The 229261-nt window shown below is 71.1% G+C and carries 199 protein-coding genes, 4 pseudogenes and 1 riboswitch (2 of these 204 running past the window's edge); of the genes and pseudogenes, 90 read left to right on the forward strand and 113 right to left on the reverse strand.

Annotated features, from left to right (window positions below):
• On the reverse strand, positions 1–1595 hold the 5' portion of the coding sequence (gene abc-f / locus AQI70_RS00290) for a ribosomal protection-like ABC-F family protein (protein ID WP_062142379.1). Its footprint begins 4 nt before the window's first position; the window shows 1595 of its 1599 coding nt (coding positions 1–1595); the start codon lies at positions 1593–1595; its stop codon lies beyond the left edge, outside the window.
• Between the two features lie 421 nt (positions 1596–2016).
• Here abc-f and AQI70_RS00295 point away from each other — a divergent pair, with 421 nt between their 5' ends.
• Entirely contained in the window at positions 2017–2430 is a 414-nt protein-coding gene (locus AQI70_RS00295) for a VOC family protein (RefSeq protein ID WP_062144855.1), read from the forward strand.
• A 13-nt stretch (positions 2431–2443) separates the two neighbouring features.
• Here AQI70_RS00295 and AQI70_RS00300 read toward each other — a convergent pair whose 3' ends face one another.
• The 3 genes from AQI70_RS00300 to AQI70_RS00310 all read right to left on the reverse strand — a co-directional run bounded on the left by AQI70_RS00300 (position 2444) and on the right by AQI70_RS00310 (position 6451).
• Positions 2444–3700, reverse strand: coding sequence for a hypothetical protein (locus tag AQI70_RS00300; protein ID WP_062142381.1), 1257 nt, complete (start codon positions 3698–3700; stop codon positions 2444–2446).
• 308 nt (positions 3701–4008) lie between these two features.
• Positions 4009–5136, reverse strand: a complete 1128-nt coding sequence (locus tag AQI70_RS00305; protein WP_062142383.1) for an alpha/beta hydrolase — start codon at positions 5134–5136, stop codon at positions 4009–4011.
• A gap of 574 nt (positions 5137–5710) precedes the next feature.
• A complete protein-coding gene (locus tag AQI70_RS00310) occupies positions 5711–6451 on the reverse strand; it encodes a class II aldolase/adducin family protein (RefSeq protein ID WP_062142385.1) in 741 nt (246 codons plus the stop codon).
• A gap of 207 nt (positions 6452–6658) precedes the next feature.
• Here AQI70_RS00310 and AQI70_RS00315 point away from each other — a divergent pair, with 207 nt between their 5' ends.
• The 3 genes from AQI70_RS00315 (at position 6659) to AQI70_RS00325 (ending at position 9063) form a co-directional block, all read left to right on the forward strand.
• On the forward strand, positions 6659–7408 hold the full coding sequence (locus tag AQI70_RS00315; protein ID WP_062142387.1) for a lysozyme: 750 nt from the start codon (positions 6659–6661) through the stop codon (positions 7406–7408).
• A gap of 163 nt (positions 7409–7571) precedes the next feature.
• Positions 7572–8807 carry an inorganic phosphate transporter gene (locus AQI70_RS00320; protein WP_062142389.1) on the forward strand — a complete coding sequence of 412 codons (1236 nt, stop codon included), beginning with the start codon at positions 7572–7574 and terminating at the stop codon, positions 8805–8807.
• Positions 8808–8841: 34 nt separating this feature from the next.
• On the forward strand, positions 8842–9063 hold the full coding sequence (locus AQI70_RS00325) for a hypothetical protein (RefSeq protein WP_062142391.1): 222 nt from the start codon (positions 8842–8844) through the stop codon (positions 9061–9063).
• 81 nt (positions 9064–9144) lie between these two features.
• Here the strand turns inward: AQI70_RS00325 and AQI70_RS00330 are convergent, their stop codons facing one another.
• Positions 9145–13602: an nSTAND1 domain-containing NTPase gene (locus AQI70_RS00330; RefSeq protein ID WP_062142393.1), complete on the reverse strand. Its 4458-nt coding sequence runs from the start codon at positions 13600–13602 to the stop codon at positions 9145–9147.
• Positions 13603–13821: 219 nt separating this feature from the next.
• Positions 13822–13961, forward strand: a riboswitch (cobalamin riboswitch).
• 102 nt (positions 13962–14063) lie between these two features.
• Between AQI70_RS00330 and AQI70_RS00335 the strand changes: the two genes are divergently transcribed.
• The 13 genes from AQI70_RS00335 (at position 14064) to cobC (ending at position 31387) form a co-directional block, all read left to right on the forward strand.
• Positions 14064–15035, forward strand: a complete 972-nt coding sequence (locus AQI70_RS00335) for a cobalamin biosynthesis protein (protein ID WP_062142395.1) — start codon at positions 14064–14066, stop codon at positions 15033–15035.
• Complete coding sequence (locus AQI70_RS00340) at positions 15032–16552, forward strand: cobyric acid synthase (protein ID WP_062142397.1); 1521 nt, start codon at positions 15032–15034, stop codon at positions 16550–16552. The genes AQI70_RS00335 and AQI70_RS00340 overlap by 4 nt, the downstream gene beginning before the upstream one ends.
• Positions 16549–20220, forward strand: coding sequence for a cobaltochelatase subunit CobN (gene cobN, locus AQI70_RS00345; RefSeq protein WP_062142399.1), 3672 nt, complete (start codon positions 16549–16551; stop codon positions 20218–20220). The genes AQI70_RS00340 and cobN overlap by 4 nt, the downstream gene beginning before the upstream one ends.
• Positions 20217–22211, forward strand: coding sequence for a putative cobaltochelatase (locus AQI70_RS00350; protein WP_062142401.1), 1995 nt, complete (start codon positions 20217–20219; stop codon positions 22209–22211). Before cobN ends, AQI70_RS00350 begins: the two co-directional genes overlap by 4 nt.
• Positions 22211–22810: a cob(I)yrinic acid a,c-diamide adenosyltransferase gene (cobO, locus tag AQI70_RS00355; protein WP_062142403.1), complete on the forward strand. Its 600-nt coding sequence runs from the start codon at positions 22211–22213 to the stop codon at positions 22808–22810. Before AQI70_RS00350 ends, cobO begins: the two co-directional genes overlap by 1 nt.
• A complete protein-coding gene (locus tag AQI70_RS00360; RefSeq protein WP_062144858.1) occupies positions 22807–24264 on the forward strand; it encodes a cobyrinic acid a,c-diamide synthase CobB in 1458 nt (485 codons plus the stop codon). The genes cobO and AQI70_RS00360 overlap by 4 nt, the downstream gene beginning before the upstream one ends.
• Positions 24249–24995, forward strand: coding sequence for a precorrin-2 C(20)-methyltransferase (cobI, locus tag AQI70_RS00365; RefSeq protein ID WP_062142405.1), 747 nt, complete (start codon positions 24249–24251; stop codon positions 24993–24995). Before AQI70_RS00360 ends, cobI begins: the two co-directional genes overlap by 16 nt.
• A 65-nt stretch (positions 24996–25060) precedes the next feature.
• A complete protein-coding gene (cobM, locus tag AQI70_RS00370) occupies positions 25061–25879 on the forward strand; it encodes a precorrin-4 C(11)-methyltransferase (RefSeq protein WP_062142407.1) in 819 nt (272 codons plus the stop codon).
• Entirely contained in the window at positions 25876–27114 is a 1239-nt protein-coding gene (locus AQI70_RS00375; protein ID WP_062142409.1) for a bifunctional cobalt-precorrin-7 (C(5))-methyltransferase/cobalt-precorrin-6B (C(15))-methyltransferase, read from the forward strand. The genes cobM and AQI70_RS00375 overlap by 4 nt, the downstream gene beginning before the upstream one ends.
• Positions 27111–28811, forward strand: a complete 1701-nt coding sequence (gene cobJ / locus AQI70_RS00380; protein WP_062142411.1) for a precorrin-3B C(17)-methyltransferase — start codon at positions 27111–27113, stop codon at positions 28809–28811. The genes AQI70_RS00375 and cobJ overlap by 4 nt, the downstream gene beginning before the upstream one ends.
• Before the next feature lie 5 nt (positions 28812–28816).
• The gene (locus AQI70_RS00385) at positions 28817–29407 is read left to right on the forward strand and encodes a precorrin-8X methylmutase (RefSeq protein ID WP_062144861.1); all 591 of its coding nucleotides are present in this window, start codon (positions 28817–28819) and stop codon (positions 29405–29407) included.
• The gene (locus tag AQI70_RS00390) at positions 29404–30336 is read left to right on the forward strand and encodes a sirohydrochlorin chelatase (protein WP_004002258.1); all 933 of its coding nucleotides are present in this window, start codon (positions 29404–29406) and stop codon (positions 30334–30336) included. Before AQI70_RS00385 ends, AQI70_RS00390 begins: the two co-directional genes overlap by 4 nt.
• Positions 30299–31387 (forward strand): Rv2231c family histidinol phosphate aminotransferase CobC, encoded by a 1089-nt coding sequence (cobC, locus tag AQI70_RS00395; RefSeq protein ID WP_079051090.1) that lies wholly within the window; start codon positions 30299–30301, stop codon positions 31385–31387. Before AQI70_RS00390 ends, cobC begins: the two co-directional genes overlap by 38 nt.
• 64 nt (positions 31388–31451) lie before the next feature.
• Here the strand turns inward: cobC and AQI70_RS00400 are convergent, their stop codons facing one another.
• The 5 genes from AQI70_RS00400 to AQI70_RS00420 form a co-directional block, all read right to left on the reverse strand.
• Positions 31452–32360 carry an SCO1860 family LAETG-anchored protein gene (locus AQI70_RS00400; protein ID WP_062142413.1) on the reverse strand — a complete coding sequence of 303 codons (909 nt, stop codon included), beginning with the start codon at positions 32358–32360 and terminating at the stop codon, positions 31452–31454.
• 166 nt (positions 32361–32526) lie between these two features.
• The gene (locus AQI70_RS00405) at positions 32527–33618 is read right to left on the reverse strand and encodes an amidohydrolase family protein (RefSeq protein WP_062142416.1); all 1092 of its coding nucleotides are present in this window, start codon (positions 33616–33618) and stop codon (positions 32527–32529) included.
• 21 nt (positions 33619–33639) lie between these two features.
• Positions 33640–34443 carry an amino acid ABC transporter ATP-binding protein gene (locus AQI70_RS00410; RefSeq protein ID WP_062142418.1) on the reverse strand — a complete coding sequence of 268 codons (804 nt, stop codon included), beginning with the start codon at positions 34441–34443 and terminating at the stop codon, positions 33640–33642.
• A complete protein-coding gene (locus tag AQI70_RS00415) occupies positions 34440–35273 on the reverse strand; it encodes an amino acid ABC transporter permease (protein ID WP_062142420.1) in 834 nt (277 codons plus the stop codon). Before AQI70_RS00415 ends, AQI70_RS00410 begins: the two co-directional genes overlap by 4 nt.
• The gene (locus AQI70_RS00420) at positions 35270–36115 is read right to left on the reverse strand and encodes a transporter substrate-binding domain-containing protein (protein ID WP_062142423.1); all 846 of its coding nucleotides are present in this window, start codon (positions 36113–36115) and stop codon (positions 35270–35272) included. The genes AQI70_RS00415 and AQI70_RS00420 overlap by 4 nt, the downstream gene beginning before the upstream one ends.
• A 181-nt stretch (positions 36116–36296) precedes the next feature.
• Between AQI70_RS00420 and AQI70_RS00425 the strand changes: the two genes are divergently transcribed.
• The 8 genes from AQI70_RS00425 to thpD all read left to right on the forward strand — a co-directional run bounded on the left by AQI70_RS00425 (position 36297) and on the right by thpD (position 45347).
• Positions 36297–37397 (forward strand): pyridoxal-phosphate-dependent aminotransferase family protein, encoded by a 1101-nt coding sequence (locus AQI70_RS00425; RefSeq protein WP_062142425.1) that lies wholly within the window; start codon positions 36297–36299, stop codon positions 37395–37397.
• A gap of 624 nt (positions 37398–38021) precedes the next feature.
• On the forward strand, positions 38022–40340 hold the full coding sequence (pucD, locus tag AQI70_RS00430; RefSeq protein WP_062142427.1) for a xanthine dehydrogenase subunit D: 2319 nt from the start codon (positions 38022–38024) through the stop codon (positions 40338–40340).
• Between the two features lie 95 nt (positions 40341–40435).
• Complete coding sequence (locus AQI70_RS00435) at positions 40436–40939, forward strand: nucleoside deaminase (RefSeq protein WP_062142429.1); 504 nt, start codon at positions 40436–40438, stop codon at positions 40937–40939.
• A 402-nt stretch (positions 40940–41341) separates the two neighbouring features.
• Entirely contained in the window at positions 41342–41869 is a 528-nt protein-coding gene (locus tag AQI70_RS00440; protein ID WP_062142431.1) for a DinB family protein, read from the forward strand.
• Between the two features lie 306 nt (positions 41870–42175).
• Positions 42176–42682 (forward strand): diaminobutyrate acetyltransferase, encoded by a 507-nt coding sequence (ectA, locus tag AQI70_RS00445; RefSeq protein WP_062142433.1) that lies wholly within the window; start codon positions 42176–42178, stop codon positions 42680–42682.
• Positions 42683–42713: 31 nt separating this feature from the next.
• Positions 42714–43985, forward strand: a complete 1272-nt coding sequence (ectB, locus tag AQI70_RS00450; protein ID WP_062142435.1) for a diaminobutyrate--2-oxoglutarate transaminase — start codon at positions 42714–42716, stop codon at positions 43983–43985.
• A 47-nt stretch (positions 43986–44032) separates the two neighbouring features.
• Complete coding sequence (locus tag AQI70_RS00455) at positions 44033–44437, forward strand: ectoine synthase (RefSeq protein ID WP_004002244.1); 405 nt, start codon at positions 44033–44035, stop codon at positions 44435–44437.
• Positions 44438–44444: 7 nt separating this feature from the next.
• Positions 44445–45347 carry an ectoine hydroxylase gene (thpD, locus tag AQI70_RS00460; protein WP_004002243.1) on the forward strand — a complete coding sequence of 301 codons (903 nt, stop codon included), beginning with the start codon at positions 44445–44447 and terminating at the stop codon, positions 45345–45347.
• A 127-nt stretch (positions 45348–45474) separates the two neighbouring features.
• Here the strand turns inward: thpD and AQI70_RS00465 are convergent.
• The 4 genes and pseudogenes from AQI70_RS00465 to AQI70_RS00480 all read right to left on the reverse strand — a co-directional run.
• Positions 45475–46525, reverse strand: a pseudogene (locus AQI70_RS00465) (aminotransferase class V-fold PLP-dependent enzyme).
• Positions 46526–46624: 99 nt separating this feature from the next.
• Positions 46625–47341 carry a DsbA family oxidoreductase gene (locus tag AQI70_RS00470; RefSeq protein WP_062142437.1) on the reverse strand — a complete coding sequence of 239 codons (717 nt, stop codon included), beginning with the start codon at positions 47339–47341 and terminating at the stop codon, positions 46625–46627.
• An 87-nt stretch (positions 47342–47428) separates the two neighbouring features.
• Entirely contained in the window at positions 47429–47899 is a 471-nt protein-coding gene (locus tag AQI70_RS00475) for a GNAT family N-acetyltransferase (RefSeq protein ID WP_062142439.1), read from the reverse strand.
• A 58-nt stretch (positions 47900–47957) separates the two neighbouring features.
• Positions 47958–48446: pseudogene (locus tag AQI70_RS00480) on the reverse strand (GlxA family transcriptional regulator); the annotation flags it as partial.
• Between AQI70_RS00480 and AQI70_RS00485 the strand changes: the two are divergent.
• Positions 48426–48827: pseudogene (locus AQI70_RS00485) on the forward strand (MFS transporter); the annotation flags it as partial. The pseudogenes AQI70_RS00480 and AQI70_RS00485 overlap by 21 nt on opposite strands.
• Here the strand turns inward: AQI70_RS00485 and AQI70_RS00490 are convergent.
• A complete protein-coding gene (locus AQI70_RS00490) occupies positions 48787–49395 on the reverse strand; it encodes a DUF1349 domain-containing protein (protein ID WP_062142442.1) in 609 nt (202 codons plus the stop codon). The pseudogene AQI70_RS00485 and the gene AQI70_RS00490 sit on opposite strands and share 41 nt — an antisense overlap.
• A gap of 151 nt (positions 49396–49546) precedes the next feature.
• The gene (locus tag AQI70_RS00495; protein ID WP_079051150.1) at positions 49547–51076 is read right to left on the reverse strand and encodes an aldehyde dehydrogenase (NADP(+)); all 1530 of its coding nucleotides are present in this window, start codon (positions 51074–51076) and stop codon (positions 49547–49549) included.
• A 130-nt stretch (positions 51077–51206) separates the two neighbouring features.
• On the opposite strand from AQI70_RS00495, the gene AQI70_RS00500 reads away from it, so the two are divergent.
• The 6 genes from AQI70_RS00500 to AQI70_RS00525 all read left to right on the forward strand — a co-directional run bounded on the left by AQI70_RS00500 (position 51207) and on the right by AQI70_RS00525 (position 56960).
• On the forward strand, positions 51207–51980 hold the full coding sequence (locus tag AQI70_RS00500; RefSeq protein ID WP_004002235.1) for an IclR family transcriptional regulator: 774 nt from the start codon (positions 51207–51209) through the stop codon (positions 51978–51980).
• A gap of 22 nt (positions 51981–52002) precedes the next feature.
• A complete protein-coding gene (locus tag AQI70_RS00505; RefSeq protein ID WP_062142446.1) occupies positions 52003–52473 on the forward strand; it encodes a GNAT family N-acetyltransferase in 471 nt (156 codons plus the stop codon).
• Between the two features lie 81 nt (positions 52474–52554).
• Complete coding sequence (locus tag AQI70_RS00510; protein ID WP_062142448.1) at positions 52555–53559, forward strand: hypothetical protein; 1005 nt, start codon at positions 52555–52557, stop codon at positions 53557–53559.
• Positions 53556–54809, forward strand: a complete 1254-nt coding sequence (locus AQI70_RS00515; RefSeq protein ID WP_062142450.1) for a sensor histidine kinase — start codon at positions 53556–53558, stop codon at positions 54807–54809. Before AQI70_RS00510 ends, AQI70_RS00515 begins: the two co-directional genes overlap by 4 nt.
• Positions 54806–55456, forward strand: a complete 651-nt coding sequence (locus AQI70_RS00520) for a response regulator transcription factor (protein WP_062142452.1) — start codon at positions 54806–54808, stop codon at positions 55454–55456. Before AQI70_RS00515 ends, AQI70_RS00520 begins: the two co-directional genes overlap by 4 nt.
• Positions 55457–55511: 55 nt before the next feature.
• On the forward strand, positions 55512–56960 hold the full coding sequence (locus AQI70_RS00525) for a peptidoglycan D,D-transpeptidase FtsI family protein (RefSeq protein ID WP_062142455.1): 1449 nt from the start codon (positions 55512–55514) through the stop codon (positions 56958–56960).
• A 95-nt stretch (positions 56961–57055) separates the two neighbouring features.
• Here the strand turns inward: AQI70_RS00525 and AQI70_RS00530 are convergent, their stop codons facing one another.
• The gene (locus AQI70_RS00530) at positions 57056–58507 is read right to left on the reverse strand and encodes an NCS2 family permease (protein ID WP_062142457.1); all 1452 of its coding nucleotides are present in this window, start codon (positions 58505–58507) and stop codon (positions 57056–57058) included.
• A gap of 249 nt (positions 58508–58756) precedes the next feature.
• Here AQI70_RS00530 and AQI70_RS00535 point away from each other — a divergent pair, with 249 nt between their 5' ends.
• The 4 genes from AQI70_RS00535 to AQI70_RS00550 all read left to right on the forward strand — a co-directional run bounded on the left by AQI70_RS00535 (position 58757) and on the right by AQI70_RS00550 (position 62838).
• Positions 58757–59326 carry a SigE family RNA polymerase sigma factor gene (locus tag AQI70_RS00535; RefSeq protein ID WP_062142459.1) on the forward strand — a complete coding sequence of 190 codons (570 nt, stop codon included), beginning with the start codon at positions 58757–58759 and terminating at the stop codon, positions 59324–59326.
• Positions 59323–60177 (forward strand): hypothetical protein, encoded by an 855-nt coding sequence (locus tag AQI70_RS00540; RefSeq protein WP_062142461.1) that lies wholly within the window; start codon positions 59323–59325, stop codon positions 60175–60177. The genes AQI70_RS00535 and AQI70_RS00540 overlap by 4 nt, the downstream gene beginning before the upstream one ends.
• A gap of 85 nt (positions 60178–60262) precedes the next feature.
• Positions 60263–61096 carry a pectate lyase gene (locus AQI70_RS00545; RefSeq protein WP_062142463.1) on the forward strand — a complete coding sequence of 278 codons (834 nt, stop codon included), beginning with the start codon at positions 60263–60265 and terminating at the stop codon, positions 61094–61096.
• 59 nt (positions 61097–61155) lie between these two features.
• Positions 61156–62838, forward strand: a complete 1683-nt coding sequence (locus AQI70_RS00550) for a rhamnogalacturonan lyase B N-terminal domain-containing protein (RefSeq protein ID WP_062142465.1) — start codon at positions 61156–61158, stop codon at positions 62836–62838.
• A 70-nt stretch (positions 62839–62908) separates the two neighbouring features.
• On the opposite strand, the gene AQI70_RS00555 is transcribed toward AQI70_RS00550, so the two are convergent.
• Positions 62909–64063, reverse strand: coding sequence for a right-handed parallel beta-helix repeat-containing protein (locus AQI70_RS00555; protein ID WP_062142467.1), 1155 nt, complete (start codon positions 64061–64063; stop codon positions 62909–62911).
• 264 nt (positions 64064–64327) lie between these two features.
• Here AQI70_RS00555 and AQI70_RS00560 point away from each other — a divergent pair, with 264 nt between their 5' ends.
• Entirely contained in the window at positions 64328–66553 is a 2226-nt protein-coding gene (locus AQI70_RS00560) for a glycoside hydrolase family 43 protein (protein ID WP_062142469.1), read from the forward strand.
• Positions 66554–66556: 3 nt separating this feature from the next.
• On the opposite strand, the gene AQI70_RS00565 is transcribed toward AQI70_RS00560, so the two are convergent.
• The 19 genes from AQI70_RS00565 to AQI70_RS00655 all read right to left on the reverse strand — a co-directional run bounded on the left by AQI70_RS00565 (position 66557) and on the right by AQI70_RS00655 (position 88974).
• Positions 66557–67354: an HAD family acid phosphatase gene (locus AQI70_RS00565; RefSeq protein WP_062142471.1), complete on the reverse strand. Its 798-nt coding sequence runs from the start codon at positions 67352–67354 to the stop codon at positions 66557–66559.
• A gap of 100 nt (positions 67355–67454) precedes the next feature.
• The gene (locus AQI70_RS00570; RefSeq protein ID WP_062142473.1) at positions 67455–68567 is read right to left on the reverse strand and encodes a right-handed parallel beta-helix repeat-containing protein; all 1113 of its coding nucleotides are present in this window, start codon (positions 68565–68567) and stop codon (positions 67455–67457) included.
• A gap of 50 nt (positions 68568–68617) precedes the next feature.
• Positions 68618–70138: a pectinesterase family protein gene (locus tag AQI70_RS00575; RefSeq protein ID WP_208607263.1), complete on the reverse strand. Its 1521-nt coding sequence runs from the start codon at positions 70136–70138 to the stop codon at positions 68618–68620.
• A 1-nt stretch (position 70139) separates the two neighbouring features.
• Positions 70140–71276 (reverse strand): pectinesterase family protein, encoded by a 1137-nt coding sequence (locus AQI70_RS00580; RefSeq protein ID WP_062142475.1) that lies wholly within the window; start codon positions 71274–71276, stop codon positions 70140–70142.
• 94 nt (positions 71277–71370) lie between these two features.
• Positions 71371–72684 carry a pectate lyase family protein gene (locus AQI70_RS00585; protein ID WP_062142478.1) on the reverse strand — a complete coding sequence of 438 codons (1314 nt, stop codon included), beginning with the start codon at positions 72682–72684 and terminating at the stop codon, positions 71371–71373.
• A gap of 33 nt (positions 72685–72717) precedes the next feature.
• Positions 72718–73518 carry a rhamnogalacturonan acetylesterase gene (locus AQI70_RS00590; RefSeq protein WP_062142481.1) on the reverse strand — a complete coding sequence of 267 codons (801 nt, stop codon included), beginning with the start codon at positions 73516–73518 and terminating at the stop codon, positions 72718–72720.
• A gap of 180 nt (positions 73519–73698) precedes the next feature.
• Complete coding sequence (locus AQI70_RS00595) at positions 73699–75054, reverse strand: ABC transporter substrate-binding protein (protein WP_062142484.1); 1356 nt, start codon at positions 75052–75054, stop codon at positions 73699–73701.
• A 78-nt stretch (positions 75055–75132) separates the two neighbouring features.
• A complete protein-coding gene (locus tag AQI70_RS00600; RefSeq protein WP_062142487.1) occupies positions 75133–77160 on the reverse strand; it encodes a pectinesterase family protein in 2028 nt (675 codons plus the stop codon).
• 42 nt (positions 77161–77202) lie between these two features.
• Entirely contained in the window at positions 77203–78711 is a 1509-nt protein-coding gene (locus AQI70_RS00605) for a glycoside hydrolase family 43 protein (RefSeq protein ID WP_062142490.1), read from the reverse strand.
• Complete coding sequence (locus tag AQI70_RS00610; RefSeq protein ID WP_062142493.1) at positions 78708–79553, reverse strand: DUF6807 domain-containing protein; 846 nt, start codon at positions 79551–79553, stop codon at positions 78708–78710. The genes AQI70_RS00605 and AQI70_RS00610 overlap by 4 nt, the downstream gene beginning before the upstream one ends.
• Entirely contained in the window at positions 79553–80710 is a 1158-nt protein-coding gene (locus AQI70_RS00615; protein ID WP_062142496.1) for a Gfo/Idh/MocA family protein, read from the reverse strand. The genes AQI70_RS00610 and AQI70_RS00615 overlap by 1 nt, the downstream gene beginning before the upstream one ends.
• Entirely contained in the window at positions 80707–82020 is a 1314-nt protein-coding gene (locus AQI70_RS00620) for a pectate lyase family protein (RefSeq protein WP_062142499.1), read from the reverse strand. Before AQI70_RS00620 ends, AQI70_RS00615 begins: the two co-directional genes overlap by 4 nt.
• Positions 82017–82913, reverse strand: a complete 897-nt coding sequence (locus AQI70_RS00625) for a carbohydrate ABC transporter permease (protein WP_062142502.1) — start codon at positions 82911–82913, stop codon at positions 82017–82019. Before AQI70_RS00625 ends, AQI70_RS00620 begins: the two co-directional genes overlap by 4 nt.
• Positions 82910–83845, reverse strand: a complete 936-nt coding sequence (locus AQI70_RS00630) for a carbohydrate ABC transporter permease (RefSeq protein WP_062142505.1) — start codon at positions 83843–83845, stop codon at positions 82910–82912. Before AQI70_RS00630 ends, AQI70_RS00625 begins: the two co-directional genes overlap by 4 nt.
• 181 nt (positions 83846–84026) lie before the next feature.
• A complete protein-coding gene (gene araD, locus AQI70_RS00635; RefSeq protein ID WP_062142508.1) occupies positions 84027–85757 on the reverse strand; it encodes an L-arabinonate dehydratase in 1731 nt (576 codons plus the stop codon).
• The gene (locus AQI70_RS00640; RefSeq protein WP_062142510.1) at positions 85754–86662 is read right to left on the reverse strand and encodes a dihydrodipicolinate synthase family protein; all 909 of its coding nucleotides are present in this window, start codon (positions 86660–86662) and stop codon (positions 85754–85756) included. Before AQI70_RS00640 ends, araD begins: the two co-directional genes overlap by 4 nt.
• On the reverse strand, positions 86659–87327 hold the full coding sequence (locus AQI70_RS00645) for a GntR family transcriptional regulator (RefSeq protein WP_062142513.1): 669 nt from the start codon (positions 87325–87327) through the stop codon (positions 86659–86661). Before AQI70_RS00645 ends, AQI70_RS00640 begins: the two co-directional genes overlap by 4 nt.
• 521 nt (positions 87328–87848) lie before the next feature.
• Positions 87849–88436 carry a TIGR03086 family metal-binding protein gene (locus tag AQI70_RS00650; protein ID WP_062144870.1) on the reverse strand — a complete coding sequence of 196 codons (588 nt, stop codon included), beginning with the start codon at positions 88434–88436 and terminating at the stop codon, positions 87849–87851.
• Between the two features lie 118 nt (positions 88437–88554).
• Positions 88555–88974 carry a VOC family protein gene (locus AQI70_RS00655; RefSeq protein ID WP_062142515.1) on the reverse strand — a complete coding sequence of 140 codons (420 nt, stop codon included), beginning with the start codon at positions 88972–88974 and terminating at the stop codon, positions 88555–88557.
• 284 nt (positions 88975–89258) lie between these two features.
• Here AQI70_RS00655 and AQI70_RS00660 point away from each other — a divergent pair, with 284 nt between their 5' ends.
• On the forward strand, positions 89259–90497 hold the full coding sequence (locus tag AQI70_RS00660) for an MFS transporter (RefSeq protein ID WP_062142517.1): 1239 nt from the start codon (positions 89259–89261) through the stop codon (positions 90495–90497).
• Here AQI70_RS00660 and AQI70_RS00665 read toward each other — a convergent pair.
• Positions 90434–91597, reverse strand: a complete 1164-nt coding sequence (locus AQI70_RS00665; protein ID WP_062142520.1) for a hypothetical protein — start codon at positions 91595–91597, stop codon at positions 90434–90436. The two genes, AQI70_RS00660 and AQI70_RS00665, sit on opposite strands and share 64 nt — an antisense overlap.
• Positions 91594–92547, reverse strand: a complete 954-nt coding sequence (locus tag AQI70_RS00670; RefSeq protein WP_062142523.1) for a 5-dehydro-4-deoxyglucarate dehydratase — start codon at positions 92545–92547, stop codon at positions 91594–91596. Before AQI70_RS00670 ends, AQI70_RS00665 begins: the two co-directional genes overlap by 4 nt.
• Before the next feature lie 236 nt (positions 92548–92783).
• Here AQI70_RS00670 and AQI70_RS00675 point away from each other — a divergent pair, with 236 nt between their 5' ends.
• The 7 genes from AQI70_RS00675 to AQI70_RS00705 all read left to right on the forward strand — a co-directional run bounded on the left by AQI70_RS00675 (position 92784) and on the right by AQI70_RS00705 (position 100425).
• The gene (locus tag AQI70_RS00675) at positions 92784–93608 is read left to right on the forward strand and encodes an NAD-dependent epimerase/dehydratase family protein (protein WP_062142526.1); all 825 of its coding nucleotides are present in this window, start codon (positions 92784–92786) and stop codon (positions 93606–93608) included.
• Positions 93609–93921: 313 nt separating this feature from the next.
• The gene (locus AQI70_RS00680; RefSeq protein ID WP_037889887.1) at positions 93922–94704 is read left to right on the forward strand and encodes a DeoR/GlpR family DNA-binding transcription regulator; all 783 of its coding nucleotides are present in this window, start codon (positions 93922–93924) and stop codon (positions 94702–94704) included.
• A gap of 122 nt (positions 94705–94826) precedes the next feature.
• Positions 94827–96188, forward strand: coding sequence for an ABC transporter substrate-binding protein (locus AQI70_RS00685; protein WP_062142529.1), 1362 nt, complete (start codon positions 94827–94829; stop codon positions 96186–96188).
• Positions 96188–97135 (forward strand): carbohydrate ABC transporter permease, encoded by a 948-nt coding sequence (locus tag AQI70_RS00690; protein WP_062142532.1) that lies wholly within the window; start codon positions 96188–96190, stop codon positions 97133–97135. Before AQI70_RS00685 ends, AQI70_RS00690 begins: the two co-directional genes overlap by 1 nt.
• Positions 97135–98004 (forward strand): carbohydrate ABC transporter permease, encoded by an 870-nt coding sequence (locus tag AQI70_RS00695; protein WP_062142535.1) that lies wholly within the window; start codon positions 97135–97137, stop codon positions 98002–98004. The genes AQI70_RS00690 and AQI70_RS00695 overlap by 1 nt, the downstream gene beginning before the upstream one ends.
• Positions 98001–98990 (forward strand): zinc-dependent alcohol dehydrogenase family protein, encoded by a 990-nt coding sequence (locus AQI70_RS00700; protein ID WP_062142538.1) that lies wholly within the window; start codon positions 98001–98003, stop codon positions 98988–98990. The genes AQI70_RS00695 and AQI70_RS00700 overlap by 4 nt, the downstream gene beginning before the upstream one ends.
• A gap of 199 nt (positions 98991–99189) precedes the next feature.
• Complete coding sequence (locus AQI70_RS00705; RefSeq protein ID WP_208607287.1) at positions 99190–100425, forward strand: TerD family protein; 1236 nt, start codon at positions 99190–99192, stop codon at positions 100423–100425.
• A gap of 87 nt (positions 100426–100512) precedes the next feature.
• Here the strand turns inward: AQI70_RS00705 and AQI70_RS36905 are convergent.
• The 5 genes and pseudogenes from AQI70_RS36905 to AQI70_RS00720 form a co-directional block, all read right to left on the reverse strand.
• A pseudogene (locus AQI70_RS36905) lies at positions 100513–100713 on the reverse strand (ABC transporter permease subunit); the annotation flags it as partial.
• A gap of 4 nt (positions 100714–100717) precedes the next feature.
• On the reverse strand, positions 100718–101755 hold the full coding sequence (locus tag AQI70_RS00710) for a LacI family DNA-binding transcriptional regulator (RefSeq protein ID WP_079051092.1): 1038 nt from the start codon (positions 101753–101755) through the stop codon (positions 100718–100720).
• Positions 101756–101946: 191 nt separating this feature from the next.
• Entirely contained in the window at positions 101947–103197 is a 1251-nt protein-coding gene (locus AQI70_RS40740) for an LAGLIDADG family homing endonuclease (protein ID WP_079051093.1), read from the reverse strand.
• A gap of 108 nt (positions 103198–103305) precedes the next feature.
• Entirely contained in the window at positions 103306–104760 is a 1455-nt protein-coding gene (locus tag AQI70_RS00715; RefSeq protein ID WP_062142544.1) for an alkaline phosphatase PhoX, read from the reverse strand.
• A gap of 180 nt (positions 104761–104940) precedes the next feature.
• A complete protein-coding gene (locus AQI70_RS00720) occupies positions 104941–106377 on the reverse strand; it encodes a hypothetical protein (RefSeq protein WP_062142547.1) in 1437 nt (478 codons plus the stop codon).
• 309 nt (positions 106378–106686) lie between these two features.
• Here AQI70_RS00720 and AQI70_RS00725 point away from each other — a divergent pair, with 309 nt between their 5' ends.
• Positions 106687–108513 carry an endonuclease/exonuclease/phosphatase family protein gene (locus tag AQI70_RS00725; RefSeq protein WP_062142550.1) on the forward strand — a complete coding sequence of 609 codons (1827 nt, stop codon included), beginning with the start codon at positions 106687–106689 and terminating at the stop codon, positions 108511–108513.
• 13 nt (positions 108514–108526) lie between these two features.
• On the opposite strand, the gene AQI70_RS00730 is transcribed toward AQI70_RS00725, so the two are convergent.
• From AQI70_RS00730 to AQI70_RS40570, 8 genes are all read right to left on the reverse strand, one after another.
• Positions 108527–109267: an SRPBCC family protein gene (locus tag AQI70_RS00730; RefSeq protein WP_062142552.1), complete on the reverse strand. Its 741-nt coding sequence runs from the start codon at positions 109265–109267 to the stop codon at positions 108527–108529.
• Between the two features lie 16 nt (positions 109268–109283).
• Complete coding sequence (locus AQI70_RS00735) at positions 109284–109904, reverse strand: ArsR/SmtB family transcription factor (protein ID WP_062142555.1); 621 nt, start codon at positions 109902–109904, stop codon at positions 109284–109286.
• A 59-nt stretch (positions 109905–109963) separates the two neighbouring features.
• The gene (locus AQI70_RS00740; RefSeq protein WP_062144876.1) at positions 109964–110668 is read right to left on the reverse strand and encodes an antibiotic biosynthesis monooxygenase; all 705 of its coding nucleotides are present in this window, start codon (positions 110666–110668) and stop codon (positions 109964–109966) included.
• A 38-nt stretch (positions 110669–110706) separates the two neighbouring features.
• Positions 110707–110925, reverse strand: coding sequence for a hypothetical protein (locus AQI70_RS39940; RefSeq protein WP_062142558.1), 219 nt, complete (start codon positions 110923–110925; stop codon positions 110707–110709).
• A gap of 117 nt (positions 110926–111042) precedes the next feature.
• Positions 111043–111630 (reverse strand): DUF3618 domain-containing protein, encoded by a 588-nt coding sequence (locus AQI70_RS00750; protein ID WP_244181425.1) that lies wholly within the window; start codon positions 111628–111630, stop codon positions 111043–111045.
• On the reverse strand, positions 111627–112046 hold the full coding sequence (locus tag AQI70_RS00755; RefSeq protein WP_062142561.1) for a phage holin family protein: 420 nt from the start codon (positions 112044–112046) through the stop codon (positions 111627–111629). Before AQI70_RS00755 ends, AQI70_RS00750 begins: the two co-directional genes overlap by 4 nt.
• Positions 112047–112100: 54 nt before the next feature.
• Positions 112101–112793, reverse strand: coding sequence for a hypothetical protein (locus AQI70_RS00760; protein ID WP_062142564.1), 693 nt, complete (start codon positions 112791–112793; stop codon positions 112101–112103).
• A complete protein-coding gene (locus AQI70_RS40570; RefSeq protein WP_279616737.1) occupies positions 112790–112924 on the reverse strand; it encodes a hypothetical protein in 135 nt (44 codons plus the stop codon). Before AQI70_RS40570 ends, AQI70_RS00760 begins: the two co-directional genes overlap by 4 nt.
• A 220-nt stretch (positions 112925–113144) precedes the next feature.
• On the opposite strand from AQI70_RS40570, the gene dapA reads away from it, so the two are divergent.
• Positions 113145–114047, forward strand: a complete 903-nt coding sequence (dapA, locus tag AQI70_RS00765; RefSeq protein ID WP_062142567.1) for a 4-hydroxy-tetrahydrodipicolinate synthase — start codon at positions 113145–113147, stop codon at positions 114045–114047.
• A 1-nt stretch (position 114048) separates the two neighbouring features.
• Here the strand turns inward: dapA and AQI70_RS00770 are convergent, their stop codons facing one another.
• The 8 genes from AQI70_RS00770 to AQI70_RS00805 all read right to left on the reverse strand — a co-directional run bounded on the left by AQI70_RS00770 (position 114049) and on the right by AQI70_RS00805 (position 120205).
• On the reverse strand, positions 114049–115290 hold the full coding sequence (locus AQI70_RS00770; protein WP_062142570.1) for a hypothetical protein: 1242 nt from the start codon (positions 115288–115290) through the stop codon (positions 114049–114051).
• A complete protein-coding gene (locus AQI70_RS00775) occupies positions 115287–115850 on the reverse strand; it encodes a SigE family RNA polymerase sigma factor (RefSeq protein ID WP_062144882.1) in 564 nt (187 codons plus the stop codon). The genes AQI70_RS00770 and AQI70_RS00775 overlap by 4 nt, the downstream gene beginning before the upstream one ends.
• A 170-nt stretch (positions 115851–116020) precedes the next feature.
• The gene (locus tag AQI70_RS00780) at positions 116021–116260 is read right to left on the reverse strand and encodes a hypothetical protein (RefSeq protein WP_062142573.1); all 240 of its coding nucleotides are present in this window, start codon (positions 116258–116260) and stop codon (positions 116021–116023) included.
• A 224-nt stretch (positions 116261–116484) separates the two neighbouring features.
• Positions 116485–117489: a 2,3,4,5-tetrahydropyridine-2,6-dicarboxylate N-succinyltransferase gene (gene dapD / locus AQI70_RS00785; RefSeq protein ID WP_004002174.1), complete on the reverse strand. Its 1005-nt coding sequence runs from the start codon at positions 117487–117489 to the stop codon at positions 116485–116487.
• 192 nt (positions 117490–117681) lie between these two features.
• The gene (locus AQI70_RS00790) at positions 117682–118638 is read right to left on the reverse strand and encodes a CU044_5270 family protein (protein WP_244181458.1); all 957 of its coding nucleotides are present in this window, start codon (positions 118636–118638) and stop codon (positions 117682–117684) included.
• 11 nt (positions 118639–118649) lie between these two features.
• Positions 118650–119243 carry an RNA polymerase sigma factor gene (locus AQI70_RS00795; protein WP_062142576.1) on the reverse strand — a complete coding sequence of 198 codons (594 nt, stop codon included), beginning with the start codon at positions 119241–119243 and terminating at the stop codon, positions 118650–118652.
• Between the two features lie 105 nt (positions 119244–119348).
• Entirely contained in the window at positions 119349–119885 is a 537-nt protein-coding gene (locus AQI70_RS00800) for a TetR/AcrR family transcriptional regulator (RefSeq protein WP_062142579.1), read from the reverse strand.
• Complete coding sequence (locus AQI70_RS00805) at positions 119885–120205, reverse strand: DMT family transporter (RefSeq protein WP_062142582.1); 321 nt, start codon at positions 120203–120205, stop codon at positions 119885–119887. The genes AQI70_RS00800 and AQI70_RS00805 overlap by 1 nt, the downstream gene beginning before the upstream one ends.
• Positions 120206–120485: 280 nt before the next feature.
• On the opposite strand from AQI70_RS00805, the gene AQI70_RS00810 reads away from it, so the two are divergent.
• Positions 120486–121307 carry an AbfB domain-containing protein gene (locus AQI70_RS00810; RefSeq protein ID WP_062142586.1) on the forward strand — a complete coding sequence of 274 codons (822 nt, stop codon included), beginning with the start codon at positions 120486–120488 and terminating at the stop codon, positions 121305–121307.
• Positions 121308–121382: 75 nt separating this feature from the next.
• On the opposite strand, the gene AQI70_RS00815 is transcribed toward AQI70_RS00810, so the two are convergent.
• The 8 genes from AQI70_RS00815 to AQI70_RS00850 form a co-directional block, all read right to left on the reverse strand.
• Entirely contained in the window at positions 121383–121715 is a 333-nt protein-coding gene (locus tag AQI70_RS00815) for a metal-sulfur cluster assembly factor (RefSeq protein ID WP_062142589.1), read from the reverse strand.
• Positions 121712–122179: a Fe-S cluster assembly sulfur transfer protein SufU gene (sufU, locus tag AQI70_RS00820; protein ID WP_062142593.1), complete on the reverse strand. Its 468-nt coding sequence runs from the start codon at positions 122177–122179 to the stop codon at positions 121712–121714. The genes AQI70_RS00815 and sufU overlap by 4 nt, the downstream gene beginning before the upstream one ends.
• Before the next feature lie 16 nt (positions 122180–122195).
• The gene (locus tag AQI70_RS00825; protein WP_062142597.1) at positions 122196–123452 is read right to left on the reverse strand and encodes a cysteine desulfurase; all 1257 of its coding nucleotides are present in this window, start codon (positions 123450–123452) and stop codon (positions 122196–122198) included.
• On the reverse strand, positions 123449–124213 hold the full coding sequence (gene sufC, locus AQI70_RS00830) for a Fe-S cluster assembly ATPase SufC (protein WP_004002165.1): 765 nt from the start codon (positions 124211–124213) through the stop codon (positions 123449–123451). Before sufC ends, AQI70_RS00825 begins: the two co-directional genes overlap by 4 nt.
• Positions 124214–124220: 7 nt before the next feature.
• Positions 124221–124541, reverse strand: a complete 321-nt coding sequence (locus AQI70_RS00835) for a non-heme iron oxygenase ferredoxin subunit (RefSeq protein ID WP_062142600.1) — start codon at positions 124539–124541, stop codon at positions 124221–124223.
• On the reverse strand, positions 124538–125722 hold the full coding sequence (sufD, locus tag AQI70_RS00840) for a Fe-S cluster assembly protein SufD (RefSeq protein WP_062142603.1): 1185 nt from the start codon (positions 125720–125722) through the stop codon (positions 124538–124540). Before sufD ends, AQI70_RS00835 begins: the two co-directional genes overlap by 4 nt.
• A 61-nt stretch (positions 125723–125783) precedes the next feature.
• A complete protein-coding gene (gene sufB, locus AQI70_RS00845; RefSeq protein ID WP_062142606.1) occupies positions 125784–127205 on the reverse strand; it encodes a Fe-S cluster assembly protein SufB in 1422 nt (473 codons plus the stop codon).
• Complete coding sequence (locus tag AQI70_RS00850; protein WP_062142609.1) at positions 127202–127963, reverse strand: helix-turn-helix transcriptional regulator; 762 nt, start codon at positions 127961–127963, stop codon at positions 127202–127204. The genes sufB and AQI70_RS00850 overlap by 4 nt, the downstream gene beginning before the upstream one ends.
• 161 nt (positions 127964–128124) lie before the next feature.
• Here AQI70_RS00850 and AQI70_RS00855 point away from each other — a divergent pair, with 161 nt between their 5' ends.
• The 4 genes from AQI70_RS00855 to AQI70_RS00870 all read left to right on the forward strand — a co-directional run bounded on the left by AQI70_RS00855 (position 128125) and on the right by AQI70_RS00870 (position 131793).
• Positions 128125–128922 carry an AAC(3) family N-acetyltransferase gene (locus AQI70_RS00855; protein WP_062142612.1) on the forward strand — a complete coding sequence of 266 codons (798 nt, stop codon included), beginning with the start codon at positions 128125–128127 and terminating at the stop codon, positions 128920–128922.
• A gap of 45 nt (positions 128923–128967) precedes the next feature.
• A complete protein-coding gene (locus tag AQI70_RS00860; RefSeq protein ID WP_062142615.1) occupies positions 128968–129891 on the forward strand; it encodes an ABC transporter ATP-binding protein in 924 nt (307 codons plus the stop codon).
• Positions 129892–129941: 50 nt separating this feature from the next.
• Entirely contained in the window at positions 129942–130658 is a 717-nt protein-coding gene (locus tag AQI70_RS00865; protein ID WP_062144888.1) for an ABC transporter permease, read from the forward strand.
• 112 nt (positions 130659–130770) lie between these two features.
• Positions 130771–131793, forward strand: coding sequence for a COX15/CtaA family protein (locus AQI70_RS00870; protein ID WP_062142618.1), 1023 nt, complete (start codon positions 130771–130773; stop codon positions 131791–131793).
• A gap of 60 nt (positions 131794–131853) precedes the next feature.
• On the opposite strand, the gene AQI70_RS00875 is transcribed toward AQI70_RS00870, so the two are convergent.
• The 3 genes from AQI70_RS00875 to AQI70_RS00885 all read right to left on the reverse strand — a co-directional run bounded on the left by AQI70_RS00875 (position 131854) and on the right by AQI70_RS00885 (position 134442).
• On the reverse strand, positions 131854–132960 hold the full coding sequence (locus tag AQI70_RS00875) for an amidohydrolase family protein (RefSeq protein WP_004002156.1): 1107 nt from the start codon (positions 132958–132960) through the stop codon (positions 131854–131856).
• Positions 132961–133113: 153 nt separating this feature from the next.
• Entirely contained in the window at positions 133114–133404 is a 291-nt protein-coding gene (locus AQI70_RS00880) for a hypothetical protein (RefSeq protein ID WP_062142620.1), read from the reverse strand.
• A 69-nt stretch (positions 133405–133473) separates the two neighbouring features.
• Entirely contained in the window at positions 133474–134442 is a 969-nt protein-coding gene (locus AQI70_RS00885) for a heme o synthase (RefSeq protein ID WP_251062116.1), read from the reverse strand.
• Between the two features lie 387 nt (positions 134443–134829).
• Here AQI70_RS00885 and tkt point away from each other — a divergent pair, with 387 nt between their 5' ends.
• Genes tkt through pgl form a run of 5 tightly spaced genes read left to right on the forward strand, consistent with a single transcriptional unit; the run spans position 134830 to position 141537 of the window.
• A complete protein-coding gene (gene tkt, locus AQI70_RS00890; protein ID WP_062142627.1) occupies positions 134830–136917 on the forward strand; it encodes a transketolase in 2088 nt (695 codons plus the stop codon).
• A 34-nt stretch (positions 136918–136951) separates the two neighbouring features.
• Entirely contained in the window at positions 136952–138070 is a 1119-nt protein-coding gene (gene tal, locus AQI70_RS00895) for a transaldolase (protein ID WP_062142630.1), read from the forward strand.
• Between the two features lie 4 nt (positions 138071–138074).
• A complete protein-coding gene (zwf, locus tag AQI70_RS00900; protein ID WP_037889857.1) occupies positions 138075–139613 on the forward strand; it encodes a glucose-6-phosphate dehydrogenase in 1539 nt (512 codons plus the stop codon).
• The gene (gene opcA / locus AQI70_RS00905; RefSeq protein WP_062142634.1) at positions 139610–140755 is read left to right on the forward strand and encodes a glucose-6-phosphate dehydrogenase assembly protein OpcA; all 1146 of its coding nucleotides are present in this window, start codon (positions 139610–139612) and stop codon (positions 140753–140755) included. Before zwf ends, opcA begins: the two co-directional genes overlap by 4 nt.
• Entirely contained in the window at positions 140752–141537 is a 786-nt protein-coding gene (pgl, locus tag AQI70_RS00910; RefSeq protein WP_004002149.1) for a 6-phosphogluconolactonase, read from the forward strand. The genes opcA and pgl overlap by 4 nt, the downstream gene beginning before the upstream one ends.
• A gap of 182 nt (positions 141538–141719) precedes the next feature.
• On the opposite strand, the gene AQI70_RS00915 is transcribed toward pgl, so the two are convergent.
• From AQI70_RS00915 to AQI70_RS00935, 5 genes are all read right to left on the reverse strand, one after another.
• Entirely contained in the window at positions 141720–142559 is an 840-nt protein-coding gene (locus AQI70_RS00915; RefSeq protein WP_037889849.1) for a carbohydrate ABC transporter permease, read from the reverse strand.
• 8 nt (positions 142560–142567) lie between these two features.
• Positions 142568–143932: an ABC transporter permease gene (locus tag AQI70_RS00920; protein ID WP_062142636.1), complete on the reverse strand. Its 1365-nt coding sequence runs from the start codon at positions 143930–143932 to the stop codon at positions 142568–142570.
• Positions 143933–143938: 6 nt separating this feature from the next.
• On the reverse strand, positions 143939–145270 hold the full coding sequence (locus tag AQI70_RS00925; protein ID WP_062142639.1) for an ABC transporter substrate-binding protein: 1332 nt from the start codon (positions 145268–145270) through the stop codon (positions 143939–143941).
• Between the two features lie 84 nt (positions 145271–145354).
• Complete coding sequence (locus AQI70_RS00930) at positions 145355–147025, reverse strand: glycoside hydrolase family 13 protein (RefSeq protein ID WP_208607264.1); 1671 nt, start codon at positions 147023–147025, stop codon at positions 145355–145357.
• Between the two features lie 166 nt (positions 147026–147191).
• Positions 147192–148460: an ABC transporter substrate-binding protein gene (locus AQI70_RS00935; protein ID WP_062142645.1), complete on the reverse strand. Its 1269-nt coding sequence runs from the start codon at positions 148458–148460 to the stop codon at positions 147192–147194.
• A 124-nt stretch (positions 148461–148584) separates the two neighbouring features.
• Between AQI70_RS00935 and AQI70_RS00940 the strand changes: the two genes are divergently transcribed.
• From AQI70_RS00940 to AQI70_RS00950, 3 genes are read left to right on the forward strand one after another with little or no spacing between them, the layout of a single operon-like run.
• Complete coding sequence (locus tag AQI70_RS00940) at positions 148585–149100, forward strand: PadR family transcriptional regulator (RefSeq protein WP_062142648.1); 516 nt, start codon at positions 148585–148587, stop codon at positions 149098–149100.
• A 17-nt stretch (positions 149101–149117) separates the two neighbouring features.
• Positions 149118–149900 carry an ABC transporter ATP-binding protein gene (locus tag AQI70_RS00945; protein ID WP_062142651.1) on the forward strand — a complete coding sequence of 261 codons (783 nt, stop codon included), beginning with the start codon at positions 149118–149120 and terminating at the stop codon, positions 149898–149900.
• Between the two features lie 51 nt (positions 149901–149951).
• Entirely contained in the window at positions 149952–152234 is a 2283-nt protein-coding gene (locus tag AQI70_RS00950) for an ABC transporter permease (protein WP_062142654.1), read from the forward strand.
• A 26-nt stretch (positions 152235–152260) separates the two neighbouring features.
• Here AQI70_RS00950 and AQI70_RS00955 read toward each other — a convergent pair whose 3' ends face one another.
• The 13 genes from AQI70_RS00955 to uvrC form a co-directional block, all read right to left on the reverse strand.
• The gene (locus AQI70_RS00955; protein WP_062142656.1) at positions 152261–153238 is read right to left on the reverse strand and encodes a hypothetical protein; all 978 of its coding nucleotides are present in this window, start codon (positions 153236–153238) and stop codon (positions 152261–152263) included.
• Between the two features lie 91 nt (positions 153239–153329).
• Entirely contained in the window at positions 153330–154985 is a 1656-nt protein-coding gene (gene pgi / locus AQI70_RS00960; RefSeq protein ID WP_062142659.1) for a glucose-6-phosphate isomerase, read from the reverse strand.
• A 52-nt stretch (positions 154986–155037) separates the two neighbouring features.
• Complete coding sequence (locus tag AQI70_RS00965; protein ID WP_425264592.1) at positions 155038–156306, reverse strand: MFS transporter; 1269 nt, start codon at positions 156304–156306, stop codon at positions 155038–155040.
• A gap of 133 nt (positions 156307–156439) precedes the next feature.
• On the reverse strand, positions 156440–156775 hold the full coding sequence (locus AQI70_RS00970; RefSeq protein WP_078066843.1) for an RNA polymerase-binding protein RbpA: 336 nt from the start codon (positions 156773–156775) through the stop codon (positions 156440–156442).
• A 201-nt stretch (positions 156776–156976) separates the two neighbouring features.
• Positions 156977–157207 carry a preprotein translocase subunit SecG gene (gene secG / locus AQI70_RS00975; RefSeq protein ID WP_004002137.1) on the reverse strand — a complete coding sequence of 77 codons (231 nt, stop codon included), beginning with the start codon at positions 157205–157207 and terminating at the stop codon, positions 156977–156979.
• A gap of 104 nt (positions 157208–157311) precedes the next feature.
• Positions 157312–158067, reverse strand: a complete 756-nt coding sequence (gene tpiA / locus AQI70_RS00980) for a triose-phosphate isomerase (protein ID WP_079051098.1) — start codon at positions 158065–158067, stop codon at positions 157312–157314.
• A 42-nt stretch (positions 158068–158109) separates the two neighbouring features.
• Positions 158110–159321, reverse strand: coding sequence for a phosphoglycerate kinase (locus AQI70_RS00985; RefSeq protein WP_062142666.1), 1212 nt, complete (start codon positions 159319–159321; stop codon positions 158110–158112).
• A gap of 144 nt (positions 159322–159465) precedes the next feature.
• Entirely contained in the window at positions 159466–160473 is a 1008-nt protein-coding gene (gap, locus tag AQI70_RS00990; RefSeq protein WP_004002134.1) for a type I glyceraldehyde-3-phosphate dehydrogenase, read from the reverse strand.
• Positions 160474–160702: 229 nt separating this feature from the next.
• Positions 160703–163657: a M14 family metallopeptidase gene (locus tag AQI70_RS00995; protein WP_062142669.1), complete on the reverse strand. Its 2955-nt coding sequence runs from the start codon at positions 163655–163657 to the stop codon at positions 160703–160705.
• Positions 163658–163869: 212 nt separating this feature from the next.
• Positions 163870–164859 (reverse strand): DNA-binding protein WhiA, encoded by a 990-nt coding sequence (whiA, locus tag AQI70_RS01000; RefSeq protein ID WP_004002132.1) that lies wholly within the window; start codon positions 164857–164859, stop codon positions 163870–163872.
• On the reverse strand, positions 164850–165917 hold the full coding sequence (locus AQI70_RS01005; RefSeq protein ID WP_062142672.1) for a gluconeogenesis factor YvcK family protein: 1068 nt from the start codon (positions 165915–165917) through the stop codon (positions 164850–164852). The genes whiA and AQI70_RS01005 overlap by 10 nt, the downstream gene beginning before the upstream one ends.
• Positions 165914–166930: an RNase adapter RapZ gene (rapZ, locus tag AQI70_RS01010; protein ID WP_062142675.1), complete on the reverse strand. Its 1017-nt coding sequence runs from the start codon at positions 166928–166930 to the stop codon at positions 165914–165916. The genes AQI70_RS01005 and rapZ overlap by 4 nt, the downstream gene beginning before the upstream one ends.
• Entirely contained in the window at positions 166927–169095 is a 2169-nt protein-coding gene (uvrC, locus tag AQI70_RS01015) for an excinuclease ABC subunit UvrC (protein ID WP_062142678.1), read from the reverse strand. The genes rapZ and uvrC overlap by 4 nt, the downstream gene beginning before the upstream one ends.
• 498 nt (positions 169096–169593) lie before the next feature.
• Here uvrC and AQI70_RS01020 point away from each other — a divergent pair, with 498 nt between their 5' ends.
• The 3 genes from AQI70_RS01020 to AQI70_RS01030 all read left to right on the forward strand — a co-directional run bounded on the left by AQI70_RS01020 (position 169594) and on the right by AQI70_RS01030 (position 172893).
• A complete protein-coding gene (locus AQI70_RS01020) occupies positions 169594–170550 on the forward strand; it encodes a hypothetical protein (protein ID WP_062142681.1) in 957 nt (318 codons plus the stop codon).
• Positions 170551–170809: 259 nt separating this feature from the next.
• Positions 170810–171985, forward strand: coding sequence for a LacI family DNA-binding transcriptional regulator (locus AQI70_RS01025; RefSeq protein WP_062142684.1), 1176 nt, complete (start codon positions 170810–170812; stop codon positions 171983–171985).
• Positions 171982–172893 (forward strand): carbohydrate kinase family protein, encoded by a 912-nt coding sequence (locus AQI70_RS01030; protein WP_062142687.1) that lies wholly within the window; start codon positions 171982–171984, stop codon positions 172891–172893. The genes AQI70_RS01025 and AQI70_RS01030 overlap by 4 nt, the downstream gene beginning before the upstream one ends.
• Before the next feature lie 154 nt (positions 172894–173047).
• Here AQI70_RS01030 and uvrA read toward each other — a convergent pair whose 3' ends face one another.
• A complete protein-coding gene (gene uvrA / locus AQI70_RS01035; RefSeq protein WP_062142690.1) occupies positions 173048–176086 on the reverse strand; it encodes an excinuclease ABC subunit UvrA in 3039 nt (1012 codons plus the stop codon).
• 224 nt (positions 176087–176310) lie between these two features.
• Here uvrA and AQI70_RS01040 point away from each other — a divergent pair, with 224 nt between their 5' ends.
• The 5 genes from AQI70_RS01040 to AQI70_RS01060 all read left to right on the forward strand — a co-directional run bounded on the left by AQI70_RS01040 (position 176311) and on the right by AQI70_RS01060 (position 180640).
• Positions 176311–176997 (forward strand): maleylpyruvate isomerase family mycothiol-dependent enzyme, encoded by a 687-nt coding sequence (locus AQI70_RS01040; protein WP_062142693.1) that lies wholly within the window; start codon positions 176311–176313, stop codon positions 176995–176997.
• Positions 176998–177110: 113 nt separating this feature from the next.
• The gene (locus tag AQI70_RS01045; RefSeq protein WP_004002123.1) at positions 177111–177767 is read left to right on the forward strand and encodes an MBL fold metallo-hydrolase; all 657 of its coding nucleotides are present in this window, start codon (positions 177111–177113) and stop codon (positions 177765–177767) included.
• A 322-nt stretch (positions 177768–178089) separates the two neighbouring features.
• Positions 178090–178974 carry an ABC transporter substrate-binding protein gene (locus tag AQI70_RS01050; protein ID WP_062142695.1) on the forward strand — a complete coding sequence of 295 codons (885 nt, stop codon included), beginning with the start codon at positions 178090–178092 and terminating at the stop codon, positions 178972–178974.
• Positions 178971–179891: an amino acid ABC transporter permease gene (locus AQI70_RS01055; protein ID WP_004002121.1), complete on the forward strand. Its 921-nt coding sequence runs from the start codon at positions 178971–178973 to the stop codon at positions 179889–179891. The genes AQI70_RS01050 and AQI70_RS01055 overlap by 4 nt, the downstream gene beginning before the upstream one ends.
• A gap of 20 nt (positions 179892–179911) precedes the next feature.
• Positions 179912–180640 carry an amino acid ABC transporter ATP-binding protein gene (locus AQI70_RS01060; RefSeq protein WP_062144894.1) on the forward strand — a complete coding sequence of 243 codons (729 nt, stop codon included), beginning with the start codon at positions 179912–179914 and terminating at the stop codon, positions 180638–180640.
• 43 nt (positions 180641–180683) lie between these two features.
• Here AQI70_RS01060 and aroQ read toward each other — a convergent pair whose 3' ends face one another.
• Complete coding sequence (gene aroQ / locus AQI70_RS01065; protein WP_062142698.1) at positions 180684–181157, reverse strand: type II 3-dehydroquinate dehydratase; 474 nt, start codon at positions 181155–181157, stop codon at positions 180684–180686.
• A gap of 104 nt (positions 181158–181261) precedes the next feature.
• Here aroQ and AQI70_RS01070 point away from each other — a divergent pair, with 104 nt between their 5' ends.
• Together AQI70_RS01070 and AQI70_RS01075 are read left to right on the forward strand one after the other, a co-directional pair.
• On the forward strand, positions 181262–182308 hold the full coding sequence (locus AQI70_RS01070) for a S66 family peptidase (protein WP_062142702.1): 1047 nt from the start codon (positions 181262–181264) through the stop codon (positions 182306–182308).
• 95 nt (positions 182309–182403) lie between these two features.
• Entirely contained in the window at positions 182404–183675 is a 1272-nt protein-coding gene (locus tag AQI70_RS01075) for an MFS transporter (protein ID WP_062142705.1), read from the forward strand.
• 69 nt (positions 183676–183744) lie between these two features.
• Here AQI70_RS01075 and AQI70_RS01080 read toward each other — a convergent pair whose 3' ends face one another.
• From AQI70_RS01080 to AQI70_RS01105, 6 genes are all read right to left on the reverse strand, one after another.
• Positions 183745–184845 (reverse strand): calcium:cation antiporter, encoded by a 1101-nt coding sequence (locus tag AQI70_RS01080; protein WP_062142707.1) that lies wholly within the window; start codon positions 184843–184845, stop codon positions 183745–183747.
• Positions 184846–185159: 314 nt separating this feature from the next.
• A complete protein-coding gene (locus AQI70_RS01085) occupies positions 185160–186161 on the reverse strand; it encodes a TerC/Alx family metal homeostasis membrane protein (protein ID WP_062142710.1) in 1002 nt (333 codons plus the stop codon).
• 223 nt (positions 186162–186384) lie between these two features.
• Positions 186385–188496 (reverse strand): TerD family protein, encoded by a 2112-nt coding sequence (locus tag AQI70_RS01090; protein WP_062142713.1) that lies wholly within the window; start codon positions 188494–188496, stop codon positions 186385–186387.
• 62 nt (positions 188497–188558) lie between these two features.
• The gene (locus tag AQI70_RS01095; protein ID WP_062142716.1) at positions 188559–189134 is read right to left on the reverse strand and encodes a TerD family protein; all 576 of its coding nucleotides are present in this window, start codon (positions 189132–189134) and stop codon (positions 188559–188561) included.
• A gap of 201 nt (positions 189135–189335) precedes the next feature.
• Entirely contained in the window at positions 189336–191483 is a 2148-nt protein-coding gene (uvrB, locus tag AQI70_RS01100; protein ID WP_062142719.1) for an excinuclease ABC subunit UvrB, read from the reverse strand.
• Positions 191484–191523: 40 nt separating this feature from the next.
• Positions 191524–192390 carry an MHYT domain-containing protein gene (locus tag AQI70_RS01105; protein ID WP_062142722.1) on the reverse strand — a complete coding sequence of 289 codons (867 nt, stop codon included), beginning with the start codon at positions 192388–192390 and terminating at the stop codon, positions 191524–191526.
• A 278-nt stretch (positions 192391–192668) separates the two neighbouring features.
• Between AQI70_RS01105 and AQI70_RS01110 the strand changes: the two genes are divergently transcribed.
• From AQI70_RS01110 to AQI70_RS01120, 3 genes are all read left to right on the forward strand, one after another.
• The gene (locus tag AQI70_RS01110; RefSeq protein ID WP_062142725.1) at positions 192669–193538 is read left to right on the forward strand and encodes a glycerophosphodiester phosphodiesterase; all 870 of its coding nucleotides are present in this window, start codon (positions 192669–192671) and stop codon (positions 193536–193538) included.
• A 61-nt stretch (positions 193539–193599) separates the two neighbouring features.
• The gene (locus AQI70_RS01115; RefSeq protein WP_062142727.1) at positions 193600–194154 is read left to right on the forward strand and encodes a methylated-DNA--[protein]-cysteine S-methyltransferase; all 555 of its coding nucleotides are present in this window, start codon (positions 193600–193602) and stop codon (positions 194152–194154) included.
• Between the two features lie 168 nt (positions 194155–194322).
• Positions 194323–195609, forward strand: a complete 1287-nt coding sequence (locus AQI70_RS01120) for an MFS transporter (protein WP_062142729.1) — start codon at positions 194323–194325, stop codon at positions 195607–195609.
• 94 nt (positions 195610–195703) lie between these two features.
• Here the strand turns inward: AQI70_RS01120 and AQI70_RS01125 are convergent, their stop codons facing one another.
• Positions 195704–196132: a VOC family protein gene (locus AQI70_RS01125; protein WP_062142733.1), complete on the reverse strand. Its 429-nt coding sequence runs from the start codon at positions 196130–196132 to the stop codon at positions 195704–195706.
• Positions 196133–196231: 99 nt separating this feature from the next.
• Here AQI70_RS01125 and AQI70_RS01130 point away from each other — a divergent pair, with 99 nt between their 5' ends.
• Positions 196232–197140 carry a pseudouridine-5'-phosphate glycosidase gene (locus AQI70_RS01130; protein WP_062142736.1) on the forward strand — a complete coding sequence of 303 codons (909 nt, stop codon included), beginning with the start codon at positions 196232–196234 and terminating at the stop codon, positions 197138–197140.
• Complete coding sequence (locus tag AQI70_RS01135) at positions 197137–198111, forward strand: carbohydrate kinase family protein (RefSeq protein WP_079051099.1); 975 nt, start codon at positions 197137–197139, stop codon at positions 198109–198111. The genes AQI70_RS01130 and AQI70_RS01135 overlap by 4 nt, the downstream gene beginning before the upstream one ends.
• 250 nt (positions 198112–198361) lie before the next feature.
• On the opposite strand, the gene AQI70_RS01140 is transcribed toward AQI70_RS01135, so the two are convergent.
• The gene (locus AQI70_RS01140; protein WP_062142739.1) at positions 198362–199156 is read right to left on the reverse strand and encodes a methyltransferase; all 795 of its coding nucleotides are present in this window, start codon (positions 199154–199156) and stop codon (positions 198362–198364) included.
• Positions 199157–199443: 287 nt separating this feature from the next.
• Between AQI70_RS01140 and corA the strand changes: the two genes are divergently transcribed.
• Positions 199444–200571, forward strand: coding sequence for a magnesium/cobalt transporter CorA (gene corA / locus AQI70_RS01145; protein ID WP_062142742.1), 1128 nt, complete (start codon positions 199444–199446; stop codon positions 200569–200571).
• Between the two features lie 85 nt (positions 200572–200656).
• Here the strand turns inward: corA and AQI70_RS01150 are convergent, their stop codons facing one another.
• The 3 genes from AQI70_RS01150 to AQI70_RS01160 all read right to left on the reverse strand — a co-directional run bounded on the left by AQI70_RS01150 (position 200657) and on the right by AQI70_RS01160 (position 202332).
• Positions 200657–201094, reverse strand: coding sequence for a CBS domain-containing protein (locus tag AQI70_RS01150; RefSeq protein WP_004002100.1), 438 nt, complete (start codon positions 201092–201094; stop codon positions 200657–200659).
• A gap of 134 nt (positions 201095–201228) precedes the next feature.
• Positions 201229–201462, reverse strand: a complete 234-nt coding sequence (locus tag AQI70_RS40745) for a pyridoxamine 5'-phosphate oxidase family protein (protein ID WP_341845932.1) — start codon at positions 201460–201462, stop codon at positions 201229–201231.
• A 228-nt stretch (positions 201463–201690) separates the two neighbouring features.
• A complete protein-coding gene (locus AQI70_RS01160) occupies positions 201691–202332 on the reverse strand; it encodes a nucleoside/nucleotide kinase family protein (RefSeq protein WP_208607265.1) in 642 nt (213 codons plus the stop codon).
• A 224-nt stretch (positions 202333–202556) separates the two neighbouring features.
• Here AQI70_RS01160 and AQI70_RS01165 point away from each other — a divergent pair, with 224 nt between their 5' ends.
• The 3 genes from AQI70_RS01165 to AQI70_RS01175 all read left to right on the forward strand — a co-directional run bounded on the left by AQI70_RS01165 (position 202557) and on the right by AQI70_RS01175 (position 205914).
• Complete coding sequence (locus tag AQI70_RS01165) at positions 202557–203252, forward strand: DUF2293 domain-containing protein (RefSeq protein ID WP_062142745.1); 696 nt, start codon at positions 202557–202559, stop codon at positions 203250–203252.
• A gap of 494 nt (positions 203253–203746) precedes the next feature.
• Positions 203747–204226 carry an anthrone oxygenase family protein gene (locus AQI70_RS01170; protein ID WP_062142747.1) on the forward strand — a complete coding sequence of 160 codons (480 nt, stop codon included), beginning with the start codon at positions 203747–203749 and terminating at the stop codon, positions 204224–204226.
• A 200-nt stretch (positions 204227–204426) separates the two neighbouring features.
• Positions 204427–205914, forward strand: a complete 1488-nt coding sequence (locus AQI70_RS01175; protein WP_062142750.1) for a glutamate synthase subunit beta — start codon at positions 204427–204429, stop codon at positions 205912–205914.
• Positions 205915–206004: 90 nt separating this feature from the next.
• Here AQI70_RS01175 and AQI70_RS01180 read toward each other — a convergent pair whose 3' ends face one another.
• On the reverse strand, positions 206005–206577 hold the full coding sequence (locus AQI70_RS01180) for a carboxymuconolactone decarboxylase family protein (protein WP_244181426.1): 573 nt from the start codon (positions 206575–206577) through the stop codon (positions 206005–206007).
• Between the two features lie 38 nt (positions 206578–206615).
• Here AQI70_RS01180 and pdxR point away from each other — a divergent pair, with 38 nt between their 5' ends.
• The 4 genes from pdxR (at position 206616) to AQI70_RS01200 (ending at position 212891) form a co-directional block, all read left to right on the forward strand.
• Entirely contained in the window at positions 206616–208088 is a 1473-nt protein-coding gene (gene pdxR, locus AQI70_RS01185; RefSeq protein WP_062142753.1) for a MocR-like pyridoxine biosynthesis transcription factor PdxR, read from the forward strand.
• A gap of 458 nt (positions 208089–208546) precedes the next feature.
• A complete protein-coding gene (locus AQI70_RS39945) occupies positions 208547–211126 on the forward strand; it encodes a PEP/pyruvate-binding domain-containing protein (RefSeq protein ID WP_062142755.1) in 2580 nt (859 codons plus the stop codon).
• On the forward strand, positions 211123–212043 hold the full coding sequence (locus AQI70_RS01195; protein ID WP_062142758.1) for a hypothetical protein: 921 nt from the start codon (positions 211123–211125) through the stop codon (positions 212041–212043). Before AQI70_RS39945 ends, AQI70_RS01195 begins: the two co-directional genes overlap by 4 nt.
• Positions 212044–212186: 143 nt before the next feature.
• Positions 212187–212891: a fused DSP-PTPase phosphatase/NAD kinase-like protein gene (locus AQI70_RS01200; protein ID WP_062142761.1), complete on the forward strand. Its 705-nt coding sequence runs from the start codon at positions 212187–212189 to the stop codon at positions 212889–212891.
• A 129-nt stretch (positions 212892–213020) separates the two neighbouring features.
• On the opposite strand, the gene AQI70_RS01205 is transcribed toward AQI70_RS01200, so the two are convergent.
• The 3 genes from AQI70_RS01205 to AQI70_RS01215 form a co-directional block, all read right to left on the reverse strand.
• Positions 213021–213836, reverse strand: coding sequence for an SAM-dependent methyltransferase (locus tag AQI70_RS01205; RefSeq protein WP_062142764.1), 816 nt, complete (start codon positions 213834–213836; stop codon positions 213021–213023).
• 110 nt (positions 213837–213946) lie between these two features.
• Positions 213947–214201: a DUF397 domain-containing protein gene (locus AQI70_RS01210; RefSeq protein ID WP_004002087.1), complete on the reverse strand. Its 255-nt coding sequence runs from the start codon at positions 214199–214201 to the stop codon at positions 213947–213949.
• Entirely contained in the window at positions 214202–215062 is an 861-nt protein-coding gene (locus AQI70_RS01215) for a helix-turn-helix domain-containing protein (protein WP_062142767.1), read from the reverse strand. It abuts the gene before it with no gap.
• Positions 215063–215386: 324 nt separating this feature from the next.
• Between AQI70_RS01215 and AQI70_RS01220 the strand changes: the two genes are divergently transcribed.
• From AQI70_RS01220 to AQI70_RS01230, 3 genes are all read left to right on the forward strand, one after another.
• Positions 215387–216073 (forward strand): ATP-binding protein, encoded by a 687-nt coding sequence (locus AQI70_RS01220; protein ID WP_062142770.1) that lies wholly within the window; start codon positions 215387–215389, stop codon positions 216071–216073.
• Positions 216064–216498, forward strand: coding sequence for a hypothetical protein (locus tag AQI70_RS01225; RefSeq protein WP_208607266.1), 435 nt, complete (start codon positions 216064–216066; stop codon positions 216496–216498). Before AQI70_RS01220 ends, AQI70_RS01225 begins: the two co-directional genes overlap by 10 nt.
• A 352-nt stretch (positions 216499–216850) precedes the next feature.
• Entirely contained in the window at positions 216851–218794 is a 1944-nt protein-coding gene (locus AQI70_RS01230) for an ABC transporter ATP-binding protein (protein ID WP_062142773.1), read from the forward strand.
• A 51-nt stretch (positions 218795–218845) separates the two neighbouring features.
• On the opposite strand, the gene AQI70_RS01235 is transcribed toward AQI70_RS01230, so the two are convergent.
• The 5 genes from AQI70_RS01235 to AQI70_RS01255 all read right to left on the reverse strand — a co-directional run bounded on the left by AQI70_RS01235 (position 218846) and on the right by AQI70_RS01255 (position 225685).
• Positions 218846–219031, reverse strand: coding sequence for a hypothetical protein (locus AQI70_RS01235; protein WP_062142776.1), 186 nt, complete (start codon positions 219029–219031; stop codon positions 218846–218848).
• Positions 219032–219185: 154 nt separating this feature from the next.
• Positions 219186–220610 (reverse strand): amidohydrolase, encoded by a 1425-nt coding sequence (locus tag AQI70_RS01240; RefSeq protein WP_062142780.1) that lies wholly within the window; start codon positions 220608–220610, stop codon positions 219186–219188.
• A gap of 144 nt (positions 220611–220754) precedes the next feature.
• Positions 220755–222683: an FUSC family protein gene (locus AQI70_RS01245; protein WP_062142783.1), complete on the reverse strand. Its 1929-nt coding sequence runs from the start codon at positions 222681–222683 to the stop codon at positions 220755–220757.
• 247 nt (positions 222684–222930) lie between these two features.
• Complete coding sequence (locus AQI70_RS01250) at positions 222931–223689, reverse strand: nucleotidyltransferase family protein (protein ID WP_062142786.1); 759 nt, start codon at positions 223687–223689, stop codon at positions 222931–222933.
• 64 nt (positions 223690–223753) lie between these two features.
• Positions 223754–225685, reverse strand: a complete 1932-nt coding sequence (locus AQI70_RS01255) for a toll/interleukin-1 receptor domain-containing protein (RefSeq protein WP_062142789.1) — start codon at positions 225683–225685, stop codon at positions 223754–223756.
• Positions 225686–225723: 38 nt separating this feature from the next.
• On the opposite strand from AQI70_RS01255, the gene AQI70_RS01260 reads away from it, so the two are divergent.
• From AQI70_RS01260 to AQI70_RS01275, 4 genes are all read left to right on the forward strand, one after another.
• Positions 225724–226344 (forward strand): hypothetical protein, encoded by a 621-nt coding sequence (locus tag AQI70_RS01260; protein ID WP_062142792.1) that lies wholly within the window; start codon positions 225724–225726, stop codon positions 226342–226344.
• A 159-nt stretch (positions 226345–226503) separates the two neighbouring features.
• Complete coding sequence (locus AQI70_RS01265) at positions 226504–227217, forward strand: hypothetical protein (RefSeq protein WP_244181427.1); 714 nt, start codon at positions 226504–226506, stop codon at positions 227215–227217.
• A 55-nt stretch (positions 227218–227272) separates the two neighbouring features.
• Positions 227273–227698, forward strand: a complete 426-nt coding sequence (locus tag AQI70_RS01270) for a RidA family protein (RefSeq protein ID WP_062142795.1) — start codon at positions 227273–227275, stop codon at positions 227696–227698.
• The gene (locus AQI70_RS01275; protein ID WP_062142797.1) at positions 227695–228156 is read left to right on the forward strand and encodes a GNAT family N-acetyltransferase; all 462 of its coding nucleotides are present in this window, start codon (positions 227695–227697) and stop codon (positions 228154–228156) included. The genes AQI70_RS01270 and AQI70_RS01275 overlap by 4 nt, the downstream gene beginning before the upstream one ends.
• A gap of 28 nt (positions 228157–228184) precedes the next feature.
• Here AQI70_RS01275 and AQI70_RS01280 read toward each other — a convergent pair whose 3' ends face one another.
• Entirely contained in the window at positions 228185–228910 is a 726-nt protein-coding gene (locus tag AQI70_RS01280; protein WP_062142800.1) for an aspartate/glutamate racemase family protein, read from the reverse strand.
• Positions 228911–228915: 5 nt separating this feature from the next.
• Positions 228916–229261 carry the final stretch of an NCS1 family nucleobase:cation symporter-1 gene (locus AQI70_RS01285; RefSeq protein WP_062142803.1) on the reverse strand. Its footprint extends 1115 nt past the window's final position, so only the last 346 of its 1461 coding nucleotides appear in the window; its start codon lies beyond the right edge, outside the window; it ends in the stop codon at positions 228916–228918.

Here is a 229261-nt window from a genome sequence, read left to right on the forward strand (position 1 = left end):
GCCAGGGCGACGAGATCCGCGTAGTCGGAGCCCCACAGGTCCTCGACACCGTCCGGCAGCAGGATGATCCGCTCCGGCTGCAGCGCCTCGACGGCGCCCTCGTCGTGGGTGACGAGCACGACCGCGCCCTTGTAGGTGCGCAGCGCGCCGAGGATCTCCTCGCGGCTGGCCGGGTCGAGGTTGTTGGTGGGCTCGTCGAGGAGCAGGACGTTCGCCGAGGAGACGACCAGCGTGGCGAGGGCGAGACGGGTCTTCTCGCCGCCGGAGAGAACCCCGGCCGGCTTGTCCACGTCGTCGCCGGAGAACAGGAACGAGCCGAGCACCTTGCGGACCTCGACGAGATCCATGTCGGGGGCCGCGGAGCGCATGTTCTCCAGGACCGTGCGGTCGGCGTCCAGGGTCTCGTGCTCCTGGGCGTAGTAGCCGACCTTGAGGCCGTGGCCGGGGATGACCGCGCCCGTGTCCGGCTGCTCGACGCCCGCGAGGAGCCGGAGCAGGGTCGTCTTGCCGGCGCCGTTGAGACCGAGGATGACCACCCTCGACCCCTTGTCGACGGCCAGGTCCACGTCGGTGAAGATCTCCAGGGAGCCGTACGACTTCGACAGGCCCTCGGCCGTGAGCGGGGTCTTGCCGCAGGGCGCGGGCTCCGGGAAGCGGAGCTTGGCGACCTTGTCGGACTGCCGGACCTCTTCGAGGCCGGACAGCAGCCGCTCCGCCCGCCGGGCCATGTTCTGCGCGGCGACGGTCTTGGTGGCCTTGGCGCGCATCTTGTCGGCCTGGGCGTTGAGCGCGGCGGCCTTCTTCTCGGCGTTCTGCCGCTCGCGCTTGCGGCGCTTCTCGTCGGCCTCGCGCTGCTGCTGGTAGAGCTTCCAGCCCATGTTGTAGATGTCGATCGTGGCGCGGTTGGCGTCGAGATAGAACACCTTGTTGACGACGGTGTCGACGAGATCGACATCGTGCGAGATGACGATGAAGCCACCCCGGTACGTCTTGAGGTAGTCCCGCAGCCAGATGATCGAGTCGGCGTCGAGGTGGTTGGTCGGCTCGTCGAGCAGCAGGGTGTCCGCGTCGGAGAACAGGATGCGGGCGAGCTCGATACGGCGGCGCTGACCGCCGGAGAGGGTGTGCAGGGGCTGGCCGAGCACCCGGTCGGGCAGGTTGAGCGCGGCGGCGATGGTGGCCGCCTCGGCCTCGGCGGAGTACCCGCCCTTGGTGAGGAACTCCGTCTCCTGGCGCTCGTACTGCTTGAGCGCCTTCTCGCGAGTGGAGCCCTTGCCGTTGGCGATGCGCTCCTCGTTCTCGCGCATCTTGCGGATCAGTACGTCCAGACCGCGCGCGGAGAGGATGCGGTCGCGGGCGAGGATGTCGAGGTCGCCGGTGCGGGGGTCCTGCGGGAGGTAGCCGACCTCGCCGGAGCGGGTGATCTGGCCGGCGGCGGGGATGCCCTCGCCGGCGAGGCACTTGGTGAGGGTGGTCTTGCCGGCGCCGTTGCGGCCGACGAGGCCGATGCGGTCACCCTTGGCGACACGGAAGGTCGCGGACTCGATGAGGACGCGCGCACCGGCGCGCAGCTCGATACCGGAGGCGGAGATCACGGACAGACTCCAGGGCGGGGTTGGTGGCGGGATGGGCGGCTGAGGACGTTCCCGCCGTCTAATGCGCGAGGAGAATGGCCATGCGGGCCAGTCTAACGGGGCCGTGCAACCACTTTTTCTTGGTTCGGGTGTTCGGGCCCGGGCTCGCGGCCTTCCTTGACGATTCCATGGCCGCACGGGCTTCGGTACGGGGCGCCCCTTCGCCGCTCGTCCACGGCGATGAGCTGGGCGGGCGGTCCGGGCCGCGGCCAGGGCAGGGCCGGGCGGCGGGGGCGCCTTGCCGTGACGTACGGCACGCCGGGGCTCGCGGCGCGGGCCTCGCGGGCCGTTGTCAGTGGTCGCTGCGAGACTGGGCAGCAGGTCGGAATCCGGCGGTCGACAGCAGTGGATCCCAGTGATTGGTCACGAAGGGGTGATCGGCATGGCAGGCACGAGCGACGGGCGTCCGAGTATCTACCCGGCGCTGCTGTACGCGGACGCGAAGGCGGCGATCAAACAGCTCACGGAGGCCTTCGGGTTCACGGAGCTGGCGGTGTACGAGGGCGAGGACGGCTCGGTGACGCACGCCGAGCTGGTGCAGGGCAACGGCGCGGTGATGCTCGGTTCGAAGGGCCGCGGCGGTGTCTTCGACGCCGCGATGAAGGACGCGGGCAGGACCGGGGTGTACGTCGTCGTGGAGGACGTCGACGCACACCACCGACGGGCCGTGGAGCACGGGGCGGAGATTCTGATGCCCCCGACGGACCAGGACTACGGCTCACGGGACTACATGGCCCGGGACGCCGAGGGCAATGTGTGGACCTTCGGCACGTACGCGCCCGAGTTGGCGGGCTGAGCGCCGGTCCGGCTCAGCTGCCCCCGGTGTGCACCTGGAAGGCGGCGCGGCGCACGGCCTTCGCGAGGGCGGGGTCGGGGTGCGCCGCGGCGAGCGCGACCAGGACCTGCACGGTGCGGGGGTGACCGACGGCGCGGACCTCGTCGAGGAGCATCGGCACCGTGGGCTGCACCGCGGCCTCCAGGTGCCGTACGAGCATCGGGGCCTCGCCGTGGTCGGCGACGGCGGCGGCGGTGTCGACCCACAGCCAGGTGGCCTCTTCCCGAGTGAGCACCTCGTGGGCGTCCTCGGGGTCGACGCCGTCGTGCTCGGCGAGCCACAGCAGGGCGTACGGCCGCAGGGTCGGCTCGTCGAGGACGGCGCGTACGTCGGGCTCGGCGGGGGCGCCCACGACCCGCAGCGCCTCGAAGGCGAGGCCGCGCAGCAGGGCGTCCTCGCCGCGGGCGGCGGCGAGGAGTTCGGTCACGGCGCTGCCGACGGGGCGGGCGGCGAGCCAGGCGCGGTATTCGTCGCGGGCGGCGTTCGGGCGGAGCTGGGCACAGCCGCGGAGCATGTCCTCGGCGGACTGCTCGATGTTCCCGGCCGGGCTCTGGGCGGCGACGCAGATCTGCTCCAGCTTGACCCAGACCGCCCAGCTGCCCAGCGGGGTCAGCGTGGCCTGCCCGTCGCCGTAGGTGAGGGCGCCGACGGAGGCGAGGGCGCGCAGGGCCCAGTCGAGGAGAGGGGCGAGGGGCGTGTCCTCGACGGCGGTCGCGTCCGCGAGGGGCTCGGGCTGCGGCCCGTAGGGGATCTCGCATCTCTCGGTGCGCAGTTCGGTGACCCGCTGCTCCAGCAGGTCCAGGAGCTGCTCCTCGGGGACCGGTCCGGCGGACAGCTGCAGGAAGGAGAGCACCTGCGGCATGGCCGAGACGACGTCGGCCACGGCGGCGCCGTGCTCGTGCTGCTCGGGTTCCGGGTGCGCGAGCGACCAGGCGTCGAAGAGGGCGACCCAGCCGCGCAGGACGGCGCTGTCGTCGCGGTCCCACGCGCGCAGCCGCCAGCCGGGGCGGGCCCTGTCGCCGTGCACCTCGACAAGTCCGGCGAGGCGGGCGGTGTCCCAGTCGGCGCGCACCTGAGCCACGGTCAGGCCGAGGTCCCGCGCCGCGCGTTCGGCGGTCTCGTCGGAGAGGGTGCCCTTGCCGTCGGAGGCGCCGCCGTCCCGGCCCGGGCCCAGGGCGGCGTCGGCCCAGTGGGCGACACGGGCCGCGGCGGCCAGACCGGAGCGCGCCATTCTGGCCAGCTCGGCCCGGGCCGGTGTGCCCTCCGGAGGGCGCGGTGCGGGGCGGCGTGGGCGCCGCTGGTTCACGGCTCTGGGGGCGGCGGCCAGGGGTCGCGGGCGGACGAGTCGAAGCCTGGAGTCGCGCGGGATACGGGACGTCACGGGTGCAGTCTTGCGGTTGACGGTCCGAAAACCCAAACGGAATGTCACGAGGGGCGACGGGGATGGCCAACGCACGGGGCCTTGCGGACGGCAGGGGACTGACAACAGGCCAGTGGTACGGGGTTAAACGGAATCTGCGGGGCCGGCCGGCTGGGGGATCACATGAGCGGTGTGATGAATCGGCGCAAAGACTCCTCATAACCCTCGGGGTCGGCGTTCCACATGGCGGCGTGGGGGGCGTTCCTGACCGTCTGGAGGGCCACCAGGTTGGGGTGGGCCGCGGCGAGGCGGCGGGACAGGGTCCAGGGGGCCACCCTGTCGTCCGGGCCGTGGAAGACCAGGGTCGGCACGGTGAGGTGGTCGGGGGCACGGGAGCCGGCGAGGCGGTCGGCGTACAGGCCGGTGCGGCCCTGGGCCGCGCGGACCGCGAGCGGCAGCAGCACGCTCGGCGTGTGGCGGGCCGCGGCGAGGGCGCGCAGCGTGGCTTCCCAGCTGAGGACCGGGGAGTCCAGGACGAGGCCGGAGACCCGGTCCCTGAGCCCCGAGTGCGCGGCGGCGCGCAGCGCCATCGTGGCGCCGGTGGACCAGCCGAGCAGCACCAGCTGCCGGGCTCCGTACCGCACGGCGTAGCGCATCGCCGCGTCCAGGTCGCGCCACTCGGTCTCGCCGAGGTGGTTGAGGCCGTCCGGCGGGCGGGGTGCGCCGAGGTCGCCGCGGTAGGCGAGGGCGAGGACCGGGAAGCGGCGGCTGTGGAGGAACTCCATGAGGTTCATGGCGTGTTCGCGGGTGGTGCCGAGGCCGTGCACCGCTATGACCCAGGTGTCCCGTGCCCCGGGGACGAACCAGGCGGGCAGGGCGCCGAGTTCGCCGGGGATGTCGACGTCGGCGTGGTCGAGGCCGAGGGCGGCGCTCGGGTTGCCGACGTAGACGTTCGGGGTGAGCCAGACGCTGTCGCCGGGCTGGAGGGTGCCGTGGGTGACGCGGTCCAGGCGGCGTACGACGGTGTCGGCGGAGTGTTTCGCCGCGGCGAGCACGGGGCCGACGACCGCGTGCGAGGCGTCGCCGGAGAGGCCGTAGGTGCCGGGGCGCAGGGAGGCGAGGTCGCGGGTGAGCGCGATCTGGCCGGCGGCCGTGGCATGCACGGTGAGCCGGGGTTCGGTGGGCAGGGGTTTACCGGCGGGCGCCTTGAGCGCGGCCCCACTGGCGAACCGCCCGGCGGCGACGCTCGCAGCGCCGGCCGCCAGAGCCACGGTGACGGCAGCGGCCGTCGCTTTGACAGTGCGCACGCATCCAGTGTCCCGGCGTAGGCGAGGAGCGGCCAGTGGGAGGACGGTGCGGAGTGAGGTCTGCCGGTTGCCGTCGCCGCGCGCCCGGCGCTACGGCTGGCCGGGGGTGGGTCGCGCGGCCCGGCGCTACCGGGGCGCCTCCCCCAAGCTCTTCGAGCAGGGGGTACCCCCAGCGCCCACCCGTGCCGCCCCAGCGGCACGACTGCCCGCGGCTGGGCGGACATGGCTGAGCGGGCGTGGTCGGCCGTCGGGTAAGCCACCCGCGGTCGGACGGGCCCGCAGTCGCGTACGGCGGGAAGGGGACGTGCCGGGTGGTGTCCGCCCGCAGTGACCGGCGTCAACACGCGGCACCTCCTGGCCCAAGGGGGCCGCCGGTCCGAGGACGGACACCCCCCGGCGCGGCCCCGATCCACAACGCAACCCAAGGCGCTACGCGCACCCCCGCCCAACCCCCACAGGCCGCCGCAGGCATTCGCACGCGAACCCCCACCGACCCCGCACAGGCCGCCGCAGGCATCGGCCACCCGCACCCCACCGCCGGAGGCACCCGCAGGCATCGCACGCGCACCCCCGGCTACCCCCGCTGCCCGTACCCCCGCAAGCGCTCCCCCACCTCCGCCACCTGCCCCTCCGACAGCAGCGTCGGTGACAGTCCCGGCACCGATGACGCCGTGAGCCACAGGTGGCACATCCACTCCAGTTGGGCCGTGCGGTCGTAGGCCTGGTCCAAGGTCGTGCCGTAGGCGATCGTGCCGTGGTTCCGGAGGAGGCAGGCGGTGCGGTCGGTGAGGGCCTGGAGCATGTTCTCGGCCAACTCCCGGGTGCCGTACGTCGCATAGGGGGCAACCCGGACCGGTCCTCCGAGGGCGGCGGCCATGTAGTGGATCAGCGGGAGCTCCGGCACCAGCGTCGAGACGGCCGTCGCGTGCACGGCGTGGGTGTGGACGACGGCGCCGGCGTCCGTGGCCCGGTAGATCGCGAGGTGCATGGGCAGTTCACTGGTCGGCACCAGCTCACCCAGCACCTGCCCACCGTCCAGGTCGACGCCCGTCACGTCCTCCGGCGTCAGCCGGTCGTACGGCACTCCCGACGGCGTGACCAGCACCGTGTCACCGACACGCACCGAGACATTCCCGGACGTGCCCACGACCAGCCCCTCGGCCACGGTCCGGCGGGCTGTCACCACGAGCGCCTCCCAGGCATCCGCCTCCTCGGGGCGCACACCCCTCCGCCACGGCTCCCCCGCATCCTGTGCGCCCTCCCGCACATCCCGCCCGCCCCCGGCACCCCGCTCGCCCCACTGATCATCAGCCATGCGGCGATCCTGCCAGGCGGCACCGCGCCACGACCTCAAGTCACCGTCGAACCGGGGCACTTTAGGGCGGAGGACGGGCGTCCGGAAGAGTGCATATACGGATACATCCACCTCTTCCCGTGCTTGGCCTGCAATCGATCAGGATTATCAGATCTTCCAGTAATCTCTGGGAGATTTGTCGTGCACGTCGCCATTCCGGGGGGAAATATGGCCCGTGATCGCAAACCGTCCCGTCACCGCGCCCGCCTCATAGCGGCATCCGTGGCGGCGCTCGCCCTGGGGGGAACCGCACTCGCCGAGGTTCCGGCCGCGGCGGCCGGAAAGCCCAGGGGCCATGACGTCTCTTCGCACCAGAAGAACGTCAACTGGCAGAATTCCAAGGCGAAGGGCGCCAGGTTCGTCTACGTCAAGGCGACCGAGTCCCACACCTACCGCAACCCGTACTTCAACCAGCAGTACAACGGCTCCCGCAACGTGGGCCTGTTCCGCGGCGCGTACCACTTCGCGCTGCCGAACAAGTCGTCGGGCAAGACGCAGGCGCAGCACTTCGTGCGCAACGGCGGCGGCTGGACGCCGGACGGCTGGACCCTGCCGCCCGCGCTCGACATCGAGTACAACCCGTACAGCAAGCACAAGTGCTACGGGCTGAGCAAGGCGAAGATGGTCGGCTGGATCCAGTCCTTCAGCAACGAGGTGAAGCGGCTCACCGGCCGCCGTCCGGTGATCTACACGACCACCCACTGGTGGAACACCTGCACCGGCGCCAGCCGCGCCTTCGCCGCCAATCACGCACTGTGGACAGCCCGCTACGACTCCGCGACCGCGGGAGCGCTGCCGGCCGGATGGCAGTTCTGGACCATCTGGCAGTACGACAACGGCAGCGGCAGCCTGCCGGGTGACCAGAATCTCTTCAACGGGTCCATGACCCAGCTGAGGAAGTTCGCCCGGGGCCACTAGCCCTGCGGCGCCTGGGCCGTGCGCTGCCCGGCGGTACGGGAGCCTCCGCCCATTGGAGAAACCCTGCCTCCCGGACACCGCGCGGCCTGCCCCAGTTCACCTTCCGTTCACTCAGGTTACCTACGTTCAGACAGCCAATGACCTCGAACGATTGCCTGGGTAAATGGAAAACTTCTCGCTGATCCTCGCGATTGTGGTGGTAACCGCACTCGCGTTCGATTTCACGAACGGTTTCCACGACACCGCCAACGCGATGGCCACGACCATCTCGACCGGTGCGCTCAAGCCCAAGGTCGCGGTGGCCATGTCCGCCGTGCTGAACCTTGTAGGCGCTTTCCTCTCCGTGGAGGTCGCGAACACGATCTCCAAAGGTCTCGTCGACGAGAGCGGCATCCGTCCCGAGGTCATCTTCGCCGCGCTGGTCGGCGCGATCCTCTGGAATCTGCTGACCTGGCTGGTGGGCCTGCCCTCCAGCTCCTCGCACGCCCTCATGGGCGGTCTGATCGGCGCCACCATCGCCTCGGCCGGCCTCGGCGCGGTCCACGGCGACGTGCTCGTCACCAAGGTGCTGATCCCGGCGATCGCCGCCCCGCTGGTCGCGGGCCTCGCCGCGATGCTGGCCACGCGGCTGACGTACTCCCTGGGCAAGAAGGCCGACGGTCAGGCCTCGGCGAAGGGCTACCGCGCCGGCCAGATCGCCTCGGCCGGTCTGGTCTCCCTCGCCCACGGCACGAACGACGCGCAGAAGACGATGGGCATCATCACCCTCGCCCTGGTCGCCGGCGGCACCCTCGCCCCCGACTCCGACCCGCCCATGTGGGTCATCCTCTCCGCGGGCGTCGCCATCGCGCTCGGCACCTACCTCGGCGGCTGGCGCATCATCCGCACCATGGGCAAGGGCCTGACCGACCTCCAGCCGCAGCAGGGCTTCGCCGCCCAGACCAGCGCGGCCACGGTCATCCTGGCCTCCTCCCACCTGGGCTTCTCCCTCTCCACCACGCACTCCGTCTCCGGTTCGGTGATGGGCGCGGGCCTGGGCCGCAAGGGCGGCGTGGTCCGCTGGTCGACGGCCACCCGGATGTTCGTCGCCTGGGGCCTCACGCTCCCGGCCGCCGCCCTGGTCGGAGCGCTCGCGGAGTATGTGACGGGCTTCGGCGACTGGGGTACGGCCCTCGTCGCGGTCTTCCTGGTCAGCTCCAGCGCCGCGATCTGGAAGATCTCCCGCCGCGAGATCGTCGACCACACGAACGTCAACGAGACCGACGAGCCGGCCGGCGTGGTGACCACGGCCATGGCCGCCGTGACCCCGCCCCCGGCGGGCACGGTGACCGAGGACCTCACGGCCACGATCCCGGCCCCCGCGACCGAACCGGCGGCCACGCCGGCCACCCCGGTCTGAGCCCCGCCCACCCGGTAACGAAGGAAGCAGCAGCATGAAGATCGACTGGGCGGCTCTCGGCTCCGTCTTCGGAGTCAGTCTCGTGGTCACCGTGGCCCTGGTGGGCCTGTTCACCCTCGGCATCGCGGGCCTGTCCCGCCAGGAGAAGGCCTCGGCACAGGGCGGCTCGGCCGCGCTCGCGGTCACCGGCGCGTACGCGTGCTTCGCGGCGTGTGCGGCGGCTGTGGGGTACGGGATCTATCTGATCGTGGCCTGACCGACGAGGTCCGACGTACGGCACGCACCGGGCGGGTGCGGGGACGGTGTTCCCCGGACCCGCCCGGTCTGCGTTTCCGGGCTACCGCGGGCAGGGGGAGTCCGTCACCGCTCCGACGTCGTTGAGGATCCTCAGCTCCTCCGGGGTGTACGGGGTCCAGTGACGGCACAGGGTCCTGCGCCAGGCCTCGGCGTCCAGAGGGATGGTCAGTCGGGAATTGGCCTGGTGATAGGTGAGACGGCCCGCTGCCAAGCGAAGGTCCTCGGGGGCGGCCGTGAAAGGAAACGTGACATAGGGACCGTCCCGGTCCTCAGGTCGCCACAGCGCAAGGCTGTCGGTTCCGTTGCCGGTCAGCAGGGTTCCGTCATCCGCCAGCGCCGCCGCCGACACGTCTTCGTCCGCCTCGACGGCCGGTCCCAGGCGCTTGCCGGTTGCCACGTCCCACCGCTGAATGGTTCTGCCGTCCAGTCTCGTGGCGACCGTCCGTCCCCGTGGGCCGAACACGAACATCACCCCATACTCGTCCGCCACCGTGATGCCGGTGTTCCCGCGCACCCGCCCGGTGTCGATGTCCCAGACGACGACTTCGCCGCTGCTGTGGCCGATGAACACTTCGCTACGGTCTCCGGGACGGACTGCGATCCCCGTGCAGGGGTCGCTGAGAGCGTCGCATGGATACTCGTCCAGGACCGAGTCCTCGTCCGATGCCACGTCGTATCGGATCAGTCGGTCGGACGTCTGGACGACCACCTCGCTGCCCTGGAGGGGAGCAAGGTCGACGAGGCCCGGAAAGGACCGCACACGCACCTTCCGCGGGCTGTCCGGATCACGGACGGAGACCTCGTCCGCGTCCTGCAGCACCAGGTGGTTGCCGTCCATGGTGAAGAACCCGTCGGCAACGCCCTCTTCGATTTCCTCCGCCGCCACCGGTTCCGCGTGGCTTTCCTCACCCCGGTGAGCCACCACCAGTTTCACGTCGTCACCGTTGTTCACGACCTGCGCGCGGTACTCGCCTCCCGGGCTTCTGATGTACGAGTCATCCAGTAAGCCGGAAAAGGGCTCCAGGCTCGGCAGCGGCATGCTGCGCTCCTCCCGCGTCCGCACCACCAGAAGATCCGACCCGGCGGCCACCAGCAGGCGCGGGGCGGCCCCGTCCTCGTCGCCCGGGAGGACGCCGACGGGCAGTTGCTCCTCCTCCCTGTCGGACGAGGGGACACCCGGCACGCGGTACCGCCTACCGGTCTCCACATCGACCACCTCGTACTGGCTCACCCGATGACTGACCGACTCCAACGCATAGCGCCCGGTGAGGTCTGAACGGTCCGCATTGACGGCCAGGAACCGCCGTCTCGCATCGCCGGGCGAGCCCGTCAGCCGGAGCTCATGCCAACCGTGCCCCTGGTCCACCACGACACCCCCGCCCCTGCGGGCGAGCCACTCGGCGTCCGCGATGGGGTGCGGGTTCGCGCCGGTCACCCGGTTCTGCACCCGTGCTTCCTTGACGTCCTCCTCGTCACGACTGAGATAGACCACGTCCCTTCCCTCCCCGACCAGCGCGGCGTCGGACGCCTCCGAACCACTCGGCAGCCCCCGCTGTGACGCCTTCTCCGCCTTTCCTGTGCGGCTCCGCCAGACCTGGACGTGGGAGCTGTGCGCAGTCTCTTCGTCGGTGAGATGGTCGGCCGCGAGGCGGAGCAGCAGTCGGCCGCTGTCCGAGAAGTCGAGGGCCACCGTCGCGGGCTTGTGCTCGGTGCCCAGCACCGGCTGCGGGCTGGTCCACAGGAGTTCCTCGGCGCGTACGTCGTAGCAGTGGAGCGTCCCGTCGGTGGTCACCACGGCCAGCAGCTCGCCGTCATCGCTCAGCTCGGCGTGATCGGGTGGTCCCCCGGTCAGTCCCGGCACCTGCCACGGGCTCGGCCGCCCGTCGGCGAGACCCGTCCACACCCGGGCGTGCGGGACGCCGTCCAGCCCGGCGGACGCGGTCACTACCGTGGAGCCGTCGGGGGTGACGTCGATGCTCCGGATGAGCTCGGACCCTTCCCCCGCATGCCCGGAGACCACCGACATACCGCCGAGATAGGCCTGGAGCAGCGCCTGCCGGGCCTCCTTGCCGGGATCGGTGTGCCACGCGGCCACGGACAGCCGCGCGGCCATGCCCGGATCGGTCGCCGCCAGCCGGACGGCCTCCTCCGTCAGCCGCCGGGACGCCATGGTCCGCACCCGCTCCTCCACGGCCAGCTGCCCGCGCCACGTCAGCACCGCGAGATAGCCGGCCAGCAGCGCCAGTACGACCATCACCGCCGTAGCCGCCCGCCAGCGCCGCAGTGCGCGTTGCTGGTGGCGGCGGCTCAGCTCGACGTAGTCCCGCTCGGCCTGGGTGATGTCGTCGCGGTGGTCCGGCTCCCCGAGCCGCTCCAGTGACGTGGCCAGCATCGTCCCACGCAGCAGCGCGCCCGGTTCCTCCCCCGTCTCCTTCCAGTGGGCGAGTGCCTGCAACAGGCGTTCCTGCCAGGCCCGGAAGGCGCGGGAATCGTCCAGCCACTCCCCCAGCAGGTCCCAGCGGCGCACCAGTTCCTCGTGGGCGAGGTCGACGATGGGGTCGTCGTCGGGACCGTGGGTGATGCGGATGAAGCGGGTGTGCGTGGCCAGGGCCTCGGCAACGGCCCGGAGGTCCGGCGGCAGGGGCGCGAGGCGTACCGGCTTGCGGGTGAAGCCGCCCGCGTCGTCGGGGCGGGCGAGTTGGGTGAACAGACGGCGGACCGGCGCCTCGCCATACGCGTCGATGACCTCGCCGACCCGCTGCTCGGCGTGGGCGGACAGGGCTCCGGCGACACCGCCCAGGGCCTCGTAGCCGGAGTGGGTGAGGCGGATGCCCTTCTCGTGCCCCCAGAGTTCCGTGAGGGCGAACTCCACGAGGGGCAGATGGCCCGGTTCGTCCTCGGCGTCGTCGACGATGCGTTCGGCCAGGCCGGTGTCGAGGGTGAGGCCGGGGACACGGGCCGCGGGGCCCTCGACGGCACGCAGGAGGCCGGCTCGGTCGAGGGGCGCGACCACTTGGGCGCAGTCGCTGAGGACGCGGGCGGTGCCGGGGTCGGCGAGGTCGTCCAGGCATGACGAGCGCAGCGTGGCGAGGACGCGCAGCTGCCGTCCGTCGGCCGGGACCGAGACCATGCCGGCCATCAGGGCCAGCAGGGCGCGGGCGGTGGCCGGTTCGGCGGCGACGGTCTCCTCCAGCTGGTTGAGGAAGAAGACGTGGCCGCGCGGGCCGCAGTGGTCGAGCAGACGTCGTCCGAGTTCGGCGGGGGTCATGCCGTCGGCGGAGTCCAGCAGATCGGCCAGGGCGAGCGCGGCGCGCTCCTGCTCGACGACGGCCAGGGCGTTGCCGGGCACGGCGGGCCCGGCGGGCGCGGGATCCTCCGACGCGAAGTCAGCGGCGGACCGGGGCACAACACCCGACACGGACGCCGAGCCCGACTCAGAACGAGGACCCGGCACCGCCCCAGGCCCCAAAGCAGACCCAGGCGCGGCAGAAGCGCCCCCGCCCGGCCCCACGAAAGCACCCCCGCCCGCCCCCGAAGAAGCGCCCTCACCCGCCCCCACGGCTGCCACCGCCCCCGCCTCCAGCACCCCCACCACCGCCCGAGCCACCGTCACCGACGCCCGCGTACCCGGCAGTGGGCGGATCTCGGAGACGGTGAACCCCTCGGCCCTCAGGCGGGGCAGGACCCCCGCCCGCACCAGGGAGGTCTTCCCGCTGCCGGACGGGCCGACGACCGGCACCACCAGGTGCCGGTCGACCGCGTCGAGGAGCCGGCGGGTCTCCTCCTCGCGGCCGAAGAAGTACTCGGCGTCCTCCTCGCGGAAGGCGTCGAGTCCTCGATAGGGGCAACGGCGCTCGCCGGGCAGGAGGTCCAGGAGGGCGGCGGCCGGGATCAGATACGACGTCACCGCCGAGGCACCGCGGTCGGTCGCGACCGTCATGCCGATGACCGCGCCCAGGTTGTCGTCCCAGACCGGGGCCCCGCTGCATCCGGGGCCGATGCGGTGGGCCGGGCCGTCCGTCTCCATCGAGATCCAGCCCTGGCCGACCGCGCCGAGCAGCCGTCCACCGATCCAGGCACCGTGCTCGGCGCTGGCGGGGAACCCGAGGACGCGGAACCGGTGTTGCCAGACGTCACCGGCGGCCCCGAGACGCACCGCGCCGGCGGGTGCGCCTTCCGGCAGCCGCAGCAGTGCGATGTCCCCGCTGCCGTCCTCGGCCACGGGCCGCCAGGCCGACACCGACGCCTCGTATCTCACCGCGCCCGGCCGCAGCGGGAACTCCACGGTCACCGCCGACGCGGGCGGCGTCGACGAACTCGCGTCGGTGTGCAGCGCGTCGGCGACGACATGGGCGCAGGTGGCCACCGTGCCGGGCGCCAGCAGGAACCCGGTCCCGACGGGCCGCCCGTCGCCGCCGCACACCCGTACCACCGTCGCGCCGAGATCCTCCAGGAAGCCCGCCGATTCCCCCGGTGCTCCAGCTTCGTCAATGTTCATACGGTTTAGTGGAGTTCCCCATATCTCGGATATCTCGTAGTACTTCGTACCTCGTATTGGAGGGGGCGCCGCCTCCCGCCGCAACCGGCTTCACGGAACGCCACCCGCCACGGGGAATTCGCCCGGAGTCGGTCCGCCGGGCCCGGGCGGCGTGCTAGCGGGTGTCGCCATGTGGGGTTCTGCACACTCCCCCGCCGCAGGTCAACAGCAAGTTGACGCCCCTTCCAACCCCGTGGTGGACTGCCGGAGCCATGTACGGCGGCAGGAGAGGAAGCCGGTGCGAGTCCGGCGCGGTCCCGCCACTGTCACCGGGGTAGAAAGCCCCGGGAGCCAGGAACTCTCACCGCCGGTCTCGTCGAACCAGGGCGTGGACACCCTGAGTGAGGACATAACGCGATGCTCGCCTGCCGATCGAGATGCAGTGTCGGACCCTCGTCTGAACCGACGGTCGGCTGACCCCGATGCGTGCCGATCGCGTCTTCGCGTACGGCGCCGCCGCCGGACTTTTCGGTGATCTGCTGCTCGGCGACCCTCGCCGGGGGCATCCGGTCGCCGTGTTCGGGCGGGCCGCCGGGGCCGTGGAACGGGTGTTGTGGCGGGACCATCGCGGGTGGGGCCTGCTGCACACCGCCGTGTGCGCGGGGAGTGCGGTGGCGCTCGGCGCCGCGGCGCAGCACGTCGTACGTCCGTCCCGTACCGCCTCCGTCGCGCTGACCGCCGCCGCCACCTGGGCCGTTGTCGGCGGGACCTCGCTCGTGCGCGAGGCGCGGGTCATCGGGCGTGCCCTTGAGGCGGGGGACGTCGAGCGGGCCAGGGACCGGCTGCCGCATCTGTGCGGGCGGGATCCGCAGGCGCTGGACGCCGACGGGATCGCCCGGGCCGTCGTCGAGTCCGTCGCCGAGAACACCTCCGACGCGGTCGTGGGGGCACTGGTGTGGGGGGCCGTCGGCGGGGTGCCGGGGCTCGTCGGGTTCCGGGCGGTGAACACGCTGGACGCCATGGTGGGGCACAAGTCGCCCAAGTACCGGCGCTACGGATGGGCTTCGGCGCGCCTGGACGACTTGGCGGGCTGGCCGGGCGCGCGGCTGACCGCCGTGCTGGCCGCCGTCGCGGGCGGTGACCCCCGGGGTGCCGTACGGGCCTGGCGTGCCGATGCCGGCCGGCACCCGAGCCCCAACGCCGGGCCCGTCGAGGCCTCGTTCGCGGGTGCCCTCGGGGTGCGGCTGGGCGGGACGCTGTCGTACGGCGGGCGGGTGGAGCACCGGCCCGTGCTGAACGGGGCGACCGGACGTGCCGTTCAGGTCGCGGACATCGAACGTGCCGTACGGCTTTCGCGCCGCGTGAGCTGGCTCGCGCTGGGCGTGTGCGCCGGCGCGCGGCTACTCACGAGCGATCGCTTCAAGAATCGCTTCAAGAGAGGACGTACGTCATGAGCGGCGCAGCGGGCGGTGGACTGCTCGTCGCCGGCACCACCTCCGACGCCGGCAAGAGCGTCGTCACCGCCGGGATCTGCCGGTGGCTGGTGCGGCAGGGCGTCAAGGTCGCGCCCTTCAAGGCGCAGAACATGTCCCTCAACTCGTTCGTGACGCGGGAGGGCGCCGAGATCGGGCGGGCGCAGGCCATGCAGGCCCAGGCGTGCCGGGTCGAGCCGACCGCGATGATGAATCCCGTGCTGCTCAAGCCCGGTGGCGAGCAGAGCAGCCAGGTCGTGCTGCTGGGCAAGCCGGTGGGCGAGCTGAGCGCACGCGGGTACCACGGCGGGCGACAGCAGGCGCTGCTGGGGACCGTGCTGGACTGTCTCGCCGAGTTGCGGGGCACATATGACGCGGTGATCTGTGAGGGGGCCGGTTCTCCGGCCGAGATCAATCTGCGGCGGACCGACATCGTCAACATGGGCCTCGCCCGCCGTGCGCGGCTGCCCGTGCTGGTGGTGGGCGACATCGACCGCGGGGGCGTCTTCGCCTCCTTCTTCGGGACCGTCGCCCTGCTGTCGCGCGAGGACCAGGAGCTCGTCGCCGGGTTCCTCGTCAACAAGTTCCGGGGGGATGTCAGCCTCCTGGAGCCCGGCCTGGACATGCTGCACGGGCTCACCGGGCGGCGGGCGTACGGCGTGCTGCCCTTCCGGCACGGGCTCGGCATCGACGAGGAGGACGGGCTTCGGGTGTCCCTGCGCGGGACGGTCCGGGAGTCCGTCGTCGCGCCGCCCGTGGGCGAGGACGTGCTGCGGGTCGCCGTGTGTGCCGTGCCGCTGATGTCGAACTTCACCGATGTCGACGCCCTGGCCGCCGAGCCGGGTGTGGTGGTGCGGTTCGTGGACCGGCCGGAGGAGCTGGCCGACGCGGACCTGGTGGTGATCCCCGGTACGCGCGGGACCGTTCGCGCGCTGGAGTGGCTGCGGGAGCGAGGGCTCGCCGAGGCTCTCGTCCGCAGGGCCTCCGACCACAGGCCCATCCTCGGTATCTGCGGGGGTTTCCAGGTCCTCGGCGAGCACATCGAGGACGACGTCGAGAGCCGGCGCGGGCATGTCGACGGCCTAGGGATCCTGCCCGTCCGGGTGCGGTTCGCCCGCGAGAAGACCCTGACCCGGCCGGTCGGCGAGGCCCTCGGCGAGCGGGTCGAGGGGTACGAGATCCATCACGGGGTCGCCGAAACAGCGGGGGGCGAGGCCTTCCTCGACGGCTGCCGGGTCGGCCAGACCTGGGGCACGCACTGGCACGGCTCGCTGGAGTCGGACGGCTTCCGGCGGGCCTTCCTGCGCGAGGTGGCGGCCGCCGCGGGCCGTCGCTTCGTGCCGGCCGACGGCACATCGTTCGCCGCGCTGCGCGAGGAGCAGCTCGACCGGCTCGGCGACCTGATCGAACAGCACGCGGACACGGACGCGCTCTGGCGGCTCATCGAGTCGGGCGCGCCGCAAGGACTGCCTTTCATCCCACCGGGAGCGCCCGCATGAGCACAGTGTTGTTGTTGTCGACCGCCGACACGGACCTGCTGGCGGCCCGGGCCGCCTCCGGTGCCGACTACCGGATCGGCAACCCGACCCGCGTGGACGTCGACGGCGAACTGCCCGCGCTGCTGGACGGGGCGGACATCGCCGTCGTACGGCTGCTGGGCGGCAAGCGGGCCTGGGAGGACGGGCTGGCCAGGCTGAAGGCCTCGGGCATCCCGACCGTACTGCTGGGCGGCGAGGCCGTGCCGGACGCGGAGTTGATGGCCGAGTCGTCCGTCCCGGCCGGCGTGGTGGCCGAGGCGCTGAAGTACCTGGTCGAGGGCGGGCCCGCCAACCTCACGGAACTCGCGCGGTTCCTCTCCGACACCGTGCTGCTGACCGGCGAGGGGTTCGTCGAGCCGCAGAAGATGCCGGAGTACGGCGTCCATGGCGAGCGTCCTGCCGTCGAGGGCCGTCCGACCGTCGGCGTGCTCTTCTACCGGGCCCATGAGCTGAGCGGCAACACCGCCTTCGTGGACACCCTGTGCGACGCCATCGAGGCGCACGGCGCCAACGCCCTGCCCGTGTACTGCGGTTCCCTGCGCGGTGCGGACCCGGAGCTGTTCGCGCTGCTGGCGAAGGCGGACGCCCTGGTCGCCACCGTCCTCGCCGCGGGCGGCACGCACGCCTCGCAGGCGTCGGCGGGCGGTGACGAGGAGGCGTGGGACATCGGCAGGCTCGCCGAGCTCGACGTGCCGGTGCTGCAAGGTCTCTGCCTCACCTCCTCGCGTGCCGCCTGGGAGGAGTCGGATGCCGCCCTCTCCCCCATGGACGCGGCGATGCAGGTCGCGATCCCGGAGTTCGACGGCCGGCTGATCACCGTCCCGTTCTCCTTCAAGGAGCAGGGCCCGGACGACGTGCCCGTGTACGTCGCCGACCCGGAGCGGGCCGCGCGCGTCGCCGGGATCGCCGTACGGCACGCCCGGTTGAAGCACAAGCCGAACGCCGACAAGAAGCTCGCGCTCGTCTTCACCGCCTACCCGACCAAGCACTCGCGTGTCGGCAACGCGGTCGGCCTGGACACGCCCGCGTCGGCGGTGCGGGTCCTGGACGCCCTCAAGCAGGCCGGGTACGGCCTGACCGAGTACCCGGACAACGGCGACGAGCTGATCCACCGGCTCATCGAGGCCGGCGGGCACGACGTCGAGTGGCTGACCGAGGAGCAGCTGGCCGCCGCGCCCGCGCGGGTGCCGCTGGCCGACTACCGGGCGTGGTTCGACAAGCTCGACCCGGAGCTCAGGGACGCGATGGTCGAGGCGTGGGGCGAGCCGCCGGGGTCGCTGTACGTCGACGGCGAGGACATCGTGCTGGCCGCGCTGCGGTTCGGGAACGTCGTCGTGATGATCCAGCCGCCACGCGGCTTCGGCGAGAACCCGATCGCGATCTACCACGATCCGGACATGCCGCCGTCGCACCACTACATGGCGGCGTACAGGTGGCTGGAGGCTGCGACATCGCAGGGGGGCTTCGGCGCCGACGCGATCGTGCACATGGGCAAGCACGGCACGATGGAGTGGCTGCCCGGCAAGGGCCTCGGGCTCAGCGGCGGTTGTGCCCCCGACGCCGTCCTCGGCGACCTGCCGCTGATCTACCCGTTCATCGTCAACGACCCCGGCGAGGGCACCCAGGCCAAGCGGCGCGGGCACGCCACCGTCGTCGACCACCTCGTGCCGCCGATGGCACGGGCCGACACCTACGGCGACCTGGCCAAGCTGGAGCAGCTCCTCGACGAGTACGCGCTCGTCTCGGACCTTGACCCGGCGAAGGCACCGGCCGTGCGCGCCCAGATCTGGACGCTGGTCAAGGCGGCCGAACTCCACCACGACCTGCATGTCGCGGAGCAGCCGGACGACGACGAGTTCGACGAGTTCGTCATGCACATCGACGGCTATCTGTGCGAGATCAAGGACGTGCAGATCCGGGACGGTCTGCACATCCTCGGCGGCGGTCCGGTGGGCGAGCCGCGCGTGAACCTGGTGCTCGCCGTGCTGCGCGCCTCGCAGGTGTGGGGCGGGCAGGCGAACGCGCTGCCCGGGCTGCGGGCCTCGCTGGCGGCCCACTTCGGGCTCGTCGAGAAGGAGTTGCTGGCGGAGCCGGGTGCTCCCGTGAAGGTGCCGGCGGAGCTGACGGAGCTGGTCGAGGGCCCGTCGCGTACGGCCGCCGACAGCATCGATCTGCTGGAGCAGCTGTGCCGGCGGATCGCGGAGGGCATGGAGGAGCGCGGCTGGGCGGTGGCCGAGAGCGGCCCGATGATCCGTGCCGTCCTCGGCACCGAACTGCCGGAAGCGGCCCGGGTGTTGGAGTTCGCCTGCACCGAGGTCGTGCCCCGGCTCGCCCGCACCACCGACGAGATCGGCCACATCCTCAAGGCGCTCGACGGCGGTTACGTCCCGGCGGGGCCTTCGGGATCGCCGACGCGCGGACTGGTCAACGTCCTGCCCACCGGCCGGAACTTCTACTCCGTCGACCCCAAGGCCATCCCGTCCAGGCTGAGCTGGGAGGTCGGGCAGTCGCTGGCCGACTCGCTGGTGCAGCGGTATCTCCAGGACACGGGCGAGTATCCGAAGTCCGTCGGCCTGACGGTGTGGGGCACGTCCGCGATGCGCACCCAGGGCGACGACATCGCCGAGATCCTCGCCCTGCTGGGCTGCCGTCCGGTGTGGGACGACGCCTCGCGGCGGGTGACCGGCTTCGAGGTCATCGGCCTGGCGGAGCTCGGGCGTCCTCGCATGGACGTCACGGTGCGTATCTCGGGCTTCTTCCGGGACGCCTTCCCGCACGTCGTCGGCCTGATCGACGACGCCGTCCGCGAGGTCGCCGAGCTGGACGAGCCCGCCGAGCGGAACTTCGTCAAGGCCCACGCCGACGAGGACACCGCCGAGCACGGCGACCGGCGGCGCGCGACGGCCCGTGTCTTCGGCTCCAAGCCGGGCGCGTACGGCGCCGGTCTGCTGCCGCTGATCGACGCCCGCAACTGGCGCAGCGATGCCGACCTGGCCGAGGTGTACGCCGTCTGGGGCGGCTACGCCTACGGGCGCGGGCTCGACGGGCGGGCGGCGCGCGGGGACATGGAGACCGCGTTCAAGCGGATCGCCGTCGCCGCGAAGAACGTCGACACGCGCGAGCACGACCTCGTCGACGCCGACGACTACTTCCAGTACCACGGCGGCATGGTCGCCATGGTGCGGCACCTGACCGGCGCCAACCCCGAGGCGTACGTGGGCGATTCGGCGACTCCGGACCAGGTGAGGACCCGGACGCTGGGCGAGGAGACCCACCGCGTCTTCCGCGCCCGCGTCGTCAACCCGCGCTGGATGGCGGCCATGCGCCGGCACGGCTACAAGGGCGCCTTCGAGATGGCGGCGACCGTGGACTACCTCTTCGGCTACGACGCGACCGCGGGCGTGGTCGACGACTGGATGTACGAGAAGCTGTCGGCCGAGTACGTCTTCGACGCCGAGAACCGGGACTTCATGAAGAAGTCCAACCCGTGGGCGCTGCGCGGCATCACCGAACGGCTCCTGGAGGCCGCGGACCGCGGCCTGTGGGCCGAGCCGGACGCGGACACGCTGGAGCGGCTGCGCGCCACCTACCTGGAGCTGGAAGGCGACTTGGAGGGCGACGAGAAGTGACCACCCCCTTTCCCTTTACGGCCGTTGTCGGCCAGGACGACCTGCGGCTCGCGCTGCTGCTGAACGCCGTGTCGCCGGCGGTGGGCGGTGTGCTGGTGCGCGGCGAGAAGGGCACCGCCAAGTCCACGGCGGTACGGGCCCTTTCGGCGCTGCTGCCCGAGGTCGCGGTCGTCCCCGGCTGCCGTTTCTCCTGTGACCCCGCCGCGCCGGACCCGTCCTGCCCGGACGGGCCGCACGAGAGCGGCGGCGGCGCCGAGCGCCCGGCCCGCATGGTCGAACTGCCCGTCGGCGCCTCCGAGGACCGGCTGGTCGGCGCGCTGGACATCGAGCGGGCGCTCGCCGAGGGCGTGAAGGCCTTCGAGCCCGGCCTGCTCGCCGACGCGCACCGCGGGATCCTCTACGTCGACGAGGTCAACCTCCTCCACGATCACCTGGTCGACCTGCTGCTGGACGCGGCCGCGATGGGTGCGTCGTACGTGGAGCGCGAGGGTGTCTCCGTGCGGCACGCGGCGCGGTTCCTGCTCGTCGGCACCATGAACCCGGAAGAGGGCGAGCTGCGACCGCAGCTGCTCGACCGGTTCGGGCTGACCGTGGAGGTGGCGGCCTCGCGGGAGCCGGAGCAGCGGGTGGAGGTCGTACGGCGGCGGCTCGCCTACGACGACGACCCGGCCGGCTTCGCCGCGCGCTGGGCCGACGAGGAGGCCGCCGTACGCGGGCGGATCGTCGCGGCACGGCGGCTGCTGCCCTCGGTGCGGCTCGGTGACGGGGCGCTGCGGCAGATCGCGGCGACCTGTGCCGCGTTCGAGGTGGACGGGATGCGGGCCGACATCGTGATGGCCCGTACGGCCACCGCGCTGGCCGCGTGGGCCGGACGGACCGAGGTGCTGGCCGAGGATGTGCGGCAGGCCGCGCTGCTGGCGTTGCCGCACCGCCGGCGCCGTAACCCCTTCGACGCGCCGGGGCTCGACGAGGACAAGCTCGACGAGACGCTGGAGCAGTTCTCCGGGGAGGGCGACGAGGACCCCGACCCGGACGGGCCCGGGGGCGGGGGCGGTGGGCAGCCGCCTGCCGACTCCGACGGTGGGCCGCAGGGCGGTGACACCGCGGCGCGTCCCGAGGCCGGGGAGGGCGAGCCGCAGACGTCCGGGGCCGGTTCGGGCGAGCAGCAGGCCGTGCGGGCCTCCGAGCCCTTCCGTACGAAGGTGCTGAGCGTGCCGGGCATCGGCGAGGGTGCCGCCGGGCGGCGCTCGCGAGCCCGGACCGAGCACGGGCGGACGACCGGGGCCCGGCGGCCCCGGGGCGCGCTGACCAAGCTGCATCTGGCGGCGACCGTGCAGGCCGCCGCGCCGCATCAGCGGGCTCGGGGCCGGTCGGGGCCGGGGCTGGTGGTGCGCCGGGACGATCTGCGGCAGGCGACACGGGAGGGGCGCGAGGGGAATCTCGTGCTGTTCGTCGTGGATGCCTCGGGGTCGATGGCGGCCCGGCAGCGGATGAGTGCCGTGAAGGGGGCCGTGCTGTCGCTGCTGCTGGACGCCTATCAGCGGCGGGACAAGGTGGGGCTGGTGACGTTCCGGGGGTCGGCCGCGGATGTCGCGCTGCCGCCGACCTCGTCGGTGGACGCGGCGGCGGCTCGGCTGGAGTCGCTGCCGACCGGTGGGCGGACTCCGCTCGCGGCCGGGCTGCTGAAGGCGCATGACGTGCTGCGGGTGGAGCGGCTGCGGGATCCGGCCCGGCGGGCGTTGGTCGTCGTGGTGACGGACGGGCGGGCCACCGGTGGGCCCGAGCCGGTCGCGCTGGCCGGGCGGGCGGCGCGGCTGTTCGCGGCCGAGGGGGTCGCCTCGGTGGTCGTCGACTGTGAGTCGGGGCCCGTGCGGCTGGGGCTCGCGGGGCAGCTCGCGGGTGAGCTCGGCGGTACGGCGGTGACGCTGGACGAGCTGCGGGCGGAGAGCATCGCCGGACTGGTGAAGGACGTACAGAGGAGGGCCGCGTAATGCCTCAGGGGCAGCCGAGTGTCGTACCGGACGACGGGCTGACCACCCGTCAGCGTCGTAACCGGCCTCTGGTGGTCGTGCACACGGGGGTGGGCAAGGGCAAGTCGACCGCCGCCTTCGGGCTCGCTCTGCGTGCCTGGAACCAGGGGTGGCCCATCGGGGTGTTCCAGTTCGTCAAGTCGGCCAAGTGGAAGGTCGGCGAGGAGAACGCGCTGCGGGTGCTGGGAGCGTCCGGGGAGGGCGGGTCCGTCGACTGGCACAAGATGGGTGAGGGCTGGTCGTGGGTGCAGCGCGACGATCAGATGGACAACGAGGAGAAGGCCCGGGAGGGCTGGGAGCAGGTCAAGCGGGACCTGGCCGCCGAGACGTACCGGCTGTACGTGCTCGACGAGTTCGCGTACCCGATGCACTGGGGGTGGGTGGACACCGATGAGGTGATCGACGTGCTGCGGAACCGGCCGGGGACCCAGCATGTGGTGATCACCGGGCGGAACGCGCCCGACAAGCTCGTCGACTTCGCCGACCTCGTGACCGACATGTCCAAGGTCAAGCACCCCATGGACGCGGGCCAGAAGGGCCAGAGGGGCATCGAGTGGTGACTTCTTCCGTCCCTCGGCTGGTCATCGCCGCGCCCTCCTCGGGCAGCGGCAAGACCACCGTTGCCACGGGGTTGATGGCCGCGTTCGCCGCGCGGGGGCTTGCCGTGTCCCCGCACAAGGTGGGGCCGGACTACATCGATCCCGGGTATCACGCGCTCGCCACCGGGCGGGTGGGGCGGAACCTCGACGCGTATCTGTGCGGTCCTGAGCTGGTCGGGCCGTTGTTCCTGCATGGGGCGCGGGGCTGTGACCTCGCCGTCGTCGAGGGTGTGATGGGGCTGTACGACGGAGCCGCGGGGGAGGGTGAACTGGCGTCCACCGCCCATGTCGCCAAGCTCCTGCGGGCGCCGGTCGTGCTGGTCGTGGACGCGTCGTCGCAGTCGCGGTCGGTGGCGGCGCTCGTGCACGGGTTCGCGTCCTGGGATCCGGAGGTGCGGGTAGGGGGCGTGATTCTGAACAAGGTCGCGTCGGATCGGCATGAGGAGTTGCTGCGGGACGCCCTGGATCAGGCGGGGGTGCCTGTGCTGGGGGTGCTGCGGCGGGTGGCCCAGGTGGACACGCCGTCGCGGCATCTGGGGCTGGTGCCGGTCGCCGAGCGGCACGCTGCCGCTGTGGAGGCCGTGGCGGCGATGGCGGCGCAGGTCTCCGGCGGGTGCGATCTGGAGGCGTTGCTGGGGTTGGCGCGCGGCGCGGGTGCGTTGTCGTGTGCGGCTTGGGATGCGGCTGAGGTTGTGGCTTCCTCGCCCCCGCCGCCCCTTCCCGTCCCGACCCTGGGGGCTGCCGCCCCCAGACCCCCGCTTAGGCCCCAAGGGCCTCGTCCTCAAACTCCCCCAGAGGGGGCACCCCCAGACGGGATGGTGGTTGCCGTCGCCGGGGGCCCCGCCTTCACCTTCTCCTACGCCGAACACGCCGAGCTGCTCACCGCCGCCGGTGCCGAAGTCGTGCCCTTCGACCCCCTGCGGGACGAACAACTCCCGGACGGGACCCGCGGCCTGGTCATCGGGGGCGGCTTCCCCGAGGTGTATGCCGCCGAGCTGTCCGCCAACGAACCGCTGCGCAAGGCCGTCGCCGCCCTCGCGCAGAGCGGTGCTCCCGTCGCCGCCGAGTGTGCGGGCCTGCTCTATCTGTGCCGTGAGCTCGACGGGCAGCCGATGTGCGGTGTGCTCGATGCCACCGCCCGGATGAGCGAGCGGCTCACCCTCGGGTATCGGGACGCCGTTGCCGTCAGCGACAGCTCCCTCGCCGCCGCCGGGACGCGGATGCGGGCGCACGAGTTTCATCGGACCGTCGTCGAGCCGGGCTCGGGGACGGCACCCGCGTGGGGTGTGCGCGCCCCGCGAAGGCGGGTCGAAGGTTTCGTACAGCAGGGCGTGCACGCGAGTTATCTGCACACGCACTGGGCCGCACGGCCCGGTGTCGCCCGTCGGTTCGTGGAGAGGTGCCGGACGTCATGAGCAGCAGCAGGTTGATCGGAGTCGGGGTCGGTCCCGGTGATCCGGAGCTGGTGACCGTCAAGGGCGTCAACGCGCTGCGCGCCGCCGATGTCGTCGTCGTACCCGTCATGGACACCGGCGAGCGGGGCCGTGCGGAAGCGACCGTGCTGCACTACGTGCCCGAGGAGAAGGTCGTCCGCGTCGTGTTCGCCCTCAATGAGCGGACCGACCGGGCTCGGCGCGAGGCCGCCTGGGACGCGGCGGGTGAGCGGGTGGCCGAGCTGCTGCGCCGGCACGCCGTCGTCGCCTTCGCGACCATCGGTGATCCCAACGTCTACTCCACCTTCACCTATCTCGCCCAGACCGTCGGCGAGTCGGTGCCCGACACCGTCGTCGAGACCGTGCCCGGCATCACCGCCATGCAGGACCTCGCCGCGCGGTCGGGCGCCGTGCTGACCGAGGGGACCGAGCCGCTCACGCTGGTGCCCGTCACCGCCGGGGCGACCGTGCTCAAGGAGGCCCTCGCCGGGCCCGGGACCGTCGTCGCCTACAAGTTCGGCCGGCAGGCCCGGGAGGTCGCCGAGGCGCTGCGGGAGACCGGGCGGATCCAGGACGCGGTGTGGGGGTCCGCGCTCGGGCTGGAGGAGGAGTCGATCCGGCCGGCCGCCGAGCTCGACGGCGCTCCCCTGCCCTATCTCTCGACGCTCATCGCACCCGCGCGGCGCGACGGCGGGCGGGGCGGCAAGCTCTGACGCCCGTACGCCGCCCCGCACCACCCATCCCCGCTGACCCCTTTGCAGGAGAGGACCGATTCCCCATGGCCGATGCGCCCACCGGCAAGGTGACCTTCGTCGGTGCCGGCCCCGGCGCCGCCGATCTGCTGACGTTCCGTGCCGCGCGTGCCATCGCCGAGGCCGACGTCGTGATCTGGGCGGCCAGCCTGGTCCAGGCGGAGGTCCTGCAGCACGCGCGTGAGGACGCCGAGATCCTCGACTCGGCGACCATGTCCCTGGAGGACGTCGTCGCCGTGTACGAGCGGGCCCGTGCGCAGGGCCTGCGCGTCGCCCGTATCCACTCCGGTGACCCCGCCCTCTGGGGCGGTACGCAGGAGCAGCTCGACCGGTGTGCCGGGCTCGGCATCGAGACCGAGGTCGTGCCGGGAGTCTCCGCCTTCTCCGCCGTCGCCGCGCTCGCGCAGCGCGAGCTGACCATCCCCGAGGTCGCCCAGTCCGTGGTCCTCACCCGGCTCGGCGGCGGCAAGACGCCGATGCCGCCCGGGGAGGAGGTGCGGGAGTTCGCCAAGCACGGCACCACCATGGCGATCTTCCTGTCCGCGGCCCGTAGCGGGCAGCTCGTGCGGGAGTTGCTGGAGGGCGGGTATCCGACGGCCACGCCGGTCGTGGTCGCGTACCAGGCGACCTGGCCGGAGGAGCTGATCGTGCGGTGCACCGTCGGCACGCTGGAGGAGACCGTCAAGGAGCACAAGCTCTGGAAGCACACCCTGTTCCTGGTCGGCCCGGCCCTCGACGCGCAGGGCACGCGCTCGCACCTCTACCACCCCGGTCACTTCCACGGGTACCGCAAGGCCGACCCGCAGGCCCGCCGGGCGCTGCGCGAGCGGGGGGCGAGTACGTGATCACGGTCGTCGGTACGGGGACGGGGGCGCCGCCGCCCGAGGACGTCCTCGCCGATGCCGAGCTGGTCGTCGGCGGGCGGCGGCACCTGGGGGCCGTACGGCTGCCCGACGGGGTGGAGCGGGTCGTGCTCGGGGCGCTCGCGCCCGCCCTCGACACCATCGAGGAGTACGTGGCGAAGGACCGGCCGGTTCTGGTGCTGGCCTCCGGCGACCCCGGGTTCTTCGGGGTCGTGCGGGCGCTGGCCGAGCGGTTCGGGCCGGAGCGGCTGGAGGTGCGGCCGGGGGTGTCGTCCGTCGCCACCGCCTTCGCGCGGCTCGGGCTGACCTGGGACGACGCGGTCGTCGTCAGCGCGCACGGGCGGGCTCCGCGGGCGGCCGTCAATGTCTGCCGGGCGCATCCCAAGGTCGCCGTGCTGACCGGGCCGGGGGCCGGGCCGGCCGAGCTGGGCGCGGCCCTGCGGGACAGCGGGCGCGTCCTCGTCGTCGCCTCCGCTCTGGGCGATCCGGAGCGGGAGCGCGTGGAGCGGGTGACGCCCGCCGAGGCGGCGGCCCGTGACTGGGGTACGGCGGTGAGCGTCGTGCTCTGCCTGGACGAGACGCGGATGCTCGGTCCGGCGCGGACGCTCGCGGGGCCGGAGGCGCGGCCCGCCGGGTGGGCCTTGGCGGAGGACGCGTTCGCCCACCGCGACTCGATGATCACCAAGTTCGAGGTGCGGGCGCTGGCCCTGGCCCGGCTGGGTCCCCGGCTCGGCGACCTGGTGTGGGACGTCGGCGCGGGCTCCGGCTCGGTGGCCGTGGAGTGCGCCCGCCTCGGGGCGGCTGCCGTCGCCGTCGAGAAGGCGCCGGACGGTGTGGAGCGCGTGCGCGCCAACGCCGCCGCGCACGGCGTGGACGTGCGGGTGGTGCACGGCGCGGCGCCGGAGGCGCTGGCGAAGCTCGCCGACGACCCGGACGCCGTGTTCGTCGGCGGTGGGGGGCGCGAACTGCCCGCCGTCGTCACCGCCTGCGCTCGGCGCGCCCGGCGCACGGTGGTCGTCGCCATGGCCGCGCTCGACCGGGTGCCGGCCGCGCGCGAGGCCCTGACGAACGCCGGGTTCTCCTGCGACGGGGTGCTGTTGCAGTCGTCCCGGCTCGCGCCGCTGCCGGGGGACGTGACCCGGCTCGCGGCGACCAATCCCGTTTTCCTGCTGTGGGGCGTGCGGCCTCAAGCCTGTTCTGAAGGAGTTGCCCTGTGATCGGCCTCATTTCCGCCACCGCGGCGGGGGCGGCGGCGCGGGACCGGCTGGCCGCGGCATGGCCGGACCGCACGCGCGTGTACGAGGGCCCCGTGAAGGACGCCGTACGCCGGGCGTTCGCCGAGTGCGAGCAGTTGGTGTGCTTCCTGGCCACGGGGGCGGTCGTACGGCTGCTCGCCCCGCTGCTGGCGGACAAGGCCGCCGACCCGGGTGTGGTGTGCGTCGACGAGGGCGGGCGGTTCGCCGTGTCGCTGGTCGGCGGGCACGGCGGCGGTGCCAATGAACTCGCCCGCGAGGTCGGGGAGTTGCTGGGCGCCGAGCCCGTGGTGACCACGGCGACGGATGCCGTGGGGCTGCCCGGTCTGGACATGCTCGGGTTCCCGGTGGAGGGCGATGTCGCCGGGGTCTCGCGGGCCATGCTGGACGGCGAGGCGGTGGCGTTGAAGGCCGAGGTGGCCTGGCCGCTGCCGCCGCTGCGGGCCGGGGCCGAGGGGGCGTACACGATCCGGCTGACGGACCGGCTCGTCGAGCCCGCCGAGCGCGAGGTCGTCCTGCGTCCGCCGTCCCTCGTCGTCGGCGTCGGCGCCTCGAAGGGCGCGCCCGTGGACGAGGTGCTCGGGCTGATCGAGCGCACGCTCGCCGGCGCCGGCCTCTCCCCCGCGTCCCTCGCCGAACTCGCCACCGTCGACGCCAAGGCCGGTGAGCCCGGCATCGTCGAGGCCGCCGCACGCCTCGGCGTCCCCCTCGTCACCCACTCCGCCGAGGAGCTGGCCGCCGTCGAGGCCCCCAACCCCTCCGACGCGCCCCTCGCGGCCGTCGGCACGCCCTCCGTCGCCGAGGCCGCCGCCCTGGTCCGCGGCGGTGAACTCCTCGTACCGAAGCGGAAGTCGGAGCGCGCGGACGGGCAGCCGGCGATGGCGACCTGTGCCGTCGTACGGCGTCCGGGGCGCGGGCGGCTCGCGGTGGTCGGCCTCGGGCCGGGCGCCCGGGACCTGCTCACCCCGCGGGCGAGGGCCGAGCTGGAGCGGGCCTCCGTGCTCGTCGGCCTCGACCAGTACGTCGACCAGATCCGTGATCTGCTGCGGCCCGGCACCCGGATCCTGGAGTCGGGGCTCGGCGCCGAGGAGGAGCGGGCCCGCACGGCAGTGGCGGAGGCCCGCAAGGGGCAGGCCGTCGCGCTGATCGGTAGCGGGGACGCGGGCGTGTACGCCATGGCCTCCCCCGCGCTCGCCGAGGCCTCCGACGACATCGACGTGATCGGTGTGCCGGGCGTGACCGCCGCCCTCGCCGCCGCCGCGATCCTGGGCGCCCCGCTCGGCCACGACCACGTGTCCATCAGCCTCTCCGACCTCCACACGCCGTGGGAGGTCATCGAGCGGCGGGTGCGGGCCGCGGCCGAGGCGGACATCGTCGTGACCTTCTACAACCCGCGCAGCCGGGGCCGCGACTGGCAGCTGCCCAAGGCCCTCGCGATCCTCGCCGAGCACCGCGAGCCGACGACGCCGGTCGGCGTCGTACGCAACGCGTCCCGGCCGGACGAGTCCGCTCGGCTCACCGCACTGGGCGCCCTGGACCCGGCGACGGTCGACATGATGACGGTCGTGACCGTGGGCAACACCGCGACCCGGGACATCGCGGGCCGTATGGTGACGCCGCGCGGCTACCGCTGGCAGGCATCGCAGGAGGGTGCCCGGTGAACCCCGTGTCCCGTGTGATCCACCCCATCGAGGAGGAGTCCTACCGGCGGCTGCGTGCCCGCCTGGACACCTCGCACCTCCCGCCGCTGACCCGGGCCGTGGTGGAGCGGGTCGTCCACTGCGCCGCCGACCTCGACTACGCCACCGACCTCGTCATGGACGAGGGCGACCTGGAGAAGGCGCACGCGGCCCTGCACGCGGGCGCGCCCGTCGTCGTGGACGTCGAGATGGTCGGAGCCGGCATCACCCGGCGCGAGACCGTCTGCCGGCTGGGGGACGCCGTGGCCGGGCCGGGGCTGACCCGTTCGGCCCATGGCATCCGGCTGGCCCACGAGCAGGTCGGCCCGGGCGCCCTCTGGGTGATCGGCAACGCGCCGACCGCGCTGGAGGAGCTGCTGACCCTGGACGCCGCCCCGGCCCTCGTCATCGGCCTGCCCGTCGGCTTCGTCGGCGCGGTCGAGTCCAAGGCCGCGTTGCGCGAGAGCGGGCTGCCCGCCGTGAGCAATGTGTCCGAGAAGGGCGGTTCGGCGGTCGCCTCGGCCGCGCTCAACGCCCTGCTGTACCACCCCACTTCCCATCCCGAGGAGAAACTGTGACCACCCCGCCGCCCGCCCTGCTCATCGCCGGTCACGGCACCCGGGACGACGCCGGGGCCGAGGCGTTCCGCGACTTCGTACGGGAGCTGGGGCGCCGCCACCCCGAGCTGCCCGTCGCGGGGGGCTTCATCGAGCTGTCCCCGCCGCCGCTGGGCGAGGCCGTCACCGAGCTGGTCGAGCGAGGCGTCCGGCGGTTCGCCGCCGTGCCGCTGATGCTGGTGTCCGCCGGGCACGCCAAGGGCGACATCCCGGCGGCCCTGGCCCGTGAGAAGGAGCGGCACCCCGGCATCTCGTACACCTACGGCCGCCCGCTGGGCCCGCACCCGTCGCTGCTGTCCGTACTGGAGCGGCGCCTTGACGAGGCGCTCGGCACCGAGGGGCGCACGCCCGGGGACCGGGCCGATGTGACCGTGCTGCTGGTCGGGCGCGGCTCGACCGACCCCGACGCCAACGCCGAGGTGCACAAGGCGGCGCGGCTGCTGTGGGAGGGACGCGGATACGCCGGTGTGGAGACGGCGTTCGTGTCGCTGGCGGCGCCGGACGTGCCGAGCGGCCTGGACCGCTGCGCCAAGCTCGGAGCACGGCGCATTGTCGTCCTCCCCTACTTCCTCTTCACCGGCATCCTCCCGGACCGCGTCCGCCAGCAGACCGAGGGCTGGGCGGCCGCGCACCCGGAGATCGAGGTGCGCTCGGCGGACGTCATCGGTCCGGAGCCGGAGCTGCTGGACCTGGTGATGGAGCGGTACGAGGAGGCCCTGAAGGGCGATCTGCGGATGAACTGCGACTCGTGCGTGTACCGCATCGCGCTGCCCGGCTTCGAGGACAAGGTCGGCATGCCCCAGCAGCCGCACTTCCACCCGGACGACGACGGCCACCACGGTCATCACCACCATGGCCACCACCACGGCACCCACACCCATGCCCACTGAGGCGCACGACCTGCGGCACCACGGCGACGCCGAGGTCCGTGACGACGGGGCGAAGCTCACCGACCTCGCGGTGAACGTCCGCGCGGACACGCCCCCGGCCTGGCTGCGGGAGCGGATCGCCGAGTCGCTGGGCTCCCTCGCGGCCTACCCGGACGGGCGGGCCGCGCGGGCGGCGGTGGCGGCGCGGCACGGGCTGCCGGTGGAGCGGGTGCTGCTGACGGCGGGGGCGGCGGAGGCGTTCGTGCTGCTGGCGCGGGCGCTGAAGGTGCGCCGGCCGGTCGTGGTGCACCCGCAGTTCACGGAGCCGGAGTCGGCGCTGCGGGACGCGGGGCACACGGTCGACCGGGTGCTGCTGCGGGAGGCGGACGGCTTCCGGCTCGACCCGGCGGCCGTCCCCGAGGACGCCGACCTGGTGGTGATCGGCAACCCCACCAACCCGACATCGATCCTGCACCCGGCCGACGCCATCGCCCAACTCGCCCGCCCCGGGCGGACGTTGGTGGTGGACGAGGCCTTCATGGACGCGGTGCCCGGTGAGCGGGAGGCACTGGCCGGACGCACGGACGTGCCGGGCCTGGTGGTGCTGCGCAGCCTGACCAAGACCTGGGGGCTGGCCGGGCTGCGGATCGGCTACGTCCTGGCCGCCCCGGAGACCATCGCCGACCTGGAGCGCGCCCAGCCCCTGTGGCCGGTCTCCACGCCCGCGCTCGCCGCCGCGCAGGCCTGCGTGTCCCCGCAGGCGTTGGCGGAGGCGGCCCATGCCGCCCACCGCGTCGCCGCCGACCGGGCGCATCTCGTCGCGGGCCTCGGCGAGTTCGCCCGGTACGGGCTGCGGGTCGTCGAACCCGCCGAGGGCCCCTTCGTCCTCGTACGGCTGCCGAGGGCGGCCGCCGTCCGACGGCACCTGCGCGACCTGGGGTTCGCCGTCCGGCGCGGGGACACCTTCCCCGGGCTGGACGAGGAGTGGCTCAGGCTGGCGGTGCGGGACCGGGGGACGGTCAGTTCCTTCCTGTCGGCGCTGGACCGGGCGCTGGCGCTGGCGCGGCAGTGAGACGCGGACCGAACGCCCCGCACGATGCCGGGCGTTCCGGTCCGCCGCGTTCGCTCCGCGTCCGTCAGCCCCTGCCCCGGCGCGCCAGCGCCACCGCTCCCCCGCCCGCGAGGAGCAGCGCGACCGCGCCGCCCGCGAGGTACGGCGTCATGGAGTTGCCGCCGGTCTCGGCGAGGCCGTCCCCGGCGGACTCGCCCTGGGGCTTCACCTCACCGGCCGGACCGGTGCCCGGGGCGGGTTCCTGCGCGGACCCGGCCGGGGTCTCGCAGGTCGCCTCGGCCAGGGTCAGGGTGCCCTCGACCTCGGCGACGTTGAGCTTCAACGGGTCGATGGAGACCTTGAGTTCGAGGGCGGTGGCGGCGGCCGTCCCCGACGTGGTCTCCGTCTTGGAGTAGTCCAGCCGTACGTCGCCCACGCCCGGCACCCGGACGCTCGTGGTGCCGCCGGCGGTCAGGGTGACCTTCTTGCCCAGCACGGTGACGTCGCCCAGCAGGTTGGACGAGGCGGTCGGCTTCTTGCCGGCCTCGCAGGTGGCCTTGGAGGTGACCTGGCCGACCTCGATGAGCGACAGGAGCGGCAGACCGGGGACGTGCAGCTTGGCATGGGCGAGGTTGGTGTACCCCTCGGCCCTGCCGTCGGCGACCGTCGCCCTCGACGAGGCGGCCTCCGCGCTGAGCACGCTGAACGGCTTTCCGCCGTCGACGCCGTTCAGCCGGGCGGTCAGCGTGGCCTTCTCGGCGCTCTGCGGCGCCCGCACCTCGTTGAGGGAGACCGCGAGCGGGACGTTCACGGTCTTGTTGAGCAGGGAGACGTCGAGCCCGGTGCGCAGTACGACGGCGCTCGCGCGGCCCTCGTCACCGGTCGCGTGCGCGGTGCCCGCGGCGCCCAGGACCGCGGGACCGGCGGTCAGGGCGGCGGCCGTCGCGACGGTGGCGAGACGGCGTGCGGGCATGCGGAATGTGTTGCCGTTCAAGGTGGGGACCCCTCGGGGGAGACTTGCTCGGGACCCGGCAAGAATCGCGCACGCGCGGCGAACGGTCAGCATCCTGACGGGAGTTCACCCCCACGTGCGTTTCCCGTGCAGGTTTTCGAACCGGGTGGCACGCACGTTCTCCACAGTCACCCGGTCAACAGCCGGTTCAGCCGACGATCCGACCGTTCAGGACAACCCGGCGCGGTGCCGCCAGCACCCGTACGTCGGCTCGCGGATCCGTCTCGTACACCACCAGGTCCGCCGCGGCCCCCTCCTCCAGGCCGGGTCGGCCGAGCCACTTCCGGGCCCTCCAGGTCGTCGCCGCGAGGGCCTCGACCGGGGGGATGCCGGCGGTGACCAGTTCCGCCACCTCGGCCGCCACCAGACCGTGCGGCAGGGTGCCGCCCGCGTCCGTGCCGACGTAGACCTGGATGCCGGCGTCGTAGGCGGAGCGGACCGTGTCGTAGCGGCGTGCGTGGAGCCGGCGCATATGGGCCGACCAGCGGGGGAACTTGGACTCGCCGCCGTCGGCCAGCTTCGGGAAGGTCGCGATGTTCACGAGGGTGGGGACGATCGCCACGCCTCGCGAGGCGAACAGCGGGATCAGGTCCTCCGTCAGACCCGTGGCGTGCTCGATGCAGTCGATGCCCGACTCGACCAGGTCCTGGAGCGAGTCCTCCGAGAAGCAGTGCGCGGTGACGCGGGCGCCCAGGCGGTGGGCCTCCGCGATGCCCGCCTTCACCGCGTCCCGGGGCCAGGTGGGCGCGAGGTCGCCGAGGTCGCGGTCGATCCAGTCGCCGACCAGCTTGACCCAGCCGTCGCCGCGCCGGGCCTCCTGGGCGACGTACGCGACCAGGTCCTCCGGCTCGATCTCGTGCGCGTAGCCGCGGATGTAGCGGCGGGTGCGGGCGATGTGCCGGCCGGCCCTGATGATCTTCGGCAGGTCCTCGCGGTCGTCGACCCAGCGGGTGTCGGAGGGCGAGCCGGCGTCGCGGATCAGCAGGGTGCCCGCGTCGCGGTCGGTCAGCGCCTGCTTCTCCGCGATGTCGTCGTCGACCGGGCCGTGCGCGCCGAGGCCCACATGGCAGTGCGCGTCGACGAGGCCGGGCAGGGCCCAGCCCTCGACGGTCCGGACGTCGCGGGCGCCGGCGGGGCGGTCGTACGAGATCCGGCCGTCGACGACCCACAGCTCGTCCCGGACGTCGTCGGGTCCGACGAGGACCCGGCCCTTCACGTGCAGCACCGCGCGTTCGCTCATGTACTGCACCCTAATGACCGCCTAGTCGCCCTTGCCGACCTGGTCCGAGGTCTCCTCCTCCACCTCCGCCATCGCCGGGTCGAGGAGGCGGGAGAGGAAGTGGCGGGTGCGCTCGTGCTGCGGGTTGCCGATGACCTGGTCGGGGGTGCCGTCCTCGACGATCACGCCGCCGTCCATGAAGACGACCCGGTCGGCGACCTCGCGTGCGAAGGTCATCTCGTGGGTGACGACCATCATCGTCATGCCCTCGTCGGCGAGCATGCGCATGACGGCGAGGACGTCGCCCACCAGCTCCGGGTCGAGCGCCGAGGTCGGCTCGTCGAAGAGCATCACCTCCGGGCCCATGGCGAGCGCGCGGGCGATGGCCACGCGCTGCTGCTGGCCGCCGGAGAGGGAGGACGGGTACGCCGTCGCCTTCTCCGCCAGGCCGACCCGCTCCAGGTTCTCGGCGGCGACCTTCGCGGCCGTCGCCTTGTCCCGCCTGAGCACCCGGCGCTGCGGCAGCGTGAGGTTCTCGGTCACCGTGAGGTGCGGGAACAGGTTGAACTGCTGGAAGACCATGCCGATCCGGCGGCGTACGGCGTCGATGTCGACGTCCGGGTCGGTGAGCTCGGTGCCGCCGACGAAGACCTGGCCCTTGGTGGGCTCTTCGAGCAGGTTCACGCAGCGCAGCAGCGTCGACTTGCCGGAGCCGGACGGGCCGATGACGCACACGACCTCGCCCTGGCCGATCTCCAGGTCGATGCCGCGCAGCACCTGGTTGTCGCCGAAGGACTTGTGCAGGTCGCGGACCTGGATCTCGGCCCTGGTGCTCGGGGTACTCACTTGACGGCCTCCTGGGCCTTGGCCTCCATACGGCGTACGACGAAGCCGAGCGGGATCGTGACCAGCAGATAGCACAGGCCCGCGACCAGGATCGGCGTGGAGTTGGCGGTCTGGCTGGCCAGGTCGCGGCCGAACTTGGACAGCTCGCGCTCCTCCAGTGTCACGCCGAGGAACAGCACCAGCGAGGAGTCCTTGAAGAGCAGGACCAGTTCGTTGGTGAGCGGCGGGAGAATGATGCGGAACGCCTGCGGGATGATGATCGAGACCATCGCGCGGGCCGGGGAGAAGCCCAGCGACCGGGCCGCCTCCATCTGCCCCTTGGGTACCGCCTGGATGCCCGCGCGGATCGTCTCCGCCATGTACGCGGCCGCCACCAGGCCGAGGGCGAGCGCGACCTTGCCGTATGTACCGCCCGGGATCTCGGTGCCGGGGAAGGCCAGCGGTACGGCGACCCCGATGAAGATGAAGATCAGCAGGGCGGGCAGACCGCGGAAGATCTCGATGTAGACGCCGGCGAGCCAGCGGTAGGGCCCGACGGACGACAGCCGCATCAGCGCGATCACCATGCCGAGCGCCAGTCCGACGGCGAAGCCGGACAGGGTGTACAGCACGGTGTTCTTCAGCGCGAGTGTGATGACCTCGGGGAACATCTGCTCCGCGATGGCCTTCTGCGCGAACTGGTTGCGCAGCCGGTCCCAGTCGGCCGCGACCGCGAAGGCGATCACGGCCGCGACGAAGACGACGTACTGGACGCCGCGCGACAGGGTGCGCTTCTGACGTCGGGTCAGGCCCTTTTTCTTCGGCTGGAGTTGTACGTCCGTAGCGGTCATGAGGCGGACGCGGACGCCGCGGACTCGTCGTACGGGCCGATCCACTGCTCGTACAGCTTCTTGTACGTGCCGTCGGCCTTGGCGTCCTTGATCGCCTTGTTGATGGCCTCGCGGAGCTTGTCGTTGCCCTTCTTGACCGTGAAGCCGTACTGCTCGCCGGTGTTGATCTGCTCGGCGACCTCGAAGGCGTCGGCGTTGGCCTTGTCCTTCAGCCAGCCCTGGACGACCGGGTAGTCGATGACGACCGCCTGGACCTGGCCGGTGCGCAGGCCGTTGAGGACGGCGTCGGAGGACTCGAAGGAGACGGGGTCCAGGCCCTTGCTCTTGGCGTAGTCCTCGCCGGTGGTCTGCGCCTGGGCGCCGACCTTCTTGCCCTTGAGGTCCGCGAAGGAGGAGATGCCGCTCTTCCTGTCGGCCAGGACCGCCTGGGTGGCCTCGAAGTACGGGTCCGAGAAGTCGACGTTCTTCTTGCGCTCCTCGGTGATGGTCATACCGGCGGCGGCGAGGTCGCACTGGCCGGCGTTGAGGGAGCCGCCGGTCTTGAAGTTCTCGAAGGGCTGGTCGACGATGGCCTGCTTCACGCCCAGGTCCTTGGCGACCAGGTCGACGAGGGAGACGTCGAAGCCCTGCACCTTGCCGTCGATCTCCGACTGGAAGGGCGGATACGGCAGGTGGGTGCAGGTGGTGAGCTGCCCCGCCTTGACGAGCTCGACGCCGCCGGCCGCGGTCTTCGTACCGCCGCCGCCGTTGTCGTCGGAAGTGCAGCCGGCCACGAGCACCAGCCCGGCCGTCGCGGTGGTGGCGGCCAGAATGCGGGTCCGGCGCCCGAGGGTCGTCTTCACGGGGAGCCTCCTGTCAGGGAACTGTGGGTTCCGATTATAAGGAGAAGTTTGAGGCCCTCAAATCAAACCGATGGTTTCGGGGCCGTTCGACCTAAGAAGTCGGGAGCGGAAACGGTGTTGGGGCGCCCGGTTACGCTCGTCCTCGTCCACCCGGAGCGAAGAGAGTGAAGTGAGCCCTGCCGTGACCCACCCCTTCCTGGACCTGGCCCCGCTGAGCGCCGCGCGATTCGCCGCCGTCGAGGACCGGGTGGCACGGCTGCTCGGGACCGAGCAGGACGTCGTGATCATGCAGGGCGAGGCGCTGCTGCCGCTGGAAGGAGCGATCCGGGGGACGGCCGGGCCCGGCACGACCGCGCTGAACGTGATCACCGGCCCGTACGGTCAGACCTTCGGGAACTGGCTGCGCGACTGCGGCGCGACCGTGATCGATCTGGCGGTGCCGTTCCATACGGCGGTCACGGCGGACCAGATCCGTCAGGCCTTCGCCGAGCACCCGGAGATCGACTTCGTGTCCCTGGTGCACGCGGAGGCGGCCACCGGCAACACCAACCCCGTCGCGGAGATCGGCGAGGTGGTGGGGGCGCACGGGGCGCTGTTCTACCTGGACGCGGTGGCGTCGGTCGGGGCCGAGCCGGTACTGCCGGACGCCTGGGGTGTGGATCTGTGCGTCATCGGGGCGCAGAAGGCGATGGGCGGGCCGGCCGGGGTGTCGGCGGTGTCGGTGAGCGAGCGCGCGTGGGCGCGGATGGCCGCGAATCCGCGGGCGCCGCGGCGGTCGTATCTGTCGCTCCTCGACTGGAAGGAGCGGTGGATCGACGGCGGGCGCAAGGCGCTGCTGCATGCGCCCGCCCAGTTGGAGATGCTGGCGCTGGAGGCCTGTGTGGAGCGGATCGAGGCGGACGGGCCGGCGGCGGTGATGGCCCGTCACCGGACCGCCGCGCTCTCGGCTCGGGCCGCCGCGGTCGCCCTGGGCGGGGGCGTGGAGCCGTACGTGTACGAGGCCGCGGAGGCCGCTCCGGTCGCTACGACCCTTCGGACACCGGCCGGGGTGGTGGCGTCGGAGGTGGTGGCCCGGGCGCTGGAACTGGACCCCGCGCTGCCGCTGGCCGCCGGGGGCGGGGCGTTGGCCAAGGAGATGATCCGGGTCAATCACTACGGGGCGGATGCGACACCGGGCGCGGTGCGGGGGTCTGTGGCGGCGCTGGGGGCCGTGCTGGCGGAGCGGGGGCTGCGGGTGGATGTGGAGGGGGCACTGCGGGCCGCGGCGGAGGCCTGGCGCTAGTCGCCCGCCCCGGGATCTCGCCGGGGCTGCCGCCCCTGACACCCCTCGGCTGGGCTCGGGCCCCGTCGGCCCGACCGCCAGCCACGGCTGGAGCACTAGGAGTTTCCTAACGCCCGCGGCCTGACCGGCTCTTGTAGAAACCTACGAAGAGCCGGTCTGGGCCTGCGGGCGCTTTCATGTCTTCCACTCCTGGCTGACTCCGGCCGGTTGGCTGTGTACTCCTTACCAAGTCGCGACGGAACAAGGCGAGTTGCAGCGCCGGACGCAAAGGCCCGGCAGCCGGACGCGACGCCGGTCGCGGGCGATACCGGCGTGCCGGTCGAGAGCAACAGGGACCACCGTCGGCCGACCACTCTGCTCGATCCCCCTGACACCTTGCCGAACGAGGGAGAAAGCCGTGACGGAGACGTTCTGTGGTCGGCACGTCGGGATCACCTGCCCCGATCTCTCACACCCCGCGAACCGGGCCGCAGGACGCGGTCGCCGTACATGACGTTCGTCCTCCCGGGCGGCCGGCGAACCGATCGTCTGCGCCCCCGCCGACGCCCTGAACCGCTTCCCCGGAACGGAGACCGACCACCTCATGCCCGGCAACCATCCCGCCACCACGACGGAGGCCTCCCGATGACCACCCAGACGTCCCCCGCCCGCACTCCCCAGGACCTCGACGAGGCCATCACCGGCGGCATCGGCGACAGCCCGCTGCGCCCGGACGGAGTCCTCAAGGTGAGCGGCGAGTACGCCTACTCCTCCGACCTGTGGGCCGAGGACATGCTCTGGGGCGCCACCCTGCGCAGCCCCCACCCCTACGCCCGGATCAACTCCATCGACATCGGACCCGCGCTCCGGCAGCCCGGCGTGTACGCGGTCCTCACCCACCAGGACGTCCCGGGCGAGAACGTCTACGGCCTGAAGGTCTCCGACACGCCGGTCCTCGCCGAGGACATCGTCCGCTACCAGGGCGAGCCGGTCGCCCTCGTCGCCGCCGATCACCCCGAGACGGCCCGCCGCGCCCTGGCGAAGATCGTCGTCGACTACGAGGTGCTCGAACCGGTCACCGACCCCGAGCGCGCCGCACACGACGACACGCTTCCGAAGCTCCACCCCGGCGGCAACGTCGTGCGCTACCAGCCCATCGTCAAGGGCGACCCCGAAGCCCGGGCGGACGTCGTGGTGTCCGACGTGTACACCCTGGGCATGCAGGACCAGGCCTTCCTGGGCCCCGAGTCCGGGCTGGCCATCCCGGCCGAGGACGGCGGTGTGGACCTGTTCCTCGCCACCCAGTGGCTGCACGTCGACCAGAAGCAGACGGCACGCGCACTCGGGCTGCCCCTGGAGAAGGTCCGCTTCACCATGTCCGGCGTCGGCGGCGCCTTCGGCGGCCGGGAAGACCTGTCCATGCAGATCCACTGCTGCATGCTGGCGCTGCACACCGGCAAGCCGGTGAAGATGGTCTACAACCGGGAGGAGTCCTTCTACGGGCACGTCCATCGCCACCCCGCCAAGATGTACTACGAGCACGGCGCCACCAAGGACGGCAAGCTCGTCTACGTCAGGGCGAAGATGTACTTCGACGGCGGCGCGTACGCCTCCAAGACCCCGGTCGTGGTCAGCAACGCCACTTCGCTGGGCGTCGGGCCGTACGAGGTACCCAACGTCCGGATCGAGGGCTGGGGCCTGTACACCAACAACCCGCCGTGCGGCGCGATGCGCGGCCTCGGGGCGGTGCAGCCGGCGTTCGCCTACGAGCTGCAGATGGACAAGCTCGCCACGGCGCTCGGCATGGACCCGGTGCGGCTGCGTCAGCTCAACGCCGTCGAAGAGGGCTCGACCATGCACACCGGGCAGGTCCTCGACTATCCGGCGCCGGTCGCCGAGCTGCTGGAACGCCTCGAAAAGCTGCCGCTGCCACCGGAGAACCGGCCCGGGCCGAGGGACATCCGGACCCTGCCGGGCGGCCTGTCCAACACCACGCACGGCGAAGGCGTCGTCCGGGGCGTCGGCTACAGCGTGATCATCAAGAACGTCTCCTACGCCGAAGGCGTCGACGACTACTCCACGGCGCGGGTGCGGCTGGAGGTCATCGGCGGCGAACCGGTGGCGATGGTGCACACCGCGGCGGCCGAGGTCGGACAGGGCCTGATCACGGTGCAGCAGCAGATCGCGCGCAGCGAACTCGGCGTGGAACGGGTGAACATCCACCCGGCCGACACCAACGTCGGTGACGCCGGGTCGAGTTCGGCCTCCCGCCAGACCTACATCACCGGCGGCGCCGTCCGGAACGCGTGCGAAGCCGTCCGCGCGGCGGTCTTCGACCGGGTCGCCCAGCGGTTCGGCGAGGACCCCGCGGCGCTCTCGCTCTCCGGCGGCAAGGTCGTCTCCGCGGCCACCGGCTTCGTCGCCGACCTCGTCGACGTCCTCGGCGACGACGCGATCGAGGAGACCAGGGAGTACCACCACCTGCGGACGTACGAGATGGACCCGGTGACCGGACAGAGCCCGCGGGTGCACGTCCAGCACGCCTTCGCCGCGCACCGCGCCGTGGTGGAGGTCGACACCGAGCTGGGCCTGGTCAAGGTGGTCCAGCTGGACTGCGCCCAGGACGTCGGCAAGGCCATCAACCCGGACGCCGTCGTCGGGCAGATCCAGGGCGGCTCCACACAGGGCCTCGGCCTTGCCGTCATGGAGGAGATCAAGGTCGAAGACGGCAAGATCCGCAACCCGTCGTTCACCGACTACCTGATCCCGACCATCCTGGACACGCCGCCCATGACGGTGGACGTGATCGAAAGGGCCGACCCGCACGCCCCCTACGGCGTGCGTGGCGTCGGCGAACCGCCCACCATCTCCGCCACCCCGGCGATCGTGAACGCCATCCGCAACGCCACGGGCCTGAACCTCACCCACACCCCGGTCACACCGGAGCAGCTCTGCGGGCTCTAGCCGCGACGACCTCCCGCCGGTGCCGCCCGACGGCGCTGACCCGACGGCGGCACCCGTGGGCCCTCGAACACCCACCCTCTCCCGAAGGAGTGACCGTGACCACGCACACGCAGGAAACGAGTGTCCAGGAGTTCGAGCGGGCCTGGATGGAAAAGGCGATCAGGCTGGCCACCCACAGCGTGACGGACGGCGGCGGTCCGTTCGGCGCGCTGGTCGCCAAGGACGGCGCGGTCGTCGCGATCGGGCACAACCAGGTCACCGCGACCCTGGACCCGGCGGCGCACGCCGAGGTGAGCGCGATGCGGGCCGCGTGCAGGGAACTCGACACCTTCTCGCTCGACGGCTGTGTCCTGATCACGTCGTGCGAGCCGTGTCCGATGTGCCTGTCCGCCGCACTGTGGGCGCGAGTCGACCGGGTCGTCTACTGCGCCGACCGGCACGATGCCGCGGTGGCCGGCTTCGACGACCGCAGGTTCTACGACCTGTTCGAGAAGAGGCCCCAGTCGATGTGGCCGATGGCGGTCGAGCGACTGGACCTGCCGAACCGCACGGCGCCGTTCGACGCGTGGCTGGCCAAGTCGGATCGCGTCGACTACTGACGAGGAGCTCCGGACACCGTCCGTGCCGAGGTCCACGCCCCGGTGGAGTTGAACGGGTGAGTGCGGGAAGCCGTCCCGGCCGACGGCCCTCGTACTGCTGCGGCACGGTGAGACGCCGCTGACACCTCAGAAGCGGTTCTCCGGCAGTGGCGGCTCGGATCCGCCGCTGCCGGAGGCCGCGTGGCGGCAGGCCGGGGGCGACCGCGCCACGGCCGGCCGCCCCGCGGTGGCGGGCAGGTGATCGTCGCCCCGCCGCCGCGGCGCTGCCGGGAGGCGGGCTGCCGGCGCGGCATGCGGAGTCGACGGTGCTGGTCGTCTCGCACGCGCCTTCCGTGGGCGAGGGCTTCCGCCGTGGCCTCGCCTCCCCGCCGGTGATCCGAGGCCGAGTGCAAGACTGGCGGCATGACGTCCGATGCGCCCCTCACCCTCCCCGACGGCCGCCCCGTCCCCCTCCTGACCGGCGACGAGCGCCCCATGCTGGAAAGCTGGCTGGACTTCCACCGCGCCACCCTGGAACTCAAGTGCGCCGGGCTGGACGACGCGCAGTTACGACTTGCCTCCGCCGAGCCCTCCGAGCTGACGTTGCTCGGGCTGGTGCAGCACCTCGCCGAGTGTGAGCGGAACTGGTTCCAGCGGGTGGTGGGTGGACTCGACGTGCCGCCGGTGTACGGGGAGAAGAGCGGGTACTCGCTCGATCCCGGGCGGGGTGTCGACGAGGCGCTCGCGGTGTGGCGCCGGGAGATCGCGCGGGGCCGGGAGGTGTGCGCGGGGCGGTCGCTGGACGGCGTGGGGCGGATCGCCGACGGGCCCATGGCCGGCGTGGAGGTCAGTCTGCGCTGGGTGCTCATCCACATGATCGAGGAGTACGCGCGGCACAACGGCCACGCCGACATTCTGCGGGAGCGTATCGACGGCGTTACCGGCGCCTGAATTCAACGTAATTCCGCAATTCCTTTTCCGGGCAGCTTCCCATCCTCTTCTGCCCGCTTTCCCGGGTCCTAAACGCAAAGATTCCGCGAACGCCAACCGGAGTAATTCGGGCAGATCTCGTGAGAGTTACATGGCTGTGACGCGTTCCACATCGCATCCCTTTTGTGCGGTATTAACCGGGCAAAATCGGGCGATTCACGGCTGTCACGCCCCACCCTTCACGCCCGCGTGATAACACACCTCGCCTCCATATGTAACCCCTCACGGCCATGCAATTTCGAATTTCCCTCGGTAAATTCAATCCGCATGACTGCCGCACAAGCAGACCTGCAAATCGACCGTCCGGCGGTGGCCGACGGGGCCGCGCTGTGGCGTATTGCCAGAGACTCGAAAGCCCTCGACCTCAACTCGTCGTACAGCTATCTGCTGTGGTGCCGCGACTTCGCCGGCACGTCGGCCGTCGCGCGTGACGAGCGCGGGGAGCCGGTCGGCTTCGTCACCGGCTACGTACGGCCGGAACGTCCGCACACCCTGCTCGTCTGGCAGGTGGCCGTGGACGGCGCGTACCGCGGACGCGGGATCGCCGCCAGGCTGCTCGACGGGCTCGTCGCACGGGTCGGCGGCGAGTACGGCATCACGAGCGTGGAGACGACCATCACGCCCGGCAACACCGCCTCGGAGCGGCTGTTCGGTTCCTTCGCCGAGCGGCACGGCGCCCGGGTCGAGCGTGAGGTGCTGTTCGACACCGGCCTGTTCCCCGACGGGCCGCACGACCCCGAAGTCCTCTACCGCATCGGTCCCCTCTCCCTCTGACCTCCCCCCACGCAACGAGGAGCGATTCGTCGTGACCATCACCCAGCCCGACCTCAGCGTCTTCGAGACCCTGGAGTCCGAGGTGCGCAGCTACTGCCGCGGCTGGCCCACCGTCTTCGACCGTGCGCGAGGCAGCCGCATGTACGACGAGGACGGCCACGAGTATCTGGACTTCTTCGCCGGGGCCGGCTCGCTGAACTACGGGCACAACAACCCGGTCCTGAAGCGGGCGTTGATCGACTACCTGGAGCGGGACGGCGTCACGCACGGGCTCGACATGTCCACCAGCGCCAAACGGGCCTTCCTGCAGACCTTCCAGGACCTGGTGCTGCGCCCGCGCGACCTGCCGTACAAGGTCATGTTCCCCGGACCCACCGGCACCAACGCCGTGGAGTCCGCGCTGAAGCTGGCCCGGAAGGTGAAGGGGCGCGAGGCCATCGTGTCCTTCACCAACGCCTTCCACGGCATGTCCCTCGGCTCCCTCGCCGTCACCGGCAACGCGTTCAAGCGCGCCGGCGCCGGGATCCCGCTCGTGCACGGCACGCCCATGCCGTTCGACAACTACTTCGACGGCACGGTCCCGGACTTCCTGTGGTTCGAGCGGCTCCTGGAGGACCAGGGCTCGGGGCTCAACAAGCCCGCCGCCGTGATCGTCGAGACCGTGCAGGGCGAGGGCGGCATCAACGTCGCGCGTCCCGAGTGGCTGCGGGCGCTCGCCGAGCTGTGCGAGCGGCAGGACATGCTGCTCATCGTCGACGACATCCAGATGGGCTGCGGGCGCACGGGTGCCTTCTTCTCCTTCGAGGAGGCGGGCATCACCCCGGACATCGTCACAGTGTCCAAGTCCATCAGCGGCTATGGCCTCCCCATGTCGCTGTGCCTGTTCAAGCCCGAGCTGGACGTCTGGGAGCCGGGCGAGCACAACGGCACCTTCCGCGGCAACAACCCCGCCTTCGTCACGGCCACCGCCGCCCTGGAGTCGTACTGGGCCGACGGTTCCGCGATGGAGAAGCAGACCCGGACCCGCGGCGAGCAGGTCGAGCAGGGCCTGATCGCCATCTGCGAGGAGAACCTCGCCGATGTGAAGGAGTACCGGGGCCGCGGGCTGGTGTGGGGCATGGAGTTCCACGACAAGGAGCGGGCTGGCCGCGTCGCCCGGCGCGCCTTCGAACTCGGCCTGCTCGTGGAGACGTCCGGCCCGGAGAGCGAGGTCGCCAAGCTGCTGCCCGCCCTCACCATCACCCCGGACGAGCTCGACGAGGGCCTCAGCATCCTGGCCCGCGCCGTCCGCGAAACCGCCTGACCGGCCGGGAAACCGGCACACCACCACCTAGGAGGCATCGCAGCACCGTGATCGTCCGTTCGTTCAAGGACATCGAAGGCACCGAGCGCCATGTGAAATCGGCGTCCGGCACCTGGGAGAGCAAGCGCATCGTCCTCGCCAAGGAGAAGGTCGGCTTCTCCCTGCACGAGACGATCCTGTACGCGGGTACGGAGACGTCGATGTGGTACGCGAACCACATCGAGGCCGTCGTCTGCGTCGAGGGTGAGGCCGAGCTGACCGACCACGAGACCGGGCGGACGTACGCGATCACGCCCGGGACCATGTACCTCCTGGACGGCCACGAGAGGCACACGCTGCGGATCAAGGAGGACTTCCGCTGCCTCTGTGTCTTCAACCCGCCAGTGACCGGCCGTGAGGACCACGACGAGAACGGCGTGTACCCGCTGCTCACCGAGCCCGAGGAGGTGTGAGAAACCCATGACCACCGCCATGACCGCAAACGTCACCGATCTCTATCCCAGCCGCGGCGCCACCGAGGTGTCGACCCCGCGCCAGGACCCCGTCGTCTGGGGCGCCCCCGACACCCCCGGCCCGATCACGGCCACCGACCTCCAGGCGTACGAGCGCGACGGCTTCCTCGCCATCGACCAGCTCATCACCGATGACGAGGTGGCCGTCTACCGGCAGGAGCTGGAGCGCCTGGTCACCGACCCGGCGATCCGCGCGGACGAGCGGTCGATCATCGAGCCGAAGTCCAAGGAGATCCGGTCCGTCTTCGAGGTGCACAGGATCAGCGAGGTGTTCGCGAGCCTCGTGCGCGACGAGCGGGTGGTCGGCCGGGCGCGGCAGATCCTCGGCTCGGACGTGTACGTCCACCAGTCGCGGATCAACGTCAAGCCGGGCTTCGGGGCCAGCGGCTTCTACTGGCACTCCGACTTCGAGACCTGGCACGCCGAGGACGGTCTGCCGAACATGCGGACGGTGTCGGTCTCGATCGCGCTGACCGAGAACTACGACACCAACGGCGGGCTCATGATCATGCCCGGCTCGCACAGGACCTTCCTGGGGTGTGCGGGCGCCACGCCGAAGGACAACTACAAGAAGTCCCTCCAGATGCAGGACGCGGGCACGCCGTCCGACGAGGCGCTGACCAAGATGGCCTCCGAGTACGGCATCAAGCTCTTCACGGGCAGGGCCGGTTCGGCGACCTGGTTCGACTGCAACTGCATGCACGGCTCCGGGGACAACATCACGCCGTTCCCGCGCAGCAACGTGTTCATCGTGTTCAACAGCGTGGAGAACGCGGCCGTCGAGCCCTTCGCGGCTCCGGTACGGCGGCCCGAGTTCATCGGCGCGAGGGACTTCACGCCGGTGAAGTGACCCCCTGCGGTGAAGTGCCCCCGGCGGGGAGGTGACCTCACTTCGGTGAGGCGCCCTCACGACCACGACGGCGACGCGGCCCGCTCCGTACGTTCCGTACGGCGGCCGCGTCGCCGCGTTGCGTGGTTCAGGCGGACAGGGTGTCGAGCAACCGGTCGACGTCCTCGGGGGTGTTGTAGAGGTGGAAGGCCGCGCGCAGGTTGCCCGCGCGGTTGGAGACCTCGATGCCCGCGGCTCAACTCGGGCTGGCGGTCCCCGAGTCCGGGCACGGACACGATCGCCGAGCCGGGCGAGGGCACCGGTTCGTGGCCGAGGGCGGCCAGGCCCGTACGGAAACGGTCGGCCAGGGCGAGGTCATGTGCCTGGATGGCGGCCACGCCGAGCTCCTCGATCAGCTCCAGGGAAGTGCGCAGCCCGGCGTAGGTGAAGAGGCTGGGGCTGATGTCGAAGCGCCGTGCGGAGCGGGCGAGGTCCTCGACCGGGCCGTAGCAGCTGTCCCACGGGATCTCCCCGGCGACCCAGCCGGCGAGCAGCGGGGTCAGCCCGCCGAGGTCCTGCGGGACGACACAGAACACGGCCCCGTGCGGGCCCAGGAGCCACTTGAAGCCGACGGCGGCGACGAAGTCGTACGCGTCGGCCTCCAGCGGCAGCCAACCGGCGGACTGGGAGGCGTCGACGTAGGTGCGCGCCCCGTGCGTCCGGGCCGCCTCGCGCACCGCGGCCAGGTCGGCGACGCGGCCGTCGGCGGACTGCGCGGCGCTGACCGCGACGAGCGCGGTGTCCGGGCGGACGGACTCGGCGAGGCGTTCCAGCGGGACGGAACGCACCTTGAGGTCGCCGCGGACGTGGAAGGGGTTCACCAGGGAGGCGAAGTCGCCCTCGGCGGTGAGGACTTCGGCCCCGGCGGGCAGCGAGGCGGCGATCAGCCCGCCGTACTCGGCGACCGAGGCCCCGGTCGCGACGCGCTCGACGGGCACGCCGGCCAGCCTCGCGAAGGAGGCGCGGACGACCTCCACGTCCTCGTACAGGGGGCCCAGCGGTGTGCCCTCGGCCCGCATCCGCACGGCCCGGTGCAGGGCGGTCACGGTGCGGGCCGGCAGCAGGCCGTTGCTCGCGGTGTTGAGATAGACGTTCTTCGGGGCGAACTCGGCGCGGACGAGGCTCTCGAAGGTCTCCATGGGTCCACTGTGGGCCCTCGGCCCCTCATGGTCCATTGCGATTTTCTACGTGGTTTCGCCAAGGAACGCTTATGGATCCGCCCCGACCTGCACACTCGCTCAGCGCTGCGGCACCGCGCACCCGTCGGGACCGCACGCCTCCGCGTCACCCCGGTCGACGAGGCGCAGCGGTGACCGCTCGCCCCACGCCTGTGTGAGCGCCTGCTCGAAGACCTCGGCGGGCTGGGCGCCGGAGACGCCGAACTTGCGGTCGAGGACGAAGAACGGCACGCCGGTGGCGCCGAGCCGGGCGGCCTCGCGCTCGTCGGCGCGGACGTCGTCGGCGTAGGCGTCCGGGTCGGCGAGGACCTTGCGGGCGTCGTCGGCGTCGAGGCCGGCGGCGACGGCCAGTTCCACGAGCCGCTCGTCGCCCTCGGCGAAGACGGACCGCTCCTCGGCGAAGTTCGCCCGGTAGAGCGTCTGGAGCAGTTCGTCCTGCCGGCCCTTGTCCTTGGCGAGGTGCAGGAGCCGGTGCATGTCGAAGGTGCTGCCGTGGTCGCGGCCCCGGGTGCGGTAGTCCAGGCCCTCGGCGGCGGCGAGCCGGCCCAGGTTGTCCTCACCGGCCTCGGCCTGCGCCGCGCTCATGCCGTACTTCCTGGTGAGCATGGTGATCACGGGCTGGATGTCGCCCTTGGCGCGCCCGGGATCCAGCTCGAACGAGCGGTGCACCACCTCGACCTGGTCGCGGTGCGGGAAGGCCGCCAGCGCCTTCTCGAAGCGGGCCTTGCCCACATAGCACCAGGGGCAGGCGATGTCGCTCCAGATCTCGACGCGCATGTCTGTGGCTCTCTCCAGGTCGAACGGGATACGGAGACTCCCTCCGGTGACTATATGAACCTTCAAGCAGCCCGGTTCATTCCCCGGTCACGCAGAAGCGCAGAAGCGCAGAAAGAGATGGTGATGACCCTCGGCGGGCGGGTTCTCGGGGTCGGGAAGCCAGCCGAGACGGGTGTAGAAGGCCTGGGCGCGCCGGTTGTCGACGTGCACGTCCAGGACGGCCGTGCGCTTGCCGTCGGCCTTCCACTCCTCGACGCAGGCCGCGTGCAGGGCGGTGCCGACGCCGGAACGCCAGTGGTCGGGGTCGACGTGGAACTGGAAGAGCTTGACCGTGTCCGCGGGGGCGCCCTCCGGGGTGCGGAAGGAGGCGAGGCCGATGATGCGGCCCTTCTCCACGACGCACAGCACATGCCCGTCCGGCAGGGCGATGGCGCTCTGCCAGGCCGAGCGCCAGTCGATGCCGTCCTGCGGCAGCCCGTCGGGATAGTAGGTCGCCCGGGCGCGGGCGTGCAGGGCGACGATGTCCTCGACCTCGGCGGGCAGGACGGTACGGATCACGCGGCCTTCGCTCACTCGGTCACTCGGTCACTCGGTCACTCGGTCACTCGGTCACTGATCATGCAACGGAGGACGTGGCCTCGGCGCCCCCGGTTCCGGTCGGGCTCCCCAGCCGGCTGAACTGGGCCCGGTAGGCACTCGGCGTCAGCCCCGTCCGGCGGACCAGATGCCCCCGCAGCGAGTCGGCCGTGCCCAGACCGCAGGCGCGGGCCACCTGGTCCATGGGCAGGGCGGTGGTCTCCAGCAGCTCCTTGGCGCGCTCGATGCGCTGGTGGAGCAGCCACTGCAGAGGGCTCACCCCGCTCTCGGCATGGAAGCGGCGGGTGAGGGTGCGGACGCTGACGCCGGCGTGGCGGGCCAGGTCGGTGAGGGTGAGCGGCTTGTCGAGGTTGCGCATGGCCCAGCCGCGGGTGTCGGCGCAGGCGTTTCCGCGCTCGGGCGGCAGCGGGGTCTGGGTGAACTGGGTCTGGCCGCCGGGCCGTACAGGGGCGACGAGGGCGAGCCGGGCCACCTCGTTGGCGACGGCGGCGCCGTAGTCGGTCGCCACGGCGCGCGGCTGCCCATGCTGGTGGGGCAGGGCCTGGCCGTCGTAGGGCTGCTGGGGCTGCTGTACGTCGACACCGGCACGCCTGCGGTCCTGGTGGCCCTGCTCCTCGTCCCCATGGCGCTGGGCTGCGCGCTGACGGTGCCGCCGCTGACGGCGGCGATGCTGGACGCCGTACCCGCCGAACGGGCGGGCCTGGCGGCCGGGGTGCTCAACGCGGCCCGGCAGATGGCCGGGGCGCTGGGGATCGCGGTCTTCGGGGCGCTGGTCTCCGGCGGTTTCGTGGCCGGCATGCGCCTGAGCCTGGGGATCAGCGCGGCCCTGCTCGTGGTGACGGGCCTGCTCAGCTTCCGTCTCGCAGGTCCTTCGGCCAGTTCGGCCTGAACTCGATGTGGTCGTAGGTCACGACACACCCCTCCCCCATCGGCGACTGCGCCATGAAGCCGACCAGGGCGGCGTCGCTCTCCTTCTCGTCGCCCAGGGTGAACAGGCGGACGAAGGTCCAGCGCTCGCCGTCGCGGGAGGCGTGGAAGGCGAAGGCGCGGCCGGTGCGGCTGACTCGGAGCCACACCGAACTGCCTTCCACGGTGAAGGAGTTGGCGTCGTCGGAGTGCCCCCGGGTGACCACCGTGCAGACGATGGGCACGTCCGGGGAGTACTCCAGGCAGAGCTTGGCCCAGGCGCGGTCGCCGACATGGACGTAGAGCACTCCGGCGTCGAAGGCGGCGGCGAACCCGACGGTGACCCGGGCTATCAGCTGGAAGTCCCCTTCCGGAGCACCCAGGAGCCGTGGCGCGTCGGAGGCGGGGTCCAGGGCCTCCCCGGTGGGCGGCACGAACCGGTCCTGCCGGGGCCCGGCCCATCCGGAGAGGATGCCGTCCTCGTAGGACCAGTGGCCGTCGGGGCCATAGGTACGGAGCAGGAAAGGCAGTTCGGGAAGTTCCACGTCCATCGCCACAGTGTCTCAGTAGATCTCTCGCAGCACCTTTGGAGCGCCGGGATCTGCAACGCCCTGAAGGGGCGCGGGGAACTGCGCGACCAGCCACACACAACCGGCAGCCCGCAACGCAACCACGCCCCTACGGCGATCCCGCAAAAAGCAGTTACCGCTCCAGCTGACCGTTGAAGCGACGGGGCAGCCCCAACGGGTTGTCATCCCGCAGCTCCGGCGGCAGCAGCGCCTCGGGCGCCCCCTGATAGGCGACCGGCCTCATCCACCGCTCGATGGCCGTACCGCCCACCGACGTGGACGTCGAGGTCGTCGCAGGGTAGGGACCACCATGGTGCTGGGCAGGCGCCACGGCAACCCCCGTCGGCCACCCGTTCACCAGCACACGCCCGGCCAGCGGCGTCAGCTCCGCGAGGATCTCCGCGCCCCGGCCCTCACCGGCCGCCTCCTCGGCCGACAGATGAACCGTCGCCGTGAGGTTGCCCGGCAGCCGGGACAGCACGGCCTGCGCCTGGGCGTCGTCGTCGTAGCGGACCACCACGGTGACCGGCCCGAAGCACTCCTCCAGGAGCAGGTCGTACGCCCCCTCACTCGCCAGCTTCTCGGCCGCGACCGTCAGGAACCCGGCGCTGACCGTGTGCTCGCCCCCCGCACCCGGCGTCACCGGCGACTCCACGTCCGGCAGCCCGGCGCGCTCGGCGACCCCGGCGATGAAGTTGTCCCGCATCCGGTGGTCCAGCAGGACCCCCGCGTCGGTGTCGCTCACGGCTTCGGTCAGCGACTTCACCAGCCCGTCACCGGCCGCACCGGACGGCACCAGCACCAGCCCGGGCTTCACGCAGAACTGCCCGACGCCCAGCGTCATCGAGCCCGCGAGCCCGGTGCCGATCGCCTCGGCCCGCTCGGCCGCCGCGGCCTCGGTGACCAGGACGGGGTTCAGGGAGCCCAGCTCGCCGTGGAACGGGATCGGCACCGGCCGCGCCGCCGCCGCGTCGAACAGCGCACGACCGCCCTTGATGGAACCGGTGAAGCCCGCGGCGGCGACCAGCGGGTGCTTGATCAGCTCGATACCGGCCTCGAAGCCATGGACGAGACCCACGACGCCGGCCGGGATGTCGTGCTCGGCGGCGGCCGTACGCAGCACGTGCGCGACCAGCTCGGACAGGCCCGGGTGGTCGGGGTGGGCCTTGACGACGACCGGGCAGCCCGCGCCCAGCGCGCTCGCGGTGTCGCCGCCGGCGACGGAGAAGGCGAAGGGGAAGTTGGACGCCGAGTAGACGGCGACGACGCCGAGGGGCACCTTGTAGCGGCGCAGGTCCGGGACCGGCGGGGTCGCGGTGTCGTCGGGGTGGTTGATGACGACGTCGAGGAAGGCGCCCTCGTCGACGATGTCCGCGAAGGCCCTCAGCTGGTAGCAGGTGCGGGCGAGTTCGCCGGTGAGGCGGACCGGGCCGAGCGCGGTCTCGGCGTCGGCGGCCTCGACGAGCTGGTCCTTGGCGGCCTGGAGCTTGTCGGCGGCGGTGCGCAGGAAGGCCGCGCGGACCGTGCGGTCGGCGAGCGAGCCGCGCGCCTCGTGCGCGGCGCGGACGGCGGCGTCCACCTCCTGGGCTGTGGCCTCCACCGCAACCTGTTCACGCTGCTTCCCGGTTCGGGGGTCGACACTCCAGACTGGTGCTGCTGCCACCGCGGGTCCCTCCACATGTATTGCCGCAGTACGGGGTCATTCACCAGGGACGTTCGATATACTGAACGCTGTCTCCGATGATGAATATGCTGTGGAGACTATTTCCCGTCGAACGAAGGGGTCAAGGGCGATGTCGGCTGGCGAGACGGGCGGCGGGGCGCAGGTCAAGTCCGCGGTACGGACGGTTGAACTGCTCGAATACTTCGCCGGACGCCCCGGAATGCACTCCCTGGCGTCGGTCCAGGAGGCCGTCGGCTATCCCAAGTCCAGCCTCTACATGCTGCTGCGCACCCTCGTCGAACTGGGCTGGGTGGAGACGGACGCGACGGGCACGCGGTACGGCATCGGCGTGCGGGCGCTGCTGGTCGGCACGTCGTACATCGACGGCGACGAGGTGGTGGCGGCGGCCCGTCCGACGCTGGACCGGCTGTCGGACGACACCACCGAGACGATCCACCTGGCCCGCCTGGACGGCACGAACGTCGTCTACCTGGCCACCCGCCAGTCCCAGCACTATCTGCGCCCCTTCACCCGGGTCGGCCGCCGCCTCCCCGCGCACTCGACCTCCCTCGGCAAGGCGCTGCTGAGCACCTACACGGACGAGCAGGTCCGCAAGATGCTCCCGGAGACGCTCCCCGCGCTGACCGAGAACACGATCACCGACCGCGAGAAGCTCATCGAGGAACTCCACCAGGTCCGCGAGCAGGGCTTCGCCGTGGACCGCGAGGAGAACACCCTCGGCCTGCGCTGCTTCGGCGTGGCGATCCCGTACCGCACTCCGGCCCGCGACGCGATCAGCTGCTCGGTACCGGTGGCCCGGCTGACGCCCGCGCACGAACAGATGGTGAAGGACGCGCTGTTCGACGCGCGGGACAGGCTGACGCTGGCCACGCGTAGGCTCTGACTCCCTCGTAGGCTCTGACGCCATGGATGTGGAACTCCGCGAGGTGCACGACAGCGACCTGCCGGTCTTCTACCGGCAGATGAACGACCCGGAGGCCCTGCGCATGGCGGCCTTCACCCCCGAGGACCCGGCCGACCGGGACGCCTTCGACGCGCGCTGGCAGCGGATCCGGGCCTCGTCGGACGTGGCGCGCACGATCCTGGCCGACGGTGACGTGGTGGGCAGCGCGGCCGTGTACGGGGAGCCGGGCGAGCGGGAGGTGACCTACTGGGTCGACCGCGCGTACTGGGGCCGGGGCATCGCCACGGCCGCCCTGCGGGGGCTGCTCGCCGAGGTTCCCGAACGCCCGCTGTACGCGCGTGCGGCGGCGGACAACGAGGGCTCGCTGCGGGTGCTCAGGAAGTGCGGCTTCCAGGTCAGGGTCCGGGCCCGGGGGTTCGCGCAGGCGCGGGGCGAGGAGATCGACGAGCTGGTCCTGGCGCTGGCGGGCTGAGCGGGTTCTCCGCCGTACGGCGGAGAGGGATCACCGTCGCGCAGGAGGCGCCCGCCGCCGTCCTCGCGGGAGCGTGGTCGCATGACGCAGACACTCGCTCACGTCCCCGAAACCGACCCCGGCACCGTCGGTCTCAGCCGGTCCCGCCGGATCCTGCGTGCCGTCGCCGTCCTCGCGTGCGTGCCGTATCTGTCGCTCAAGGTCGCCTGGATCGCGGGGAGCCGGCTCGGGATCCCGGACGGGAGCGTCCTGCTGGAGCACCGGGCGACCATGGCCGTCGCCAACGTCGTCACCGTCCTCATGGACGGGGCCGTGATCGTGCTCGCGCTGGTGCTGACCCGGCCGTGGGGGCTGCGGGCGCCCGCGTGGCTGCTGGCCTTCCCCGCGTGGGTGGCCACCGGGCTGCTCGCGCCGATCATGGCCGGGTTCCCGCTCCAGCTCCTGGTCGACGCCCTCGGCGGCACCAGGGTCGGCGCCGGCGGTGACGGGGATTCGTTCCTCGACGCCTGGGTCTTCGGGGTCGTCTACACCGGCTTCATCGTGCAGGGGCTCGCCCTGGGCGCGCTGTTCGCGCTGTACGCCCGCGACCGCTGGGGCGGGCTGTGGGCGGGCCGGGTCTGGGAGCTGCCGGTCGGTGTCATCGGGCCGGCCCAGCAGGCTGTCGCCGTCGCCGCCGCCGTACTCGCGCTGCTGCCCCTGTCCGTCCACCTCCTGTGGGCGTGCGGCGGCACCGTCGGGCTCGACGAGACCCAGGCCGCCGACCGGACGAGCGGCTTCTACACCATGGAGGCGCTGTCCGTCGTCTTCCTCGCCATGGCGGTCACCGGCGGCCTGCTGCTCGCCTTCCGGCACGGCCGGGCCCTGCCCGTCAGGGTGCCCCTGGCCCTCGCCTGGGTCGGCTCCGCCGCCACCGCCTGCTGGGCGGGCTGGCTGTCGGTGGCGCCGCTCACCGACGTGGCCGACGGCCCGGCGCCGCTGATGAACCTCGCCTACGCTGGCCAGATGATCGTCGGCATCCTCGTCGCCAGCCTCGGCGTCCACTTCCTCGCGGAGCGCTCCGCGAGCCGCAAACGTCGTACGGCATGAGCGAGTTCGCCCGGTTCCTGTTCGGGCGGCGGGCGCGCCGGCGCTGGATCCATCTGATCCTCGGCGGCGCGCTCGCCATGCCGTACGTCTTCGTCGGCCAGCTCGTCGTCGGTCCCGCCACCGACTCCCGCTACGTCTTCCACGATCTCCCCCTCCAACTCCTCTCCTTCGCCGTCGGGTTGCCCCTCGCCGCCCTCACCGCCGCGCTGTTCCCGCTGACCCGGTCCCTGGAGGCGGGTGCCGTGCGGTCGCTGTGCGGGATCGACGCGCACCGGCTCGCCCACGGGCCCGCCCGGACCCGGGCCGCGAAGGGGCGTACGGCCGCCTGGTTCACGCTGCATCTCGGGTTCGGCGGGATCATCTCCGGGATGTCGCTGGCGGTGCCGCCGTTCGCCGTCTTCCTCGTCGCGCTGCCGTTCATCGAGTGGCCGGCCGACAACCGGCTGGGACTGCCCGAAGTCCTCGACCACGCCTGGGTGCCGGCGCTGGCGCCGGTCGCGGGCCTGGCGATGCTGGTCGGGCTCGCGGCCTGCGCGGCCGGCTCCGGCACGCTCCTCGCCCGCTGGGCGCCCGCGTTGCTCGGCCCCACGCCGGAGGACCGCGTCGCGGCGGCCGAGGCGCGCGCCGCCGACCTCGCCGTGCGCAACCGGCTCGCCCGCGAGCTGCACGACTCCGTGGGCCACGCCCTCAGCGCCGTCACCCTCCAGGCGAGCGCGGCCCGCCGGGTCCTGGACACCGACCCGGAGTTCGTCCGCGAGGCCCTCGCCGCGATCGAGGACACGACCCGGCGGACCGTCGGTGAACTCGACGCCGTGCTGGGCGTGCTGAGAGACGGCGACGCTCCCGGTACGGCCCCGGCGCCCACCCTCGCCGCCGACCTGGACGGTCTGCTGCGCCGCACCCGCGCGGGCGGGCTGCGGGTGACCGCCACGGTCGACGCCGACCCCGAGGCCCTGCCGCCCGTCCTCTCCCGCGAGGCCTACCGCATCGTGCAGGAGGGGCTGAGCAACGCCCTCAAGCACGCCGGTGACCAGGTGTCCGTGACCCTGCGGATCGCGATCGCCGACGAGCACCTGGAGATCAGCGTCGAGAACCCCCTGGAGCACACCCCCTCCTGCCGCCCCGGCGGCGGTCACGGCCTGCGCGGCATAGCCGACCGGGCCCGGCTGCTGGGCGGTACCGCACAGGCAGGCGCCGCGCAGGGGGTGTGGCGGCTGTCCGTACGACTTCCCCTGAAGGGACCCGCATGACGATCCGGATCGTCCTCGCCGACGACGAACGCATGGTCCGCACCGCCCTGCGCGCCATCCTCTCCGCGGAGCCGGACCTGGAGGTGGTCGGCGAGGCGGCGACCGGGGCCGAGGCGGTGTCCGTCGTGCGGGAGCGGCGGCCCGACGTGGTCCTCATGGACGTCCGTATGCCGGAGATCGACGGCATACGGGCCACCGAGCAGATCCTCGCCACCCTCGACGAACCGCCCCGCATCATCGTGGTGACCACCTTCGAGAACGACTCCTATGTGTACGACGCCCTGCGCGCCGGAGCCGCCGGGTTCCTGCTGAAGCGGGCGGAGGCCGACGCGCTGGTGCAGGCGGTACGGCTGCTCGCGCACAGCGACACCCTGCTGTTCCCGTCGGCCGTGCGCAGCCTCGCGGCCGAGCACGCGCGCGCCTGCCCCGCGCCGCCGCCCTGGGTGGCGCGGCTCACGTGCCGGGAGCGGGAGGTGCTGCGGCTGATGGCGCAGGGCCTGACCAACGCGGAGATCGCGCGGCGAATGGAGGTCGGTGCGGCCACCGTGAAATCGCATGTGGCGGCGGTCCTGGCGAAGACCGGTACCCGGGACCGCACCCAGGCCGTGATCGCCGCGTACGAGGCCGGTTTCATGAACGCTCGATGAGAAAAACCGGCGGAAGGGAACGATTCGGCCCCTCTCGCTCGTCCTGTCGAGCGGGATGAACAAGACGATCAGAAGGGCGTCGGTCTTCGCGCTGCTGCTCGTGTTCGCTCTGCTGATCAGGGCGACCTGGGTGCAGTTCTACGAGGGCAAGGCGCTCGCGGACGACAAGGACAACCGGCGGAACGTGATCGCGACGTACGCGGCACCGCTCGGGAACATCATCGTGGCCGGCGAGGCGATCACCGGATCCGCGCGGACGAAGGGCAGCGACCTCGCCTACAAGCGCACGTACCAGGACGGCCCGCTGTACGCGGCGGTGACCGGCTACGCCTCCCAGGCGTATGCGCCGACCCAGTTGGAGGGCATCTACCAGGAGCTCCTCAACGGCACCGACAGCCGGCTGAAGACCGTGATGGACACGGTCACCAACAAGCGGGCCGATCCGGGCAATGTGATCACGACGATCGACCCGGACGTGCAGAAGGCGGCGTACGACGCGCTCGGCGACAACAAGGGCGCGGCCGTCGCGATCGATCCGGCGAGCGGCAAGATCCTGGCCGTCGTGTCGACCCCGTCGTACGACCCCTCGTCGCTGACCGACGCCAACACCGCCGGTGCGGCCTGGAAGAAGCTCAACGCGGACTCCGACAAGCCGCTGACCAACCGGGCGCTGCGCCAGCCGCTGCCGCCGGGCTCGACGTTCAAGCTGGTCGTGGCGGCTGCCGCGCTGGAGGACGGGCTGTACTCGTCGGTGGACGAGAAGACGGACAGCCCGGACCCGTACCCGCTGCCGGGCACGACCCGGAAGCTGACCAACGAGAACCCCAGCGCCCCCTGCGAGAACGCCTCGATCCGGGTCGCGCTGCGGTACTCGTGCAACAACGTCTTCGGCAGCATGGCCGTCCAGCTGGGCCAGGACAAGGTCCGGGCGATGGCCGAGAAGTTCGGCTTCAACGACGACGAGCAGGACGTGCCGGTGCGGGCGTACTCCAGCGTGTACCCCTCCGGCATGGACGAGGCGCAGACCGCTCTGACCGGCATCGGCCAGTTCGATGTCACCGCCACCCCGCTACAGATGGCCATGGTGTCGGCCGCCATAGCCAATGGCGGCAAGCTGGTCTCGCCGCACATGGTGTCGCAGATCACCAACAGCGGTGGGGATGTGTTGCAGGACTACGACGACGAGGCCGGCACCAAGGAGATCGTCAGCTCCTCGACGGCCGAGCAGCTGCAGTCGGCGATGCAGACGGTCGTCGAGAAGGGCACGGGCACGAACGCGCAGATCCCGGGTGCGACGGTGGGCGGCAAGACGGGCACGGCCCAGCACGGTGAGAACAACAGCAAGACGCCGTACGCCTGGTTCACGTCCTATGGGAAGGCCGACGGGAAGGAGGTCGCGGTGGCGGTGGTCGTCGAGCAGTCGGACGCGGCCCGTTCGGAGGTCAGCGGCAACGGGCTGGCGGCGCCGGTGGCCAAGGCGGTCATGAAGGCGGCGTTGGGGTAGCGCGCCCCGAAGGGGCGCGGGGCTGTATCGATTTGCGGCTCCGCCGCGTGGGCGCGACCAGCCACGGCGGATCCGAGCTGGTCGCGCAGCGTCTTTCACTTCACGCCCAGTACCTGCTCGATCGGGTCGATCGCGAAGTACACCAGGAACAGCGCCGAGGTCCCCCACAGCAGCCAGTGGATCTCCTTCGCCTTGCCGAGGACCGTCTTGATCACGACGTAGGCGAGGAACCCCGCCCCGATGCCGTTGGTGATGGAGTACGTGAACGGCATGACCGCGATGGTGAGGAACGCCGGGATGGCGATCTCGTACTTGTCCCAGTCGATGTGCTTGACCTGGGTCATCATCAGGAAGCCGACGGCGACGAGGGCGGGGGCGGCCGCCTGGAGCGGGACGATCGTGAGCAGCGGGGTCAGGAAGAGGGCCAGGGCGAAGAGGCCGCCGGTGACCAGGTTGGAGAAGCCCGTGCGCGCGCCCTCGCCGACGCCGGCCGCCGACTCGATGTAGGAGGTGGCGGAGGAGGCCGAGGCCGCACCACCGGCCGCCGCCGCGGCACCGTCGATCAGCAGCACCCGGCCGAGGCCCGGCACCTTGCCCCGCTCGTCGAGGAGACCGGCCTCCGCGCTGATGCCGACGACGGTGCCCATGGTGTCGAAGAAGTCGGACAGGACCAGCGTGAAGACCAGCAGGACGACGGTGATGGCCGTGGTCTCGCCGAACGCGCCGAACAGGCTGAAGTCGCCGACGAGTCCGAAGTCGGGGGTGTCCACCACCTTGTCGGGCCAGGCCGGTGTGGTCAGGCCCCAGGCCTTGATGTCGGCGACCGAGTTGATGATCATCGCGACGACCGTCATGGTGACGATGCTGATCAGGATGGCGCCCTTGACCTTGCGGGCGAGCAGGGCGATCGTCAGCAGGACGCCGAGGCAGAAGACGAGGATCGGCCACCCGGTGAGCGCGCCGGTGCCGCCCAGCTGAACCGGCACGGTGGTGTTCGCCGCGTCGGGGATGCGGGTGACGAACCCGGCGTCGACGAAGCCGATGAAGGCGATGAACAGGCCGATGCCGACGCTGATCGCCTGCTTGAGCGGTTGCGGGATGGCGTGCATCACGGCCTCGCGCAGCCCGGTGACCACGAGCACGCAGATCAGCAGGCCTTCGAGGACGACCAGACCCATCGCGTCGTCCCAGGACATCAGCGGGGCGATCTGGAAGGCGACGACGGCGTTCAGCCCGAGTCCGGCGGCAAGCGCGAGCGGCAGATTGCCGCCGACGCCCATGATGATCGTCATGACCGCGGCCACCAGGGCGGTGGCGGTGGTGAGTTGGACGGCATCCAACTGGTGGCCGAACTTGTCCTTCGCGCTGCCGAGGATGATGGGATTCAGGACAAGGATGTAGGCCATCGTGAAGAACGTGGCGAAGCCGCCGCGTATCTCACGGGCGAAGGTGGATCCCCGTGCGGAGATCTTGAAGAACCGGTCGACGCTGTTCACGCCCGGCGGCGCGGCACTTGGCCGGTCGGTCACCTTCGGGGAATCGGACATGGCGCTCGCTCCTTGTTGCCTGATTGATCGGTGTGCGGATGCTGGCTGGATTGTTCCCCCGTTGAACCCGTTTCAGGTTTTCTCCGTGTTACGGAATCAGCGCCACTCAACGTACGGCCTGCCATACGACGTTCGAAGCCTCGTACGAACCAAGCGCTCGATCACTGCTACGCTTCCGGATCTCGTCCGGATGATCTCCGGACGACCACATGTCATTCACATGACACGCACAGCCAGGAGGGGTCGCCCGTGGGCACAGTCGTCGACGACGCCGCCTCCGTGGAGTTCCACGCCTTCTTCGAGCGCCACTACGCCGAACTGTCGCGGCTGGCCCATCTGTTGACGGGTGAGGCCGACGCCGCCGACGATCTGGCGGCGGACGCGCTGCTGGCGCTGTGGCACCGCTGGGACCGGGTGCGCGCGGCCGACCATCCGGTGGCGTACGCGCGCGGAGTCGTGGCCAACCTGGCCCGCACGAGGATCCGCAGCGCGGTCCGGGAGCGGCGGCGTATCGCGCTGTTCTGGTCGCAGCGCGAGGAGAAGACCGAGAACCCGGACGTCGCTGGCGTCGTCGACGTGCAGGCGGCGTTGCGTAGACTTCCGTTCCGCAAACGCGCCTGTGTGGTGCTGCGGCACGCCTTCGACCTCTCCGAGAAGGACACCGCGCTCGCCCTGGGTGTCTCGGTCGGTACGGTGAAGAGCCAGACCTCGAAGGGGATGGCGGAGCTGCAACGGCTGCTCGGGACACAGGGGGCTCCGCTCAAGGTGCACGCGGCGGCGATGGCCCGCACCGGGAACGCCGGAGGAAGGAACCGATGATGCAGCGGGACGTGCACGACGAACTGCGCGCCCGGCTGCACGAGGCGGCCGAGGCGCACCAACCCCACCGCGAGCGGATGCTGGCCCGGATCGAGCGCGGCATGAGCGAGCACACCCGCCCCGACCACCGGGCGACCCGTCCGCCGGTGTACGGCTGGTTCCGGGTGGTGACGGCGACGGCCGCGGTGGCCGGCGTCCTCGCGGTCGGCGGTTACGCGGTGGCGTCCGCCGTGCGGGAGGACACCCCGCAGCAGACGGTGGCCACTTCGCCGACGCCCACCCCGTCACCGGACGCGACGAGCCGCCCGCCGGCCCCGCCCGCCCCGCCGGCCGGCCCGACGCCGGAAAAGACGCCGGAGTCCGGCGAGACGACCAGGACGCCGAGCAAGCCGCCCGCCACGGCACGGCCGCCCGCCGCCGGGGGCGAGGAGGACGGCCCCCTGTGGTCGGACGGCTCGGTGGACCCGCACAGCAACGAGTTCTGGGCGCAGAGCAATGTGACCCTCAAGGCGAGTGAGCAACTCACCGCGCTCACCGTCCGGTTGAGGATCGCGCAGACCGGCGGTGTCACCTCCACCGGGGCGTGGCGCTCACTGCCCGAGGACGACTTCACCCTGACGGTCGAGGAGCAGGACGGCTTCCTCGTCTACACGTGGGTGCTCAAGGAGGGCCGTACGGTCCGCGCGGGCGACTGGGTCTTCGCCGGGCAGTACGACCATGAGCGCGGCGGCCGGGACGCCAAGGACGACAGCTATGCGATGACGGCCACGGCGGGCGGCGAACAGCTGTCCGTGGCGGGCGACTTCGCGCCGCACGAAGGCGACGACTCGACGGCCGACGGGGACTCGTAGGGAAATTCCCTCCCGCCCGGCAACCCTTTTCCCACGCGTGGCGACCAGGAGACGCAAGGATCCCCTCCACGCAAGGAACCGGGTAATGACAGCACAGCCTGAACAGCGCGTCCGTCACCGTCGCAAGGTCACCAAGCGGCGGGCGGTGCTCGCCGGAGTCTGCGCGCTCGGCATCACCGGTGCGGCCATCGTCACCACCACGTCGTTACTGTCGCCGGCCGGCGCGGCCTCCTCCTGGCCGTCGGCGAACGGCAGCAAGGCCGTCTCGTCGACGATCAAGGTCTCGGGCACGTACGACGGCAAGCTGACGAAGTTCTACGGCTCCGGCGCCCTCGGCGGCAGCGGCCAGGAGGAGGGCCAGGACCCGGTCTTCCAGCTGGCCGACGGCGCGGTGCTGAAGAACGTGATCATCGGTACCCCGGCCGCGGACGGCGTCCACTGCCTGGGCTCCTGCACGCTGCAGAACGTGTGGTGGCTGGACGTCGGCGAGGACGCCGCCACCTTCAAGGGCAAGTCGTCCTCGGCCGTGTACACGGTGTACGGCGGTGGCGCGAGGAACGCCGACGACAAGGTGCTGCAGTTCAACGGTGCCGGGAAGCTGGTCGTCTCCAAGTTCCAGGTGGAGAACTTCGGCAAGCTGGTGCGCTCCTGCGGCAACTGCTCCACGCAGCACAAGCGCACGATCATCATCAACGACGTGGACGTCACCGCGCCCGGCAACTCGATCGTCGGCATCAACTCCAACTACGGAGACACGGCCGCCCTGCGCAAGGTCCGCATCCACGGCGACAGCGGGAAGAAGATCAAGACCTGCACCCGCTTCCAGGGCAACAGCAGCGGCAAGGAGCCGAAGGAACTCGGCACCGGACCGGACGGAACCTCCTGCAGGTTCTCGCCATCTGACATCACGTACCAGTGAGTGAACGTTAAAGCATCTCCCCCGGGGCACCTCCCGGGCCATTCCCGGGAGCACCACCTGTGAGCACGCACAGAAGAAGCCTCACCCGCAGACGGGTGCTCGGGGCCTCCGCGATCGGCGTCGCCGCCACCGGCGCCGCCGTCGCGGTCGGCACCGGCCTCCTCTCCTCCGCCTCCGCCGCGGCCTTCGGCTACACGGACGACGGCTCGAACTACGTCGTCGACACCGGGGCCGCGCTCGTCTTCAAGGTCTCCAAGTCGACCGGCGATCTCACGTCCCTGGTCTACCGGGGCAAGGAGTACGAGGGGTACGGCGGCCGGCACTCGCACGTCGAGTCCGGGCTCGGCGCGTCCACGGTCACCGTCCGGCAGTCGGGCTCGACGATCCTGGTGAAGGCCGTGCACGGGGCGATCACCCAGTGGTACGCGGCGCGCCGCGGCCAGAGCAACGTCTACCTGTGGACGCACAAGGCGGACGCCTCCTTCACGGCGACCCGCTACATCGTCCGCCTCAAGCCCGGGATCTTCCCGAACGAGGGTCCGGACACCTGGATCGAGGCCTCGGACAAGGTCATCGAGGCCGGTGACGTCTGGAAGCGGGCGGACGGCACGACCCACTCGAAGCACTACTCGGGCAAGCGCACCCTCGACTACGACCACGTCGGCTTCACCACCGGCTCGGTCGGTCTGTGGCTGGTGCGCTCCAACCACGAGAAGGCCTCGGGCGGCCCGTTCTACCGCTCGCTGCTGCGCCACTCGAACGACAAGGGCGCCGCGCTGTACGAGATCCTGCACTACAACCAGGCACAGACGGAGCCGGAGCGCTTCGGCCTGCAGGGCCCGTACGTCCTGTCCTTCACGGACGGCGGGGCGCCGTCGTCCTCGCTCTTCCACGGCAAGCTGGACACCTCCTGGGTGGACGGCCTCGGCATCACCGGCTGGATCGGCGCGTCCGGCCGCGGCAAGGTGGCGGGCGTCGGTCTGAAGGGCATGGACGCCAAGTACGCGTACACCGTGGGCTTCGCCAACAAGGACGCGCAGTACTGGGCGAAGGCGGCGGCCGGGTCGGGGGCGTTCTCCTGCAAGGGGATGCTGCCGGGGACGTACACGATGACCGTCCACAAGGGCGAACTGGCCGTGTACACCGGCACGGTGAAGGTGACGGCGGGCGGGACGACGTCGCTGCACAGCATCACGATCACCGGCGACCCGAGCAGGGCCAGGGCCATCTGGCGGCTCGGCGACTGGGACGGCACGCCCGGCGAGTTCAAGAACGCCGGGCTGATGACGTACGCGCATCCCTCCGACGGCCGCGCGGCCAGGTGGACGGGGAACGTGACGATCGGCGACGCGAGCGCGGCGGCCTCCTTCCCCGCGTACATGTGGAAGGACGTCAACGACGGCGTCCTGGTCTACTTCAAGCTGACCAGGGAGCAGGCGGCAGCGGCGCACACCCTGCGGGTGGGCGTGACCGACGCGTTCCTCAACGGCCGGCCCCGGGTGACGGTCAACGACTGGGTGTCGACCGTCCTCTCGGCTCCCAGCCAGCCCTCGACGCGCTCCCTCACCACGGGTTCGTACCGCGGGAACAACCACACGTTCACCTTCGGCGTCCCTAGTAGTGCGTGGCAGACGGACCCGGCCCGGTACAACGTGCTGAAGATCAATATCGTCAGTGGTTCGAGCGGCTCGGCGTACCTCAGCCCGGGCACCTCGTTCGACTGCCTGGACCTGCTGGCCTGAGCCCCCCTCGGTCAGCAGCAGAACGCCCCGCCGGTGACGACCGGCGGGGCGTTCGTCTTGGCACCGAGAGCTAGTTCATCGTCGAGCCGATGGTGGTGGAGCCCGTCGTCAGGAAGGTCGTCGCGGGCAGTGAGCCGCCCGGCTCGCGGGCGCCGTACGCCGTGGTCGCGTCCGTCGACCGGAAGGACGGGGTGGCGACCTTGCTGTCCCAGTTGTTCGCCGCGGACACGGTCGACGACCCCAGCTTGGCGAGCCCCTTGTTGTTGCTCACGGCGAGATTGCGAGCCAGCCGCGCCTTGCCGGTCGCGAAGTGGAAGCCGGACTCGGCGTTGGCGTAGGCCGTGTTGCGGTTCAGCAGGATCGCCCCGGTGTTGGAGTTCTCGGTGAAGCCGTGCAGCGTGTTGTCCCAGGCCGCGTTGTTGTTGACGACATGCGCGACCGAGGCACCGCCGCCGCCGAGCTTGAACCCGTTGCCGTTGCCCTCGAAGGCGGAGTCGGCCCACCGGTTCTCGCCGTTGCCGAAGGCCCAGGTGTGCTCGATGGTGACCGGCGAGGAGAACTGCCAGAGGTCGAGGCCGTCGTCGGAGTTGTTGTACAACCGCGCCCCGGTGATCTTGTTGCCCGTCCCCGAGCCGAACTTCACGGCGATCCCATCGGCGTTCTGGCCGTGGCCGGCCGGATCGTAGTTGCCGTGACTGTCCAGGTTCTGCACGAGGTTGTTCGTGGTGCCGTCGCCGCGCAGGGTGAACCCGGAGTCGCCGTTGCCGGCCGTGACGAGGTTCTTGAAGACGCCGCCCACCGACGACGTGGCGACGAAGCCCTGCGCCGGGGAGTTGACGAAGGTGAGGTTCTGCACGGTCCAGTAGTCGCCGTAGATGCCGGCCAGCCAGGAGCCGTCGGGCAGCCTGGACCCGTCGATCCGCACCTTCTCTCCGCCGTACGCCTGGAGTGTGATCCGCGAAGAACTCGTGCCGTTCGCCGTGGACTTGAGCGTGGCGGTCGGCCGGTAGGTGCCGCCGCGCACCTGGATCGTGGTACCGGCGGCGGCGTTCTTGACGGCCGACTCCAGCTGAGCGGTGGTGGACACGGTGACCGTCGTCGAGGCGGCCTCGGCGCCACCGTCGGAGAGGCCGAGGCAGGCGCCGCCCGCTCCCGAGGCGACGGCGATCGCCGCGGCGATGGAGAGGGTTCGGGTCCTGCGGTGACGGCCGGTGCTCAGGCGCACTGGGGTGTTCCTTTCCTGGGCATTGGGGGCGAAGCGGGCCGGAGGGGCCGCCCCGGCCCGCTTCTGACATCCGGTCGCCGCCATGGCGGAGAAGGTTGCCGCCCACCCCGAAAGCGAGCGAAAGTTTCGGTCCCCAGGAGTCACCCGCGCACCGATTGACGCCCTGTTCCCCCACCGATGACACTCCGAGGGCAGCCGAACAAACAGAACCCCCCAACCAATCCCCCAGAGTCCAACAAACCCCCAGACTCCCCAGGATGTGTCATGCGCCCCCGCACCGCTCGCACCCTCCTGACCCCGCTGATCCCCCTCCTCGCCCTTCTCCTCGGCCTGCTGGCCGCCCCGCCCAGCACCGCCGGCACCGCGAACTCCGGAGCACCACCCGTGAAACAGCCCAAGTACGCCGGTTATCTCTTCGCCTATTTCACCGGTGAGGGCACCGCCGACGGCGAGCAGATCCGCTACGCCCTCAGCCGCGGCAACGACCCGTTGCACTGGCGGGAGCTGAACGCCGGGAAGCCGGTCCTCACCTCCACGATCGGTGAGAAGGGGCTGCGCGACCCGTTCGTGATCCGCTCCCCCGAGGGCGACAAGTTCTACATGATCGCCACCGACCTGCGGATGTACCGCAACAGCAGCGGCAGCTGGGACCAGGTCCAGCGGCACGGCAGCAAGTCCATCATGGTCTGGGAGTCCACCGACCTGGTCCACTGGACCGACCAGCGCCTGGTGAAGGTGTCCCCCGACAACGCGGGCAACACCTGGGCGCCGGAGGCCTACTGGGACGAGTCGCTCGGTGAGTACGTCGTCTTCTGGGCGTCGAAGCTGTACGCCGCCGACGACCCCGACCACACCGGATCGACGTACAACAAGATGCTGTACGCGACCACGAAGGACTTCCGCACGTTCAGCGAGCCGAAGGTCTGGAACGACCCCGGCTACTCGGTCATCGACTCCACCGTGGTGCAGCACAAGGGCACCTACTACCGCTACACCAAGGACGAACGGGACCCGACCTCCTCCAGCCCCTGCGCGAAGTTCATCACCGGGGAGAAGTCGACCTCGCTGGCCTCGACGAAGTACGACTTCGTGGCCGACTGCATAGGCAGCGGCGCGATGGACCGGGGCGAGGGCCCGACGGTGTTCAAGTCGAACACCGAGGAGAAGTGGTACCTGTTCATCGACGAGTACGGCGGCCGCGGTTACATCCCCTTCGAGACCACCGACCTCGACTCGGGAAAGTGGACCCCGTCGCAGAACTACCAGCTGCCGGCGAGCCCCCGGCACGGCACGGTGATCCCGGTGACGCAGGCCGAGTACGACCGGCTGCTCGCCGCGTACCCCGCGAGCCCCACCTCGGTCGTGGACGCGACGGCGCAGGACCAGAAGGGGTACGCCATCGTCACGGAGAGCGCCTCGAAGGTCGTGCTCCCCATGCGGCCGGAAGTGGACCTCTCCCGCCTCGCCCCGAAGCTGTGGGCCGGTGAGGGCGCCACCGTCAGCCCCCGCTCCGGCACCCGGCGCGACTTCCGCAAGCCGCAGACGTACACCGTGACGTCCGCCGACGGCACGCGCCGCACCTGGACGGTCGAGGCGGTCCGCACCCGCAGCCCGATCCTGCCCGGCCTCAACGCCGACCCGGATGTGCACTACCTGAACGGCGAGTACTGGATCTACCCGACGACGGACGGCTTCCAGGGCTGGAGCGGGACGAGGTTCAAGGCGTACTCGTCGAAGGACCTGGTCCACTGGAAGGACCACGGGGTGATCCTGGACCTGGGCCCGGACGTGAGCTGGGCCGACAAGTACGCCTGGGCGCCGGCGATCGCCGAGCGCGACGGCAAGTACTACTTCTACTTCTGCGCCGAGCAGCAGATCGGCGTGGCGGTGGCCGACTCCCCCGCCGGCCCGTTCAAGGACGCGCTGGGCAAGCCCCTGGTCGCCAAGGGAGGCTCGCTGAAGGGCCAGATGATCGACCCGGCGGTGTTCACGGACGACGACGGCACGTCGTATCTCTACTGGGGCAACGGGCACGGGTACGTCGTCCCGCTCAACGACGACATGGTGTCGTTCGACGCGTCGAAGGTGCGGGACATCACCCCGGACAACTTCCGCGAGGGATCCTTCGTGATCAAGCGGAAGGGCACGTACTACTTCATGTGGTCCGAGGACGACACCCGCAGCGAGAACTACCACGTCGCCTATGCCACGGGACCGTCCCCGCTCGGCCCGTGGACCAAGCGGGGCACGATCCTGCAGAAGCGCCCCGAGTACGGCATCCTCGGCACCGGCCACCACTCGGTGGTCCAGGCCCCCGGCACCGACGACTGGTACGTCGTCTACCACCGGTTCGCCCTGAACGGCCCCGGGCGGCCGGGCGGCGACGGCATGCACCGCGAGACGACCATCGACCGCATGGAGTTCGCGGCCGACGGCACGATCGCGCCGGTGGTGCCCACGCTGGAGGGGATCAGGCCGGTACGGCGGTGACGCTCAGCTGACGAAGTACGTCGGGTTGGGCAGCTTGTACGTCCGGTCCGCGTGGCCGCCCTCCAGGTCGCTGTACTGGTCGCCGAAATTGGCGATGATCTCGTACCCGAGGTCGTCCTCGATGTGCTGCCGGGTGCCGGACTTGTACTGCACGGTCGTGCAGTTCCAGGTGCCCGGCGTGGCGCAGTCGGCGAGGTAGGCCGGCGGGTTGGCCTTGTCCTTGAGGAACATGTGGTCGGCGTCGAGGTTCACCTCGGCGCCGGCCTTCTTCAGGTTCTCGACGGCGGCGGAGCGCTGCGACTCGGCGAGGCCCGAGTTGTAGAAGACCTCGACGCCCTTGGACTCGGCGTACCGCACCAGCTCGGGGCTGCCGAAGACGGCCGGGCGGTCGGCCCTGTTCACGTACTCGGCCCAAGTGGCGCTGTTGTACGTGTAGTTGGTCTTCTTCTCGTAGTCGAGGCTGAGCAGCAGCGTGTCGTCGATGTCGAAGACGACGGCCGGCTTCTCGCCCTTGTGCAGCGCCTTGCGGGCCGCCTTGTCGATGTACTTCTTCGCGTCGGCGTCGATGCGCGCGAGGTCCTTGGCGTACGGGCTGTCCGGGGATGCCTGGTACACGCCGTTCGCGTCGAGCGTGGTGCCGTAGTAACTGTCTATGTCCTTGACCAGCAGCCCTATGTTGTAGGGCTCGTGGGTGCTGTTCGCGGTCGACTGTCCGGCCGTGGCGGCGCCGGCGCCGTAGAGGGCGGCACCGGCGACGGCACAGGCGGCGGCGACGGCCGCGAGACGCAGTGGTTTATGCATGACAAAGATTTCTACGAGCGTCACCGGTATGAGCGCGAGACCCGTTGCCCGATCTTTACCTCTGTGACGGACGAACGGGCCTCGCGCTCCCCCGGGCAGGTCAGTCCATCGTCGCCCCGATGGTCGTGCTGCCCGTGGTCAGGAAGGTCGTCGCCGGGAGGGAGCCGTCGGTCTGGCGGGCGTTGTACGTGGTCGAGGCGTCCGTGGACCGGAAGGCCGGGGTGGCGATCCCGGAGTCCCAGTTGTTGCCGGACGAGACGACCGAGCCGCCCTTGTTGACCAGGCCGCTGCCATTGCTCACCGCGAGGTTCTTGCCGAGCCTGGCCGCGCCCGTGGCGAAGTAGTAGCCCCACTTGGCGTTGGCGTAGGCGGTGGTGCGGTTGATGACGATGGCGCCCTGGTTGCTGTTCTCGGTGAAGCCGTTGCCGGCGTTGTCCCAGGCGGCGGAGTTGTTCACGACGTGCGCCACGGTCTCGCCGTCGCCGCCCAGCTTGTAGCCGTTGCCGTCGCCCGCGAAGGCGGAGTCGCCCCAGCGGTTCCTGCCGTTGCCGAAGGCCCAGGTGTGCTCGATGGTGACCGGGGAGGAGAAGGACCAGAAGTCCAGACCGTCGTCGGAGTTGTTGTACAGGCGGGCGCCGGTGATCAGGTTGCCGGTGCCGGAGCCGAACTTCACGGCTATGCCGTCGGCGTTCTCGCCGTGGTTGGCGGCGTCGTAGTGGCCGTAGGAGTCGATGTTCTTCACGGTGTTGTTGACCGTGCCGTCGCCGGTGAGCGTGAAGCCGGAGTCGCCGCCGTTGATGGTCTTGATGGTGTTCCAGACCGTTCCGGTGCAGGACTGGCAGACGACCGCGCTGTCCGGGGAGTTCTGGAAGGTGATCTTCGAGACGTTCCAGTGGTCGGCAGTCAGCTTGAAGATCCAGGAGCCGGACGGCAGCGAGGATCCGTCGATCTTCACGGTCTCCGAGCCGTACGCGGTGAGCGTGATCGGCGACGACGAGGTGCCGTTGGCCGTGGACTGGAGGGTGGCCGTGGGGTAGTAGGTGCCGCCGCGGACCTGGATGACGGTGCCGGGGGTGGCGTTCTTGATGGCGTTGGACAGGTCGGTCGAGTTGCTGACGACCACCGTCGCGGCCTGGGCCTGGGTGGGCAGGGCGGCCAGACCGGCGCCGAGCGCCAGGGCGGTGCCCAGGACGAGAGCGGTACGACGAGCCATGGAGTGCGGGTCCTTTCGTCGTGCGAGGGGGGATTCGTGGGGGGGGACGGTCACAGGACGGAGTCGAGCCAGGTGAAGACCTCGTCCTGCATGCGGTCGACGAAGACATGGCCGAGGTCGGGCCAGGTCTTGAGGTGCAACCGCTCCTCGGCGTGGCGGGAGCGCCAGACGGAGCGCAGCTTGTCGTACGCCACGCGGACGCCGTCGGCGGGGAACAGCGGATCGAGTCCGCCGTTGAAGAAGAGCATCGGCCTGGGTGCGGCGATGCTCGCCACGTCGGGGATGTCGAGGTGCCGGGCGAGCCCGGGGTGGAGCATGTAGTACGACGACTGCCCGCGCAGCGTGTTGTTGCCGGGCACCATCATCTCCTTCAGCCCGGTCATCCAGCACACGCTCACCGCGGCGGCGATGCGATCGCTGAGCGCGGCGGTCTGCCAGGCCCGGTAGGCGCCCATGGAGAACCCGACGGCGGCGACCCTGCGTGCGTCCACCCGGTCGAGGCCGGCCAGGAATCCGGCGGCACGGGCGTCCTCGCGGGCCATGAGCCCGGCGAGGGAGGAGCCGAGGTTGTAGAAGTTCGAGGCCAGCGCCTGCTGCTGGTCGTAGGTGACGGGGCCGCGGTCGCCCCAGCCGGGCGCGTCCAGGCAGAGGACGACATGGCCGCGCCGGGCGAGTTCGTCACCGAGGAAGCGTCCGCTGAAGTACTTGTCGGCCCAGGCCTGAGCGGAGGCGAGGCGCGTGTCGTCGTACCAGGGGCGGACGAGTTTCTCCCGCCCGATGTCGAACCTGGCGCCGTGGTCGTGGAGGAGGAGCACGGCGGGGAACGGGCCGGGGCCGTGCGGGGTGAGCAGGCTGCCGCGGACGCGTGCGTAACGGGTGAGGGAGACGGTCACCGTCTCGCGGGTGTAGCCGTCGGCCCGGGAGCGCTCACCGTACTCGGGTGCGTACGGCGTCCCGTCCTGGCGGTCGACGAGGAGGTGCTCCTCGACCACCCGGCGAGCCGCCCGACGCCAGGCCCGGAAGTCTCGCACCGGTGAAGTCCCCCAGGCCAGCGGGAAGTTCAGCTCGTCCTTGAGTGCCTGGTGGGCGAGGAAGCGGACGTTGTCGAAGGAGGACCGGTCGCCGGTGACGTACGCCGCCACCGCCTGTGTACCGGTGATGTCGGGGTGGTCGGCGCGCAGCCAGTCGTTGGCGAGGGTCAGATCGCGGACGGTCAGTCCGGGGGCGGCCGAGCTGAAGGTGGCGGAGCCCGCGGTGCCGTAGGTGCCCGAGCCGTCGGGCCTGGGGGTGCCGTTGGCGTTGTCGCACACGATGACGGCGTCCCGCGGGTCGCAGGTGGCGCCGCGCAGCGTCAACTCCGCTTTCCCCACGGGGATTTTCACGACCTCGCGATAGGTCCCCGGGTGCACGACGATCGTCCGGCCGGGCCCGTCCACCGCGTCCACGGCCGCCTGTACGGAGTCCCCGGGCCGGACGTGCAGCACCCGGCGGGCACCGGCGGCGAAGGCGGGGGCGGCCCCGAGGGCGGTCAGTCCCCCGGCGATCCCGGCCAGCAGGGTCCGCCTGCGCATCTCAGCGGCTCCCCTTCCAGGGCGTCCAGTCGCCGAGATACGCCTGGCGGGTCGCCGACTCGGCCTGTTCGGCGGTGAGTTGGGGCCGGTTCTCGGGGACCGTGACGACCGCGCCGGGGCCGGTGTTGCGGTACTCGGCGAAGCGCTGGCTCTGCCAGGGGAAGCTGTCCGACATGTTCGTGTAGGGCGCGACCGCGTCGATGCCGGGGCCGAGGTGGGTGTCGCGGACGGTGAGCGAGGGGCGTGCGGTGCGGTCGGAGCTGGGCACCCAGGGGCGGGCCAGCTTGTAGTAGGCGTCCGGGGCCTCGCTGCTGACGCGGCTCCTGGTCACCAGGTAGCCGCGCGGGTTGGCGCCCGCCGTGGAGGGCGCGAAGACGAAGCCGTACGGGGCTCCGCCGAGGTCCGTCCGGTCGAGCGTGCGGAAGTGGCAGTGCTCGTAGACGGCGGTGGCCCGGCCGAAGACGAAGTCGACGTCACCTTCCACATAGCAGTGCGAGAAGTACTGGCGGGCGAAGACGCCGAGAGCCATGGAGTCGGCGTACAGGGTGTCCTGGTGGCCGAGGAAACGGCAGTGGTGGAAGGCCGAGCGGTCGCCCTGCACCTTGATGGCGACGGCCTGGGTGCCGCTGATGCCGGGGTGGTCGGCGCGCAGCCAGTCGTTGGCGAAGGTGAGGTGGCGGGCGGTGAATCCGTCGGCCTGGACGAGGGTGGTGGCGGAGCCGGTGGTGCCGTAGGTGCCGCCGCCAGGCCTGGGGGTGCCGGCGGCGTTGTCGTAGACGATGACGACGTCGCGCGGGTCGCCACTGGCCCCGAGCCAGGTCATCTCGGTACGGGTCACGTCGACGGCGACGGTCTCCCGGTACGTCCCCGGGGCGAGGACCAGCGTCCAGCCGCTGCCGTTCGCGGCGGTGACGGCGGCCTGGACCGTGGTGAAGTCGCCCTGGCCGGCGGGGTCGACGTACAGGGTCCGCGCGGTCAGGCGGTCGGCCGGGGAACCGTAGGGGCCGAAGGGACACGGCCGGACGCCGGCGGCCCGAGCGGGGACCGACGTGAGGGCGAGCGTGGCTCCGGCGGTGGCGCTCGCCAGCAGGAAACCTCTTCTGGACAGGGGCGGTCGGCGGAGGTGGGGCGAAGGCATGCGGGTGCTCCTACGATGTGCGGCTCGTACAAGGAGTGGGGAGGCGGGCCGGGGCCGGCGGTGCCCCGGCCCGCCCGGCGCGCTCAGGCAGGCATCAGCACACGCGGCCGGCGCCGGCGCGGCTGCCGACGATCCCCGGGACCGCCCTGGGATGGTCGACCTTCGTCCGCAGGGTCGGCTTCCATCCGGCGCCGGACTGCAGGGTCTCGCCGGGGATCTCGGCGTTGTGGACGGCGATGAGGTCGGTCAGCTTGCCGTTGACGTAGTTGTTCTCGGCGGTCAGCGGCGACTCGTTCCACTTCTTCAGCACCTTGCCGACGCTCGCGCCGGCCGGCAGCGAGATGGCGTTGTCGGTGGCGTGGAGCTGCGAGGAGATGCCGACACCGAAGATGTAATAGTCGTCCTTCTGTTCCTCGGTCACCACGTAGTGGTTGTTGTAGACGTCGACCTGCCCGAACCGCACGCGCGGAGAGCGCTGGAGGATCCCCTCGAAGCGGTTGTGGTGCATGGTGACCTTGAGCTTGCCGGCGTCGATGGCGGCGAGGCCGTCGCCGTTGCCGATCAGCATGTTCTTGTCGTGGTTCTCGTAGCGGTTCCAGGACACGGTCACGTAGTCGGAGCCGCGCACGATGTCGGTCAGTCCGTCGTGCTGCTGGAAGACCTTGCCGAAGTGGACCGGCCGCTCGCTGTCGGGGTAGCGCCCGTCGGTGAACGTGTTGTGGTCGAGCCACACGTGGTCGCTGCCGTAGACGACCACGGTGTCGTACTCGGAGTTCCAGTTGCCGGTGTTGTTGTCGTCGGTCGGGTCCCACTTGGGGAAGCAGTCCAGCGGGGCCTCGATGGTGAGGTTGCGCATGATGACGTTCGAGACGCCCTTGATCTGGAGACTGCCGCCGAGGATGCCGGAGTTCCTGCCGACGCCGACGATGGTGGTGTTGCTGGGGATGTTGGCCTTGATCTCCGAGTCCTGGTTGGCGGCGGAGGCGACCCGCGCGTCCTCCTGGGGGCCCGCGGCGGGCTTGTCGTTGCCGTAGACGGCCGGGTCGTAGTCCTTCAGGTACTGCTGGAGGTCGTAGCCCCCTTCGACGAAGGCCTCGCAGCCCTGGGAGACGGCGTCGATCATGCCCTTGACCTTGATGATCTTCGGCGCGTCGCCGCCGTCGGCGAGGGCCCGCTTGAACTCGGCCCAGGTGGTGACGGTGTAGACGTGCTCGGCGTCGGCGGCCGAACCACCGGTCGTCCCCGCCCCTTGCGAGCCCCAGCCGTCGCCCGCGCCGAGGACCTCACGGCCGAGATCACGGGAGTGTGCCTGGGCCGTGGTGCCGGTGAGGCCGAGGACGAGCGTGGTGCAGCCGATCAGGACGGCGGCCTTCTTTGCGGCATGCCCATGCCATAGCTGTGCGTTCATTGTGCGGCTCTCTCTTCTGCGGTCGGGGTGGTGTTACGCGGCGGCCTGCGGCCAGGTGATCCAGGACTGCGGGATCTCCTCGTCGAGCCGGCGCACGTCCTGCGGGGCCAGCACTCGGGTGCGCAGCAGCTCCTGCGCCACGAGACGCGCCACGGCGATCGCGCCGGGCGGGTTGAAGTGCGTGTTGTCCTGCTCGGTGGCGGTCCAGTTGAAGTACTTCTTCGTCTCCTCGACCCCGAGCCGCTGCCACAGCGCCAGCGACAGCGCCTGGATGTCGAGCAGCGTGACGCGCTCCTCCTGGGCGAGCGCGCGCATCGCCGCCGGATAGTCGCCGTGGGTTGGCACGGCGTTGCCGCTCGCGTCGAACCTCCGGCGCTCGACGGCGGTGGCCAGCACCGGCCGCGCGCCCCGGGCACGGGCACCGTCGATGTACAGCCGCAGATAGTCCTGGTACGTCGTCCAGGGCTCGGTGTACCGAGTGGGGTCGGTGGCCTTCTCGTCGTTGTGCGCGAACTGGATCAGCAGGAGATCGCCGGGCCGGATGGCGGCCAGGACGACATCGAGCCGCCCTTCGTCGACGAAGCTCTTCGAACTGCGCCCGTTCACCGCGTGGTTCGAGACGGGCCGGTCCTTGTGCAGAAAGAAGGGGAGCGCCATGCCCCACCCGGTCTCGGGGGCGGCGCCGGCGTACTTCTGGGCGGCGGTGGAGTCACCGGCGATGTAGAGGGTGCGGGTGCGGCGACCGGAGGCGGCCTGAGCGGTACCGGTGGCCGCGAGGGCGAGGGGGGCGGCGGCCATGGCCGCCAGGGTCACCTGTCTGCGGGTGAGGGACACGGGGGGTGCCTTTCTCGACAGAGCTACGGGGGCGGGTCCGTTTCGGCGGTGCCTTTCGAACGCGGGGAGCGGCAACTTGCGCGGGGGCGCGGGGCTGTACTCGATATGCGGCTACCGCCGCGTGGGCGCGACCGGCCACACCCGACCCGCAGCCGGCCGCGCACAGAACCGTCCGAGCTCTCAGCCGTTACGCGACTTCCACTCGGCCTGAGCCTCATTGAGCTGACCGGCCATCGTGTCCAGGAACTCCTTCGCACTCAGGTCCCCGTTCAGCACCTTCTGGAAGTTCGGCTCGTTGTCGGCCTTGGAAATGGTGTTCCAGTCCGGCAGGTAGTACGGCAGCTGCACGATGGTCGTGGAACCGTCGGTCAGCGCGGCGGCAGCCAACTTCGTGGGCTCGGCCTTCGAAATCCACGCGTCCTTGGCCGCGTCGTTGTTCGCCGGCACCTGCCCCGCCGACTCGTTGAACTTCGAGTTCTCCTCGTGCGAGAGGGCGAACTCGATGAACTTCCAGGCCGCCTCCTTGTTCTTTGAGCTCTTGAACAGCCCGACCCCGTCCACGGGGTTGGAGACCTGAACCCGCTTCCCGTCGGCGAGCGTCGGCTGCGGAATTCCCCGGAACTTGTCCGTGCCCAGCGCCTTCACATGGTCCTGGAACGACCCCAGATTGTGGTTCAGCATCCCGATGGTGCCGGAATCCCACTGGGCGACCATCTTGGTGAAGTCGTTGTTGAGGTCGGCGGCCGGAGTGACCTTCTTGTAGAGCGCGGCGTACTTCTCCAGCGCGACCACGTTCTTCGGATCGTTGACCGTGGTCTTGTCACCGTTCCAGAAGGACGTGATCCCGGACTGCCCGTACATCGCGTCCAGCGCCTGGGCGATGGACCCGGCACCACCACGGATGGTGTAACCGAACTCGTTCTTCTTGGCGTCGGTGAGCTTCTGCGCGGCCTCGTAGAACTTGTCCCACGTGTTCGGCTCGTCCAGCCCGGCCTTCTTGAACAGGTCGGTGCGGTAGTACAGCACACCGTTGTTCGCGGAGGTCGGAATCGAGTACAGCTTGCCGTCGCCACCCCCCGCGGCCTTCAGCGAGGCGACCATGTCCTCGTTGAGCTTGCCGCTGAGGGAGGACTTGGCGAGCCGGTCGTCCAGCGGCTCCAGCGCGTTCTGCGCGGCGAACCCGGCGAGCATCGCCGCGCCGACGCCGCCGACGTCGGGCAGGCCGCCGCCCTGGATGGCGGTGTCCACCTTGGACTGGTAGTCGGTGGACGGGATCCCGACGTACTCGACCTCGATGTCGCTGTTCGCCTTCTCGAAGTCGGCGATGATCTCCTTCCAGATGTCGGTGCGGACACCGCCGTTGTTGTCCCAGAAGACGATCTTCCCCTTGCCGCTGCCCTCGGCGCCCGTGTCGCCGCCCGTGCCGCTGCCGTCGTCACCGCAGGCGGTGGCGGTCAGGGTGAGCACGGCGCTCAGGGCGACGGCGGCCGACATGCGGCGCCCGCCTGTGCTGCTCCTGCGATTGCTGATCTTCATTGGTCGGCTCTCTTCTTCTGGATCAAACGGAGATATGAAGTTGTGGGGGGTCTTCGAGGCACCGAGGGCCAGGGCCACTCAGCGCCGGTTCTGCGGCGCCCAGCCATCGGCGCCCTTCAGGTAGTCGGCGACGGTGTGCGACCGCGCCTCCTCATCGCTCATCTGCGGTCGGTCCGCGGTGACGGCGGCACCGGGCCCTTGGTTGCGGTACTCCGCGAACCGCGCGTCCCTCCACGAGAAGCCGCTCATGTCGGTCCACGGGGAGGCCTTGACCGCGGCCGGCAGCTCGGTCTCCCGGATCAGCACCTGCGCGACCGCCGCCGGTTCACCGCCCGGGTGCCAGGGCCGCCCGAGGTGGTAGGTCCCGTCGGGTGCGTCGCTCACGATCCTCGACCGGGTGATCAGGAAGCCGTACGGATTGCCGGTCCAGGTCGAAGCCGCGGTGATGTAGCCGTTGTTGGTGGCTGAGCCCCGGCTCAGCGCGCGGATGACGGACCGCTCGATGACGGTGGTGGCCCGCCCGTACACGAAGTCGACGTCGCCTTCGATGTACGAGTCGCGGATGTAGACCCGGCTGACGGTGGTCAGCTTGGGGCTGTCGGTCATGAGGGTGTCCTGGTTGCCCAGGAAGGCGGTGTTCTCGAAGACGATCCGGTCACCGGTCGTCTTCATCGCCAGCGCCTGCTCGCCCTTCAGCTCGTGCGCGGCCTCGTCGAAGTCGTTGCTGAAGGTGAGGTTGCGGGCGGTGACGTCGTTCGCGGCGATCCTGACCGTCGCGCTCCCCGTCGAACCGCCGTACTCGGCGGGCGTGTCGAAGACGATGACGGTGTCGGACCGGTCGTGTCCAGTCCCCTGCAGCACGATGTTCGGCTTGCTCGCGGCAATGAGCACCTTCTCGCGGTACGTGCCCGGCGCGACCGCGATCGTGACCCGCCCGGTGTTGCCGTCCGGCACGGCGTCCACGGCGGCCTGCACGGTCGCGTAGTCCCCGGGGACATGCAGCGTCACCGAGTCGCCGATCCGCCGCTGCGGCCCGGAGAACCGCGTCACCAGCGCGGGGACGGCGGCCGCGGGGTCCAGCCGGTAGTCGTAGAGCTCCCGTGGCTCGAAGGCGGCACCCCACTCGTCGTGTCGGCCCGTGGTGTTCTTCAGGATCGACCCGCGCTCCACCAGCTCCGCGGTGGTGTCGGCCTGGTAGGGGTGCTGTACGTCGCGGTAGTAGCTGTTCTCGATGACCATCCTGGTCCTGCCGCGCGACCAGTTGCCGTACGTCCAGACCGGGTCCCCGGGATCGGCCTGTGCGGTCAGGTAGTTGTTGTACAGGTGCGCGTAGGCGGCGTTGTCGACGGAGGGGTTGCGCTGCTTGGTGTGGGCGAACCAGTTGTGGTCGATCGTGATCTGCGTCTTGACGTTGCTCGTCCAGCCGAGGCCGAACGTCTTGTTGTTGTTCTCGAACCGGTTGTAGGAGACGGTCACGTACTCGCTGTCCTTGCGGACGTCGAGCTGCCCGTCGCAGATGTTCGAGAAGCGGTTGTGGTCGACCCAGACGTGGTGGACGGTGTCCATCTGGATGCCGTCGAAGTCGGTGTCCTTGCAGTCCCAGTTGCCCTCGACCGCCGAGTCGCGGATCGTCATGTTGCGGATGATCACGTTGTGCGTGCCGGGTTCGAGGTGGAACTCGCCCTGCACCAGTTCACCGCTCGTGCCGACGCCGACGATCGTCTTGTCCGAGGCGACGGTGATGTTCGCCCCGAAGGGCTGCGCGGTGACGGTGCCCTGGACCCGGATGATGTACGGCTCCGGCGCCGCCGCGTACCGGGCCAGCGAGGCCTGGTCCGTGACGGTGACGACCTTGCCGCCCGCGCCGCCGGTCGTACCGCCGGCGAGGGAGGCGAAGCCATGCGGCTGATCGCTCCAGCGGGCGGCCGACGTCGTGGTGGTGTCCCCGGCGGCAGGGGCGACGGCGTTCGCCTCGCCCACCAGCCCGAGACCCAGGGCGGCCACCAGCCCCACGACGGCGGCCGTGGTTCTGCCGGCTCCCGGGGCGGTTCCCGGGCCGACTCCCGGACCGACGCCCGGCAAGCGCTTGCTACGGAGGTGCGTCATTGCGGCTCCCAACAGGCTCAACAGGCCCACGAGTGAGGTGAGTTACAAGGCGCTGATCCTGAACTGCGTGAAGGTCGCCGCGCCGGCGTGTCCCTGACCGGCGGGAGCGAGACCGAACAGCCCCAGCAGGGCACCGACCCAGCGCCACGGGGTCGCCGTGAAGACCGGCCCCGAGGGACGCGGGCCGTCACCGAGGTCGTAGAAGAACCGGCACCGCGCCCCGGCCCCGATCTCGATCCGCAGCCGCACCCGCCCCTCGGGCGCGAGCCGCGCGTGTCCGGCGTCCCGTTCCTTTTCCGCGACGGCCTCCGCGAACCGGTGCACGACATGCACCTCCCCGTCCGCGCCCCGCTGGAGCCCGAGCCAGCTGAACGCGTCCCCGAGCACCGCGAGCCCCGCCCGCGCCCCCGGCTCCTCGCTGTCCAGCCGTAGTTCGACCTCCACCGCGCAGGGCGTGCCCGGCAGCCGCTGGGTGAGGATGTTCGGCAGCTTGCGCAGGTCGTGCGCGTCGGCCGAACGGACGCAGGCCAGTCTCAGCCCGTCGCCGGAGTGCTGGGTGGCCCAGCCGTCCTGGGGGTTGGCGGTCCAGCTCCACTGCCGTCCGAAGCGTCCGCCGGGGAAGTCGTCGTCGGTGGCGGGCGCGGCGGGCGGCTGCGGCGGCAGGTCGGGCAGCGGATGTACGGCGACGGGGGCGCCGTCGTCCCCGAGCACCGGCCAGCCGTCGGTGCCCCAGCGCATCGGCTGGAGGTGGACGACCCGGCCGTAGGCGCCCCGCTGCTGGAAGTGCAGGAACCAGTCCTCCCCGGCCGGGGTGCGCACCCAGCCGCCCTGGTGCGGCCCGTTGACGTCGGTGTCCTGCTGTTCGAGGACGATCTTCTCCTCGTACGGCCCGAAGAACTCGCGCGAGCGGAACGCGCCCTGCCAGCCGGTCTCCACTCCCCCGGCGGGCGCGAGGATCCAGAACCAGCCGTCGTGCTGGTAGAGCTTGGGCCCTTCGAGGGTGAACCAACCCGGGATCCGGTCGCCGTCGACGATCAGCTTGCCGTCGTCGAGGAGTTCGGTGCCGTCCGGGTGCATTCGGTGGCCGGTGAGGCGGTTCTTGACGCCGGAGCGGGACTTGGCCCAGGCGTGCACGAGGTAGGCCTCGCCGGTCTCGTCGTCCCACAGGGGGCAGGGGTCGATCAGGCCCTTGCCCTGCTTCACCAGGTGCGGGCGGGTCCAGGGGCCCCGGATCTCGGGGGCGTTGACCTGGAAGACGCCCTGGTCGGGGTCGCCCCAGAAGATCCAGAAGCGGTCGTCGTGATGCCGGAGCGAAGGTGCCCAGACGCCACAGTCGTGGCGGGGCCCAGCGAACATCTCCGGCGGTTCCAGGCGGTCCAGCGCATGCCCGACCAGAGTCCAGTTGACCAGGTCCCGGGAGTGCAGCAGGGGCAGTCCCGGGGCGCGGCCGAAGCTGGAGGCGGTGAGGTAGAAGTCGTCGCCGACGCGGACGACGTCCGGGTCGGACCAGTCGGCGTTCAGGACGGGGTTCGTGTATGTCCCGGCGGTCACGGGCTCACCGCCTTGCGGACCAGGGAGGCCGCTTCGAGCCGGCTGATCCGGCCGTCGGCGACGACGGTGACGATCCGGCGTACGGCGGTCTCGCCGGGCGGGATGGGCAGCCGTTCCTCGACGGCGAGGGAGGAGCCGACGCCCGGGTACTCCTCGGCGCGTACGAACCAGGGATCCCGGCGGGTCTCCTCGGTGGCGCCGGCGAAGATCAGGGTCCAGGTGGAGCCCGCGAGGGCCACCCAGGGGGCGCGGGTGCCGTGCACCGCCTGCTCGCCCTCGCGGTCGACGGTGAACACGTCCGGCGCCGTGGCCTCCTTGCGGGCCCGCCAGAAGAAGCCGCCGTACGCCGCGCCGGGGCGCCCGTTGGTGGCGGGGCTGCCGATCGACAGGGGGCCGGAGGTGACGTTGGTCAGGGAGAAGGTGAAGTCCAGCGCCCAGGCGGCGTCGGTGAGTTCGGTGGCCGCGACCGTACGGCGCTCCCGCAGCAGCTCGGCCCGTGCCGCCACCCAGCGCAGCTCCTCGACGAAGCCGTCGGGGTCGCGCAGCTGGAAGGCGGTGTGCCGCTGGGCGCCGTGGTTGTCCAGCTCGGTCGGGCCCTGGTCGCGGACATAGGTGCGTCCGCCCCAGAAGTTGGACCCCTCGACGTCGGGAACGGCGACACCGACGCCGAGGTGGTGTATGTGGTCGGCGGGGCTGAGCTCGGTGACCGCCGTGCCGGCCAGGGTGGTGACGGGGTGCAGGTACGGGCGCGGGGAGAGCCGGGCCGGCAGTTCGGGCCGGGTGACGTACCGGCCGACCGGTCGGCCCGCGACGCGCAGCACCGCGGTGTCGTGGGGGGTCATCAGGTGCTCACCTCTTTCGTTCGTGCCGGAAGGGCCCAGGGGGCGCCCAGCTCGGAGTAGAGGGCGAGGGTGTCGGCGGCGGCCGCGACCAGGCCGTCGACGCCGGGCACGACCCGGCGCTGCTCGTCGGGGAGCAGATGCCAGGCCTCGGCCGGCAGCGGGGCCGGGTCGGGGGCCAGCCGGATCGCTTCGACGACCTTCATGAAGGCGCCGGTCGCCTCGGGCGTGACCAGCAGGTCGGCGCCGTCGACGAGGTGCTCGACGAGGTTCTCCAGCAGGTCGGTCCGGCCGTACTCGAACTCCTCGGGGCCGTGGTTCGCGCGCTGGAGCAGGACGCGGTCCTGCTTGTACCAGAAGGTGATCCGGCCGCGTTCGCCGTGGACGACGACATACGGCTCGTCGGGGTGCTCGGCGCACAGGGTCGCGGCGACGACGACCGGGGCGCCCCGCTCGGTGCTCACTCGGACGCAGGAGGTGTCGTCGGACTCGATGTCGTTGGCGCGGAACAGTTCGGTCTGGATGTCGGTGACGTCCTCGGCGCGCACGGTGCCGCCCAGGGCGAGGGCGGTGGCGACGGCGTGGGCCAGCGGGTTGGTGAGCGCCCCGTCGATCACGTCGACGCCGTTCAGCCTGCGCCTGCCCGCCCAGGGCGCCCGCCGGTAGTACGCCTCGGCGCGCGCCCAGGCACCGGCGCCGCCGATGCCGACGATCTCGCCGATCGCGCCCTCGGCCATCAGCGCCCGGATCGCGGGCACGGCGTGCGAGCCCAGCGACTGGAAGCCGATCTGGCAGACGACCCCGGCCTCGGCGACGCCGTGGGCCATGCGCCGGAACTCCGCGTACGACGGGGCGGGCGGCTTCTCCAGCAGGAGGTGCACGCCCCTGCGCGCGGCCGTCAGGGCGAGGTCGGTGTGGGTCGGGATCGGCGTGCAGATCACGGCGATCCGGGCGCCGGTGGAGTCGAGCAGGGCGCCGAAGTCGGCGGACTGCTCAGGCGTGCCCAGGCCTTCCGGGAGCTCCTGTGCCGTCAGCGGGGTCAGCTCGCAGATGCCCGCCAGCCGCACGATGCCCTTGTCCTGGAGGCGGCGGATGTTGTCCAGGTGCCAGCGGCCGTGGCCGCGCGCGCCCGCGAGGACGACGGGTACGGCAGTGCTCATGGGATCCTCCCTGCGCCCGCGCCGCGTGCCACCGCTCGGTCGGCCGTGGCGGCGCTGTCGATCTTTGTGTGCAGGGTAGGTGTCCAGCCGACGTCGGCCGTGAGATCGCGCTCGCTGCCGGAGTTGTAGGCGTTGTTGATCGCCAGCAGGTCCACCGGATAGCCGTTGAAGAGGGTGCCGGACTGGTGGAGAGCGGTGCCGTTCCAGCTCTTGACCAGGTCGGCGGCCTCGATGTGGCCGGGGGTGTGGAAGGCGTTGTTCTCGGCGTAGATCGCGGACTCGGTCGACACTCCGATGGAGTAGCGGTGGTCGTGGGCGCCGGCCGGGACGACGTACCGGTTGTTGTAGAGGTGCACCTGCCCGAAGCGGACGCGCGGGGCACGCTGGACGACGGACTCGAACTCGTTGTGGTGCAGGGTGACACGGAGCTTTCCGCGGTCGCCGGTGGCCGTGTCGCCGTTGCCGATGAGCATCGCCTTGTCGTGGTCGGCGAACCGGCTCCAGGAGACGGTGACCAGGTCGGAGGCGTTGGTGATGTCCAGCAGGCCGTCGTGGCGCAGGTAGTTGCGGCCGAAGTGGGTGGGTTCCTTCTCGTCCGGGTGGCCCTGGTCGCTGAGGGTCACATGGTCGATCCAGACGTGGGTGGCGCCGCGCAGCCAGATGTTGTCGTAGGCCGTCTTCCAGTCGCCGAGGCCGCCGGTGTTGGGCTGCCAGACGGGGAAGCAGTCGTAGGCGTCGCGGAGTTCGAGGTTGCGGATGATGACGTTGTTCGCGCCCTTGAGCTGGAGGCCGGCGCCCTTGAGGACGGCTGTGTTCCTGGCGTCTCCGAGTCCGACGATCGTCGTGTTGGAGCCGACGGTCAGCTCGATGCGCTCGGCCTGCCTGGCCGCCGAGGCCTGGCGGGCCTCCTCCTGCGGGCCGCTGGGCTTGGCGGAGCCCCAGGTGCGGGGGTCGTAGGCGGCCAGGTACTTCCTGGTGCTGTAGCCGTCGGTGGCGTAGTCGGCGCAGTCCAGGTGGTCGCCGTCGTCGTCGGTGTTGGCGTCGATGGTCCCGGCGATCTTGATGATCTTGGGGGTGGCGCTGCCGCCGTCCAGGGCGCGGACGAGCTCGCTGCGGTCGCGCACGGTGAAGACATGGGCGTCGTCGGCGGTGGAACCCCCCGTGGTACCACCGTCGGCCGCCGCCCAGCCGTCGTTCGGGGCGAGGGTGTCGCGGCTGATGTCGCGTGCCTCGGCCCCGGCCGGGGCGCTGAACGCGAGGCCCAGCATCCCGGCGACGACGGCCAGTTGAACTCCCCTTCGGCCCCTCATCCCTTCACCGCCCCCGCGCTGAAGCCCGTGATCAGCCACTTCTGGATGAAGGCGAACACGATCACGACCGGTACGGCCGCGATGATGCCGCCCGCGGCGAGCGCGCCCAGGTCGACGCTGTCGGCGCCCATCAGGGTGTTGAGGCCGACCGGGATGGTCTGCTTCTCCTGGTTGTTGAGGAACATCAGGGCGAACAGGAAGTGGTTCCAGGAGTGCACGAAGGCGAAGGAGCCGACGGCGATCAGACCGGGCCGCAGCAGCGGCAGGACGACGATCCGGAAGGCGGTGAAGCGGTTGCAGCCGTCGACCCAGGCCGCCTCCTCCAGGGAGTACGGCACATTCTTGATGAAGTTGCTGATCAGGATCATCGACAGCGGCAGCTGGAAGACCGTCTCCGCGATGATGACGCTGCCCAGCGAGTTGATCATCTGCAACTCGGCGAAGATCTCGAACAGCGGCACCAGGAGCAGCGCGCCCGGCACGAACTGGGAGCACAGCAGGGCGAGCATGAAGGCACGCTTGATCTTGAAGTTGAAGCGCGCGAGGGCGTAGCCGCCGGCCAGGGCGACGAGGGTCGTCATCAGCAGGGTGACGACACCGACCAGCACGCTGTTCTGGAAGTAGGTGCCGAAGCTCCGCTCCGTCCAGACCTTCTCGAAATGGTCGAAGGTGATCGGCCAGGGCACGAGGGAGGTCGAGCCGGACGGGCGCAGGGAGAAGAGCAGGATCCAGTAGAAGGGGATGAGGGTGAAGACCAGGTAGATCGACAGCGGGAGGTAGATCTGCCAGCGCGGGACCTCGTCCCAGGCCCGGTTCCTCTTCGTAGGACGCGGCGGTTCGGGGGCGGCGCGCACGGGCGCGGGCGCGGCCTTGGTGGCTTCCTTCACGCTCACTTGTCCTCACCTCCGAACTTGCTCAGCCGCAGATAGACGATCGAGCAGAAGAGCAGGATCACGAACGCGACCGTGGTCAGGGCGGACGCGTAGCCGAAGTTGTGGGATTCGACGCTGGTGTTGGCGATGTACAGCGGGAGTGTCGTGGTCTCGCCCGCGGGTCCGCCGCCGGTCAGCGTGTAGAGCAGGTCGACGTTGTTGAACTCCCACACCGCGCGCAGCAGCGTGGACAGGACGATCGCGTCCTTCAGATGGGGCAGGGTGATGTTCCAGAACTGCTGGAGGCGGCTGGCCCCGTCGACCTCGGCGGCCTCGTACAGGTCCTTCGAGACGGACTGGAGGTCGGCGAGGATGAGGATGGCGAAGAACGGCACACCGCGCCACAGATCCGCGACGATCGCCGCCGGGAACACCGTGGAGGTGTCCGACAGCCAGCTGGTGCCGTAGGAGCCGATGCCCACGTCCGCGAGGTAACGGGTGATGCCGGTCTGGGAGTTGTAGAGCAGCACCCAGATCGCCGAGGTCAGCACGCCGGAGACGGCCCACGGCGAGAAGACGAGGGCCCGGCCGAGCGCCCGGCCCACGAAGGTCTGGTTGACGATGAGGGCCAGCGCGAGCCCGAACAGCAGCTGGAGCCCTACCTCCACGAACACCCACTTGGCGCTGAAGACCAGGGTGTCCCAGAACAGCGGGTCCTCGGTGAAGGCGTGGACGAAGTTGTCGAAGCCCGCGAAGCCGTTGCGCCACGGCTTGGTGGGGTTGTACTCCTGCAGGCTGTAGTAGAAGACGCTGATGACCGGGTAGGCGATGAAGCCCAGCATGAGCAGGGCGGCCGGCGCGATCAGCAGGTACGGGAGCCTGCGCGGCGTGGCGGAGGCACGGCGCCGCCGGGGTGGCGCGGGCGGTTTCGCCACGGCTGCGGCTTGGGCCATGACTGGTCTCCGTTCTCAGTACGTCGTGCGTGCGGCTTGCTTTTGTGGTGCGGGAAGCGCTTTCTCGATGGGTAGGGGCTGCCCTAGTCGCGCGATACGGGGTGCCTCTTGTCGTTGTGTGGCGGCTGCGGGTGCGTTGCGGTTGATCGCGCAGTTCCCCGCGCCCCTTGGGGCGTTGTTGTCAGCCTGCGTAGGGGGCTGGGGACTTGCCCGGGCGGGCCAGGAACTCGAAGTCGCAGCCTGTGTCCGCCTGGGTGATCTGTTCGCTGTAGAGGGCGCCGTAGCCGCGTTCGTAGCGGGTGGGCGGTGGGGCCCAGTCGGCCCGGCGACGCTCCAACTCATCGTCGCCCACGTTGAGATGGAGGACGCGGGCCTCGACGTCCAGGGTGATCAGGTCCCCGGTCCGCACGAGGGCCAGCGGCCCGCCGACGTACGACTCGGGCGCCACGTGCAGCACGCACGCGCCGTAACTCGTGCCGCTCATCCGGGCGTCGGAGATCCGCACCATGTCCCGTACGCCCTGCTTCAGCAGATGGTCGGGGATCGGCAGCATGCCGTACTCGGGCATGCCCGGGCCGCCCTTGGGCCCGGCGTTGCGCAGGACCAGCACACTGTCGGCGGTGATGTTCAGGGACGGGTCGTTGATGGTCCGCTGCATCGTCTTGTAGTCGTCGAAGACGACGGCGGGCCCGGTGTGCTTGAGCAGGTGCCGCTCGGCGGCGATGTGCTTGATGACGGCGCCGTCCGGGCAGAGGTTGCCGCGCAGTACGGCGACCCCGCCCTCGCGGGCGACCGGGTTCTCGCGGGTGCGGATGACGTCGTCGTTGTGGACGACGGCGCCCTCGATCTGCTCGCCCAGGGTGCCGCCCACGGTCGGCCGGTCCAGGTGCAGCAGGTCGGTGATCCGCGAGAGGAAGGCGGGCAGGCCGCCGGCGAAGTAGAAGTCCTCCATGAGGTACGTCTGTCCGCCGGGCCGGACGTTGGCCAGCACCGGCACCGTGCGGGCGATGCGGTCGAAGTCGTCGAGGGTGAGCTTGATGCCCGCGCGGCCCGCCATGGCGATCAGATGGATGACCGCGTTGGTGGAGCCGCCGAGCCCGAGCACCGTGGTGACGGCGTCCTCGAAGGCCTCGCGGGTGAGGATCCGGGACGGCTTCAGCCCGGTCCAGGCGAGCTCCACGGCGCGGCGTCCGGAGGCGGCGGCCATCCGCTCGTGCCCGGAGTCGACGGCCGGGATCGAGGAGGCGCCCGGCAGCGTCATACCGAGGGCTTCCGCCGCCGCGGTCATCGTGGAGGCGGTCCCCATGGTCATGCAGTGACCGGGTGAGCGCGCCAACCCTCCCTGGAGTTCCCGCAGTTCGCAGTCGGTCAGGTTGCCCGCGCGGTGCTCGTCCCAGTACTTCCACATGTCGGTGCCGGACCCGAGGGTCTCACCGCGCCAGTGCCCGGGCAGCATCGGCCCCGCGGGCACGAAGATCGACGGTACGTCGGCCGAGGCCGCGCCCATCAGCAGCGCCGGCGTCGACTTGTCGCAGCCGCCGAGCAGCACCGCCGCGTCGATCGGATACGACCGCAGCAGCTCCTCCGCCTCCATCGCGAGCAGGTTGCGGTAGAGCATCGGGGTCGGCTTCTGGTAGGTCTCCGAGAGTGTGGAGACCGGGAACTCTAGCGGGAAGCCCCCGGCCTGCCACACCCCCCGCTTGACCGCCTCGGCACGCTCGCGCAGGTGCACGTGGCAGGGGTTGATGTCGGACCAGGTGTTGAGGACGGCGATCACCGGGCGGCCCCGGTACTCCTCCGCCTCGTATCCCAGCTGGCGCATGCGGGCGTTGTGCGACCAGGTGCGCAGCTGGCCCTCGGTGCCGTACCACTGATGGCTTCTGAGTTCCTCGGGACTCTTCCGGTCGGTCATATCGACCACCCCGCTGCTATCGCGGCGACCTCGGCGCGCGCGGGTTCGGGCAGTTCCTTGCTGGGCGGGCGGACGTCGCGGCGGCACAGGCCGAGGGAGGCGAGGGCCTCCTTGACAACGGTGACGTTGTTGGCGGAACCGTTCGCGGCGCGCAGCTCCTCGAAGCGGCGGATCTGTTCCCAGACCTTCATCGCGCCCGGGTAGTCCCCCGATCGAAGCGCTTCGATCATGTTCAGCGAAACGGCCGGGGCGACGTTCACCAGGCCGGAGGTGAAGCCGGTGGCCCCCGCGGAGAAGTACGAGGGGGCGTAGGGCTCGGCGAGCCCGGCGACCCACACGAAGCGTTCCAGCCCGGCGTCCCGGGCGAAGGCGGCGAACCTGGCGGCGTCCGGCACGGCGTACTTCACGCCGATGACGTTCGGGCAGACGTCGGCGAGTTCGGCGAGGCGCAGACCGCTGAGCTGGGCGTTGCGGATGTACGGGACGACTCCGAGCTCGGGAACGGCCTCCGCGACGGCGCGGTGGTAGTCGACCCAGCCGCTCTGCGAGACGTACGGGTGGACCGGCTGGTGGACCATCACCATCTGGGCGCCGAGCTCGCGGGCGTGCCGGGCGGAGGCGACGGCGGTCGGCACGTCGTGGCCCACCCCGACGAGGATGACGGCCCGGTCGCCGGCCTCGTCGACGGTCAGCTCGGTGACGAGGCGGCGCTCCTCCGGGGTGAGGGCGTAGAACTCGCCGGTGTTGCCGTTGGGGGTGAGGGTGGTGATGCCCCCGTCGAGGAGACGACGCAGCAGGGCCCGGTGGGCGTCCTGGTCGATGGTGCCGTCCTCGGCGAAGGGGGTCACGGGGATCGCCACCACGTCGGCCAGGGCCGTCCGCTGGGTCTCGAACGTCGTTGTCATGCCTGACCGTCCTCTCCCTGGACCTCGGCACCCGCTTCGGGGAAGGCCCGCTCGACGAACGACGCGATGTGGGCGTGCAGGGCGCGCCCGGCGCCGTCGGCGTCCCCTTCGAGCGCGAGCCGCAGGATCTCCCGGTGCTCGCCGGCCTCCCGCTCCCAGGAGGGCGAGGCGGCCCAGGCGACGGCGGAGACGAGGGCGGCCTGGTCGCGGACCTCGTCGAGCATCCGGCCCAGCAGCGGGTTGCCGCACGGCAGGTACAGGGCGCGGTGGAACTCCCGGTTGGCGAGCGAGCGTTCGGCGGTGTCGGTGGCGGCGTCGGCGCGGGCCAGCGCGTCGCGGGCGGCGTCGAGGGAGGCCCCGCGCCGTACGGCCCGCTTCAGGGCCTCGGGCTCCAGCAGCAGCCGTACGTCGTAGACCTCGCGCGCCATGTCCGCGTCCACCATGCGCACCGTGACGCCCTTGTACTGGCTCATCACGACCAGCCCGGTCCCGGCGAGCGTCTTGAGCGCCTCCCGCACCGGGGTCTTCGACACTCCGAACTGCGCGGCGAGCTCGGTCTCGACCAGGGCCTGACCGGGCGTCAACTGCCCGGTGAGGATGCGGCGTTTGATCTCCTCCAGCACGTACTGCGTGCGGGAGGGGATCGGCGTGGGCACAGAGGTCATGCGCGCCTCTCGGATCTTCGCGGGATGGCATCTCGCGTATGGGATCTCACGTATCGCGTCTCATATATGACGTACGAAGTACGACGCGATGAAGGTAGGAGCGCGCCTGTGTTTCGTCAATGCTTCTGACAAAAGAAGTTGAGGGTGCCTCAGAGATGCCGTGTGCGCCCTTCACGCACAGCGTTTCCGGGGTGAGCGCGGGCCCCGACGTGCACCTGTTCACCTTCGCGATGCGTGTCGATGGCGACCTCGCACAGGAACAGGTCGGCGTCCCGGGCGAGTTCGGTGAGCGCCGGGGGGTGAACAGCAGGTCGCCGTGCCGGGCGGTGTGGCCGTCGCACAGGGGCCGGAAGGCGAGGATGCCGCTCGGGAACCGGAACGGGCGCGTCAGAGTGAGGGATGCGAGACCCGGATCGCGCTCGGCCGCGCCGGATCCGTGTGCCGCTGCAACTCCGCGAAGGCCCCGGGGTGAGGGCCAGGGCGGGAGGGCATGTGCCGCTGCCGGCCCGGACCCGTTCTCTCTACGGCCGCTGCCACCCCGGATCCCGCCCGCTCAGACCCACCGCCCGGTCGAGCAGTGGTGCGTCGTCCGGTACCGGGACGACGGGGCCGAAGATGTCGCCCCGGCCGGGGTCGTCGGCGGCGGCCAGGAGGAAGTCGTACGACGCCTGGAGCGCGGCCGGGTCGGGGGCGTACGGCAGACCGGTGGCCCGGGCCAGGTCCCAGCCGTGGATGACCAGTTCGTCGATCGCGACGGCACCGGCGACCGCGCCGGGCAGGTCCACGCCGCCCGCACGGGTCATGCCGGTCCAGGCGGCCGGGTCGCGCCAGGCGTCGGCCAGTTCCGCCAGGACCTTGGGCAGCTCCTCGCGCCAGCCGGGGCCGATGTCCGGAAGGGCGGCGTCGGGGCTGGTGTCGGTGGTGGGCCCGAGGTCCTTGCGGCCGGCATCGCGGAAGGCGATCGCCAGGCCGAGCAGGTGGCCCAGCAAGTTGCGCACCGCCATGTCCGGGCAGGGCGTCGGCGCCGCGAGCTGGTCGTCGGTGACGCCGTCCGCGAGGCGGGCCACGATCCGGGCCTGCGGTCCGAGGTCGAGGGTCGTGTCGGTCATCGGCTGCTCCTCATGGTCCCGGGTGTGCTGGAGGGTGGACCGTCCCCGGACCGGAAACTCATCGCACCACTGGGCGATCACTTCCCGCCGGGGCCCTCCCGCCGCCGATGACCGGCCCTCAGTCCCGCCAGTCGGCCGCGCTGAGGCCGTCGGCGTGCCCTGCCGGCCACTGGACCAGTTCGATCCGGTTGCCGTCCGGATCCGTGAGCCACGTCGTCAGGAAGTCGTCCGAGCCGTCCGGCGACACGGGCGCCTCGGCGTCGACGCCCCGGGAGGCGAGGTCGGTGAGGGTGGCGTCCATCGACTCCACCTTGATGACGACATGGCTGAGGACGCTCCCGGCCCCGGCCTCGGGCGGCCTTTCGGGATCGTGGACGAGTTCGATGCCGACGAACTCGTCGCCCGGGAGTCCGGGCATGCTCAGGTGCCCGAGCGGGGTGTCGGGGGCGCTTCCGACCACCTCGTAGCCGACGGCCCTGCAGAAGGCGAGCGACCGCTCAAGATCGGTCACTCTCAGGCCGAAGTGCAGCGTCCTCATGAGTCTCGCCGTCCTCCGCGCGCCGCTTCTTCAGAGCGAGTTCCCGGGCCATCTTCTCCGAGTGCAGTCTCATCTCCGCCTCTTTGCGCAGCTCGAACACCACTGCCCCCTCTCGGCTTTACCTTCTCTTTGCTTGAAGATTACGGCACAAGCCGGGCCCGAGTCACGATCGGACGAGGTCCGCACACAGGTAGTTCGCCCAGTGTTCACCATGCTCGACGCACCGCCATCTAAGGCACCTTCCCGATCCGCGCACCCCCGCCTTACCACCACGATGACCGGGCATGACGACCACCACCACCTGGGCCCTCGCACGTGTCCTGCGCGACCGCGACGCCGGCCTCTATCTGGCCGGAGTAGTGGTCTCCGGTTTCGGCACGTCGGCGTTGTGGCTGGCATCCGGCGTATGGGTCAAGGACCTCACCGGCTCCGACGGTCTGGCCGCGCTGTGCATGCTCGCCATGTGGGCGCCCACCCTGGCCGGCCCGCTCCTCGGCACGCTCGCCGACCGCACCCGCCGCAAACCGCTGCTGATCGGCACGAACCTCCTCCTGGCCGCGCTTTTGCTCACCCTCTTCACCGTCGACTCCCCGGACCGCCTCTGGCTGCTCTTCGCGGTCCTGTTCGTCTACGGCGCCGCCGGCGTCGTCCATGACGCCGCCGAGTCCGCCCTCGTCGCCGGTGCCGTCCCCGCGCCCCTGCTCGGCGACTTCAACGGGCTGCGCATGACGGCCACCGAGGGCATGAAGCTGCTCGCCCCGCTGGCCGGCGCGGGCGTCTACGCGGCCTACGGCGGTGCGAGCGTCGCCCTGCTCGACGCGGTCACGTTCGTGGTCGCGACCGGCCTGTACGCGTGCCTGCGCGTCCGCGAGAGCAGGCCCGAGCCGCCGGCCGGCGGCCGGCGGGAGCAGACCGCCGAGGGCGCCCGCTTCCTGTGGACACACCCCGGACTGCGCCCGCTCGTCCTGGCCGGCGGCACCACCATGCTGTTCGCCGGCCTCAGCGGGGCGATGGTCTACGCCGTCATCGACGGCCTCGGGCGCGCCCCCGCGTACGCCGGTGTGCTGTACGCCGTCCAGGGCGCCGGTTCGGTGGCGATCGGGCTGGCCTCCGGCCCCGCCCTGCGCCGCCTCGGCGAACGCCGCTTCGCCGCGTACGGCATCGCCCTGACGGCCGCCGCGGCGGGCCTGCGCGCGATCCCGTCCGACCCGGTGGCCCTCGTCTGCAGCGCGGCGATCGGCGCGGGCCTGCCCTGTGTGCTGATCGCCGCGCTCACCGCCGTACAGCGCGAGACACCGGACGCGCTGCTCGGCCGTACGGCCGCCACGGCCAACTCGCTCGTCTTCACGCCGAACGTCGTCGGGCTGGCCGCGGGGGCGGCGCTGGTCGAACTGCTCGATGTGCGGCTGGTGTTGGCGGTGATCGGCCTGGCGTGGCTGGTGACCGCCGTACCGCTGTTTCAGAACCCGGCGAGCGCCTCCCGCACCGCCACCAGGTCACCGTCCGACGCCAACCCCGCGTGATAGAGCCGGATTTCGGTGGCCCCCAGCTCACGCGCGCGTGCCGCGTCCGCCGTCAGCGTGCCCGGACTGCCGCCCATCCCGGAGACCACACCGAAGTTGGCGGCGATGACGGCACCCCGACGGCCCTGCTCGGCGAAGGGCGTCAGCAGTCCGGGCCCGCCCGCGCACGGCACGACCACGCCGCCCGCGACGGACAGGATGTGCGCGGGGTCGACGCCGGGATTGGCCCCGCAGTGGTAGGTCACGGGGTCGGCGTGGAGCAGCACCTGGAAGCCCTCGGGGGCGGCCTCACGGACCGCCCGGACCGCGCTCTCCTGGAGCGTACGGGCGGTTTCGTCACGCCACGCGCGCGTGGCGGCCGCGGTCGACTCGCCGAGCAGCTTCTCGACCCCGGCCCAGCCCTCGTCGGCGACCGTGCCCTGCCACAGCGGCTCCAGGGCGCCGCGTACGGCGGCCGCCAGCGCGCCTGCGTCCAGACCCTGGGCGCCGTAGCCCTCCTTGCACGTCGGGCAGAAGCAGAGCGCCATCAGATACTGCCCGGCGTCCCCGAGCGGGACCCCGGCCGTCTTGTCGTGGGCGTGCAGGTGCTGGAGCCCGTACCAGCCGAGGGACTCCAGCTCGGTGCCGTGCGCCCCGGGCCGTACGGCGGCCTCGGCGGCCAGGTCGACGAGGTACGCGCGCGTGGCGGGCTGCGCGATGCACGGGGCCCAGGGGTAGCGGTCGCCGTAGGCGTTGACGACGGACGTGTCCGGGTGTTCGGCGCCCAGCCGGGAGTTGTGCGCGAGGACGACCCAGGTGTGCACCTCCAGGCCGGCGTCGGCGAGCGCGGCGGCCGCCTCGCCGAAGGCGTCGCCGGGTGCCCAGTCCCCGGCCGGGTACGGGCGCAGGGCGCGCCCCTGCCACCGCTCGCCGGCCGGGTACAGCACGGCGGCGTGCTCGGCGGTGACGATGCGGTGGCGCGGGTGGCGGGGGGTGAGGGCGCGGGTGGAGTGGTAGGCGGAGGCGAGCGTCACCTGCGGTACGCCGAGCGCGGCGATCCTCCCGGGCGCGTCCGGGTCTCCGTTGACGTCCCAGGGGTAGACGAATGTCGACGCCTTCACTTGGCCTCCTCGGGCTCCTTGTCCAGCAGCGCGTATCCGCGCTCGATCACCTGCGCGAGCTGCTTGACATGATCCTCGGTCGGCTCGTGCAGCGGGGGCCGGACCTCCCCCACGTCCAGGCCGCGCAGCCGTACGCCCGCCTTGACCAGGGCGACGGCGTATCCGCGGCCCTGGGCGCGCAGTTCGACGAACGGGCGGTAGAAGCCGTCCAGGAGGCGGTGGACGGTCGTGTCGTCGCCCGCTTCCAGCGCCCGGTAGAAGGCGAGGGCGATCTCCGGGGCGAAGCAGAAGACGGCGGAGGAGTAGAGCGGGACGTCGATGGCGCGGTAGGCGAGCTGGGTCTGTTCGGCGGTCGGCAGACCGTTGAAGTAGAGGAAGTCGCCGGGGACTTCGGTGCGCACGGCGCTGACGGTCCGCTGCATGAGGTCCAGGTCGCCGAGTCCGTCCTTGAGGCCGATGATCCCGTCGGTGCGGGCGAGTTCGACGACGGTGTCCGGGGTGAACACGGCGTTGTCGCGCTGGTAGACGATGACGGGCAGCGCGGTCGCCGCGGCGATCTCCTTGTAGTGCCGCAGCAGGCCCTCCTGCCCGGCGACGACGAGATACGGCGGCATGGCGAGCAGCCCGTCCGCCCCGGCCGCCTCGGCGAGCCCCGCGTACCACTTGGCGAGGGCGGTGCCGTACCCGGCGCCCGCGACGACCGGCACCCGCCCCGCCGCCTCCTCGACTGCCGCCCGCACACACGCCTCGAACTCCTCGGGGGCGAGCGCGTGGAACTCCCCGGTGCCGCAGCACGCGAACACGGCGGCGGCCCCGGCCTCGACGCCTCGGCGCACATGGGCGCGGTAGGTGTCGAGATCGACCGAGCCGTCCTGGCCGTAGGCGGTGACGGGGAAGAACAGCGGCCCGCCGGGGATGCTGAGGCGTGCGGCGAGAGGGGCTGGCGTCACGGGCTCTCCCTAGAACAGGCACTCACGTTTCTGATCCACGTCTACATTCTTGAACGCACCCACCCTAGGGAGCCCCGTCGAGGCCGGTCAAGCGGGCACCACGCAACCCAGCAGCGGATTCTCCGACTCCGCGCGACACTTGACGTGATCGACGGGCGCTCCTTAGCGTGTCCACGTTTATGAATACCGTCCACGCATGCGGTCGCTGAGCCAAGCCGAGCCAAGGAGACCCGACGATGCCCGCACCCCGCACCGTTCTGCTCACCGGCGCCGCCGGCGGACTCGGCACCCTGATGCGGGACCTGCTCCCGGCGTACGGCTACGAGCTGCGGCTGCTCGATCTGCGCCCCATCGAGGGCGAGCCGGACGCGATCGTCGCCGACCTCGCCGACAAGGCCGCCGTGCGCGAGGCCGTGCGGGGCGTCGACGCGATCATCCACCTCGCGGGCATCTCCCTGGAAGCCCCGTTCGAGAAGATCCTCAAGGCGAACATCGAGGGCACCTACAACCTGTACGAGGCCGCCCGCGAGGAGGGCGTGGGTCGCATCGTCTTCGCCTCCTCCAACCACGCGGTCGGCTTCACACCCCGCCCTCAGGGCGACGCACCGCACGACCCGAGCGCGCTCATCCCCATCGACACCCCGCGCCGCCCGGACACCTTCTACGGCCTGTCGAAGTCCTTCGGCGAGGATCTCGCGCAGTTCTACTGGGACAAGTACGGCCTGGAGACGGTGTCCGTGCGCATCGGCTCCTGCTTCCCCGAGCCGACCAGCGTGCGCATGCTCTCGGTGTGGATGAGTCCCGCCGACGGCGCCCGCCTCCTCCACGCGGCCCTGACCGCCGGGCATGTCGGGCACACCGTCGTCTACGGCTCCTCCGCGAACACCCGCCTGTGGTGGGACCTCACCACCGCCCGCGCCCTCGGCTACGAGCCGCAGGACGACTCCGAGCCGTACGCCGAGAAGCTCATCGCCGAGCAGGGCGAGCTCGACCCGGACAACATCGCGCACGCCTACCTGGGCGGCCACTTCGTGAGCGACCCGCCGATCTGGCCGTACTGACACCGTCACGCACGGCGGAAAACGAGCGTCCGGGGAGCGGACGGGCACCGAACGGGCCCGTCCGCTTCCGCATTCGGGCATCCGCGCTGCCCGATCCCACGTCGCGATCTACGGCCGCCCAGGTCCGAGACGGTCACGCGCCGAGCCGGACGGGCACAAACGGGCAGCATCGACTCGGCAACAGAGCTGTTCAGACCCGCATGGCCGCTGTAGAACTTCCCCCATGGGCCCCACCGGGCCCGAACGGGCAAGACGACCGACCGCCCCGGAGGCGATCGCGTCACGCAGCACAGCACGGAAGCGGGTGTCGACGATGACGACGGCCAACACGGCGAAGACCGCCGAGGAACGCCAGCGTGAGATCGTGCGCCTCGCGCGGGCCACCGGCTCGGTCGATGTCACCGCGCTCGCCTCGGAGCTCGGTGTGGCCAAGGAGACCGTGCGTCGGGACCTGCGGGTCCTGGAGGACCACGGCCTGCTCCGCCGCACCCATGGCGGCGCCTACCCCGTGGAGAGCGCCGGCTTCGAGACGACGCTCGCCTTCCGCGCCACCAGCCACGTGCCCGAGAAGCGCCGGATCGCCGCCGCGGCGGCCGGGCTGCTCGGGGACGCCGAGACGGTCTTCGTCGACGAGGGCTTCACCCCGCAGCTCGTCGCCGAGGCCCTGCCCAGGGACCGGCCGCTGACCGTGGTCACCGCGTCCCTGCCGGTCGCGGGCGCGCTCGCCGAGTCCGAGAACATCTCGGTCCTGCTGCTCGGCGGCCGGGTGCGCTCCGGCACGCTGGCGACCGTCGACCACTGGACGACGAAGATGCTCGCCGGCTTCGTCATCGACCTGGCGTTCATCGGCGCCAACGGCATCTCCCGCGATCACGGCCTCACCACCCCCGACCCGGCGGTCAGCGAGGTCAAGTCGCAGGCGATCCGGTCCGCGCGGCGTACGGTCTTCGCCGGGGTGCACACCAAGTTCGGAGCGGTCAGCTTCTGCCGCTTCGCCGAGGTCGGCGCACTGGAAGCGATCGTGACGAGCACCCTGCTCCCCGCGGCCGAGGCCCACCGCTACTCACTGCTCGGGCCACAGGTCATCCGCGTCTGACGTCCGGGCCCGCCCCGGCACCCACCCGACTCCGAGATCCAGAAATCCAACCCACGCCACCCCATAGGGCACCCCCATACCCACCACCGCCCCCTTTGCACCTAAATGTCCAGGAGCACCCCATGCGAACCCAGAGCCGACGCGCGCCACGCCCTCTCCTCCTCGTGGCTGCCGTAGGGACGCTGATCACCCCGCTCGCCGCCTGCGCGGGCGCCGGCGGGTCCGGATCCTCCGACGGTAAGTCCATCAACGTCCTGATGGTGAACAACCCGCAGATGGTGGAGCTCCAGAAGCTCACGGCGGACAACTTCACCAAGGACACCGGGATCAAGGTGAACTTCACCGTCCTGCCCGAGAACGACGTCCGCGACAAGATCAGCCAGGACTTCGCCAACCAGGCGGGCCAGTACGACGTCGCCACCCTCAGCAACTACGAGATCCCGATCTACGCCAAGAACGGCTGGCTCCACTCCCTGGACTCCTACGTCAAGGGCGACAAGGCCTTCGACCAGGGCGACATCCTCAAGCCGATGACGCAGGCCCTCACCGCCGAGGACGGCAAGCTCTACGGCGAGCCCTTCTACGGCGAGTCCTCCTTCCTGATGTACCGCAAGGACGTCTTCGAGAAGGAAGGGCTGACCATGCCCGCCAAGCCCACCTGGAAGCAGGTCGCCGACCTCGCCGCGAAGGTGGACGCGGCCGAGGCCGACATGAAGGGCATCTGCCTGCGCGGCCTGCCCGGCTGGGGCGAGGTGATGGCACCGCTGACCACGGTCATCAACACTTTCGGCGGCACCTGGTTCGACAAGGGCTGGAACGCACAGCTGGACTCCAAGGAGTCCAAGCAGGCCACGCAGTTCTACGTCGACCTGGTCCGCAAGCACGGTGAGGCGGGCGCCGCACAGTCCGGCTACGCCGAGTGCCTGAACAACATGACCCAGGGCAAGACGGCCATGTGGTACGACGCCACCGCCGGCGCCGGCTCCCTGGAGGCCTCCGGCTCCCCGGTCAAGGGCAAGATCGGCTACGTACCCGCCCCGGTCGAGAAGACCGACAGCTCCGGCTGGCTCTACACCTGGGCCTGGGGCATCCAGAAGGCGTCCAAGAACGCCGAGAACGCCTGGAAGTTCATCTCCTGGGCCTCCGGCAAGGACTACGAGAAGCTCGTCGGCGAGAAGATCGGCTGGGCCAACGTGCCGGCGGGCAAGCGGACGTCGACGTACGACATCCCGGAGTACCGCAAGGACGCGGCCGCCTTCGCCGACGTCACCCGGGACGCCATCGCGAACGCCAAGCCGGAGGACCCGGGCGTGCAGCCCCGGCCCGCGCCCGGCATCCAGTTCGTCGGCATCCCCGAGTTCACCGACCTCGGCACCAAGGTCTCCCAGGAGATCAGCGCCGCGATCGCCGGCCGCCAGTCGGTGGACAGCGCGCTGAGCAAGGCGCAGAAGCTCGCCGAGGCCGTCGGAAAGAAGTACCAGTGATGACCGTGACGACTCCCCCCACCCGGGTCGCCGCCGCCTCCCCGCGGCCGGCGGCCCGGCGGCCGAACCGTATGCGCGCCTGGGCCACCCGGGCCCCGCTGCTGCCCGCGCTGATCTTCATGATCGTCGTGACGCAGCTGCCCTTCGTGGCCACCCTGGTCATCTCGTTCTTCGACTGGAACGCCCTCTACCCCGACGACCGCCACTTCGCCGGCTTCGCCAACTACGCCGAAGTGCTGAGCACACCCGACCTGCGCAGGTCGGTGTGGACGACGGTCCTGCTGACCGCCACCGTCGTACTCGTCAGCCTCGTACTCGGCCTGCTGCTGGCGCTCCTGCTGGACCGGAGGTTCCGCGGCCGGGCCGCCGTACGCACGATGCTCATCGCCCCGTTCCTACTGGTGCCGATCGCGGCGGCGCTGCTGTGGAAGCACGTGCTGTTCAACCCCGAATACGGCCTGTTCAACGGCATCCTGCACTGGATCGGAGGCGACGGGGCGGCCCAGCCGGACTGGATCTCCGAGATGCCGCTGATGGCAGTCGAAGCGTCCCTGATCTGGCAGTGGACGCCGTTCATGACGCTGATCCTGCTCGCCGGACTCCAGAGCCGCGACCCGCAGCTCATCGAGGCGGCCCGGGTGGACGGCGCCAACGACTGGCAGGTGTTCGTCCACATGACGCTGCCGCACATCCGCCGCTACATCGAACTGAGCGTGCTGCTCGGCTCGATCTACATCGTGCAGAACTTCGACGCGGTGTACACCATCACCTCCGGCGGCCTGGGCACCGCGAACCTGCCGTACACCATCTACCAGACCTTCTACCAGGCGCACGAGAACGGCCTCGCCTCGGCGGCCGGCGTCATCGTCGTCATCGGCTCGATCATCCTCGCGACCTTCGCCCTGCGCGTCGTGTCGTCCCTGTTCCGCGCGGAGGTGTCCCGCTGATGACCGCCACGCTCACCACCGCAGCCCCGCGACGGCCCCACCCCCGCGGCCGGTTCCAGGGCGCCGCCCTGGGCATCGCGGCCTGGCTGGCCGGCATCCTCTTCGTACTCCCCATCCTCTGGATGGCCCTGACGTCCTTCCACTCCGAGGCGGACGCCGCGACCAACCCGCCCTCCCTCGCCGCCTCCCTCACCCTGGACAGCTACCGCGAGTTCTTCGGCGCGGGCGGCGGCGCCAGCCCCTGGCCCTCCCTGATCAACTCGGCGACGGCGTCGGTGGCCTCCACACTGCTGACGCTGCTCCTGGCACTACCCGCCGCCTACGCACTGTCGATCCGCCCGGTGAAGAAATGGACCGACGTCCTGTTCTTCTTCCTCTCCACCAAGATGCTTCCGCTGGTGGCGGGCCTGCTGCCGATCTACCTGTTCGCGAAGAACGCCGGCCTGCTCGACAACATCTGGGCGCTGGTCATCCTCTACACGGCCATGAACCTGCCGATCGCGGTCTGGATGATGCAGTCCTTCCTCGCCGAGGTGCCCGTCGCGATCATCGAGGCGGCACAGATCGACGGCGCGCGCCTGCCGACGATCCTGGGACGGGTAGTGGCCCCCATCGCCCTGCCCGGCATCGCCGCAACATCCCTGATCTGCTTCATCTTCAGCTGGAACGAGCTGCTGTTCGCTCGTGTGCTGACCGGCGTGGTGGCCGAGACGGCCCCCGTCTTCCTGACCGGCTTCATCACCAGCCAGGGCCTGTTCCTGGCCAAGGTGTGCGCCGCGTCGCTCGTCATCTCCCTGCCGGTGCTCGCCGCGGGGTTCGCCGCCCAGGACAAGCTGGTCCAGGGCCTGTCGTTGGGAGCCGTGAAATGAAGGCCGCCGTCATCGAGTCCGTGGGCAAGGCCGTGGTCGCGGAGGTTCCGGATCCCGCGCCGGGCCCGCGCGAGGTCGTCGTCGAGGTCGCGGCGTGCGGCCTGTGCGGCACCGATCTGCACATCCTCCAGGGCGAGTTCGCCCCGAAGCTGCCGATCGTGCCCGGGCACGAGTTCGCGGGCGAGGTGGTCGGGGTCGGCTCCCAGGTCACGGAACTGTCGGTGGGCGACCGGGTAGCGGTGGACCCGTCCCTGTACTGCTACGAGTGCCGCTACTGCCGTACCGGCCACAACAACCTGTGCGAGCGGTGGGCGGCGATCGGCGTGACGACGGCCGGCGGCGCGGCGCAGTTCGCGGTGGCGCCGGTGGCGAACTGCGTCAAGCTCCCCGAGCATGTCCGCACCCAGGACGCGGCCCTCGTCGAGCCCCTGTCGTGCGCCGTCCGCGGCTACGACGTCCTGCAGTCCCGCCTCGGCGCCCACGTCCTCATCTACGGCTCCGGAACGATGGGCCTGATGATGCTGGAGCTCGCCAAGCGGACGGGCGCGGCGAGCGTGGACGTGGTGGACGTGAACCCGCAGCGCCTGGAGACGGCCCGCCGCCTCGGCGTCTCGGCGTCGGCGGCCAGCCCCGACGAACTGGACCGGCCGCAGGGCTGGGACCTGGTGGTGGACGCGACGGGCAACGCGGCGGCGATCCAGGACGGGCTGGACCGGGTGGCCAAGGCGGGCACCTTCCTGCAGTTCGGGGTGGCGGACTATGCGACGCGGGTGACGATCGACCCGTACCGCATCTACAACCAGGAGATCACCATCACGGGCTCCATGGCGGTCCTGCACAGCTTCGAGCGAGCGGCGGAGCTGTTCGCGAACGGGGTCCTGAACCCCGAGGTCTTCATCAGCGACCGCATCCCGCTGGAGCGCTACCCGGAGGCGCTGGATCAGTTCGCGTCGGGGGTGGGCCGCAAGATCGTGGTGGTGCCGTAAGCATCTCGCTCTGCGAGTCCAGCCTCTTGGCCGACCGAGTCGGGTGGTGGGGGGCAAAGGCCCGGCTGTCCAGGGGGCGGAGCCCCCTGGCGGGGTCGAAGGGGGCTCCGCCCCTTCTGGGGGTCCCCCCTTTCCGCCAAATGGGCCCTGAGTAAGGGAACGGTAAAACGCCCCCGCTCGTTGACCGGGCATGACAGCTATGACCCCCGGCTCGAACATCCCTCTCTCCGCCGCCCGCGTGACGGTGGACGTCGCCGCACCGGTGCGGCTCGACGTATCGGGCCTGCTGCTCACCGCCGACGGCAAGGTGCGCTCCGACGACGACTTCATCTTCTACAACCAGCCGAGCGGCCCCGGCGTGACGTACCGCTCGGGCGGCGGCACCAGCCCCGACGCGATCACGGTCGACACGGCCGCCGTACCCCCCGGCATCGAGAAGATCGTCGTCACCGCCAGCCCGGACGCCGCCGGCCAGACCTTCCAGGGCATCGAACCGACGGCCACCATCCGCAACGCGGACGACAACAGCGTCCTGGCCACCTTCACGCCCCCGCAGCTCGGCACCGAGACGGCGCTGGTGATCGTCGAGATCTACCTGCGCAACGGCCAGTGGAAGGCCCGCGCGGTCGGCCAGGGCTACGCCAACGGCCTGGCCGGCATCGCCACCGACTTCGGCGTCACGGTCGAGGAACCGGCCCCGGCCCCCACCCCCGTGGCCCCACCGCAGCCGGCCACCCCGCCCGCGCCCGCCATGCAGCCGCCGGTCACCCCGCCGGCCCCGCCCATGTCCACTCCCCCGATGCCCCAGGCCCCCGCCGCTCCCCCGGCCCCGCCCGCGCCTCCCGCGCCCGGCGCCGGAAAGATCAACCTCGACAAGGGCCGGGTCAACCTCCAGAAGAACCAGACCGTCTCCCTGGTCAAGGGCGGCCGCCCCCTGCTCTCCCAGGTCAAGATGGGCCTCGGCTGGGAACCGGCGTACCGCGGCAAGGACATCGACCTCGACGCCTCGGTCATCGCGTACGGACCGCAGCGCAACCACATCGACAGCTGCTATTTCGGCAAGCTCCAGATCGTGAACGGCTCGATCCGCCACTCCGGCGACAACCTCACGGGCGAGGGCGGAGGCGACGACGAGGTGATCACCGTCGACCTCGGGCGGCTGCCGCAGGACGTCACCGGGCTCGTCTTCACCGTCAACTCCTTCTCCGGCCAGAAGTTCACCGAGGTCGCCAAGGCCTACTGCCGGCTCATGGACGCCACGACCGGCGAGGAACTCGTCCGCTTCGACCTCACCAACGCCGAACCCCAGACCGGCGTGATGATGGCCAAGCTCATCCGCCAGTTCTCCGGTGAGTGGGAGATGACGGCCATGGGCGACTTCGTGAAGGCCCGCACCGTACGGAACATGGTAAAGCCGGCGGCACAGGCGCTGTAGTCGCCACAGACCGGCCGTACGACGTACAGGGCGCCCCGCCCCGCAGGGGCGCCCGGCACGTCCGCAGACGGGGCCGCCGTCCCGTCACATGAACGTGAAGATGCCGAGGAAGGCGAGGGCCGGCCGGAACAGCGGCAGGACGACCGTCCAGTAGAGGCGGAAGAAGCCGGCGCCGTCGATCCGCCCCGCGTCCAACAGCTCGTCCGGCAGCGAGTTCTGGGCGTACTGGCCCATCCAGAAGATGCCGAAGGCGTTGGCCGCGCCGGGGATGATCAGTGCCTTCAGGGAAGGATCAGGCGGAGCCCCGCACCACCAGCTCGGGGATGACCCATGCGTCCGGGCCGCTCATCGGTTCCTCACCCGCCCGCAGCCGGGCCACCTGCTCCACGGCCAGCCGCCCGAGCCGCCGCTTGTCGATGTGCAGGGTGGTCAGGCCGGGCTCCACCAGCTCGCCCAGCGACAGTCCGTCGAAGCCGAGAACGGCCAGGTCGTCCGGTACCCGCCGGCCGCGGCGCCGGGCTGCGCGCATCGCGCCGACGGCGATGAGGTCGTTGAAGCCGAACACCGCGGTGATCTCGGGCCGTGCGTCGAGCAGTCGCGCCATGCCCGCCTCGCCCCCGGCCACGCTGTGCTCGTCGCACAGCACGATCCAGCCGTCGTCGACGGGCAGGCCGTGCCGCCGGGCCTGCTCCAGGAAGGCCTGCCGGCGCGGGCCTGGGCCGTGCACCCCGTCCAGCATGCCGATCCTGCGGTGCCCCGCGCCCACCAGGTGGGCCATGCCCTGTTCCAGACCGGCGGCGGCGTCGATCCCCACGGCCGCGAAACGGGTCTGCTGCGGGCCGCGCTCCAGCAGCACCACCGGTACGCCGCCGAGGTGCCGGGCGAGCACGTCGTCGGAGCTCTTGAAGTAGCCCACGACCGCATCGGTCTGGTGGGAGAGCACATCGAGCGCCTCACGCTCCCTGTCCTCGTCGATGCGGGAGTCCCACATCACGACCTGCCAGCCCCGCTGCTCGGCCGCCTCCAGCACCCCGGCGGCCACCTCGGGGAAGAAGGGGTTCATCAGGTCCGGGATCACCAGGCCCGCCGTCACGGTCCCCTTCCGCACCAGCCCGCGCGCGAAACGGCTCGGCCGGTAGTCCAGCAGCCGCGCCGCCTCCAGCACGCGTTCCTTCGTGGCCGGGTCGATCTCGCCCTTGTCGTTGACCGCGCGGGAGACCGTCTGGCGGGACACCCCGGCCAGTCGTGCGACGTCATGGATCGTGGCTCGGCGGCGGGTGCCGTCAGACCGTTCGACACCCGGCTCCCGCTGCTGATCGTCCGCCCACACGCGTGCACTGTATCCGGCCAGGTAGGCGCCGCGGCAGGGCCCGGTGGCGCGCGGGCGGGCCTGGGACGTCCTGTGGACCACGCGGTGTCAAAGCAAATATGTGTTGCAATGCTGACATGATCCGACCCTAGTTCATCTCCGCAAGCGCCAGTCCCGCACCCTGAGGTGCGGGACTGGCGCTTAGCCGATCATCATCGGCCCGATACAGGCAGTGAGCGTGCCACTGATCTGCTATGTAGCTCCCGCCACAAGACCATTGACGACAAAATGCCAGACGGATTCACCGTGACTCCGTACACGCGCCTCGTTCCAACCGGTGCGATGCTCCTCACCCGGTCCAGCGCCACGGACTCGTCGTAGCCATGCATCTCACTGCGCGCCGGGACCACGTGTCCAACCGCGTGAGCCACCTTACCCAGCCTGGCTGCTTTGTATCCGATACGCAGGTTCAGAAGTCCAGCAAGATGCACCAAGGCGGTGGCCCGCGAAACCTCCACAATGTGGATCGGTCGCCGACTCGCGACAACATAGCCATTGATGGAGCGCTCCCCCTTCTGCTGACGGTAAATTTCACGAACCCGATTGGCAACGCCAAAGCGCAGAAGGACATCGGAGACTTGCGCCGCCAGCAACGGCGATACGGTGGCGAACTCCATGGAGCCATGTACTGTCCCGCGTGGATTGATCCTCTCCCGGACGCAGCCATCAGTATCAACTAGTCCAGAGAGACATCCAAGCCAGAACTCGCTGCTGAGTTCTGTATCTGGTAACGACTTCCTGTCACACCGCTGCCCCCACACACCGTATCGTCGAAGGCATTCGGTAAGCGGATTGCGATGCCCCACTCGGTATGGGAAGCGCAGACGCACGATGGTTCCCCTCGGAATCTCACGGACCCCGCATCCGTGCTCCGCAGCAAAGTCTCGCATGAACTGCACTGCGCCATCATGGGGGTCACCATGGAACTCTGGGGTGCAGGACGTCGTTCCGCCGTCACCAAGCATCGCGCCCACGAAGTACCCTTCGCGAGCGCTCCCTTCTGTTCCGAAACATGCGGCCACAAGCGGGAACGGTATCCGATCGCCAGGGACCAGAGAGTCGGTCCTCTTCCATTCCCATGACTGGCGGCCTGTCCGTCGCTGCGTCACCCAACCCTGGTCAGCCCCCGCCTCAATGATGCGGCCGGAAACGAATTTGATGCTGTGCACCTCACCTGGGCTTCCGCCGGACCAAGCGCGGGGGACGGATGAGACAAGTTCGCCAACCGAATGGTCCCGCGGACCTTGGTTGGCCCCGTATCTAACAGGTCTGGTGTCCCACTCCTTGCTGTACGAAAGCACGGGGAGGCGTCTCGCAACGACTTCCTCAATGGCCCGCACCGAGCCATCTGGAAGCCACACTCGCGAGCCCTCGGAAAACCCTCCCCGTGGTTCCACGCCCATGGATTCTCCGCGCCTCGTTCGGAAAGTGTTTCGATGAATGAACGCTATTCCGATGCAGCGAGGCACTCAGGTAAACCGATCAATGTCACCCGATCGGAGTATCCGGATCTATGATCGCCGCTGCCGCTTCCATGGCCCGGTGATGGCAAACATGATGCCCGGGTCCTGGATGCAGGCGTAGAGGGTCCTGCCGTCGGGAGAGAAGGTGACTCCGGCGAACTCGCTGTATTCGGGCTCGTCTTCGGTGCCGACGTTGAGGTCGTTGCGGGCGATGGGGTACGTACGGCCGCTGTCCGTCGCGCCGAAGAGGTGCGAGACGCCCTCGCCGTCCTCGGCGAGGATGATGCCGCCGTACGGGGAGACGGTGATGTTGTCGGGCCCGTCGAAGGCGCCGTCGACGGAGGGGTCGGGGTTGACGCCGAGCAGGACCTTGAGCGTCAGGGTTCGGCGCTTGGGGTCGTAGAACCAGACCTGGCCGTCGTGCGCGGCGCCGGGGCTCTCCTCACGGGCGTAGGAGGAGACGAGGTACGCGCCGCCGTCGCCCCACCACATGCCCTCCAGCTTGCGGGCGCGGGTGACCTCACCGGCGCCGAACTGCCTGCGCACGGCGACGGTCCTGGCGTCGCGGTCGGGGACGTCCACCCAGTCGACGCCGTAGACGGTGCCGATCTTCGTGGCGCGGGAGAGGTCGTCGACGAACTTGCCGCCGGAGTCGAAGCACTTGGGGGCCTGCAGGACGCCCGCGTCGTCGGCGAGGGTGCGGAATTTGCCGCGGCCGTGCTCGAAGCCCTTCGGCGGGGTCCAGCGGAAGAACAGGCCGTTGGGCGAGGCCGCGTCCTCGGTGAGGTAGGCGTGGCCGCGCTTGGGGTCGATGACGACGGCCTCGTGGTCGTAGCGGCCGAAGAACTTCAGCGGCTTGGGGTCGCGGTTGGCGCGCCGGTCGACGGGGTCGACCTCGAAGACGTAGCCGTGGTCCTTGGTCATGCCGTTGGTGCCGGCCTTGTCGGAGTTCTCCTCGCAGGTGAGCCAGGTGCCCCAGGGGGTGCGGCCGCCCGCGCAGTTGGTGGAGGTGCCGGCGATGCCGACCCACTCGGCGACCCGGCCGTCGGGGCGCACCTCGACGACCGTGCAGCCGCCGGATGCGGCCGGGTCGTAGACCAGCCCCTCGATGAGCGGGACCGGGTGCTTCCAGTTGGCGCGTGGCCCCTTCAGCTCGTGGTTGTTGACGAGGAGGGTGGTGCCGCGCGGGCCGTCGAAGGCGGCCGTGCCGTCGTGGTTGGAGGGGGTGAACTCGCCCGACTCCAGCTTGGTTGTGCCGCTGTGGGTGATGACGCGGTATCTGAACCCGGCTGGCAGCGCGAGGATGCCCTTGGGGTCGGGGATCAGGGGTCCGTAGCCGACGCCGCCACCGTAGGCGTCCGCGGACTCCTCGCTCGCGGTCTCGGCCTCTGTGGACGCGAGCGCGTTCGGCGCGGTGCCGAGCACGCCGGCACTGCCCGCCAGCGCGACACCGGCCCCGGTGATCGCGGAGTTTCTGGCGAAGTCCCTGCGGGTGAGCGACATGGTGTCTCCTGTGACAGTGGGTGCGCCGTGGAGGGTGGCGGACTGCGGGACGGCGCAACGGTCCCGCCCATGTCTGAACACCAGTTGAACAACGCCCCAAGGGGCGCGGGACTGTATCCATATGCGGCTCCGCCGCGTGGGCGCGACCAGCCACACTCAGCCCGCACCCGCAAGCCGAGATCAACCCCCCTGCTGCGACCGCGCCTTGAACGCGGCCTTCCGTGCTTCCTTCGCGATCTTCTTGTCCGGATGCAACCGCCCCATGGCCTCCAGCACATCCGCCGTCGCCGGATGATCCACCCGCCACGCCGCCGCGAAGAACCCGCTGTGCTGCGCGGCCAGGCCCTGCACCAGCGCCCTCAGTTCGTCCGAGTTGCCCTCGGCCGCCAGCTGGGCGGCGACCGTGTCGACGGTCAGCCAGAACACGAGGTCCTGGGACGGCGCGGGTACGTCGGCGGCGCCCGCCTCGGTCAGCCACACCCGGGCCAGCCCGCCCAGCTCCGGATCGTCGAGGACCTCCCGCAGCGCGGGCTCGGCCTCCGCACCGACCAGGGACAGCGCCTGCTGGCAGCGCAGCCGCCGCAGCGGCGCACCGGCGTCCAGACCTCGGGCGGCGGCGAGCAACTCCCGTGCGGCGGCGAGGGGTTCGCGCCGGGCCAGCCACTGCTCGGTCTCGGCCTGGGCGGCGTACTGCGGGAACGTGGCCGTCCCGTCGAGCAGCGCGTCGGCGCCCTTGTCGGCGAGGTCGCCGACCGCGGGCGCCTCGATGCCGGCCTCCAGCAGCCGCGAGCGCAGCCCGTACAGCCCGAGCGGGGTCAGCCGCACCATGCCGTAGCGCGACACGTCGGCGTCGTCGATACCGGCCGGCGGTTCCTCGGCGGCGCCCTCGGCGTCCGCCATCAGCGCCTCGTCCACCGGCTGGTACTCCACCAGCCCGACCGGCTCCAGCAGCCGGAACTGGTCGTCCAGGCGCATCATCGCGTCGGACACCTGCTCCAGCACGTCGTTCGTGGGCTCGCCCATGTCGCTGGGCACGATCATCGACGCGGCGAGGGCGGGCAGCGGTACCGGTCCGTCGCCCGGCCCGTCCTCGCTGACGGTCAGCAGGTACAGGTTCCCGAGCACGCCGTCGAGGAACTCCGCCTCGGCCTCCGGGTCCCAGTCCAGCGTGGAGAGGTCCACCTCGCCGCCCGCGTCCATGGCGTCGACCAGGTCGTCGAGGTCGGGCACGCTCGCGTCGGCGAGCACCGTCTCCAGCGCGCCCAGCCACACCCCGAGCACGTCCTGCGGCGAACCGCCGGTCAGCAGCGCCAGTTCCGCGCCGGGCGCGACCGTGCCCGCCTCCTCGTCGACGACCTCGACCAGCCCGGTGCCGACGGCCACCCGCCAGGCCTCGCTGGCGTACGCGGCGGCGTCGTCCCCGCTCAGCCCGAGCACTTCGGCGGCCGCGGGCAGTTGCTCGTCGACCAGGCCGCCGCCGGCGTCGACCCGGGTGTCGGGGCCGGCCCAGCGGGCCAGCCGCGCGGCCCGGGAGAGCAACGGCGTGGACAGCGCGTCCCGCGCCAGCTCCGCTTCGGGGTGCAGCCGCACCGGCGGCAGGGGGGAGCTGTCTGACATCGGTTGGTTCTCCTAGCACGCTCTGCAGGGCCGTACGCATCACGGCTCAGCCGCATACACATCACGGCTCAGCCGCTCAGCCTAGACGGATTTCCACCCATGCCGCCCGGTTCATCTCTCCGTCAGGAGCCGTACATGGCCGAAACCTTGACAAGTGGCCTGACCAGGCACGAGATTACGCGCGTAGAAACTTGGCGGACATGTGTTCACTGTATTTTCTACGCGCGTTGCCGCCCCACCGGCCGCGACTCCCGTGTTCCGAGCTCCACCCTCGTCCCGGCACCCACGCACGTCCCCGGAGGGATCCCGTTGCCGAGCAAGAAGTCCGCGCGTCTCGCCGCGCTCACCGTCGCCGCCGTCTGTTCCGCGGCGTCCACCGTCGTCCTCACCGCCCCCGCGCACGCGGACTCCGTGCGCATCCATGACATCCAGGGCAGCACCCGAATATCACCGTACGCCGGGAAGCAGGTCACGGATGTGGCCGGAATCGTCACCGGCGTACGTACCTACGGCTCGTCCAGAGGCTTCTGGATCCAGGACCCGGACGCGGACGCGGACCCGGCCACCAGCGAGGGTGTCTTCGTCTTCACCAGCTCCGTCCCGAAGGTCGCCGTCGGCGACTCGGTCCTGGTCTCGGGCACGGTCGCCGAGTACGTCCCGGGCGGCGCCTCCTCCGGCAACCAGTCGCTGACCGAGATCACGCGTCCGACGGTCACCGTCGTCTCCAGCGGCAACGCCGTCCCGGCCGCGACGGTCGTCGACGAGGACTCGGTGCCGGACGAGTACACCGCGGCCGGCGACGCCGCCGCGAACGGCTCGATCAACGGTCTGACGCTCCAGCCGGCGAAGTACGCCCTGGACCACTACGAGTCCCTGGAGGGCATGAACGTCCGGGTCGCCGACGCCCGGGTGGTGACCGCGACCGACGACTTCAACGAGCTCTGGGTCACGGTGAAGCCGTGGGAGCACCGCAACCGCCGCGGCGGCACGGTCTACGGCTCCTACGACTCCCAGAACACCGGCCGCCTGCAGATCCAGTCGCTCGGCAAGGCCGCCGACTTCCCGGCCGCGAACGTCGGTGACACCCTCGCCGGCCCCACCACGGGCCCGCTGGACTACACCCAGTTCGGCGGCTACACCCTCGTCGCGAGCGAGCTCGGCACGCTCAAGAGCGGCGATCTCAAGCGGGAGACCACGCAGAAGCAGGGGCGCGGCGAGCTCGCCGTGGCGACGTACAACGTCGAGAACCTCGACCCGTCCGACGGCACGTTCGCCGCGCACGCCGCCGCGATCGTGAACAACCTCCAGTCGCCCGACATCGTGTCCCTGGAGGAGATCCAGGACAACAACGGCGCGACGAACGACGGTACGGTCGCCGCCGACCGGACGATGCAGAAGCTGATCGACGCGATCGTGGCCGCGGGCGGCCCGACGTACGACTGGCGCTCCATCGACCCGGTGAACAACGCCGACGGCGGTCAGCCGGGCGGCAACATCCGCCAGGTCTTCCTGTTCAACCCCGAGCGGGTCTCCTTCACCGACCGCGCGGGCGGCGACGCCGCGACGGCGGCCGGCGTGACCAAGGTGAACGGCAAGGCGGCGCTGACGGTCTCCCCCGGCCGTGTCGACCCGGCGGACGAGGCCTGGGCCAACAGCCGCAAGCCGCTGGTCGGCGAGTTCGTCTTCCGCGGCAAGACGGTCTTCGTGATCGCCAACCACTTCGCCTCCAAGGGCGGCGACCAGTCGCTGCACGCGCAGTACCAGCCGCCGGTGCGCAGCTCGGAGACCCAGCGCCACCTCCAGGCGACCTCGGTCAACGCCTTCGTCAAGGACATCCTGGCCGTCCAGAAGAACGCGGACGTCGTCACGCTCGGCGACATCAACGACTTCGAGTTCTCCGGCACCGCCGAGCGGCTGGAGGACGGCGGCGCGCTGTGGTCGGCGATCAAGTCGCTGCCGAGGAGCGAGCGCTACTCGTACGTCTACCAGGGCAACGCCCAGACGCTGGACCAGATCCTGATCAGCCCGTCGATCCGGAAGTCCTGCGACTTCGAGTACGACAGCGTGCACATCAACTCGGAGTTCAACGACCAGATCAGCGACCACGACCCGCAGGTGCTGCGGTTCCGGCCGTAGCCTCCGGTGTGTGTCAGGGCCGGCTGAACACGCCGTTCAGCCAGCCCTTCCACGCGGCTTCGTCCGCCTCGGCGTCGGCGTCCGGCGCGAAGTCGTGGACGCTGACGCCGACGACGTAACCCCAGTGGTTGCGCCCGAAGACGCGGATCAGGGCGTCGTCGGTGCGCAGGCCGATGAAGTAGGGGTCGCGGTAGTCGACGACCGCGTCCAGGGCCTTCCCGCCGGGCCCCTGGACGCTCACCCTGGCTCCTTCGGCCGTGTCGTCCGCCAGACCGAGGGCCCTGCCGACGGTGGCGAGGGCGTCGGGGGTGCCGGAGGCCTCGGGCCCGTCGAAGGTGGTGAAGGCGACGGGGCGGCCGGCGAAGTGGGTCAGGTACTGGCTCAGGGTGTGCAGATAGAAGTCGGTGTGCTTGCTGGCGCCGTCGTACTGGTTGTCCCAGTCGTCGACGAAGATCCCGCTGTGCACGTACCGCACCCAGGCGCGCCGGCCGTCGTCGCGTGGCTCGATGGTGTAGTCGAGCTGGTTGAGGGTCTGCTCGGAGATGCCCTCGACGTCCTCGACGCGGTTGGTGTAGCGGTGCGGCGGGTCCCAGGCGAGGATCGTGGACCCGAAGGGCCCCTTGCCGCCCTCGCGCGGCTCGGGGGGCTCCATCGGCCACAGCCAGCCGCCGGTTCCCTCGGTGATCGCCTCCCAGACCTGCTCGGGCGTGGCGTCGACCTCGATCTCGCGGGCGATCTCGAATTCCTTGGACATGGTGGACTCCTGAGTACTACTGCTGCTGCTGCTCCAGCTGCGGGGCGGACTGCTGGTCCTTGACCGTGGGATGGACGGCGACGACGATCCGGTGGTCCCGGCCGCCCTCGGCGTCGGGCGCGTCGTACTTGTGGATCAGCGCGCTCACACCCGCCGTCAACTCCTGGACGAAGGCGGCGCGGTCGGCGGCCGAGGCGAAGCGGACTTCGCCGTCCAACGCGTAGGTCGCCAGCCGCTTGCGGGCCTTCGTCGCGCCGGTGATCAGCGAGCCGACGTCCCGGACCAGCCGGGCGCCGAGTGCGAGCAGCCAGCGGGCGGAGAGCTGGTCGCGGAAGCGGTCCGGGTCCGGCTGCACGGAGGCGAGCGCGAGCGGTGAGATCACGTACGAGGCGGCGGTCGCCCGCATCAGCCGCTCGGTGACGTTGCCCTTGCGGCGCTCGTCGGCCAGCTCGACCAGCCCGTGCCGCTCCAGCGCCTTGAGGTGGTAGTTCACCTTCTGCCTGGGCAGCCCGACCTGGCCGGCCAGCATGGCGGCCGACGCCGGGCCAGCCGCCAGCTCGGCGAGCAGCCGGGCCCTTATGGGGTCCAGGGAGACGGCTGCGGCCTCGGGGTCCTCGATCACGGTGACGTCCAGCATGGATCCACCGTCCCACCGAAAACTTTTTTTGTCCAGACGGTTCCAATTTTCGGTACGGCTCAGTCGGGGGCGAGGCCGAGGGCGTAGTCGTACCGGCTGACCGAGCCAGTGCTCTTGAGGCCCGGCCAGGTCTGGACGCGGTGCCACAGCTCCGTCGCCGAGCCGATGCCGTCGCCCGGCGCGGCGAGGGCGTCGATGTGGGCCTGGGCGCTCTCCCACTCGGCGTAGTTGAGGACGCGGGTGCCGTCGGTGCTGAGGTGGAAGTGGGCGGAGATGCCGCCCGGGTGGGGGGTGGGCTCGCTCTCCAGCGCCTCGAAGACGGCATCGACCCAGGCGCGCTGCCGGTCGGGGTCGGGGCCCTCGAACTCGACGTCGACGATCACGATGCAGCCGGGGACGCGCGTGTCGCCCTCGCGGGCGCCGCTGCGGTAGTGCCGGTACCGGCCGAGCCACAGCCGCTCGATGCCGGGTACGGCGGTGTCGATCTCGTCGACGCGCTCCTGCCGGTGGACCTTGACGAAGGCCTCGTAGGCCTGCTCGCTCCGCCACTGCGAGTAGTGGAGGAGGGTGGTGGAGTCCTGGCCGGTGTAGACGTAGTAGCCGAGCAGATCGTCGGTGGGCCAGGGGCGGCGCTCCCAGGTGCCGGCGATCGCCTCGACGGTCTGCTTCTGGCTCAGGGCGTCACCGACCCGCCAGGTGCTGAAGAAGGGGGCGCCGACCTCGGGGCGGGCGAGGTCGGGGTGGGCGTCGGTGCGACGGGCCATGGGGGCCTCCGGGATTCGGTGGTCGATGCGTGCACCGATCACCTTTCGACCTCAACCGGACTTGAGGTCAAGTCCCTTGGCGGAGCGCGGAATTCGGGACCGGGAGCGCACAGGAGCGGCTCCTCCGTGGCGACCACCGCGTCCACCGCCGCCCCGGCGATCAGCACCGGTCGCGGATGCCGCAGCCCGGCCTGCACGAGGGTGCGGACAGGGCGCGGCACGCCGTGCTCGACGGCGTGGCCCGCACGCGTCGCCATGTGCGGTCGCCTTGTGCGGAGCGCCGAATTCGGGACCCGGAAGCGCACGACAGCGGCGCGGGACCAGTGAGCAGTCCCGCGCCGCCACGCCCTTCCCTTCGCCGGTGCCCGGCCTCCTCAGCGGTGCCCGCCGTGCCGTCGCCGCAGCGCCTCCGTGGCGACCACCGCGCCCACCGCCGCCCCCGCGATCAGCACCGGCCGCGGATGCCGCAGCCCGGCCTGCACGAGGGTGCGGACAGGACGCGGCACGCCGTGCTCGACGGCGTGGCCCGCACGCGTCGCCTTGTCCTGGACGGTGTGGCCGGTGCGGTTCGCCCGGTCCTGGACCTGGTGACCGGCGAGCGCCGCCTTGTCCTGCACGGCGTGCCCCGCGCGTGCCGCTCGCTCCTGCACCGCGTGGCCCGCCTGGGCCGCGTTGCTGCGCAGCTGCACGGTCATCGCGCCCGCCTTGTCCCTGAGGTCCGCAGCACGGGCCATGGCCCGGCCCTTCAGGTCCGCCTTCTGCGCCAACTCGGCGACGGTGTCGCCGAGTTCGCCGCGGGTCCGTTCGATCTGGCCGCGCAGTTCCTCGGGCCCCTTGGCTCCGCCGCCGGCCTTCCCGGCCGCCGGCTTCGCCGCGGCACCGGCCTTCGCGGCACCGGCCTTCGCGGCGCCCTTCTTCGCGGCCTGTCCGCCGCCCGTGGCCCCCGCCTTCTTGTCGGTCATCGGTGTGCCCTTCCCTTGATCTCCTCGACGTCCGCCCTGACGCTGCCGAGCGCCTCCTCAGGGGCGGGAGGCGCGGCCCGCCGCAGCTGGGTGCGGCCGAGTGCCGCCAGCAGGCCCGCGAGCGCGAACAGCGCTCCGGTCACGATCAGCGCCGCGGCCCACACGGCCAGCGTCAACGAGAGCGCGGCGGTGGCCGCCGCGGCCAGGAACAGCAGACCCGCGTATGCGACGGCGCCGGCCGCGCCCAGCAGCCCGCCGCCGCGTCCGGCGCGCCGGCCCTTCTCGGCCAGCTCCTCCTTGACGAGGGCGACTTCCTGTCGTACGAGCCGGGAGAACTGTTCGCCGGCCTGCCCGGCGAGTTCGCCCATCGACTGGTGCCCGTTCCGCACCGGCTTCGGGGCCGTGGTCCCGGTCACGGTGTTCCGCCTCCTCTCGGTTCGGAACACTCCGGGTACCCGGACCGGCGACGCCTATCCTTTCCGCCCGCCGCCCGGCCCGTGCTCGCCCAGCCGGGCCAGCTGGGCCTGGAACCAGTCGAGGCGGGCCTGCAACAGCGCGGCCTCGGCGGCCAGTTCGGGCACGCCGAGCTTCTCGGCGTGCCCGAGGCCGGCCACCGCCACGGCCGCCCCCTCCCCGGCCACCACCCGCAGCCCCTCCCCGGCCAGCCGGGCGAACCCGGCGAGCGAGACGGACGTACGGCCGCGCAGGCAGCCCGCGCAGGAAGGGGCGAGCGCCCGCCAGCCGGGGCGGCCCCAGCCGGCGTCGGCCAGGGCGGCGGCGACCGTGCCGCAGGCGCACGGGCCGACGGTGGCGGTGCGCACCCGCTGACGGGCGTAACGGAAGCCGCGCTCGAATCGGATGTACCGGCCGAGCACGGTGACGTCGAGCAGGACGGCCGCCCGGTGCTCGGCCGTGCACAGCAGCGCCTCGGCCGCCGCACGGTCGTGCACGCAGTGGAAGCCGCAGTCGCAGCGGCGGTGCGGCGCCCGGTGGCGCAGGCCGTAGGCGCAGGACGCGTCGGCCAGGACTCCGTACGGCAGCGCGCCGCCCAGCGACACACCGGTGAAAGCGGTCCGGGTGCCGTCCTGGGACAGTACCGGGTGGGCGATCTTGTATCCGGTCGGCGGCTCCGTCGGGTGTTCCTCCGGAAGCCGCAGCCTCATCGGGCGGCCGGGACCTCTTCGGACGCGGACACCTCGATGTCCCTGAGTTCCTCGGCCAGTTGGAGTTCTTCGTCGCGGTCCTGCGGCCGCTCTTCCGCGACTCCGGTGGCGAGTGCCTTGCCGAGCTTCATGACGCCTCCCATGGCCAGGGGTGGTTGACCGTCCCGGCCATGGTGACCCATGACGGCCGACTTGGACACAGGGCCTCCAACGGCCCACCGCGCGTCGGTTCCTCGGCCGGGCCACCGCGTCCCCGGCCTCCTGCTCGCGGGGCGCATCGCAGCGTTCCTTACCGATACCTCGTAGCAGAATTAAGTGGAGCTACGCGATGGGCCCGCCGAGACTGCTCCCATGACGACTGCCACCGCCTCCGCCCCGCCCTTCGGCCGCGCCCTGTGCGCCATGATCACGCCCTTCACCGAGGCGGGATCGCTCGACCTCGACGGGGCGCAGCGTCTCGCCGACCGGCTGGTGGCCGAGGGCTGTGACGGCCTGGTGCTCTCCGGCACGACGGGCGAGTCGCCGACCACGACGGACACCGAGAAGTCGGAGCTGGTCAGGGCCGTCCGGGAGGCGGTGGGCGACAGGGCGTCGATCGTCGCGGGCGTGGGCACCTTCGACACCCGGCACACCGTCGAGCTGGCCCTCGCGGCCGAAAAGGCGGGCGCGGACGGCCTGTTGGTGGTCTCGCCGTACTACAGCAAGCCCCCGCAGGACGCCGTCGAGGCGCACTTCCGCGAGGTCGCCGACGCCGCCGGACTGCCGCTCGCGCTGTACGACATCCCGGGCCGCACCGGCACCCGTATCGAGCCGGAGACGTTGATCCGGCTCGCCGAGCACCCCCGGATCGTGGCGGTGAAGGACTGCTCCTACGACTTCCTGGCCGCCCAGAAGGTCATGTCCCGCACGGAGTTGGCGTACTACGCGGGCTGCGACGAGCACAACCTCGCCCTGTGCGCGGTGGGCGGCGCCGGTTACATCAGCACGGTCGCCAACGTCGTACCGGCACAACTGCGCGCGGTGCTCGACGCGTTCGAGGCGGGCGACACCCCCGTGTCCGCCCGCCTCCAGCAACGCGCCACGCCGCTCATCGAGTTGATGATGGCGGCGGGTCTGCCCGGCGCCGTCACCGCCAAGGCCCTCCTCAACGCACTCGGCCTGCCCGCGGGCCCGGTCCGCGCACCGCTGCGGCCCGCCGGCCGCGAGGCGGTCGAGGGGCTGCTGGCGGCCTACGAGGAGTTGACGGCCGGCTGAGTCAGCGGCGGGCGAAGACGGGCTCCCAGGTGTCCCAGTCGACACCCTTGGCCGGCTCCTCCCGGACGCCGCTCAGCGGTACGACCTTGTCGCTGCCGATCGTGACCAGCACGAGCTGGGGCCGGTAGGTCTCGTTCAGGCCCGTCACCCGCTCCCAGGCGATGAGCCGCCTGTCGTCGGCCCAGGCGAGCAGGTGGGCGCCGCGCACCTTGGTGATCTCCTTGCCCGTACGGGGATCACGGATCGAGGAGTAGGACTTGCCCGGTTTGCCGTTGACCTCCTTCGTCAGGCCGAGGGCGGCGAGGCTGCCGTTCGGGGACAGTCGCGCGGGGACGTCCGAGCGCAGGCCCTTCTCGTTCGCGGGCGCGGCGGCCTTGGCGCCGTCGAGGCGGTAGAACTGCTGGAGTCCGTCCCCGGCGCCGATGACCTGCGAGTAGACCCGGTCGCCCGCCCGGCTGAACTCGAAGTCCTGGCGAGAGCCGATGGACCGGTCGGGTGCGACCGGGCTCCAGTGGCCCTCGCCGGAGGCCACGTCGAGGTCGTAGAAGCCGGACCGGCTGGACTCGCCGAACTCGGTCCCCCACATCCACGTTTCCTTCTCGTTGAGGTCGATCAGCTTCTGCTTGATCCGCAGATCGGGGTTCTCGTCGTACGTCGTCGCCACGAGCCTGCTGCCGTCGTACGAGAACGCCAGCCCGCCGACCCCGCGCTCGACCGGGATCCACCGCTCGACCTCCCCCGTCGTGAGGTCGAGCAGGCCGATCCGCTGGGCGGGGAGGCTGCGCTCCAGCACGGCGGCGGTCTTCAGACCGGGGGCGACGGCGACGAAGGACCAGCGGGAGTCCTTCTCGTACTTGCCGGTCTTCGGGTCGAGCAGCCAGTAGGTGCGCTGCGAGACGGCCCGCTTGTCCGTCTGCGGCTCGACCTCCGCCCTGTAGTAGGCGGCCAGTACCGCCTGCCCGGCCGCGATCACGTCGCGCGGCGGCGACTGGTCCGGGTGGGCGTGGACGCCGCCCTTGTCCAGGACGCCCGCGGGGCGCACGGTCTCCTTCCCCGGGTCCAGCAGCGGCACCGCCACAGCCACGGCGACCACGGCCGCGGTGGCGGCGACGACGGAGGCGAGGCGGCGGTTGCGGCGGCGCCGGCGGGCGGCCAGTACCCGGTCGGCGTAACCGGGGCCCGCCGGTCGCTGTTCGGCGGCCAGTTCGCACAGGGAGTCACGCAGGAGTTCCTCGACGTTCACGGACGCACCTCCACGGGTGAGAAGTCACGGGACGGCTGCGGCCGGGCGTCGGCTGCCTGGGGGCCGAGAGCGGTCAGTTCGGGTGCGAGGGTCCGCAGCCGGGCGAGCGAGCGGTGGGTGGTGGACCGTACGGTGCCCACGGAACAGCCGAGGATGCGGGCCACGTCGGCCTCGGGGAGGTCCTCGAAGTAGCGCAGCACCAGCACGGTGCGCTGCCGCGCGGTCAGCCGGGCGAGCGCGCCGCGCATCAGCAGCCGCAGCTCGGCGGCGGAGGCGGCGTCCGGGTTCGCGCCGGGCTCGGGCGGCTCGGCGACGGTCAGCTCGCGCCGGCGCCACTTCAGCCGCCAGCGGCTGACTTGCTGCCGGTACAGGATCTGCCGTACGTACGCCTCCGGCTCGTCGATGCGGTACCAGTGGCCGGCCGCCTTGATCAGGGCGTTCTGCAGGAGGTCCTCCGCGGCGTGCCGGTCGCCGCCGGTCAGCAGGACCGCCGTCTTCAGCAGCGCGGACGACCGGTTCTCCACGAACTCCCGAAAGCTGTCCTGCGCTTCGGCATCCATCGTCACCTTCTCTTCCCCCGGGCGGGCCCGGTGCCCGCCGCTCCTGCCCCTTGTGACGCGTGCGGGGCGCTGCCGCTATGCCGGCCCGCCGGAAGAATTCCTGTGACGGAGCGGGGCCCGTACCGCTCCTGTGCGGTACGGGCCCCGGCCCCGCTGTGCCCGGTGCGCGCTCAGCCCCAGCGGTAGCCCTCACCGAGGAGCAGGAAGTGCTCCAGCACATCCTCCATCGGATCGTCGACCTGCCCCACATTGACCAGCCCGATGCGCGGGCCGTTGTGCGAGGCCGTGTTGGTCTCGTCGGCGTACGCGGCCCCGGCCGGCAGCCAGCACGCCCCCGTCACGGCCAGGACACCGACCACCAGGCGCAGCACGGTCCTCGTCCGCTCGTTCGTCTTCCCTCGACCCGTCATCGGTCCTCATCTCGTCGGTTCGGCGTGTGATCGGACACTGCGTCCACCTGTTCATCTGCCTGGACCGCGCAGAGGTCACGTCGAGTAACCCGTACGTGAGCGCCCCGCTCCACTTCCGGCTGCGCCGGGGTCGCAAGGGGGCGCTGACACACCTCGGGCGCCCCTCCGCGAGCCGGGTCCGGCCGGGAAGGGCGCCCGTCGTCGGCGCCGGGGGGCGGTCGTCGTCAGTTGTGGCTGTGCAGGACCTCGTTCAGGCCGCCCCACACCGCGTTGTTCGGGCGGGCCTCGACGGTGCCGGTGACCGAGTTGCGGCGGAAGAGGATGTTGGAAGCGCCGGACAGCTCGCGGGCCTTGACGATCTGGCCGTCGGGCATGGTGACGCGGGTGCCGGCGGTGATGTACAGGCCGGCCTCGACGACGCACTCGTCGCCGAGCGCGATGCCGACGCCCGCCTCGGCGCCGATGAGGCAGCGCTCGCCGATGGTGATGATCACGTTGCCGCCGCCGGACAGCGTGCCCATCGTGGAGGCGCCGCCGCCGATGTCGGAGCCGTCGCCGACGACGACTCCCGCGGAGATCCGGCCCTCGACCATGGAGGTGCCGAGGGTGCCGGCGTTGAAGTTGACGAAGCCCTCGTGCATGACGGTGGTGCCCTCGGCGAGGTGCGCGCCGAGGCGGACCCGGTCGGCGTCGGCGATGCGCACGCCCTTCGGGGCCACGTAGTCCGTCATGCGCGGGAACTTGTCGATCGAGGTCACCTGGAGGTGCAGGCCCTCGGCGCGGGCGTTCAGCCGGACCTTGTCGACGTCGTCGACGGCGACCGGGCCGAGGGAGGTCCAGGCGACGTTGGCAAGGAAGCCGAACTGGCCCTCCAGGCTCAGGCCGTGCGGCTTGACCAGACGGTGGGAGAGCAGGTGCAGGCGCAGATAGACGTCGTGCGCGTCGATCGGCTTCTCGTCGATCGAGGCGATGACCGTGCGGACCGCGACGACCTCGACGCCCCGGCGGGCGTCCGGCCCGATCGCCGCGGTCGCGCCGCCGCCGAGCAGCTGCGCGGCACGCTCGGCGGACAGCCGCTCGGTGCCGGACGGGCCAGGGCCGCCCGCGGCAGACTCAGTGACGAGCTCGGGCGCGGGGAACCAGGTGTCGAGAACAGTGCCGTCGGAGGCGATCGTGGCGAGGCCGGCGGCCACGGCGCCGGTGGTGCGAGGAGCAGTCGTGTCGGTCATGAGGGCAACCTAACCGGCGGGGGCGCGTCGGGGCGAACTCGGGCACGGGGCGTCTCAGGGTGCGAGCCGGCGTGCGGGCGCGCCTGGCTGGCTGGGCCCCGGGCGCTCCGGATCCGGGCGGGCCGAGGCGGCGGTACGGCGGCCCGCGCTCCCCTCGTGGCGCGGGCCGCCGGGCTCCCACCGCCGGGCGGGTCAGGAGCGCCGGCCGGCCTTGTCCACCACCGCCTTGGCGAGGTACGCGTTGCCGCCGATCACCTTGCCGTTCTCGATCATGCGCTCGCCGACGATCTGGTAGGTCACCGGGTCGAGCAACCACTCGTCGGCGGCCTCGGCGGAGTCGGAGCCGCCCCTGGGGAACCTGAGGGCGATGGCCCGGTGTCCGGCCCCGTCCTCGACCAGGTGCCCGACGACCGTCCCGTGGGGCACGGTGGCCAGCGCTCGGTACAGACCCGCGACGCCCTTGGGCGGGAGCACATAGGCGTCGAGCAGGACGGAGATCTCGGTGTAGTCGTTCCAGGCCTGGCTCCGTCCCTTCTCGTCGGCGATGGCGTCCTCCTCGCGCAGCGCCTTCAGCACTCCGTCGGCGTCGGTCGGCAGCGTGGACACGAAGTGGTACATCTGCCGCGGTGAACGGTCGTCGTCGCCGCCGCCTTCGAGGTTCATCGGCGTGATCTGGACCTCGCCGCCCTTCTTGCCCACCATCCCCATGGGGTCGAACGCCGACGCGGTGCCGTCGTACCGGAGCCAGTTCTCGATGTCGATGTCCCGGTCGCCGCCTTCCTGCGTCTCCTTCGTGTAGATCCACTGGTCGGCGCGCGGCTCGACGACCGGCGGCTGCCGTTCGACCGTCTCCGCCGCCCGCTCCAGCAGCTCCCGTGTGCTCATCCCCTTCAGATCGAGGCTCGGCGACGGGGAGACGGCGGGCGTGACCTTCCGCCCCGCCTGGTTCCCCTGCGCCATCACCGTCGCGGTGACGGCGATCGCCGTCACGGCGGCGAAGGCCGCGGCGACCACCAGCTTGCGCCGCCCCCATGCCGACCGGCGCCGCTCGGCCGTCCGTGCCGCCTCGACCAGCCGGGCCCGCCCCGGCGCCAGCCGCGCCCGGTCGGGGGCGGGGGCGTCGGCGCGCAGTTCCCGTACCCGGGTCATCTCGTCCACCGTCACACCACCTCCGCGGCGTCGCTGATGAATGCCGGATCGGCACCCAGCGCCGTACGTACCTTGCGCCGGGCCCGGTTGAGCCTGGAGCGGACCGTCCCGACCGGGAGGTCCAGCGCCTCGGCGACCTCCTGGTAGGTGAGATCGGCCCAGGCCACGAGCAGCAGCACATGCCGGTCGCCCGCCGAGAGGGAGGCGAGGGCGTCGGCGAGCGGGCCCTGTGCGGCGACGCGGCTGTCACTGTCCTCCACCCAGGAGGCGGACACCGGGTCGTGCCCCGTGCGGGCCAGCGCCCTCAGCGCCCGTACCTCGGTGCGGCGCTGCTTGCCGATGACGTTGGCGGCGATGCCGTAGAGCCAGGGGCGCGCGCTGGGCCGGGTGAGGTCGTAGCGGGAGCGGATGCGGAAGGCGGTGAGGAAGGTGTCGGCCGTGATGTCGTCGGCGGCGCCGTCCCCGAGGCGGCGCGCCGCGTACCGGTGGATGTCGGGCGCGTACCGGTCGTAGAGCCGGGCGAACAGCTCCGGCTGTTCCAGCGACCCGGCGACGACCTCGGCATCGTTCGCCGCGGGTGCGGCGGGCGGCGGTGGTCCGCTCACAAGGACTCCCCCCTGCGTGTGTCGTACTGAGCGTGTCACCTCCTGTTCCCCGCTGGGCGGCAAAGGGTTCACGGCGGATCGGAGGGGCCCTGGCACTCAGGCGGTTCAGGGAATCACACGGCGCAGTACGTCGCGCGCGTACTCCTCGTCGTACGACGTCTCGGTGAGCAGGGCCTGCAGACAGATCCCGTCCATCAGGGCCACCAGCGCCCGCGCCGTGACCGCGTCCGTACGCCGGGACAGCCGGTCGGCGAGGTCCTGGGCCCACTCGGCGGCGACCGGGCGCAGGGCGGGCCGGCGCAGGGCGGCGAGGTAGAGCTCGTACTCCAGCTCGACACCGGTGCGGTCCCCGGCGAGCCACTCGCCCATCCAGCCGGCCAGTTCGGCGGCCAGATCGGTGTGCGGGTCCTCAAGTCCGCCGCGCGAGGCGATCACCTTGGCGAAGCCCTCGTTGGCCTGGCGCAGCGCGGCGACCAGCAGGTCGTCGAGGGTCTTGAAGTGGTACGTCGTGGAGCCGAGCGGCACATCCGCCTCGGCGGCGACGGTGCGGTGGCTGAGCCCGGCGATGCCCTTCTCGCCGACGACCCGGATCGCCGCGTCGATGATCCGCTGGCGCCGTTCGGGGTCGTAGCGCCGGGGCATCAGTGCGCGCCGCCCAGGTTCAGCACGACCACGCCGACGATGATCAGCGCGATGCCGGCGGCCTTGGCGACCGTCATCCCCTCCCCGAGGAACAGGATCCCGATGGTGGCGATGGCCGCGGTGCCGACGCCGGACCAGATGGCGTAGGCGGTGCCCACGGAGACGGTCTTCAGCGTCTGGGCGAGCAACGCGAAGGAGACGACGTATCCGAGGGCGGTCAGCAGCGAGGGCCACAGCCTGCTGAAGCCGTCGCTGTACTTCATGGCGGTCGTCCCGGCCACTTCGGCGGCGATGGCGGCGGCGAGCAACAGGTATCCCATGTGTACGAGCGTACACAACGTTGCGTACGGCTGTACACAAAGGCGGACCCGCCGGCCGGCCGGCGGCTCGCGGCCGGCGAAAGGAGGGACTGCGCCGAGCCCTGTCTCCCCAACCCGTGCCATATGGGCGGAGTTGGGCGGGCGCCGAGAAATCGATGTGGATACGGCTCGTTCCAAACGGCTGCTTCCGAGCCACGGGGTCCTCTAGTGTTTCACCGTTCACATACCGGGCCTTCGCAGCCGCGGCCGTCGTCTCATGACGCCGCTGGAGGAACAGCGCATGGCAGAAAACAAGTCCCGGCCGCCTCAGGACCAACCTTGGGAGAACGGCTGGGCCCCGGACACCTCCCGTGCTCCGGGGACGCGCCGCCTGTGGCTGGCGGGCGCCATGGCGGCGGCGACGATCGTCGCGTGCGTGACGGCGATCGCCGTCACGGAGCGGGCGGCTGACGACGAGTCACGTTCGGGGCAGGCCGCCGACAACACGGCGTATCCCGGCCTGATCTCCTTCGCCACGCCGTCGCAGACGACGCCCCCGAAGGGCAAGAGCGGCCTGTCGACGGCACGGCCCACGACGAGCGCGCCCCGCGACCAGGACGCCGACGACCCCGAGCCCGCGCCGGAGCCGTCCAAGTCGCCTTCCTCCCAGGCGAGTCCCCCGGCACCCAGGCCCACGGCCGCCGTGACCTGGCGATCCGTCCGCTCGGTCAACTACCCCGACCGCTACTGGCACGTGAGCGGCGGCTACGTGAAGCTGGACCCGGTCGGCGGCGCGGAGAGCCGCGAGGACTCCACCTTCAAGCTGGTCAACGGCCTGGCCCAGAGCTCTTGCTACTCCTTCGCCACGGCCGACGGCACCTACCTCCGCCACCGCAGCTTCGTGCTGCGCGCCGAACGCGACGACGGCTCCGCCGTGTTCGAGCAGGACGCCACGTTCTGCCCCCGCACATCGGCGTATTCGGGCTCGGTCATGCTGGAGTCCGTCAACTACCCGGGCCGCTTCCTGCGCCACCAGAACTTCCAGCTGAAACTGGACCCCTTCCAGAACAGCTCCCTCTATCTGGCGGACTCGGCGTTCCAGCTGGTGGGCGGGCTGGCCTGAGGAAACGAAAACGGCGAGGTCCGAGGGGACCTCGCCGTTCGTGGGTGGCGTGTGGGGCTTCGTGGCCTGTACGGCTCAGACGTTGAACCCGAGCGCCCGAAGCTGCTCCCGGCCGTCGTCCGTGATCTTGTCCGGGCCCCACGGCGGCATCCACACCCAGTTGATGCGCAGCTCGCTGACGAGGCCGTCCGTGGCGGACTTGGCCTGGTCCTCGATGACGTCCGTCAGCGGGCAGGCCGCGGAGGTCAGGGTCATGTCGACCGTGGCCACGTTGGAGTCGTCGATGTGGATGCCGTAGATCAGGCCGAGGTTGACGACGTCGATGCCCAGCTCGGGGTCGACGACGTCCATCAGGGCCTCGCGGAGCTCCTCCTCCGAGGCCGGCTTCATCTCCACGGTGTCACTCATGCCGTCTTCCTTTCGGCGTCGGCTCCGCCCAGGGCCTGGGCCGTCGCGTCCTTCCACGCCATCCAGCTCAGGAGGGCGCACTTGACCCGGGCCGGGTACTTGGAGACCCCGGCGAACGCGACCGCGTCCTCCAGGACCTCCTCCATGGCGTCGTCGGGCTCGATCTTCCCCTTGGACTGCATCAGCTCCAGGAAGGTCTCCTGGATCTTCCGCGCGTCGGACAGGTCCTTGCCGACGAGGAGTTCGTTCAGTACGGACGCGCTCGCCTGGCTGATCGAGCAGCCCTGGCCCTCGTACGAGACGTCCTCGATCGTCGTGCCGGCGTACTTCACGCGGAGGGTGATCTCGTCGCCGCACGTCGGGTTGACGTGGTGTACCTCGGCGTCGCCATCCCTCAGACCACGCCCGTGCGGGTTCTTGTAGTGGTCCAGGATGACTTCCTGGTACATCGAATCCAGCTTCATGCGATCGCTCGTCCCGTCAGCCGAAGAAGTTCCGTACGTGCTCCAGGCCGTCCACCAGAGCGTCGATCTCGGACGGCGTGGAGTACAGATAGAACGACGCTCGCGTGGTCGCAGGAATTCCGTAGCGCAGGCAGACGGGGCGGGCGCAGTGGTGGCCGACCCGGACCGCGATGCCCTGCTCGTCGAGCACCTGGCCCACGTCGTGCGGGTGGATGTCGCCGAGGGTGAAGGAGATCGCGGCGCCGCGGTCCTCGGCCGTGGTCGGGCCGATGATCCGCAGGTCCGGGACCTCCGCCAGCCGCTTCACCGCGTACTCGGTGAGGGCGTGCTCATGGGCGAGGATCTTGTCCATGCCGATCGAGTTGAGGTAGTCGATCGCCGCGCCCAGGCCGATCGCCTGCGAGACCGGGGGCGTGCCCGCCTCGAACTTGTGCGGTGCGGGAGCGTACGTCGACGAGTGCATCGACACCGTCTCGATCATCTCGCCGCCGCCGAGGAACGGGGGCAGGTCCTCCAGCAGCTCCTGACGGCCCCAGAGGACGCCGATGCCGGTCGGGCCGCACATCTTGTGGCCGGTGAAGGCCACGAAGTCCGCCTGGAGCGACTGCACGTCCAGCGGCATGTGGGGCGCGGCCTGCGAGGCGTCGATGCACACCAGCGCACCGACCTCCTGCGCGCGGCGCACTATCGCCTCGACCGGGTTGAGCGTGCCCAGGATGTTGGACACCAGCACGAAGGAGACGATCTTCGTCTTCTCCGTGATGATCTGGTCGATGTTGGACAGGTCGAGGCGGCCGTCGTCGGTCAGGCCGAACCACTTCAGCTTCGCGCCCGTGCGCTGCGCGAGCAGCTGCCACGGCACGATGTTGGAGTGGTGCTCCATCTCCGTGATGACGATCTCGGTCTCGTGGTCCACCCGGTAGGGCTCGTCGGCCCAGCCGAGCATGTTCGCCACGAGGTTGAGCGACTCGGAGGCGTTCTTGGTGAAGATCACCTCGTCACGGCTGGGCGCGTTGATGAACTCCGCGACCTTGTCGCGCGCGCCCTCGTACAGCGCCGTGGCCTCCTCGGCGAGGACGTGCACGCCACGGTGGACGTTGGCGTTGTGCTGCTCGTAGTACTCGGAGAGCACGTCGAGCACCTGGCGCGGCGTCTGCGAGGTCGCCGCGTTGTCCAGGTACACGAGCTTCTTGCCGTCGTGGACGACGCGGTCCAGGATCGGGAAGTCCTTGCGGAGCGCCTCGGTGTCGAGGAGGCCCGGCAGCTGTGTCACGCGGATGCGCCACCCTTCGTGTATGCCTCGTAGCCCTCGTTCTCCAGCTTGTCGGCGAGCTCGGGGCCGCCGGACTCGACGATGCGGCCGCCGGAGAAGACGTGGACGTGGTCGGGCTTGATGTAGCGCAGGATGCGCGTGTAGTGCGTGATCAGCAGGGTGCCGACCTCGCCCGTCTCACGGACGCGGTTCACACCCTCCGACACGATGCGCAGCGCGTCGACGTCCAGGCCGGAGTCCGTCTCGTCGAGGATCGCGACCTTCGGCTTGAGCAGCTCCAGCTGGAGGATCTCGTGGCGCTTCTTCTCACCGCCGGAGAAGCCCTCGTTGACGTTGCGCTCGGCGAAGGACGGGTCCATGTTGAGGCGCTCCATGGCCTCCTTGACCTCCTTCACCCAGGTGCGCAGCTTGGGGGCCTCGCCGCGAATCGCGGTGGCGGAGGTGCGCAGGAAGTTGGAGACCGAGACGCCGGGGACCTCGACCGGGTACTGCATCGCCAGGAACAGGCCCGCGCGGGCACGCTCGTCGACGGACATCTCCAGGACGTCCTCGCCGTCGAGGGTGACGGTGCCGCCGGTGATCGTGTACTTCGGGTGACCCGCGAGGGAGTAGGCGAGGGTCGACTTGCCCGAGCCGTTGGGGCCCATGATGGCGTGCGTCTCGCCCTGCTTCACGGTGAGGTCGACGCCCTTGAGGATCTCCTTCGTGGCGTTGTCGGCCTCGACGGTGACGTGCAGGTCTCGGATTTCAAGCGTTGCCATGGGTGCCTCAGGACTCCTGGGTGAGGGAGACGAGAACGTCGTCCCCTTCGATCTTTACGGGGTATACGGGGACGGGGCGCGTCGCGGGGAGGGCGGACGGCTTGCCGGTGCGGAGGTCGAAGCTGGAGCCGTGCAGCCAGCACTCGATCTGGCAGTCCTCCACCTCGCCCTCGGAGAGCGAGACGTTCGCGTGGGAGCAGATGTCGTGGATGGCGAACACCTCCCCCTCGGTACGGACGACCGAGACCGGCGTGCCGTCGAGTTCCACCCGCTTCGGGGTGTCCTCCTCCAGCTCGCTCAGCCCACAGGCGCGTACGAACGTGGTCATGCGACCGACGCCTCCAGCTCCTCGTCGATCTTCGCGATGAGGCGCTCCTCGATGTCCTCGACACCGATCTGCTGCACCAGCTCGGCGAAGAAGCCGCGGACCACGAGACGGCGGGCCTCGTGCTCCGGGATGCCGCGGGCCATCAGGTAGAAGAGCTGCTCGTCGTCGAAGCGGCCGGTCGCGGAGGCGTGGCCGGCGCCGACGATCTCGCCGGTCTCGATCTCCAGGTTCGGCACCGAGTCGACACGCGCGCCGTCCGTCAGGACGAGGTTGCGGTTCATCTCGTACGTGTCCGTGCCCTCGGCCTTGGCCTCGATCAGCACGTCACCGATCCACACGGCGTGCGCGTCGTTGCCCTGGAGCGCGCCCTTGTAGGCGACGTTGGACTTGCAGTGCGGGGTGTTGTGGTCGACGAGGAGGCGGTGCTCCTGGTGCTGGCCCGCGTCGGTGAAGTACAGGCCGAAAAGCTCGGCCTCGCCACCGGTGCCGGCATAGGCGACGCGCGGGTGGAGGCGTACGAGGTCGCCGCCGAAGGTGACCACGAACGACTTGAAGGTGGCGTCGCGGCCGATCAGCGCGTTGTGCTGGCCCACGTGCACGGCCTTGTCGTCCCAGTCCTGGACGGAGACGACGGTCAGCTTGGCGCCGTCGCCCAGGATGTAGTCGACGTTGGCGGCGAGCACGGCGTCACCGGTGTGGTCGATGACGACGACGGCCTCGGCGAAGGCTCCCAGCTCGACGACCTGGTGGCCGTAGGCGACCCCGCCCTCGCCGTGCACGGCGATACGGATCGGCTCGGTGAGGACCGTCTCCTTGGGGACGGTGACCACTCCGGCCTTCTCGAACGCCGAGTACGCCTGGGCGGCGACGCGGTCCACCGGGGTGCCCGCCCTGCCCAGGCGGGCGTCGTCACGGCCGACGGTCTCGACGATGACGCCCTCGGGGGCGTCGATGTCGACCTTCACGCCGTCACCCGTGGCGACCGCGGTGCCGTCGTGCAGCCCGCGCAGGCGCTCCAGCGGCGTGAACCGCCACTCCTCCTCGCGGCCGTGCGGGACCGGGAAGTCCGCGACGTCGAAGGACGGGGGCGCGCTCATGCGCGTGGCGACGGTCGACTCGGCGGCCACCGCGATCTGGCCGGCGGTGGTGGATCCCACCGGAATGTTCTGAGCCTCAGCCATGGCTGTCGGTCTGCTCTCTTTCCTACGTCAGATTTCGCTAGCTGCTTACCGGAGACCGGTCTTAACCGACCGCGCCTTCCATCTGCAGCTCGATCAGCCGGTTGAGCTCAAGGGCGTACTCCATGGGCAGCTCCTTCGCGATGGGCTCGACGAAGCCGCGCACGATCATCGCCATCGCCTCGAACTCGCTCAGACCGCGGCTCATCAGGTAGAAGAGCTGGTCCTCGGAGACCTTGGAGACGGTGGCCTCGTGGCCCATGGACACGTCGTCCTCCCGGACGTCCACGTACGGGTACGTGTCCGAGCGGGAGATGGTGTCGACGAGCAGCGCGTCGCACAGCACGTTCGACTTCGAGCCGTGGGCGCCCTCGCCGATCTCCACCAGACCACGGTAGGAGGTACGGCCGCCACCGCGGGCGACGGACTTCGACACGATGTTGGACGACGTGTTCGGCGCCATGTGGACCATCTTCGAGCCGGCGTCCTGGTGCTGCCCCTCGCCCGCGAAGGCGATGGACAGGGTCTCGCCCTTGGCGTGCTCGCCCATCAGGTAGACGGCCGGGTACTTCATCGTCACCTTGGAGCCGATGTTGCCGTCGATCCACTCCATGGTCGCGCCCTCGTAGGCGACGGCGCGCTTGGTGACCAGGTTGTAGACGTTGTTCGACCAGTTCTGGATGGTCGTGTAGCGGCAGCGGGCGTTCTTCTTGACGATGATCTCGACGACCGCGGAGTGCAGCGAGTCCGACTTGTAGATCGGGGCGGTGCAGCCCTCGACGTAGTGCACGTAGGCACCCTCGTCGACGATGATCAGGGTCCGCTCGAACTGGCCCATGTTCTCCGTGTTGATACGGAAGTAGGCCTGGAGCGGGATCTCCACGTGCACGCCCTTCGGCACGTAGATGAAGGAGCCGCCCGACCACACGGCGGTGTTCAGCGACGCGAACTTGTTGTCACCGACCGGGATGACGGTCCCGAAGTACTCCTTGAAGAGCTCCGGGTGCTCCTTCAGGGCGGTGTCGGTGTCGAGGAAGATGACGCCCTGCTCCTCCAGGTCCTCACGGATCTGGTGGTAGACGACCTCCGACTCGTACTGGGCCGCGACACCGGCGACGAGGCGCTGCTTCTCCGCCTCGGGGATGCCGAGCTTGTCGTAGGTGTTCTTGATGTCCTCGGGCAGGTCCTCCCAGGACTCCGCCTGCTTCTCCGTGGAGCGTACGAAGTACTTGATGTTGTCGAAGTCGATGCCCGAGAGGTCCGAGCCCCAGTTCGGCATGGGCTTCTTGTCGAACAGGCGCAGGCCCTTGAGGCGGAGCTTGGTCATCCACTCCGGCTCGTTCTTCTTCGCCGAGATGTCGCGGACGACATCCTCGCTCAGACCGCGCTTCGCAGAGGCGCCGGCTTCGTCGGAGTCGGCCCAGCCGTATTCGTACTTGCCCAGACCCTCGAGCTCAGGGTGGGCAGTCTCCGTGGGGAGAGTCATGCGGGGTTCCTCCCGGCCGTGCTTGCAGGTGCGTTATGGGTGGTGTGGGAAATCTTGGGGATGAACGTCGTGCAGACGCCGTCGCCGTGCGCGATGGTCGCCAGCCGCTGCACATGCGTACCGAGCAGCTCGGCGAAAAATTCCGTCTCCGCCTCGCACAGCTGCGGGAACTGCTCCGCGACATGGGCGACCGGGCAGTGGTGCTGGCACAGCTGCTCGCCTTTTTGCGGGAGGGGCGCGCTGCGCGCCGTAGCAGCGTACCCGTCCGCGCTCAGGGCCTTGGCCAGGGCTTCGGTGCGCTTGTCGGGGGTGGCCGCCTCGATCGCCTTGCGGTACGCGCTCGCCTGGGCGGCGATCCGGGCCCGGGCGAAGGCGGCGACCGCCTCCTGCCCGCCCTCGCGCTCGGCGATCCACTTCAGGGCGTCCGCGGCGAGCTTGTCGTACGACTGGTCGAAGGCGTCGCGGCCGCAGTCGGTGAGCGCGAAGACCTTGGCGGGACGGCCTCGCGTGCGCGTGCCGTACACCCGCTGCTCCCGGGCCTCCACGACGTCGTCCGCGGCCAGCGCGTCCAGATGCCTGCGTACGGCGGCCTGGGTGAGGCCCAGCCGGCCGGCCAGCTCGGCGACGGTCGACGGGCCGTGGTCCAGGATGGACCGCGCGACCCGGTTGCGCGTGGAGCGATCCGAGCGCAATCCGGCCGCGAGCTCCTCCTGAGGGGTTCCCATGGGGGTCTCCCGAGCCTCGCCGACGTTTTTCACAACGCCATTGTTGCGTAATTCTTCAGAGCCAGGCAAGCCGCGTCCGGGCGGCTGGATGGTGCCCTGCGTCACTTAGGCATACCTAATCTGACCTGCGGAAACGATCTTTGATCGATCAAATCGGTAGCGCCGCCGCGCCCCTTCCGGGACACTTCCCAACCATGTCGACACCCCCTCCGACCGGCCCTCTTGTCACGCGGGACGCCCTCGCCGCACAGCTGCGCGAGCTCGGCGTCAGGCCCGGCGAAACCCTCCTCGTGCACTCCTCCCTCAGCTCACTCGGCTGGGTCTGCGGAGGCGCCGTCACGGTCGTCCGGGGACTGCTCGACGCACTCGGCCCGGACGGCACGCTCGTGGTCCCCACCCAGTCCGGCGACCTCTCGGACCCGCGCGTGTGGAGCAATCCGCCGGTGCCCGAGGAGTGGTGGGACACCATTCGGGCCACGATGCCGGCGTACGACCCCCTCGTCACGCGCAGCCTCGGGGTCGGGGTGATACCGGAGACCGTACGGACCTGGCCGGGCGCCCTGCGCAGCGCGCATCCGCAGACGTCCTTCGCCGCCGTAGGGCCGCGCGCGGCGGAGATCGTCGAGGGGCACGCTCCCGACTGCCGGCTCGGCGAGCGCAGCCCGCTGGCGAAGCTGGAGGCGCTCTACGCGCGCGTGCTGCTGCTCGGCGCCGGCTACGACAGCTGCACCAGCTTCCATCTGGCCGAGTACCGCATTCCGTCACCGCTGGTGAAGGTGGGCCGGCCGGGGCCCACGGGCTGGGAGGTGGTGACCGAGGTGGCGATCACCTCGGACCGGTTCGACGAGCTGGGCCACGACTTCGAGCGGGACCGTCCCGTTGTACGCGGCAAGGTGGGCGCGGCCGACGCGCGGCTGTTCCCGGTGGCCGACGCGGTGGCGTACGCCGAGCGGTGGCTCGCGGTGCACCGGCCGCGTGAGGAGGAGATCTGAACCCGCCGACCGGAGCCGCGGCCCCCGAACCTAGACTCTGGAGCCATGCGAACTGAGCCCGTGGTCCAGGTCCAGGCCCTGGTGAAGCGGTACGGCGACAAAACCGCGGTGGACGGTCTCGATCTGGTGGCCCGGGCCGGTGTCACCGCCGTACTCGGACCCAACGGCGCGGGCAAGACGACGACGGTCGAGACCTGCGAGGGGTACCGGAAGCCGGACTCCGGCACGGTGCGTGTCCTGGGCCTCGACCCGGTGAGACAGTCCGGTGAGCTGCGGCCCCGCGTCGGCGTGATGCTGCAGTCCGGCGGCGTCTACTCGGGCGCGCGGGCGGACGAGATGCTGCGGCACGTGGCGAAGCTGCACGCGCACCCGCTGGACGTCGACGCCCTCATCGAGCGGCTCGGGCTGGGCAGCTGCGGCCGGACCACCTACCGCCGCCTCTCCGGCGGCCAGCAGCAGCGGCTCGCGCTCGCCATGGCCGTGGTCGGCCGCCCGGAGCTGGTGTTCCTCGACGAGCCGACCGCCGGTCTCGACCCGCAGGCCCGCCGGGCCACCTGGGACCTGGTCCGGGACCTGCGCGCCGACGGGGTCTCCGTGATCCTCACGACCCACTACATGGACGAGGCCGAGCAGCTCGCCGACGACGTGGCGATCATCGACGCGGGCCGGGTCATCGCCCAGGGCTCCCCGGAGGAGCTGTGCCGGGGCGGCGCCGAGAACACCCTGCGCTTCACCGGCCGCCCCGGCCTGGACGTGGGGTCCCTCCTGAAGGCCCTGCCCGCCGACTGCACCGCCGCCGAGCTGACCCCGGGCTCCTACCGGGTCGTCGGCAAGGTCGACCCGCAGCTGCTCGCGACGGTGACGTCGTGGTGTGCGCAGCACGGGGTGATGCCGGACCGGATCTCGGTGGAGCGGCACACCCTGGAGGACGTCTTCTTGGAGCTGACCGGCAAGGAGCTGCGCTCGTGACCACCGCTGGCACCTACACCCCCAAGCCGGGGGCCGCCCCCCTCCCCCGCATGATCGCGGCCCAGGCTGCGCTTGAGACGAAGATGCTGCTGCGCAACGGCGAGCAGCTGCTCCTGACCGTCGTGATCCCCACCCTGCTGCTGGTCCTGTTCAGCTCGGTGGACATCGTCGACACGGGCGTCGGCAAGGCCGTCGACTTCCTCGCCCCCGGCGTCCTGGCCCTCGCCGTGATGTCGACGGCGTTCACGGGCCAGGCGATCGCCACCGGCTTCGAGCGCCGGTACGGCGTGCTGAAGCGGCTGGCCTCCTCGCCGCTGCCCCGATGGGCCCTGATGACGGCGAAGACGGCGTCGGTGCTGGTCACCGAGGTCCTGCAGATCGCCCTGCTGACAGTGATCGCCTTCGCCCTCGGCTGGTCCCCGCACGGCAACCCGCTGGCCGTACTCCTCCTTCTCGTCCTCGGTACGGCGGCCTTCTCCGGCCTCGGCCTGCTGATGGCGGGCACGCTCAGGGCGGAGGCCACGCTGGCCGCCGCCAACCTGGTCTTCCTGCTGCTGCTCGTGGGCGGCGGGGTGATCGTGCCGCTCGACAAGTTCCCGTCCGGGGCGCAGGACGTCCTGGCACTGCTGCCGATCTCCGCGCTGTCGGACGGTCTGCGCGACGTGCTCCAGCACGGGGCCGGTGTGCCGTGGGGGGACCTGGGGATCCTGGCGGTGTGGGCGGTCGTGGGGCTGACGGCGGCGGGGCGGTTCTTCCGCTGGGAGTGACGTTCGCACCCGGGCGGGAGAGCAAGACTCCCTGCACCGACCCGGCAGCGCCGGCAGCGCCGCCCGCCGAGAGCGGACCCCTCGTGAAAGCGTGCACAAGCGGGCGCCTACGATGGAGCGCGTGCCAAACCTGACCCGCGCAGACGCCGTAGCGGCCGTGCGCAACCCGCTCGCCTTCCTCGCCGCACGCTGGACCCCGGCCCCTGGGACGGTTCAGCGGGCGGCACTGTCCGCGCTCGTGATGTCGGTGGTCATCGTGGTCACCGGCGGTGCGGTACGGCTCACCGGCTCCGGGCTCGGCTGCCCGACCTGGCCCAAGTGCACCGACGACTCGCTCACCGCGACCAGTGAGATGGGCGTGCACGGCGCCATCGAGTTCGGCAACCGCATGCTGACGTACGTGCTGTGCGCGGCCGTCGGCTGGGCGATCATCGCGGCCCGCTCCGAGAAGCCGTACCGGCGCGGCCTGACCCGGCTGGGCTGGGCGCAGTTCTGGATCGTGATGGGCAACGCGGTCCTGGGCGGCATCGTGGTGCTGGTCGGCCTGAACCCGTACACGGTCGCGGCGCACTTCATGCTCACCTCGGCCCTGATCGCGGTCGCCACGGTGATGTGGCAGCGCACCCGGGAGAGCGACGCGGCTCCGCGCCCGCTGGTCGGCAGGTCGGTGCAGCAGCTGGTGTGGGTCCTGGTCGTGGGCTCGGCGCTGCTGATCGCCGTGGGCACGGTGGTGACCGGCGCGGGCCCGCACGCGGGCGACTCCAGCGAGGTCGAGCGGATGCCGCTGGACTGGGAGAACGTCACCAAGCTGCACGCCGTGCTGGCCTGGATCGTGGTCACCCTGACGTTCGCGCTGTGGTTCGTCCTCAAGGCGGTCGACGCCCCGAAGGGCCCCCTGAACCGCACCCGCGACCTTTTCCTGATCCTCCTCGCCCAGGGCGTCATCGGCTACGTCCAGTACTTCACGGACCTCCCGGAGATCCTGGTCGGCCTGCACATGTTCGGCTCGGCCGTGACGTGGATCGCGGTGCTGCGGGTACTGCTGTCCCTGCGGGAACGGCCCGAGACCGCGGTGCCCGACCTGCCCGCTCAGTCGTACGACACAACGAGCGCGTCGCTCGCCGGTCCGAGGTAGCCCGCGCCTACCGGGCCCTGCGTCCTGCGCGCCTCGCAAAATCCCGACCTCTGAAGCCCGTCACTCCAGCCCGTACACCCGCTTGGCGTTCCCCGACGCCACCATCCCCGCCACCCGCTGTGCGTCCGCCAGCGACCAGGCGCCCTCGGCGACCCAGCCGCCGAGCACCCTGGCGAGGGCCTCGCGGAAGAGCCGGGCGCCCACCACATGCAGCTCGGGCAGGACCTGGGCCCCGCTGGAGAAGAGGATCTTGCCGAAGGGGGCCAGTTCCAGGATCTCGGCGAGGATCGTGGCCGCGCGGGCGCCCGTGCGGATGAGTGCGGCGCCCGAGTCGGCGTAGACGTGCGGGAAGACGCCGGCCAGGTGGGCGGCGTGGCGGTGGTACGGGTAGCCGTGCAGCAGGATCAGGTCCGTGCCGAGGCCGGCCGTGGCGCGGACGAAGTCCGTGAGCAGCACCGGGTCGGTACGGTCGATGCGCAGTCCCGGCTCCCCCAGCCCGGCGTGCAGCTGGAGCGGCAGTCCCGAGGCCACGGCGATCCAGAGCAGGTGTCGCAGCAGGACCGGGTCGGTCAGCTCCCCTCCCACGCGGCGCGCCGCCAGCCAGCGGCCCGCCGCGCCCCGTACCTCTCCGGGCCCCGGAGGCTCGGGCGCGAGGGCGAGGCCGTGGCGTACCCCGGCCACGGAGGTGAAGGCGACCGCGTTCGCCGCCGCGCCGTGCACCGACTCGGCGAGGTTGGCCAGGAACGACTCGACGGTCCCCGAAGTGTCGGCGACCTGTTCGGCGAGGAGTTCCAGGCGCACGATCTCGCGGGCCTCGGCGGAGGCGGCGGACGCCAGCTCGGCGGGGCCGGTGAGGTCACCCGGCAGACCGGTATCGACCAGGTACGTCGTGATGCCGCTGCCCCGCAGCAGTCGCCGGCCCGCCTCCAGTACGCCGAGCTCTCGGCGCCGGGCGAGATAGCGGGCGGGTGGGCAGTGCGGTTCCAGGCCGAGCAGTGGGGGGCACCAGCGGCGTACGGCGAAACCGGTCTGGGTGTCGAAGAGGGTGGTGCCGGGTGCCGGGGGGCCTTCGGTGCGGGCCAGCTGGGCCTCGAAGGTGCCGAGGCCCAGCTCTGTTCGCAGTACACCGTGGCAGTACTGGTCCACGAGGGACGGCGTTTCGATCATCCGGTTCTCCCCGTGGTGGACGCTGCTTACAGGTCCTAACGGGTGAACCGGCGAGTTGGTGTTGCGAAAGGGGGAGGGTGGCTCAGGTTGTTCGGCGGGTGCGGGCCGTCGTGAGCCGGCCGCGCAGTTCCCCGCGCCCCTTGGGCCGGCTGCTCAGCCGCCGATCTGGATGCCGGCCATCCTTTTCCACTCGTACTTGCCCGTCCGCACCTTTGCCGCGAACTCGCCGTCGAAGGACTCATGGCGCGTCAGCCCGGACTTCTCCACCGCCTTCTCGGCGATCTCGTACGACGGTGCCACCAGGTCCCCCCAGCCGCCGTCCTCGCCGACGAGCACGATGCGGGCGCCGCGCTGTCCGATGTATGCGACCTGGGTCTCGGCGCCGCCGTGGGACTTCGCGAAGGCGTTGATCTGCTTGGCCAGCTTGGCCACCTTGTCTGCCATGGCCAGGATGCTACCGACGAGTAGATCGAATGGCGACGGGCAGGGTGCGTGACCCCTGCCTCAGCGCCCCTACCGCAGGAACGGGTCCACCGCCACCGCCACGAACAGCAGCGACACATACGTGATCGACCAGTGGAACAGGCGCATCTCCTTCAGCTTCGCGCCCGTCACCTCCGCCTTCGCGCGGTTCTGGAGCGCGTGCGCCTCCCACAGCCACCAGCCGCCCGCGCCCAGGGCGACCGCGGTGTAGAACCAGCCGGTGTAGCCCAGCGGGGTCAGCAGCAGGGAGACGGCGACCATCACCCAGCTGTAGATCACGATCTGCTTGGCGACGACCTTGTTGGAGGCGATGACCGGAAGCATCGGCACGCCCACGCGCGCGTAGTCCTCCTTCACCTTCATGGACAGCGGCCAGTAGTGCGGCGGCGTCCAGAAGAAGATCACCATGAAGAGGATGAGCGGCGCCCAGGTGAGGGAGTTCGTGACGGCCGTCCAGCCGATCAGTACCGGCATGCAGCCCGCGATGCCGCCCCACACGATGTTCTGCGACGTACGGCGCTTGAGGATCATCGTGTAGACGACGACGTAGAAGAGGAGTGCGCCGAGGGAGAGCCAGGCGCTCAGCCAGTTGACGGTGAGGCCGAACAGCAGCGTCGAGACGACCGCCAGCGTGATGCCGAAGGCCAGGCACTCGCGCGGGCTGACCATCCCGGTGACCAGGGGGCGCTGCGAGGTGCGGTCCATGAGCGCGTCGATGTCACGGTCGATGTACATGTTGAGCGCGTTGGCGCCGCCGGCGGAGAGGTAGCCGCCGACGCAGGTCAGCAGCACCAGGCCCAGGTCCGGTACACCCCGCTCGGCCAGGAACATCACCGGCACGGTGGTGATCAGCAGCAGCTCGATGATCCGCGGCTTGGTCAGCGCCACGAACGCCTTGACCCGGGCCCCCAACGGCCGCCGGCTCGGGCTCTGGCTCGTCCCGATAATCCCCGCTGGACGGGATTCAACGGCCGTCACGCACACCCCTGACAGAGACATCCCAGCAAGCCTCCCCGTGTGAAGTCCCGGTAAAGGCTCGCGCGTACCACGCCACTGTAGACGTTGCCCAGACCCGGACATCCGCGGGGGTGGGGTCGTGTCCGGGGGCGGGCTCGGACGTGCGTACCCGGCATGGTTCGACGGGCGCGCCGACGCTCGATTGAGCAGTCGGATGAGCGGGTGCGTATTCAGTTGCCGAATGCGATCCCGGCCAGTCGGGAGGCGGACCTCCAAGAGTCCCGGCAGTCTGTAATGACTCGAAAAGATGCACGTTCGCACGGGGGTAGGCTCAGCAACGGCCGGTGGGCGCCCAGTGCACCGGCAGCCGGTGGGCGCACGCCCAGCAGACCGGTACCCGACATGTGTGGAGAGGAGCCCTGACCCAGGGTGAGCACCAAGCCGACCACCACAGACCTCGAGTGGACCGAGTTGGACCAGCGGGCCGTCGACACCGCCCGAGTCCTGGCCGCCGACGCCGTACAGAAGGTCGGCAACGGCCATCCGGGTACGGCGATGAGCCTGGCGCCTGCCGCCTACACCCTCTTCCAGAAGGTGATGCGGCACGACCCGGCGGACGCCGACTGGGTCGGGCGTGACCGCTTCGTGCTGTCCGCCGGCCACTCGTCCCTGACCCTCTACACCCAGCTGTACCTGGCCGGTTTCGGCCTGGAGCTGGACGACCTGAAGGCGTTCAGGACGTGGGGTTCGAAGACCCCCGGCCACCCGGAGTACGGCCACACCGTCGGCGTCGAGACCACCACCGGCCCGCTGGGCCAGGGTGTCGCCAACGCCGTCGGCATGGCCATGGCCGCCCGCTACGAGCGCGGTCTGTTCGACCCGGAGGCCCCCGAGGGCACCTCCCCCTTCGACCACTTCGTCTACGTCATCGCCGGTGACGGCTGCCTCCAGGAGGGCATCTCCGCCGAGGCCTCCTCGCTGGCCGGCCACCAGAAGCTCGGCAACCTGGTTCTGCTGTGGGACGACAACCACATCTCGATCGAGGGTGACACCGAGACGGCCGTCTCCGAGGACGTCTGCAAGCGGTACGAGGCGTACGGCTGGCATGTGCAGCGCGTCGAGCCGCAGGAGAACGGCGACCTCGACCCGGCCGCCATCTACGACGCGATCCAGCAGGCCAAGGCGGTCACCGACAAGCCGTCCTTCATCGCGATGCGCTCGATCATCGCCTGGCCCGCCCCGAACGCGCAGAACACCGAGGCCGCCCACGGCTCGGCGCTGGGCGACGAGGAGGTCGCGGCCACCAAGCGCGTCCTCGGCTTCGACCCGGAGCAGTCCTTCGAGGTCTCCGACGAGGTCATCAACCACACCCGCCAGGCGATCGAGCGCGGCCAGGCGGCCCGCGCCGTGTGGGAGAAGTCCTTCCAGCAGTGGCGGGACAACAACCCCGAGCGCGCCGCCGAGTACGACCGCATCAGCAAGGGCGAGCTGCCCACCGGCTGGGAGGAGAAGGTCCCGGTCTTCGAGCCCGGCAAGGGCGTCGCCACGCGTGCCGCCTCCGGCAAGGTGCTGCAGGCGCTGGGTGCGGTCATCCCGGAGCTGTGGGGCGGCTCGGCCGACCTGGCCGGCTCCAACAACACGACGATCGACAAGACGTCGTCGTTCCTCCCGGCCGGCAACCCGCTCCCCGAGGCGCAGCCCTACGGCCGCACGATCCACTTCGGCATCCGCGAGCACTCCATGGCCGCGGAGATGAACGGCATCGCGCTGCACGGCAACACCCGTATCTACGGCGGCACCTTCCTGGTCTTCTCCGACTACATGCGCAACGCCGTGCGTCTGTCGGCGCTGATGCACCTGCCGGTGACGTACGTGTGGACGCACGACTCCATCGGCCTCGGTGAGGACGGCCCGACCCACCAGCCCATCGAGCACCTGGCCTCGCTGCGGGCCATCCCGGGTCTGAACATCGTCCGCCCCGCGGACGCCAACGAGACCGCGATCGCCTGGCGCGAGATCCTGGGGCGCTACACCAAGGAGTTCGGCAAGGGGCAGCCGCACGGTCTGGCGCTGACCCGTCAGGGTGTGCCGACGTACGAGGCCAACGACGACGCCGCGCGCGGCGGTTACGTGATGTTCGAGGCCGACGGTGGTGAGCCGCAGGTCATCCTGATCGCGACCGGTTCCGAGGTGCACGTGGCCGTCGAGGCGCGTGAGCAGCTGCAGGCGGCCGGGGTGCCGACGCGGGTCGTGTCCATGCCGTCGGTGGAGTGGTTCGAGGAGCAGGACCAGGGGTACCGGGACAGCGTCCTGCCGCCGTCCGTCAAGGCGCGTGTGGCGGTGGAGGCCGGTATCGGTCTCACCTGGCACAAGTACGTCGGGGACGCGGGTCGCATCGTTTCCCTGGAGCACTTCGGTGCTTCGGCCGACGGCAAGGTCCTCTTCCGGGAGTACGGCTTCACTGCCGAGAACGTGGCCGCCGCCGCGCGGGAATCCCTCGCCGCGGCCCAGCGCTGACGCTCATATACGAGACGTAGGAGTTTGATTTTCCATGACAGACGCACTGAAGCGCCTCTCCGAGGAAGGCGTCGCGATCTGGCTGGACGACCTGTCGCGCCAGCGCATCACGTCCGGCAACCTCTCCGAGCTGATCGACCAGCAGCACGTCGTCGGTGTCACCACCAACCCGACGATCTTCCAGAAGGCGATCAGCAGCGGCGACGGCTACGACCAGCAGCTCGCCGACCTCGCCGCCCGCAAGGTCACGGTCGAAGAGGCGATCCGCATGATCACCACGGCGGACGTCCGGGACGCCGCCGACATCCTGCACCCGGTCTTCGACGCCACCGGCGGCCAGGACGGCCGGGTCTCCATCGAGGTCGACCCGCGCCTCGCCCACAACACCCGGGCGACCGTCGCCGAGGCCAAGCAGCTGGCCTGGCTGGTGGACCGTCCCAACACCCTCATCAAGATCCCGGCCACCAAGGCGGGCCTCCCGGCGATCACCGAGGTCATCGGCAACGGCATCAGCGTCAACGTCACGCTGATCTTCTCGCTGGAGCGCTACCGCGAGGTCATGGACGCCTACCTGGCCGGCCTGGAGAAGGCCAAGGCCAAGGGCCTGGACCTGTCCAAGATCCACTCGGTCGCCTCCTTCTTCGTGTCCCGCGTGGACACCGAGATCGACAAGCGGATCGACGCCCTGGGCACCGACGAGGCCAAGGCCGCCCGCGGCAAGGCGGGCGTGGCCAACGCGCGCCTCGCCTACCAGGCGTACGAGGAGGTCTTCTCCTCCGACCGCTGGAGCGCGCTGGAGAACGCGGGCGCCAACAAGCAGCGTCCGCTGTGGGCCTCGACCGGTGTGAAGGACCCGGCGTACAAGCCGACCCTGTACGTCGACGAGCTGGTGGCGCCGAACACGGTGAACACCATGCCGGAGGCCACTCTCCAGGCCACCGAGGAGAAGGGCGAGATCACCGGCAACACCATCGCCGGCACCTACGAGCAGGCCCGTGCCGACCTGGACGCGGTCGAGAAGCTCGGGATCTCGTACGACGACGTGGTCCAGCTCCTTGAGGACGAGGGCGTCGAGAAGTTCGAGGCGTCCTGGAACGACCTGCTGAAGTCGACCGAGGCGGAGCTCCAGCGCCTCGCCCCCGTGGAGGGCTGATCCCTTGCCACCCTTCACCGTCACGGAAGCGAACCCGCTTCGTGACGCCGCCGACCGACGGCTCCCGCGTATCGCGGGGCCGTCGGGCCTGGTGATCTTCGGCGTTACGGGCGATTTGTCACGTAAAAAGCTGATGCCCGCCGTGTACGACCTCGCGAACCGGGGTCTGCTGCCGCCGGGCTTCTCGCTGGTCGGCTTCGCCCGCCGCGAGTGGGCCAACGAGGACTTCGCGCAGGAGGTCCACGACGCGGTCAAGGAGCACGCCCGCACCCCCTTCCGCGAGGAGGTCTGGCACCAGCTCATCCAGGGCATGCGCTTCGTGCAGGGCACCTTCGACGACGACGACGCCTTCGAGCGGCTGCGCGCCACGATCGAGGAGCTGGACAAGGCCCAGGGCACGGGCGGCAACTTCGCCTTCTACCTCTCGGTGCCGCCGCGTTCCTTCCCGGTGGTCATCCAGCAGCTGAAGAAGCACGGCCTGGCCGACCAGACGCCCAGCTCCTGGCGGCGCGCGGTCATCGAGAAGCCCTTCGGCCACGACCTGAAGTCGGCCGAGGAGCTCAACAAGGTCGTCCACGAGGTCTTCGCCCCGGACCAGGTCTTCCGCATCGACCACTACCTGGGCAAGGAGACCGTCCAGAACATCCTGGCGCTGCGCTTCGCCAACACGATGTTCGAGCCGATCTGGAACCGGTCCTTCGTCGACCATGTGCAGATCACCATGGCGGAGGACATCGGCATCGGCGGCCGGGCGGGCTACTACGACGGCATCGGCGCGGCGCGCGACGTCATCCAGAACCACCTCCTCCAGCTCATGGCGCTCACGGCCATGGAGGAGCCCGCCTCCTTCGACGCGGACGCGCTGGCGGCGGAGAAGACCAAGGTGCTCGGGGCGGTCAGGCTCCCCAGGGACCTGGGGCGCGACACGGTGTTCGCGCAGTACGCGGCCGGCTGGCAGGGCGGCGCGAAGGCGGTCGGGTACCTCCAGGAGGAGGGCATCAACCCCAACTCCAAGACGGACACCTACGCCGCGATCAAGCTGGAGATCGACAACCGCCGCTGGGCGGGTGTCCCCTTCTATCTGCGCACCGGCAAGCGGCTCGGCCGCCGTGTCACCGAGATCGCGGTGGTCTTCCAGCGCGCTCCGCACTCCCCCTTCGACACGACGGCCACCGAGGAGCTCGGCCAGAACGCGATCGTGATCCGCGTCCAGCCCGACGAGGGCGTCACGGTCCGCTTCGGCTCCAAGGTCCCCGGCACGTCGATGGAGATCCGGGACGTCTCCATGGACTTCGCCTACGGCGAGTCCTTCACCGAGACCAGCCCGGAGGCCTACGAGCGGCTGATCCTGGACGTCCTGCTCGGTGACGCCAACCTCTTCCCGCGCACCGAGGAGGTCGAGCTGTCCTGGAAGATCCTCGACCCGATCGAGGAGTACTGGGACAAGCACGGCAGGCCGGCCCAGTACCCGGCCGGCACGTGGGGTCCCGTCGAGGCGGACGAAATGCTCGAGCGAGACGGACGGAGCTGGCGCCGCCCATGAAGATAGACCTGACCGACACCACGGCCAGCAAGATCAACAAGGCGCTGGTGCAGGGCCGCCGGGCCATCGGCACCCCGGCCGTCGGCATGGTGCTCACGCTGGTCATCGTGACGGACGAGGAGAACGCCTACGACGCCCTGAAGGCCGCCAACGACGCCTCGCGCGAGCACCCCTCGCGCACGCTGGTGGTCATCAAGCGCGTCTCGCGCTCGCCCCGCGACCGTACGCAGTCCCGGCTGGACGCCGAGGTGCGGGTGGGCGCGGACGCGGGCACCGGCGAGACGGTGGTCCTGCGCCTGTACGGCGAGGTGGTCGACCACGCCCAGTCGGTGGTCCTGCCGCTGCTGCTGCCGGACGCCCCGGTCGTCGTGTGGTGGCCGGTGAACGCGCCGCTCGACCCGGCGAACGACCCGCTGGGCGCGCTGGCCCAGCGCCGGGTGACCGACACATACGCCTCGGAGCAGCCGGTGCGGGACCTGTCGGCCCGGGCCGACACCTACACGCCGGGTGACACGGATCTGTCCTGGACCCGGATCACGCCGTGGCGCTCGATGCTGGCGGCGGCTCTTGACCAGGTGGTCTGCGAGGTGAAGGCCGTCGAGGTGGAGGGCGAGGAGTTCAACCCGAGCTGTGAGCTGCTGGCGATGTGGCTCGCGGACCGGCTGGACGTCCCCGTGAAGCGGTCGCTGTCGTCGGGCCCCGGTCTGACGGCGGTCCGTATGGACACCGACTGCGGCCCGATAGCGCTGGACCGGGCGGACGGTTCCCTGGCGACCCTCTCCATCCAGGGCCAGCCGGACCGCGCGGTGGCGCTGAAGCGGCGGGAGACGGCCGAGCTGATCGCGGAGGAGCTGCGGCGGCTCGACCCGGACGACACGTACGCGTCGGCGCTGCGGTTCGGGGTGGAGCGGCTGAACACCGTCCCCGCCTCGGGCGTCCGGGGCGGGGAAGCCGCCGTGGCCGAGACCCAGGCCGAGGAATCGCCGGCCCCCGAGGAGCCCCCGGCCACGGAGGGATCACCGGCCACGAAAGGATCACCGGCCAAAGGAGCAGCGGTCGAGACTCCCGTCGAAGCCGCTGCGAAAGCACCCGCGAAGGCAGCGACGGCGCAGGAACCGGTGAAAAAGGCGGCGGCGAAGTGAGTACGGCACCCCAGCTCGTCGTGCACCACGACAAGGAGCTGATGGCACAGGCCGCGGCGGCCCGGCTGATCACGAAGATCGTGGACGCGCAGGCCTCCCGGGGCTCGGCGTCCGTGGTCCTCACGGGCGGCCGCAACGGCAACGGCCTGCTGGCCGCGCTCGCGGCCGCCCCGGCCCGGGGCGCCATCGACTGGGGGCGCCTGGACCTCTGGTGGGGCGACGAGCGCTTCCTCCCCGAGGGTGACCCGGAGCGCAACGTCACGCAGGCGCGCGAGGCTCTGCTGGACGCGGTGCCGCTGGACCCGAAGCGGGTGCATGCCATGCCGGCGTCGGACGGTCCGTTCGGCACGGACGTGGATGCGGCGGCGGCCGCGTACGCGGAGGAGCTGGCGAGGGCCGCGGGTCCGGAGAACCACGGCTCGGTCCCGACGTTCGACGTCCTGATGCTGGGCGTGGGTCCCGACACGCACGTGGCCTCCCTCTTCCCGGAACTCCCCGCGGTACGGGAGACCGAGCGCACGGTCGTCGGCGTCCACGGTGCCCCGAAGCCGCCGCCGACCCGAGTGACCCTCACGCTCCCGGCGATCCGCTCGGCTCGTGAGGTCTGGCTGCTGGCGGCGGGCGAGGACAAGGCCCAGGCTGCGGCGATCGCACTGTCGGGCGCGGGCGAGATCCAGGCGCCGGCGGCGGGAGCGTACGGCCGTTCGAGGACCCTGTGGCTGCTGGACTCGGCGGCGGCGTCGCAGCTGCCGAGGTCGCTGTATCCGCCTGCGTCGCCGTGAGTTCAGGGGGCTCCGCCCCGTGAACCCGCTCCTCAAACGCCGGACGGGCTGGTTTTCAGCCCGTCCGGCGTTTGAGGACGAGGCCCGTTCAGGGCCGAAGCGGGGGTCTGGGGGCGGCAGCCCCCAGGGGACGGTGGGGGTCCCCCCTCTGGGGGAGGGCAGGGGCGGCGGGGGCGAGAACCCTACTTCACCGAACCCGCCATCACGCCCTGCACAAAGTGCCGCTGGAACGCGAAGAACACCACCACCGGCACCACCAGCGACACGAACGCCCCCGGCGCCAGCACATCGATGTTGCTGCCGAACTGCCGTATCTGGGACTGAAGTGCCACCGTGAGCGGCTGTGACGCGCTGTCGGCGAACAGCAACGCCACCAGCATGTCGTTCCACACCCACAGGAACTGGAAGATGGCCAGTGAGGCAATCGCCGGCCGCCCCACCGGAAGCACCAGCCGCGTGAAGATCCGCCACTCGCTGCCCCCGTCCATCCGAGCCGCCTCCAGCATCTCCTTCGGCATCTCGGCGAAGTAGTTCCGCAGCAGGAACACGGCGAACGGCAGCCCGTACGCCACATGGAAGAGGACGACGCCGGGAATCGTGCCGAACAGCCCCAGCTGGCCGAAGAGTTTGGCGACCGGCAGCAGCCCGATCTGCACGGGCACCACCAGCAGCGCCACCACGACCAGGAAGATCGCCTCGCGCCCCGGGAAGTCCAGCCACGCGAAGGCGTACCCGGCGAGCGCCGCGAGGACCACGACCAGCACGGTCGTCGGCACCGAGATCAGCACGGTGTTCCAGAATGCCTGGCTGATACCGGCGTTGCCCAGCAGCGCCGAGTAGTTGTCGAAGGACAGCTGGCCGGGGCTGGTGAACACCGTCCACCAGCCGCCCTTCGCCGTGTCCTCGGCGGACCGCAGCGAGGAGAGGAACAGCCCGGCCAGCGGTGTCATCCACACCAGCCCGACCACCACGAGGAAGGCCTGGACGACCCCGTTGCCCAGTCCGCGCCTGACCGTGTTCATGGCCGCGTTCATCGCTGACTCCTTCGGAAGCGGCGGACGTTGAAGACCATCGCGGGGATCACGAGCAGCAGGAGCAGTACGCCCAGCGCGCTGCCCAGGCCCTGGTTGTTGCCGCCGCCGAACGACACCAGCCACATCTGTGTCGCGAGCACGGTCGCGTCCTCCTGAACCGGCCCCGGCGCGATGATGTAGACGAGGTCGAAGACCTTCATCACATTGATGACGAGGGTGACGAACACGACCGTCAGCACGGGCGCCAGCAGCGGCACCGTGATCCGCCGGAAGATCTGCCACTCGTTCGCGCCGTCCATCCGCGCCGCCTCCAGCGCGTCCCGGGGGAGCGCCGCGAGCCCCGCGCCGATCAGGACCATCGCGAAGCCGGTCCAGATCCACAGGTACGCCCCGATGATCGCCGGTGTGACGAGCGTCGGCCCGAGCCAGGAGATCCCCTCGTAGGGGGCGGCGAAGTTCGAGGCCGGGAGCCTCACCGCGTACGAGCCGTCGTCCAGCCCCTCGAAGCGGAAGGAACCGTCGGCCGCGGTGGTCGTCGACGCGACCGCCTTCCCGGCCCGCACCGCCTCGACCTTCATCTCCGGCAGCCCGCTCTCCCGCCGGTCGACCTTGCCCTGCTCCCCTCCCCCGCCGGGCGTGAAGTCGAGGTACACGACGCCGCGCAGTTCACCGGGCGCCGCCTCGCGCGCCGCGGCCGGGTACGCCGGCTCGGCACTTTCGGGCAGGTCGTCGGGGAGCACCCCGACCAGGCCCAGCGTCACCGCCTGCCCCGGGGACACGCTCGTACTCGTGCGGTACGAGCCGTCCGCTGCCTCGGTCAGCCCCTGTCCGTCGCGCGCCCGGGCCGTCGGATAGGTCGACGTGCCCTGGAAGGCGTCGTGCAGGGAGACGGCCGCGGCGTTGAGCACGCCCTTGTCCGGGTCGGCGTCGTAGGCGAGCCGGAAGATGATCCCGGCGGCGAGGAAGGACACCGCCATCGGCATGAACAGCAGCAGCTTGAACGCGGTGGCCCAGCGGACCTTCTCCACCAGCACGGCCAGGATCAGGCCGAGGCCGGTCAGCAGGGCCGGGGCGACGACGACCCAGATCGTGGTGTTGCGGATCGCCTTGAGGGTGGCCGGGTCGCGGAACATCTCGGCGTAGTTCTCGCCGCCCACGAAACGGGTGCCGGAGGCGTCGAAGAAGCTGCGTCCGACGGAGAAGAGGACGGGGTAGACGACCAGGGCGCCCAGCAGGAGCAGGGCGGGGAAGACGAAGAGAAGGGCGACGAGCCGTCCACGCCGCCGCGTGCGCCGGGCCCGTGTCCTGCCGGCGCCCGCGGTGGGCGTGGGGCTCGCCTCTTTCACGAGTGTGGCGGTCATGGCAGGTCAGCCCTGGCCCTGGTACGCCTTGGCCGCCGCGGCCTCCAGCTTCGCCGCGGTCCCCTTCGGGTCCGACGGGTCGCGCAGGAAGTCCTGGAGCAGCTTCCACTCGCCCGCGCCCTTCGTGCCGCCGAAGGCCGCCGGGGCCTGGTCGGACATGTCGAAGCGGACCGAATCGCCCGCGGCGACGAGGGACTTGGCGGTCGCGCGGGTGACGTCGTCGCCGTACGACGCGAGGTCGAGGTTCTTGTTCGGGGACAGGAAGCCGCCCGCCTCGGCCCAGACCGCCGCGGCCTCCGGTGTCGCCAGGTACTCCAGGAGCGCCATGCCGGCCTTCTGGTTCTTGCCGTCCTTCAGGACGACGGCCGCGTCACCACCGCTGACCACCGGTGCCTTGCCACCGCCGACCGCCGGGAAGGGGAAGAAGTTCGCGTCCTCGCCGATCGTCCTGCCGAACTGGTCCTTGGCGACGCCGGCGACGAAGTCGCCCTCGTAGACCATGCCCGCCTCGGGCTTGGGCCCGAACACCTTCTCCACCGAGCCCGGGAAGTCGGTGTTGAGGGCCTCCTTCTGGCCGCCCGCGATCAGCTGCTTGTCCTTGAACAGCTTGCCGAGCGTGGTGAGGGCCTCGACCACGGACGCGTCGGTCCACTTCAGCTTGTGCGCGGCGAGGGCGTCGTACTTCTCGGGTCCGGCCTGCGAGAGGTAGACGTTCTCGAACCAGTCGGTGAGGGTCCAGCCGTCCTGCCCGGCGACCGAGAAGGCGGCGAGGCCGGAGTCGGAGATGGTCTGCCCGGCCTTCAGCATCTCGTCGTAGCTCTTCGGCGCCTCGACACCGGCCTGCGCGAGGGCGTCCGGGCTGTACCAGACGGTCGACTTGTGGGCGGCCTTGAAGTACAGGCCGTAGAGGGTGTCGTCGACGCTGCCGTAGTTCTTCCACACGGGCGCGAAGTTTGCGTCCACGGACTGCTGTGCGGTCTTGGACAGCGGCTTGAGCCAGCCCTTCTGCGCGAACTGCTGGAGCACCCCGACCTGCGGGACCATCACCACGTCGGGGGCGTTGCCGCCCTCGATCTTGCTGCCGACGACGGTGGAGACGTTGTCCCCGGTGGACGTGAACTGGGTCTTGGCGCCGGTCTTCTCGCTGAACGCGTCCAGCACCTTCTGGAAGTTCTTCTGCTCGGTGCCGGACCAGACACCGGCCACGGTGACCGTCTGACCGCTGAGCGCCTTGTCGCCGCCGCCCGCGGAGACGGGGCCGCCGCCACAGGCGGTCGCGCCGAGCGCCAGGGCGAGGGCGGTGCAGCTGGTGAGCAGGGTCGTACGGCGTCGCATCATCGTTGATGTCCCTTCGGGGGGTGGGCAATTCACGGAAAATCAGGACGGTCGGTACGGGTCAGCAGGGATCAGGGCCTCAGGACCTCAGGGCCGGGTCCCGTCGCTCATCCACCAGGCCGCCGTGGAGCCGGGCAGCACTCCGGCCGGGCAGGGGCCGCTGGACAGCAGGGGGGTGCCGGAGACCGGCGCGGGGACGGTCGCCGTACCGAAGTTGACGGCGCAGACGAGGCCGTCGCCGCGGGCGAAGGCCAGGACGCCGGGCGGGCTGTCCAGCCAGCGCAGTGTTCCCTCGCCCAACTGGGGAAGCGCAGCGCGCAGTTGGAGGCCGTCGCGGTAGAGGTGCCAGAAGGAGCGGGTGTCGGCGAGGGCGCGGTCGGTGGCGTACTCGGCGAAGTACTCCGGCTGCGGCAGCCACGGCCTGGCGCTCTCCGCGCCGGAGGTGAAGCCGAACGGTGACGCCTGTCCCGACCAGGGCAGCGGCACCCGGCAGCCGTCGCGGATGCGGGCGCGGCTGCCGGTGCGGCGGAAGATGGGGTCGGTGAGCACGTCGTCGGGCAGGTCGACGACCTCCGGCAGGCCCAGCTCCTCGCCCTGGTAGATGTACGCGGCTCCGGGCAGCGCCAGCATCAGCAGTGCGGCGGCGCGGGCGCGGGCGGCGCCGAGGCCGCTGCCCTCGGTCGCGGGTTCGCCGTAGCGGGTGACGGTGCGGACCTGGTCGTGGTTGTTGAGGACCCAGGTGACCGTCGAGCCCGTGCCGGCGATGTCCTGCATGGCCTCGGAGATGACCTTGCGGAAGGCGTCGGCGTCCCAGGGGGCGCTGAGCAGGTCGAAGAAGAAGGCCTGGTGGAGCTCGTCCGGGCGGACGTACAGGGCGTGCTCGCGGGCCGTCGGGACGGACACCTCGCCGACGAGGAGGCGCTCGCGGCCGTCGCGGGCGGTGTACTCCTCGCAGATGGCACGCCACCGGCGCCACACCTCGTGCACCTCGGGCTGGTTCCAGGCGAGCGGGTTGACCGAGTCGCGGGTGCGGGCGTCGGCCTCCGGGTCGTCCGAGTCGGGCAGATCCGGGTGCTTGAAGAGGCCGGCGGCGACGTCGATACGGAAGCCGTCGATGCCCCGGTCCAGCCAGAAGCGGAGGATGCGGTCGAACTCGGCGGGGATCTCGGGGTTGCGCCAGTTCCAGTCGGGCTGCTCGGACGCGAACATGTGCAGGTACCACTGGCCGGGCCGGCCGTCCGCCTCGGTCACCCGGCTCCAGGCCGGGCCGCCGAACATGGAGTGCCAGTTGTTGGGCGGCTCGGAGCCGTCGGCGCCGCGGCCGTCGGCGAAGTGGAAGCGGGCGCGGGCCGGGCTGCCGGGTCCGGCGGCCAGGGCCTCGGCGAACCACGGGTGCTCGCTGGAGCAGTGGTTGGGGACGATGTCGAGCAGCACCTTGATGCCGAGCCGGCGGGCCGCCGCGACCAGCAGGTCGAACTCGGCGAGGTCGCCGAAGAGCGGGTCGACGTCGCAGTAGTCGGCCACGTCGTAGCCGTGGTCGTGCTGCGGCGAGGGATAGAAGGGGCTCAGCCAGATCCCGTCGACCCCGAGCTTCTTCAGGTACGGCAGCCCGGCCCGGACCCCGGCGAGATCGCCGACGCCGTCGCCGGTGCTGTCGAGGAAGCTGCGGACGTACACCTGGTAGATCACCGCGTCGCGCCACCAAGGGAGCCTGTTCAACCCATTGACCTGTCTCTGTGAAGGGCAGCAGTTATGCATGCATGTTAAGTAGCGGTGTCGCGAGGGTGTCAATGAATTGAGCGCAAGCTACTCGGCAGTTGCCTACCTGAAATGGGACATAGCCCAGCATTGCGAACCGAGATGAGACGTCGGCGTTACCTAACAAGTAACTACGGCCGCGAGCGGCTGAGCAGTGGAGCTGCGGTCAGCGGGCGACGGCGTCGAGCTCGCGCGCCAGCCGTCGCACCGCCGCCTCGGGCGTCACACGGCCGGCCATGGCGTCGTGCACGACCGCCTGCACGACCAGGCTCACCTGGTCGTAGCGCGGGCTCTTCGGGCGCGGCGCGGCCGTGAGCACGCTCTCGCGCAGGGTCGGCAGATACGGGAACTCCCGGACCAGCTCCGGATCCTCGTACAGGTCGGCCCGCACGGGCGGCAGCGCACCGCGGCCGAGGACCTGGCGCTGGACACGCTCACTGGTCAGGTACGCGATCAGACGGGCGGCCGAGTCGGGATGCCGGGCGTGGGCGCTGACGGCCAGGTTGGAACCGCCCAGGACGCTCACCCCCGGTCCGTCCGGACCCGGCAGCGGTACGGCGCCGATCTTCCCGGCCACCGGTGAGCCCTCGGCCGACGCGCCGACGTAGGCGTAGGGCCAGTTGCGGAGGAACAGCAGGCGTCCGTCCTGGAAGGCCTGCTTGGACTCCTCCTCCTTGTAGGTGAGCGCACGCTCGGGGATCCAGCCCTCGCGTACCCCACGGGCGAGGAAGCCGATGCCTTCGCGGGCCGCCGTCGAGTTCACGGTGACGCGCTCGCCCTCGTCGCCGAGGATCGAGCCGCCCGCCGAGTAGACGGCCTCGGCGGCGTTGACGGTGAGGCCCTCGTACGGCAGGAACTGGCCCGCGTAGCCGTCGAGGCCGTACTCGGGCGCGATGGTCTTCGCGGCCCGTTCCAGTTCGGACCAGGTGCGCGGCGGGTCGACGCCCTCCTTGGCGAGGATGTCCTTGCGGTAGAGGAGCAGACCGGCGTTGGTGACGTACGGGACGGCGTACAGCTGGCCGTCGTAGGTCGCCGTGTCCACGACCGGCGGGAGGAAGGTGCCGAGCGGGAAGCGGTCGCGGGGCAGCGGGCGGATCCAGCCGTGCGCCGCGAACTCCGAGGTCCAGCTGACGTCGATGTTGAGCAGGTCGAAGCGGCCGCCGTCGCCGTCGCGCAGGTCGGTGATCATCTGCGCGCGGGTCTCGTCGGCGGAGTCCGGCAGTTCGACGAGGGTGACCTTCTCGCCGGGGTGGGCGCGGTTCCAGCCCGCCAGCACGGAACCGAGATAGCCGGTGAGGTCGCCGGCGGTGGCGAGGGTCAGGGGCCCCCGGCCGCTCGCGGTGCTCTCGTCGCCCCGGGCGCCGGAAGCGATGTAACCCGCCAAGATCACGACGAGGACGAGAAGGCCCCTACCGGCGGCGTGTATCCACCGCATAGGTTCCTCCTTGCACACCGGCCCTGGGCACCTTCGCCCGGAGTCAGAGGCCATGTATACCTGTTAGGTATGCGCGATACTAGGCCTTGCGGCACATTACCCGGATGCGAGGAGGAGAGCGCGAGTGCGGCTGCCCCTCCTGGCCCTGCTGGCGCGCGGACCGGCCCACGGCTACGAGCTCAAGCAGGACCTTGAGCAGACGCTGGGCTCCGCGTACCCTCAGCCGAACGTCGGCCAGATCTATGTCACCCTCGGCCGCCTCGAGAAGCAGGGACTGATCGAGGGCGAGGACGTCGAGCAGTCCAGCCGACCCAACAAAAAGGTCTACCACCTCACCGATGCCGGGCGTGAGGCGCTGCGCGCCTGGTTCGAGGAGCCCGAGGACGAGCCGCGGGTACGGGACGAGTTCTTCATGAAGCTGGCCCTCGCCCCGCAGACCGGTCTCGCCGACCAGATCGCCCTCATCAACAGACAGCGGCGCCAGTACCTGAACACCATGCGTCAGCTGTCGAAACTGGCCGGCGCCGAGGACCGGGACAACCGCATCGCCCATCTGCTGATAGAGGGCGCGATGCTGCACCTGCAGGCAGACCTCGACTGGCTGGAGCGGTGCCAGGAAGAGCTGGAGGAGCTGGAGTGAGCGACGATTCCACTCCTGTGCTGCGCGCCGACGGTGCCGCGGCGCCCAAGGAAGGTCCCCGGAGCCCTGTGCTGCGCGCCGAGGGCCTGGTCAAGACGCATTACGGCGAGGGCGCTCCGGCGTATGCCGTGCGCGGGGTCGATCTGGCGGTCCGGCAGGGCGAGTTCGTGGCGATCACCGGTCCGTCCGGTGCCGGCAAGTCGACCTTGCTGCATCTGCTGGGCGGACTGCAGCGGCCCGACAGCGGCAGCATCTGGCTGGACGGCGAGTGCGCGGACAAGTGGAGCGAGGCGCGCTGGGCGGTGGAGCGCAGAAAGCGCCTGGGCATCGTCTTCCAGTTCTTCAACCTGGTCTCCGACCTGTCCGTCGCCGACAACGTCGAGCTGCCCGCCCTGCTCGCCGGCGTCCCGCCCAAGCGGGCCCGCGCCGAGCGGGCGGAGCTGCTGGCCGAGCTGGGCCTCGCGGGCAAGGAGCGGAGCATGCCGGGTGAGCTGTCCGGCGGCGAGCAGCAGCGGGTCGCGCTGGCCCGGGCCCTGGTCAACCGTCCCCCGCTGCTGCTGGCCGACGAACCCGCGGGCAGCCTGGACAGCAAGGGCACCCGCGAGGTGATGCGGCTGCTGTCCCGCTTCCACCAGCGCGGCCAGACGATCGTGCTGGTCACGCATGACGCACGGCTGGCGAGCGCCGCGGACCGGGTGATCAGCTTCTTCGACGGGCGGATCGCGGACGACGCCGAGCTGGACGGCGGGACGCCGTCGCGCCGGGCCGGGATATCGGGTGTGCTGGAGCTCAGGGACTGACATGCCGGTGTACGACCACTGCCCCGTACGCGGGCCGAGGGGCTGAGGCCGGTGCGAGCCACCCTGCGCTGGGCGCACTCCGATCTGCGCACGCACCGCGGCGAGGCGCTGTTCCTCGTGCTGGCCACGGCCGGCATCGTCGTGTCGCTGTTGCTGGCCACGGCTCTCTTCGGCTACGCCACCAACCCCTGGCAGCGCGTCTTCACCCAGGCCAACGGCGCGCACGTGTGGTTGCACACCAGTTCCTCGGCCGACACCGGCCGGCTGTCCTCGGTCGGCGCCGTCGAGTCCGTCGCAGGCCCCTACCCCACCGCCACGACCACCGTCGCCGCCCGCGGCACCCGCGCCTCCGTCGAACTGCGCGGCACACCCGAACGCCCCGCCGTCGACCGCCCGCTCCTCACCTCCGGCCACTGGCTGGACCCCGCGAACCCCGACGGCGTCGTCCTGGAGAGCCGTCTGGCCCGCGCCCTGCTGGCCGCCCCCGGCGACACCCTCACCCTGCCCGGCACCGGCCGGACCCTGACCGTCCTCGGCATCGCCGACAGCGCCGAGCCGCGCTACCGGCCCGGCGAGCAGCCGGGGCTGGTCTGGGCGCCGCCGTCCGCCGTGCGCGAGCCCGGCGGCCAGGTGATCGGGCTGCGTCTGACGGATCCCGACGAGACCGACTACGCCGTCCAGCGCGCCGTGACCGTGCTGGGCGCCGGCGCGGTGGACGAGGTGTCCACCTGGAAGCAGGCGCGCGCCGAGGCGCAGGGCGACAACCGGCTGCTCGGACAGGTGCTGGGCCTGTTCGGGCTGGGCGCACTGGTCGCCGCCGGGCTCGCCGTGCACGGGGCGATCGGCACCCGTATCCGCGGCCATCTGCGGGACATCTCGGTGCTGAAGGCGATCGGCTTCACGCCGGGTCAGGTGGTGCGCGTCTTCCTGATCCAGCACCTCGCGTACGCGCTGCTGGGTGCGCTGGCCGCGGCGGCCCTCATCCAGGCCCTCGGCAGCCGCATCCCGGGGCGGCTCGGGGACGCGGTCGGGGTGTGGCAGGGGCTGCCGGGGCACACCGTGGCGCTGCTCGTGGTGCCGGTCGGCGCGGTGCTGTTCATCGGCGCGACCACCGGGCTCGCGGCGTGGCGGGCGGGACGGGTGCCCCCGGTGCCCGTGCCCCGGCCTGCGGCCCCGCTCGGCGGGCGGCTTTCCGGGCCGGCCCGGCGGGGGCTCGGGCTGCGGGTGCCGCCCGCGCTGGTCCTGGGCTGGCACCGGGCTTTCACGGGCCGCAGGCGGTCGCTGGCCACGGTCGCCCGGCTGGCGCTGCCGCTGCTGCTGATCGTGGTCGCGATGAGCGCCTGGACCACCATCGACCGTTTCGACAGCAGGCCGGAGCGGATCGGTCTGCCGACCGCCCTCACCGCACGTGCCGACTCCGGCCTGGCCGAGCGGGACGCCCGCGCGCTGCTGGAGCGCGACCGGCAGGTCGCCGCGGCCTACCCTGGCGTCGAGGTGGCCGCCCTGGTCCCGGGGCAGACGGCCACGATCGCCCTGCGCGGGCTCGGCACCCGCGCGGAGCCCTACCCGTACGCCCTGGCCGAGGGCCGGGCCGCACAGGGACGCGACGAGGCGGTGGCCGGGCAGGGGCTGCTGGACCTGCTGGACGTGAAGGTCGGCGACTGGGTACGGATGACCGTCGGCGACCAGCCGCAGATCCTGCACATCGTGGGCCGCAGCATCGAGCCGGAGAACGCGGGCCGCGTCATCTCCACCTCCCTCGACACCCTCCGCGAGAACGACCCCGGCCTCGACCCCACCCTCTACGAGCTGCGGCTGCGCCCGGGCGCGGACCCGCAGGAGGTCGCCGACCGGCTGGTCACCGCCGGAGCCGGACGCCTGGACGTGCACGCCGTGCCGAACCCCGCTGACGGGCTCTCGCCCCTGCGGGGAGTCGTCGTGGGTCTGATCGCCGTACTGGCTCTCATCGGGCTGATCGAGCTGCTGACCGCGATCGGCGGCACCGTCCGCGAGGGCGAGCGCGACCTGCTGGCCCTCAAGGCCATCGGCCTGTCCCCCCGCCAGATCACCGCGATCACCGTCACGTCCACCGCCTGCACCGCCCTGGCCGCGGTCGTCATCGGTACGGCCCTGGGCACGCCCCTCGCGCACTGGCTGATCGACGCCCAGGGCAGATCGAGCGGCATCGGCGCCGGGATCGCCCAGGGGCCGTCCGCCGCCCTCCTGCTGCTGTACGGCGCGGCAGCGGTCACCGGGGCGGCCGCGCTCGCCGCCGTCCCCGCCGCCCGCGCGGCCCGTCGCCGCCTCGCGGACACCCTGAGCGCGGTCGCCTGACCGGCGGAGCCGACGGTTGCCCGGGGTCAGGTGCCGTGGGGCCGCTGTGGGTTGTACGGGGGCTGCGGCGGGATGTGCGGAGGACGCGCCGGGATGTGCGGAGCCTGCGGCGGGACGTGCGGAGCCTGCGGGGCGTACGGATTCCGGGGGCCCGGCGCGTAGGGGTTGCCCTGCGGCGGGCCGAAGCCGTTCGGTGCGTACGACGGTGGCGGCGGGGTCGGTGCCGGCGCCGGCGCCGGATACCGGCCCGGGAGCGGCGGCAGCGTGGCCGGGTGGGCCGCCAGCCGGATGCCGTACCGGCTCTTGAGCCGGCCCATCTCCAGCAGCGCGATGGCGGTGACCGTCACCGGGGCGCCCAGGATGAAGACGACGCCCATGGCCAGCCCGAGGCCGTGCAGATCGCCCGTGATCAGATCGGGGATGGCCATCAGCCAGGTCGTGACGGTGGCGAGCAGGGGCGGCAGACAGCGGTGCACGGCGGCCGTGCCGAAGAAGTTGCCGGAGATCCGCCAGGCGCCGGCCATCACGAAGAAGGCCATCCAGAGCCCCACGAAGCCGAACAGCAGCGTCCCGAGCGGCCCGAACGCATTGCCCAGCTGGAAGAGCAGCACCGTCCCGAACGCCGAGCCGATGAACAGCAGCAGCAACTTCAGCGACCTGACGAGCGGCTCCCGCAGCTGCCCCACGGTGCCGGCGCCGGAACGCCGCCAGAGGTAGAGCATCACGCCGACCGTGAGCGGCGTGATGAAGAGCAGGACGGCGGAGGCGGTCGCCGCGTTGTCCAGCATCTCGTCGAAGGCGAACCCGCCCTCCACGAAGGTGTAGACGCCGAACGCCGCCACCGCGCCCGCGATGACGCGTGCCTTCTTCAGCGCGTCCACCGACGGATCCAGTGACTCCGGGATCCAGGTCGGGTGGAACACCGCCCGCGCCACATGATGAGGCTTCAGGAACGACCGGGCGGTCAGTGCGCCACCGGTCCAACTCCCTTGCGTATTCGCCACTTCACACTCCCCCGAGTGATCGTGCTCATGATCACCGAGGGAGTCTACGGGAAGCGGACGACCGCGCGCCGCCCGCTTTCCGCGTCCGCGATCACGACCGGCCGCGCAGCTCCCGGTACTTGGCGACGAGCGCCTTGGTCGACGCGTCCAGCCCCGGCACGTCGGCGCCCTCGGTGAGTGCGGGCTCGACGCGCTTGGCGAGGACCTTGCCGAGCTCCACGCCCCACTGGTCGAAGGAGTCGATGTTCCACACCGCGCCCTGCACGAAGACCTTGTGCTCGTACAGCGCGATCAGCTGGCCGAGCACCGACGGGGTCAGCTCGCGCGCGAGGATCGTGGTCGTGGGGTGGTTGCCCTTGAACGTCCTGTGGGCCACCAGCTCCTCAGGCACCCCCTCGGCACGCACCTCGTCGGGCGTCTTGCCGAAGGCCAGCGCCTGCGTCTGGGCGAAGAAGTTCGCCATCAGCAGGTCGTGCTGCGCCTTGACTTCGTCACTCATCTCGGCGACCGGCTCGGCGAAGCCGATGAAGTCCGCCGGGATCAGCTTGGTGCCCTGGTGGATCAGCTGGTAGTACGCGTGCTGCCCGTTGGTGCCGGGCGTGCCCCACACGACCGGCCCGGTCTGCCAGTCGACCTCCTGCCCGTCCCGGTCGACGTACTTGCCGTTGGACTCCATGTCCAGCTGCTGCAGATACGCCGTGAACTTCGACAGGTAGTGGCTGTACGGCAGCACCGCGTGCGACTGGGCGTCGTGGAAGTTGCCGTACCAGATGCCCAACAGGCCGAGCAGCAGCGGCGCGTTGGCCTCGGCGGGTGCGGTGCGGAAGTGCTCGTCGACGAGCCGGAAGCCGTCCAGCATCTCCCGGAAGCGGTCGGGCCCGATGGCGATCATCAGGGACAGGCCGATCGCCGAGTCGTATGAGTACCGTCCGCCGACCCAGTCCCAGAACTCGAACATGTTGGCCGTGTCGATGCCGAAGTCGGCGACCTTCTCGGCGTTCGTCGACAGGGCGACGAAGTGCTTGGCGACGGCTTCCTGGCCGGCCTTCAGTTCGCCGAGCAGCCAGTTGCGCGCGGACGTGGCGTTGGTGATCGTCTCGATCGTGGTGAAGGTCTTGGAGGCGATGACGAACAGCGTCTCGGCCGCGTCCAGGTCGCGGATGGCCTCGTGCAGGTCGGCGCCGTCGACGTTCGACACGAAGCGGACGGTGAGGTCGCGGTCGGTGTAGCTGCGCAGCACCTCGTAGGCCATCGCCGGGCCGAGGTCGGAGCCGCCGATGCCGACGTTGACGACGTTCTTGATGCGCCGGCCGGTGTGGCCGGTCCAGGCGCCGGAGCGGACCCGCTCGGCGAAGTCGGCCATCTTGTCGAGGACGGCGTGCACACCGGGGACGACGTTCTCGCCGTCGACCTCGATCACCGCCTCGCGCGGCGCGCGCAGCGCGGTGTGCAGCACGGCGCGGTTCTCGGTGGTGTTGATCTTCTCGCCGCGGAACATGGCGTCCCGCAGCCCGAACACGTCCGTCGCGGCGGCCAGCTCCCGCAGCAGCCGCAGCGTCTCGTCGGTGACGAGCTGCTTGGAGTAGTCGATGTGCAGGTCACCGACCTGGAGCGTGTATCCGGCGCCGCGCCCGGGGTCGGCGGCGAACAGCTCCCGCAGCTGCACCTGGCCGAGCTCCTCGCGGTGCTTGGCCAGCGCGGTCCACTCGGGCATCTGGTTGAGCCTGGTACGGCCGTCTGCGTTCATGTCCGACTTCAGCCTTCTTTCCTGCCTGCTTGGGCTGTTCCAACCTAGTTGATCAGCGGGTGACGTGAGCTGTCGTCGCGTCGTCGTCCGGTGCAACAACAGGTACGTCGGCCTTGCTCGCAGGTATCAACGAGGTGACGGCCAGGGCGAACAGCAGGGCCCCGAGCAACGCCGGCGCGTTCAGCCCGTAGGCGTGGGCGACCGCTCCGCCGAGCACGGCGCCGAGCGGAGCACCGGAGGTGGAGGCGGTGCGGAAGGCGGAGGCGATGCGGCCGAACATGGTCTCGGGGCTGCGCTGTTGCATCAGCGTGACCTGGTTGACGTTCCACACCATGTTCATGAGGCCGAGCAGCAGCATCCCGCCGAGCAGCGCGCCGAGGTGCCGCACCGTGCCCATGACCAGCAGGGACACGACCTGGACCGTGCCGCCGAAGAGCAGCGCCCGCACCCGTCCGACCCGGCGCGCGATCCGCTGGGCGACGAGGCCGCCGGCCAGGCTCCCGGCCGCGTACACGGTCATGGCGGCCGCGTACTCCGCGTCACCGGCGTGCAGCCACCGCGTCACATGGAGCACCAGGGTGGCGATCAGGGCGCCCATGCCGATGTTGCACAGCAGCGTCGCCACGCAGACCGCCCGCAGCGCGCGGTCGCGCCACAGCGCGCGCAGTCCCTCACCGATCTCGGCCCGGAGCGTGCTGCCGGCCGGGCGCGGCTCCCGCTCGGGCGGGCGAAGGCGCAGGGACGCGATCAGGGCGGCGGCCAGCAGATAGGTGCTCGCGTCGGCCACGAACGGCATGGCGGCCCCGACCGTCAGCAGCAACGGCACGAACGGGCCAGCCAGCAGGCCGCCCGCGAGCTGCTGGCCGCTCATCAGCCGGGCGTTGGCACTGCCCAGGGCCGCGCGGTCCACCAGGTTCGGCAACAGGGCCGTGGCCGCGTTGTCGAACAGTGTCTGGAGTGCCGTCAGTGAGAAGGCGAGCGCGAGCACCAGAGGGATCGACGCGTGTCCGAGTCCGACGGCGAGGGCGAATCCGGCGACGAGCAGTCCTCGTACGAGATCCACCGCCCACATCGCGCGCCGCTGGTCCACCCGGTCCGCCACGGCGCCACCGAGCAGCCCGAACAGCAGCCACGGGACATAGCCGCAGGCGGTGACCGAGGCGATGACCAGGGGGTCGTCGGTGAGCTGCACGGCGAGCAGCGGAAGCGCGGTGGTACGCAGCGCGTCTCCGAACCGGGAGACCACGGCGGCGGTCCACAACCGTCCGAATCCCCCGCGCCACGCGGGCGTACGCCCGCCCACCGCCTCAGCCGTCGCCACAACTCCCCCTCACGATTCGTCCGATGAACAAACCGTAGAGGGCACCACTGACAATCGGTCCCGAGCGGCACCGCACCCGTGCGTCAAACGGGTCCGGCCAGGCATCCCTCGATGCCCGGCCGGTCCTCAACTCCTAGATCTCGCCCCGCAGTTTGGCGAGCGCCTCGGCGAGGATCGCCTCGCCGTCCGCGTCGCTGCGCCGCTCCCGTACATACGCCAGATGCGTCTTGTACGGCTCGGTGCGCGGCGGGTCCGGCGGGTTGTCCCGGTCCTGTCCTGCGGGAAAGCCGCAGCGCGGGCAGTCCCAGGTATCGGGCACCTGCGCGTCGCTGGCGAAGCTCGGCTGCGTCTCGTGCCCGTTGGAGCACCAGAAGGAGACGCGCAGCCGCGGCGCGGACTCGCCGCGCTCGGCCTCGCCCATCGGCCCCGCCCCGACCCGGCTTCCTCGGATCGCGTTGCCACTTGCCACGGTCGTAACTCCCTGCGTGATGGTGCCGCGAAGCGAGTCGGCGTTTCGCTTCGCTGCGAGCGCCTCAGTCTACGTAAGGCCCAACGCGCGTCCAGTGATTGGAGTTACAGAGCCCTCACACCAAGACGCAAGCCCCATGATAGGCCGCGCTCAGCTGCGCGTACCGAACATGGGGCCTTACGTGCGGATTGTGCGTGCCGGTCAGTTGGTCACCTTCATCAGGATGCCGAGCACGACAATGCACGCAAACCAGAGCAGACCGACCACAACGGTGATCCGGTCGAGGTTGCGCTCGGCGACCGAGGAGCCGCCGACGGACGACTGCATGCCGCCACCGAACATGTCGGAGAGGCCGCCGCCCTTCCCCTTGTGCATCAGCACCAGCAGCATCAGCAGCAGGCTGAAGACGATCAGGGCGATCGAGAACCCCAAAACCACGGCTGGACCAACTTCCTCGGACTTGTATGGACGACGGGGGCACGGTGGTAGGCCACCATGCCCCCGCAAGGGTACGACGTATCGCCGCTACCGCATACTCACTGGTCGCGGAAGCGCACGATCTTGACGAACTCGTCGGCGTCCAGCGAGGCACCGCCGACCAGCGCGCCGTCGATGTCGGCCTGCGCCATGATCTCGGCAACGTTGCCGGACTTCACGGAGCCGCCGTACTGGATGCGCACCTTGTCGGCCACGTCCTGCGAGTACAGCTCGGCGATCTTGCCGCGGATGGCGGCGCAGACCTCCTGGGCGTCCTCGGCGCCGCAGACCTTGCCGGTGCCGATGGCCCAGACGGGCTCGTAGGCGATCACGATGGTCTCGGCCTGCTCGGCCGGGATGTCCTTCAGACCGCCCTCGACCTGGGCCAGGGTGTGCGGGACGGCGTTGCCGGCCTCGCGGACCTCCAGCTCCTCGCCGACGCACATGATCGGGGTCAGGCCGTGCTTGAAGGCGGCCTTGACCTTGGCGTTGACGATCTCGTCGGTCTCGGCGTGGTACTGGCGGCGCTCGGAGTGGCCGATCGCCACGTACGTGCACTTCAGCTTGGCCAGCATCGAGCCGGAGATCTCGCCGGTGTAGGCGCCGGAGTCCTGGGCCGAGATGTCCTGGGCGCCGTACTTGATCTTCAGCTTGTCGCCGTCGACCAGGGTCTGCACGGAGCGCAGGTCGGTGAAGGGCGGCAGGACGGCGACCTCGACGGCCTCGTAGTCCTTGTCGGCCAGGGCGAAGGCGAGCTTCTGGACGTGGGCGATGGCCTCGAGGTGGTTGAGGTTCATCTTCCAGTTGCCCGCCATCAGCGGCGTGCGCCCAGAAAAATTAGATGCAGCCATAAAGGGTCAGTCCTCCAGTGCGGCGAGGCCGGGGAGCGTCTTGCCCTCAAGGTATTCGAGGGAGGCGCCGCCACCGGTCGAGATGTGGCCGAATGCGTTCTCGTCGAAGCCCAGGGTGCGCACGGCCGCGGCGGAGTCGCCGCCACCGACCACGGTGAAGCCCTTGGAGTCGACGAGGGCCTGGGCGACCGCCTTGGTGCCCTCGGCGTAGTCGGGGTGCTCGAAGACGCCCATGGGGCCGTTCCAGAAGACGGTGGCGGCGTCGGCGAGCTTCGAGGCGTACAGCTTGCGGGTCTCGGGACCGATGTCCAGACCCTCCTGGTCGGCGGGGATGGCGTCCGCGGCGACGGTCGTGGGGTTGGCCGGGGCCTTGGTCTTCAGGTCCGGGAACTCGGTGGAGACCAGGACGTCGACCGGCAGGACGATCTCGACGCCGTTCTTCTCGGCGCGCTCCATGTACTCGGTGACGGCCGGGATCTGGTCCTCCTGGAGGAGGGAGATGCCGACCTCGTAGCCCTTGGCCTTGAGGAAGGTGTAGGCCATGCCGCCGCCGATGAGGAGGCGGTCGGCCTTGCCGAGCAGCTGGTCGATGACGGCGAGCTTGTCGGAGACCTTGGCACCGCCGAGGGCGACGACGTACGGGCGCTGCACATCCTCGGTGAGCTTCTTGAGGACGCCGACCTCGGTGGCGATGAGGTGGCCGGCGTAGTGCGGCAGGCGGGCCGGAAGGTCGTACACCGAGGCGTGCTTGCGGTGCACCGCGCCGAAGCCGTCACTCACGTACACGTCGGCGAGGGCGGCGAGCCGGTCGGCGAAGGCGCCGCGCTCGGCGTCGTCCTTGCTGGTCTCTCCGGCGTTGAAGCGGAGGTTCTCGACGACCGCGACCCGGCCGTCGGTGAGGCCGGAGACGACGGCCCGGGCGGACTCGCCGACGGTGTCGGTCGCGAACGCCACGTCGGCGCCGAGGAGTTCACCGAGGCGCGCGGCGGCCGGGGCGAGGGAGAAGGCGGGGTCCGGGGCGCCCTTGGGGCGGCCCAGGTGCGAGGCGACGACCACGCGGGCGCCCGCCTCGGCCAGCGCCTTGACGGTGGGCAGCACGGCGCGGATGCGGCCGTCGTCGGTGATCGTGGTGCCGTCCAGCGGCACGTTCAGGTCGGCGCGGACGAAGACCCGCTTGCCGGCGACGCCTTCGGAGAGAAGTTCGTCGATCGTCTTCATGAAGGGGACTCCCGAGGAGGGCTCGTGATCGCTCGAAAGCGCTCGTGATCCAACAGGTCTGAGCTGCACGTGAGTCAGGGCTCGGACGGCGCGTCGCTGCGCCGCCCGAGCCCTGCTCTCACATCAATGCGCCTGCTCTGGATATCAGAGCTGGTTGCCGACGAAGACCGTGAGGTCGACGAGGCGGTTGGAGTAGCCCCACTCGTTGTCGTACCAGCCGATGACCTTCACGTTCTTGCCCTCCTGGACCATGGTCAGGGAGGAGTCGAAGGTGCAGGACGCCGGGGCGTTGACGATGTCCGAGGACACGATCTCGTCCTCGGTGTAGTCGAGCAGACCCTTGAGCTCACCCTCGGCGGCCTTCTGGAAGGCGGCGTTGACCTCTTCCTTGGTGACCTCACGGCCGAGCTCGACGACCAGGTCCGTGACCGAGCCGGTCGGGACCGGGACGCGCATGGCGATGCCGTCCAGCTTGCCCTTGAGCTGCGGCAGGACCAGCGCGGTGGCCTTGGCGGCACCCGTGGTCGTCGGGATGATGTTCTCCGCGGCGGCACGCGCGCGACGCAGGTCCTTGTGCGGGAAGTCCAGGATGCGCTGGTCGTTGGTGTACGCGTGCACCGTGGTCATCAGGCCCTTGACGATGCCGAAGTTCTCGTCGAGGACCTTCGCCATCGGCGCCACACAGTTGGTGGTGCAGGAGGCGTTGGAGATGACGTGGTGGTTCGCCGGGTCGTACTTGTCGTGGTTGACGCCCATCACGATGGTGATGTCCTCGTCCTTGGCCGGAGCCGAGATGAGGACCTTCTTGGCGCCACCGGCGAGGTGCTTGGCGGCGTCTTCCTTCTTGGTGAAGATGCCGGTCGACTCGATGACGATGTCGACGCCCAGCTCGCCCCACGGGATGTCGGCGGGGTTGCGCTCGGACAGGACCTTGATGGTCTTGCCGTCGACCGTGATGGTGTCGGCGGTGTGGGAGACCTCCTGCTTGAGGCGGCCCAGAATCGTGTCGTACTTCAGCAGGTGAGCGGTGGTCGCAGTGTCACCCAGGTCGTTGACAGCCACGATCTCGATGTCAGCACCCTGCTCCAGCAGCGCGCGGAAGTAGTTGCGACCGATACGACCGAAGCCGTTGATGCCTACGCGGATCGTCACGAACCGATCTCCTCGTTGGTACGCCGGCCATGCGGTGCCGGCGAGCTCTGTTTGGGATGTCCCCGACCGCCTACGACCCTACCTCTCTGAGGCCGCCGTGGTGACATCCAGATGCCTCATACACGGCACGGCGGCCCGTACCCGCCAGTAGGGGTACGGACCGCCCGGCCCGGAAGCCCGGATCACTCGATTCGGTCACTCTGTGTTGCGCACAGTTGACCTCGGCGTGTCACTCGTCAAGTGAGTCGAGGGCCTTTCCGATGAGCGCCGTACGGTCGGCCGCCGCGGGGACGTGCTCCAGGCCGAAGCCCAGCAGCACGGTGTCGTCCGTGGTGACCGCTCCGTACGTCTGGAACAGCGCTCCGGTGCGCGCCCAGTCCTTGAGGACGGCCGGGCTGCCCGCGGGCGGTCCGGCCACCTTCCAGGCGCCGAGCGACGTCTCGAAGCCCTCCGTCTCGGTGGCCGTACCACCGACGACGAGGGAGGCCGCGTCCGCGAGGACACCGTGGCCGCCGAACGCCGGGTCGCTGACATAGCTGATCGAGACCTCGACCGACTTGCCGGCGTACGCGCTCAGGTCGAACTCGACCTGCTGCCAGCCCGAGGAGGCACCGGTGAGGGCGTTCCACGAGCCGCTGGTGCCGGTCGCGGTGCAGCCGCCCGCGGCCACCGTGAGGTAGTGGCTCAGCCAGGGGTGCTCGCCCACGTAGTACCCGGCCTCGCAGTCCGCAGGCACGGTGGCGCTGGTGGCGCCGCCCGCCTCGGGCAGCGTCGTCCAGTCGCCGGCCCCTGTGGTGTGGGCCTCGACCAGGACGTTGTCGTAGCCGGGCTCGACGTCCCACAGCAGCTGGGTGCGCAGCGTGGGCTTGTCCGCCGCGCTCACTCCGGTGAGGTCGACGGTCCTGGTCAGCCGCTTGTAGGCGTCGTTGGTGTGCACGGCGGCCGCCATGTAGGAGCCCGCGAACGGTCCGTACGGGTTGACGGTCCCGGCGAACTGGCCCGCGCCCGCGCCCGCGAACTGCGGGTACTTGTCGGCGGGCAGTTCGTCCGAGGTGACGGAGTACGTCCCCGCCTTGTCCAGCGGGTTGCCGGTGGCGTCACCGAGCGCTCCGGTGAAGCCGCCGAGCCTGCCGGAGCCGGTGAAGCCGGTGGCCCCGGGGGTCGACGTACGCGAGTAGGCGCCCAGGTAGTACTGGCTGAAGTCGTTCGACAGGGTGCCGCCGCCGAGGTCCACGCTGCCGCCGGCCTGCTCGCCCGCCTCCATCAGCCTGCCGCCCTCGTTGAGGTAGGCGCGCAGCTGGAGCTGGGTGGCGTTGCCGGGGACGTTCGCGCCGGTGTAGTGGACGACTGTGTCGAAGTGGCCCAGCACGCCGAGCGCGTCGGGCGCGCCCTGAGCGGCGACGTCCCAGACGATCGCCTTGTGGCCGTTGGCCTTGAGCGCGTCGACGTACTTCTGCGCGTGCGTGGCGGTGGCGCCTTCCTCGGCGACCACGAGCACGTCCGCGCGCGGCCGCTCGGCCACGGTGTACGTGAAGTGCTTGCTGGAGACCTTCTTTCCGCTCCTGGTCTCGCCGGTGAACCACACCTCGACCTTGTCGCCCGGGTCGCCGTCGGCGACCTTGGCGCGGTACTCGTCGAAGTAGAGGTTGTCCTCACCGCCGTACGTCTCGCCGCCCTTCCAGGGCCTCAGCCGCATGTCCTCCGTACGGCCGCCGTTGACACGGTACTTGAGCTCCTTGTCGCGCACGGACTTGCGGACGACGACGGAGACCTCCTGGTCGGCGCCGCGGGAGTACGACGTGGTGAACGGCGCCGGGGTGAAGTCGGCGGCGCTCAGGCCGACCGAGGAGGATGGCTGGTCGGGGTGCGCGGCGGACTCGGCGACGGAGAGCGCGAACGGGATGTTCTTGGCGAACTCCTGCTGGATCAGCTTCTCGTCGTCCGGGAAGTTGAAGACCGACTGGCAGTCGGCCGCGTTCCACTGGTCGTTCGGGTCGATGTCCGACGCGGTCTGGCAGGTCGACATCTCGGGCGTGAACATCGCTATGCCGTTGACGTTCGACGCGTGGCCGTCGGCCTCGCCGTTGGTGGTGTACAGCTCCGAGGAGACCTGCGGGTGGTAGCCGGGGACCGCGGGGTTGTCCGGCGTGCCGGCGAGCGCCTCGTAGAGGACGTCGTCCGGGGTGTCGGTGGCGACCTGCCAGCCGACGCCATAGAGGATGAGTTCGGCCGCGGAGTGGTAGTTGATGCCGTACTTGAAGCCGATACGGCGCTCGAAGGCGTCCAGCGCCTTCGTCTCCGGCTCGGAGCTCGGGGCGGCGCCGCGGTAGGTCTCGCTGGTGGGGTTGGGGGACGAACCCTCGTCGTCGTAGCCCCACTTGTAGGTGAAGTTGCGGTTGAGGTCGACGCCGTCGCCGACGCTGATGGCGCCGTCGCCGTTGTTGTCCCGCAGGTTCTTGCGCCACAGGCGGGTGCCGGAGTCCCGGAAGGTGTGGTCGTAGCCGTCGGGGTTGGCCGAGATGACGAACCACAGCTCGGTCGAGTCGACGATCTTCTTCACACGCTTGTCGGTCCTGTAGTTGTCCAGGTAGTGGTGCATCAGCCGCCGGGTCATCTCCGGCGTGATCCACTCGCGCGCGTGCTGGTTGGACAGGTAGAGGACGGCAGGCTTGGAGCCGTCCTTCGTCTTCTTGGCGTTCTTGGTGAGCTTGAGCGCCAGGATGTCCTGGCCGTTGACCGACTTGCCGATCGAAACGACCTTGGTGAGGCCGGGGTGCTCCTGCCCGGTCCGGACGATCTCCTCCTTCAGGCCCCCGCTGCCGCTGTACGGGCGGTATACACCCTCGGCGGCCTTCTCGGTACGGGCCTCGGCCCTGGCGGACAACTCGTGCTCGGTGAGCTCGACGCCCTGCTTCTCCAGCTTCTTGGCCTGGTCGTCGGTGAGGTAGACCTCGACGGTGGCCGTGCCCTTCTCGGGCGCCTGCTCACTGAGTTCGTGGCCGTCCTGGCCGGCCGCCAGCAGCAGGGGTATCTGCTTCTTGGTGACCTCGGCTCGGAACACCTTGAGCTCGTTCGAGTCGGTGTCCTGCGAACTTCCGTGCTGGGCCTGGGCGATGGGTGCGATGCTCGCTCCGCCTATCAGGAGCGCGCCGACAGCGAGGATCGATCTCGCTCTGTGTCTCATGAACCCCCCTAGCAATGGTCCGCCACAGCAGCGAACACATGCCAGGCTCATGACAGTTCATGATCGAGTCAAGGGTGCGGCACGACGCGGAAAGCGCCGGTGCCGACCGCCCAAGTGGGCGGTCGGCACGGCGCTTTGGCTCCTGCGGTACGACCGTGTCGTCGTGCCATACGACCGTGCCGTCGTGCCGTACGACCGTGTCGTACGGCTCCTCAGCCTGCGAGGTTGTCCGCCAGCTCCTCGGTGAGGTTGGCCTCCGTGCCCGGAATGCCGAGGTCCTGGGCCCGCTTGTCGGCCATGGCGAGCAGGCGGCGGATACGGCCGGCGACGGCGTCCTTGGTCAGCGGCGGGTCGGCGAGCGCGCCCAGCTCCTCCAGGGAGGCCTGCTTGTGCTCCATGCGCAGGCGTCCGGCGGCGGCGAGGTGCTCGGGGACCTCCTCGCCGAGGATCTCCAGGGCCCGCTGGACCCGTGCCCCGGCGGCGACGGCCGCGCGCGCGGAGCGGCGGAGGTTGGCGTCGTCGAAGTTGGCGAGACGGTTGGCCGTGGCCCGCACCTCGCGGCGCATCCGGCGCTCCTCCCAGGCCAGCACGGACTCGTGCGCACCGAGGCGGGTGAGCAGGGCGCCGATCGCGTCGCCGTCGCGGACGACCACGCGGTCCACGCCGCGCACCTCGCGGGCCTTGGCGGCGATCGACAGCCGGCGGGCGGCGCCGACCAGCGCGAGCGCGGCCTCGGGACCCGGGCAGGTCACCTCCAGGGAGGAGGAGCGGCCGGGCTCGGTGAGCGAGCCGTGCGCCAGGAAGGCTCCGCGCCAGGCGGCCTCGGCGTCGCAGGTGGCGCCGGAGACCACCTGCGGGGGCAGGCCACGGATCGGGCGGCCCCGCCCGTCGACCAGGCCGGTCTGGCGGGCCAGCTGGTCACCGCCCGCGACCACCCGCACGACGTAGCGCGAACCGCGGCGCAGTCCGCCCGGCGCCATCACGATCAGCTCGGAGCTGTGGCCGAAGATCTCCAGGATGTCCCGCTTGAGCCGGCGGGCCGCCATCGCGGTGTCCAGCTCCGCCTCGATCACGATGCGCCCGCTCACCAGGTGGAGGCCGCCGGCGAACCGCAGGATGGCGGAGACCTCCGCCTTTCTGCAGCAGGTCCGGGTGACGGGGAGCCGGGAGATCTCATCCTTCACCGCTGCCGTCATCGCCATGGGCCGATCCTTCCATGCATCCGAAAAATACGGTCGTACGCGGCGGCGAGGAGCTCCGGGTCATGCCGGGGCGTCCCGTCCGTCCGGGCCACCGGGGCCAGCTCGACCGCGGCCCCGAGCCGCTTGGCGGCCTCGGTGAGGACATCGCTGTCGGGCACGGCGGCCTCGTCGGCCAGCACCACGTCCAGGGCGAGTTTAGGGGCGTGTCGTCCCAAAACCTCCAAATGACGCTGCGGGGAGAAGCCTTCGGTTTCCCCCGGCTGCGGGGCGAGGTTCAGGGAGAGTACCCGGCGTGCCTTCGTCTCGGTGAGGGCGTCCAGGAGTTCGGGCACGAGCAGGTGCGGGATGACCGAGGAGAACCAGGAGCCCGGCCCGAGCACCACCCAGTCCGCGTCCCTGACGGCGGCGACGGCCTCCGGAACGGCGGGCGGGTCGTGCGGCACGACCTGCACCGACTGCACCTCGCCCGGGGTGAGGGCGACGGTGGCCTGGCCCCGGACGGTGTCGACGTCGTCCGGCCGGTCCGGGTCGTGCCCCTTGACCAGGGCCTGCAGCTCCAGCGGTACGGCGGACATGGGCAGCACGCGCCCGTGCGCGCCGAGCAGTCTGCCGACCAGGTCCAGGGCCTGGACGTGATCGCCGAGCTGTTCCCACAGGGCGACGATCAGCAGATTGCCGACCGCGTGGTCGTGCAGGTCGCCCTGGGAGTGGAAGCGGTGCTGGATGACGCGGGCCCAGGTCTGGCCCCAGTCGTCGTCCCCGCACAGCGCGGCCAGCGCCTTGCGCAGGTCGCCGGGCGGCAGCACGCCCAGCTCGTCGCGCAGCCGGCCGCTGGAGCCGCCGTCGTCGGCCACGGTGACGACGGCGGTGAGGTCGCCGGTGATCCGGCGCAGCGCGGCGAGCGAGGCGGACAGGCCCATGCCGCCGCCGAGGGCGACGACCTTGGGCTGGGCGCCCCGGCGGCGTGGTCGGCCGCCACGGGTCTCGGCGGGCCGGCCGCCACGTCCCTCGGGCACCACCCGGCGCAGCCTGCTCAGCCGCGGAGTACGTCCGGTCATTCGCGTCCCATGTCCCGGTGCACGACCACCGTCTCCACACCCTCGGCCGCGAGGCGCGCGGCGAGCTTCTCCGACATGGCGACCGAGCGGTGCTTGCCGCCCGTGCAGCCGACGGCGATCGTCACATAGCGCTTGCCCTCACGACGGTAGCCCGCGGCAACCAGCTGGAGCAGCTCGGCGTACCGGTCGAGGAACTCCTTCGCGCCCGGCTGGTTGAAGACGTACGCCGCGACCTCCTCATGGACGCCGGTGTACGGGCGCAGCTCCGGAACCCAGTGCGGGTTGGGCAGGAAGCGCATGTCCACCACCAGGTCGGCGTCGACCGGGAGGCCGTACTTGAAGCCGAAGGACATGACCGTGGCCCGCAGCTCGGGCTCCTCCTCGCCGGCGAACTGGGCGTCCATCTTGGCCCGCAGCTCGTGCACGTTCAGGCTGGAGGTGTCGATCACCAGGTCGGCGTCGCCGCGCAGCTCGCGCAGCAGCTCACGCTCGGCGGCGATGCCGTCGACGATGCGGCCGTCGCCCTGGAGGGGGTGCGGGCGGCGCACCGACTCGAACCGGCGCACCAGGGCGTCGTCGGAGGACTCCAGGAAGACGATCCGGCGCGTGACGCCCCGGCTGTCGAGCTCGGCGAGGGACTCGCGCAGGTTGTCGAAGAAGCGGCGGCCACGGACGTCGACGACCACCGCGATCCGCGCCACATTGCCCTGGGAGCGGGCGCCGAGCTCCACCATGGTGGGGATCAGCGCGGGCGGGAGGTTGTCGACGACGAACCAGCCGAGGTCCTCCAGACACTTGGCTGCCGTCGAACGGCCGGCCCCGGACATGCCGGAGATGATCACCAGCTCGGGGATGGCCGACTCGGGGACCCCGGCTGCGTCGATGCCCGTACTCACCTGTGCTCCGTCTTCCTGGCGTGCGTCCTGCTGGGTGAGATCCTGGCCCGTCTCCTTGTGGGTTTCCTGAGCCTCCTGATCTCGCTCGGCTGCTGGCTGTGTGTCGTGCTCGCTCATCTCTCCTGCCCCCGTCGTTCGTCCGGGGCGCCCGCGGACACGGGCTCCCCCGAGGTCTCCGCCGTCGTATCGGATTCCTCGTCTTCCATGATCTCTCCTGTCGCCGTGTTCACGGCGGGCGCGGCCGGGGCCGCCTGGGCGAGGGCAACGGCGATCGTCTCGGCCGTCTTGCGGCCTATCCCCGGAACCTCGCAGATCTGGTCGATCGTCGCGGCTCGCAGCTTCTTCACCGAGCCGAAGTGCTTGATCAACGCCTGCTTGCGAGTCTCGCCGAGGCCGGGGACGTCGTCCAGCGGGCTCGACCGGAAGCGCTTGGCGCGCTTGGTGCGCTGGTAGGTGATCGCGAAGCGGTGGGCCTCGTCCCGGACGCGCTGCAGCAGATAGAGACCCTCGCTGGTGCGGGGCAGGACGACCGGGTCGTCCTCGCCGGGCAGCCAGACCTCCTCCAGACGTTTGGCCAGGCCACAGACGGCGATGTCGTCGATGCCGAGCTCGTCCAGGGCCCGCTGGGCGGCGGCGACCTGCGGCTGCCCGCCGTCGACGACGACGAGCTGCGGAGGGTAGGCGAAGCGCTTGGGGCGGCCGTCGTCGTCCTTGAGGCCGTTGGTGAGGGGGGCGGAGCTGGTGTCGGTGAGCGGTTCGGAGGATGCGTCGGCGGGGTGGTCCGAGGAGGCGTCGGTGAGGCGGGCCGCGGAAGCGTCCGGGAGGCGGGCCGAGGAGGCGTCCGTGAGGGTGTTCTCGCCGTCGGCCCACTCGCCCGTCCGCTCCTTCTCGGCGAGGTAGCGCTTGAAGCGGCGGGTGATCACCTCGTGCATGGAGCGGACGTCGTCCTGGCCCTCGAAGCCCTTGATCTGGAAGCGGCGGTACTCGCTCTTGCGCTGCAGCCCGTCCTCGAAGACCACCATGGAGGCCACGACGTCGTCGCCCTGGAGGTGCGAGATGTCGTAGCACTCGATCCTGAGCGGGGCGCTGTCCAGGTCGAGGGCCTCGGCGATCTCCTCCAGGGCACGCGAGCGCGTGGTCAGGTCGGAGGCGCGCTTGGTCTTGTGCAGGACGAGTGCCTGCTGGGCGTTGCGCTCGACGGTCTCCATGAGGGCGCGCTTGTCGCCGCGCTGGGGGATGCGCAGCGAGACGTTCGAACCGCGGCGCCCGGACAGCCACTCCTGGACGGGCTCCACGGGGTCGGGCAGGGCCGGGACGAGGACCTCCTTGGGCACGGCGTCCCCGGTCTCCTCGCCGTACAGCTGCTGGAGGGCGTGCTCGACGAGAGCGCCGGTCGTGATCTCCTCGACCTTGTCGGTGACCCAGCCGCGCTGGCCGCGCACGCGCCCGCCACGGACGTGGAAGATCTGCACGGCCGCCTCCAGCTCGTCCTCGGCGACCGCGATGAGGTCGGCGTCGGTCGCGTCGGCGAGCACGACCGCGTTCTTCTCCATGGCCTTCTTCAGCGCCTCGATGTCGTCGCGCAGGCGGGCGGCCCGCTCGTACTCCATCTCGTCGGCGGCCTCCATCATCTGCTGCTCGAGGCGGCGGATGTACGTGCCCGTGCGGCCGGTCATGAAGTCGCAGAACTCCTCGGCCAGTTCACGGTGCTCCTCGGCGGAGACGCGCTCCACGCAGGGCGCCGAGCACTTGCCGATGTAGCCGAGCAGACAGGGGCGGCCGGTGCGGGAGGCGTTCTTGAACACGCCGGCCGAGCAGGTGCGGACCGGGAAGACGCGCAGGAGGAGGTCGACGGTGTCGCGGATCGCCCACGCGTGCGCGTACGGTCCGAAATACCTGACGCCCTTCTTCTTGTGACCGCGCATCACCTGCACCCGCGGGAACTCCTCGTTCATCGTCACCGCGAGGTACGGGTAGCTCTTGTCGTCGCGGTACTTGACGTTGAACCGGGGGTCGTACTCCTTGATCCAGGAGTACTCCAGCTGCAGGGCCTCGACCTCCGTGGACACGACCGTCCACTCCACGGACGCGGCCGTGGTGACCATCGTGCGGGTGCGCGGGTGGAGGCCGGCCAGGTCCTGGAAGTAGTTCGCCAGGCGCTGGCGCAGGCTCTTCGCCTTCCCTACGTAGATCACCCGGCGGTGCTCGTCGCGGAACCTGTACACCCCGGGGGAGTCCGGGATCTGTCCCGGCTTGGGGCGGTAGCTGGAGGGATCGGCCATGTCTCACACCCTACTGGCGAGCGGTGACAGTCCGGCGGGGCTGTGGACAACGCCCGGGACTCCCGGCTCAGCGGTCCACGACCCACGCCACGCCGGGCGGCGGCACCCCCTGTTCCAGCACGTGACGGGCGCTCCGAGGGCCTCTGCGAGCGGGACGGTGTCCACGTCCGGGTAGGTGTCGTCACGATCTTCCCACCCCCGTCGGAGCCATGGCCCCCGATCACCACGGAGCCGGGTCTGTGATCGGCACCACGTCGACGGGCCCGAAGCCCCCACTGTGACCTGAGGTGGACCATCGCGACTCGGCCAGGAGTGCGCCGCTGTCGGGCGCCAGGTGTTGTCGGGGCTTGGTCAACACGCTTCAATGCGGGGGAACTCGGGGCCGGTAACCACGGCGTACGGATGTGAAGCCCCCTGCCACGCCGACGGGGTGGGCCCCCGACCAGCCGCGCGAACGGTCTGACCAGCCGTTGTGAACAACCACAGAGAGGCCCCTGCATGCCGCACGCCACACAGGAAGCGGACATCGCCACTGCCGCCACCGCGGAACTGCACACGGCCCTGCGAGGCGGCCCTTTCCACGTCGCCCTGCGCGCCGCGATAGCCGCCCGGGGACTGCCGCTGCAGCGCGTGCAGCACCATCTGTCCCGTCGCGGTGTGAAGGTCGGCGTCACCAGCCTGAGCTACTGGCAGCAGGGCGCCCGCCGGCCGCAGCGCCCCGAGTCGCTGCGGGCCGTACGGGCGCTGGAGGAGATCCTCCAGCTACCGGAGGAGTCCCTGATCCGGCTGCTCGCCAAGGCCGACGACCACTCCCATCTCCAGCGCCCGGCGGCCCGCTCGTACCGCTCCCTGGTGGAAGCCTCGGGCGTCCTGGAACGGCTGCTGACCGAACTGGACTGCCCGGTCGACGGCGGCCTGCACACCCTCGCCCACCACGAGCGGGTACGGATCGGCGCACGCCGGGAACTGTCGGGGCGCGAGTCGCACCACATCGTGCGCGCCCACAGGGACGGCGTCGACCGCTTCGTGGCCATCCACCACGGGGACCCGGGGTGCGTGCCGGAGCGCATGTCGGTGCGGGCCCTGGAGAACTGCCGCACGGGACGGCTCCGCTGGCACCACGACACCGGTGTCCTCGTGGCCGAGCTGCTCTTCGGCACACGTCTGCGGGCCGGCGACACCTACCTCTTCCGTTACGGCATCGACGACGGCACGGCCGACGTGTCCCACGAATACGCCCGCGGTTTCCACCTGGCAGGCGGCCAGTACGCCCTCCAGGTCCGCTTCGCCGAGAACGCCCTGCCGCTCCGCTGCCACCGGTTCGCCCAGCACTCGGCGGCAGCGCCCCGCAGCGGCCGTCAGAACCTGGCCATCAGCGGGCCGCACCACTCGGTGCACCTTGTGGAGCCGCGGGTGCGGACGGGGATCGTGGGCATCGGGTGGGAGTGGGAGTGAGCCACCACTCCTGAGGACACCGGGGGCGGGATTCCGGAATCCTGACGAGCTCGCAGTACTTCCCTCTCAGGGAGCCGCCCTCGGCCCCGTCGGCCACCACGTTCAGGGCCGGTACCGACGTCACATTCCCTTTCGGCAGGCCGGGCACGGGACGTAAACGATTGCGCAAGCGTTTACGTCCTGCTCCGAATGGGATACGGTCCCGGCCAGAAGAATCGCGGCGGCCCCGGGAGGGGCACAGCGCAGGAAGGGGATCGCCATGGCGACCATGGCCGACGTCGCACGACGCGCCGGCGTGTCCGTGGCGACCGTCTCGCATGTGCTGAACGGCACCCGGCCGGTGCTGCCCCACACCCGCCAGGCGGTCCAGGACGCCATGGACGAGCTCGGCTACACGCCCAACACCCTCGCCCGTTCCCTGGTCACCTCCCGCACGCGGTCCATCGGGCTCGCGGTGTCGGCGATCAGCAACCCCTACTTCACGGAGATCCTCCAGGGCGTCGAGGCCGCGGCCCTGGAACACGGCTACAGCCTGCTCATCGCCGACCCGCACGACGATCCGCGACATGAACGCAAGGTCGTCCAGCTCCTGCACGAGCGCCGCGTGGACGGCATGATCGTCGCGCCCTCCGCGGATCCGCGCGAACTGATCGCCTACCTCGGGCGCCACAAGGTGCCGACCGTCTTCCTGGACCGCGTGGTCGACGCCCCGGCGGACGGCTCGCCGCGTTTCGACCAGGTCTGTGCCGACGGCGCCGAACCCGTGGCCCGGCTGGTCACCCATCTCGCCGGTCTCGGCCACCGACGGATCGGCATGGTCGCCGGCCGCCCCGGGCTCAGCACCACCGGCGAGCGGCTCGCCGGATACCGGGACGGCCTGGCGGCGGCCGGGCTGGCGTACGACGAACGCCTCGTGGTGCATGGCGACTCCGAGTCGGCCGGCGCCGAACAGGCCACCGCCGCCCTGCTGTCGCTCGCCCCGCCGCCCACCGCGCTCGTCACCGCCAACAACGCGATGACCATCGGGGCCCTACGCGCCCTGCGTGACCACGGTCTGTCCGTGCCCGACGACATCGCCCTGTGCTGCTTCGACGACTTCGCCTGGGCGGACCTGTTCTCCCCCCGGCTCACCGCGATAGCGCAGCCCAGCAGGGACATCGGCGCCCAGGCGGTCCGCGTCCTGCTGGACCGCCTCGCCGCTTCGGACGCGCCTGCCCGGACCGTGCGCCTTCCCTGCACCTTCATGCACCGCACCTCGTGCGGCTGTGCCGAACAGCCGGGACGGTCGGGACCGCCGGGGTCGCCGGATCAGCCGGGTCCGCCGGGACGATCGGGGCGGTCCGTGAGGTCCGAGCAGGGCGAGGGCGCGGTCGAGCCTCCGCAGTCCGACAGCCCCGAACCACCCTTGATGTCCGTGAAAGGAACCGCCTCGTGATCGTCGTCGCCGGTGAGGCCCTGATCGATCTGGTACCGCAGGGCACGGGCGCCCTCGCGGCTCTGCGGCCGGCGCTCGGCGGCGGCCCCTACAACACCGCCGTGGCCCTCGGCCGCCTCGGCTCCCCCACCGCCTTCTGCTCCCGCACCTCCTACGACGCCTTCGGTGAGGCCCTGCTCGACGGGCTGCGGGCGGCGGGGGTGGACGTGTCGGGCGTGCAGCGCGGTCCGGAGCCGACCACCCTCGCGGTCGCCACCGTCGACGCGAAGGGCTCGGCCGCCTACTCCTTCTACGTCGAGGGCACCGCCGACCGGCTCTTCACCGCGCCTGCGGAGCTGCCCGCGGCAACCCGCGCGGTGTCCTTCGGCACCTGCTCGCTCGTCCTGGAACCGGGGGCGAGCGCCTATGAGGAGCTGATGCGGAGCGCGGCCGCCCAAGGGGTGTTCACCGCGCTCGACCCGAACATCCGGGCGGGCCTGATCCCCGACCCGGACGGCTACCGGGCCCGGTTCAAGAGCTGGCTGCCGTCGGTGTCGCTGCTCAAGCTCTCGGAGGAGGACGCGCTGTGGCTGGGCGGCACCCCACGCGAGTGGCTGGCCGCGGGGCCTGCGGCCGTGGTGATCACGCAGGGCGGTGACGGGCTGACCGTCTTCACGGGGGACGGCGCGGTGCACTCCGTGCCGGGCGAGGAGGTCGACGTCGTGGACACGATCGGTGCCGGGGACACTGTGAACGCGGCCCTGTTGCACGGGTTGGCCGCCCAGGACGCCCTGTCCGCCGAGGCGCTCGTGGGACTGGGCGCCGACGGCTGGACACGGCTGCTGCGGTTCGCGGCGCGGGCAGCCGCGATCACCTGCTCCCGGGCGGGCGCTGAGCCGCCGTACGCCTCCGAACTGGGGGACTTCTAGGAGGCGTTCCTTTTCCATTGCGCTGTTGAGGAGTCAAGGTTCTTTGTCGCCCCGGGGGAGCGGGCGGCTGATGATGCAACGCGCGGCGCCCCGCGGGGAGTTCCCGCGGGGCGCCGCGCTTTTCAGGATTTGTTCGGCTCGTCGCTCGGGAGCCTCAGGCCTTGCGGGCTCGCGTCGTCTTCTTCGCGGGCGCCGTCTTCTTCGTGGCCCCGGCCGCCTTGTCGGTGGTCTTGTTGTTGACCGCCTTCGCGGTCCTGGCCGTCGCGGTCTTCCGCGCCGTCGACCCTGCCGCGACCGTCTTCTTGGCCGCCGTCTTGCGCGGGGCCGGCACCGAGGACGCGTCGCTGATCCGGTCGGCGCCGAGGATCTCGCGCAGGAACTTGCCGGTGTGGCTGGCGGGGACCCCGGCGACCTGCTCGGGTGTGCCCTCGGCGACGACGAGGCCACCGCCGGCGCCGCCCTCGGGGCCCATGTCCACGACCCAGTCGGCGGTCTTGATCACGTCGAGGTTGTGCTCGATGACGATGACCGTGTTGCCCTTGTCGACCAGGCCGGACAGGACCTTCAGCAGCTTGCTGATGTCTTCGAAGTGCAGACCGGTGGTCGGCTCGTCGAGGACGTAGACCGTGCGGCCGGTGGAGCGCTTCTGGAGCTCGCTGGCGAGCTTCACGCGCTGCGCCTCACCGCCGGACAGAGTGGTCGCGGACTGGCCGAGCCGGACGTAGCCGAGACCGACGTCGTTGAGCGTCCTGAGGTGGCGGTTGATCGCCGGGACGGCTTCGAAGAAGTCCATGGCTTCCTCGATGGGCATGTTCAGGACCTCGGAGATGGACTTGCCCTTGTAGTGGACCTCCAGGGTCTCCCGGTTGTACCGGGCACCGTGGCAGACCTCGCACGGGACGTACACGTCCGGGAGGAAGTTCATCTCGATCTTGATCGTGCCGTCGCCCGCGCAGTTCTCGCAGCGGCCGCCCTTGACGTTGAAGGAGAAGCGGCCCGGCATGTAGCCGCGGACCTTCGCCTCGGTCGTCTCGGCGAACAGCTTGCGGATGTGGTCGAAGACGCCGGTGTACGTCGCCGGGTTCGACCGCGGGGTGCGGCCGATGGGCGACTGGTCGACGTGCACGACCTTGTCGACGAGGTCGTCGCCGTCCACGCGCGTGTGCCGCCCCGGGACGTTACGGGCGCCGTTGAGCTCGCGGGCCAGGTGCGTGTACAGGATGTCGTTGACCAGCGTCGACTTGCCGGAACCGGACACGCCGGTGACCGCGGTGAACACGCCCAGCGGGAACGAGACGTCGATGTCCTGGAGGTTGTTCTCGCGGGCGCCGTGCACGGTGAGCTGCCGGGACGGGTCGTGCGGGCGGCGGATGTCGGGCAGCGGGATGGACTTCTTGCCGGACAGGTACTGGCCGGTCTGCGACTCGGCGTTGGCGAGCAGCTCCTTCAGGGAGCCGCTGTGTACGACCTTGCCGCCGTGCTCACCGGCGCCGGGGCCGATGTCGACGACCCAGTCGGCGGTCTTGATGGTGTCCTCGTCGTGCTCGACGACGATGAGCGTGTTGCCCATGTCGCGCAGCCGGACGAGGGTCTCGATGAGCCGGTGGTTGTCGCGCTGGTGCAGACCGATGGACGGCTCGTCGAGGACGTACAGGACGCCGACGAGTCCGGAGCCGATCTGGGTGGCCAGGCGGATGCGCTGGGCCTCGCCGCCGGAGAGCGTGCCGGCCGCGCGGTTGAGCGAGAGGTAGTCCAGGCCGACGTCGACCAGGAACCGCAGCCGCTCGTTGACCTCCTTCAGCACGCGCTCGGCGATCTTCTTGTCGCGGGCGTTGAGCTTCAGCTCGCCCAGGAAGTCGGCGCAGTCGCTGATGGACATCGCGGAGACCTCGGCGATCGACTTCCCCATGATCGTGACCGCGAGGACGATCGGCTTCAGGCGGGTGCCCTCACAGGTGGGGCAGGGCACCTCGCGCATATAGCCCTCGAAGCGCTCACGGCTGGCGTCGCTCTCGGCCTCGCTGTGCCGGCGCTTGACGAAGGGAACGGCGCCTTCGAAGGGCGTGGTGTACACCCGCTCGCGCCCGTACCTGTTCCGGTAGCGGACCTCGATCTGCGTCTTGTGGCCGTGGAGGAGGGCCTTCTTGGCGCGCTGCGGCAGGCCCGCGAAGGGGATGTCCGTCCGGAAGCCGAGCGCGTCCGCGAGGGCGCCGATCAGGCGGCCGAAGTAGTCCTTGGTGTGACCGTGCGACCAGGGGTGGATGGCGCCCTCGTCGAGGGTCTTGTCCGGGTCCGGGACGATCAGCTCGGGGTCGACCTCCATGCGCGTGCCGATGCCGGTGCACTCGGGGCAGGCGCCGAAGGGCGAGTTGAAGGAGAAGGAGCGCGGCTCCAGCTCCTCGAAGGACAGGTCGTCGTACGGGCAGTACAGGTGCTCGGAGTACATGCGCTCGCGCTCGGGGTCGTCCTCGGGGAGGTCGACGAAGTCCAGCACGACCATGCCGCCGGACAGGCCGAGGGCGGTCTCCACGGAGTCGGTGAGGCGGCGCTTGGCGGAGTCCTTCACCGTGAGGCGGTCGACGACCACCTCGATGGTGTGCTTCTCCTGCTTCTTCAGCGTGGGCGGGTTGGACAGCTGGATCGTCTCGCCGTCCACCCGCGCGCGGGAGTAGCCCTTGGTCTGGAGGTCCGCGAAGAGGTCGACGAACTCGCCCTTGCGCTCGCGCACCAGCGGCGACAGCACCTGGAAGCGGCTTCCCTCCGGCAGCTCCAGGACCCTGTCGACGATGGCCTGCGGCGACTGGCGCGAGATCGGGCGGCCGCACTCGGGGCAGTGCGGCTTGCCGATGCGCGCGAAGAGCAGACGCAGATAGTCGTAGACCTCGGTGATGGTGCCGACCGTCGAGCGCGGGTTGCGGGAGGTCGACTTCTGGTCGATGGAGACCGCCGGGGAGAGGCCCTCGATGAAGTCGACGTCCGGCTTGTCCATCTGGCCGAGGAACTGCCGGGCGTACGAGGACAGCGACTCCACGTAGCGCCGCTGGCCCTCGGCGAAGATGGTGTCGAAGGCCAGCGAGGACTTGCCCGACCCCGACAGGCCCGTGAAGACGATGAGCGAGTCGCGCGGCAGGTCGAGCGAGACATTCTTCAGGTTGTGCTCGCGCGCGCCACGGACGATGAGACGGTCGGCCACGCCGGTCCGCACCTTTCTTGAGAGAAGTGACAGGGGCGGGGCCCCCGTGCTTTCTCAGACTAGGGGGAGCCACTGACAACGCCGGTCGGATTCCCGAATGGGACAACAATCCCGGGCTCTCCAGCATGCCCGACGCCGAGACCGACCCTATAGCACGCGCATTCGATTTACGGCACCCGTTCACCACCTTCACCCAAAGGTGTGGCGGGGCTAGTGTCAGCACCATGATTGATCACGCTCGTGACCTGGTGTCTGTACGTGAAGCGACCGATCGGCTGCTCACCGCAGCGGCCAAACTGGACAACGCGTCCGTGGCCGAGCCGTCACGGCTCCCCGGCTGGACCCGCGGCCACGTCCTCGCGCACCTCGCCCGCAACGCGGACGCCCTCGTGAATGTTCTCGAAGGGCGCCCCATGTACGTCTCCGGCGCCGCCCGCGACGCCGACATCGAACGGGACGCCCCGCGCCCTCTCGAAGTCCAGCTCACCGACGTGCGCGAGAGCGCGGCCCGCTTCCAGGAGGCGGGAGCGGCGCCGGCGGACTGGTCGCGCACGGTGGAGCTGCGCAACGGGGTCACCGACGCGGCGGCCCGGGTGCCGTTCCGGCGATGGGTCGAGGTGGAGCTGCACCATGTGGACCTCGGGATCGGGTACGAGCTGGAGGACCTGCCGGCGGAGTTCGTGGAGCGGGAGATCGACTTCCTCGCGGCGCGGTTCACCGGGCACGCCGACGTACCGCCGACCCGTGTCACCGACGGCACGCGCGCGTGGCGCACGGGCCGGGAGGCGGACCAGCCCGAGATCACCGTCACGGGCCCCGCGCCCGACCTGCTCGGCTGGCTCGCCGGACGCCGCGACGGGTCCGGCCTGAGGGCGGACGGAGGCCCGCTGCCGGCGCTTCCGCCGCTGTAGTTCCTGGAAGGTCGCGGAGCGCTCTGCCGCTGCAGTTCCGGACGGTCCCGGAGCGCTCTGCCGCTGCGGCTCGTGGACGGTCCCCGAGCCCTCTGCCGCTATAGGCTGCCGCCATGACGTACAGCGGACAGGTGACCGTCGGCGGCCCCGCCGACGTGCACGAGCTCAAGGACCTGATGATCACCAAGATCGCGGTCGGCCCGATGGACAACAACGCCTATCTGCTGCGCTGCCGGGCCACGGACGAGCAACTGCTGATCGACGCCGCCAACGACGCGGACGCGCTGCTCGGCATGATCGGTGACGACGGCATCGCCTCCGTCGTCACCACGCACCGGCACGGCGACCACTGGCAGGCACTCGCCGCGGTCGTCGAGGCCACCGGCGCGCGCACGTACGCCGGCCGGGACGACGCCGACGGCATCCCGGTGCCGACCGACGTCCTGGTCGACGACGGCGACACCATCCGGGTGGGGCGCGTGGAGCTCACCGCGCGCCACCTGGTCGGGCACACACCCGGCTCGATCGCCCTGGTCTACGACGACCCGCACGGGCATCCCCATGTGTTCACCGGGGACTGCCTGTTCCCGGGCGGTGTGGGCAACACCCGTAAGGACCCCAAGGCGTTCGCCAGTCTGATCCATGACGTCGAGACGAAGCTCTTCGACGTCCTGCCGGACGAGACGTGGGTCTACCCGGGACACGGCAACGACACGACGCTGGGCGCGGAACGGCCGCATCTGCCGGAGTGGCACGCGCGGGGTTGGTGAGCACGGGGCGATCGAGCACTGAGCAGTCGAGCGCGCGCCATGCGCGCCCCGCGCACGCGCCCCGTGTGAATCGTTCACACGCGCTGGTGCCGTGCGCGCGCTCCCGGCGGGCGTAGTTGCGCAGTCAACTGGAAGCAGCCCCGCACAGGATGACGGCTCCTGAGCGGTACGGGCCGCCGGTCCCCTCAATCCCCGCCCTCGGCCGGCGGCCCCGGCGACTGCCGGGGCACCTGTTCACAAGAGTGCAACACCCCTTCCCACTATGCGGACATTCACCGTCGTGACCTCGACAAACACGACGGTGTACTGTCAATCTCCCGGCATGCACCCTGCCCCTAGCGCGCTGCGCCGCGCCGCCGCCGTCGCAACGACAGCCCTGCTCGCCACCGCTCTCGGCTGTGCTCCACAGCCGGAGGAGAAGGCCGCCGACACTCCGTCGGGTTCGACGGCGAGCACCTGTGCCAAGGGCAAGCTGGCCACCAAGACCTCGGGCAAGCTGACGATCGCCACTGACGAACCGGCGTACGAGCCCTGGTTCAAGGACGACGAGCCCGCCAACGGAGAGGGCTTCGAATCGGCGGTCGCGTACGCCGTGGCGAAGCAGCTCGGCTATGACAAGAGCGCCGTCGTATGGCAGAGCGTGCCGTTCAACAAGGCTTTCGCGCCTGGTGAGAAGACCTTCGACTTCGACATCAACCAGGTGTCCATCAGCGACGAGCGCAAGAAGGCCGTGGACTTCTCGTCCGGCTACTACGACGTCCGCCAGGCCGTCATCGCGCTGAAGGGCACCAAGGCCGCGAAGGCGAAGAGCATCGCGGACCTGAAGGGCCTCAAGCTGGGCGCACAGGTCGGCACCACCAGCCTCGGTTACATCGACGACGTGGTGAAGCCGACTCAGGAGGCCGCCGCCTACGCCAAGAACGACCAGGCCAAGTCCGCGCTGAAGAACGGTCAGGTCGACGCCGTCGTCGTCGACCTGCCGACCGCCTTCTACATCACCGCGGCCGAGGTGACGGACGCGACGATCGTCGGGCAGTTCGAGAACCGGGGCGGTACGCCGGAGCAGTTCGGGCTGGTGCTCGACAAGGGCAGCGCGCTCACCTCGTGCGTGACGGGCGCCGTGGACACCCTGCGCAAGGACGGCACGCTGGCCGAGCTAGAGCAGCGGTGGCTGTCGGACGCGGTCGACGCTCCGGTGCTCAAGTGACGGTCACGAAGGAGGAGTCCGGGCAGGAGGGCGCGGACGACAACGGTGGCATGCCCGGCGCGGGCGACGACGGTTACGTCCCCTCGCAGCGGCGTCTCGACCGCGAGCGCTACAAGCGTGCCCGGGCCCGCCGCGCCACGGCGATCGCGGCGCTCTCCACCCTGATCACGGGAGTCGCCCTCTACCTGGTCGTGGTCAACGCGCCGGGCTGGCCGCGCACCAAAGAGACCTTCTTCGACTGGCAGTACGCGCGCGAGGCGTTCCCCAAGGTCCTCGAAGGGCTCTGGCTCAACGTCCGGCTGCTGCTGATCTGCGGCGCTGCCGTGCTGGTCCTGGGGATGCTCATCGCCGTCGCACGCACGCTGCGCGGCCCGGTGTTCTTCCCACTGCGGGCACTGGCGGCCGCCTACACGGACTTCTTCCGGGGCCTTCCGCTCATCATCAACCTCATGATCGTCGTCCTGGGCGTCCCGGCGCTGCGCCTGCAGGGCGTGACCGTCGATCCCGTGCTGCTGGGCGGTACGGCGCTCACGCTGACGTATTCGGCGTACGTCGCCGAGGTGTTCCGCGCCGGCATCGAGTCCGTCCACCCCTCGCAGCGCGCCGCGGCCCGCTCGCTCGGCCTCACCAACCGGCAGGCCCTGCGGCATGTCGTCCTGCCGCAGGCGGTACGCCGTCAGGTGCCGCCGCTGCTGAACGATCTGGTGTCGCTGCAGAAGGACACGGGCCTCGTGTCGATCGGCGGGGCGGTGGACGCCGTACGGGCCGCGGACATCATCGTGGGCCGCAGCCTCAACTACACGCCGTACATCGTCGCGGGCCTGGTCTTTGTGGCGCTGACCATCCCGATGACCCGCTTCACGGACTGGGTGACGGCCCGGATGGACCGTCGGCGCGCCCAAGGAGGAGCCCTGTGAGCGACGCACCTGTGCTGCGCATGGAGTCAGTCCGCAAGACCTTCGGCGAGGCGGTCGTGCTGCGCGACGTCGACCTGGAGGTCGCCCCGCACACGGTGACCGCGCTGATCGGTGCCTCCGGCTCCGGCAAGTCCACGCTGCTGCGGTGCGCGAACCTCCTGGAGGACATCGACGACGGCGCGATCTGGCTGGACGACGAGGAGATCACCGATCCGCGTGTCGACCAGGACGCCGTACGCCGCCGTATCGGCGTGGTGTTCCAGGCGTACAACCTCTTCCCGCACATGACGGTCCTGGAGAACATCACCCTCGCCCCGCGCCGGGTGCACGGCGTGTCCCGCGCGGAGGCCGAGGCACGCGCGCGTGAGCTGCTGGAGCGGCTCGGGCTGGACGGCAAGGCGGGCGAGTACCCGGACCGGCTGAGCGGTGGCCAGCAGCAGCGGGTCGCGATCGTCCGCGCCCTGGCCGTACGTCCCCGGCTGCTGCTGCTCGACGAGATCACCGCCGCTCTCGACCCGGAACTCGTGGGCGAAGTCCTCGCCGTCGTCCGCGACTTGAAGGAGGACGGGATGACGATGGTGCTGGCCACCCACGAGATGGGGTTCGCACGCGAGGTCGCCGACCAGGTTTGTTTTCTGGACGGAGGCGTCGTGCTGGAGCACGGCACGCCCGAGCAGATCTTCGGCGATCCGCAGCAGGAGCGCACTCGGCGCTTCCTTCGGCGGATCGTGGAGGCGGGGCGGCTGTAAGGACCGCCCGCAATGGTCGGCGGTCCTTACATCCCTGTCGACGTCAGGTGTCCGCCTGCCCCGCTCCCGCCAGCGCCGCCACCCGCTCCACCCCGAACACGTACCCCTGCACACCGCACCCCGCGATGACCCCGTCGGCGCGCAGGGAGACATACGAGTGGTGTCGGAACGACTCGCGCTTGTGGATGTTGGAGATGTGGACCTCCAACACCGGAAGGCCGTCACAGGTGTTGAGCGCATCCAGGATCGCCACCGAGGTGTGCGAGTAGGCACCGGGGTTGATCACGATCCCGCAGTGGTTCAACCGCGCCTCGTGGATCCAGTCGACCAACTCACCCTCGTGGTTGGACTGCCGGAAGTCGATCGTGCCGCCGTGCGAGGCCGCCGCCTTGGCGCACATGGCCTCGACATCGGCCAGGGTTTCCGAGCCGTAGATCTCCGGCTGGCGCTGGCCGAGCAGGTTCAGATTGGGCCCGTTGAGGATCATGATCGGGGCGTTGGCCAGGGTGCGGGGCACGTTTCCTCCGGTCCGTTCGGGGTCGGGCGGTCCGCCGGGGACCGCTGCTCAGACCCCGGTTTATCACGGTGCGCAGGCCAGACCATGGGCCATACGCTCCGGACATGACCATGATCTCCTACCCTCCCAAGCCCTCCCCCGGCGACCGCATCGCCGTCATCTCGCCCGGCGCCGGCCTGCCCGGGCTGCTCCCGCGACCCTACGAACTGGGCCTGGAGCGGCTGCGCAAGGACTACGAGCTCGAACCGGTCGAGTACCCGGCGACCCGCAAGATGGGCTCGACACCGCAGGAACGGGCCGACGACATCCACGCCGCGTTCGCCGACCCCGACATCAAGGCGGTCATCGCGTCGATCGGCGGCGACGACCAGATCACGGTACTGCCCTTCCTGGACCGGGAGTTGATCCGGGCGAACCCGAAGCCGTTCTTCGGGATGAGCGACAACACGAATCTGCTCATGTTCCTGCGCAACACCGGGATCGTCGGCTTTCACGGCGCGACCGTGATGTGCGAGCTGGGCCGCCCGGGCGCCATGAACCCGCAGACGGCCGAGTCCCTGCGAGCCGCCTTGTTCACCTCTGGCGAGTACGAGCTCAAGCCCGCCGAGCGCTGGAACGACATCAACCGCGACTGGGCCGACCCGGCGACCTTCGACGCGGAGCCGCAGATGCGACCCGCCGACGGCTGGACCTGGCTCAACGCCGACCGGGTGGTGGAAGGCCGCACTTGGGGCGGCTGTCTGGAGATCGTCGGCTGGCTGCTGATGGCCGACCGCGAGATCTCCCGCGACCTCTCGGAGTACGACGGCGGAGTGCTGCTCCTGGAGACGTCGGAGGAGATGCCGAGCACCAACGAGGTCTTCTGGACCCTCCGGAACATGGGCGAGCGGGGGCTGCTCCAGCGCTTCTCCGCGCTGCTGATGGGCCGGGCGAAGACGTGGTCCTTCGAACGCCCCAACGGCCCGGAGGAGGCCGCTCGGTATGCCGCCGAGCAGCGCGAGGCCGTCCTGCGCGCCATGCGGGCCTACGCTCCGGACACCACGATCGTCTTCGACGTCGACTTCGGGCACGCCGATCCACAACTGGTGATCCCTTACGGCGGCTTGGTCCGCGTCGACGGTCCCGCCCGGCGCATCACCGTCACGTACTGACGAAGCCCGGGCGCGCCCGCACGCCCCCGTAACCCGCCGTCACAGTGGGTAGTTGACGCAGCATGCACGATGTACGCACAGTAAGGGCGCCCTCCATGCTGCGGCTCGCGGCCGCCTCGCTCGCCGGGACAGCCATCGAGTTCTACGACTTCTTCGTCTACGGGACCGCGGCGGCGCTGGTCCTGGGGCCCCTGTTCTTCCCGACGTTCTCGCCGGTGGCGGGAACCCTGGCCGCCTTCGCCACGTTCGGTGTGGGCTTTGTGGCGCGGCCACTGGGGTCGGTGCTGTTCGGGCACATCGGGGACCGGCACGGACGTCGGCCCGTCCTCGTCGCCTCGCTCCTGCTGACCGGGGCCTCCACGGTCGCGGTCGGCTGTGTACCGACGTACGACACGATCGGTGTGGCCGCTCCCCTGCTGCTGCTCGTACTGCGTTTTCTGCAGGGTCTGGGGATCGGCGGCGAGTGGGGCGGGGCAGTGCTGCTGACCGTGGAGCACGCGCCCGCGGGGCGGCGCGGCCTGTGGTCGAGTTTCCCGCAGGTCGGGCCGGCGCTGGGCTTCCTGCTCGCCAACGGTGTGGTGCTGGGGCTCTCGGCGACGCTGTCCGAGGCGCAGTTCTCCGCGTGGGGATGGCGCGTGCCGTTCTGGGCGGCGGGGGTGCTGGCCCTGGTGGGGCTGTGGCTGCGGTCGTCACTCGCAGAGAGCCCTCAGTTCCTCGACATCGACGACCACGCGCGCGTGCCGCTCACCGAGGTCGTACGCGACCACTGGCGGCTCGTTCTGCTGACGGCCGGTGGGCTCGCGATCGGATACGCGATCTTCTACACCGTGACGACCTGGTCGCTCGCGTACGCCACGGAGCGGCTGGGTGTGAACCGCAGCGTCATGCTGGTCTGCATCATGGGGGCGGTGGTGGTGAAGGGCGCGCTCACACCGCTGATGGCGGTGCTCGGCGACCGGTACGGGCGGCGGCCCCTGTGCCTCATCGGGTGCGCTGCCGCCGCCCTGTGGATGTTGCCGATGGTCGCGCTCCTGGCGACGGGCGCGCCGCTGCCGATGTTCCTGGGGTTCGTCGGGGCGATGATCGCGTTCATCACCATGTTCGCCGTGATCGCCGCGTACCTTCCGGAGCTGTACGAGCCCCGGGTGCGCTGCACGGGCGCCGCGGTGGGCTACAACCTCGGCGGAGTGCTCGGAGGTGCGCTCACTCCGATCGTGGCGACGGCACTCGCCGAGCAGGGCGGTCGGGTGCCCTGGGGCGTGGGGGCGTATCTGACGGGGATCGCGCTGCTCAGCCTGGCGTGCTTCGCGCTGCTGCCCGAGACGCGCCCGGTGCCTGCCGTGGCCGCGGAGCCCGCCACCGGGTGACGGGCTCCGCAGCACGGCGGGGCACGGCGCACGTAGGGCAGTGCGCACGGCGGGCACCGCACACGGCGACTACGGATTGATCGCGAGTTCCAGATAGGCCGCGAACAGCACCAGGTGGACGCCTCCTTGGAGCGGTGTCGCCCGCCCCGGAACCACCGTCAGCGAGCTCACCACCACCGTCAGGGCGAGGAGCACCATGTGCGTGGGGCCGAGGCCGAGGACGAGCGGGCCCGAGAGCCAGATGGAGGCGAGGGCGACCGCGGGGATGGTCAGGCCGATGCTGGCCATCGCCGAGCCGAGCGCGAGGTTCAGACTGGTCTGCACGCGGTCCCGGCGGGCCGAGCGCAGCGCGGCGATCGTCTCCGGGAGCAGCACCAGCATGGCGATGATCACGCCGACGACGGCGTGGGGCAGGCCGGCGGCCTCCACTCCGGACTCGATGGTGGGCGACACGCCCTTGGCCAGGCCGACCACGCCGATCAGGGCCAGGCCCAGCAGCCCCAGGCTGATCATGGCGGTGCGGGCTGAGGGCACGTCGGCATGGTCGTCCGCAGTGATCACCTCGCCCTGCCGGGTGATGGGGAGGAAGTAGTCGCGATGGCGCACGGTCTGGGTCGCCACGAACAGGCCGTAGAGGATCAACGAGGAGAGCGCGGCGAAGGTCAGCTGTACGCCGGAGAACTCCGGGCCGGGCTTGCTCGTGGTGAACGTCGGCAGCACCAGGCTGAGCGTGGCCAGGGTGGCGACGGTGGCGAGGGCGGCGCCGGTGCCCTCGGGGTTGAAGACCGCCGTGCGGTGCCGCAGCGAGGCAACCAGCAGGCACAGGCCGACGATGCCGTTGCAGGTGATCATCACGGCCGCGAAGACCGTGTCTCTGGCGAGGGTGGAGCTCTTGTCGCCGCCGTCGGCCATCAGGGTCACGATCAGGGCGACCTCGATGATCGTGACGGCGACGGCGAGGACGAGGGAGCCGAAGGGTTCGCCGACCCGGTGGGCGACCACTTCGGCGTGGTGTACGGCGGCCAGGACGGCCCCCGCGAGGACCAGGGTCACCAGCGCGACGGCCGCGCCGGGCAGATCCCGTCCCCAGGTGAAGGCCAGCAGGACTACCGCGAGCACCGGCACCAGGGACGTCCACCGGGTCGCGAGCGGCCTGAGCCGAGCGATCATGGAGCGATCGTCGCAGAGGCGTTCGGGGTTCGCATTCCGGTCTTCGGGGCTGCCGGGCGGCCCCGCGCCCTCGGGATGCGGGGCCCCTGTGCGTCGTATGTCGCTACGCGAAATCGGTCATCTCCTGTACGTCGCGATCTCGAAGTCGATGATCTGCACGAACTTCATGAGTGCGTCCACAGGTGCCCACCCTGCCGTGGCGCCCCCGGCCGGGACCGGCCGGGACACCCCGCCCCCAACGCAGCACCGGGAGAGGTGCTCGGCAATTCGCTGGGCACCACTCCCGGTGTTGGTTGTTGCTACGTCCGACGTGGTCAGACGTCGATGCTGTCCTTTGGAGCGCCTTCGCTCCGCTCCTGCGCCGCCTCGGCCGCCGCCTGCTTCTTGGAGGCCCTCAGGCTGGTGATCGTGGTGACGATCAGGACCGAGCAGATCACGCCGAGCGAGACGGGGATGCTGATCTCGGGGACATGGACCCCGGACTCGTGCAGCGCGTGCAGCACGAGCTTGACGCCGATGAAGCCCAGGATGATCGACAGACCGTAGCTGAGGTGGACCAGCTTCTTCAGCAGGCCGCCGATCAGGAAGTACAGCTGCCTCAGACCCATCAGCGCGAAGGCGTTGGCCGTGAACACGATGTACGGGTCCTGCGTCAGGCCGAAGATCGCGGGGATGGAGTCGAGCGCGAACAGCACGTCGGTGGAGCCGATCGCCAGCATCACGACCAGCATCGGGGTCATGACCCGCTTGCCGTTCTGCTGGATCCACAGCTTGGTGCCGTGGTAGCGGTCGGCGACACCGAACCTGCGCTCGGCGGCCTTGAGCAGCTTGTTCTCCTCCCAGTCCTCGTCCTCCTCGTTGGCCCTGGCCTCCTGGATGAGCTTCCAGGCGGTCCAGATGAGGAAGGCACCGAAGAGGTAGAACACCCACGAGAAGCTGGCGAGGATCGCAGCACCCGCGGCAATGAAGATCGCCCGCAGCACCAGGGCTATGAGGACACCGATGAGCAGCACACGCTGCTGGTACTGGGACGGCACCGCGAACTTCGCCATGATCAGGACGAAGACGAAGAGATTGTCGACACTCAGCGACTTCTCGGTGATGAAGCCCGCGAAGAACTCGCCGGCGGGCTGTCCGCCGCCGAAGACGAGCAAGCCGAGCCCGAAGAGGGCGGCCAGGACGATCCAGACGACCGTCCAGATTCCGGCTTCCTTGATCGACACGTCATGCGGCTTGCGGCCGATGAAGAAATCGACCGCGATCAGGGCGGCAAGGCCCACGATGGTCAGGACCCACAGGGTCGTGGAAACTTCCACTGCGCCTCCGGCAGTCGTAACGGCAAATGTCAGCGTCGTCGCGCGCCGGAGGTCTCTTCCACCCATGATGGGCCGACGCCCCGGGATCTGGCCGGATCCGTATTGACGGGTACGTCGCAGCAGACAGGGAGTACTCCCCTCCGTGGGATGAACAGTACCCAATCACCAAGGAAAGGTAAAGCGCTTGGCAAAAGAAGTGCCAAGTCAGCTGGTCAGGGGCGCTTTACCTGTACTTGGCCCGGGCCGCGGCGACCTCGGTGAGCACCTGCTGGAGCACCTGGCTGCCGGGCGGCACGAGTGAGGGCTCGTAGGTCCAGGCGTGCCCCACCCACGGGTCGGCGAGGTGGTCGTCCGGCACGGGCGTCAGTCGCAGCAGCGAACGCCACAGCGGGTCGAGCAACGGGCCGTAGCCGACGGCCTCCTCACGGTCCGCGACCATCATCAGGTGGACGCCGACGGCCGGGCCCTCGTCCGCCAGGTAGCGCAGCTGGTTCACGGCCCGGTCGTCGAAGCCGTGCGGGAAGTCGTTGACGATCAGCAGCTGCTCGGAGGTGTCGAATCCGGGCGGCAGGGAGTCGGGCGCACCGCCGCGCACGGCCATCTGCACCAGGTCGACGCGCTGGGTGAGCCGCGCGAGAACCTCCGCGACACCCGCCGCGCCCACGGCGGGCGGCGCCGCGAGCACCCCGGTCTGCACCAGCGGCGCCAGGGCCTGGGCGCCCGAACCGGCCGGATCGATGACGTGCACGGTGAACTCGCCCGCGGGGTGAACGGCAAGCAGCCGTGCCGCGTGCGCCACCGCAGTCTCCATCGCGAGACGCCGCAGGTCGTGGGAGTCGGTGAACGAGCCGTCGAGCGACCCGCCGCGTCCGCTGTCGATCCACAGACCGCGCTCCAACGGCAGCCGGACCAGCATCGGAATGCGCAACTGGGCGCTCTCGGGCAGGTGGAGGTCACCCAGACGCAGGGCCATGGGCATCTCCATCGGTACGCGGTAACCGTGCCAGACGGGGTTGTCCCAGCGCGCGTACGCGGGCGGCAGGGCGGGTTCGACGACCTCGGACTCGGCGGTGAGCTGGGCGATGTCCCGGTCGAGCGTCGCACTGGCCTGGTTGACGAGCTGCGCGTGCTTGGCCTGGGCGGCCTCGCGTGCGGCATCACCCTGTCCGCCGATCCGGCTGCGCGGGTCCGACAGGACCTGGTCGAGCTCCTTCTCCATGCGCGAGTCGGCGAAGTCGACCGCACTGCGGTAGGCGGCGGTCGTGCGCGCCAGGTCCTCGAACATGCCCCACACCTGGTTGTAGAGCCGCTCGTCCATGGACCAGCCGGTGGCGTCGCCCGCGACGGGCGGCGCGGGCTGTCCGGGCTGGGCCGGGGGCGCGGCCGGCGGGGGCGGCGGTGCTGCGTTCTGGCGGCGCGGGTGGCTGTAGTTGATCGAGCCGCCGGACGTGGGCGCGGATGTGTGGTGGGGGTCCGTGGTGTCGGCCCCGCCCTGATACGACGGCTGCGGGGCCGTCCGGTCCGGTACGCCGGGCGTTTGTGTGCCGTAGGGAGAGGTCGGCTCAGGGCTGGGCCCGCCCGGTATGCCAGGCGTCTGGGTGCCGTAGGGCGATGTCGGCTGCGGTGGTACGGGGCCGGAGGCGCCCTGCGGTGCGGGGCCGCCCTGGTCCGGGCCGAGTGCCGGTGCGGCCGTCTGCCGGGAACGGTCCCCGTCCGTCCGGGGCGGAGGTGCCGGCACGGAGCGGGCCATGCCCTGGGCCACCGCTTCGAGGATGTCGCCGGCGAGTTGGTGGGCCTGGGGCAGGCCCTGGTCGGTGAAGAGGTCCGCGAGGCCGTCGGCGTAGCCCTGGCCGATGGCACGTACCTTCCAGGCGCCCTGGCGGCGATAGAGCTCCAGGGCGATGACGGCCGACTCGGCCTCCAGGCCGGTGAGGGTGTACGTGGCGATCTCGGTGCCGTCGAGGCCGGTGACCGCGACGAAGGGGACGGCGACGGCGCCGAACCGGGTCGGGCCTCCCCCGCTCCCGGCTCCGTTCGAGCGGGCGGCGCCCCCGTCCCCGACCGGCAGGGCGAGCAGCACACTGACGCGGTGGACGGACTCCGGCATGGCGTCCAGATCCACTGCGAGGCGATGGTCGGCGGCGGCCTGCCGGGAGACCTCAAGACCGGGCAGGGTGGGGGCGCCGGGGTGGGCGACCCGTTCGACGCCGTGGATCCTGCCCTGCTCGTCGCCGAGCGTGGCTCCGGCGACGATCGGCGTCCCGGCCGAGATCCGGATCTCCAGACGGGTCTGGGAGAGCGGGTGGTTCTGCCCCCGCACCAGCTCGGCCGTCATGCCTTCGTCCCCCTGTGTCGCTTGTCGTGTCGTGTGCCGCTCGCCGGGCCCTCTTCCCGGCCTTACAGGACCGGCAGGATCGACGGCATCAGATCCTGGAAGGTGCGTCCGTTGGCCTGGGTGCCGAGGGCTGTCATCGTCCAGCCCGGGCCCGAGCGGTGCACCTTCGCCATGATCTGGGCGGTGTAGGCGCCACCGCCCGCGAGGGTGTAGCGGGCGAGCTCCTGACCGTTGGTCTCGTCGACCAGGCGGCAGAACGCGTTCTGCACCTCCTGGAAGGTCTGGCCCGTGAAGGAGTTGACCGTGAAGACGATCTGGTCGATGTGGACCGGGACGCGCGCGAGGTCGACGAGGATCGCCTCGTCGTCGCCCTGGCCGACACCGCCGACGAGGTTGTCCCCGGTGTGGCGCACCGAGCCGTCGTCGCTCACCAGATGGCGGAAGAAGACGACGTCGACCGGCTGCTTGTCCGCGAACAGGACGGCGGAGGCGTCCAGGTCGACCTCCCGCGTACGCGAGCCGAACAGGCCGCGCCGGGGAGCCGCCTGCCAGCCGAGACCCATGCGCACCGCGGTCAGGCTGCCGCCGTCGCTCTTCTGCAGACTGATGGCCTGACCCTTGGTCATGTTGACGGTCACGTGCTGATTCCCCTCTCGAACTGTCCCCTGTTGGCCGCGGACCCCGCGGATGACCAAAACCCTACGCAGGGGCACTGACAGGGCCGTACCCCGGTCCGCACTTTGTGTCGGTCTTGCAACACACTGCGTGCGTGGTGGTCCGTGGGGGACCGCCAGGGCGGCGCCGGTCCCAGGGTGCGGACCGGCGCCTGCGCGGGCCCGTCAGGCCAGGCCCGCCTCCTTCATCTGGCGCAGTTCCTTCTTCATCTCGGCCACCTCGTCGCGCAGCCGGGCCGCGATCTCGAACTGCAGATCCGCGGCGGCGGCGCGCATACGCTCCGTCAACTCCTCGATCTGCTCGGCCAGCTCGGCCGCCGGCCGGTCGGTCGGCACCGTCTCCTTGGCCTTGCCCTTGGCGGTCTTGGCCGCCTTCGCACCCTTGGCGGCCTTGTCGCCGAGGGAGGGCACGGGGGCTTTGGTGGCCCGGCCGTCCTTCTTCGCGCGATACCCCGAGCCGAGCAGCTGCTCCGTGTCGACGCCCTCGCGGGCGATCTGCGCGACGATGTCGTTGATCTTCTTGCGCAGCGGCTGGGGGTCGATGCCGTTCGCCTTGTTGTACGCGACCTGCTTCTCCCGGCGGCGGTTGGTCTCGTCGATGGCCTTCTCCATCGCCGGGGTGATCTTGTCGGCGTACATATGGACCTGGCCGGAGACATTGCGTGCCGCACGGCCGATGGTCTGGATGAGGGACGTGCCCGAGCGCAGGAAGCCCTCCTTGTCGGCGTCGAGGATCGCCACCAGGGACACCTCGGGCAGGTCGAGGCCCTCGCGGAGGAGGTTGATGCCGACGAGGACGTCGAACTCGCCGGAGCGAAGTTCGCGCAGCAGCTCCACACGGCGCAGCGTGTCGACGTCGCTGTGCAGATAGCGCACCTGGATGCCGAGCTCCAGGAAGTAGGCGGTGAGGTCCTCGGCCATCTTCTTGGTGAGGGTGGTGACCAGGACGCGCTCGTCCTTCTCGACGCGCTTTCGGATCTCGTGCACCAGGTCGTCGATCTGGCCCTCGGTGGGCTTGACGACGACCTCCGGGTCGACGAGGCCGGTCGGGCGGATGATCTGCTCGACCTGGCCGTCCGCGCGGGAGAGCTCGTAGGTGCCCGGGGTCGCCGACAGATAGACGGTCTGCCCGATGCGCTCCTGGAACTCCTCCCACTTCAGGGGGCGGTTGTCCAGGGCGGAGGGCAGCCGGAAGCCGTGCTCGACGAGGGTGCGCTTGCGGGACGCGTCGCCCTCGTACATGGCTCCGATCTGCGGCACGGTGACGTGCGACTCGTCGATGACGAGCAGGAAGTCGTCCGGGAAGTAGTCCAGCAGGGTGTTCGGCGGGGAGCCGGGCGAGCGCCCGTCGAAATGCATCGAGTAGTTCTCCACACCGGAGCAGGTGCCGATCTGGCGGAGCATCTCCAGGTCGTACGTCGTACGCATCCGCAGCCGCTGGGCCTCCAGGAGCTTGCCCTGCTTCTCCAGTTCGGCGAGGCGCTCCCCCAGCTCCTTCTCGATGTCGTTGACGGCCCGCTCCATGCGCTCGGGGCCCGCGACGTAGTGGGAGGCCGGGAAGACGTACAGCTGCTGGTCGTCGCTGATGATCTCGCCGGTGAGCGGGTGGAGGGTGGACAGGGCCTCGATCTCGTCGCCGAACATCTCGATGCGGACGGCGAGCTCCTCGTAGACCGGGAAGATCTCGATGGTGTCACCGCGCACGCGGAAGGTGCCGCGGGTGAAGGCCATGTCGTTGCGCGTGTACTGGATGTCCACGAAGCGGCGCAGCAGTTGGTCCCGGTCGATCTCGTCGCCGACCTTGAGGGGGACCATGCGGTCCACGTACTCCTGCGGGGTACCGAGGCCGTAGATGCAGGAGACCGAGGCGACCACGATGACGTCACGGCGGGTGAGCAGCGAGTTGGTCGCGGAGTGGCGCAGGCGCTCGACCTCCTCGTTGATCGAGGAGTCCTTCTCGATATAGGTGTCCGACTGCGGGACGTACGCCTCGGGCTGGTAGTAGTCGTAGTACGAGACGAAGTACTCGACGGCGTTGTTCGGCAGCAGCTCGCGGAACTCGTTCGCCAGCTGGGCGGCCAGCGTTTTGTTCGGCGCCATCACCAGGGTGGGGCGCTGGAGCTTCTCGATCATCCACGCGGTGGTGGCGGACTTGCCGGTGCCGGTCGCGCCGAGCAGCACGACGTCCTTCTCGCCGGCTTCGATGCGCCGGGCGAGCTCGGCGATGGCCTGCGGCTGGTCGCCGCTGGGCTGGTAGGGGCTGACGACCTCGAAAGGCGCCACCGTGCGTTCGATGCTGGAAACGGGCCGCATGGAATCCACCGTACGACCCCCCACTGACAACGCGGCCCGATCAGTGGTTCTGCGGGGCGCGGGAGCCTCGGTGCTCCTGGCTGCGGCGGGTGCGCAGCTGGGGACGGCTGGCCTGGTGCGGGACCGCCGTGTGGGCCGGCACGCCCGGTTTGTCTTCGACGGGGGCACTCGCCGGTTTCCCCATGACGATCAGCGGGTCGAACAGCACGACGACGCCCGCGAGGAGCAGGAAGGCGAGCGGGCCGACCATCATCGGCGCCAGCAGGGCGGCCGGCGAGTCGCCCGCGGAGGGAGCGTCGGTGCCGTGCAGATGGACGCTGAGGGCGGCCATGCCGGTGTAGTGCATGCCGCTGACGGCGAGGCCCATGACGAGGCTCGCGCCCACGCTCCACATCAGCCCTCTGACCTGTCCGGCGGCCCACAGGGCGGCGGTGGCCGCTCCCATCGCTATGACGACGGAGACGGCGACGGTGAACGTGTTGTACTCCAGCCTGCCGTTCAGCCGCATACCGGCCATGCCCAAATAGTGCATCGAGGCTATGCCGAGGCCGGTGATGGTGCCGCCGGTGAACAGGGCCGCTCCACGGGCGCCCTTGTAACCGACGATGAAGATTCCGATACCCACCATCACGATCGCGACGGCGAGACTCCCGAACGTCATCGGTTTGTCGTAGTGGACCGGTGTCTCCTCGACCGTGAACCCCATCATGGCGACGAAGTGCATGGTCCAGATACCAGAGCCGATGGCCGCCGAGCCCAGGGCGAGCCAGCCCGGGCGCCAGGACTGCGAAACAAGCATTGATCTGGTGGTGCAGCGCAGGCCGAGGGCACCGCCGAGACAGGCCATGAGGTAGGCCACCAGCGGTGTGACGAGTCCGTAGGTGAATCCGTCGACCGTGCCCTGCATACGCGGCTGCCCTTCCCGCCCTCTTACGTCCCGGAAATCCGTGAAATGCGCCCCTCCCAGGACCGCCGCGAGCGGTCAGGGTTGAGGCAGAGAGTAACCCCCACCGGAATGGTCGAACGATTTTCCGGCAAAGAAACACGGCCTTGCCCCAGTTGTGCGGCACGAGTGAGCGGGCTCAGGCAACTCCATTCATTCTGTGGCCATTCTGTACCCCTCCGTCGTTGACCCTCTGCTGTCACAGTTGATCTGTCCGTGATCGCTCGACGCGAGGAGTACGCATGCACGCGCGCGCTGTAGCCGCCACGACGACCGCACTCCTGGGTACCGCCGCTCTTCTGCTGCCCGCCCCTCACGCCCGGGCCGGGTCCGACCGGCCTACGGTCATCGCCCATCGCGGGGCCTCCGCCTATGCCCCGGAGAACACGCTGGCCGCCGTCGACAAGGCCGCCGAGCTGGGCATCGCCTGGGTGGAGAACGACGTCCAGCGCACCAAGGACGGCGAACTGGTCGTCCTCCACGACGACAACCTCAAGCGCACGACCGATGTCGAGGAGCTCTTCCCCGGCCGGGCGCCCTGGAAGGTGAAGGACTTCACCGCCGCCGAGATCGCCCGCCTGGACGCGGGCAGCTGGTTCAGTCCCGCGTACGCGGGCGCGCGCGTACCGACGCTGGAACAGTTCATGGACCGCATGGAGCTGCACCACCAGAAGCTGCTCCTGGAGATCAAGAACCCCGATCTGTACCCGGGCATCGAGCAGCAGACCCTCAAGGTCCTGGCCAACGAGGGCTGGCTGGACCGGAGCCACCTCGCGCGCCGGCTGATCGTGCAGAGCTTCAGCGCGGACAGCGTGCGGACCGTCCACAAGCTGAAGCCGGCCGTCAAGACCGGCTTCCTGGGGACGCCGTCCGTGGCGGACCTCCCCCGGTACGCGGCCTTCGCCGACCAGATCAATCCCTCGCATGGCTCCATCTCCATGGGCTACGTCGCCTCGGTCCACTACTACACGGGGCCTCACGGCAGGCCGCTGGAGGTCTTCACCTGGACCGTGAACGACGCGGACGCCGCCCGGCTGGCCGCCGACTACGGCGTGGACGGCATCATCACCAACAGCCCCGACGTGGTGCGGGACGCCCTGCCCGACGACTGATGCCCGCCCGACGGCCGTCCGCTCCCGGGGCGTTGTCAGTGCCGGGTCGTACGGTGGGCGCATGGACAGCCATGGGCAGTACGAGCAGCAGGTCGTGTGGGCCGTCGTCGGTACCGGCATCGGTCCGCTGATGCTGGCCGCGACCCGCGACGGCCTGGTCAGCGTCGTGTTCCACGCCACTCGGAGCGTGCGCGACAAGGCACTCGACCGGCTGGCGTCCCGGCTGGGTACCGAGCCGGTCGAGGCACCCGACTCCCCGCTGCTGGCCGAGGCGATACGTCAACTGGAGGAGTACTTCGCGGGCAGGCGGCACGACTTCGAGCTGCCCCTGGACTGGTCGCTGATCTCCGGTTTCAACCGGCAGGTGCTGCGCGAGCTGGCGTCCGGTGTCCCGTACGGCACGGTCGTCGGGTACGGCGATCTGGCCGGGCGAGTCGGGCAGCCGGGCGCGGCCCAGGCGGTGGGCACGGCGATGGGCGCCAACCCGCTGCCGGTCGTGGTGCCCTGCCACCGGGTGGTGGAGAGCGACGGCGGCATCGGCGGGTTCGGGGGCGGCCTGGAGACCAAGCGGAAGCTGCTCGCGCTGGAGGGGGTTCTGCCGGAGCCGCTGTTCTGAGGGTTCCGGGTCCTTTCCGAGGACGTCCCGGTCCGCTGGAGTTGGGCAGGCAAGAGATGAGGGGGAGACTGCGCCTGTGACGACACTTTTCACCCACCTGTACGCGGCCGGCCCGGTGGGCCGTCCCGAGTCGGCCCGTCGCACGTGCGGTACAGCCGGGTGCCCTGCATGACCGCCATGGAGCGGCAGGTCGTCGCGTCCGTCCCGCCCGACCGGTTGCCCGCCCTGCGGCGCCGCATATCCGCCGTGCTGATCACGACGCAGATCCTGGGCGGACTCGGCGTCGCCACCGGCATCGCGCTCGCGGCCGTGCTGGCCACGGAGGTCAGCGGCACCGAGTCGCTGTCCGGGCTCGCGCCCACCGCGACCGTCGCCGGCACAGCGGTGCTGTCGATGCCGCTCGCCGCGCTGATGACCGCGCGGGGGCGCCGTCCCGGGCTCGTCCTTGGCTATCTGATAGGGGCCGTGGGCGCCGGTGTCGCGGTGGTGGCGGCGCGGGTCGGGAGCTTTCCGCTGCTGCTGTGCGGGATGGCCGCGTTCGGCGCGGCCTCGTCGGCGAATCTGCAGGCGCGGTTCGCGGCCGCCGATCTGGCCGAGCCCGAGCGGCGGGCCCGGGCCATCTCCCTGGTCGTGTGGGCGACCACCATCGGCGCGGTCCTCGGCCCGAACATCGCCGCGCCCGCCGGCCGCAGCGTCACGGGCCTCGGGATACCCGCGGCGGCGGGTCCGTTCCTGTGGGCGGCCGGGATCTTCCTGATATCCGCGGTCGTGGTGGCCGTACTGTTGCGGCCGGACCCGCTGCTGACGGCGCGGGCGCTCGCGCCGGCCGAGGAGCAGTCACCCGCGGCCCGTTCCCTGCGTGCCGGGCTGGCCGCTGTGGCCGCCTCGCCGCGGGCCCGGCTCGCGGTGGTGACGGTTGCCGTGGCGCACACGGCGATGGTCTCGGTGATGTCGATGACCCCGGTCGACCTCGCACACCACGGCGCGGGCATCGATCTGATCGGGCTGGTCATCAGCGGCCACATCGCGGGCATGTACGCGTTCGCGCCGCTCATGGGCCGGTTGTCGGACCGGCTGGGGCGGTTGTCCGGGATCGGGCTCGCCGTGGGGCTCCTGGCGTACGCGGTGTTCGTCGCCGGTACGGCGGGCGGCAGTCACGGGCAGACGGCCGTCGGGCTCTTCGTGCTGGGACTCGGCTGGTCGGCGGCGCTCGTCTCCGGCTCCGCGCTGCTCACGGACTCCGTCCCGCAGCCCGCGCGGGCCGCCTCGCAGGGGTTGTCGGACCTCATCATGAACGCGTCCGCGGGCCTCGGCGGGGCCGCCGCCGGGCTCGTGGTCGCCCAGGCGAGCTACGCCTGGCTGAACTTCACCGCGGCGTGCCTGCTCGTCCCGTTGGCGGCGCTGGCGCTGTTCACGCGGGGCAGGCGGACGAAGGACGTTCCGACGGGCAAGTGACCTTCCCCGCGCCTCGTCCAAGGACGGGAAGGGCCCTTGAGGGGGCCACGCGCGCCGCAGGCCCGGCGGGTGGTCGGCCGTAGCCCCCGTGGAGCTAGTCGTAGTGGCGAGCCTCGAAGACGTTGCCGTCCGGGTCGCGGAAGTAAAAGCTGCGCTTGGCCTTGCCGCGGGCGCCGAAGGAGTCGTACGAGTAGTCCGACACGGGTACGTCCCGCTCCTCCAGGTGGGTGCGCAGCTTGTGGAAGTCCTCCTCCGGCAGCGACAGACAGACGTGGTTGACCGGGTGCCCCGCGCTCCGGGCGGCACCGGGGAGCATCTTCATGCGCTCCGCCATGGCCAGGGGCATGAGGTCGAGGATGGTCTCCTCGTTGACGCGCACCGAGGGGAACGGCGCCTCGCCCGCGGTGAACTCGCTGAGCCTGAGGGGCTCCATGTCGAGCGTCTTCTCGTAGAACTCGGCCGAGGCGGCCGGGTCGCGCACCCAGAGAACGACGTGGTCGAGACGTGTGGTGTTGTCGGTCATGCGTCCAAGGCTGGTGTCGTCCCCCACAGGCCGCAAGGGTTTGATCTGGCGTGGCGCCCGCCAGAGATGAGGGGAGACCGACAGACAGGAGGCAGGCGCGTGGTGCTGGTGGTGTCCGAGGAAGTACGTGAAGCGATCGACGCGCGTCGCCCCGTGGTGGCCCTGGAGTCCACGATCATCGCGCACGGCCTGCCGCGTCCGCGCAATCTGCAGGTGGCGCTGGAGCTGGAGGACGTCGTACGGCGGGAGGGCGCCGTTCCCGCGACGATCGCCGTGCTGGACGGACGCCCCCATGTCGGACTGGACAAGGAGCAGCTGGAGCGGATCGCGAACGAGGACGGGATCCGCAAGCTGGGGCACCGGGATCTGCCGCTCGCGGTGGCCGCCGGGGCGAGCGGGGCGACCACGGTGTCGGCGACGGCTCTGCTGGCGGCCCTCGCGGGCGTGCGGGTGTTCGCGACGGGCGGGCTCGGCGGCGTGCACCGGGAGTGGACGGTGACGCAGGACGAGTCGGCCGACCTCGGGCTGCTGGCGCGAGCGCGGATCACCGTGGTGTGTGCCGGGGTGAAGTCGATTCTGGACGTCCCGGCGACCCTGCAGCGGCTGGAGACGCTCGGCGTCGCGGTGGCCGGCTACCGCACCGAGCGCTTCCCCGGCTTCTATCTGTCCGACTCCGGGCATCCGGTGGACTGGACGCTTCAGTCGCCCCAGGAGGTGGCCGAGGTGATGCGCGCTCAGGACGCGCTGGGCGGGCCGGAGTCGGCGCTGATCGTCGCCAATCCCGTACCGGAGGAGGAGCAGTTGGATCCCGACCTGCACGCGCGTGTGCTCGCCGACGCCCTGCACGCGTGCGAGGAGCAGGGCATCACCGGCCAGGCGGTCACGCCGTTCCTGTTGGACTACTTGGTCCGGCACACCGACGGCGCCTCGCTGAACGCCAACCTGGCGGCCGTGCGCGGCAATGTACGGCTGGCGGGGCGCATCGCGGCGGCCTGGGCCCGGGCATGAGCGGGACGGCGGCGAGCAGGGCCGCCGGGAGCGAAGCGGGCGCGAGCGGACCGCCCCGCGTCGGCGCAGGCGACGGCGCGCTGCTGGTCGTCGGGGACGTGGTGACGGACGTCATCGCCCGTCATCGGGGGCCGCTCGCGTCGGGTACCGACACCGCGGCGGCCATCCGGACGATGCCGGGCGGCGCGGGCGCCAACGTGGCCTGCTGGGCGGCGCATTGGGGCGGTACGGAAGTACGGCTGCTGGGGCGAGTGGGCGCGGACGCGCACGCGTGGCACGAGCGCGAGCTGGCCGCGAGCGGAGTACGGCCCCGTCTCGTCGTGGACCGGCAGGCGCCGACCGGGACGGTGATCTGCCTGGTCGACACGGGTGCCGCTGCCGAGCGGACGTTTCTGACCGACAGCGGCGCGTCCCTGCGGCTCGATCCGGACGACTGGTCGGACACGCTGCTCGACGGTGTCGCCCGGCTGCACCTCTCGGGCTATCTGCTCTTCTCCGAGCCGAGCCGGAAGCTCGTGACGATGGCCCTGGAGTCGGCACGCGGGCGTGGAGTGCCGGTGAGCCTGGATCCCGCGTCGGCGGGCTTCCTGGAGGCGCTGGGCGTCGAGCGCTTCCTGGCGCTGGTGGACGGCATGGACGTACTGCTGCCCAGCCGTGACGAGGCGTGCCTGCTCACGGGGCTGCCCCATCCGGCGGACGCGGTGGCCGAGTTGAGCCGCCATGTCCCCTTGGTGGTCGCCAAACAGGGGGCGGACGGCGCACTGGTGGCCCGGTCGGGCACGGTGACCGCCCATGTCCCCGCCCTGCCGGCTGTTCCGAGGGACACGACGGGAGCCGGCGACGCATTCAGCGGTGCCTTTCTCGCGGCCCTGCTCACGGGTGCCGGGCCGGAAGACGCGGCTCGGGAGGGGTGCCGGGCGGGGGCGCTGGCGGTGGAGCGGGTCGGGGGGAGGCCGCCGAGTCCGGAGTGACGGTCGCTCGCGGCGGCGGTCGGCGTGACAGGCCGGCCACGGCGCAGCGGGCTATGGCGAGGCCTGCTGCGCCTCCGACGGCCCGGTGACTCGGCTCAGCTCGGCTCGGCTTGGCTCGGCTTGGCTCGGCTTGGCTCGGCTCAGCTCGGCTTGGCTCAGCTCAGCTTGGCTCAGCTCAGCTCGGCTCGGTTCGGTTCGGTTCCGCCGCAAGGGTCTGTCCCGTGCGGCCGACTGATGCACAAGAACCTGCCTAGGCCTTCCGCCCCCACGCCGAGATCATCGGGGCCGCGGCCAGGTCCAGGCCGCCGGCGTTGACGTTGGCGAGGTGGCGGTCGATGTCCTGGTCTGTGGCGAGGCCCGCGGTGACGAGATCGTCGCGCGTCTCACGGATCGTGGCGGACTCCAGGGCGGCGCAGGCGGGCGAGGCGACCGGGAAGTACGCGTCGGCCGCGACCCGGCGTAGTCCGGCCTCGCGCAGCAGGCGCGGGAGTCTTCGGCCGTAGGACAGGTCGGCGCCGCGGTCGGCGAGGAGGGTGTGGACGCCGCGGCGCAGGCGGTTCGCCAGTTGCTGTTCCGGTCCGTACTCGTCAAGGCAGAGCAGGGGCTGCAGGGCGGGATCGACATCCTCGACCAGGAGCCGGCCGCCCGGGCGCAGGGCCTCGACCATCGACCGCAACGCCCTTTCGTGGTCCGGCAGGTGAGAGAGCACCACCCGGGCGTGGACCAGGTCGAAGTCCTCCCCCGGCGGCTCGTCGGCGCCCACGTCGTGGACCCGGACTTCGACCGGCGGACGCGCGGCCGGGGTCAGCCCTGAGGTGTCGAGGTCGGTCGCGACGACCCTTCCGGTCGGCCCGACCTTCTTGGCCAGCCAGGAGACCACCGAGGTGCCGCCGGCGCCCACCTCCCAGCATTGCCAGCCGGGTCCGATACCGAACCCTTCGAGGTGCCGGAACGTCGTGGAGTCGAAGAGGGAGCCCAGGGCGTCGCCGTGCTCGCCCGCCTCGGTCTGCCGGTTGCCGAGGAGATATCCGTCGATTCGCACCATACCGAGATCATCCCAGTTGTCCCGCTTGTCGGGAGTGGTCGACGCTCGGCGGGACAGCCTCGAATTCGGTGGGGCCGCACTCGCTCTGCTCGTCCGCCCGGCTCGCCCACTCCGGCCATCCCCGCCCGTTCCGTACGGCGATGTGGGTGAAGTCCCTTCATCCACAGGCGGGAACAAAGCGGAATCCACCGCTCCCACAGGCTTACCCGCCGCTCACGCCCAACTGGCAGACTGGCGGGCCAGGGCGCAGAGATGCGGCGCGAGGGATCCACGCAAGGAGATCCAGGATGTCCATGGCAGGGAATCTGAGGAAGGTCACGGGCCTCGGCAAGGTCGAGGGTCTCCGCAAGGTGGCCCGGCTGGCCCGACGGCGCCCCCGCGTCGACCTCAGCCATCCCGCCCGGTCCCCGCTGGGCTCCTCGGTCGTGAACTGCGTGACGTACCAGGACGGTGTGCGGGTCCCGGAGTGCGGCGATCTGGTCGACGCCGTGGAGAGGGTGCGCAAGCGCGGAGGCGGGTTCGTCTGGCTCGGCCTCCACGAGCCGACGGATCAGGAGTTCGCGGGCATCGCCGAGCTGTTCGCCCTGCACCCGCTGGCGGTCGAGGACGCGGTCGAGGCGCATCAGCGGCCGAAACTGGAACGCTACGACGACACACTGTTCGCGGTGTTCAAAACGGTCTGCTACGTCGAGCACGAGGAGCTCACGGCGACGAGCGAGGTCGTGAACACCGGCGAGATCATGGTGTTCGTCGGCCAGGACTTCGTGATCACGGTGCGGCACGGACGGCACGGCTCACTTGGCCCGTTGCGCGAGGAGCTGGAGGCGGACCCCGATCAGCTCGCCAAGGGACCGGCGGCGGTGCTGCACGCGATCGCGGACCATGTGGTCGACGACTATCTGAATGTCACCGACTCGGTGCAGGAGGACATCGAGCAGGTCGAGACGGACGTGTTCGCGGAGAACGGCGCCCGGGCCGACCCGGGTCGGATCTACCAGCTGAAGCGTGAACTCCTTGAGCTGAAGCGGGCCGTGGTTCCGCTGGGCCGCCCGCTCGAGGAGTTGGCCACACGGCCGATCCGGGTGGTCGAGCCGGAGATACAGGCCTACTTCCGCGACGTCTCCGACCATCTGCTGCGCGCCAAGGAGCAGATCTCCGCCTTCGACGAACTGCTGAACTCGATCCTGCAGGCACACCTGGCCCAGGTCACCGTCGCGCAGAACGAGGACATGCGGAAGATCACGGCCTGGGCCGCGATCATCGCCGTACCGACGATGGTGTGCGGGGTGTACGGGATGAACTTCAAGTACATGCCGGAGCTGCGCTGGACATTCGGCTATCCGCTGGTCATAGCCGTGATATCCGTCGCGTGCGTGGCGCTGTACCGCGGCTTCCGGCGCAACGGGTGGCTCTGACGCTCCTCGGGCCGGCTCCGGCGTCCCCGCCCGGCACGGCCGGCCGGACGGGAACGACCCAGAGTCGGAGCGGGGCGGTCGCCGGTCAGTGCGTCGTCGGCGCCGCCGTCCTGGCGTAGACGCTCTCGGCCCACTGGCCGATCTGCTTCTCCGACAGGTGCTGGGCCAGATCGGCCTCGCTGATCATGCCGACCAGGCGCTTGTTCTCGATGACGGGGAGCCGGCGGATCTGGTGCTCCTTCATCTCCCGGAGCACCTCAGTGATGTCGGCGTTCGCATCGATCCAGCGCGGGGTGCCCTGGGCCATGTCGCCGGCGGTGACCTTGCTCGGGTCGCGGCCCATGGCCACGCAGCCGATGACGATGTCGCGGTCGGTGAGGATGCCGCAGAGCCGTTCGTTCTGGTCGCTGATGGGCAGGGCTCCGACGCCGAGGTCGCGCATCAGCTGGGCGGCGCGGTCCAGGGTCTCGTTGGCCGGGATCCACTGGGCGCCACGGTGCATGATGTCTCCGGCAGTGGTCATGAAGTACCTCCCGTTGCCGGACGGCCGGCGCGGCGCGGGACGCACCGCTAGTCCCGGCGCCCTTCATTCTCGCCGTGCCAACCGGCGTCCGCACCCGGAGGCGAGTGGTGACGGCCACCCGCAGCGAGCGGCGGTCAGGCGGAGAAGCGCACGATCTTCCGTGGTACGACGCGGATGATCACGCGGGTCTCGTCCTCTTTCTCGGCGGGCGGATCGATGCCCAGGTACTTGTGCGAGAGCTCGAACGGGAGCCGCTTGGCCTCGTCCGGGAGTATCTCGGCGGTGCCCCGGATCTCGACTGAGGTGTAGGGGTTGGCGAGGTCGTACACCGAGACGCTGATGCGGGGGTCCCGGCGGAGGTTGCGCACCTTCTGGCGGCGTCGACGGAGGAGAAGAGCACGGTGTCGCCCTCGCGCTTGATCCAGACCACGGAGTTCTGGGGGGCGCCGTCCGGGCCGAGGTTGGCCACGCCGGCGAAGTTCTTGCCGTCGAGCAGGGAGCGTACGGAGTCGTCGAAGGAGATCGGATCAGCCGTCGGAGATCGTCATGGCACCACAGCAATTAAATGCACGCACATATAAAAGTGGTTTGGTTGATCAACCGCTCCACGCCGGGCGCCGGGGGTCGTCGGCGCGCACCAGGACGTCGGCCGTGCCGGCCGGGTCGGTCTCGTGGTCGTAGCGCTCGAAGGCGGGGAGGGTCCAGTGCTCGGCTTCGGGGGTACGGCGGCGCAGGGCACCGGGCGAGAGGAGGACGTGGACGGTCAGATCGAAGGGGAACCAGTGGCGCAAAAGGAGGGGACCGTGCATCAGCAGGAGCCCACTGGGCGGGAGTTGGACGTAGGGGCTGCGGGTGGCCCGGTCGGTGGCCGGGTCCCACAGATCGGGCAGGACACGGCCGTCGCCGCCGGGTTCGAGGGGGCCGAAGACCTCGCGCCACAGGGCGCCGGTGTCGAACCAGCCGTCGTAATAGGCCTCCACGTCCCGGTGCCCGTACTCCAGGCGGACCGAGGCGGGGCGCAGGAAGCCCTCCGTGCCGACGGTGAGCGAAGGGCGGCCGCGTATGCGCAGCGCCTCACCGACCCGTTCGGCGAGGTCTCCCAGGCGGGCCGCCGGGGCGCCGTCGAAGGCGATGCGCGGCCAAGGGCTGCCGTCGGCCGGCTTCAGGTCGAGCAGACGCTCGGCCAGCAGGTCGCCGAGCCGGTCCCAGGTGATCGCTTCGAGTCGCACAGGGCCCATGATGCGGCAGGGGACCACCGAGGCGCGTCGCACTCCGGGGCAGCCGGCTCCGGGAAACGGAAGGAGCGGCCGCTGCCGCGAGCCGACGGTGCCGGCCCCCCTCGCTTGCTCGGACAGCTCGCCGGTCCGGCCCGTGGAACAGCTCGCCGGGCAGCTTGTCCGGGCAGTTCCCCGGCCCTTGTCAGGGAGTTCCCCCGCCCCGGGCCGAGGGGAATGAACCCCCTATGGCGCCCCTCGCAACTCCCCCGCCCCGTACCGGTCCTCTCGTCATCCAGCCCCTCAAGCGGCGGCACTGCGCGGAGTGCCAGGCGGGACCGTTGCGGATGCTCGTACTGGAGGACGGTGCGCCGCGCTGTCTCGACTGTGCCGACCTCGGGCATCTGGTGTTCCTGCCGCGTGGCGACACGGCGTTGACGCGGCGGTCGCGGGAGGAGAGTGCGCTGTCGGCGGTGGTCGTGCGGTTCAACCGGCGCAAGAGCCGTTACGAACGGCAGGGCGTCCTGGTGGAGGAGGCGGGGCTCGCCCGGGCCGAGGAGCGGTGCCTGGCGGACGCGGAGGCCCGGCGACGGCGACGGGTGCGGGACGCGAGACGGCGGGCACGGGAGGACGCGCGGTTCGCGGAGGCGTTCGCGGTCGAGATACGGCGGCTGTTCCCGGCGTGTCCGGCGGACCGGGCACGGGACATCGCCGCGCATGCGTCGCTGCGGGGCAGTGGGCGGGTGGGGCGGAGTGCGGCTGGGCGGGCGTTGACCGAGGGGGCGGTGACGTCGGCGGTCGTGGCGTCCGTACGGCACATGGACACGCCGTACGACCAGCTGCTGATGAGCGGGGTGCCGCGACACGAGGCTCGGCGGCGGATCGCGGCGGTCGTGGAGACGACGTTGCGAGGGTGGCGGGCGGAGGTGTCGGAGGTCGGCTGAGGACGGGGCCGGGAGAGGGGGTCGGAGGACGGGAGAGGGGGTCGGAGGATGGGAGGGTTGGGCGGTCGTTCGGGGCGGGCGGGCAGCGTCGTCGTGTTGAGGGCCGCTGCGGTGGATCGGCTGTAGCCGACTGACGCGCGTGACACGCTCCATGCCGGCGAACACCGGCACGCAAGGACACACGCGCGGGGGCGGGCAGGGGGGCGGCATCGCGGCCGGTGCGCCTCGTTCCGCCATCGAGAGGTCGGCGTCGGGCGACTCGCTCCGGCCCCGCGCCGGTCAGCGTTGCAGTCGCGGAGCGCGGCGTGGCAGCGGTCACCGTCGGCGCCCCGTTTCCAAGGTGCGACGCCTCCGGTCGTCCCCGTGGACGCTCGCGTATGTGCTCGCGGTGATCGGCCATGGTCACTGTTCTCGTACCGGATTTCACTTGTGGTGACGGATGGGGCCGGGAAGGATCTCGGCGGGATGGCGGGATGGCGGGAGTTGACGTTGACATGATCGATGGGCCGTACTTCGTACTGATCGTGATCGGTGTGGTCGGGACCGGTCTCGTGGCCGGGGTCTTCTGTGCCTTCTCGACCTTCGTGATGCGGGGACTCGCCGCGCTGCCGCCCGCGCAGGGTGTCGCCGCGATGAAGGCGATCAATGTGACCGCGCTGATGCCGGCGTTCATGCTGGTGTTCATAGGGTCGGCGGTGCTGTGTGCGGTGATCGCCGTGGTGACGTTCGTGCTCTGGCCGCATGAGGGGACGGTGGAGCTGCTGCTGGGCAGCGGGCTGTTTTTGTTCGGCTCGTTCGGGGTGACGATGGTGGCGAACGTGCCCCGCAACGACGCGCTGCTCAAGCTCGACGCGGGCACCCCGGAGGCCGCCGCCTACTGGTCGACGTATGTGCGCGAGTGGACGGCGTGGAACCACGTGCGCACGGTCGCATCCGCCGCCGCGACGGTGTCGTACGTACTGGCCCTCAGCTGACCCACCCGCGCGACCCACCCGTGTGACCCACCCGCGCTCGGGGTGAGCCGGGAGAGAATCCGGAATCCGCGGAAGAACCGGCCAGAAAGCGCTGTCCCCCACTCTGCGTACGGGGCCGGTGGGCCGTATCGTTACGGGAAGAGTGCCGCCCGATGACGCACGGCTCCAACACGTCACACGCGCACGCGAGGAAGACGGCCATGGCCGATCCCAAGGGTTTCATGACCACCCCCCGCCAGGACTGGCCCCGTCGGCCGGTCGAGGAGCGGGTCAAGGACTGGGGCGAGGTGTACGTCCCCGGGGCGCTGCTGCCGATCATCAGCAAGCAGGCCGACCGCTGCATGGACTGCGGCATACCGTTCTGCCACGACGCCTGCCCCCTGGGCAATCTGATTCCCGAGTGGAACGACCTGGTGTCGCGGGAGGACTGGCGGGCAGCCGCCGACCGGCTGCACGCGACGAACAACTTCCCGGAGTTCACGGGGCGGTTGTGCCCGGCGCCGTGCGAGGCGGGGTGCGTGCTGGCGATCAATCAGCCGGCCGTCACCATCAAGAACGTCGAGTGCTCCATCGCCGACCGGGCATGGGAGGAGGGCTTCGCGCCGCCGCGTCCGCCGGAGCGGCTCTCCGGGAAGACGGTGGCGGTGATCGGCTCGGGGCCGACCGGGCTCGCCGCCGCGCAGCAGCTGACCCGGGCGGGACACACGGTCGCCGTGTACGAGAAGGACGACCGGCTCGGCGGGCTGATGCGGTACGGGATCCCCGAGTTCAAGATGGAGAAGCACCATCTGGAGCGGCGGATCGAGCAGATGCGGGCCGAGGGGACCAAGTTCCGTACGTCGACTGCGGTCGGACGGGAGATCGGGGCCGCCGAGCTGCGGTCGCGCTACGACGCCGTGGTGATCGCCACGGGAGCCACGGCATGGCGGGAACTCCCCGTCCCAGGGCGGGAGTTGATGGGCGTCCAGCAGGCCATGGAGTATCTGCCGCTGGCCAACCGGGTGTGCGAGGGGGATCTGGAGACCTCTCCGATGTCCGCCGCCGGGAAGCATGTCGTCATCGTCGGAGGCGGGGACACGGGTGCCGACTGTCTGGGCACCGCCGTACGGGAGGGTGCCGCGTCCGTGACCCAGCTGGACATCTACGCCCAGCCGGGCACCGAGCGGGACGAGGACGCCGAGCCCTGGCCGACGTACCCGAAGCTCTACCGTCTGTCGGCCGCCCACGAGGAGGCGCGCGAGCTGGAGACGGCGCCCGCGGCGGACGCGGACGCGCGGTTGTTCGCGGCGTCCACGCTCCGCTTCACGGGGGACGCCGACGGGCATGTGCGGTCGCTGCACCTGGTCGAGGTTGACGCACAGCGCCGCCCGCTGCCGGGCACCGGGCGGACGCTGCCGGCCGACCTCGTGCTGCTCGCTCTCGGCTTCTCGGGGCCGGACCGGGGAGACGGGCTGATCGACCAGTTGGGTCTGGAGTTGCAGCCTCGCGGCACGATCGCGCGGGATGCCGGGTTCGCCACGAACGTCCCTGGCGTGTTCGCCGCGGGGGATGCCGCCCGCGGGCAGTCGCTCATCGTGTGGGCGATCGCCGAGGGGCGGGCGGTGGCGGCGGCCGTCGACCGCTATCTGACGGGGAGTTCGCGGCTGCCGGCGCCGATCTCGCCGTACGACCGCCCGATGACCGTGTAAGAGCGCCGATCATCGGCGAGCGGCGAGCGGCGAGCGGCGAGCGGCGAGCGGCGAGCGGCGAGCGGCGAGACAAGCAAGCCGGCAAGTGGATCAGCGTCGCTCGTCCGTCCCCGCCACCTTGCCCGTCGCCAGCGCCACCCGGTTCCAGGTGTTGATCGTGAGGATCAGGGACAGCACATGGGCCAGTTCCTGGTCGTCGAAGTGTGCCGCGGCCCGGGCGTACACGTCGTCGGGGACCCCGCCGTCGGCCACCAGGGTCACCGCCTCCGTCAGGGCAAGGGCCGCCTGTTCCTTCTCGGTGAAGAAGTGGCGGGCCTCGCGCCAGACGGCGACCATGTGGAGCCGGTCCTCGTTCTCGCCGGCCTTGCGGGCGTCGTTGGTGTGCATGTGGAGGCAGTAGGCGCAGTGGTTCAGGTGCGAGGCGCGGATCTGGATCAGCTCGACGAGGGCCGGGTCGAGGCCCTCGCGGGCGGCCGCGTCGAAGCCGACGATGGCGCGGAACACCTTCGGGGCGGCCTTCGCGAAGTCCAGGCGGGTCCTCGCGTCCTCGGCGGTGACGATGGCGGTGGCGATGTCGGAGTCGATGTCGATGTCGGAGTCGATGTCGATGTCGATGTCGGAAGTGCCGTATGCGGCAGTCGTGTTCGTCGTCATGTGCTCCAACCTATGAGCCGGAAAGACCGGCTGTAGGGTGCATTTCCATGGCGAAATCGTGGGTCAATTCAGCGGAGCGGATCGGCGCGGACCTGCATCTCGACCTCTCGGAGCCGTCCGGGCCCGGCGGGCGGCGGGCCGCGCTGACCGGTGCGCTGCGCGAGGCCGTGCGCAGCGGGCGGCTCGCGCCCGGCACCCGGCTGCCGCCGTACCGCTCGCTCGCCGCCGACCTCGGGGTGGCCCGCAACACCGTGGCCGACGCGTACGCGGAGCTGGTCGCCGAGGGCTGGCTCACCGCCCGCCAGGGCTCGGGGACGAGGGTGGCCGAGCGAGCCGACCCCCTGCGCCCCGCCGAGCGGGTGCCGCGCAAGGCGCCGCCACGCGCGCGTGGACCTCGGCACGATCTGCGCCAGGGCACCCCGGACGCGTCGGCGTTCCCGCGCGCGGCCTGGCTGGCCTCCTGCCGGCGGGCCCTCCAGCAGGCGCCGAACGAGGCCTTCGGGCCCGGTGACCCCGCCGGGCGCGTCGAGCTGAGGGAGGCGCTCACCGAGTACCTGGCACGCGCGCGTGGCGTGCGCACCGAACCGGGGCAGATCGTGATCTGCTCCGGCTTCGCGCACGCCCTGCGCCTGCTGTTCGGCCAGGACAAGGGCGGGGGCGGCGGGGTGCTGCGCGGTCCGCTGGCCGTGGAGGCGTACGGTCTGGGCTTCCACCGGGAGCTGCTCGCCGCCGGGGGCGTACGGACCGTACCGCTCCCCCTCGACGAGCACGGTGCCCGCGTCGACCGGCTGGCGCGCGAGCGGGCCGTGCTGCTCACGCCCGCGCACCAGTTCCCGACGGGCGGACCGCTGCACCCCGAGCGCCGCGCCGCCGTGATCGACTGGGCACGCGGGCGGGGCGGCGTGGTGCTGGAGGACGACTACGACGGGGAGTTCCGCTACGACCGCAAGCCCGTCGGCGCCGTCCAGGGTCTCGATCCGGAGCGGGTGATCCACATCGGTTCGGTCAGCAAGAGCCTGTCACCGGCGGTGCGGCTGGGGTGGATGGTGCTGCCGGAGCGGTATGTCGGCGACGTGCTCGCAGCCAAGGGCGAGCGCGAGGCGTGGGCGAGCGTCCTCGATCAGCTGAGCCTCGCCGACTTCATCGCCTCCGGGGCGTACGACCGTCATGTACGGCGCATGCGGCAGCGGTACCGGAGCCGCCGCGACCGCCTCGTCGCGGCGCTCGCCGCGCACGCGCCGCACATCGAGGTCACCGGTGTCGCCGCCGGACTGCACGCGGTGCTGCGGCTGCCGCCCGGCACCGAGCGCTCCACGGTCAAGGCGGCCACCTGGCAGGGCATCGCCCTGGACGGCCTCGCCGAGTTCCGGCACCCGGCGGCCAGGGAGCCGGACATGCCGGTGCGCGACGGCATCGTCGTCGGCTACGCGACGCCTTCCGAGCATGCGTACGGGGCGGCGCTGGAGGCACTGTGCGGGGTGCTGCCGCCGGGTGAGGAGCGGGAGCCGGACGGCGGGTGAGCCGCGCTGCGCTGTGCCGCCCGGGGGACACCTGCCGACGCCGGGGTCCGTCGACACCTGCCGACGCTGGGGTTCGGCAACACCTGCCGACGCTGGGGTCCGGCAACACCTGCCGACGCTGGGGTCCTGCAGACCACGCTGCCGCACAGGCACCCCGCCCGCGGAGGAACCGCCGGCGCCGGCTCCTGCTCACGAAGGAGCTGAGGACTGCTGCCACCGGACCGGTCGCCCTATCCCGGCATACTGCCGGATTCGGATTTGTTCTCCCAACTGTCCGAAAAGTGGCTTCCGGGCTACATGTAACCGAACAGGAGTGGGACCATCGGAGCAGGAGGCGCGCTGCGGTCGCACCCGGAACCGGGCCGGTAGCGGCTCGCCCCCATCCTTCGTTCCGTCGTCAGGCGCAGGGCCACCCCCGCGCGTCCCCCCTGTTGGCGGTCGGTCCTGGAGGGTGTTCGATGACGACGCTCGATGAACGTCATGGAGAAGGTGCCCACGACGGGGAAGAGCACCGGGGCGACGTCGCCCTCGACCGGGCCCAGGCATACGGCCCGGCCATCGTCCCGCTGGACCAGCCCGGCGCCGCACTCCCCCGACTGATCGGTTCCAAGGCCGCGCGCCTCGCCCGCGCGGCCCGTGCCGGACTGCCCGTGCTGCCTGGTTTCGTGATCCCGCATCCAGCAAGCGCCGACACGGCAAGCACCGACACGGTCACGCTGCGGCGCGCCTGGGACGAGCTCTCCGACGGCGGCGCCCGCCCCCTCGTCGTACGGTCCTCCTCTCCGCAGGAGGACACCGAGGAGTCCTCCCTGGCAGGCCAGTTCGCCTCGGTGCTCGACGTACGCGGCTGGCGGGACTTTCGTACGGCCGTACAGACCGTGCTCGACTCCGCGCACCGGTCCGACGGGTCCACGGCACCGATGGCCGTGCTGGTGCAGCCCATGCTGACCGCGCGGGTCGGCGGGGTGTTGTTCGGCGCCGACCCGGTGGCCGGGCGAGCCGACCGGATACTGGTCAGCGCGGTGCGCGGAGGGCCGGACAGCCTGGTCAGCGGCGCGCAGTCCGGCACCGACTACTGGCTGAGCAGGCACGGACGGCTCCTGCGGACGGAGTCCTCGGGGAACGCCGGAGGCGGGGCTGCGAAGGAACCGCACGTCGCGTACGCGGCGGCCGGTTCATTGCTCACACATGCCGAACTGTTCCGGTTGGCGCGGCTCGCGCGACAGGTGCGGCGGGTCTTCGGCGGGCCGCAGGACATCGAGTTCGGGTTCGACGCGGACGGGCGGCTGTGGCTGTTCCAGAGCCGGCCGATCACCGCGATCGCGGCCCGGCCGGCGCGCGGTGCGCGGCTGCTCGGGCCCGGCCCGGTGGCCGAGACCCTGCCGGAACAGCTGGCGCCGCTGGAAGAGGACCTGTGGGTGGCGCCCATGGCCCGTGGACTCGCCGCCGCGCTCGACATCGGGGGAACCGCGCCGCGCCGACTGCTGAACTCCGTGCCGGTGGTCACGACGGTCGCCGGTCGCGCCGCCGCCGATCTGCGCCTCCTGGGCGCGGTGCCGCCGCGGCACCGGTGGCTGGCGCTGCTCAATCCGGCGCCGGGAGCGCGCCGACTGGCCGCCGCCTGGCGAGTGGGCCGCCTCGCCTCCTCCCTGCCCGGGCTGGCGACCGACCTCGCCGCGGACGTCGACCACCGCCTCGCCGAGATCCCGTCGCCCTCCGGCCTGTCCGCCTCGGACCTGGCCGCGGAGCTGCGCTGGACCCGCCGGGTCCTGGTCTCCCTGCACGCCCAGGAGGCACTCGCGGGTGCCCTCCTGAAGGAACCGCCCAAGAGCCGCACAGCCGCCGGCACGGCCCTCGCCGCCCTGGCAGAGGCCCGCGCCCGGGGCGTGCCCGACGACCGGGCGGTCGCCGCTGCCCCCGTGATCCTGGCCCTCACCGCCCCGAGCCTGCGGGGGCGGAGGCGGCTGCCAGGTGCGTCATCAGCGCCGCGCCCCGTGACCGACGCGCCTGCCGCCGCCGGTGCCGGCCCAGGCCCGGAACTGGACGCGCCCCTACTCGGCCAGGGCCGGACCTCCCTCGATCTGCGGCCGGCGACCAGCCCGCCAGGCCGGGAAGCGACCTACCCGGCGCCCGGCCGCGAAACGACCTACCCGCCGCCCACGGGCAACGGCAGCCGCCCACCCGCTCCACGCCCACCCGCCTTCGAGCCAGCAGTGCGAGCCGCTCCGACCAGCGCGGCCTTCGCCATTTACGCGGCCCCACACGCACGGGCCACCGAAGCCACTTCGCACATGGCTACCTCGCAGGTCATAACGACCACAGCTGCCCCCCGAGCCACATCAGTCACAGCTGCCCCCCAAGCCACATCAGCCACAGTTGCCCCTCAAGCCACACCAGCTACCCCTCAAGCCACAAGAGCCACAGCTACCGCTGAAGCAACAAGGCTCACAGCTGCCGCCCTCCCACCCCGAGAATCCCTCCGCCTCCGCATCCGCTGGGTCCAGGAACTCCAGGCACGGCTCGTGCGTGAGGTGGCGCGGCGGCTGGGGATCCCGGTGGAGCGCGTCGGGCTGTTGCGGTGGGCGGAGCTGGCCGCCGTGCTGGACGGCGGGGCTCTGCCCGGCGACCTCCACGCGCGCGTGCCGCAGGCCGAGTCGCCGCCGCTGCCGGACGCCTTCCGGCTCGCGGACGGTCAGGTCGTCGTCGCCGCCGAGCGCGGCGAGGACCGGGGCGACGGCGTGCGGGGCGTCTCCGCGGGGCGCGTTGTCGGCACCGCGTGGGACGGCGCGGGGCCGCGGCCGAAGGACGCCGTACTGGTCGTGCGCACCCTGGACCCGGCGCTCGCCCCGCTGCTGCCCGGCCTCACCGGCCTGGTCGCCCAGACCGGCAGCCCGTTGTCCCATCTGGCCGTCCTGGCGAGGGAGTACGGACTCCCCGCGGTGGTCGGCGCCACGGACGCCGTACACAGATTCCCGCCCGGCTCCCGGCTCACCGTCGACGGGACCGCCGGTGACGTACGACTGGGGGACGCGTCATGAGGAAGGTCGCGTACGTCTTCGGAGTGCTGGCCGCCGCCGGCGCGGGCACCTACCTCGTCATCTATCTGTACCGGTGGCAGTGGCAGCGGGCGGTGATCTGCGGGGTGCTGCTGCTGGTGGTCGAGGTGATGCTGTTCGCCCTGGTCACGCTGGGGCGGCTGAACCGGATCGAGGAGCGGCTGCGCGACACCGACCGGCGGCAGCGGGAGCTGGACGCACGGCAGGAGGACGTGCTCACGCGGCTGCGGGAGCCGGCCATGGAGCCCGTGGAGACCCGGTTCCGATGGCTGGACGACGACCGCACCGACCGTACCTACGTCTTCGTACCGGTCCTCATGGTCGCCGGAGTGCTGATGTCCGGGCTCGCCTGGGTGGTGCAGAAGGTCGCGGCGGCCACGGCCCGACCCGCCGAGCGGCGTCTGGCCGGGCGGCTGGCCGTCCTCAGCGCGCCGGACCCGGCGGCTCCCGGCGACCTGGAGGACCTGCCACTGCTGGGCACTCGGCCCTCCCGGGGCCGTACCGCACGCCTGACCACCGTCACCGTCCTCGGCGGCGCCCTGCTCGCCGCGCTGGTCGTGGGGCTCGCCAACCTCACCCAGACCCGGCCGGAGAAGGCGAACGGCAACGAGGCGACCTCGGTGCTCGTCAAGGTCGACCTGCGGGGAGCGGACATGACGGACGAGCGGCGCTCCCTGGCCGCCCAGCAGATCTGGGAGGGGTGCCGGCACTCCACGTCCGCCCCGCTGCGGCACGCCGCCCTGGGCGATCTGGGAGACGGCATGTTCGCCGGAGTCGTGCGGCCCGCGCTCACCGACCACGACCTCATGCGGCTGCGCGGCTGTCTGGAAGACGCGACGCTGGAGCGCGCGCATCTCACGGTGGTCGCCGTCGGCGACACGGAGACGGACGGCGACTGAACATGACAGCCGACCGAACATAATGACCGACAGAGCGTAACAACTGAGACTTACCGCACAAAACGGACGTAGGCCCCAGTTGATCACAGACCCGGGTTAGGATTCCAAAACGCGCCCCCGTCCCCTAGTCCCCCGGGTCGTCCATGGCTGTTCTCACCGCAACTCTGCCCCGCCCCGCCCTCCGCAAGCGCCTGCTGTCCAGGCGCGCCATGCGGATCCTCCTCGGCATCGTGATCGGCTACATCGCCCTGTGGGCCGTGGGCGCCGGCACCATCCTGGGTCTGTCACTCTGGGCCCGCGAGGAGACCCCGGCACCTGCCGGAACACGCGCCGTCCAGGGTGTGAACCACTTCCAGCCGGTGGACACCGAAGGCCGGCTGTGGCGCGGCTCCGCCCCCTCCTCCGCCGGTTACCGGGCGCTGGCGGGCATGGGCATCACCACCGTCGTGGACCTGCGCGCCGAGCGCATGACCGCGGCCGAGCTGGCCAAGCCGAGCGACGCCGGGCTGAACGTCGTACGCCTGCCGATCCGCGACGGACAGACGCCGTCGCCGCAGCAGGTGCAGCGCTTCCGCGACATCGTCGCGGCGGCGCCCGGCCCCGTGTTCGTGCACTGCGGCGCGGGCGTGGGCCGTACGGGCGCGATGGTCGCGGCGTATCTCGTGCAGACCGGCGAGGAGTCGCCGTCGCAGGCGGTCCGGCGCAACCTCGCGGTCGGACCGCCGTCGATCGAGCAGATCTACTACGGGCTGAACCTCAGCCCGGCGAAGGCGGAGCAGCCGCCACTGCCGGTCGTGGTCCTCAGCCGCCTGGTGGACGCTCCGCGGCGCATGATGTCGTACCTGTAGGTCAGGCCCGCCTGAAACAGGGCCCTGTGAGCCAGTCCCGAACAGGGTCCTGTAACCCCTTCCTGAACAGGGCCCTGAAGGCGCGTCCTGAACAGAGCCCTGTAAGCCCGTCCTCAACAGGGCTTCGGGCTACGGCTTTCGGCCCACCGCCCCGTATCCGGGAATGACCCCGTCGTCCTGCCCGGGTACGGGCTCGCCCAGTTCGGGGTGCCAGTGGTGCGGCACCTCGACGCCGGGCTCGACGAGTTCGAGGCCGTCGAAGAAGCGGGTGAACTCCTCGCGCGAGCGCAGCGCCAGCGTGACGCCGGCCGCCTTGAGCTTCTCGGTCGCCGCCTTCGACTCCTCCGGGGTGAAGTCGGCGGTCGCGTGGGTGACCACCAGGTAGCTGCCGGAGGGGAGTTCGGACAGCAGCCGGCGGACCAGTTCGTGCGCGCCGTCCTCGTCGGAGACGAAGTGCAGCAGCGCGATGAGGGAGAGGGCCACCGGACGGCCGAAGTCCAGGACTTTCCGCGCGCCTTCGATGATGGCGCCGGGGTCGCGCACATCGGCCTGCAGATACTCGGTCGCGCCCTCCTCCGCCCCGCGCAGCAGGGCGGCGGCGTGGGCCAGCACGATGGGGTCGTTGTCGCAGTAGACGACGCGTGCGTCGGGGGCGATCCCCTGGGCGATCTGGTGGAGGTTCGGCTCGGTCGGGATGCCGGTGCCGATGTCCAGGAACTGGCGGACGCCGTTCTTGGCCAGCCAGCGGGTGGCGCGGTGCATGAACGCGCGGTTGACCCGCGCCATCACCGGGACGCGCGGGTCGAGGGCGAGCATCTGCTTCCCCATGGCCTCGTCGACGGGGTAGTTGTCCTTGCCGCCGAGATACCAGTCGTACATCCGCGCCGGATGCGGCTTGCTGGTGTCGATCTCGACGGGGTTCAGCCCGGTCATGACGAACTCCATGAGGTTCTGGGGCAGTAAAGACGGAAGGTGATCAACTCAGCACCAAGATAAGGGACTTGACTGAACACAACTGGCTGAACGCAACAGGTTGAACAACGGCCCTCACGGCATCAGGACAGCAGGAAGTCCGCCTCCCCCGCCTTGGCACCCTCGATGAACGCCGTCATCTCGTCCGTGGTGTAGATCAGCGCCGGCCCGTCCGGGTCGGTCGACTGGCGGACGGCGATACGGCCGTCGGCGAGTTTCATCGCCTCCAGGCAGTTGCCGCCGTTGCCGCCGCTCCACGGCTTCTGCCAGCCCTCGCTGCCCAAGTCCCGCGCGGGCATGCCGTTGTAGACGCGTATGCGCGGCTTGATGCGATCCATTCACAGCTCCTTGCGGAGATCCCGGAGGATCTCCTTCGTGCGATGTGCCGTAGCGGCCTGCGCCGCCATGCGGTCCATGACCTCGAGATGGGTCGCCACCTCGGCGCGCGCGTCCAGGTAGACGGCGCCGGTCAGGTACTCGCTGTAGACCATGTCCGGAAGCTCCGGCATGGCGAATCGGAACAGCACGAAGGGCCCGTACGTGCCGGGGTGCGGCCCGCCTGCGAACGGGGCGACCTGCAGCGTCACGTTGGGCATCTTCGTGGCTTCGAGCAGCCTGTCGATCTGGGCACGCATCACCTCCGGGCCGCCGACGTGGCGGCGCAGCACGGTCTCGTCCATCACGACCCACAGCCGGGGCGCGTCCTCGCGGGTGAGCAGTTGCTGGCGTTGCATGCGCAGGGCGACATGGCGCTCGATGTCGTCGGGCTTGGTCTGGCCGATGGCGCCCGACCGCAGCACTCCGCGCGCGTAGTCCTCGGTCTGCAGCAGGCCGGGGACGAAGTGGGGCTCGTACGACCGGATGAGGCCGGCGGCGCCCTCCAGGCTGACGTACATCGAGAACCAGCCGGGCAGGATGTCATGGAACCGCTGCCACCAGCCGGGTCTGTTGGCCTCCTCGGCCAGCTGCACGAAGGCGTCGGCCTCGTCCTCTGAGATGCCGTAGGCCTTCAGGAGGAGTTGGAGGTACGGGATCTTGAGCGCGACCTCGGCCATCTCCATACGGCGGACCGTGGCGGGGGCGACCCGGAGGATGCGGGCGGCCTCCTCGCGCTTGAGCCCGGCGCGTTCGCGCAGGTCCAGCAGGCGCCGGCCGAGGACCACCTGACCGACCGTCGGCGCGGATCGCGGCTCGCTCATGCTCCACCTCCACGAATGAGCTCCGACAAACCGGCTGGTTCCTGACAGGCCGATCCGAATCCCGACAGGGCGACTGCGTCCTGACAGGCCGACGGCATCGGGACGGCCGACGGAATCCTGACAGGCCGACCGCATCCTGACAGGCCGACGGCGCCATTCGAAGACCCTTTCGAAGACCTCGGTAGTACCGGCGGATCCTCGATGATCCCAACTGGCGCCGTTCGACATGCTGTTGCGAGCAGTGTGCCATGGCCTCCCAGAGAGTCACACCGCACTCTGCAATTTTCAGAGTGACTCTTGCCAAGTGTTCACGGCGGGGCGATAGTGGCAAGCGTGATTCCGTCCCCGCCCTTAGGAACAGACGCCGCCGCGGTCGCCCACGGCCTCGGCGCCGCCACGGCAGTCGGCCCCCAGCGGGGTGCCGCCGCCGAGCGCCGGTTCCGCTTCGAACTGGCCGCGCATCCGGGTTCTCCCGCGCAGGCCAGACGCCTGACCAGGGCTCGGCTGAACGGCTGGGCGGTGTGCGAGGACACCTGCGACACGGCGGCTCTGGTCGTGTCCGAACTGGTCACCAACGCGATCGTGCACACCGCCAGCGAGCACATCGTGTGCGAGCTGCACGACGGGGCCGACCTGGTGCGCATAGCCGTGCGCGACGAAGGATGCGCGCCGGGTGAGCCGCATCCATTGGCGGCGCGGCCCGAGGAGGAGCACGGGAGGGGACTGCTCCTCGTCGACGCCCTCTGCCACGCCTGGGGGGCCCAGGACCAGGGGTCCGGGGTGGTGGTCTGGGCCGACCTGCCGCGCCGGGCCGGGTTCCAGGAGACTCCTGACCTCGATCCCGGGCCGCGCAGCGACCTCGGCTGGGGGTCCCGGCCCAAGCCCGGCCCGTCCGGGGGTTCGGGCGACGATGACGAGGCCGAGGCTCAGGCCAACGCCAAGCCCAAGGCCAAGGCCAAGACCCAGGCTCAGACTCAGGACGGCACGGGGACGGGGGCCGCATGGCTGTGAGCGGCGCGTCCGGCGGTGGTCAGGTGCTGAGCCTGGACGCGCTGGTTCGGCTCCGCCGCGACATGGGCGGCCCGGCCGTTCCCCGGCGGCTGGCCATGCCCGAGGGGATGACGGCTCCGCTGGGCTGTGACGCGGTGGGGGTTCCCGCGCGGTTCGGGCCTCTGCTTCTGTCCCGGTTGCCTCGCGTGGGGTGTGTGTACGCCGACGAGGCGTACTGGTGGTGGATCGTGCCGTCCGAGTCCGACTACGCGTTGGAGTGGCCGGCGTCGGTGCGGTACACGCCGGGCGCGGTTGTCCTCGACGCACCTCGGCTGATTCACCGGTCGGACGGGACGGTTCCTTATACGCCGCCGATTCCGCTGTATCTGACGTTGTGCCGGGTGATGGGGACTACGCCGACCTGGTCGCGGCAGATGACTGCGTGAGGCCTGTTTTTCTCGCCCCCGCCGCGCCTACCCGTCCCATCCCCCAGGGGCTCCGCCCCTTCAACCCCGGACCCTGGGGGCCTGCGGCCCCCAGACCCCCGCTATCGGCCCTGAACGGGCCTCGTCCTCAAACGCCGGACGGGCTGGAATGCCCAGACCGGCGCTGAGAACATCCGGACCGGCCCCAGGAACGGCCGTCCCGGTCGCTCAAGCCGCCCCCGTACGACACCGCCACCCCTCCCCGCGGCGTACGCCCGCGTGCGCCGCCCGTCTCCCCTCGCGCCCTCCCCCGAACGCCCCCGCCCCGCCATAGTGGCCCTCCGTCACGAGGGGCGGTCGGGGGAGGCGGACGGTGGGGAAGAAGCGCGGTGCCGGTGGGTCCGAGGTCTCGGAGTCGGAGCGGCTGCTGTTCGGGGGACCGCTGCGGTACGACATGGGGTGGAATCAGCACAGGGACGCCTTTCTGGAGCTGACCTTCCGGGCCATGGTGACGCGGCTGCCCTCGCTGCTGACATCGAGCTTCCGGCTCGCCTGGCAGGCCGACCGGCGTGCCGCGCGGACCGTGCTGGCGGCCGAGGTCGGCCGGGGGCTCGCGCAGGCGGTGGGGCTGCTCGCCGTCAACAGTGTGCTGGGGCGGCTGATCGGGGGCGGGGCGCTGGAGGAGCGGTTGCGCGGTGCCGTTCCCGCGCTCGCCGCGATGGCCGCCGTGATGGTCGTCTCGACGCTGCTGCGGGCCGCCTCGACGTACGCCACCGGGCGCCTGGAACCCAAGGTGGAGCGGGTGGCGACCGAGCTGTACCTGGAGCGGGCGGCGGCCGTGGAGCTGGCCGCCATCGAGGACCACGCCTTCCACAAGCTGCTGGACACCGCGCAGTACGGCGCATCGTCCGCCCGCCGCATGATCTCGTACAGCACACGGGTCGTTAATGCGGCCATCTCGCTGATCGCCGCGGCGGGTGTGCTCACCGTGCTGCACCCCGCCCTGCTCCCCCTCCTCGCCACCATGACGCTGCCCAGCGCCTGGAGCGCCCTGACCAACGCCCGGCGCCGCTACGAGTCCTTCCACACCTGGGTGCAGCACTCCCGCGCCGGCCATCTGATCAGCGGGCTGCTGACCGAGCCCGCCGCCGCGCCCGAGATCCGGGTCCATGGCGTCGGGCCCTTCCTCCTGCGCCACTACCGGGCGATGTCGGAGACGGCGGAGGCGGAGCAGGCCCGGCTGGCCCGGCTGGCGGCGCGCACCGGGCTCATCGCGGCGGCGTGGACCGGGCTCGCCACCGTCGCGACGTACGCCACCCTGGGCGGACTGCTGCTCGCCGGCGCCATGGCGCTCTCCGTGGCGGGTACGGCCGTCCTCGCCATCCGCACCGGCTCGTCCAGCCTCGACAGTCTCGTCCTGGAGGTCAACGCCCTCCACGAGGAGGCCCTCTTCGTGGGCGATCTGCAACGCCTGTACGTCGAGGCGGCCGAACGGGCGATTCCGGTCGGTGGCGCCCCGTTGCCCGAGGACCCCGAGGAGATCCGCTTCGAGAACGTCAGCTTCTCCTACCCCGGCGAGTCCGCCCGCCCCGCCCTCGACGACGTCACGCTCGCCCTCCCCCTCGGCCGGATCGTCGCGCTGGTCGGCGAGAACGGCTCCGGGAAGACCACGCTGGTGAAGCTGCTGGCGGGCCTCTACACGCCGGACCGGGGCCGCATCCTGTGGGACGACGTCGACACGGCGACCGTCGACCGGCACCAGCTGGCCGAGCGCATCGCGATGGTGGCCCAGGACTTCAAGCGCTGGCCCTTCACGGCCCGGGTGAACGTGGCGGTCGGCCGGTCGTCGGCGCCCCTCACCGAGGAACGCCTCGCCGCCTCGCTCGCCGAAGCGGGGGCCGAGGACGTGGTGGCCGATCTGCCGCGCGGCCTGGACACCCTGCTGGCCAGGCAGTTCAGCGGCGGGCACGAGCTGTCCGGCGGGCAGTGGCAGCGCCTCGGGATCGCCCGGGCCGCCTACCGGCGCGGCCACATCCTGATCGTGGACGAGCCGACGGCGGCCCTGGACGCACGGGCCGAGCTGGAGGTCTTCGACAAGATCCGCGCCCTGGCCTCCGCCGGTCAGACGGTCGTCCTCATCACCCATCGGCTGGCGTCCGTCCGGCATGCCGATCTGGTGCACGTCCTGGACCAGGGCCGGCTGGTGGAGTCCGGGACGCCGGACGAGCTGCTGGCCACCGGCGGTGTCTACGCGGAGCTGTACTCGCTCCAGGCGGAGCAGTTCACGGCCCGGGTGCCCGCCCCGAAGGCTAGCTGATCGACACGAGGGCCCGGCCGGACGACGTACCGGCCCGGACCGGCCCTCGTGTCACGCGGCTGCGTCAGCCGTGACGTCACCGCGGACGATCACCAGGAACGCGTCCGTCGCGAGGTCCATGACGACCTCGGCGGGCAGACCCTCCAGCCGCCGCGCGTGCGCGAACTCCTCCGCCGGCCACGATCCTCGCGGCCCGCCCGCGGGAAAGCGTTCGAGCACTGTTCGCCCGTTCACCATCCAGCACCTCCAGAAAGCGTTGTACTTGTAGGAGTTAACGCCTGGCGGGAGTTAAACGCCTCGCCCGGTGACGGGACTGAGACGTAGTTGACACTCGTTCACCGCTATGGGTGATCATCCGATCACTCTCGATGATCGTCCGCTACTTTTGGTGTCAGTCCTCGTACTCGTCGTGATAACGGACGCGTTCGCTCCCCGGGGGCGTCCCGAGAGCCGACGCGGTGTAGTCCTGGATCCGTCTGCCATGGCTTCGGTCGAGGAGGGCCGGCAGGCGCTCCCGCAGCTCCCGCACCACCGCGGGCACATCGAGGGTGAGCAGCTCACGGTCACGCATCAGGATCCGGCCGTCGACGACGGTCGTGCGGACGTCGGAGGAGCGGGCGCTGTGGACGAGGGTGGCGGCGAGGTCGTGGACGGGCTGGGTGTGCGGGCCGGTGAGGTCGACGAGGATGATGTCGGCGCGCCGGCCGGGGGCGATGCGGCCGAGAGTGTCGCCCAGTCCGACCGCGCGGGCGCTCTGCAGGGTGGCGTGGTGCAGGGCCTGGCGGGACGTCAGCCAGCGAGGGTCGCCGGTGGTCGACTTCTGGATGAGGGCGGTGAGCGCCATCGACTCCCAGACGTCGAGGGAGTTGTTGGAGGCGGCGCCGTCCGTGGCGAGGCCGACGGGGATGCCGAGGTCGCGCAGGGCGCGTACGGGTGTGGTGGTGGGCCAGGCGAACTTGAGGTAGCCGCGGGGAGCGGTGGCGACGGCCGTACGACCGTCGGCGGCTGCCAGGAGGGGCAGGTCGCGGTCGAGGATGCCGGTGCCGTGGGCGATGAGGACGTCCGTGTCGAGGATGCCGGTGCGCTTCAGCACCTCGATGGGGGTGACGCCGTGGCGGGCGAGGCTGGTCTCGGCCTGGTCGCGGTTCTCGGAGGCGTGGATATGGACGGGGAGGCCGTGGTCGCGGGCGAGTTCGGCGGTGGCGGCCAGGTCGGCGTCGTCGACGGTGTAGGGGGCGTGCGGGGCGAGGGCGGTGGTGATACGGCCGTCGGCGCCGCCGCGATGGCGCAGCGCGAACTCCAGTGACCGCTCCCGCCCTTGGGGGCCCTGGGAGGAGAAATAGGCCTCGCCGAGGTGAGCCCGCATGCCGCACTCGGCGACGACGGCGGCCACGGCGTCCATCGAGAAGTAGTGGTCGGCGAAGCAGGTGACGCCGCCCCGGATCATCTCGGCGCAGGCGAGCCGCGCCCCCAGCGCCACGTCCCGCTCGGTCAGGTTGGACTCGACGGGCCAGACGACGTCGTTGAACCACTCCTCGGTGGGCAGGTCCTCGGCGACACCGCGCAGGGCGACCATCGGGGCGTGGGTGTGGCAGTTGACGAGGCCGGGGAGGGCGACCTGGCCGGGCGCCTCCAGGCGTTCGACGGCAGGGAGGTCGCGCACGGCGCCGGCGGTGGTGACGGCCTCGACGACTCCGCCTCGTACGACGATCGCGGCATTCTCCTCGAACCCGGTCCGCTCTTGATCGTCGTGCACGAGGACGGTGCATCCGGTGATGACGAGGTCGGCGGGAGCTTCTGCGGGAGAAGGCGTCATCACGCCAACGTACGACGCTGTCGTCGGGTCGCGTGAGGTGAACCGCGCATCCGGTCACGGGTCTGTCGCGCGGACCCGACGCCCGGCACGCCGGCCTCACGACAGGCTTCTGGGTCCGGTCGCCGGCCCGGGAGCTGGCGGCGCTCAGCCGGCGAGGCGGAGCTCGGGGGCCTCGGGGAGTCGTAGGCCGGCCCGGTCGCGCTCCTCCGCGAGCTCGTCCAGCAACTCGGTGAGCTGGGCGGTCTGCACGGGGGTGAGCCGACCGGAGTCGTCGAGGTGTACGGCGCAGGCCGTGGTCGTGTCGACGAGCCGTTCGAGGGTGGCGACCACCTCCTCCGCCCCCTCGGTGTGCCGGGCGAGCGCGGGCAGCTCGGCGGAGGCGAGGGCGATGGCGGTGCGGGTCTCGGCGAGCGCGCGGTAGGCCTCACGGCGGAGGGTCCAGCGCAGGGCGCGGTCGGACTCGCGCCGGAGGGCGCCGGACTCACGCATGACATGGGCGAGGTAGGCGTAAGCGGCACCGGCCGCGCCGTCGAGCCGCGCCCGCACGCCCCCGCCCCGCTGCCCCGGCATCGGCAGATGCCCCACGACGAGCACGATCGCGCAGGCCAGCAGCGTCTCCACGATCCGGCTCACGGAGGCCTGCGGCTCGCCGCCCACCATCACCAGGGCGAGCACGAGAACGGTGACGACGGCGGTCTGGGCGGCGAAGTGCCGAGTGGCCACGGGAATGAGGGCGCCGCTGAGAGCCACGAGCGCGATGAGCCCTTCCGGCCGGGGCAGCACGGCCGCGAACCCGGCGAAGAGAAGGGCTCCCAGCACGGTGCCGGCGGCCCGGCACAGCACCCGGGACGCGAGCGGCCCGAGGTCGGGCTTGACGAGGAAGACGGCGGTGGCGGGAAGCCAGTACCAGTGCTCGTGCTGCCCGTACCACCGGGCGTGGTGCAGGGCCTGGGCGATGGCGGCGCTGGCCCCGAAGCAGAGGGCGACGCGCAGGCCGTACTCCCGTCCGCCGGCGCCGGCCATGGACCGGACGACGTCCTTGGCCGTACGGCGCCGGGTGTGCAGGTCGCTGGTGCCGCTGACCCGGTCGAAGGCCTCGGCGGCATGGAGCAGGGCGTCGTCGAGGGCGCGCAGGGCGGGCGCGATGGGGGTCTCCCCGCGCGAGCGAAGTCGAGCGTGGGGGAGGGAGGGCGCGGGCAGGGGGCCGGTGTGCGTGTTGCCGCGCACGGCGGCGGCGAGCCGGCGCGGCCCTTCGGACGCCCGGGCGGGCACGGGTTCCCCCACCCAGGCGAGCGCGGTGGCGGCCTCGCCGAGCGGCAGCGCGGCGGCGTACTGCGCGTGCAACCGCCGCTCGGCGGACGAGGAGGCGTACCGCCGCAGCCGGGGCCCGGTGAGGGCGTCCTGCGCGTGGTCGAGGGCGGCGGTGAGCGCGGCGCGGCGGGCGGTGGCGTCGTCGGTCCCCACAGCAACGAGCAGCTCGGCGATGGCGTCGTACACCCCGGCCACCGCGTCCCGCTCGCCGTCGAACCGGAAGTCACCGGCGAGGGAGCCGGGCGTGGGGAGCACGAGCCGCAGCCCGAGCAGCCAGGCGGCTCCGGCGAGGTAGGCGAGCGCCCGCAGCCAGCCGTTCTCGGGCAACGGCATCCCGGCGCCGACGGCAGAGGCGACGAGGAGCTGCGTACCGGCAGCGGAGGCGACCGGACCGACGGCGCTGATGCCTCCGGCGATCAGCCCGAGACCGGTGAGGAGGAGGGTGAGCGGGACGGCTCCGACCTGCTCCCCGGCGTACGTGCCGACGAACAGCCCGGCGGCCCCCGCCAGCGCGGGCGCCCCGAGCCGCTTGACGGCGGCACGGCGGCTGCCGGGGCGGTCGTTGATGCCGGCGAGCATGGCGGCGATGGCGGCCACGACGCCGAGGGAGGTCCGGTCGGCGAGCACGGCGGCGCACAGCAACGGCCCGGCGGCCAGGGCTCCTCGGACGACCGCGCTCCAGGGCACCGGTCCGCGCTGGGCGCGGAGGGCGTGGGCGAGCCAGGGCGGGAGGGTGAGGGCCGGGGGTGCGGGGCGGGACACGGGGCTCCTGTCGGGGCGAGGGCGGGGGTTGGTGCCTTCGGGCGACGGTGGCCGGGCGGTGGGGTGTGGTGTCCACGGTAGGGCGGGAGCTTGGAGGGCATGGGACGTCGGTGTTTCGGGGATGTGACGATGTGTGGAAGCGCCACGTTCTTTATGAACGCAACTGCGGGCGCGGCACTGGGCGGCCGGTCGTCAGCGGACCAACGCGTCCCCTTCACTCGCCGCCCGTCAAACCGTCGTTCGAGGATCAAGCGGACCCGAACAGCGCCTCCGCGTCCGCGATCGCCCGCAACAAGGCCTCCGGCCGCGGCCGCAGCCCCTCGATGATCCCGTCGACGCCCCGCAGCCCCGCCCGCTCCAGCAACCGCTTCTCGTTCGTCACCCACTCCCCCCGCGCCGCCAGCACCGCATGCCCGGTCTGTACGGCGGCTGTGGCGAGTGCGCCCGCGACCTCGGTGAGGCGGCCCGCCGGGGCGTGGTTGGCCCTGGCGTAGGCGAGGGTGGCCCGGGCGGTGCCGTACCAGCGGTCGCGGGCCGTGCTGCGCAGCTTCTCCGGATAGCTGGCCGGACGCGGGAGTTCGCCCCGCAGGACGCGGTTGATCGCCAGCTCGGCGACGACCAGGTAGCTCGGGATCCCGGCGAGGTGGAAAAGCAGCGGCTCGACCCGGAACCGCCCCTCCTGCGCCTCCGCCAGCTCCCGCTCCACCACGTCGAGATCGCGGTAGTGGACGTCGACGCGTCGGCCCTGGATCGTCAGCCAGGCGCCCCCGTTGAAGACGCCGCCGCCCCAGCCGCCGAGCTCGGAGACCTCGCCCTCCCAGCCGAGCGCGCGGAGGTCGGCGGGGTCGAAGGCACCTCGGTAGTAGATCGCCAAGTCCCAGTCGCTGTCGGGTCGTTCGGTGCCCTGGGCGCGGGAGCCGCCGAGGGCGACGGCCCGGACGGCGGGGAGGGCGGCGAGGCGGTCGGCGGTGGCCGCGAGGAACGCGGTGTCGTCGGTGGCGGGCATGCCCGCAGCGTACGAAGCCGTGAGGGCGTGCCACCACGGGATTACCGCGCCGGGGCCGAGTGCCTCACCCCGTCGCCGCCACCCCGAAGTCCGCCCCGGAGATGCCGCCCAGGCCCTCCGCGATCCGCACCAACGGCTCCCTGAGCGCGGCCAGTTCGGCCCGCATCTCATCACCCTTTGGCCATGCCGCCTCATGGTCGAGCGGGGCGGTGTCCGCCGGGCAGCGGGCCTCGTAGGCGGCCAGACGCGGGTGCCAGGTACTGGTGAAGGGGCGGATCGTCTCGTTGATCAGGGTGTACGCGAGGCTCTGGACCGTCGGCGCACCCGTCTGCGAGCCGCGTTCCAGGCTCACGCTGTAGGTGTGCAGCGTCGCGCGCGTGAAGTCGATCAGTGACTTCAGGGACGTCAGCGCTTCCCGCAGGCTCCCCGTCCCCGGCGCCAGCTCCTGCACCCCGATGCGGGTGACCAGCTCGACCTGGATGTCGTAGGCGGCCATCCGTTCCGACTCGCTGGGCGCTGCCATGGGTGCCTCCCTCCGGGTTCCGGGGAAGGCCAGCGTAGCCGGGTCACGGGAATCGCGGCGGCCGCACAGGGTGCGCAGGGCGGCGTGCCGGAGGGCCTCCGTGCGGGCGGGGGCCGGGTCGTGGTGGTGCCAGGCGTGCTGGGTCACGGGGTGCAGGGACCAGCGTTCGTCGGCTGCGGGGGTGAGCAGGCCGCGGGCGCGCAGCTCGCGGACGCCGCTCGCCGCACGTCGGCGGGCGACGATGCGCGGGACCCGGTCGGCGGCGGCCAGGATGCGTTCGGCCTCCTCCACCGTCAGGGGCAGCGGGTGGAGGGCGGCGGCGCAGCGCAGGACGTCGGCGGCGTCCGTGGTGTCCACGTCCCGTACGACGGCGCCGGTGACGTCCTCGTCGGCGAGCGTGTCGAGGAGGGACCGGCCCCGGGCGTGCAGCCGGTCGTAGAGGGTGCCGGGGTGGTGGCCCGCCCGCACCGCACGGCCGAGCAGGCCCAGTGCGAGCGGGTGGCCGTCGACGGCGTCGGCGAGCGCCTCGTCACCGCCGACCAGCACGCGCGCGTGGGGCGCGTCGAGCGGTCCCAGGTCGACGGGGGTGCCCAGGGTGTCGTGGGCGCGGCCGCGCAGGGTGAACAGGGTGTGGCCGAGGGGGTGCGGTGCCGCCATGGCGGCGATCTCACGCGCGGCGAGCCGGTCGGCGGGGGCGGCGTCGACGATCCACAGGAACGGTTCGCCGATGGCGTCGAAGTAGGCGAAGAGGTCGTCCGGACCGTTCGTGCCGAGCATGCGCACCGAGTCCTCGTACGCCTCCCCGTTCACCCAGCACACGCCACCGGGGTACGCCGCCTCGAAGCGCAGGGCGTACTCCTGGGCGAGCGCGGTCTTGCCGATGCCCGCCATGCCGCGGATCTGAACGGCGTGCGCGGCGGCCCGGCCGGTGACGAGCGGTGCGGCGTGGGCGTGCAGGGCGGAGTGCACCTGCCAGAGCTCCGAGAGGCGGCCGAGGAAGTCGGGGCGCGGCTGCGGTGTGCCCAGCAGCCAGCGTCGTACGCCGGGTTCGGCGATCGGCATGGGGCCGTCGAGGCGCGCCAGGTGTGCGCGTACGTCCGCCACGAGGGCGGCGAGATCGTCCGCCGAGGCGTGCCGGGCGTCGCGCAGTTCGACGGGGTGGATGTGGTCCGTCGCCGGTTCCGGGTTGACCACCATGACCCGGCGGCGCGGGTCGCCCTCGCCAAGTCCCGCCAGATGGGCGGTGGTCAGCTCCCACTGGCAGGCCGCGCGCTCGGGGTAGCCGGTGGAGTAGAACGCCAGCAGCGCCTTGGAGCGGGCCAGTTCGCGCCGGATGGTGTCGCTGATGCCGGCGAAGGAGGCGACTCCGGTCTCGTCCGTGAACACCTCCAGCCCGCCGTCGCGCAGCGCCCGCGCGAGCGGACGGACCCGCTCCACATCACCGCGGCTGTAGCTGAGGAAGACGTCCCACACGGCGACTTACCCTACTGTGGGTACCGGGGAGGGCGATCATGGGACACAGGCAGCGCAGGCGACGCCGACCGGGCGGTCCGGCGCAGATCACGGCCAAGCTGACGATTCCGTTCGTCGGCGAGATATCCGGCACCTGGGAGCCGGCCGACGCGGAGCGCAGCGCGGCCTGGGAGCTGTACCTGGAGCTGGTCACGCGCGTGTCGGTGGAGGAGCTCGACCCCGACGAGGGCTTCCTGCGCGAGGCGCTGTCCTCCCTCTACACCTTCTTCAACACCACCCGCGAGATCCTCCGCCGCTACGGCCCCGATGTCGCTCCGCCCCTCGCCCCCGGCCATGTCAGCTTCGGCGTGCTGGCCGTGACCGTCCTCAACCGCGTGCTGCGTCCGCTCCTCGCGCAGTGGCATCCCCGGCTGAGCGCCTACGAGTCCCAGCGGCCGGCGGGACGCGACCCGGTGGCCTACGAACGGGACTGGGAGCACGCGGCGGCCCTGCGCCGCGAGATCGCGGCCGTACGGGAGACGCTGGTGTCGCTGGCGCGGACCTTGCAGGAGGTGGCGAACGTCAGCGACCTGATCGACCTTCCGGCACCTCGGGCACCTCGGTCGCCCGGCACCAGCGCGGATCGGGGCACCCCCCCCCGCAGGTCAGAGGGGTCCTGACGGTCCAGGCAGTTGAGAGGGCCGTCGACCGGCGGCTGACCGGCCTGGCGGCCTGAGGCCGTTTCTCCACCGGGTTCGGCGGGCGAGCCGGGGCCGTTGTCAGTGCCGCGCGTTATCAATGAAGTCGTCACTCAGCGTAACGACGACGGGGGAGCATTGATGACGACGCACCACAAGAGGACGACACACGAGAAGAGTCCGCAGGGCCGACGCCGAGAGCAGCCGCAGTCGACCCGCACCCACCTCTCCGCGGCCGGACTGCGCGCCCGGGGGTGGACCCCGGCGATGGTGCGTCAACTCCTCGGCGAGCCCGATCTGCTGCGCTCCAACCCACACCTGCGTGCCGCCCCGCAGACCCGCCTCTACAGCATGGACCGAGTGGTGGCCGCCGAGCAGAGCGAGGAGTTCCGGGCCGCTTCGGCGGTTGCCGCACGGCGGTCCGCCGCCGCCCGGGCTGCCGCCCTGCGCAGGCGGCGGGAGGTGTTGGCGCGGATCGCGGCGGAGCCCATCGAGGTGCCGCGGCTGCCCCCGGACCGGCTGGCGGCGCTGGCGGTCGAACACCACAACCGGCGGGACGAGGAGCGGGCGTCGTGGCGCCGGGGTCGTACGGCACAGCCCGCCGCGGTCGCCGGTGCCGAGCCCGGCGCGCTCGACCGCTGGAAGGTCGATTACCTCAGCCATCGGCTCACCCGTCCCGCCGAGATCCTCGACGAGCTGTACGGACGCACCGGACGCGCGGCCGCCGAGGAACTCCTGCGGCGCCGGGTCCACGCGGCCATCGCCAGGACATACCCGGACCTTGCCGCCGAATGCGAGCGACGGCTACGAGCAAAGGGGAAATTCGGATGCGGGCGCGGGCCGGGGCTCGGATGATCAGCGAGTTGTCCGCCGCACCACTCAAGTCCCGCAGGCCGACCCAGGAGCTGCCATGATCCGGCGCGTCACCTCCCCCGCCCTCTTCCCACCGCCCACCTACGCCCACGCCTCCGTCGTCGAGGCCGGCACGAAGCTCGCCTTCCTCGCGGGTTCCGTACCCCTCGACGCCGCCGGGAATCTCGTCGGGAAGAAGGACCCCGTACGGCAGGCCGAGCAGGTGATCGCCAACCTGGAGGAGCAACTGCGCGCGGTGGGCAGTGACTTGGCGCACGTGGTGTCGACCGAGGTGTACGTCGTGAGCGGTGAGCCGGGGGTGCTGTCCGCCGTCTGGGAGGTCGTCGAGGCGTCGGGACTGAGCGTCGGTCCGCACTCGTCGACGCTGCTCGGGGTGGCCTGCCTCGGCTACCCGGGGCAGTTGGTGGAGATCACGGCCACCGCCGTCGTTCCCGAGACACAGCACGAGGGGGCCCGGACATGACCCCCGTCGCCCTCCGCCGCGCCCTGCCGACCGACGCCGGAGCCGCCGCCGACCTCTGGCTGCGGTCCTTCGCCGCGGCGCTGCCGACGGTCGTCCGGCCGCGCTCCGACGACGAGGTGCGGACGTATTTCCGGGAGGTGGTGGTCCTGCTGCGGGAGACCTGGCTGGCCCAGGCCGCCGACCGTGTCGTCGGCCTCATGGTGCTCGACGGCGACCAGCTCTCGCAGCTCTACCTCGACCCCGACTGGCGCGGCCACGGCATCGGCGACCGCTTCGTCGACCTCGCCAAGCGGCGCCGCCCGAACGGGCTGAGCCTGTGGACCTTCCAGGTCAACAAGCCCGCCCACCGCTTCTACGAGCGCCACGGCTTCGTCGCCGCCGAGCACACGGACGGCAGCGGCAACGAGGAACGCGAGCCGGACGTGCGGTACGTATGGCGTCCGGGGACGACGCCCTAGGCGCCGGATGTCCCCTGCCGCGGCGGCCTCACGCCGGCCCTCGGGACGGCCCCCAGGTCCGCCGCTTCGGCAAGGGCTTGGCATAGCTACCGGCCCGGCTGGTCGTCAGCCCCAACGCCACCAGCGACTCGGCGAGCCGGACGGCCGCTCCCACCCCGTCGACCACGGGAACCCCCAGCTTCTCCCCGACGGCCCGCTGCAGCCCGGTCATCCCGGCGCATCCCAGCACCAGGACCTCGGCGCCCGCGCCCCGCGCCCGTTCGGCAGCCGCCAGAAAGGCGGACTCCGTGCGTTCGCCGTCCCCCAGTTCCAGCACCCCGAGCCCGGTACCGATCACGGCGACGCAGTTGCGGCCCACCCCGGCCGTCTCCAGGCTGTCCTCGATCTGCCCGCACGAGCGCTCCAGCGTCGTCACGACCCCGTAGCGCCGGCCGAGCAGACACGCCAGGTGGGCCGCCGCCTCCGTGATGTCGACGACCGGTACGTCCACCAGCTCGCGGACGCCTTCACGCCCGTGCTCCCCGAAACCGGCCATGACGACCGCGTCGTAGGCTGGGCCGTCGTACGTCCGCAGCGCGTCCATCACGGCCGCCGCCGACAGATAGCTGTCCAGCCAGCCCTCCGCCGACTCGGGCCCCCACGCCGGGGTCAGCCCGGTCACGGTGGTGCCCGGGCCTGCCGCAGCCCGGGCACCTCGTACGATCTCCTCGGTCATCTCCTGCGTGGTGTTGCAGTTGGTGACGACGATCCGCACGTCCGTCAGACCTCCCGCGTCGCGGACTCGGCACGCTCGTCGCGGCACAGCACCAGGTACAGCCCGGCCGCCAGCGCCGTCCCGATGAACCAGGAGTACGGCGCCACATCGCTGAACGTCTTCACCAGCGCCAGCACCGCCGAGACCCCCGCCGCCGGCAGGAACGCCCACAGCGCCTTGGGGTTGACGCCCTTGCGGTAGTAGTAGCGCGAGCCCGGCTCGGCGGAGAAGAGTTCGTTCACGTCCACGCGACCGTGCTTGACCAGGTAGTAGTCGACCATGATCACACCGAACAGCGGGCCGAGGAAGGCGCCCAGGCCGCCCAGGAAGTAGTTCACGACCGTCGGGTTG

Origin of the sequence: Streptomyces curacoi (genome assembly GCF_001513975.1) — a bacterium.
Classification (GTDB): Bacteria; Actinomycetota; Actinomycetes; order Streptomycetales; family Streptomycetaceae; genus Streptomyces; species Streptomyces curacoi.

What these genes read in the sequence shown, in the direction of transcription:
- tpiA (WP_079051098.1), bottom strand. Translation starts at nt 158,067, where the DNA reads ATGGCGGGCAACTGGAAGATGAACCTCAACCACCTCGAGGCCATCGCC.
- AQI70_RS00645 (WP_062142513.1), bottom strand. Translation starts at nt 87,327, where the DNA reads ATGACCTCTGTGCCCACGCCGATCCCCTCCCGCACGCAGTACGTGCTG.
- AQI70_RS00600 (WP_062142487.1), bottom strand. Translation starts at nt 77,160, where the DNA reads ATGACGCACCTCCGTAGCAAGCGCTTGCCGGGCGTCGGTCCGGGAGTC.
- AQI70_RS00470 (WP_062142437.1), bottom strand. Translation starts at nt 47,341, where the DNA reads ATGCGCGTCGAGATCTGGAGCGACATCGCCTGCCCCTGGTGCTATGTG.
- AQI70_RS01250 (WP_062142786.1), bottom strand. Translation starts at nt 223,689, where the DNA reads ATGCCCGCCACCGACGACACCGCGTTCCTCGCGGCCACCGCCGACCGC.
- AQI70_RS00570 (WP_062142473.1), bottom strand. Translation starts at nt 68,567, where the DNA reads ATGGCTCGTCGTACCGCTCTCGTCCTGGGCACCGCCCTGGCGCTCGGC.
- AQI70_RS01005 (WP_062142672.1), bottom strand. Translation starts at nt 165,917, where the DNA reads ATGACCGGACGTACTCCGCGGCTGAGCAGGCTGCGCCGGGTGGTGCCC.
- AQI70_RS00700 (WP_062142538.1), top strand. Translation starts at nt 98,001, where the DNA reads ATGAAGGCCGCCGTCATCGAGTCCGTGGGCAAGGCCGTGGTCGCGGAG.
- AQI70_RS00790 (WP_244181458.1), bottom strand. Translation starts at nt 118,638, where the DNA reads ATGACCCGGGTACGGGAACTGCGCGCCGACGCCCCCGCCCCCGACCGG.
- AQI70_RS01195 (WP_062142758.1), top strand. Translation starts at nt 211,123, where the DNA reads ATGAGGAAGGTCGCGTACGTCTTCGGAGTGCTGGCCGCCGCCGGCGCG.
- AQI70_RS01105 (WP_062142722.1), bottom strand. Translation starts at nt 192,390, where the DNA reads ATGCAGGGCACGGTCGACGGATTCACCTACGGACTCGTCACACCGCTG.
- AQI70_RS00650 (WP_062144870.1), bottom strand. Translation starts at nt 88,436, where the DNA reads ATGACCGACACGACCCTCGACCTCGGACCGCAGGCCCGGATCGTGGCC.
- AQI70_RS00705 (WP_208607287.1), top strand. Translation starts at nt 99,190, where the DNA reads ATGACCCCCGGCTCGAACATCCCTCTCTCCGCCGCCCGCGTGACGGTG.
- thpD (WP_004002243.1), top strand. Translation starts at nt 44,445, where the DNA reads ATGACCACCGCCATGACCGCAAACGTCACCGATCTCTATCCCAGCCGC.
- AQI70_RS01260 (WP_062142792.1), top strand. Translation starts at nt 225,724, where the DNA reads ATGGGACACAGGCAGCGCAGGCGACGCCGACCGGGCGGTCCGGCGCAG.
- cobC (WP_079051090.1), top strand. Translation starts at nt 30,299, where the DNA reads ATGGCCACCACCACGGCACCCACACCCATGCCCACTGAGGCGCACGAC.
- AQI70_RS01170 (WP_062142747.1), top strand. Translation starts at nt 203,747, where the DNA reads ATGATCGATGGGCCGTACTTCGTACTGATCGTGATCGGTGTGGTCGGG.
- AQI70_RS00865 (WP_062144888.1), top strand. Translation starts at nt 129,942, where the DNA reads ATGATCGCGGCCCAGGCTGCGCTTGAGACGAAGATGCTGCTGCGCAAC.
- AQI70_RS00520 (WP_062142452.1), top strand. Translation starts at nt 54,806, where the DNA reads ATGACGATCCGGATCGTCCTCGCCGACGACGAACGCATGGTCCGCACC.
- AQI70_RS01210 (WP_004002087.1), bottom strand. Translation starts at nt 214,201, where the DNA reads ATGGATCGCATCAAGCCGCGCATACGCGTCTACAACGGCATGCCCGCG.
- pgi (WP_062142659.1), bottom strand. Translation starts at nt 154,985, where the DNA reads ATGAACGCAGACGGCCGTACCAGGCTCAACCAGATGCCCGAGTGGACC.
- AQI70_RS01115 (WP_062142727.1), top strand. Translation starts at nt 193,600, where the DNA reads ATGGACAGCCATGGGCAGTACGAGCAGCAGGTCGTGTGGGCCGTCGTC.
- uvrB (WP_062142719.1), bottom strand. Translation starts at nt 191,483, where the DNA reads ATGCGGCCCGTTTCCAGCATCGAACGCACGGTGGCGCCTTTCGAGGTC.
- AQI70_RS01075 (WP_062142705.1), top strand. Translation starts at nt 182,404, where the DNA reads ATGCTGCGGCTCGCGGCCGCCTCGCTCGCCGGGACAGCCATCGAGTTC.
- AQI70_RS01265 (WP_244181427.1), top strand. Translation starts at nt 226,504, where the DNA reads ATGACGACGCACCACAAGAGGACGACACACGAGAAGAGTCCGCAGGGC.
- AQI70_RS00405 (WP_062142416.1), bottom strand. Translation starts at nt 33,618, where the DNA reads ATGAGCGAACGCGCGGTGCTGCACGTGAAGGGCCGGGTCCTCGTCGGA.
- AQI70_RS00320 (WP_062142389.1), top strand. Translation starts at nt 7,572, where the DNA reads ATGGAAAACTTCTCGCTGATCCTCGCGATTGTGGTGGTAACCGCACTC.
- AQI70_RS00565 (WP_062142471.1), bottom strand. Translation starts at nt 67,354, where the DNA reads ATGCATAAACCACTGCGTCTCGCGGCCGTCGCCGCCGCCTGTGCCGTC.
- AQI70_RS01200 (WP_062142761.1), top strand. Translation starts at nt 212,187, where the DNA reads ATGGCTGTTCTCACCGCAACTCTGCCCCGCCCCGCCCTCCGCAAGCGC.
- AQI70_RS00800 (WP_062142579.1), bottom strand. Translation starts at nt 119,885, where the DNA reads ATGCCCCGGCGCTACGACCCCGAACGGCGCCAGCGGATCATCGACGCG.
- AQI70_RS00595 (WP_062142484.1), bottom strand. Translation starts at nt 75,054, where the DNA reads ATGAAGATCAGCAATCGCAGGAGCAGCACAGGCGGGCGCCGCATGTCG.
- sufB (WP_062142606.1), bottom strand. Translation starts at nt 127,205, where the DNA reads ATGACTCTCCCCACGGAGACTGCCCACCCTGAGCTCGAGGGTCTGGGC.
- AQI70_RS00675 (WP_062142526.1), top strand. Translation starts at nt 92,784, where the DNA reads ATGCCCGCACCCCGCACCGTTCTGCTCACCGGCGCCGCCGGCGGACTC.
- AQI70_RS00720 (WP_062142547.1), bottom strand. Translation starts at nt 106,377, where the DNA reads ATGTCAGACAGCTCCCCCCTGCCGCCGGTGCGGCTGCACCCCGAAGCG.
- AQI70_RS00580 (WP_062142475.1), bottom strand. Translation starts at nt 71,276, where the DNA reads ATGCCTTCGCCCCACCTCCGCCGACCGCCCCTGTCCAGAAGAGGTTTC.
- AQI70_RS00500 (WP_004002235.1), top strand. Translation starts at nt 51,207, where the DNA reads ATGTCGGCTGGCGAGACGGGCGGCGGGGCGCAGGTCAAGTCCGCGGTA.
- cobO (WP_062142403.1), top strand. Translation starts at nt 22,211, where the DNA reads ATGCCTCAGGGGCAGCCGAGTGTCGTACCGGACGACGGGCTGACCACC.
- AQI70_RS01025 (WP_062142684.1), top strand. Translation starts at nt 170,810, where the DNA reads ATGGCGACCATGGCCGACGTCGCACGACGCGCCGGCGTGTCCGTGGCG.
- AQI70_RS01125 (WP_062142733.1), bottom strand. Translation starts at nt 196,132, where the DNA reads ATGACCGACAACACCACACGTCTCGACCACGTCGTTCTCTGGGTGCGC.
- AQI70_RS01040 (WP_062142693.1), top strand. Translation starts at nt 176,311, where the DNA reads ATGATTGATCACGCTCGTGACCTGGTGTCTGTACGTGAAGCGACCGAT.
- AQI70_RS00860 (WP_062142615.1), top strand. Translation starts at nt 128,968, where the DNA reads ATGCGAACTGAGCCCGTGGTCCAGGTCCAGGCCCTGGTGAAGCGGTAC.
- AQI70_RS00995 (WP_062142669.1), bottom strand. Translation starts at nt 163,657, where the DNA reads ATGAGACACAGAGCGAGATCGATCCTCGCTGTCGGCGCGCTCCTGATA.
- AQI70_RS00985 (WP_062142666.1), bottom strand. Translation starts at nt 159,321, where the DNA reads ATGAAGACGATCGACGAACTTCTCTCCGAAGGCGTCGCCGGCAAGCGG.
- AQI70_RS40570 (WP_279616737.1), bottom strand. Translation starts at nt 112,924, where the DNA reads ATGAAGCTCGGCAAGGCACTCGCCACCGGAGTCGCGGAAGAGCGGCCG.
- AQI70_RS00440 (WP_062142431.1), top strand. Translation starts at nt 41,342, where the DNA reads ATGACGTCCGATGCGCCCCTCACCCTCCCCGACGGCCGCCCCGTCCCC.
- AQI70_RS01270 (WP_062142795.1), top strand. Translation starts at nt 227,273, where the DNA reads ATGATCCGGCGCGTCACCTCCCCCGCCCTCTTCCCACCGCCCACCTAC.
- araD (WP_062142508.1), bottom strand. Translation starts at nt 85,757, where the DNA reads ATGACCGACCGGAAGAGTCCCGAGGAACTCAGAAGCCATCAGTGGTAC.
- AQI70_RS00525 (WP_062142455.1), top strand. Translation starts at nt 55,512, where the DNA reads ATGAACAAGACGATCAGAAGGGCGTCGGTCTTCGCGCTGCTGCTCGTG.
- AQI70_RS00870 (WP_062142618.1), top strand. Translation starts at nt 130,771, where the DNA reads ATGGAGCGCGTGCCAAACCTGACCCGCGCAGACGCCGTAGCGGCCGTG.
- sufU (WP_062142593.1), bottom strand. Translation starts at nt 122,179, where the DNA reads ATGAAGCTGGATTCGATGTACCAGGAAGTCATCCTGGACCACTACAAG.
- AQI70_RS00920 (WP_062142636.1), bottom strand. Translation starts at nt 143,932, where the DNA reads ATGACCGCCACACTCGTGAAAGAGGCGAGCCCCACGCCCACCGCGGGC.
- opcA (WP_062142634.1), top strand. Translation starts at nt 139,610, where the DNA reads ATGAAGATAGACCTGACCGACACCACGGCCAGCAAGATCAACAAGGCG.
- AQI70_RS00295 (WP_062144855.1), top strand. Translation starts at nt 2,017, where the DNA reads ATGGCAGGCACGAGCGACGGGCGTCCGAGTATCTACCCGGCGCTGCTG.
- AQI70_RS01020 (WP_062142681.1), top strand. Translation starts at nt 169,594, where the DNA reads ATGCCGCACGCCACACAGGAAGCGGACATCGCCACTGCCGCCACCGCG.
- AQI70_RS00815 (WP_062142589.1), bottom strand. Translation starts at nt 121,715, where the DNA reads ATGAGTGACACCGTGGAGATGAAGCCGGCCTCGGAGGAGGAGCTCCGC.
- AQI70_RS01215 (WP_062142767.1), bottom strand. Translation starts at nt 215,062, where the DNA reads ATGAGCGAGCCGCGATCCGCGCCGACGGTCGGTCAGGTGGTCCTCGGC.
- cobN (WP_062142399.1), top strand. Translation starts at nt 16,549, where the DNA reads ATGAGCACAGTGTTGTTGTTGTCGACCGCCGACACGGACCTGCTGGCG.
- AQI70_RS00325 (WP_062142391.1), top strand. Translation starts at nt 8,842, where the DNA reads ATGAAGATCGACTGGGCGGCTCTCGGCTCCGTCTTCGGAGTCAGTCTC.
- AQI70_RS01225 (WP_208607266.1), top strand. Translation starts at nt 216,064, where the DNA reads ATGGCTGTGAGCGGCGCGTCCGGCGGTGGTCAGGTGCTGAGCCTGGAC.
- AQI70_RS00715 (WP_062142544.1), bottom strand. Translation starts at nt 104,760, where the DNA reads ATGTCGCTCACCCGCAGGGACTTCGCCAGAAACTCCGCGATCACCGGG.
- AQI70_RS00775 (WP_062144882.1), bottom strand. Translation starts at nt 115,850, where the DNA reads ATGGATGCCGAAGCGCAGGACAGCTTTCGGGAGTTCGTGGAGAACCGG.
- AQI70_RS01090 (WP_062142713.1), bottom strand. Translation starts at nt 188,496, where the DNA reads ATGACGGCCGAGCTGGTGCGGGGGCAGAACCACCCGCTCTCCCAGACC.
- AQI70_RS00330 (WP_062142393.1), bottom strand. Translation starts at nt 13,602, where the DNA reads ATGAACATTGACGAAGCTGGAGCACCGGGGGAATCGGCGGGCTTCCTG.
- AQI70_RS01080 (WP_062142707.1), bottom strand. Translation starts at nt 184,845, where the DNA reads ATGATCGCTCGGCTCAGGCCGCTCGCGACCCGGTGGACGTCCCTGGTG.
- AQI70_RS01070 (WP_062142702.1), top strand. Translation starts at nt 181,262, where the DNA reads ATGACCATGATCTCCTACCCTCCCAAGCCCTCCCCCGGCGACCGCATC.
- AQI70_RS00640 (WP_062142510.1), bottom strand. Translation starts at nt 86,662, where the DNA reads ATGACAACGACGTTCGAGACCCAGCGGACGGCCCTGGCCGACGTGGTG.
- AQI70_RS00585 (WP_062142478.1), bottom strand. Translation starts at nt 72,684, where the DNA reads ATGAACGCACAGCTATGGCATGGGCATGCCGCAAAGAAGGCCGCCGTC.
- AQI70_RS00615 (WP_062142496.1), bottom strand. Translation starts at nt 80,710, where the DNA reads ATGAGCACTGCCGTACCCGTCGTCCTCGCGGGCGCGCGCGGCCACGGC.
- AQI70_RS00750 (WP_244181425.1), bottom strand. Translation starts at nt 111,630, where the DNA reads ATGACCGACAAGAAGGCGGGGGCCACGGGCGGCGGACAGGCCGCGAAG.
- AQI70_RS01235 (WP_062142776.1), bottom strand. Translation starts at nt 219,031, where the DNA reads ATGGTGAACGGGCGAACAGTGCTCGAACGCTTTCCCGCGGGCGGGCCG.
- AQI70_RS00660 (WP_062142517.1), top strand. Translation starts at nt 89,259, where the DNA reads ATGACGACCACCACCACCTGGGCCCTCGCACGTGTCCTGCGCGACCGC.
- AQI70_RS00740 (WP_062144876.1), bottom strand. Translation starts at nt 110,668, where the DNA reads ATGGCCCGTCGCACCGACGCCCACCCCGACCTCGCCCGCCCCGAGGTC.
- AQI70_RS00490 (WP_062142442.1), bottom strand. Translation starts at nt 49,395, where the DNA reads ATGGACGTGGAACTTCCCGAACTGCCTTTCCTGCTCCGTACCTATGGC.
- AQI70_RS00300 (WP_062142381.1), bottom strand. Translation starts at nt 3,700, where the DNA reads ATGGCGCGCTCCGGTCTGGCCGCCGCGGCCCGTGTCGCCCACTGGGCC.
- AQI70_RS00695 (WP_062142535.1), top strand. Translation starts at nt 97,135, where the DNA reads ATGACCGCCACGCTCACCACCGCAGCCCCGCGACGGCCCCACCCCCGC.
- AQI70_RS00930 (WP_208607264.1), bottom strand. Translation starts at nt 147,025, where the DNA reads ATGCATAACTGCTGCCCTTCACAGAGACAGGTCAATGGGTTGAACAGG.
- AQI70_RS00335 (WP_062142395.1), top strand. Translation starts at nt 14,064, where the DNA reads ATGCGTGCCGATCGCGTCTTCGCGTACGGCGCCGCCGCCGGACTTTTC.
- AQI70_RS00780 (WP_062142573.1), bottom strand. Translation starts at nt 116,260, where the DNA reads ATGACGGGTCGAGGGAAGACGAACGAGCGGACGAGGACCGTGCTGCGC.
- AQI70_RS00760 (WP_062142564.1), bottom strand. Translation starts at nt 112,793, where the DNA reads ATGAGGCTGCGGCTTCCGGAGGAACACCCGACGGAGCCGCCGACCGGA.
- AQI70_RS00915 (WP_037889849.1), bottom strand. Translation starts at nt 142,559, where the DNA reads ATGAACACGGTCAGGCGCGGACTGGGCAACGGGGTCGTCCAGGCCTTC.
- AQI70_RS01140 (WP_062142739.1), bottom strand. Translation starts at nt 199,156, where the DNA reads ATGGTGCGAATCGACGGATATCTCCTCGGCAACCGGCAGACCGAGGCG.
- AQI70_RS01045 (WP_004002123.1), top strand. Translation starts at nt 177,111, where the DNA reads ATGACGTACAGCGGACAGGTGACCGTCGGCGGCCCCGCCGACGTGCAC.
- AQI70_RS00340 (WP_062142397.1), top strand. Translation starts at nt 15,032, where the DNA reads ATGAGCGGCGCAGCGGGCGGTGGACTGCTCGTCGCCGGCACCACCTCC.
- AQI70_RS01060 (WP_062144894.1), top strand. Translation starts at nt 179,912, where the DNA reads ATGGAGTCAGTCCGCAAGACCTTCGGCGAGGCGGTCGTGCTGCGCGAC.
- AQI70_RS00880 (WP_062142620.1), bottom strand. Translation starts at nt 133,404, where the DNA reads ATGGCAGACAAGGTGGCCAAGCTGGCCAAGCAGATCAACGCCTTCGCG.
- sufC (WP_004002165.1), bottom strand. Translation starts at nt 124,213, where the DNA reads ATGGCAACGCTTGAAATCCGAGACCTGCACGTCACCGTCGAGGCCGAC.
- AQI70_RS00690 (WP_062142532.1), top strand. Translation starts at nt 96,188, where the DNA reads ATGACCGTGACGACTCCCCCCACCCGGGTCGCCGCCGCCTCCCCGCGG.
- AQI70_RS00935 (WP_062142645.1), bottom strand. Translation starts at nt 148,460, where the DNA reads ATGCGGTGGATACACGCCGCCGGTAGGGGCCTTCTCGTCCTCGTCGTG.
- AQI70_RS39945 (WP_062142755.1), top strand. Translation starts at nt 208,547, where the DNA reads ATGACGACGCTCGATGAACGTCATGGAGAAGGTGCCCACGACGGGGAA.
- cobM (WP_062142407.1), top strand. Translation starts at nt 25,061, where the DNA reads ATGGCCGATGCGCCCACCGGCAAGGTGACCTTCGTCGGTGCCGGCCCC.
- uvrC (WP_062142678.1), bottom strand. Translation starts at nt 169,095, where the DNA reads ATGGCCGATCCCTCCAGCTACCGCCCCAAGCCGGGACAGATCCCGGAC.
- AQI70_RS00515 (WP_062142450.1), top strand. Translation starts at nt 53,556, where the DNA reads ATGAGCGAGTTCGCCCGGTTCCTGTTCGGGCGGCGGGCGCGCCGGCGC.
- AQI70_RS00610 (WP_062142493.1), bottom strand. Translation starts at nt 79,553, where the DNA reads ATGACCCCCCACGACACCGCGGTGCTGCGCGTCGCGGGCCGACCGGTC.
- AQI70_RS00810 (WP_062142586.1), top strand. Translation starts at nt 120,486, where the DNA reads ATGGCAGAAAACAAGTCCCGGCCGCCTCAGGACCAACCTTGGGAGAAC.
- AQI70_RS39940 (WP_062142558.1), bottom strand. Translation starts at nt 110,925, where the DNA reads ATGGCGACGCGTGCGGGCCACGCCGTCGAGCACGGCGTGCCGCGCCCT.
- AQI70_RS00510 (WP_062142448.1), top strand. Translation starts at nt 52,555, where the DNA reads ATGACGCAGACACTCGCTCACGTCCCCGAAACCGACCCCGGCACCGTC.
- AQI70_RS01150 (WP_004002100.1), bottom strand. Translation starts at nt 201,094, where the DNA reads ATGACCACTGCCGGAGACATCATGCACCGTGGCGCCCAGTGGATCCCG.
- AQI70_RS00735 (WP_062142555.1), bottom strand. Translation starts at nt 109,904, where the DNA reads ATGCTGGACGTCACCGTGATCGAGGACCCCGAGGCCGCAGCCGTCTCC.
- AQI70_RS00730 (WP_062142552.1), bottom strand. Translation starts at nt 109,267, where the DNA reads ATGTCCAAGGAATTCGAGATCGCCCGCGAGATCGAGGTCGACGCCACG.
- AQI70_RS40740 (WP_079051093.1), bottom strand. Translation starts at nt 103,197, where the DNA reads ATGGGCGTGGAACCACGGGGAGGGTTTTCCGAGGGCTCGCGAGTGTGG.
- AQI70_RS01050 (WP_062142695.1), top strand. Translation starts at nt 178,090, where the DNA reads ATGCACCCTGCCCCTAGCGCGCTGCGCCGCGCCGCCGCCGTCGCAACG.
- AQI70_RS00685 (WP_062142529.1), top strand. Translation starts at nt 94,827, where the DNA reads ATGCGAACCCAGAGCCGACGCGCGCCACGCCCTCTCCTCCTCGTGGCT.
- corA (WP_062142742.1), top strand. Translation starts at nt 199,444, where the DNA reads ATGTCCATGGCAGGGAATCTGAGGAAGGTCACGGGCCTCGGCAAGGTC.
- AQI70_RS00530 (WP_062142457.1), bottom strand. Translation starts at nt 58,507, where the DNA reads ATGTCCGATTCCCCGAAGGTGACCGACCGGCCAAGTGCCGCGCCGCCG.
- AQI70_RS00875 (WP_004002156.1), bottom strand. Translation starts at nt 132,960, where the DNA reads ATGATCGAAACGCCGTCCCTCGTGGACCAGTACTGCCACGGTGTACTG.
- AQI70_RS01120 (WP_062142729.1), top strand. Translation starts at nt 194,323, where the DNA reads ATGACCGCCATGGAGCGGCAGGTCGTCGCGTCCGTCCCGCCCGACCGG.
- tal (WP_062142630.1), top strand. Translation starts at nt 136,952, where the DNA reads ATGACAGACGCACTGAAGCGCCTCTCCGAGGAAGGCGTCGCGATCTGG.
- AQI70_RS00620 (WP_062142499.1), bottom strand. Translation starts at nt 82,020, where the DNA reads ATGAGGGGCCGAAGGGGAGTTCAACTGGCCGTCGTCGCCGGGATGCTG.
- AQI70_RS00835 (WP_062142600.1), bottom strand. Translation starts at nt 124,541, where the DNA reads ATGACCACGTTCGTACGCGCCTGTGGGCTGAGCGAGCTGGAGGAGGAC.
- AQI70_RS00505 (WP_062142446.1), top strand. Translation starts at nt 52,003, where the DNA reads ATGGATGTGGAACTCCGCGAGGTGCACGACAGCGACCTGCCGGTCTTC.
- AQI70_RS01205 (WP_062142764.1), bottom strand. Translation starts at nt 213,836, where the DNA reads ATGGAGTTCGTCATGACCGGGCTGAACCCCGTCGAGATCGACACCAGC.
- AQI70_RS01275 (WP_062142797.1), top strand. Translation starts at nt 227,695, where the DNA reads ATGACCCCCGTCGCCCTCCGCCGCGCCCTGCCGACCGACGCCGGAGCC.
- AQI70_RS01240 (WP_062142780.1), bottom strand. Translation starts at nt 220,610, where the DNA reads ATGACGCCTTCTCCCGCAGAAGCTCCCGCCGACCTCGTCATCACCGGA.
- AQI70_RS01175 (WP_062142750.1), top strand. Translation starts at nt 204,427, where the DNA reads ATGGCCGATCCCAAGGGTTTCATGACCACCCCCCGCCAGGACTGGCCC.
- AQI70_RS00310 (WP_062142385.1), bottom strand. Translation starts at nt 6,451, where the DNA reads ATGGCTGATGATCAGTGGGGCGAGCGGGGTGCCGGGGGCGGGCGGGAT.
- whiA (WP_004002132.1), bottom strand. Translation starts at nt 164,859, where the DNA reads ATGGCGATGACGGCAGCGGTGAAGGATGAGATCTCCCGGCTCCCCGTC.
- AQI70_RS01135 (WP_079051099.1), top strand. Translation starts at nt 197,137, where the DNA reads ATGAGCGGGACGGCGGCGAGCAGGGCCGCCGGGAGCGAAGCGGGCGCG.
- pucD (WP_062142427.1), top strand. Translation starts at nt 38,022, where the DNA reads ATGACCACCCAGACGTCCCCCGCCCGCACTCCCCAGGACCTCGACGAG.
- AQI70_RS00655 (WP_062142515.1), bottom strand. Translation starts at nt 88,974, where the DNA reads ATGAGGACGCTGCACTTCGGCCTGAGAGTGACCGATCTTGAGCGGTCG.
- AQI70_RS00855 (WP_062142612.1), top strand. Translation starts at nt 128,125, where the DNA reads ATGTCGACACCCCCTCCGACCGGCCCTCTTGTCACGCGGGACGCCCTC.
- AQI70_RS00545 (WP_062142463.1), top strand. Translation starts at nt 60,263, where the DNA reads ATGACAGCACAGCCTGAACAGCGCGTCCGTCACCGTCGCAAGGTCACC.
- AQI70_RS00415 (WP_062142420.1), bottom strand. Translation starts at nt 35,273, where the DNA reads ATGACCGCTACGGACGTACAACTCCAGCCGAAGAAAAAGGGCCTGACC.
- AQI70_RS00540 (WP_062142461.1), top strand. Translation starts at nt 59,323, where the DNA reads ATGATGCAGCGGGACGTGCACGACGAACTGCGCGCCCGGCTGCACGAG.
- dapD (WP_004002174.1), bottom strand. Translation starts at nt 117,489, where the DNA reads ATGACCGACACGACTGCTCCTCGCACCACCGGCGCCGTGGCCGCCGGC.
- pdxR (WP_062142753.1), top strand. Translation starts at nt 206,616, where the DNA reads ATGGCGAAATCGTGGGTCAATTCAGCGGAGCGGATCGGCGCGGACCTG.
- AQI70_RS00575 (WP_208607263.1), bottom strand. Translation starts at nt 70,138, where the DNA reads ATGCGCAGGCGGACCCTGCTGGCCGGGATCGCCGGGGGACTGACCGCC.
- AQI70_RS01160 (WP_208607265.1), bottom strand. Translation starts at nt 202,332, where the DNA reads ATGGGCCCTGTGCGACTCGAAGCGATCACCTGGGACCGGCTCGGCGAC.
- AQI70_RS00560 (WP_062142469.1), top strand. Translation starts at nt 64,328, where the DNA reads ATGCGCCCCCGCACCGCTCGCACCCTCCTGACCCCGCTGATCCCCCTC.
- AQI70_RS00885 (WP_251062116.1), bottom strand. Translation starts at nt 134,442, where the DNA reads ATGTCTCTGTCAGGGGTGTGCGTGACGGCCGTTGAATCCCGTCCAGCG.
- dapA (WP_062142567.1), top strand. Translation starts at nt 113,145, where the DNA reads ATGACGACTGCCACCGCCTCCGCCCCGCCCTTCGGCCGCGCCCTGTGC.
- ectA (WP_062142433.1), top strand. Translation starts at nt 42,176, where the DNA reads ATGACTGCCGCACAAGCAGACCTGCAAATCGACCGTCCGGCGGTGGCC.
- AQI70_RS01110 (WP_062142725.1), top strand. Translation starts at nt 192,669, where the DNA reads ATGCACGCGCGCGCTGTAGCCGCCACGACGACCGCACTCCTGGGTACC.
- AQI70_RS00630 (WP_062142505.1), bottom strand. Translation starts at nt 83,845, where the DNA reads ATGGCCCAAGCCGCAGCCGTGGCGAAACCGCCCGCGCCACCCCGGCGG.
- AQI70_RS00925 (WP_062142639.1), bottom strand. Translation starts at nt 145,270, where the DNA reads ATGATGCGACGCCGTACGACCCTGCTCACCAGCTGCACCGCCCTCGCC.
- AQI70_RS00680 (WP_037889887.1), top strand. Translation starts at nt 93,922, where the DNA reads ATGACGACGGCCAACACGGCGAAGACCGCCGAGGAACGCCAGCGTGAG.
- AQI70_RS01165 (WP_062142745.1), top strand. Translation starts at nt 202,557, where the DNA reads ATGGCGCCCCTCGCAACTCCCCCGCCCCGTACCGGTCCTCTCGTCATC.
- AQI70_RS00315 (WP_062142387.1), top strand. Translation starts at nt 6,659, where the DNA reads ATGGCCCGTGATCGCAAACCGTCCCGTCACCGCGCCCGCCTCATAGCG.
- rapZ (WP_062142675.1), bottom strand. Translation starts at nt 166,930, where the DNA reads ATGAGCGAGCACGACACACAGCCAGCAGCCGAGCGAGATCAGGAGGCT.
- sufD (WP_062142603.1), bottom strand. Translation starts at nt 125,722, where the DNA reads ATGGCTGAGGCTCAGAACATTCCGGTGGGATCCACCACCGCCGGCCAG.
- AQI70_RS00805 (WP_062142582.1), bottom strand. Translation starts at nt 120,205, where the DNA reads ATGGGATACCTGTTGCTCGCCGCCGCCATCGCCGCCGAAGTGGCCGGG.